Source organism: Xanthobacter tagetidis (genome assembly GCF_003667445.1).
GTDB classification, from domain to species: domain Bacteria; phylum Pseudomonadota; class Alphaproteobacteria; order Rhizobiales; family Xanthobacteraceae; genus Xanthobacter; species Xanthobacter tagetidis.
The window spans coordinates 113,569-337,015 of sequence record NZ_RCTF01000003.1; the positions used below are offsets into that span (position 1 = coordinate 113,569).

Below are 223,447 nucleotides of genomic sequence, written 5' to 3' on the forward strand. Positions count from 1 at the left end.
GCGACAACGGCACCTGCCGCCGCGAGGACCAGCGGCAGGCCGAGGGTCAAAAAGAACACCGTGGCCATGCCGCCGATCATCACGAACTCGCCCTGGGCGAAATTGATCGCGTGGCTGGAACGGAAGATCAGGGCGAAGCCCACACCCACCAGTCCATAGATCGATCCCCTCGTGATGCCGGATAAAAGGAACTGAAGAAAATCGACCATGGATGGCTCCCTCAGGTCCGGCCTACTTTACGAGATGCCACCCGTTGTTTTTGATCTCCGTCAGGCGGAAGGCGGTGTTGAAGTCCAGTCCCATGTGATCGGTCGGCGACATGTTGAAGATGCCGTCGATGCCGATGAAATTCTTGGTGCGTTCGATCTCGTCCCGCACCTTGGCCTTGTCCGTCCCGCCGGCCCGCTGCATCGCGGCAAGCGCGATGTGGAGCGCGTCGTAGGAGAAGCCGCCGAATGCCGCGGGCTTCTCCCCGAACTTCTCCTGATACTCCTTCGTGTATTCGAGCAGGGTCTTCTTCTGCGGGTCGCTGTCGTCGAGCTGTTCGGCGACCAGGAGCGGAGAGACCGTGATGCGCACGTTTTCCGCCGCGCCCCGGGCGCCCTCCACGAACTGCTGCGATCCGACGCCGTGGGTGAAGTAGAGCGGGATCTGCGGTGTGATCTGCCTGTGGTTGCGCACCGTTATGACACCGCCGAGGCCGAAGCCGCAGCCGACAATGGCATCGGGCTTGGCTCCCGCGATGCGCGTGAACTGGGGCGTCATGTCGGTGTCCGCCTGGGCGTAGACCTCGTCGGCGACGATGGCGATACCCATGGTCTTGGCGACCGTCACCGCCTCCTTCTGGCAGGATTTGTCGAAGCCGCCGTCGCCGGAAATGACCGCGGCCTTGCTGAATCCGCGCGCCTTCATGTCAGTGTAGATCTTGCTCACGGCCATGCGGTCGGACCCCGGGGTCTTGAAAACCCATTTGCGTACCGGCTCGACCACGACATTGCCGCCCGACAGGGAGATGAACGGGATCTGCGCCTCCTCGACGATCGGTATGACCGCCATGGATTCGCCCGTCGCGCTGCCGCCGATAATGATGTCGACCTCGTTGTCCTCGATCAGACGGCGCGTGTAGGTCACAGCCTGCCGGGCGTCGCCCGCGCTGTCGTAAATAAAGAGCTCGAGCTTGCGGCCCAGGACGCCGCCGGCCTTGTTGATCTTGTCCACGTAGAGCCGCAGCGTCTTCTCCTGCGGATCGCCGAGGAAGGACGCGCCGCCCGTGGTGGCGGTGAAGGCGCCGATGCGGATCGGGCGCTGCTGGGCGCTGGCGCCGGTCGCGGCAAGGAGCCCGCCGGCGGCAAGGGTTGCCGCAAGCACACTGGTGCCAATGTTCTTCAGAAAGCTGCGCATGTTATGGTCCCCGGTCTGGAGTTTTATTTTTTGATTTCGGTATGTGTAGCCGCCAGGCCACCGCTTAAACGGTGGATACGTCAGCGGATATCTTTCCGTTCCTGATGTCCGTGCGTGCGGCTGCCGGATCGCGCGCCGCCACGGGGCCATTGCCGCCACCGCCCGCGGTCTCGATCGTCACCCGGTCACCGGCATGGAGGGTGGTGACCAGCTTGGAGGGAATGATCTCGACAGCGCCCGTCGTGCGGTGGATGGTGGAGACTGCCATCGCGCCAGGCTCACCTCCATAGGCTCCCATCGCCGCGCAGAAATGGCGCTCGCCGCGGTGGGTGAAGCGGACCTCGCCTTCAAGGATCTCGTATTCCTTCACGAGGCCCAACCCGCCGCGCTGGCGGCCGGCGCCGCCGGAATCCTTCCGCAAGCTCATCTGGTGGATGCGGATGGGTGCCTCCATCTCCATTGCTTCGGCCGACAGGTTCATGCAGTTCGTGACGTCGGTCTCGATCACGTCCACGCCGTCGGAGCGCGGGCCTGCGCCGCTGCCGCCGGCGATCAGCTCGCCGGTGACGAACAGCCGGCCGTCGGCCCTCTTCCCGCCGAACATGACGGCCAGCATCTCGCCGCAGGAATCCGCCGGGATGCGGTCCGGCAGGACCGGCCGCAACGCTCCCAGAATGGTCCCCGCGATCCTCTTGATCGTCGCTGTGCGCGCATTGACCGGGGCCGGCTCCACCGGATTGACGATGGACCCTTCGGGCAGGTGCAAGGAGATCGGCCGGAAGCACCCGGCATTGGTGGGGATGTCCGGATCGGTGACCGCGCGAATGGCGAAGCAGGCCGCCGCGAGCGAGCCCGATGGCACGCAATTGAAGGGGCCGCGCACCTGCTCGGAGGAGCCGGTGAAATCGCAGTGGAAGTCGCCGTCCTTGATGGTGACGGCAACCTCGATGCGAATCTGCTTGTCGAGCTCGATGCCGTCGTTGTCGTTGTAGTCCACGTACCGATAGGTGCCGTCCGGAATCAGCCGGAGGGCCTCGCGGGTGCGCTCCTCGGAACGCTGGAGCAGGATGGCGAACAGCTTCGGCACCAGGTTCTGGCCGAGACGCTCGACCAGCTCGCCAATGCGCCGCGCGCCGACATTGCAGGCCGCGATCTGGGCATTGAGATCGCCCATGACGGTATCGGGAATGCGGACATTCTGCCGGATGAGCGCAACCAGGGTTTCGTTCATCCTGCCGGTGCTGAGCAACTGGAGCGGCGGGATGCGCAGCCCTTCCTGATAGATCTCGATGGCGTTGGTGGGAACCGAACCCGGCGCCATGCCGCCGACGTCCTGGTGATGCGTCATTGCCGCCGCGATCGCCACTGGCCGGCCGTTGGCGAAGATGGGCTTCACGACGGCGATGTCCGGGAGATGCGTGCCGCCAAGATATGGTTCGTTCATGACATAAGCGTCTTCCGGCGACATGGTCGCGAGCGGGAAGACCTTGAGAATGCGCTCGACAACCGGAATCATCGTGCCGAGATGCACTGGAATGGCGCAGGCTTGGGCCAGCGTCTCGCCGTCCACGGTGAACAGGCTCGCCGACGCGTCCAGTCCTTCCTTGACGATCGGTGAGAAGGAACTGCGCAAGAGCGTCTGCTGCATCTCTCCAGCGATGCCATCGAGCTTATGGCGCACGACATCCACGGTGATGGAGTCGAACCCGGATTCCGAAAGGGCAATCGACATCACAATGCCTCCGGATGGCTGTCGAGAACGAGGTTGCCGGCCGCGTCCACCACGCCCGACCACCCCGGCTCGATCAGCGTCGTCGTGTCCGCCTGCTGGATGATTGCGGGCCCGGAGAAGGAGAAGCCCGGCGTGAGCGCCGCCCGGTTCAGCACCTGCGCCTCGACCGGCGTATCGCGACCGGAGACCCAGATCCATCGGGGCGCCTGGCTGACCTCGCCGCCGCTCGGAGGCAGGCGCATGTCGTCCAGCGTGCCGCTGCCGCCCGCGCTGTGGACCGTGCGCAGCCCCACCACCTTGGCCGGAACGCGGGTGGCATGGCCGTAGATGCGCTCGTGCGCCAAGAGGAAGTCCTCGTAGACCCGCTCGACGAGATCGGGACGCTGCGGATCGATGAGGATTTCCAGGCTGTAGGATTGGCCGATGAAGCAGATGTCCGCGTGATAGGAGACGATGACTGCCGACGGCTCGATCCGCTCAGCCTTCATCAGCGCTGCGGCTTTGGCATCGAGTTCGGACAGGGTCGCGCGCATCGCCGCAAGGTCGAGGGACGCGAGCGGCTGCGTGAAGGCTGCCGTGACTTCGTGCTCGACCGGGGCCGCGAGAAGGCCGGCCGCCGCCAGAACGCCCGGCAGGCGGGGCACCACGATGCGGTGGATGCCGAGCTCGCGCGCCAGCGCGGTGGCGTGAAGGCCGCCGGCCCCGCCGAGCGGGATCAGGGCGAACTGGCGCGGATCGATGCCCTGGCGCACCGACACGTGTCGGATGCCCTCGGCCATCTGGGTGTTGAGGACGCGATGAATGCCCAGGGCAGCCGCCTCGACCGAGAGCCCGAGCGGGCGTGCGATGGTGCGCTCCACCGCCTCTCGTGCCTTGGCCGGGTCGAGCTTGAACGTGCCCCCCGCGAAATAGTCAGGGTCGAGATATCCGAGGACAATGGAGGCGTCGCAGACCGTCGCCTCCTCCCCGCCGCGCCCGTAGCACGCCGGTCCCGGTTCCGACCCGGCGGATTGCGGGCCCACCTTGAGGCTTCCGCTGCGATCCACGCGGGCGATGCTGCCGCCGCCGGAGCCGATGGTGTTGACGTCAACCATGGCGACCCGCAGCGCGTGCGGGCCGATCAAGCCCTCGGACCGCACCAGCGGCTTGCCCCCGCTGATGAGCGCGATGTCGGCCGAGGTGCCGCCGATGTCGATGGTGATGAGGTCTGGCGCCCCCGCCGAGGCGCCGACGATGCAGCCGCCCACGACCCCCGCGGCAGGACCCGAGAGGAACAGCCGGACCGCCCGCTGCCGCGCGATGCTGCCGGCCATCAGCCCGCCGCGCGACTGCATCACCTGGAGCGGCGCCCGCGCCCCCCGTTCCGCAAGCCCGGTTTCAAGCCGGTGCAGGTAGCGGTCGACGACCGGCTTCACATAAGCGTCGAAAGCGGTCGCAATCGTCCGCTCGTATTCCCGAAAGGTCGGATCGACCTCGTGGGACAGCGACACGGCAAGGCCCGGGTGCCACTTTTCGATGAGTTCGCGGGCGCGGAGCTCATGGCTGGGGTTGATGAATGCGAACAGGAAGACGACCGCAATCGCCTGCGCGCCGTCGTCAACAAGCTCATCCACCGCGGATCGCAGGCTGACCTCGTCCAGTGGCTCGACGACCTCGCCCGAGGCGGAGATGCGGCCGGCGACATCTTTGCGCATCTGACCGGGGGCAAGAAACACGGGCGTCTGCGGCTCGATGATCGGCTCGTACATATCCCGGCGATATTGGCGCCCGATCTCGAGAATATCTCGAAATCCCTTCGTCGTGACGACCCCGATCTTGGCGCCCTTATGCTCGAGGACGGCATTGGTCGCCACGGTGGTACCGTGAATGAACCGGGAGATGTCCTGCGGAACGAGGGAAATCTCCTCGCCCAGCCGGTGAAGCGACGCCAGCACGGACTGACTCGGATCGCTGCGCGAAGACGGCAGCTTCATCGTGTGGAATACGCCGGTCCCATCCCGACAAACGACGTCGGTGAATGTGCCGCCGGTGTCGACTCCGATCTCCCAGGACCTTGGCATTGCCGCCCCCGTTCGCCTAAGCCTCAGCGGCTGACGCATTGAAATTGACCAGATGCTGAAATGTTCATTATTACCTCAACATGGTCAAGTGTCTTCATTGATGCTATTTTCTGCACCGTCTGCAATTTTGGTGAGCGGGCGCGCCCATCCGGGACGCCACGGGCGACGGGGGGCGCTCGGGCCCGGAAGCGGTTCATAGTGAAAATTCTGTCTGAATTGAAAGAGGTTGGTCAGGTGGAGCAAGATGACGTCGATCAGGAGATGGAGGACAGGTGGCTCGGGTCCCGCCTCCGTCAGGCCCGGCGCAAGCGCGGGATGTCGATCCGCGAACTGGGTGGCAAGGCGGCGCTTTCAACAGGAATGGTCAGTCAGATTGAACGCGGACTGTCTACGCCTTCCCTCCGCTCACTGCGACTGCTCGCCAATGCGCTCGAAGTTCCGGTTTCCTATTTCTTTGCCGATACCCCAGCGTCCAAAAAGGAACGGCGCCATATCGTCAGAAGCCACCAGCGCAAACGCCTGACGGTCCCCTCGACCGGAGTGGTTCAGGAGATCATCAGCCCCGAGGGGCCCGGATCGATAGAAATCTATGAGATCCAGCTCGAACCCGCCGCCACCTCCGATGGTGAAATGTACAGTCACGACGGCGAAAAGGCCGGCCTTGTCCTGTCTGGAACGCTCGGCCTCCGACTGGAGGACGAGGACTATTTGCTCGAGCCCGGAGACAGCTTTCGGTTTCCGAGCACCATGCCGCACCGCATGTCCAATCCGACTTCAGCAAAGGTTCATCTCATCTGGGTGGTGCTGGGCCAGATCCGCTCGATCGACGACGGAAAGTGACGAAGCTTATAATGTTCATTTAAATTGAAATTTGTTGCGGCTCATCACCCAGTATGCAATCGTTGCTCATTCTCCAGCAGCGTGAGCCACGGGGCGTTGTGATAGCGATGACACGATCTCATACCGAGCAGCTTCCGATTCTCATCGCCGGTGGCGGCATCGGCGGAGCCGCCGCCGCCATTGCCCTCGCCCGCACCGGTCGCAAGGTGGAGGTATTCGAGCAGGCGCCGGAGATGCGGGAGATCGGCGCTGGCATACAAATGCCACCCAACGCGTTTCGGGCGTTCGCGGCGCTGGGCGTCCTTGAGCCCATGCAGGAGGTGGCGGCCTATCCGGAGAGCCTGGTCCTCGGGGACATCACCACCGGCAAGTCGATCTATCGGGTGCCGATCGGGGAGGAGTTCGTCCGCCGTTTCGGCTTTCGCTATGCGCTCCTGCACCGCGGCGACATCCTTGAGCGGCTCGTGAGCGCCTGCAAGGGATATGATGAGATCACGCTCAGGCCGGGTTGCCGGGTGAGCGGCTTTCGCGATGTCGGCGACCGGGTCGTGGTCGAACTCGCCGACGGAACCTCCGCGGAGGGCGCAGGGCTGATCGGCGGCGACGGGCTGTGGTCGGTAACGCGCGAAGCGCTCGTGGGCGATCAACCAACCACCGACGGGTACATCCTCTGCCGCGGCATCGTGCCTGTTTCGGAGATATCTGAAGCGCTGTACTCCAATTCGGTGACGATGTGGGGCGGCCCCGGGATCGATTTCTTCCACTATCCCATTCGCAGTGACCAGGTCTTCAACATCGGCGCCAGCTACCGCGACAGCAACATCAAGGCCGGTTCAAACTATCCCGTCGGCGCTCGCGAAGCTTTCAATCACCAGTTCCGGGATGCCTGCGCGCATGTAAAGAACCTGCTTGAGCATGTCAGCATGTCGCGTGCCTGGGTTCTGCACCACCGCCCGCCCATCGCCACCTGGACGAAGGGGCGCGTCACCCTGCTGGGAGACGCTGCGCACCCGACATATATCTATATTTCCCAGGGTGCCTGCATGGCGCTCGAAGACGCGGTCGTCCTCGGCGAGATGGTATCGCAACACGACGATATCCGGGATGCGTTCCGGGCCTACGACAAGGCCCGTTACCTGCGGACCGCGCGTATCCAGCTCACATCACAACAGTTCGGCGACATTTATCACGCTGGCGGCGTCCATCGAGAGTTGCGCAACGCGCTGCTCGCGCGCACAAAGCCACAGGCTCTGTACGATACGCTGGGATGGGTCTTCGGTGGCAGTTTCCAAGAGCCGTCAATGGCGCATCCGGGCATAGATTGACTTTGGCGTTGCCCCCAACTTCTATCCCGCGGTGCGTTCGTTCTGACGGTGGATTTGCCTTCTCGGGCGTGGGGAGCGGCGGAGGCAGACGCAGAGCCGTTCATGATGCGGAGCGTCTGATCCTGCCGCGGGTGGAACGTTGAGGCGAAGGCGTTTGGTGTCTGCCATCCAAGCTTCGCGTCCGGCCGGGGGTGTTGTCGTCGAGCCGCTACCGGGCGAGAGCGGCTCTGGCCTGAGACAGGCTGGAGAACAGCGTCTCAGTCAACAGTTTGAACCGCAGGCGACCGTTGAAGCGCTCGATGAAGCCGTTCCGGCAGGACAGCATCCTCATCATCGGACCGGAAGGCGGCGGGGGCGATCGGGTGGACGCGGTGGCCGCGCGACGGGGCACGCCGGGACGTGTTCGACTACATCGGTATGTTCTACAACCCCGCTCGCAGGCCCGCCCGCAACGGGATGCTGTCACCCATCGCGTTCGAATGGCAGCACCAAGCCAAAGCCGAGGGCGTCGAGAAAGCTCGGGGCGGTTCAAACCGGAAGGAGGCACGCGTCGACAATCGCCGACCCCGGACGAAGATATCGACACTCAAATGCGCTGGCGGCAACCGGTTTGCCGAACAGGTAGCCCTGGGCTTCGCCGCAACCGTGATCCTTGATGAAATCCATCTGCGAGACCGTCTCGACACCCTCTGCGATCACATCAAGGCCGAAGCTCTTCGCCAGATAGATGATCGCGTTTACCACGGCGGCGTTCTCCGGATCCTTATCGATGTTGACGATGAAGGAGCGGTCAATCTTAAGACTCGTCACAGGGTAGCGCTTGAGAACGCTCAGTGAGGCGAAGCCGGTACCGTAGTCGTCCAACGCGAGCCTCACGCCAAGTCCACGAATGTCCTGAAGCAGCCGCCGCGTTGTGACGTCATTGCGCAGCAGGATGGTTTCCACAATCTCAAGCTCAAGAGCATCGGGTGGAAGCGCGTTGTCCGAAAGCGCGGCGCTTACAGTTTTCAGGAGCCGTCCCGTGCGAAACTGCGCAGCGAACAGGTTAACGCCCATCCGGATGTCGAGGCCCCAAGCTCTCCATTGCGCAAGCCGGGCGCTCGCCGTGCGCAGCACCCATTCCCCGACGGAGTTGGCCAGCGTGCTCTCGCTAAGAACATCGAGGAAGTCTGCCGGAGCAAGCAGGCCCCGCTGCGGATGATTCCATCGGATCAGTGCTTCAGCGCCGACAAGCTTGCCGGACTGAGCATTCACCTGAGGTTGATAGAATAGCTCGAATTCATCGCGCTTGAAGGCGCATTCGAGTTCTTGCACGAACGCGCGACGGGCAATGGCTACATCCCCGAGGGCGGGCATGAAAGTCTCGGCTCGTCCTCGACCTGTGGCCTTTGCTCGATGGATCGCGAGATCGGCGAAATTCAGAAATTCCTCGGGAGTGTCACTCTGGGCAGGTGCCATCTCCTCGTCGTGGGCAAGCAGCCTTCGCCAAGCATTCTCGCTCAAGGCCATCTGAAGGACGACATCCACCTCTTCGAGAAAGCTCATCCACATGGGCCTCCTCTCAAACATGACATCTTCCGGATTTCCGGACAGGCGACATAGCGCGCGCGCGGCATGTTCCCTCGGTGACTTGGGCCTGTCCACGATTGTGATCTCCGGCGCCTGAACACCACCTTGCACCCAAGCAGACAGCGATGTGAAGGCGCCCTTGGCATCGGGCGGCACCATTTTTTGCGCCGGCATCCGTCAGGATGGCGGTGTCGGCGCACCTGCTCGGCCAGCAGCTTCTTCTGCCGGCGAGCATCGGACACATCCCTGCGCCCGTGCGTGGCCTTGAACTTGTAAGAGGTCGCCGAGGAGATGGCGGGCCTGCGGCCAGACGTCAGCGGCCTTCGCGCCCGCTTCGTGCTCCTTCAGCATCCCGACGATCTGTTCCACTGTGAACCATGAGGCTCGCATCGTCCGTCTCGATGATCGACGACCGCTACCTAAATGGAGGAAGATACGGGGCTCGGGTCACATGGGACTTCTGTCGCAGTTTTTGCGCATCCCCTCTGCAGGACTTGTGAACGTCCTGGCCTCGGGTGCGCTCTACACCTTCGCAGTGCTCTGCCTCATCGAAGGGGCTAAAGCGCGGGTCAAGGTCGCGGGAGGCGGCACCCGGCTTTTCACCGTCGCCGGCGGAATCATGACCTTCCTTCATTATTATTTCCATGTCGACCGCAACGTCGTCATGCGGATCTATGTGCAGAATTTCGGGTATGGTCTGATGTTCGTTGTCGCCGCGGCGCAGATTGCGCGCGCCTCACAGCGCGAAGGCACCGACAAGCTTGTCCTTTGGCTGCCGAACGCATCGACGCCCCGCTGCGTCATGATCGCTCGCGGAACGGGCTAATCCTGGATCGTGTCGGCGAAGGCCCGCGCAAACCGGATTGCCAGGGCTCGCGCGTCCGCCTTGAGCTGTTCGGTGCTCTTGGGGGCGGCGGCGCTGTTGCGAACGGGAATCTCGAGCGTGACGGTCCCGCCCCCGCTGTCCTGCTCGCGCCAGATCACGCGGGCGAGCACGTACTCCGAGTCGAGCGACTGGAAAACGATGTCGAGGCCCTTGGTCATGGCGATTGGACCGTCCTTCTCATCTGGGGCGCCTGGAGCCGCCGGGCACGGGGAGCGCACACGCCGGTCCAGCGCTCTGCGCAAGACAGAGCCGGTACGCAGCCAATATGTGCAGCCCTAGAAATCGGACGCGGAGAGGCGATAAAAGTTTTGCCGCCGACGCGCATATACGCCGCTTGCGACGCACTCGATCCGGAGCCGGTTCGTGTCGAAGGTCCGCAGAGATGCCGCTTCGTCCTGTCCGCTTTGCGGACTAAACCGGTTCAGGGCATCAGCGTCCAGATGGAACGCAACCTCGAAGGCGGAATCATGCCCCCAGAAGGTCACGGAGCGCCTGACCGGATCAAAGACGCGGCTCGTGTTGGGAAATTGCAGTGGCATCGAAGTTCCCTCTTTGGGGCACGTCCAGTAGAGGGGCCGAGGCCGCGGGAGAAGAGGCGGGCTCTTCTGCGGACTTCTGCTGGTCCTTCAACAGGGCGGCATCGAGTTCGGCCGCATTCACCGACAGGCGTTCGTTTCGACCTTGGGGCGCCGCGAGGGCGGGCGTGTGCAGCATCGTCGCCACGCGCCGGTAGGCAATGAAGGAGAGACCGGGAATCCGCTCCTCATCGACGACGATCCGGTAGGTCCCCGCCGGAAGAACGCCGTCAGCGTCGCTAAGCTGAAAGGGGTGATCGAACGTGATCGTGGTTTCGCGGGTTCGGACATCCATTATGGCCTCCTCAGCCTTTCTTCTTGGGCGGACCCAAGGACACGGACCCAAGGACACACGCGTCCCCTTCAAGAAGGACGCAGGCGTCTTAGGCGCTTCCATCGCGGCGGCAGATCCTGCGGGCTGGACGAAAAACGCCTCGCGACCCTCAAGGGCCACAAGGCGTTGGGCCGCCTTGCAGGGCCTGGGTTGGCGCCTCGCGACCTGAGCCGCCGGTACATCCGCGGTCGGCATTCGGTACGAGGCGCAGCATTCCCGAAAGGCTCAGAATGCCATCCCGAAAGGTCAGCTCAGATCCGTGAGCATGTCCGCGGCCATCTTGCCGCTCTTGCGATCGGCGACGAGTTCGAAGCCCACTTTCTGGCCTTCGCGCAGCTCGCCGAGTCCGGCGCGCTCCACGGCGCTGATATGGACGAAGGCGTCGCTGCCGCCCGCATCGCGGGCGATGAATCCAAAGCCCTTCTGGGCGTTGAACCACTTCACGGTTCCCTCAGTCATGGGAAACCCTCTCAATTTCGATAATTAGCTCACCGGCCCATGGTCGGCCGTCGACATCGCATTTTCAGGCGAGAATTTTTGGATGGGCACAAAATAAAAACCTGCGCAAAACCAAGTGATCAGGCTTTGTATCGACCTGAATAATATGCTCCGATATGCGCACGCTTGCAACATTATTTATATGTCGGTCGCTGTAGCGCAGCAGAAAATCGATTATATGCAAAGTGAATAAAGCCCATTTAGAGCCAACCTGATGGCCCAGGCCAGCGAAGTGCGCTTTTGTTTGCGCACCCCGACCAGACCCTCGGGCGCGGCAGAGCCCCACGGAGCGCCCTTGATCCCTCTCCAGATCCGCCACACCACCACCTATCGCTTCCATCGGCCGGTGACCTTCGGGCCGCATCGACTGATGCTCCGCCCCCGGGAAAGCCGCGATCTGCGGGTGACGTCGAACCAGCTGACGCTGACACCGGCGGCGACGGTGAACTGGGCCCAGGACGTCTTCGGCAACGCGGTCGCCACCGCAACCTTCTCGACTGCCGGCAGTCATCTGGTCATCGAGAGCACGACAGAGCTCCAGCTCGATGCCGTGCCATGGCCGGTGTTCGCCATCGCGGGCACCGCCACCTCGTTTCCGTTCAGCTATTCCGCCGACGAATGGACCGATCTCGGCGCGCTGGGGGTCCCCCAGTTTCCCGATGCCAGCGGCCGGTTGCGGAGCTGGGCGATGGGTTTCGTTCGGGGGAATTCCACCGACACCCTCTCGCTGCTCAAGGATCTGAGCGCCGGCGTGTCCCGGCAGATCTCCTATCAGAGCCGCGACGAGGAGGGGACGCAGTCGCCGACGCACACGCTTGATCGCGGTTGGGGCTCATGCCGCGATTTTGCGGTGCTGTTCGTCGAGACGGTCCGCAGCCTCGGCTTCGGCGCGCGCATCGTGTCGGGCTATCTCTATAACCCGGCCGGAACCTTCCTGGGGTCTCAGGGCATGGGCTCCACCCATGCATGGGCGGAGGTGTTCGTGCCCGGAGCAGGCTGGATTCCGTTCGATCCCACCAATCGCAGCATGGGCGGGTTCAATCTCATCCCGGTGGCCGTGGTGCGCGACATCCGCCAGGCCATTCCGGTGCAGGGCAGCTTCGTCGGCGACAGCAATGCCTTCGGCGGCATGACGGTGGACGTCCACGTCACGTCATGACGCGATACGGCGGCCGCAGCCTGGGAGATGTCAGCAATGTCAGGGTCAGCAGCCCATCGGCGGTGGCGTTCGCAAGGAGCGCGCGCCGAACCGCCGTCGGCAGCATGTTCCACTCCTTGACCACTGGCGAGACCATCGTGCGATGGCCCCTGAACCTCACCGCCTTGCCAGCCGTGGTCCGAGGGCGAGGGCGAGCGGCAGGTTGATCAGCGCCGCGGCTGCGGTGCCGAGCGTCGCGACGACGGGGCCGGCCTGGTCGCCGAGCGCGCCGAACAGCAGCGGCGACAACGCCCCGGAGCCGATCACGCCGGTATAGAAGATGGCGAAGGCACGCTCGGTCCGGTCCGCCGGCGCGAGTTCCGGCACGGTGCCGTAGAGCACCGAGGAGGTGCCGTTCAAGGTGAGCCCGAGCAGCGGCAGGAGCATCAGCAGCGGCAGGAGCGGCAGGACGGTGGCGAGCGCGATCATGAGAGCCGTAAGGCCCTCGGTGCACAGGATGACGCCGATGGAGCCCCAGCGCTGGGCGAGCCAGCCGCAGGCGAGCTTGCCCGCTGCGCCGCCCAGGAAGACGAGCGCGAGCGCCGTCCCGATGAGCGGCTGCGAGGCGCCTTTCATCTGCAGCAGAAACGGCAGGAAGGTGAGGAAGCCCATGCGCACGCCCGTATCGACCACGCCGATGGAGAGCAGCAGCGGAAAGCCGCGACCGCCGCGCCGCCCAGTGCGGTGGACCGCGGCGGAGCGCGGCGGCGCGGCGGCGATGGGCGGCATGAACACAACGAGAAGCGCGGCGACGGCGACGCCGGCAAGCGCCAGGACCCAGAGCGACGGCCGCCACGGCGCGAACGCGAGGCCCAGGGACAGGGCGGCCGGAATGATGGCCTTGCCGAGGTCGCCGGTGAAATTATAGGTCCCGAGCGGCCCGCGCGCCGCCGATCCATAGGCGCGCGCCACCGCGCTGGAGGCGATCGGATGCTGGACGCTGGAGCCGGCGCCGGAGATGAGCAGCGCGGCGTAAAGGCCCATCGCCCCGCCGCTGAAGCCGGCCAGCGCGTAGCCGGCGGAGGCCAGCAGCGTCCCGAGGATCAGCACCGCCCGTCCGCCGACATGGTCGGCGAGCCAGCTCGCCGGCACCTGCAGCGCGGCCATGGCGCCCGCATAGAGACCGCGCAGCATCGCGAGCGCGACATAGTCGAGCCCGAACTCGGCCCGCCACACCGGAAGGAGCACGTAGATGGCGTCGGTGTATCCGTCGTGCAGGGCGTGCGCGAGGCCGGAAAGGGCGAGCGTGCGCTGGCGGGTCTGCGGCGCGCAGGGTTGCGCCGGCGAGGGGGTGGCGGAGTCGATGCTGGATGAATTTGTCACCTCACGACTGTGCACCTGCTAGAATACGAGGCGCAAACCACTAATTCGCGGCATCAACGTCAGATAAACTCACATGAGAGCGCCCTCCACAGATCGTCCTCTGCCGCCGCTCAACGCGGTGCGTGCCTTCGAGGCTGCCGCGCGCCGGTCGAGCTTCAAGGACGCCGCTGCGGAGCTCGGCGTCACGCATGGCGCAGTCAGCCGGCAGATCCGGCTTCTGGAGGAGTGGCTCGGCCCGCCGGCGCTGTTCCGCCGCCTGAGCCACGGCGTTGCCCTTACGGCCGAGGGGCAGGCGCTGTTCGACGCGGTCCAGCCCGCGCTTGAGCGCATCGCCCGGGCGGCGGCGGTGCACGGCAGGGAAACCGGCGGCACCGTGGTGCTCAGGGTCAATGCGCTCGCCACCTTCAGCCTGCACTGGCTGGTGCCGAAGCTTGGTCGGCTGCGGGAGGCGCATCCCGACATCGCCATCGAGCTGACCACCGGCAGCGAGCCGGTCGACGGGCTGGCCGGCGACTACGACGTGATCATTCGCGGCGGACCGGACGCCTTCCACGGCTTCGAGGCGCGCCTGCTGCTCCCGGAGAGGCGGCTCCCCGCCTGCAGCCCCGCGCTGCTGCAAAGCCAGCCGCTGGGCGAGGTGGGTGACCTCGGACGGCACACCCTTCTGCAGGTCGCCAGCATGCCGCGGCTTTGGCGCGACTGGCTGGCGAAAGCCGGGCACGGCTCTCTGGAGCCGGCGGCCACGCTGATGCTGGACCACTTCTACCTGTCGATCCAGGCCGCCGTGGACGGGCTCGGCGTTGCGATGGCACCGTCGACCCTGATCGAGGACCATCTGCGCGCAGGTCGGCTGGTGACGCCCTTTCCGCACATCTGGCTGCCTGCGCGCAGCTATTACGCCTACACGCCCACCGGTTCGCCGCTGCGCGCCGCCAGCGACAGGGTCTGCGCGTGGATCCAAGGCTTCGATGGCGCCTGCGCCTCGCAGGTCGGCGCGTGACGCGCCCCTGACGTGCCTGCCGGGGACAGCTGGCTCCGTCGATCGGGGGAGGGACCATGCGGCGTAGCCTCGGCCGCGCGGGTCCGCAGCCGTGCCGTGCTGTCGACCGGCTCCCTGTGACGCCGGTGGCAGCCCCTGAGCGATCGCGAATGGAAAGCATCGGCGGGGCAGTCTCGCGTCCGGCCGTTCCCATCACGCCCGGTGACGCGCGCCCCGGGCCGGACCGGGCGCTCAGTCCGGCATCGCGGTGTCGTGCGCCGCTTCATAGGCGGCGATGCGGGGTTCCATCAGCAGCAGCTGGCTCAGCGGATCGAGGCCGTGCATGAGCATCTCCCGGCGCCGCTCCGAGATCGCGAACGCAATCATCCCGAGGCCCGGCACCTCGATGCTGCGCCGCTCCAGATCGACGGTGAGGGCGAGGCCGGGCTCGGCTGCAAGGCGCTGCTGGATCGCCTGGGCCGCCTCGGGGCCGACCGCCACCGCGAGAAGACCGTTTTCCGGTGCGCTGGAGGCGAAGATGTCGCCGAGGCTCTCGGCGATCACCGCCCTGAAGCCGTAGTCGAGCAGCGCGTGAACGGCCTGCTCGCGCGCGGAGCCGCAGGCGAAGTTCTTGCCCGCGACCAGAATCCGGGCGCCCGCATAGGCCGGCTGGTTGAGCACGAAGTCGGGCTTCGTCGCGCCATCCGCGGTGAAGCGGTGATCGCGAAATGCCAGATCGGCGAAGCCTCCGCTGCGCGGCCGGCTCATATAGCGTGCCGGAAAGATCTGGTCGGTGTCCATATTGGCGGCGGGCAGGGGAACGGCGCGCGCGGTCAGCCGGTCGATGGGGGTCATCGGCTCGCTCCCTCCATCAGGCGGCGCACATCGGTGATGACGCCGGTGACAGCGGCGGCGGCCGCCAGAGCGGGGCTCGCCAGATGCGTCCTTGCACCCGCGCCCTGGCGCCCGACGAAGTTGCGGTTGGTGGTGGAAATGCAGCGCTCGCCGGGTTCCACCTTGTCGCCGTTCTGGGCGACGCACATGGAGCAGCTCGACTGGCGCCACTCGATCCCGGCATCCTTGAACACCGTGTGCAACCCCTCCGCCTCGGCCGCCGCACGGACGGCAGTGGAGCCTGGCACCACCCATGCGCGGGTCTTGGCCGTGCGCCCCCGCACCACCGCGGCGGCTTCGCGCAGATCCTCCAGCCGGGCATTGGTGCACGAGCCGATGAACACCCGATCGACCTTCAGCCCTTCGAGAGCATCTCCGGGTGCAAGGCCCATATAGCCCAGCGCCGCGCGCCAGGCGGCCGCCTGCTCCGCGCTCGCGGCCGCGGCCGGATCGGGGACGCGGCCGCCCACCGGCACCACCTGATCGGGGCTGGTGCCCCAGCTGATCATCGGACCCAGGGTCGCTGCGTCGAGGCTGATCTCGCGGTCGAAGACGGCGCCGGGGTCGGTGGGCAGGCGGCGCCAGCCGGCCACCGCCCGATCGAAGGCCGCGCTGGCCGGCGCATAGGGCCGGCCTTCCAGATAGGTGTAGATGGTGTCGTCCGGGGCGATGAGGCCGGTTCGCGCGCCGGATTCGACGATCATGTTGCACAAGGTGAGCCGGCCGGAAACGCCGAGCGCGGCGATTGCCGGGCCGGCGAATTCCACCGCATGGCCGGACGCGCCGCCGGCGCCGATCCGGCCGAGGACCGCCAGCGCCAGGTCCTTGGCGCTGGTGCCCGGCGGCAGCCGGCCATCCACGCTGACGCGCATCGTCTTGGGGCGCGCCACCCAGCAGCACTGGGTGGCGAGCACGCCGGCGCACTCGCCCGCGCCCGCGCCGATGGCGAAGGCCCCGAGCCCGCCGTGTGTCGGCGTGTGGGAATCGCTGGCGATGATCGTCGTTCCCGGCAGGCTGATCCCGAGCTCCGGCCCGACCACATGGATGATGCCCTGCCGGCGGTCGCCGAGCTCGAAGATTTCGATGCCGTTCTCGCGTGCATGCCGCGACAGGTCCGTGAGCACCTGGCGCGCGGCGGCATCGCTCACGTCAGAGAGCCGTCCGCCGAGGGTCGGCGCGTAGTGGTCGTGCACGGCGAAGGTGAGATCGGGGCGGCGCACCTGGAGGCCGCGATCCTCCAACAGCGTGAACTTCCGCGGCGAGCCGTCCTGGAGATAGTGCCGGTCGATATAAAGGAGAGCCGACCCGTCGTCGTCGGTTGCGACCGTGTGGGCGTCCCAGATCTTCTCGAACAGGGTGCGGGGCGTCTCACGCATCGGCCGGCCTTTCGCGAGCGGCACTCACCGCACCCCCACACGCAGGCCGAGGAGGCCGGGCAGGGCGGCGAGCAGGTGCGCCGGAAGAGGCGGACGCTGCGCCTGCCTCTCGGCGGCCTCGCACGACAGAATGCCCCAGCGCACCGCGCGCCCCCCGAGGGTGCGGAGCGGCTCCGGCGGAAGCTTCGGCGGCGTGCGTGTGGCGATGATCGAACGGCTCCACGCGTCCTCCACGCCCAGTATGCGCGAGGCCAGCGTCTCGGCAACGATCAGGGTCGGGTTGACGCCGTGACCGGACAGGCCCGCCCCCAGGTGAACCTGGCGTCCGGGAACCGTCCGCACGAAGGGCAGGCGATCGGACGCGACGTCGATGCCGCCGCCCCAGCTCGCCGCGATCGGCGCCTTCAGGTCGGGCAGAAGATAGGCCAGCCCCGCCGCCGCGCGTCCGACGCTGGCCATGTCGCGGGTGTTGGAAGCCGCTCCGGGATCGTTCCAGGCGGCGACCGGACCGGAGCCGCTCCCCATGATGACACGCCCGTCGTCGGTCTTGCGGAAATAGTGCAGGAACATCGCCGCATCCGCGTATCCCGCATCCGAAGGCCAGATGGCGGCGAGCGCCTCCGGGCAGGGCTTTGTGGCGACCACGTAGCTGGAGAACACCGACAGGTGGTCGCGCGCGAGGGGGTGGCGGGCAAGCTCGGTATTGGTCGCCAGAACGACGTGGGCGGCGGCGATGGTCCCGGCGGGTGTCTCGAGGGTGTTGGGCGATCCATCCGACATCGCGGTCATCGGCGTGCGCTCGAACACCTGCACGCCCATCGCCAGCACGGCGGAGCGCAGCGCACGGGCCAGCCGTGCCGGGTGAACGGTCGCGCCCTCGGCATACTGGACCGCTGAGCGGGCGCGCGGGATGCGGCACAAGGCCTGGGACTCCCCTGCGTCCAGGCGGCGCACGCTTTCGGACGCGTCGAGGCGGGAGGCCGTCTCCAGGGCCGCCTCCAGACTCGCTTCCTCCTGCGCGGTGGTGGCCACGACCACTGCGCCCGCTTCGTGCCACCACACATCACGGCCCGCGCAGAAGGCCCGGATGCCGTCCTGCGCCCGCGTGCCGAGCCGCGCCAGTTCCAGCGCGGCGTCGGCCCCATAAGCCGCTGTGACGCGGCCGAGCGCGGTCCAGTAGCCGGCGACCTTGCCGCCGTTCTTGCCGCTCGCGCCGGCGCCGCAGATATCGCGCTCGATGACGGCGATGGACAGCGCCGGCGCCCGCTCCTTGAGCCTGAGCGCGGTCCACAGGCCGGTGAAGCCGCCGCCGACGATCGCCACGTCCACGCTGATATGCCCCTTGAGCGCGGGCGTCGGGCTGCCGGGCGCGCAAGTCAGGGCTTCATCCAGCCACCACGAGCGATCGGACGGAGGCGGAACTTCAGCCATCTCAGCCATTCTGCCACCTCTCGCGGCATGTTCAATTTTGAGGCTTGACCCGAGACCGTTTCTTTTATCGTATGGTGCCTGTCTGTTTGCAATACGGATTTCCGGCAAAATCCGCCATTCGCGGTGCGAAAAACGGAATTCGCCCTCTCTCAAGCTGGCTATCGTTCGGTAAACCAAATGGGTGGCATATGACGGACCTGATTGGGGAGCGACTTTCGCACGCCGGACGCCTGCGCCGGCGCGACATTCTCAAGGGGGCCGCAGGCCTCACCGTGGCGGCGCTTGTCGCGCCGAGCGTCGGCTGGGCGCAGGCGGGCAAGCGTCTTCTGGTCGGCGTCCACCAGGACCTGCCCATTCCCGACGCGCAGATGTCGCGCGCCATGGTCACCCACATGGTGATGAAGCACGTGGTCGAGAACCTCGTCACGTTCGACGAGAATTACGAGGTCATTCCGCAGCTCGCCAAGTCCTGGGACGTGCTCGATGATGGCGCGCGCTATGTCTTCCACCTGCGCGACAACGTCGTCTTCCACAACGGCAAGACCTTGGACGCCGACGATGTGAAGTGGTCCGTCGACCGGTTGAAGGAAGTCTCTCCCAGCAAGGGCAGCTATTCCGGCATCAAGGCGGTCAACGTCATCGATCCGCGCACCGTCGAGATTGTCCTGAAGGATCCCTCGCCGAGCCTGCCGTCGACGCTCGCCGGTCCGTTCGGCGGGTACATCATGCCGAAGGACCTCGACAAGGCCCAGGGCGGCACCATTTCCAAGCCCATCGGAACCGGGCCGTTCTCATGGGTCGAATACCAGCCCGGGCGGCTGCTGCGCGTGAAGAAGTTCGACAATTATTCGGTCGATACCAGCTTCGACGGGCCGACCGGCCTCGGCGGCCGGCGCGAGGCGCAGGTCGACGAGATCGAGTTCCGGGTCGTCCCCGTGTCGTCCGCCCGCGCCACGGCGCTTGAGACCGGCGAACTGGACTTTGCCCTGCTGCTGGACGTCAACGATTTCGAGCGGCTCGCCGCCTCGCGCACCGCGCGGCAGGTCGAGGAGCCGAGCTTCGAGTCGCTGGTGCTCTGGCTCGGCGTGACGGTCGCGCCGACCAGCGACCTGAACTTCCGCAAGGCGGTCGCGGCCAGCATCGACTACAAGACGCTGATGGATGCCTCCGTCGCCGGGCATGGCGCGGTCAACAACGCCTTCCTGCATCCCGAGCTTCGGGCGTGGTTCACCCCGTCGATGGCCGCCCGGCACAAATTCGACCTGAATACCGCCAAGGCCCTTCTTGCGAAGACCGCGTACCGGGGCGAGACGCTCACCATCCACGTCTCCAACTCGACCGAATATTCCCTCAATGCCGCGCTCGTGCTGCAGCAGATGCTGGGGCAGGCCGGGATCAAGATCGAGGTCCACCCGGTGGATTCCGCCGGCGTGATGTCGATCGTCTACGCCCGCAAGCCGACATATAACTTCGGAATGACCTCCATCTCCGGGCGCATGGACCCGGACCAGGTCTATTTCCAGCGGCTCCATTCCTCGTCGGCCGTGAACGCCTACAACAATCCGGAATACGACAAGGTGGTCGAGGCCGCCCGCGCCTCGATGTCTCAGGAGACGCGAAGGAAATTGTATTCGCAGGCGCAGGACATCGTCATGGCCGATATCCCGGCGATCGTTCTGTTCAACGTCTCCTTCCTGAATGCGCGCGCCCCCCGCATGGTCGGCTACAAGCCGAACGCGCTCGGCCTCTCGCGCTTCTGGAACGTGGGCCTCGGCAAATGAGCGCGGGATTCGCGGGCGCGCGGCTGCGCGCTCTCCTGGCCGAAGGCCGCGCGGTGGCGGCGCCCGGCGTCGCCGACGCCCTCGCCGCCCGCCTGGTGGCGCAGGCCGGGTTCGAGGCCGTCTACATGAGCGGCGATTCCACCAGCGCCGTCCGCCTCGGCATGGCCGACGTCGGCCTGCTGACCATGAGCGAGATGGTGGACAATGCGGCCCGTATCGTCGACGCCGCCGGCGGTCTGCCGGTCATCGCCGATGCCGATACCGGCTATGGCGGCCCGGTCAACATGCGGCGCACGGTGCGCGAATACGAGCGCGCCGGGGTGGCGGCCTTGCAGATCGAGGATCAGGTTTCGCCCAAGAGATGCGGCCATCTCGGCGGAAAGGCCGTGGTGCCCGCCGAGGAGATGGCGGGCAAGGTGCGGGCCGCCGTCGATTCGCGGCACGATCCGAATCTGGTGATCATCGCCCGCACCGACGCCATCGCCGTCGAGGGGTTCGAGGCGGCGCTCGACCGGGCGGAGCTCTATCGGCAGGCGGGCGCCGACGTCATCTTCGTGGAGGCGCCGCGCAGCCTGGAAGAGCTGGCCGCCATCGGGCGCCGCTTCGATTGCCCGCTTCAGTACAATGCCTCGGCAAGCGGGCGGACGCCCGCCATCGGCCGCCCGGAGCTTGCCACGATGGGCTATCGCCTCGCGGTTTATCCAGGCCAGACCATATTTGCGGCAATCCCGGCGATCCGGGCCATTCTCGCCCATATCCGCGACAGCGGCGGGGCAGCCGCCGCGCCAGTGGAGATGGCGAGTTTCCGCGACTATAACGAGACGATCGGACTGAGTGAGATCGCCGCTTTCGAGGACGCGCACGGCACGCCCGCGACACGGCGGGTGCAGTTCTGATGCGACCGACCTCGATAAGCGCGCGCCCACTGACAGGATCGGGGGATTGGAATCCGACCCATGAGAACGCAGGAACAACCGGTCAAGGCCTCCGAACGGGACGAGGGGATCGGTGCCCGCATCAAGCTCCTTCGTGCCGAGCGCGGACTATCCTTGAACGAGCTTGCGCGTGCCGCCGAGATATCGCCGGGAACGCTCAGCCAGATCGAGCGGGATCGGGCGAGCCCGTCCATGCGCACGCTGACCAAGGTGCGCCAGGCGCTCGGGCTCGGCATCGGCGCGTTCTTCGGTGCCGAGGAGACCGAGGCGGAAGCAACGCCGGCCTTCGTGCGGCGCTCCAGCGACCGGGCGATCCGCAACCTCGGCTCCAGCCGGATGGTCAAGGAGCTGATCACTCCGAACGGAAACACCAAGCTCTCCATCTTCGCCCTGGCGATTCCCCCTGGCGGGGGAACCGGAGAGGAGACCTACCGCTATCCTGGCGTGAAGGCCGGCGTGGTGCTCGACGGGGAGGTGACGCTGGAGGTCTCGGGCGTCGTCGCGCGGCTGCAGTCCGGCGACGGCTTCTGCTTCGATGCCAACGAGGAACACCGCCTGCGCAACATTTCGGGTGCGCCGGCGCGGGTGTTGTGGGTGACCGCGCCGGCCGGAACCGGCGACCCGATCTGACGCCGCGCGCCCGATGCCGCCTCCGCCTCCGAAGGGACGGCTGAGATGCTGCTGCGCTATGCGATCCGCCGGCTGATCGGGGCCATCCCCACGCTGCTTCTCGCCAGCATGCTGGTGTTCCTGATCTCGCATCTGGCGCCGGGCGATCCGGCCAGCCAGATCCTCGGGAGCTACGCCAGCCCGGCCGAACTGGAGCAGGCGCGCGAGGACATGGGCCTCAACGCCCCGCTTCCGGTCCAGTATGAACGCTGGCTGCTGCGCGCGGCGACCGGCGACCTCGGCAGATCGATCAACTGGAACCTGCCGGTCAGCGAGATGATCGTCGAGCGCCTCCCGCGCACCGCAGGCCTGGCGGTGCTCGCGCTGACGATCTCGATTTTGCTGGGGGTGCCTCTCGGGATCATCGCCGGCGTGCGGCAGAACCGCCTGAGCGATCGGCTCGCCATGCTCGTCAGCCTGCTCGGGCTGTCGGTGCCGGACTTCGTCGTCGGGCTGCTGCTGGTGATCGTGTTCACCGTCCAGCTCGGGCTCCTGCCGTCGCTCGGCTATGTCAGCTTCTCCAGCTCGCCCTATCAGTGGGCGCTGCACATGATCATGCCCGCGTTCGCGCTCGGCTATCTCATGACGGCGGTGACGGCCCGCATGACCCGCGCGTCGATCATCGAGAATCTCGGGCAGGAATTCGTCCTTTCGGCGCGCGCCAAAGGATTGAGCGAGCGCCGGGTGGTGGGCGTCCATGTCCTCAAGGCGGCGATGATCCCGGTGGTCACCGTCATCGGCATCAATCTTGGAGCCGTGTTCCGCGGCGCCGTGGTGATCGAGGCCATATTCGCCATTCCCGGCATCGGCGGATTGATGATGAGCGCCATCTCGGCGCGCGACTATCCGGTCATCCAGGGCTGCCTGCTGGTCTCGGTGACGATCTACATTTTCGTTAATCTCGCCGTCGATCTCGTTTACGCCGTTCTCGATCCGAGGATCCGCTACCGATGACGGCCCGCAGAGCCTCCGTCCTCGCGGCCGCGGGCCGCAACGAACTGGTGGTCGCCGGGGCGGTGATGCTCGGCATCGTCGTTCTGATCGCGCTGCTGGCGCCGGTGCTGCCGTTCGGCGATCCGTTCACGATCAATCCGCTCGCCCGCAACGCGCCGATGTCCTGGCAGCATCCGTTCGGCGCCGACAAGCTCGGCCGCGACCTGTTCGCGCGCTTCGCCTATGGCGCCCGCCTGTCGCTGTCGATCTGCACCCTGGTGGCCCTCGCCTGCCTGATCGTCGGGACCGCCCTGGGGCTGCTGGCGGGCTACTATCGCGGCTGGGTGGACATCATCATCAGCCGCATCGCCGACACGCTGATGGCATTCCCGTCCATCCTGCTCGCGCTCGGCATCGTCGCCGCCTTCGGCGCCTCGATGACCAATGTCATCGTCACGTTGTCGGTGGTGTACATGCCTCGCGTCCTGCGCGTCGCCCGGGCGCCGGCGCTCGCGGAATCCCGGCGCGATTATGTGGAGGCCGCGCGCGCCTGCGGCGCCTCCGATCTGCGCATCCTCGTCCGGCACGTTCTGCCCAACATCCTTGCCCCGGTGATGGTGCAGGCCACCGTCGTCTTCGCTTACGCGATGGTGGCCGAGGCGACGCTCGGCTTCCTCGGCGTCGGCGTGCCGCCGCCGGCGCCGAGCTGGGGCAACCTGCTGTCCGAGGCGCGGGCGACGCTGATGACCGCGCCCAGCCAGACGATCTTCCCGGCCATCGGCCTCGCCTTCGCCGTCCTCGGCGTCAACCTACTCGGCGACGGGCTCCGCGACCTACTCGACCCGCTCATGCGCAGGCAGGGAGATGCGGCATGACAGAGCCCCTGCTGGCGATCGAGAATCTCGCGGTCCACTTCGGCACCGGCCCCGGCAGCGTGCGGGCGGTCGACGGCGTAAGCCTGACGCTGGAGCGCGGCGAGATCCTGGCGGTCGTGGGAGAGTCGGGATCGGGCAAGAGCGTCCTGTCGCGCGCGATCCTGCGTCTCGTTCGGGAGCCGCCGGGGCGCCTCGTGGGCGGCCATATCCGGTTCGAGGGGCGCGACATCGCCGCCATGAGTCCGAGCGAATTGCGGGCGCTGCGGGGCGACCAGATCTCCATGATCTTCCAGGAGCCGATGGCGAGCCTCAATCCCGTCTTCACCATCGGCTTCCAGATTTCCGAGGCCCTGCGCACCCACCGCAGCCTTTCCAGGCGCGCGGCGCGTGCGGAGGCGATCAGGCTCCTCGAACAGGTCGGCATGGCGGATGCCGCGCTGCGCTACGACGCCTATCCGAACCAGATTTCCGGCGGCATGTGCCAGCGGGCGATGATCGCCCAGGCGCTGGCCTGCCGGCCCCGCCTGCTGATCGCCGACGAGCCGACCACGGCACTCGACGTCACCATCCAGGCCCAGATCCTGGCGCTCCTGCGCCGCCTGCGCGACGAGACCCATATGGCGATCATCCTCGTGACGCATAATCTCGGGGTGGTGGCCGAGATGGCCGACCGCGTGGCGGTGATGTACGCGGGTCGGCTGGCCGAAGTCGCCGATGCGCAGACCTTCTTCGCCGGGCCGCTGCATCCCTATTCGCGGGGGCTGATGGCGTCGGTGCCGCGCATCGGCGACCGCGTGGCGACGCTCAGGGCCATCCCGGGCGTCATCCCGCGCGGCGGCGCCGCCGCGGCCGGCTGCACGTTCCGCGACCGCTGTCCGCAGGCGATGGACATCTGCCGGCAGACCCCGCCCGAGTTCATCCAAGGCGGCAGCCGGGTGTCCTGCTGGCTGCATGCCGGCTCCGACATTGCTGCTCCGGCGGCGGAAGGCGCGGCGCCATGACCGGGGCAGCTCCGGCACACACCTCGCGGGAGGCCGACCTGAGCCGGGACGCGGGCGCGACGATGCCACCCGCCACGCCCGCCGGCGGGCCGCTGCTGCGCGTGGACGGCCTGTCCAAGCAGTTCGCCCTGGACGACGCCGTGCTGCCCTGGGCCAAGGGGCGCCGCGTCCAGGCGGTGGACAACGTCTCGTTCGAGATCGCGCCGGGGCAAACCCTGGGCCTCGTCGGTGAATCGGGCTGTGGCAAGTCCACCCTGGGACGCCTGGTGCTGCGGCTGATCGAGCCGGATGCCGGATCCGTCGCCCTCGATGGCATGGCCGTGACGGGGGCCGGGAAGCGCCAGCTCAAGGCGCTGCGGCGGCGGATGCAGATCGTGTTCCAGAATCCCTTTGGTTCACTCAATGCGCGCATGAGCGTCGGCGAGGCGATCGCCGAGCCGCTGCTCGCCTTCGGGGTGGGATCCCGCACGGAGCGCAGCGAAGCGGCGCGGCGCCTGCTCGCTTTGGTGGGGCTCGATCCCGGCCATGCCGGCCGCTACCCGCACGAGTTTTCGGGCGGCCAGCGCCAGCGCATCGCCATTGCCCGCGCCATCGCCCTGGAGCCGGATCTGGTCGTGTGCGACGAGGCGGTCTCGGCCCTCGACGTGTCGGTGCAGGCGCAGATTCTCAATCTGCTGAAGGACCTCAAGGCGCGCCTCGGGATGGCCTATCTGTTCATCTCCCACGATCTGGCCGTGGTGCGCCACGTGTCCGACCGGGTCGCGGTGATGTATCTTGGCTCGATCGTCGAGATCGCTGAGGCAGACCGGCTCTTCGCCGATCCGAAGCATCCCTATACGGTGGCGCTGCTGGCCTCCGTGCCGGCGGAAACCCCGGCAGCCCGCAAGCATGCCGCTCCGCTGGAAGGCCAGGTTCCAAGCCCGATCGACCTGCCGCCCGGCTGCCGCTTCGCCGGGCGCTGTCCGCGCGCGATGCCGCGCTGCCACGAAGAGCGGCCGGCGCTGCGGGCCATCGCGCCGGACCACAAGGTCGCGTGCCATCTCTATGCCTGACGTGAAGGGGATGGCTGCCCGCTGGCGCGACCGCCGCGGGCGCCTCTTCGTTCTGCATCGGCGCAGTGGCCGATGGCAGCGCTGACAACGCGGGTGTTCAGACGAAGGAGATGGCTTCCGCTTCCTCGAAGATGCGGCGCAGGTCCCTCAGCCCGTCCTCAAGATGCGCGAGGCTGGGCGCGGCCCCGAGGCAGATGCGGACCCCCTGGGTGGTCGGATCGTTGGGGCGCAGGCTGCCGGGCGGGGCGAGGGTGATCCCGCGCTGGGCCGCCTGGGCGATCAGCGCCGGCAAGGTGCGGCCCACGGGCAAAGGCAGCCACAGATGGAAGCCCGGCGGCGCCGGGACCACCGGCAGCAGTCCCGCCAGCAGCCGCCGGGCGATCGCGTTGCGCAGGGCCGCCTGCTCCCGCTTGAGCGCCGCCTGGTTGGCGAGCCCGCCGGTGCGGACCAGCCGGGCCACCACTTCGGCCATCAGCGGCACGGCCATCCACCCGCTTGCCCTGAGGCCGTTGATGCAGCGGTCGCGGAAGCTGTCGGGGGCGATCATGGCGCCGATGCGCAGGCCGGGCGCGAGGCACTTGGCGAAGCTCACCACGTAGAAGCTGCGTTCCGGCACCAGCGCGGCGAGCGGCTCGACCGGCGCCGGCATCAGGAAGGCGTAGGCATCGTCCTCGACCACATAGGCGTCGTGCCGGCGGACGATCTCCGCGATCTGCGCGCGCCGCTCCGCCGGCAGCACCGTCCCGGTGGGCGTCTGCAGCGTCGGCATGCAGTACAGCACCCGCGCCCCGGTCTCGGTGAACGCCTTGTCCAGGGCGGCGGGCAGGAGCCCCTCCCGGTCCATGGCGACGCCATGCAGGCGGTAGCCCATCTGCGTGGCGAGCGAGAGCGTGCCCGAATAGGTGAGGGCCTCGGTGAGCACGGTGTCGCCGCGCGATGCCACCATGGACATTGCGATGGAAAGCGCGTGCTGGGCGCCGTGGGTAATGAAGATCTGGTCCGGCTCCGCGCCCATGCCATGGACCCCGAGCCAGTGCGACACCGCTTCCCGATGGTCGCGCCGCCCCTGATGCGGCAGGTAGCTCAGCAGCCGGTCCATGTCGGCCTCGGCGGCGATCTCGGCCACCGTCGCCGCGATCAGGTCGGCCTCGCCGGTGGAGGGCGGGACATTGAGGGCGAGGTTCACCCCCTGGATCTCGGCGCCCTGCTGCGGGCGCCGGCGCTGCACGAAGGTGCCCCGCCCCACCTCGCCGGAGATCAGTCCGCGCTGCTCCGCCTCGGCATAGGCCTTCGAGACCGTGCCGACGCTCAGTCCGAGCCGGCCGGCGAGATCGCGCTGAGGCAGCAGGCGCGCGCCCGGCTTGACGCGTCCCGCCGCGATGTCGGCCTCCAGCAGGTCGACGATTGCGAGGTAGCGCGGGCCCGGACCCAGCGGAAGAGAGGGAAGCCAATCGGACATGGTCATCCTGACAGGAACAGTCTCGGAATAGTACAATCGGCAAATTGATGCAATGCGATTTGGTCGGCGTCCACTTCTTCACGATCGAAGGGCTCCGCCGCGCAGGCTCGCCGGGGGCAGGGCAGGGTGAGGGTCGATGAAAACGCCAGTCCAACCAAGGTGATGCTGCATTGCATCATCATTTATGGGTCAAAACGTCGAAATGAGTTAGCTCAATAATTGACTCCTGTGCATTTGTCTCTGTATCGTTTTCCCCAATTGGCGCGTCAGAAGCCAACACGGGAGGTCGCCATGATCTACGAAATCCGGGTTTACGAGGCCGCCGACGGCAAGGCCGAAGCGATGCGTCGGCGGTTCAAGGACGAGGTGGTGCCGCGCCTGCCGAGCCACGGCATCGAGCTGCTCGGCGTGTTCGTCGCGCCCGAGGAAGACGGGCGCCTGACCTATCTCACCCGCTTCGAGAGCGAGCAGGCCCGCACGGCTGGCTGGGCGTCGTTCGGCGCCGACGCGGGCTGGAAGGCGGTGAAGGCGGCAAGCGAGGTCGGCGGTCCGCTGCTGAAGACGCAGTCCGTTTCGGTCCTGTCGCCGGCCGTCGCCGGCCTCCTGCTGGGCTGACCCCCCCCAGGGCTGCCCCGCTGTCCCGCGACTGTCCGCGAACAAGGACATTTTCGCATGAAACCGGCTGAATTTGCTTATGTTCGACCTGCCTCGGTGGCGGAAGCCTGCGCGGTGCTGGCCTCCAATCCCGACGCGCGGGTCGTCGCCGGCGGGCAGACGCTGGTGCCGATGCTCGCCATGCGCCTCGCGCGCCCATCGATCCTGGTGGATATCCTGCGCCTGCCCGAACTCGCCGGCATCGCCGAAGAGCCCGGCACGCTGGTGATCGGCGCCACCACGCGCCAGGTCGAGGCCGAGCGCTCCAGCCTGGTCGCCAGCCGGCTGCCGCTGCTCGCCGCCGCCTTGCCGTGGGTCGGCCACCCGCCCACGCGCAACCGCGGCACCGTGGGCGGCTCGCTCGCCAATGCCGACCCGTCCGCCGAAATTCCCCTGGTCGCCGTGGCGCTCGAAGCCGAGATCGTCACCGAGGACGAAGGCGGCCGCTTCGCGATGCCGGCCGACGACTTCTTCATCGGTCCCATGCTCACCGCCGCCCCGGAGGCCGGGCTCCTGACGCAGGTGCGCTTCCCGGTCTGGTCCGAGCCCTGCGTCGGCGTCGGCTTCCACGAGGTTAGCGCGCGGCGCTCGGATTTCGCCTTCGTCTCGGCCGCCGCGCAGGTGGCGCTAGATCCGGACGGCCGGTGCACCCGCATCGCGCTCGGCATCGGCGGCGTCGGCGATCGTCCGGTCCGGCTCGACGTCGCCGGTCTCGTCGGCACGCGCGTTGAGGGCGATCGGGTCGCGCAAGCGGTGGAGGCGGCCGCCGCCGTGCTGGAGCCGACCTCCGATCTTCACGCCAGCGCCGCCTATCGCCGCCGCGTCGCAATCCTGCTCGGCGCCCGCGCGATCGGCGACGCCGTGGCGGACGCACAGGAAAAAGGAGCCGGCCGATGAAGGTCGCGTTGCTGGTCAATGGGGCGGTCCGCGAGGTGGACGTCGAGCCGCGCAAGACGCTGCTCGACACGCTGCGCGAGGACCTCAGCCTCACCGGCGCCCATGCGGGCTGCGAGCACGGCGTCTGCGGTGCATGCACGGTGCTGGTGGACGGGGCGCCGGTGCGCTCCTGCCTGATGTTCGCGGTGCAGGCGGACGGCCTCGACATCACCACCATCGAGGGGCTGGCGTCGGCGCCGGGCGAACTGAGCGTGCTGCAGGATTCCTTCTGCGAGACCCACGGCCTCCAGTGCGGCTTCTGCACGCCGGGCATGATCCTGGCGTCGCACGCGCTGCTGGAGGCAAATCCGGCGCCAACCCGCGCCGATATCGCCGAGGCGATCTCCGGCAACATCTGCCGCTGCACCGGCTACGGCCAGATCGTCGAGGCGGTGGAACTTGCCGCCGAGCGCCTGCGCCTTGCGAACGCGCCGCGCGCCGCGGCCGGGGGACGCCCATGAGCGCCGAGGCCGCCCGCTTCCGCTTCGTCTCGGCCAACCGCCGGGTGCGCGAGGACCGCCGCTTCGTGGCCGGCCACGGACGCTATGTCGCCGACATCGCCCTGGAGGGCATGCTGCACGTCGCTATTCTTGGCGCGCAGCATCCGGCCGCCCGCATCCTCTCCATCGACCCGTCGGCGGCCCTTGCCATGCCCGGCGTGCACTATGTGCTGACCGGCGAGGAACTGGCCGGGGCCACCGACCAGCTCATGAACGGCCTCGACACGCCCAACGTGCGCCGCTTCCCGCTCGCGCTCGGGCAGACACGCTATGCCGGCGAATGGGTCGCGGCCGTGGTCGCCGACACCCGCGCGCTGGCGGAGGACGCCTGCGAGAAGGTGAAGGTCAGCTACGAGCGCCTGCCTTATCTCACGCAGGCCGAGGAGGCGCTCGACCCGTCGAGCCCCCCGGTGCACCCGGCGCACGGCTCGAACGTGCTGCTCGACAAGCAGTTCGTGTGGGGCGAGGTGGACCGCCACTTCGCCGAGAGCCCGCGCCAGCTGTCCTTCCGCGTCACCTGGGGCCGCAATTCGACGGTGCCGATCGAGACCTTCGGCGTCGTCGCCTCGTGGGACCCCTGGTCCGAGATGCTGGACGTGTGGGCCTCGATCCAGATGCCCAAATACCCGGACCAGATCGCGCGCGCCCTGCGCATTCCGGCCAACAATGTGCGCGTCCATCACGACGTGGACGTGGGCGGCAGCTACGGGGTGAAGCGCGGCATCAAGCACACGGTGCTGGCCGCCCACTTGGCGCGCCGGCTTGGCCGGCCGGTCCGGCTCCTGGAGGACCGGTTGGAGAACATGCGCGGCGGAGACGCGCACGGTCCGGAACGCATCTTCGACGTGGACGTGGCGTTCGACGACGCCGGCATCGTGCGCTCCATGAAGATGCGGGCGCTGGACAATGCCGGCGCCTATGCGGGGCGCGCGCCGTTCCAGCTCGGCAAGCCCATCGGCGCCATCGTCGGCCCCTACAAGATCGAGAGCGTCGCCTACCGCGCGCAGTCGGTCACCACCAACAAGGCGGTGCAGGAGGCAGTGCGCGGCTTCGGCCAGTCGCCTACCAACTATGCCATTGAGACCGCGCTGGACAAAGTGGGATTGGCCTGCGGCCTCGACCGGATCGAGGTGCGCCGGCGCAACTTCATCCGCAAGGAGGAGTTCCCGTATCTGATCCCGAGCGGCACGCGCTACGACAGCGGCGACTACCACACGGTGGTCGACAAGGTGCTGGCGCATGTGGACTACCCCGCCCTCGTGGCCGAGCGCGACCGGCTGCGCGCCGAGGGGATGCTGGCCGGCATCGGCATTGCCGCGTGCCTGGAGCCGAGCGGCGGCAATTCCGCCTTCGAGCCGCTGCTGAACGAGAAGAACGAGACCACCACCTGGATGGAGTCGGTCCGCATCAATGTGGACGGGACGGGCTGCGTCGCGGTCACCATCCACACCACGTCCTCGGGGCAGGGGCACGAAACGCTCGCCGCGACGGTGGTTGCGGAGGTGCTGGAGATCGACCCGGACCTGATCCGCATCGTCCGGCCGGATTCGCTCGCCTGCCTGCCGTCCAACACGCCGGTGGGCAGCCGCATGGCGATCATGATGGGCGGCGCCTGCTTCCACGCGGCGCAGAAGCTGAAGGCGAAGCTGCTGCGGATCGGCGCCCACCGGCTCGGCCTCGCGCCGGAGGCGGCGCGCTATCAGGGCGGCAGCGTCGGCGCGGTGTCGGGCGGGCAGGCGCTCGACTGGGCCGCTTTGGTCAACATCGCCCACCGCAACTTCCACCTCCTGCCGCCCGACACCGAGCCGGGCCTGGAGAGCACCCATGTGATGCAGGTGCCCACCGGCACCAGCCTGCCGAAGGACGGCCGGGTCCAGATGTATCCGTGCCACTCGTTCGAGTTCCATTTGGTTCTGGTCGCCCTGGACCCGGTGCTCGGCAAGCCGGAGATCCGCCGCTACGTGATCGGCCACGACTGCGGCACGGTGATCAATCCCCACATCGTCAAGGGCATGACGCTCGGCGGCATCGCGCATGGGCTGGGCGCCGCGCTGCTGGAAGAGTTCGTCTACGACGAGGAGGGTCAGATGCTCACCCAGAGCTTCATGGACTACCTGCTGCCGTCCTCGCACGAGATGCCGAAGGTGGAGATCGTCCACCACTGCACGCCCTCGCCCTTCACGGTGTTCGGGCAGAAGGGCTCCGGCGAGAGCGGCTATCTCGGCGCTCCGGCGGCCATCTCCGGCGCCCTGAACGACGCCGTCGCAGAATTCGGCATCTCGTTCGACAAGCTGCCGATCCGCATCTCCGCCATCAGCGACGCCGTCGCCGCCGCCCGTGTCCGTTCCAGCGAAGAGACGACCTCATGATCATCGATTGCCACGCCCATCTCGTGCCGCCGAGCCTGCTCGACGCCATCCGGGCCGATGCCGGAAAATTCCCCTCGGTGCGCCTGATCGAGGATGGCGCGAGCCTCGGCTTCTCGTTTGCCGGCGGCAAGCCCACCCGTCCGGTCTCCAAGCCGCTGAGCGACATCGCCGCGCGGCTGAAGTGGATGGACGAGCAGAAGATCGAGCGGCAGATCGTGGGTGGCTGGCTCGACATGTTCGGCAACGAGCTGCCGGCGGAGGAGGGCGCGGCCTGGGCCCGGCTCGCCAATGCGCACCTCGCTGCGGCCGCCAAGGCCGAGCCGCGCTTCATCCCGCTCGCCAGCGTGCCCCTGCAGGACGGCCGGCTGGCCGCCGAGGTGCTGCGCGAGGCCCATGCCGCCGGCTTCCGCGGCGCCATGATCGGCACCCAGCCCAAGGGCAAGGGCGGCGTGCTCGACGATCCGACGCTGACGCCGTTCTGGGAGGCTGCCGACGAACTCGGCGCGGCCGTGTTCATCCATCCGGTGTTCGAGAGCGGCGACGACCGCGTGCACGATTACGGCATGGCCAATGCGGTGGGGCGCATCACCGACACGCTGATCGCCCTGTCGCGGCTGATCTATGCCGGGCACGTCACGCGCTACGGCAAGGCGAAGATCGTCGCCGGCATCGGCGGCGCGGCCTTGCCCTACATCGTCGGCCGGCTGCGCCGGAACTACGCGCTCGACAAGTCGCTGGGCGATCCCGACGCCGCGCTGGCCGCGCTCTATTACGACACCATCGTCCAGGACCCGCGCACGCTGCGCTACCTCGCCGACATGGTCGGCGCGGAGCGCATCATGATGGGCTCGGACATGCCGTTCCCCATCGGCGACCTCGCCCCGCTCAACATCGTGGCGCAGACCGCCTTCTCCGACGCCGAGCGCGCCTCCATCAATGGCGGGCTGGCCCAGCGCCTGTTCGGTCTGTGAGCAGGAGGCCGGAATGAAGATCGACCTCGAAGGCTCCGAGACCATCGCCGCCGATCCCGAGCGCCTGTGGCTGGCGCTCAACGATCCGGCCGTGCTCACCCGCTGCATCCCCGGCTGCAGGACCATGACCGAGACCGGTCCTGACGCCTACAAGGTGGAGATGCAGCTGCGCGTCGCGGCGGTAGGGGGCTCGTTCGAGGGCGAGATCGCGCTGAGCGACAAGACCCCGCCGCGCACCTGCCACATCAGCGTGTCGGGCTCGGGCTCGCTCGGCCACGGCTCCGGCACGGCGCGGTTCGAGATCACGCCGGCGGAGGGTGGATCGCTGCTGGCGTATCAGGGCGCGGGAGAGGTGGGCGGCCTCGTGGCGGGGGTGGGCCAGCGCATCCTCGGCAGCGTCTCCAAGCATCTCGTCGGCCGCTTCTTCACGGCCTTGCGCAAGGAGTTCGAGGGCAGTGCCGCCCTCGGCGCGGCGGAGTAGACCGATGGACGTGATCACACACCTGCGGCATGTCGAGGTCGAGCCGGGCGTGCGCCTCGCCGTCAGCGCCCCGGACGACGCGGGGTCCGCGGGGGCGCCCACGGTGGTGTTCAGCAATTCGCTCGCCGCCGACATGGGCATGTGGGACGAGGTGGCCGCCCTTGTGTCGCCTCATGCCCGGCTGGTGCGCTACGACACGCGCGGCCACGGCCGCTCCGACGCGCCGGACGGCCCCTACAGCCTGGCCGTGCTGGCGGCCGACCTCGCCGCGGTGATGGATGCGCTGGACATCCGGTGCGCGGTGATCTGCGGCCTGTCGCTCGGCGGGTTCACGGGCATGCGGCTTGCCATCGATGCGCCGGAGCGCGTCGCCGGCCTCGTGCTCGCCAATACGGCGGCGAGTTTCCCCCCCGCCGCCATGTGGCACGACCGGGCGCGGGCGGCGCGGGCCGATGGCCTCGCCCCGCTGGTGGCACCGACGCTCGAACGCTGGTTCACCCCGCAATTCCGGTCGGCAAGGCCCGAGCGGGTCGCGCAGATCGGCGCGACCATCGGCGCGGTCTCCGGCGAAGGCTATGCCAGCTGCTGCGAAGTGCTGGCCGCCGAGGACATCCTCGCGGAGCTGGGCGGCATCGCCTGCCCGACGCGGGTGCTCGTCGGACGCCACGATCCCTCCACTCCGCCGGCGCGGGGGGAGGAGATCGCCGCCGCCATACCGGGGGCGGACCTTGTGGCCCTCGATGGAGCCCATCTGTCCGCAGTGGAGGCCGGCGCCGCGTTCGCAGACGCCGTCCTCGGCCTCCTGCGCCGCGCCACGCCGGATCGGACATCGAACAAGACGTAAGAACCAGAATGAAGGAGGAACGTCCATGAAGACCGTGGTCGCCACCAAAGCCGCCGTCGCTCTCGCCGCCTTCATGGTTGCGGCGATCCCCTCCGCTCACGCCCAGGCGCTTGAGAAGCTCTCGATCGTGGTGTTCGGGCCGCCCTCGCTGGGCGCGTTCCTGCCGCCGGTCATCAAGGCGCAAAAATACGACGAGAAGCACGGGCTCGATTTGACCTTCGCCGAGCGCACGCCGGACGCCTACACCGCCCAGTTCAATTCGGGCGAGTACAAGGTGGGCGGCAGCGCGGCGCTGCTCACCGTCGGGCTCGCCGACCTGCGCGGCGTAAAGGTCACATACCTGTTCAACCTGTTCGACTTCTGGGGCGGGGTGGTCACCTCGCGGCCGGACGTCAAGACGCTGAAGGACCTCGAAGGCAAGGACCTCGCCGCCGCCAAGGGCACCACGAACTTCGTGATGTTCGACTGGCTGGCGCGCCGCCAGGGCGTCGACACCTCCAAGATCTCGGTGGTCAACACCGCCACCCCCGGTCTTGTGGGCTATGCGCTGGCCGACCGGGCGAGCGCCGTGCAGCTCTGGGAGCCGGCCTACACCACGTTGCTGTCGAAGAAGCCGTCGATCCAGACCCTGGATCTCAAGATCATCGACAGCTGGAAGGCGTTCGCCCAGTCCACCAGCATTCCCTATCTCGGAGTGGCGGCTCATGTGGACTGGGTGGCGCAGAACCAGGCGATGGTCCCCAAGCTCTATGCGGCCTACAAGGACGCCGCCGCCTGGGTCCAGGCCAATCCTGACGCTGCCGCCAAGGTGATCGCGCCGCGCGGCACGCCCGAGGACCAGGCGGCGCTGGCCCAGCTGATCCGGTCCAACGACCGCCTCGGGCTGAACGTCGTCTGGGCGTCCGACGTGAAGAAGGAGATCAACGCGGTCTACGAGGCCGGCCGCAGCATCGCCTTCCTGCCGGGCGCGCCCTCGCCCGCGACCATTTTCGAGGGAGGCAAGCGGTGAACTCACGCGCGCCGGCGGCACAGACATCGTCTTTCGCCGTCCTCTCGGTGCTCACCGGCGCGGCCCGCATCGCCGCGCCGTTCGCGGTGCTGATCGCGCTGTGGCAGATCGCGGCGCAGTTCTTCCCGCCCTATCTGTTCCCCTCGCTCGTCGACGTGTTCTGGCGCTGCATCGAGATCTTCACCCACTGGAGTCAGTTCGCGAACGTGCTCGCCACGGTGTGGCGCATCCTCGCCGGGCTTGCGGGGGCGTTCGTGATCGGCGCCCTCCTGGCGGTGCTGATGGCGCGCTCGCTGGCGGTCGACCGGTTCCTGTCGCCGATCCTGGCTTTCTTCCAGGGCATCCCGGCGCTGTCCTGGGTGGTGTTCGCCATCATCTGGTTCCACGGCATCGAGTTTCGCATCTTCTTCATCATGGTGCTGACGACGCTTCCGGCCTTCACCTTCCAGGTGCTCGGCGCGCTGCGGGCCATGTCGAAGGACCTCACCGAGATGGTGATGAGCTTCAGGCCCACGCGCTTCAAGCTGTTCAGCACGATGATCGTGCCGGCGATCCTTCCGGACATCTTCACGGCGTGGAAGGTCAATCTCGGCAACGCCTCCCGCGTGGTGGTGGTGGCCGAGCTGGTGGGCGCCACCGGCGGCGTCGGCTACGAACTGCTGCAGCAGCAGCAGCTGTTCGACATGGCCGGCGCGCTGGCCTGGACGCTGCAGCTGGTGTTCTTCGTCCTGCTGGTCCAGAACGCGATCACCCTCCTGGAAACCATGCTCTTCAGCTATCGGGCCGTTTCGGAGCGCACCCTATGACCGCCGCCGCCGACCATTTCGTCCGAGACGACGCCGCGGCGCCGGTGGAGATCCGTTTCGATCATGTCAGCAAGACCTTCGGCCGCCACGGCACCGGCGATCTGTTCCGTGCTGTGGATGACCTGAACCTCGAGATCCGCTCGGGCGAACTGGTGGCGATCCTCGGCAAGACCGGCTGCGGCAAGTCCACCATGTTCAACATGATCGCCGGCCTCCTGGAGCCGAGCGAGGGGCGGGTGATGGTCTCCGGCCACGATCCGTTCAGCCAGTTCGACTGGTTCCGCGGCAAGATCGCCATCGTGTTCCAGAACGACCGGCTGTTGCCCTGGCGCACGGCGATCCAGAACGTGGCGCTGGGCTTGGAGATGCTGGGCATCTCCAAGGCCGAGCGGTTCGCCACGGCGCAGCACTGGCTGACCAAGCTCGGCCTCGGCGGCCACGAGAACGACTATCCGCACGCGCTCTCGGGCGGCATGCGCCAGCGCGTCTCCATCGCCCGGGCCTTCGCCACCAATGCCAATATCCTGCTCTGCGACGAGCCGTTCTCCGCGCTCGACGAAATGACCGCGAACCGGCTGCGCGAGGAATTTGCCCGCCTCGTGCGCGAGAACGGCAAGACGGCGGTGTTCATCACCCATTCCATCAACGAGGCGCTGCAGATCGGCGACCGCATCGTGGTGCTGCTGCGCCCCGCCAAGATCGCCTACGACGTGAAGCTGGAGCGCGACGCGAGCGCGGCCGCCAATGACGAGGTGCGGGCGCGCATCCGCCAAGTTCTCGCGGTCTGAATCCTCGCTGTGTGAATCCTCGCGGTCTGACTGCCCGCCGGCTCAGTTCGGCGGGCGCTCACGCCGGGCCGGGCGCCCCGGGCAGCGGCTGCGGCCAGTGGCTATCGGTCATGGCCAGGAAGGCGTCGAGCACCGGCGTGCGGCGACCGAAGGCGAGGGCGAGTTCGTACGTCACGGGCGAGCCCTTCCCGGTGAGGGGGCAGAAGACCACACCCTTGCGATCGACGGTGGCGCTCGACTTGGTCACGAGCGCCACCCCCATGCCGCCGGCCACCAGCGAGATGATGGTATCCATCTGCTGGGCCTCCTGCATGATGAGCGGGGCGAAGCCCGCCGCCGAGCACGCATCGCGGATGCTGCGGTGCAGGCCCGGCCCTTCGCGCGGGGGAATGCATACCCACGCCTCCTGCTTCAACTGCGACAGCGCCACCTGGCCCAGCCCGCACAGCCGGTGGCCCTCCGGCAGAGCGGCGATCATCTCGCTCTTCGTCAGCGGCCGGATGGTCAGCCCGTCCTCGGCCTCGATCGGGGGAATGACGAAACCGACGTCGGTTTCGTCCTGGTTCAGGCTGCGCACCTGCTGTGCCGTCATCTGCTCGCGCAATTGCAGCTCGACATCCGGATACGCCTCGCGGAAGCGGCGCAGGAAGGGGGGCAGGATGTCGCGCGCCGCGCTCGGGACGAAGCTCACCCGCAGCGATCCCCTCAGCCCGTTCGCGGCGCGCCGCGCGGCCTGAACGGCGCGCTCCGCCTGCTGCACCGTTCGGCGCGCCTCCTCAAGAAACACCTCTCCGGCCTGGGTGAGGCAGGTGATGCGGTTGGTGCGCTCGATGAGCGGCGCGCCCACTTCCTCCTCGATGCGCTGGATCGCCGTCGTCAAAGGCGGCTGGGCCATGTGCAGGCGCTCCGCCGCACGCCGGAAGCTGCGCTCCTCGGCCACGGCGATGAACTGCCGAAACTGCCTCAGGTCCATGCCGTGATCCACCCCGCATATCACGCCTTCAGAAAACTAATATTAGACATATTACAAAACGGGTTCAATCATCAGTGGCGCGAATGATGCAAGGTTTTGTGAGCGGCGATAGCCCCCGATTAGCACCCGCACTGCAATGCACCATAAGAATTGGCAGGTGGAAACGTCATGAATGAGTACAGCGCAGGGAAGGTTGACGATTATCAGGATGGCGACCGAAAGGTCGTCCTCTGCGGCGAGGCTGAAGTCGGTGTCTTCCGAATTGCGGGCGAATTCTACGCCTGGCACAACCGATGCGCCCATCGCGCCGGTCCCGTCTGTCAGGGGCGCCTCATGAAGCGTGTACTGGAGCCGGTCGACGCGGACGGGCAGGTGCGCGCCCAGGCCTATGACGAGTGCGAAGACCACATCATCTGCCCCTGGCACGGCTACGAATTCAGCATCCGCACCGGACGCCATCCGGGCAACGAGCGCGTGCGGCTGCGCAAGGCCGAGCTCATCGTGCGAGACGGAGAGATCTATGTCCGCGCCTGAAGACGACCGTCGCAACGACGCCTATGCCTGGATCGACGCCACGGCGCCCAAGCTTCTCGCCGCCTCCCGCGAACTGGTCGAGACCGGTGCCGCCGCCCGCATCTCGGACGAGGCGGTGGCGCAGATCCTGACCGCCGCGGTGCGGCTCTACGTGGCGAAGTCCGACGGCGAGGAACGCACCTTCTCGCCCATCTTCGGCGAGCGCGACAGCGAGCTGACCCCGACCGAGCTGCTCTCGGCCGTGTCCGAGATGCTGCGCGCGCTTCATCTCGGACCGGTGGAACTGGCGCTCTGGTATCGCCGCCGCCCCGACGAACACATCTCCTGAGGTGGCCCCGCCCATGAACGTCCAAGGCAAGTTCGGCCCCAACTATGCGGCCACCCAACAGATCGACGTCTACACCGACACCCGCGAGGTGCTGGCCCACGCCAAGCGCAATGCGCGCCTGAGGGGCCTGCAGGACTGGTTCGTGGTGGACATCGACGCCCACCATGTGGAAACCGTCTCCTGGAAGGAAGTGGTCCAGTACATCGAGGACCCGGTGATCCGCGACAACGCCATGCGCTACCAGTCGGAGCGCATCGGCGGGCCGCCCTACGGCCTCAACGGCGACCTCGGCCTGCGCTATCAGTCGGTGGGCGGGCGCATTCCGCACCAGGACGACCAGCGCGAGAAGGTCGCGGAGACCGACGTGCACCGCGACGTGGTGCTCACGCGCCGCGCCATGGATTCGCTCGGCGTCGACAACATGGTGGTGTTCCCGACCCCGATGCTGTTTCTCGGCATGCACCCGCAGCCGGAGATGGAGGTGTGGCTGGGCCGTGCCTACAACCGCTGGATGGCCGACCGCATCCTTTCCGGCGACGACCGCATCAAGACCCTCGTCTACCTGCCCTTCAACACGCCGCAGGAGGCCGAGCGGGCGGTCGAGGAGTTCGGCGACCATAAGAGCGTGATCGGCTTCTGCGTCACCAGCACCCGCACCAAGCCTGTGCACCACAACGATTATATGCGCCTCTACCGGATGATCGAGGAGCGCGGCAAGCCGCTCGCCTTCCATGCCGGCTACCACTGGCAGGACCCCTCGCTCGCCACCGTGAACCGGTTCCTGGGCATGCACTGCCTCGGCTTCGTGTGGTGCAACATGATCCACATGACCAACTGGATCCTCAACGGCATTCCCGAGCGCTTCCCCAAGCTGAACACGCTGTGGGTGGAGAGCGGCCTCGCCTGGGTGCCGTTCCTGATGCAGCGGCTGGATGACCAGTTTCTCATGCGCCAGTCCGAGGCGCCGCAGCTGAAGCGCATGCCGTCCGAATACATGCGCGATACCTGCTTCTACACGACCCAGCCGATGGAAACGACGCATCCGAAGGCGCTGGAGAACACCTTCGACATGATCAATGCGAAGACGCAGTTGCTGTTTTCGTCCGACTGGCCCCATTTCGACTTTGACCTGCCGCAGATGATCTGCGATCTGCCCTTCATCGACGAGCAGGCGAAGAGAAACATCCTGGGCCTCAACGCCGCGCGGCTGTTCAACCTCGATCCCACCCCGCGCAAGAACCTGTTCGTCTAGGCCCGCCCGGAAAGGGCCAAGAGCGGCGCAAACCGCCAGACCCGAAGCCTGCGTCACGCCCGGCAGCCGCCGGCGGGGCGCGGGCCAACACCTGCAACAGAGGAAGGAACCCCATGGAGCGCAGAACGCTGCTCGGCGCCCTCGCCATACTCGCCTGCACGCTGGCGCCGGTCGCCGCGGTGCAGGCGCAGTCATTTCCCGAACGGCCGATCCGCCTGATCGTCCCCTACGCCCCCGGCGGCGCGATGGACGGCACCGCCCGCCTGCTCGCCCAGCAGCTGCAGGAGAGCCTGAAGCAGACGGTGTTGGTGGAGAACAAGCCGGGCGCCTCGGGCATGATCGGCGTCGACTTCATGCGCCGGTCCGAGCCGGACGGCTACACGATCCTGATCGACACCATGGCCATCGGCGTCAATCCCACGCTCAACAATGCCAAGTACGATCCCATCGCCGACTTCACGCCGATCTCCCAGGTGATGGCCATGCCCTACGCGCTGGCCGTCAATCCCAACTCCGGCATCAAGACGCTCGGCGACCTCGTCGCCAAGCTGAAGGCCAATCCGGGCAAGCTCAATTCCGCCACCTCGGGCACCGGAAGCCAGCTGGCCACGGTGGCCTTCCGCAAAGAGAGCGGAACGAAGTTCGAGATCATCCCGTATCCCGGCGGCGGCCCGGGCATCCTGTCGGTGATGGCCGGCGATTGCGAGATGGTCATCATGGACATGGCCAACATCGCGCCCTTCATAACGTCGGGGAAGCTCACCGGCCTCGTTGTCTCCACCCCGGGCCGGTCGGAGGTGACGCCCGACGTTCCCTCCGCGCCGGAGGTGGGCTTGCCCGGCTTCGAGGTCAGCGCCTGGTTCGGCATTTTCGGGCCCAAGGGCATCCCCGCGGACCGCGTCACCTTCCTCAATGCCGAGATCCGCAAGGCGCTGAGGACCGACGCCATGGTGAAGTTCTTCCGGTCGACGGGCTCGATCCCCTCGACCATGGATGCGCCGCAGTTCGCCGCCTTCTACCGCAAGGAGGTGGACCGCTGGCGGGCGGTGATCCTAGAGAACGGGCTCCAGGCCAAGCAGTAGCCGGTCCGGCGTGGGGCAGGAGGGGCGGGAGCCTTTCCGCCCTTTGCCGGGGCCGCGCCGGGGCGCGGCTCATCAAGGAATGCATCATGTATCGGGATGTCCTGCTCCACATCGGCGGCGAATGGCGGGGCGCGCGTGACGGGCGCACGTTCGACATCGTCAACCCGGCGACCGAGGACGCGATAGGCACCTGCGCGTTCGCCGGCACCGCGGACCTCGACGACGCCCTCGCCGCTGCCGCGCAGGGCTTCGCCGCGTGGCGGCGGCAGAGCGCACACGCCCGCGCGGGCGTGCTGATGAAGGCTGCCGAACTGCTGCGGGCGCGCGCCGAGGACGTGGCGCAGCTGATGGTGCTGGAGCAGGGCAAGCCGCTGGCCGAGGCCCGCATCGAGGTCCAGCTCTCGGCCGACGTGATCCAGTGGTTCGCCGGCGAGGCGGCCCGCATCTATGGCCGGGTCGTTCCGGCGCGCGCCGACCACGTGCGCCAGCTCTCCCTGCGGGAGCCGGTGGGCGTGGTCGCCGCCTTCACGCCCTGGAACTTCCCGGTGAGCCAGGCGACGCGCAAGAGCGCGGCGGCGCTGGCGGCGGGGTGCGCGGTCATCCTGAAGGGGCCGGAAGAGGCGCCGGCCTGCTGCGCCGAGCTGGTGCGCGCCTTCGCCGATGCGGGCCTGCCAGCGGGCGCGCTCAACCTGGTCTACGGACACCCGCCCGACATTTCCGGCTACCTCGTTCCGCATCCGCAGGTGCGCAAGATCTCCTTCACGGGCTCGACCGTGGTGGGCAAGCAGCTGGCCGCGCTCGCCGGCGCCCACATGAAGCGCGCCACCATGGAGCTCGGCGGCCACGCCCCCGCGATCGTGTGTGCCGACGCCGACCTCGATACCGCGGTGCGGGTGCTCGCCGCCGGCAAGTTCCGCAATGCCGGCCAGGTGTGCATCGCGCCGACCCGGTTCCTGGTGGAGCAGTCGGTCTATCAGCCGTTCCTGGAGCGCTTCGTCGCCGCCGCGGAGGCGCAGCGGCTCGGCAGCGGGCTCGACCCGGACACCACCATGGGGCCGCTCGCCAATCCGCGCCGGCTCCAGGCCATGGAAGCATTCATGGAGGATGCGCGCGACAAAGGCGGCCGCGTCGTCACTGGCGGCGAACGCCGGGGCAATCGCGGCTGGTTCTATGCGCCGACCGTGGTGAGCGACCTGCCGCCTGACGCGCGCCTGCTCAACGAGGAGCCGTTCGGCCCGGTGGCGCTGATCGCGCCTTTCGAGACTCTCGACGCGGTGATCGCCGAGGCGAACCGCCTGCCGTTCGGCCTGGCGGCCTATGCCTACACCCGCTCGCAACGTTCGGCCTCACGCCTTGGCGGTGAGATCGAGAGCGGCATGGTCTCGATCAACCACCACGGCCTCGGCTTGCCGGAGACGCCGTTCGGCGGCGTGAAGGACAGCGGCTATGGCAGCGAGGGCGGCGCCGAGGGCATCGAGCCCTATCTCAATGTGAAGTTCGTCAGCCAGCTCGACGCCTGACGCGGCGGCCGGGCGACCGGCGCGAAACCGCGAAAGGCGGGCGTCCGCTGGACTGGACAGCCGCCGGAAGATCGCGCTTGGGCGGCGACCGGCAGCCCCATCGCGTGGCGAGCGCGCGCAGAAATGCCGCCGATCACGGCCCTGCAGGGGCTGCATCCACCGTCGCTGGAGCGCCCGGCGGAAACTTTTCGGCAGGCTACGAGAACATATTGCGAACAGAGAACAAAAAAGGTACAAAAGCCACGTTCTCGATTTTCCCTTGCGCCAGCCCCGGAGCGCGGCAATGACTCAGGCGACACTCCGACTCGTCGAAGGTTCCTCCATGGACAAGACCAAGGCGCTGGACGCCGCGCTTTCCCAGATCGAGCGCCATTTCGGCAAGGGCTCGATCATGCGGCTCGGCAAGGGCGGCAAGGCGCTCGAGGTGGAGAGCATTCCCTCCGGCTCGCTCGGCCTCGACATCGCGCTCGGCATCGGCGGCCTTCCCAAGGGGCGCGTGGTCGAGATCTTCGGACCCGAATCGTCCGGCAAGACCACGCTGGCGCTGCACACGGTGGCCGAAGCGCAGAAAAAGGGCGGCACCTGCGCCTTCATCGACGCCGAGCATGCGCTCGATCCGGTCTATGCCCGCAAGCTGGGGGTCAATCTTGATGAACTCCTGATCTCCCAGCCCGACGCCGGCGAGCAGGCGCTGGAGATCGCCGACACGCTGGTGCGTTCCGGCGCGATCGACGTGCTGGTGGTGGATTCGGTGGCGGCGCTCACCCCGCGCGCCGAGCTCGACGGCGAGATGGGCGACAACCAGCCGGGCCTGCAGGCGCGCCTGATGAGCCAGGCGCTGCGCAAGCTCACGGGATCGATCTCCAAGTCCAACACCATGGTCATCTTCATCAACCAGATCCGCATGAAGATCGGTGTGATGTACGGCTCGCCGGAGACCACGACCGGCGGCAATGCGCTCAAATTCTATGCCTCGGTCCGCCTCGACATCCGCCGCATCGGCATGATCAAGGAGCGCGACGAGGTGGTGGGCAACCAGACCCGCGTGAAGGTGGTGAAGAACAAGCTCGCCCCACCCTTCAAGCAGGTGGAGTTCGACATCATGTACGGCGAGGGCGTGTCGAAGATGGGCGAACTGCTCGATCTCGGCGTCAAGGCGGGCGTGGTGGAGAAGTCCGGCGCCTGGTTCTCCTATGACAGCCAGCGGCTGGGACAGGGCCGCGAGAATGCCAAGACGTTCCTCAGGCAGAATGCGGAAGTGGCGGGGCGCATCGAAGCGGCGATCCGCCAGAACGCCGGCCTGATCGCCGAGAAAATCCTGGCCGGCGATCCGGAGGCCGATGCCGATGGCTCGGAGGCCGACGCCTGATGCGCATTCGCTGAGCGGTGCTCGTCTTGCGGCGCGCCGCGGGACGATCGGCGAGCGAACGTCCGTGCGGCAGTGGCGCGAGCGTGCCGGGACCCGCGTCTGACGGGGCGTGTCTGACTTGCCGCTTCTGACGTGTCGCGGCTGCGGGGCGGGCGAATTCGGTCGATCGGGCGGCGCTGGCGCGTTGGGCGCTTGCCGCTGGCGCCGGCACGCCCGCCGCGGGCGTGCCCGGCGGCGCCTCGCACGGCGGCATAAGGCGCGGGGTTTCTGGACAAGCGCAAGCCCCCCCGTTAAACGAACCCGGTTCCGGTCGGTATCCGCGCAGGGTCCGCCGGAGCCGCGAAGCGTCCGTTTCGGTGCGCGCTCGCGCGGAGACCACCACCGCCGGACGCATCCGCGCCGGCCCTGAGGGATGATGGCCGGACCATGAGCGGCGTGAACGAGATCCGGTCGACCTTCCTCGACTACTTCGTCAAGCAGGGGCACGAGGCGGTCGCCTCCTCGCCGCTCGTCCCGCACAACGACCCCACCCTCATGTTCACCAATGCGGGGATGGTGCAGTTCAAGAACGTCTTCACCGGCGTCGAGAAGCGCCCCTATGCGCGCGCCGTGACGTCGCAGAAGTGCGTGCGCGCCGGCGGCAAGCACAACGACCTCGACAATGTGGGCTACACCGCGCGGCACCACACCTTCTTCGAGATGCTCGGCAACTTCTCGTTCGGCGACTATTTCAAGGACCGCGCCATCGAACTGGCCTGGAACCTCGTCACCCGCGAGTTCGAGCTGCCGAAGGACCGCCTGCTGGTGACGGTCTACAGCGAGGACGACGAGGCGCACCGCCTGTGGAAGTCCATCGCCGGCCTGCCGGACGAGAAGATCATCCGCATTCCCACCTCGGACAATTTCTGGTCCATGGGCGACACCGGCCCGTGCGGTCCCTGCTCGGAGATATTCTTCGACCACGGGCCGCACATCCCCGGCGGCCCGCCCGGCTCGCCGGACGCGGACGGCGACCGCTTCATCGAGATCTGGAACCTCGTCTTCATGCAGTACGAGCAGCTCGCCGGCGGTGAGCGGGTTGGCCTGCCGCGCCCGTCCATCGACACCGGCATGGGCCTGGAGCGCATCTCCGCCGTGCTCCAGGGCACCCACGACAATTACGAGACCGACCTCATGCGGGCGATCATCGCCGAGGTCGCCGAACTCACCGACGTCGATGCGAACGGCCCGCAGAAGGCGAGCCACCGGGTGATCGCCGATCATCTTCGCGCCGCGGTCTTCCTGACCGCCGACGGCGTGCTGCCCTCCAACGAGGGGCGCGGCTACGTGCTCCGGCGCATCATGCGGCGCGCCATGCGCCACGCCCAGCTGCTCGGCGCCAAGGAGCCGCTGATGCACCGGCTGGTGCCGATCCTGGTGCGCGAGATGGGCCGCGCCTATCCGGAGATCGTGCGCGCCGAGCCGCTCGCCAGCGAGACCCTGCTGCTGGAGGAGACCCGCTTCCGCCGCACGCTGGAGCGCGGCCTCTCCATCCTTGAGGAGGAGACCGCCCATCTTTCGGCCGGCGGCCGCTTCTCGGGCGAGGTGGCGTTCAAGCTCTACGACACCTTCGGCTTCCCGCTCGATCTGACCCAGGACGCGCTGCGCGCCCGCGACATCTCGGTGGACCTGCCCGCCTTCGACGCCGCCATGGCGCGCCAGAAGGCGGAGGCGCGCGCCAATTGGGCGGGCTCGGGCGAGGCGGCGACCGACACGGTGTGGTTCGCGCTGCGCGACGAGGTGGGAGCCACCGAGTTCCTCGGCTACGACACCGAGAAGGCCGAGGGCGTGGTGCGCGCGATCGTGCGCGACGGCGCGCCGGTCGAGCGGCTTGCCGCCGGCGAGCGCGGCCTCGTCATCCTCAACCAGACGCCGTTCTACGGGGAATCCGGCGGCCAGGTGGGCGATGTCGGCCAGTTCGCCGGAGAGGGCGGCCTTGCTGGCACCGTCAACAGCACGCAGAAGAAGCTCGGCGATCTCTTCATCCACGACGTCAGCGTCACCGCCGGCACGCTCGCGGTGGGCACGCCGGTGGCGCTGGAGGTGGACCATTCGCGCCGCGCCGCAGTGCGCGCCAACCATTCCGCCACCCATCTGCTGCACGAGGCGCTGCGCCGGGTGCTCGGCGACCATGTGGCCCAGAAGGGCTCGCTGGTGGCTCCTGACCGCCTGCGCTTCGACTTCTCCCATCCCAAGCCCCTCACCGACGCCGAGCGCGCCGAGGTGGAGGACATCGCCAACCGCTTCGTGCTGCGCAACGAGCCGGTGGAAACCCGCATCCTAGCGGTGGACGATGCCATCAAGTCCGGTGCCCGCGCTCTGTTCGGCGAGAAGTATGGCGAGGAGGTGCGGGTCGTCTCCATGGGCACGGACGAGGGCAATGGCGCGCCCTATTCGGTGGAGCTGTGCGGCGGCACGCATGTGAAGCGCACCGGCGACATCGGCCTCATCTCGCTGGTGTCCGAAGGGGCCGTCGCCTCCGGCGTGCGCCGCATCGAGGCCATGACCGGCCATGCGGCGCGCCGGCATCTCAACGATGCCAATGCGGCGCTGCAGGGCGCTGCCGCCACCCTCAAGGCGCCGGTCGCCGAGGTGGAGGCGCGGCTTGTGGCGCTGGTCGATGAGCGCCGCAAGCTGGAGCGCGACCTGGCGGACGCCCGCAAGAAGCTCGCCATGGGCGGCGGCGGCGCGAGCGGCGGGGACGACGTGCGCGCGGTGGGCGACGTCAAGCTCATGGCGCGTGCGGTCTCGGGCATCGAGATCAAGGACCTCAAGGCGCTGGTGGACGAGGGCAAGCAGCGCATCGGCTCGGGCGTGGTCGCCATCGTCGGCGTCACCGAGGACGGCAAAGCGGGGATCGTCGTCGGCGTCACTGCGGACCTCGCCGGTCGCTTCGATGCGGTCGCCCTGGTGCGGCGCGGCGCCGAGGTGCTCGGCGGCAAGGGCGGCGGCGGCCGGCCCGACATGGCCCAGGCCGGCGGCCCGGACGGCGCGAAGGCGGCTGACGCGCTCGCCGCCATCGAGGCCGCGCTGGCGGGCTGATCGCACCCGCGGGCCGGGCGGGCGCGGCGCGCCCGGCTGGCAGCGCGTCGAGGCGCCCCCGTCGAGGGGACCTGCCGTCAAGCGGTGAACAGGTGCCCCATCCCGGGCAGCTCATATAGGGCGCCTCATCTAGGGCGCCATGCATGCGGGCGCCATGTATGCGTCGGTGCCGCCACATCGCGTTCGGCGTGCACAGGGCAGGGCACGGACGGCTCCTTCAGCGTCCAGTCGCGGGCACGGCGCGGCTTTTCGCCGGCCACCTTGGAAACGCGCGCAGAAACGCCTTCAGAAACGCACCCTTCGAATCCCCGCCTCAGGAGCGCTGCTTCACATAGCGGCCCGGGGCATCCTCGATGGGCTGGAGGCGGCCGCCGCCCACTGCGCGCGCCTGCACCTCGTCGGGATGGAGCGCCGAGAACCATTGCATCCAGTCCGGCCACCACGAGCCCTTGTGCTCGCGCGCGCCGTCGAGCCAGGCCTCGAAGCTCGGCCCCACCGGGCCATCGGCCCAATACTGGTACTTCATCTTGGCCGGCGGATTGACCACGCCGGCGATGTGGCCCGAGCCGGCGAGCACGTAGCGCACCGGCCCCGACAGCATGTTGGCGCCGATGAACACCGAGTTGGGCGGCGCGATGTGGTCTTCCCGCGTCGCCAGCGAATAGACCGGCACCTGGACCTTGGTCATGTCGATGCGCACGCCGGACAGGTCGGCGAGGCCACGGGCGATGTTGTTGGTGAGGTAGCAGTTGCGCAGGTAATAGGAATGGTTCGCCGCCGGCATGCGCGTGGAATCGGCGTTCCAGTAGAGCAGGTCGAACGGGAATGGCGCCTTGCCCTTCATGTAGTTGTTCACGACATAGGGCCAGATCAGGTCGTTCGAGCGCAGCATGTTGAAGGCGGAAGCCATCTTCGAGCCTTCAAGATAGCCCATCTGCTTCATCTTGCGCTCGAGCACCGCGAGCTGCTCCTCGTCCACGAACACCTTCAGGTCGCCCGCATGGGTGAAGTCGATCTGGGTGGTGAGGAAGGTGGAGCTGGCGATGCGGTCGTCGCCGGTGGCGGCCATGTAGGCCAGCGTCACGGCGAGCAGCGTGCCGCCGACGCAATAGCCCACCGTGTGCACGCGCCGCTCGCCGGAGGCGATGGCCACCTGGTCGAGCGCGGCCATGATGCCGTCGCGCATGTAGTCGTCGAAGCCCTTGGCGGCGAGGCGCGCGTCCGGGTTCACCCAGGAGATGGTGAACACGGTGACGCCCTGGTCCACCAGCCACCGGATCATCGACTTCTCGGGCGTGAGGTCGAGGATGTAGAACTTGTTGATCCAGGGCGGCACGATCAGCACCGGCGTCTTCTTCACCTGCCCGGTGGCGGGCGCGTACTGGATGAGCTGCATCAGCTCGTTCTCGTACACCACCTTGCCCGGCGTCGTGGCGAGGTTGCGGCCCACCTCGAACGCGCTCATGTCGGTCTGGCGGATCTTGAGCGTGCCCTTGCCCGCGATCAGGTCCTCGGTGAGGTGCTGCATGCCCTTCACGAGGTTCTCGCCGGACGAGGACAGCGTCTCGCGGATCACCTCGGGGTTGGTGACGACGAAGTTCGAGGGCGAGATGGCGTTGGCGAGCTGGCGCACCAGGAACTCGGCCTTGTGCTTGGTGTGGGGCTGAAGGCCCTCGGCCTCCTCCACCATATCCTCGGCCCATTTGGAGGTGACGAGATAGGCCTGCTTCAGGGCGTCGAAGATCGGGCTCTCGCTCCAGCCGGCATCCTTGAAACGCGCGTCCCTGGGATCGGGCGCGACCACCGGGGCCACCTCCTCGCCGGCGAGCCGCTTCATGGTGTTGGCCCACACCGAGAGATAGCCGCCCATGAGGCGGGTCTGTGCCTCCACGGTGCGCTGGGGATCGGCCATCCAGTATTCGGCCACATGGCCCATGGTCTTGATGGCGTCGGCAATGTCGTCGGCCATGTCGTCCTTCCGGCCGGCCTCGCGCGGCGCGAGATAGGCGGCCATGGCCTTGCCACCTTCCTCCACCAGCCGGGCAAGGTTGCGCGAGAAGGCCTCGACGTCGAGGCCCGCGGGGCCCTGTCCGGCCGCGTCCTTCGGCTTGTCCTTCTTGTCCGGACCGCTCTTTCCCTGGCCATCGCCCTGGCGATCCCTGGCGGAGGCCGGCGCCTGCGGCGCGGGCGCTGCGGGCGCGGGCCTGGCAGGGGCAGCCTCGGGCGTCGCGAGGGCGGCGAGCGCCGCCTGGACCTCGGCGAGCGGCTGGGTGGCCTGGGGCCGCGGCGCCTCGGGCTGCGCCGCCTCGCGCAGCGGCTCTTCATTGGGAGCGAGCGGCAGCGGCGGCAGGTCCATGGCCGGGCCGGAGAAGGGGGCGAGCACGGCGGCGGCCACCTCCTTCATCATGTCGGCGGGGCTCGCCTGCGGCATCGCCTCAAAGGGTGCCGTCTCGGGCGGCGCCATCTGCGGCGGCGCCATCTGCGGCGGTGCCATGAAGGGATCGCCGGCGAACGGCGGATCGGCGAGCGCCGTGCCGTCCTCGGGCGCGACGCGGGATGAGGGGTCGGCAGCCGGTTGCTGCGGCGCGGCATGATCGGCGGGCGGCGCGGCGGCAGGCCCGGCATCGGCGGGCACGCTGTCCTGCCCGATCCGCATCTCGGCGTGCCCGGAGGTCTCGTCGGCAGCGGACATCCGCTCTCCCCTTGGTGCGGGCGATGCCGGATGGCGCCCGCTTGGTGCGCGATTAAGCGTTATGAATCTTGCTTCCAGCTTCCGCCATATTAGCGGGTGAATGTGCCGTTATCGAGCCTGACGATCAGCGCAATTGACCCTGGGGATGAAGCCGCAGCCGTGACTTTCCTTTGCCGACGCGAGAATTCCCCGCCTTACCCCTTCCCGGGAGCCGGACGGGCCTGCGCCGCCGTTCTGGTGCTTGCCGCTCTCGCCGGCTGCACCTCCGACGGGCCGCTCGCCTCCATCACGCCGCCCAATCCCGACGTGCCGAAGGTGGAGGCCGACAATTTCCCCTCGATCGGCGCCCAGCCCACGGGCCGGCCCCCGCCGCTCTCCGCCGAGGACCGCGCCAAGCTCCAGGCGGACCTGGAGGCGCTCGCCAAGGATCGCGAGGCCAAGCTCAAGCGCTCGATCGGCGCCGACAACTGAGAGGCGGCCGGGGCGCCGGGGGAGCATCTTTCCCTGCGGAAGCCGCAATCATTGCTTTTTCATTCACCGAACAGTGCTAAAAAGCCCGACTGCCGCGCCGGGAGAAGAGGTTGCGCGGCGACGAACGGCCGCGTGGCGGCCTCTGGAGCTCAGAAGATGACCACCGATTTTCACCGCATTCGCCGGCTGCCGCCCTACGTGTTCGAGCAAGTGAACCGTGTGAAGGCCGCCGCCCGCAATGCCGGGGTGGACATCATCGACCTCGGCATGGGCAATCCCGACCTCGAAGCGCCGGCGCATGTGATCGAGAAGCTCAAGGAGACCATCGGCAAGCCGCGCACCGACCGCTACTCCGCCTCCAAGGGCATCCCCGGGCTGCGCCGCGCGCAGGCGGGCTATTACGAGCGCCGCTTCGGCGTGAAGCTCAATCCCGACACCCAGGTCGTCGCGACGCTGGGTTCGAAGGAGGGCTTCGCCAACATGGCGCAGGCCATCACCGCCCCCGGCGACGTGATCCTGACGCCGAATCCGTCCTATCCCATCCACGCCTTCGGCTTCCTGATGGCCGGCGGCGTCATCCGCTCGGTGCCGGTGGAGCCGGGGCCGGAATTCTTCCACGCCATGGAGCGGGCGGTGAAGCATTCCATCCCCAAGCCCATCGCCGTGGTGCTGTGCTATCCCTCGAACCCCACGGCCTGCGTGGCGGACCTCGAATTCTACCGGGACGTGGTGGCGTTCGCGAAGAAGAACGACCTGATCGTTCTCTCCGACCTCGCTTACGCCGAGCTCTATTACGACGACGTGCCGCCGCCCTCCGTGCTGCAGGTGCCCGGCGCCATGGACGTGACGGTGGAGTTCACCTCCATGTCCAAGACCTATTCCATGCCCGGCTGGCGCATGGGCTTCGCGGTGGGCAATGAGCGCCTTATCGCCGCGCTCTCGCGGGTGAAGTCCTATCTCGACTACGGCGCCTATACGCCGATCCAGGTGGCGGCCGCCGCGGCGCTCAACGGCCCGCAGGAGTGCATCGCCGAGATGCGCGAGACCTACAAGAAGCGCCGCGACGCGATGGTGGAGAGCTTCGGCCGCGCCGGATTCACGGTGCCCTCGCCGCGCGCCTCCATGTTCGCCTGGGCGCCGATCCCCGAGCCGTTCCGGGCCATGGGCTCGGTGGAATTCTCGAAGCTGCTGATCGAGAAGGCAGAGGTGGCGGTGGCGCCGGGCGTCGGCTTCGGCGAGCACGGCGACGACTATGTCCGCATCGCCGTGGTGGAGAACGAGCAGCGCATCCGCCAGGCGGCGCGCAACATCCGCCGCTTCTTCGACCAGGCCGGCACCACGCTGCACAACGTGGTGCCGCTCAGCGCCGCGCGCTGAGCCTCAGCCCGCCGCGGCCCGCACGGCCGCGGCCGCCCGACGAAAAGAGAACCGGTTCGACCATGAGCGACTTGAAAGTGGGCCTTGCGGGCCTCGGCACCGTCGGGGCCGCCGTGCTGCGCATGCTGGCGCGGCAGGAGGCGGAGATCGCCGCCCGCACCGGCCGCCGCATCAAGGTGGTGGCGGTGGCGGCGCGCGACCGCGCCAAGGACCGGGGCGTCGACCTCTCGCAGGTGGCGTGGTTCGACGATCCCGTGGCGCTCGCCCGCGAGGGCGAGATCGACGTGTTCGTGGAACTGATGGGCGGCGAGGGCGATCCCGCCAAGGCGGCGGTCGCCGCCGCGCTCGATGCCGGCCGCTCGGTGGTCACCGCCAACAAGGCCCTGCTCGCGCGCTGCGGCGTGGAGCTGGCGCGCCGCGCCGAGGCGACCGGCGCGGCCCTGCTGTTCGAGGCGGCGGTGGCGGGCGGCATCCCGGTGGTCAAGACCCTGCGCGAGGCCATGGAAGGCAACCGCCTGGTGCGCGTCTCGGGCATCCTCAACGGCACCTGCAACTACATCCTCACCCGCATGGCGGACGAGAAGCTCTCCTTCGGCGTCTGCCTGAGCGAGGCGCAGCGGCTCGGCTATGCGGAGGCCGACCCGACCTTCGACATCGACGGCTTCGACACCGCCCACAAGCTCGCTCTGCTCACCTCGCTCGCCTTCGGCACGCGGGTGGATGCGGAGGCGATCTATGTGGAGGGCATCCGCCAGCTCACGCTCGAAGACCTCGATGCGGCGGACGACCTCGGCTACAAGGTCAAGCTGCTCGGCGTCGCGGTGCGTACCGATGCCGGCATCGAGCAGCGGGTGCATCCCACCATGGTGCCCAAGCACTGGCCGCTGGCGCAGGTCGCCGGCGTCACCAACGCGGTGGCGCTCGACGGCGACGCGGTGGACCTCACTCTGGTCGGCCCCGGCGCCGGAGGCGATGCCACCGCCTCCGCCGTGGTGGCGGACCTCGCCGAGATGGCGCGCGGCGCCCGCCCGTTCGCCTTCGGCATGCCGGCCGAGCTGCTGCTGCCGGCCGAGCGCGCGCCCATGCAGCGCCACGAGGGCGGCTATTATATCCGCCTCGCGGTGCTGAACCGGCCGGGCACGGCGGCGATCATCGCCGGGCGCATGGCGGACCAGAACATCTCGCTGGAATCCATCGTCCAGCGCCGGCCGGTGGGCCTGAAGGCGGAGCCGGAAACGGCCAACGTCATCCTCATCACCTATGCCACCACGGAAGAGGCGGTGCGCCGCGCCATCGCCGCCATCGAGGCGGAGGGCGTCGTCGCCTCCCTGCCGCAGGTGATCCGCATCGAGAAGGACTGACGCGGCCAGGGCACGTCGCCCCAAGAAACTGAGCCACAAGACACGGAGCCAAGGGAGAACGTCCATGAGCATGACGCGCATGCCGGCCACGCTCGACCGCCGCCTCGCTTTGGAGATGGCGCAGATCACCGAGCGCGCCGCCGTGGCCGCCGCCCGCCTGCGCGGCCGCGGCGACGAGCAGGCCGCCGACCTCGCCGCCATGGAGCGCGCCTTCCGCGAACTGTCGCGCATGCCCATCTCGGGCACCGTGGTGATCGGCGAGGGCGACGAGGGGGAGGTGGAGCACTTCTACGTCGGCGAGACCATGGGCGCCGGCGGCGAGCAGGTGGACGTGGCGGTGGACGCGCTCGAAGGCTCCACCCTGTGCGCCAAGAACATGGAAGGCTCGATCTCGGTGCTCGCGCTGGCCGAACCCGGCTCGCTGCTGAAGGTGCCGCCGGCCTACATGGAGAAGCTCGCCATCGGGCCGGGCTATCCGGAGGGCATCGTCTCGCTCACCCAGTCGCCGCAGGACAACATCGCCGCGCTCGCCGAGGCGAAGGGCGTGGCGCCCACCGAGATCACCGCTTTGATCCTCGACCGGCCGCGCCACGCGCCCCTGGTGGAGGCGGTGCGCAAGGCCGGCGCCGCCATCAAGCTCATCAGCGACGGCGACGTGGCGGGCGTGATCCACACCACCAACCCGGCCGAGAGCGGCATCGACATCTATCTCGGCCTCGGCGGGGCGGCGGAGGGCGTGCTGGCGGCGGCGGCGCTGCGCTGCATCGGCGGCCAGATGCAGGGCCGCCTCGTGCTCGACACCGAGCGCAAGCGCGAGCAGGCCAAGCGCCTCGGCATCCGCGACGCGTCCAAGATCTACCGGCTGGAGGACATGGTGCGCGGCGACTGCCTGGTGGCCGCCACCGGCGTCACCGACGGCGCGCTGCTCACCGGCGTGCGCTTCTCGCGCGAGGTGATCTTCACTGACACGGTGGTGATGCGCGCGGCCACCGGCACGGTGCGCCGCATCGCCGCCGAGCACCGGGATTTCGCCAAGTTCGCCTGACGATGGGGCGTCCGCGCCGCGGGCCGCGGCGCCACGACCGAGCCTGCCGCACCCTTGCGCCCAATGGCGCGCTCCGATAATGATACATTGTATCTTTTATCGGTCGAAGCCGTCCCTTCGCGGGCGGCGGCGCGCGGATGCGCCGTCGCTCCGGTGCCGCGGCCGGCCCCAAGGGAGCGCCATTCATGCCTCAGGCCCTTCTGCCTGTGACCGTTCTTTCCGGCTTCCTCGGCGCGGGGAAGACCACGCTGCTCAACGCCATCCTCGCCAATCGCGAGGGGCTCAAGGTGGCGGTGATCGTCAACGACATGAGCGAGGTGAACATCGACGCGGAGCTGGTGCGCTCGGGCGGGGCGAACCTGTCCCACACCGAGGAAAAGCTGGTGGAGATGAGCAACGGTTGCATCTGCTGCACCCTGCGCGACGACCTCCTGAATGAGGTGCGGCGCCTCGCGGAGGATGGCCGCTTCGATTATCTGCTGATCGAATCCACCGGCATCGCCGAGCCGCTGCCGGTCGCCGCCACCTTCGACTTCCGCGACGAGGACGGCCGCTCGCTCTCCGACGTCGCCCGGCTCGACACCATGGTGACGGTGGTGGACGCGGCCAATCTGCTGAACGACTTCAGCTCGCGCGATTTCCTGCGCGATCGCGGCGAGACCGCAGGTGAGGAGGATGCGCGCACCCTGGTCGATCTGCTCACCGACCAGATCGAGTTCGCCGACGTGATCGTGCTCAACAAGATCTCGGCGGTCGATCCCCACAAGCGCGCGGTGGTGCGCGGGGTGGTGAAGTCGCTCAATCCCGATGCCCGCCTGATCGAGACCGACTATGCCAGCGTGCCGCTGAAGGAGGTGCTCGGCACCGGGCGCTTTGACTTTGAGCGCGCCAGCACCCATCCGCTGTGGTTCAAGGAGCTGAACGGCTTCAAGGACCATGTGCCGGAGACCGAGGAATACGGCGTCACGAGCTTCGTCTACCGCGCGCGGCGGCCGTTCCACCCCGAGCGGTTCAATGCCTTCCTGGCGCGCACCTGGCCCGGGCTGGTGCGCGCCAAGGGCCTGTTCTGGCTCGCGACGCGGCCCCAGCGGGTCGGCGAGATGAGCCTGGCCGGCGCGATCTGCCAGACCGGCACCATCGGCCGCTGGTGGGCGAGCGTGCCGCAGGAGAACTGGCCGACCCAGCCCGACTGGCGCTCCTGGCTGCGCGCCCACTGGGTGCCGGGCTATGGCGACCGGCGGCAGGAACTGGTGTTCATCGGCATGGGGCTGGACGAGGGCGCCATGCGCGCTGCGCTCGATGCCTGCCTCGTCGGGCCCGCCGATCCGCTGCGCTTCGACGCCGAGAAGCTCAAGCATTTGCCGGACCCGTTCCCCGTGTGGGAGGCGGTGCCGGCCTGAGCCGGCAGGGCAGGGGGCTCAGCGCCCCTTGCGCCGCCCGCGGATGTCCGCGTCGAGCAGGATGCCGCGGGTGACGGCGTCGCGGCCGAACTTCTCCTTCAGGCGGTCCATGGCGCCCTCGGCCGCCTTCATGCGGCTGGCGCTGGTGTCCACGAGATCGGAGGGGTCGGCTGCCTCCGCCGGGCCGAGATCGGAGACGCCGACGCCGACCAGGCGGAAGCGCGTGCCGTCCGCCTCCTTCGCCAGCAAATCGTGCGCGGCGGCATAGATGCGGCCGGCGAGCGCGGTGTGGCTCTCCAGCGTGCGCGCGCGGGTGCGCAGGCGGAAGTCGGCGGTCTTCAGCTTCAGCGTCACGGTGCGGCCGGAGAGCGCGGCCTTCTTGAGCCGTGCGCTCACCTCTTCGGCCAGGCCGTAGAGCGCCTGCTCCAGCGGCCGCAAAGCGGAAATGTCGGCATCGAAGGTGGTCTCGGCGGAGACGCTCTTGGCCTCGCGGCTGGGGTCCACCTTGCGCGTGTCGATGCCGAAGGCCAGCCGCGACAGGCGCAGGCCCTCGGCGCCGTAGCGGCGGGCGAGGTCGGCCGGCGCGGCGCGCTGCAGGTCGGCGATGGTTGAAAAGCCGTCCTTGGCGAGCCTGGCGCCGAATGCCGTCCCCACGCCCCAGATGAAGGTGACCGGGCGCGGCGCGAGGAACGCCGCCGCCTCGTCCGCCCCCAGCACCGAGAAGCCGCGCGGCTTGTCGAGGTCGGAGGCGGTCTTGGCCAGGAACTTGTTGGGCGCGAGCCCCACCGAGACCGTGATGCCCACCTGCCGCTCCACCTCCCGCGCGAACCGGCCGAGGGTGAGCGCCGGGCTCGCCCCGTGCAGCGCCTGCGTGCCGCCGAGGTCGAGGAAGGCCTCGTCGATGGAGAGCGGCTCCACCAGCGGTGTCAGCGCCTGCATCAGCGCGCGCACCTGCCGTCCGGCGATGCGGTACTTCTCCATGTTCGGCTTGAGGATCACCGCCTCCGGACACAGCGCCCTGGCCTTGAACATGGGCATGGCCGAGCGCACGCCGCTGATGCGGGCGATGTAGCAGCAGGTGGAAACCACGCCCCTCTTGCCGCCGCCGATGATGAGCGGAACATGCGCGAGGGAGGGGTCGTCGCGCTTCTCCACGGCGGCGAAGAAGGCGTCGCAATCCACGTGCGCCACCGTCAGGGCGTGGATCTCGGCGTGGCGCACGAGGCGCGGGCTGCCGCAGGCGAGGCAGCGCGGGCCGGCGCCCGCCTCGCTCAGGCAGTCGCGGCAGAAGCCGGGCGCCGCGCTCACGGTTGGCCTCAGGAGCGGCGGACGGTGGCGTCGGGGTCGACGGGCGGCGCCAGGATGTCGTGCGCGCCCACCACGTGGCGCGGGTCGAGCTTCTGCTCCTCGGCGAACGCCAGCAGCAGGGGCTCGTCGGCGATCAGGAAGGCGAGCACGCCAGCGCCGAAATCGCGCCGCGCCGCCGCCTGCCGCAGGTTGGCGGGCGAAAGCCCGGTCTCGCCCAGGAACCGCACCAGGCGCTCGCCGTCGCCGGCGATGAAGGCGAGCGCCGCGGCGGCCACCTCCTCGGCGGCGGCACGCTGGGCGATCAGGCCCTTGGGCTGGGGGTTCGGTCGGTCCTTGAGTGCCATTTGCTCTTCCGCAAGGAATGGGGTCTAGCTGTCACCATTCCACCACGTCCGCGCGGCGCTGCGAAGCGGGCAGGCGAGGGGCCGGCAGAGCCGGGGGCGAGTCGGGGGAACGGGGGCTCCATGGCGAAGACGGTGATGATCGTGGAGGACAACGAGCTGAACATGAAGCTCTTCCACGACCTTCTGGAGGCGCACGGCTACCGCACGGTCGAGACCCGCTCCGGCGTCGAGGCGGTGGAGCTGGCGCGTGCCCATCGTCCGGACCTCATCATCATGGACATCCAGCTCCCGGAGATTTCCGGCCTCGACGTCACGCGCAAGCTGAAGGCCGATCCGGAGCTGCGCGCCATCCCCGTGGTGGCCGTGACCGCCTTCGCCATGAAGGGCGACGAGGAGCGCATCCGCGCCGGCGGCTGCGAGGCCTATCTCTCGAAGCCGATCTCGGTGATGCAGTTCCTTTCCACCGTGCGCCAGTATGCCGGCGGGTAGGCCGCCGCCGCCGTAGGGGACGGGCGAATCGCCCGCTTTTCCTGCGGGCCGTATTGCGCTACTGTTAAGATATCTTGAAGGTCAGGGGCGAAGTGGCGTGCGCAGGAGATGCGGTCCTGCGCTGCGGTGCCGTTCGCCCCGCCGCGTGTCAGGTCCCGCGTCCGCTGCGTCGCGTTTCCGGCGCCGAACGACCGAGACAACCCTGCGGAGTGCTCAGGTCCGCCGCATCTCCTGGGTCCGTGGGGTTTGGCCGGTGGGTGAGCGTGTTCGGGAGGCCTCCCCGTTCGCTCCCCACCGGCCAGCCACCCCTTCTCCTGATTGGTATTTGGGTCGTGAGCCTGGTTCACAACGAGCAAACAAAGCTCACGGCCAACGCCCTGGATCGTGCTTCGACCGCCTGCCTGACCGTAGGGGTGCTCGGTCCAAGCGCAGCGGCGCTTTACGGCCTCGGGAGCGCGGCGGCCGGAGGTTGGATAGGATTTGGTGCTCTGCTTTGGCTCGCAGCAGCGGGTTTGCTACACTCTATGGCGAGAAGAACCCTGAGGAGCCTTCGATGACGGGTCTCTGGATCTTCGCTTATGTGGTGCTGCCCCTGCTGGTCGTGGCGATGGGCTACGCCGCTATGCGCCTGAATGAGCACGAGGTCAGCCGGCCCAAGCCCGGCGAGTGAGTGCGCGGCGCTTCCCGCGCCACGCCGCAGCACAATCAGCAGCGCCGCGCAAACAGAAAAGGGCGCCCGTCGCGTTCCCGTTCCCACCGTCGCCCTCCGGCTTGACCGGAGGGCCCATGCGGCGGCCGGGCGCTATGCTGGGAGGTCCTTGGATGCTCCGGTCAAGCCGGAGCATGACGGCGGCTTCTGGGGTGGTGTGGAAGCATCCACCCCCCAGCCGCTTGGAGGCTGTGCGCCCATCGCGGTCCCCTTCCCACCGTCGCCCTCCGGCTTGACCGGAGGGCCCATGCCGCGGCCGGGCGCTATGCTGGGAGGTCCTTGGATGCTCCGGTCAAGCCGGAGCATGACGGCAGTTACTGGGGTTGGGGTGGGGCTATCCACCGGCCAGCCGCCTCCGCGGCCCTGTGTGCATCACTCTTCGCCCAGCGCTCTCCGCCCACAGCACCGTCGCCCTCCGGCTTGACCTGAGGGTCCATGCCGCGGCTGGGCGCGATGCCCGAAGGGCGCGTGGATGCTCCGGTCAAGCCGGAGCATGACGGCGGTTACTGGGCGTGGCGGCAGGGTTTTCCAAAAGCGAAAGGGCGCCTGCTGGCGCCCTGACTCCGCAAAAAGAAAAGGGCGCCACCTGGCGCCCCGTTCCCGTCGCTCGTCAAGGATCACGCTGCGGCGGCGCGCTCGCGCCGCCGGCCGATCACTTGATCTTGGTCTCGCGGAATTCCACGTGCTTGCGCACCGCCGGGTCGTACTTCTTGAGCACGAGCTTGTCGGTCTTGGTGCGCGAGTTCTTCTTGGTCACGTAGAAGGTGCCCGTGTCCGCGCTGGACAGGAGCTTGATCTTGATGGTTGCAGCCTTGGCCATGTCTTGATCCCTGGGTGCCGCTGTCAGCGCGCGATGTGCCGCGAACGGAAAACAACGTCGCGAACAATGAGTCGCGAACGGAAAAGTTCTACGATCGCGCTGCCGGGCAGGCGGCTCGTGGGCGCGGAAACTCGCTCAGGAAGCCGGCAATGTCAAGGCCCGGCGGGCGTCCGGCGCAAGGCGAGGCGGCTCGCCACCATCATCGCATAGGCGCCGAGCGTGGCGGCGATGACATAGGCGAAGCCGTAGGGGTCGACGATGTCCATGCCGAGGCCCACCGCCGGCGGCCCGGCGATCAGCCCCACCGAATAGAGCATCACGAAGGCCGCGTTCGCCGCCGCGAGATTCGCGCCGTGGAAGCGCGCGCCGAGATGGGCGAGCCCGACCGTGTAGAGCGAGCCGACGACGCCGGTGGCGAGGAACACGGTGGCGAGGAAATACGGCCCGTCCACCTGCATCAGCGGCAGCAGCAGGGCGCCGGCGGTGCCCACCAGGGAACAGCCGAGCAGCAGCAGGCGCCGGTCCACCCGGTCGCTGACGAGGCCGAGCGGAATCTGGAACGCCACATTGCCCAGCACCGCCACGGTGAGCAGCAGCGAGGCCTGGCCCTCGCCGAGGCCCAGTCTCAGGCCATACAGCGGCAGGAAGCTCATCACCGCCGTCTCGATGGCGCCGAACACCAGCGCCGCCAGCAGCGCGGTCGGCGAGCGCCGCAGGAAGGCGAGGACGCCGTGATGGTCGTCGTCGTGGATGCGCGGCGTCATGCCGTTGGCGAGCAGGATCGGGATCGCGCCGGCGAGCAGCACCACCGCACCCGCCACATAGGGCTCCCAGCTCGCGGTGCCGAGCACGCTCAGGATCGCCGGCCCCATGGCCGCGCCGATCGAGAGCGCGGTGGCGTAGATGCCCATGATGAGCCCGCGCCGATGCGGCGGGGCCACCGCATTGATCCAGAACTCGCTGACCGCGAACAGCACGCACAGCGCCGCGCCGAAGGCGAAGCGCAGCGGGAACCAGAGCGCGAACGATCCCACCGCCTTGAAGGCCAGCAGGCTCACGGCGGTAAGGAGGATGGCGAGGGTCAGCAGCAGCCGGACCCCGAGCTTGCGCACCAGGAGCGGCACGAACGGCGCGGTGAAGACCGTGGCGATGCCGGCCACCGCCGTGTTCAGCCCGATCAGCGTGCGCGAGATGCCGCGCGATTCCAGCTCCAGCGCCAAAAGCGGGATGGACAGGCTGATGCCGACCCCCACGACCGCGATCGCGGAGATGGCGGCGGTGATGGAGGCGGTGCGGCTCTTGTCGGTCATGGGGGCTTGCGGCCCGGGGGGTGCGTGCATCGGGGAGGGGACATCAGGACGGGGAACAGGGCAGAGCGGGCAGGGGTTCCGGATCTGACGCTACGGGATGTATTCGCGCTGGAAGCGGCCGCCGTGCCAGAAGAAGAACGGCACCGGCAGGCGCGGCGCGAAGCCCGCCGCGATGCGCTGCTCGATCTCGGTCAGGATCGCCCGCGTGATGGCGGGCAGCTCGATCGCCTCGGTCTCCCGGAAGGAGAGCCAGTGCAGTTCCGTCAGTTCGGCGTCCGGCCCGACGATGCCGGGCGTCTGGCCGCAGACCGCGTCGGCATCGGCACAGAAGAACCGGGTGTCGAAGCGCTTCGGCCGGCGCGGCGGGGTGATGGCGCGCGCCACATAGGTCAGCGCCTCCATGTTCGGGAACACGCCCTCGCTCTCGAAGGCGCTCCAGTCGGAGGCAGGTGCCTTGGGCGCGCCGGCCTCGCGGGTGCCGAGCAGCAGGCCGGTCTCCTCGTAGAGCTCGCGGATGGCGGCGGCGGCAAGGCCGCGCGCCCGCGACAGGGTCGGGCGCTGCACCCGCTCCAGCAGCCGGCGCTCGCTCTCCGCGTCGATGGCGCCGTAGACCGGCATGCGCGCATCCGCCGGCTCCAGGCGGCCGCCGGGGAAGACGTAGAGGTTGGGCAGGAAGCGGTGGCTGGCATGGCGCCGGCCCATGAGCATGCGCGGCACCTTGCCCTTGCGGTCGAGCAGGATGATGGTGGCCGCGTCCTTCGGCCGGCAATTGGGCCAGTCCATGCGCCGCTCGGCGGCGTTGAGCTTCACCAGAAGCTCCGCCTCGGGCTCGCTTGCGGTCTTGGCCTTGCGTGCCCGCGGCTTCGCGACGAGGCCGGTCATGGCTGCGCCGCAGCCGGACGCGGGGCGCTCTCGGGGGCGGGAAGCGGCTCGTATTCGTCGCTCGCCGGGTCGAAGCCGTGCATGCGCAGGGCCCATTGCAGGTTCACCAGCATGCCCTTCAGCGGCGGCAGCAGGGCGAGGCACAGGATGAGCGTCAGCGGCAGCCAGAGCGCCATGTGGACGCCGAGCGGCGGGCGGTAGAGTTCCTCCACCAGCACCATCAGCGGCACCACGATATGGCCCACCACCATGATGGTGGCGTAGGGCGGGGCATCGTCCGCCCGGTGGTGGTGGAGTTCCTCGCCGCACGTCGTGCAGGCGGGCGTGACCTTGAGGTAGCGCGGGAACATCCCGCGCGCTCCGCAGGCCGGGCAGCAGCCCATGGCGCCGCGCAGTAGCGCCTGCGGCACCGAGCGCGGTGCGGGCGGTGCGTCGGGGGCAGGCGGGGTCTTGCCCGCGTCCTCGCCGGCGGACGCAGCGGCGAGGCGGCTCGTGACGGTCATGCTCATGGTCGCGGCCGATCCTTTCATCTGCCCCGTTTGCCGGGTCCCTTGCCGCGGGACTTGGTCCTCGACGTCGCGCGGGAACGGCCCGGGGCGTCATCCGACGCCGAACGTCCGGCCCCGCCTTCGAAGCCCGCGCGCGATGCGCCCTTGGCCGGCAGGGATTTCAGACCCCGCGCGCGGCTCTTCGACCGCCCTACATAGGTCCCTTCGCTGAGAAGCTCAAATCGGAGCGCCCCCGCCACCGGCGCGGCCTCCACCAGCTTGACCTCGACGCGGTCGCCGATGCGGTGCATCTCTCCCGTGCGCTCGCCCACCAAGGCCTGGCGCGCCTCGTCATAGCGGTAATAGTCGGCCCCGAGCGTCGCCGCCGGGATGAAGCCGTCCGCGCCGGTGTCGTCGAGCGCGACGAAAAGTCCCGCCCGCGTCGCCCCGGTGACGCGGCCGGTGAAGGTGGCGCCGATCCGGTCCGCGAGGTGGTGGGCGATGAGCCGGTCCACGGTCTCGCGCTCCGCCGCCATGGCGCGCCGCTCGGTGACCGAGATGGCGGCCGCCACCTCGCCGAGGCTCTCGAGCGTCGCCTCGTCCGGCAGCCCGTCGCGCCCGAGCCCGAGGGCGCGCACCAGGGCGCGGTGCACGATCAGGTCGGCATAGCGCCGGATCGGCGAGGTGAAATGCGCATAGCGGCGCAGGTTCAGGCCGAAATGGCCGTAATTCTCCGAGGCGTATTCCGCCTGCGACTGGCTGCGCAGGATCACCTGGTTCACCAGCGGCGCCACCTCGGTGCCCTCCACCTGGGCGAGGATGCGGTTGAACTGGGCCGGGCGCACCTGCTCGGCCTTCGGCAGCGCGATGTCGATGGTCTTCAGGAAGTCCCTGAGCGCGGAGACCTTCTCCAGAGAGGGCGCGTCGTGGACGCGGTAGATCAAAGGCGTGCGCCGCTCCTCCAGCGTCTCGGCGGCGGCCACGTTGGCGAGGATCATGAACTCCTCGATCAGCCGGTGCGCGTCGAGCCGCTGCGGCACCACCACCTTGTCGACCGTGCCGTCCTCCTTCAGCAGGATCTTGCGTTCCGGCAGGTCGAGGTCGAGCGGCTGGCGGTTGTCGCGCGCCGCCTTCACGCAGGCATAGGCGGCATAAAGCGGGCGCAGCACGCCGGCGACCAGCGGGTCGGTGACATCGTCGGTGCGCCCCTCGACGGCGTGCTGCGCCTGGGCATAAGCGAGCTTGGCCGCCGAGCGCATCATGATGCGGTGGAAGGTGTGGCCACGCTTGCGCCCGTCGCGGCCGATGGTCATGCGCACGGCGAGGGCCGGGCGGTCCTCGCCCACGCGCAGGGAGCACAGATCGTTGGAGATGCGCTCCGGCAGCATGGGCACGACGCGGTCGGGGAAATAGACCGAATTGCCGCGCAGCAGGGCCTCCCGGTCGAGCGGCGCGCCGGGCCGCACATAGGCGGCGACGTCGGCGATGGCCACCGTGACGATGAAGCCGCCCTCGTTCTCCGCATCGTCGTCAGCCACCGCATGGACCGCGTCGTCATGGTCCTTGGCGTCGGGCGGGTCGATGGTGACGAGCGGCAGCTCGCGCCAGTCCTCGCGACCGCGCAGGCTGGCCTTGGGCGCGGCTTCCGCCTCCTTCATCACCGCCTCGGGGAAGGCGTTGGGGATGCCGTGGGCGTGGATGGCGATGAGGCTCACCGCCTTCTCGGTATTGAGCGAGCCGAGCCGCTCCTTCACCCGCGCGGTGGGCAGGCCGAACACGCGGTTGCGCGTCAGCTCCACCGCCACGAGGTCGCCGTCCTGCGCCTCCTGCTCGGCGCCGGGCGGCACCTGGAGCTCGCGGCCGAGCGCCTTCTTGTCGATGGGGACGATGCGGCCTCCGCCGTTCGGTGCCGCGCGGAAGATGCCGAGCTGCTGCTTGCGTGCCTTCTCCAGCACCTTGATGACACGGCCGGTGGCGGGCGTCTCGGCATCGCCCGGGTCGGAGATGCGCAGCAGCACGCGGTCGGACAGGCCCGCGGCGGAACTGCGCGCCGGCCCGCCGGAGCGGGCGCTGCGGAAGTTCTGGCGCTGGGGCTGGACGACGATGCGCGGCGCCTCGCCATGGGCCTCTCCGTCCCATTCCACCGGCACGGCGATGAGTTCGCCGTCGCCATCGCGGGCGACGATGTCGGCCAGCACCACGCCGGGCAGCGCACCCGGCACATGCAGGCGGCGGCGGTCGCGCTCCACCGTGCCCTCGTCGGCGAGGTCGCGCAGCAGCGTCTTCAGTTCCACCTTCTGGTCGGCATTGAGCCCGAAGGCGCGGGCGATCTCGCGCTTGCCCACGTTGCCGCCGTGGGAGGCGATGAAGGCCAGCACCTCCTTCTTCGAGGGCATCGCCCCCGTGGCGCGCGGCGCGACCACGAGCTGCTCGGCACGCACGCGCTCCGCCGCAGCCTCCTTGCGGCCGGCGCGGGTGCGCCCGGCACGGGGCTTGTCGGTGCGGGCGGTCGGCTTCGAGGAGCGGGTGGTGGGGCGCTTGGGCAAGGATCGGTTCCGTTTGGCGAACGCTAGCTTGAACCGGGACCCGGTGCCAGCATTGCCTATATGGGGTCAAACGGCCGAATTTCTCACCCCGCCTGGGCCTACCGCTCCGGCGCGCGGTTCCAGACACACCAGGGGGCGTCGCCGCCGCTCCAGAGCGATTCCAGCTGCTGCTTGTCGCGCAGCGTGTCGCAGGCCTGCCAGAAGCCGGTGTGCTTGAAGGCGGAGAGCTGGCCTGTATCGGCGAGCGTCTGCATCGGCGCCTGCTCCCAGACGCTGGCGTCGCCGTCGATCAGGTCGATGACGGAAGGCTCCAGCACGAAGAAGCCGCCGTTGATCCAGCCGATCTCGTCGCGCGGCTTCTCGGTGAAGGCGGTGATCCTGTCGCCCGCGGGGTCGAACTGCAGCACGCCGAATCGCCCCGGCGGCTGCACGGCGGTCACCGTGGCCTTGAGGCCCGACGCCTTGTGGTGGGCGATGAGCTTGGCGATGTCCACGTCCGCGAGGCCGTCGCCATAGGTCAGGCAGAACGGCTCGTCGCCGATATGCTTGCGCACGCGGCGGATGCGCCCGCCGGTCATGGAATTGAGCCCGGTGTCCACCAGCGTCACCTTCCAGGGCTCGGCCACCGTCTCCAGCACCTTGACGGAGCCGTCGGACAGATCGACGGACAGATCCGAGGAGTGCATGTAGTAGTTGCAGAAATATTCCTTGATGACTTCGGCCTTGTAGCCGAGGCAGATGACGAAGTCGCTCACGCCATGGAAGCTGTAGAGCTTCATGATGTGCCACAGCAGCGGCCGCCCACCGATCTCGATCATCGGCTTGGGCTTCAACTGCGTTTCCTCTGCGAGCCGCGTACCGAAGCCGCCGGCCAGAATAACTGCCTTCATCATGACCCCCGTTCATTTGATGAGCGCGCCTCGTCCTGCATCGCGCGCCCCGGCACCTCGGTGCCCCCTTCGAAGCGCTCCTGGACGATCGTCATCGGTCCCCCGCGCGTGTTGCGGAAGATTCGCCCGATATACTCGCCGAACACGCCGAGCAGCAGCGCATTCACGCCCATGGAGATGAGGATGAAGATGTAGATGCTCGCGAAGCCGGCCGGGAAGGACGGGTTGGTGTAGCGGGCGATGACGTAGACCGGGATCGCCAGCACGCTGACCGCGAGGGCGATGACGCCGACCCAGGTGGCGAGCCGCAGCGGCACCATGGAGGTGCTGAACAGCCCGTCCATGCCGAGCTTGATGACCTCGCGGATGCCGAAATTGCTCTTGCCCGCCTCGCGCTGGGCGCGGTCGTATTCGATCCCTATCTGCGGATAGCCGAGCGTGGCGATGGCGCCGCGCAGATAGGGCGCATAGTCATTGTATTCTTGGAGCGCCTCGACGATCACCCGGTCGATGAGCCGGAAATCGCCCGCATCGAGCGGGATCGGCTCGTCGGACAGGTTGCTGATGAAGGCGTAGCCGGCCTTGCGCAGCCGCTGCATCAGGTGGCTTTCCAGGCGCTTGCGCCGGATGCCGTAGACCACCTTGTAGCCGCGCTCCCACAAGGCGAGGAAGTCGGCGGCCATCTCCGGAGGGTCCTGGAGATCGGCGTCGAGCTGGATCAGGGCATCGCCGCGCGCGTTCAGGTAGTTGGTGAGGATCGACTTCTGGAAGCCGAAATTGCGCGACAGCCGGATGACCCGGATGCGCGGCTCGCTCACCGCCGCCGCCTTCAGCTTTGCCACCGTGTCGTCTTCGGAACTGTTGTCGGTGAAAAGGAACTCGAAGTCGTAGCGGGCCGCGAGCGAGGCAGCGGTGCTCTGAAGCCGGGCGATCAGGCGCTCGATATTGGCGGATTCGTTGTAGACGGGAATACAGAACGTAATCAGCTTGCGCGTGGTCATGGATCCGTCCCGCTGGTCTATGGCTGCATTTTCGCGATCGCGCGCACGAGGCCGGAGCGCAGGTCGTCGCGCGGCGTCCAGCCCGTGGCCGCGCGCAGCTTGGAGATGTCCGCCACCAGGCGATTGCCTTCGCCATCCCTGAGCCCGACGGCGCCGAATTCGAGCAGGTCCGACGCCCCGCCCAGCAGCTCGGCCGCCAGCTCGGCGAAGCCGCGCACGGTGTTGCCCGCGCCGGAGCCGAGATTGTAGACGCCCGAGGGCGCATGCCCGGCCGCAAGCGCCGCGGCGAGGCGCACCACGGCCTCGCCCACGTCCTGCTCGTAGAGCCAGTCGCGCACCTGGAAGCCCGCGGAGAGCTTCGCCCGCCCTCCGGCCCGGTGGGCGTGCACGATGGTCGGCAGCAGCCGGTGGCCGCGCTCGCTTTCGCCATACATGCCGAACAGGCGCACATGGGCGGCGCAAACGCCGGCGCCCGCGCAGGCGGCGAGGGCGCGCCTTCCGCCTTCCGCCTTGGTGCTCGCATATGGCTCGGCGCCGTTCTCGGCCGCGCTCTCGTCGAGCGCCGGCGCCTCGGAGGGAAGATATTCCGAGCCGCTGCCGAGATTGACGAAAGCCCGAGCGCCGAGATGACCTGCGAGCACGGCAAGCCGTTCGGCGAGGCCGACATTCACCGCCTCGAGCCGCTCGGGCTGGCGCGTGCCGGGGTCAACGCCGGCGCCCACGAGGTTGACCACGGCATCCACCCTGATGCCCTGTGTGGCCGCGGCGAGCGCGGCGGCGCTCCATTCCCCGGGCAGTGCGATTGCCTCGGCGCCCCACGGCGCCTCCGGGCGGCGCTGAAGCGCCAGCACCCGCCAGCGTGCATCCGTGAAGGCACGCACCACCGACGGCCCGAGCTGGCCGGATGCGCCCGCGATCAGGACCCGGCCGTCAGGCATGAGCCGTTCCGGCGCTCGGGAGCGGCGCCGCGATGCGGCCGCGATAGGTGTCGATCTGGCGCAGGGTGATGGCGCGCGCGGCCGACGGATCCTCGTAATAGCCGCGGTACCAGCCGGTGGTCTCGGCGAGCGTCTCGGCCAGCGTCCAGGCCGGCTGCCAGGCCAAAGCGGAGCGCGCCTTTGCGCTGTCGAGCATCAGCAGCTTGGCCTCGTGCTGGATCGAGGGCACCACCTCCACCTTCAGCGATGACCAGTGCTGGGCCATGCGCTTCAGCATCTCTTCCACGGTCACGCAATCGGCCCGGTCCGGGCCGAAATTCCAGGCGTCCGAGACGGCGCGGTTGCCGCGGGTGATCTCGGCCAGCAGCGTCAGATAGCCATGGCACAGGCACAGCACGTGCTGCCACGGCCGGACCGCCTTCGGATTGCGGATCACCAGGGCCTCGTTCCGGGCGGCGGCGCGGGCGAAGTCGGGCACCAGCCGGTCTTCCGACCAGTCGCCGCCGCCGATGATGTTGCCGCCCCGCGCGCTGGCGATGAGCATGTCCACCCCCCAGGAGGGCAGGGAGCTGCGATAGCTCTCGATGGCGATCTCGGCGCAGGCCTTGGAGGCGCTGTAGGGGTCATGGCCGCCCAGCCGGTCGCCCTCGTGATAGGCGTAGTCGGTCTCGCGGTTGGCGTAGACCTTGTCGGTGGTGATGCAGACGGCGCCCTTCACCTGCTCCTGCCGGCGGGCGGCATCGAGCACGTGCACCGTGCCCATGAGGTTCGCGGCGTAGGTTTCGATCGGCAGCCGGTAGGAGCGGCGCACCAGCGGCTGGGCCGCGAGGTGCAGGACGAGGTCGGGGCGCACGCGGTCGAACACGGCCTGAACCGCCTCGGCGTCGCGGATATCGGCGAAGGCGCTGGAGGCGCAGGCGGCCTCGACGCCGGCGGCCTCGAAAAGGTTCGGCGTGGTCTCGGGCGGCAGGGACAGTCCGTGTACCTCGGCCCCGATCTGCGCCAGCCACAGGCTCGCCCATCCGCCGGTGAAGCCGGAATGCCCGGTGACGAGAATGCGCGCCCCCCGCAGATCGCCTTCGAATGATCCCATCGGCGCCTCCCCTTGCCAGTGCTGCGTGATAGCACTATGTTGCAATGCAGAAAAGGCATATCCGCCTTTGCACACTATGTTGCAAAGGTCATTTCCTCTGCTTTAGCGACATGCGGTCTTTTATTTGTCATGTGCTGGCCGGTGCGATTCTTTTAAATTGAAGAAATCGGGTCTCGCAACGCTGGCGTGGCGTTGAGGGGCGGGACGCTCCCTCAGGAGTCGCTTGCTTGCATTGCCACTATCGCGGCACGCATGTTTGAGGGAGTACACGGGGTGACGGGGCAGGCAAAGACAGATTCCGTGGCTGCGACATTTGATGACGTCAGCGCGGCCTATGCCAAGGAGATCAACACGGCAATGGCCTTCTCCGGCCTTGACGTGGATCGATTCGCGAAGGCCAAGGCGGATCGGCTGATCGAGCTCGCGCGCACAGAACTCGGCGATCCCGCCAAGCAGACCGTCCTGGATCTCGGCTGTGGAGTCGGGACGTTTCACCGGCACCTCGTCGGCGCGTTCGGCGCGCTGCACGGACTCGATGTCTCGGCATCGAGCATCGAGCTTGCGCGCGCGGCCAATCCCTCCTGCACCTACGCGGTCTATGATGGCTCGGTCGCGCCTTACGAGGCCGGAACGTTCGATCTGATCTTCGCGGCGTGCGTGATCCACCACGTCCCGCCGGAAAACTGGCCTGGGTTTGCCGCAGATATGCGCCGCATGCTGCGCCCGGGCGGCCTTGCGGTCGTGTTCGAGCACAATCCCTACAATCCGCTGACGCGGCATGTGGTGTCCCGTTGCGCGTTCGATGAGGACGCCGTCCTTCTCTCGCCAGGCACGCTGCGGCGTCTCATGGCGGGAGCAGGCTTCACGGAAGTGAGGAGCCGGAGCATCTTCACGCTGCCGCCGCTCGCGCCGTCGCTTGTGCGTCTCGACAAGCTTTTCGGAGCGCTCCCCTTCGGAGCTCAGCACGAACTGACTGCGAAGGCGCCGTGACGAGTCGCCTGGCGGAGGCCTGGCGAGGCTCCTCCCCGTGGTTTCGCCTCGCTCGCTTCCTGCTGGTGGGCGCCGCGGCGAGCCTCACTTATCTGATTGTGGCAGCGACGCTGCACCGCCTCCTCGGGCTGGACAAATTCGTCGCGTCCTTGCTCGCCTATGGGATCGCCATCCCCGTATCCTTCATTGGCCACAAGAAAGTAACCTTCCGCGATGGGGGCGACTGGGCCGGCCAGATGGTGCGGTTTGCGCTGCTTCAGGCGGTCAACATCGCTGCGGTCCTGCTTGCGGTCTATGTCACCGAGCCGCTGGGCGAGATCGGCTACTGGATCGGACTGCTCCTTGGTGTTGCTCTGATGCCGTTGACCAGCTTCCTTGCCATGCATTTCCTGATCTTCATCTCCCACACCCGACCCTCAGGATAGCGCCCGCGCGGGGATAGGACGGCTTGAATTTGCGGCGGGATAGCTTCGCCGAGACCTTGGTCGAAGCGAAATGCGGCCGTCCGTGGCGGCGGTGTTGGGGGGTGTTCGATGGGGCAGGCTCGGCCATTCTCGCTGCGGCCACTGGTGATCGTGGCGCTTTCGGCTTGGGGCGCAGCGCTCGCGTTGATGCTGCTCCCCAAGATCGTGCTCGGCTCCGGCTCTCTGGTCCATAGCTGGGACTATCTGGATTCCTTCCATGCCTGGAACGTGATCCTGGCGCGCACCGGGACCATGTTCGCGTTCTGGAGCAGCCAGGTTCCGAGCCTGTTTGATACCGGTGTGCCGCGCGTCAGCCTTGGGTCCCAGTTCTCGGCGCAAGGCCTTCTCTATCTCCTGCTGCCGCCCTATTGGGTTACGGTCGTCGCGGAGATCATCGCGCGGGCGATCGGCTTCTGCGGGATGTATCGCCTGGTCTCCCGAGAGCTGTTTGCGACGGCGGACGATCGCGTGGCGATCGCGGTGGTGGCGGCCGCGTGCTTCAGCCTCTTCAACTACATGCCGGGAACATTCCTCAGCATTATCGGACTGCCGATGCTCGCTGCCGCGATCATCGCCATCTGCCGGCGAACTGCGTCGCCCTTCGATTTCGCGTACGTCGCGGTATTCCCGTTTGCGAGTTCGCTGGCCCTGGTAGGGCTGTTTTTGATGGCCCTCGTCGCACTGGCTTGCCTCGTCCTGCTGGCGCGGGCGCGCTGGGCAGCGGGTGTCAGGCTCATGATGGTCGGTGCGACCCTTGCGGCGGGCTATGCCATCTCCGACTACGGCATCCTTGCGCTCAAGCTATCCGGTGCGTTTGAGACTCAGCGTTCGCTGCGCGCCGGGCGGGAGCTGTCTCCTGCGGGCGCCGGGCTTGCCCTGCTGAAGTCGTTCTTCACCGGCATCTTCCACGCCAATCCTGCGGTGGCTCCGTGGGCGCTGATGGTGGCGCTGGCGGGTGCGGTGACGGAATGGTTCGCGCGACCGAAGGAAGATGCCGAGCATACCGGGATCGTGGCGCGCCATCCCATCACCGCGTGCCTTGTCGCCATCCTCGTGCTCGGCCTGCTTGCTGTGCTGCCGTATGCGGCCCAGCGCGTGATGCCGATGCCGGGGGCGATGCGGGAACTGGATTTTAAGCGCTGGATCTGGCTCGCCCCGCCGCTCTACTATCTGGCATTCGGGATTGCCGCCGCCCGGCTCGCCGGGCTGATCTCGGGGAAAACGCGCCTCTCCCCGACAGTGGTGGGCGCGGTGCTCGTCGTGCCCCAGATCGCGGTTCTCCTTGTGCTGAGTGATCCCGGCTCCCGCCTGCTCGCCCGGTTGGCCTCCCAGGCGCACCACGGCACGCTAGGGAGCGTCCCACCGGTGGTGGCGGCCGGGCTCGGCAAGCTCTACAGGCAGGACCGCATCGGACTGACCTATGAGGAATATTACTCGCCGCGCGTATTCGATGCCGTGGAGAGGCTGATTGGCCGCCCGCGCGGCGAAACTCGCCTGGCAACCATTGGCAGCGATCCTTTCATAGCCAACTACAACGGCTTCCAGACCACCGACGGGTATTTCCAGCTGATCCCGATCTCCCTCCACGCGCGCGTGCAGAAAGTGATCGAGGGAGAACTGGCCCGGGACAAGGCCCTGGAGCGCTATTTCACCGCCTGGGGCAACCGCGTCTATCTCTATGCGGCGGATCTCTACAGGGGCGGCAAGGGTTGCCAGTCAAGCTGCATCGCCGACCGGGCGCCGGACACCATCACCCTGAGCTACGATCCCAAAGCGCTCGCCGCGCTCCATATCGATGCATTGCTCTCGGTTTCGGCGATTGCGAATGCGGGGCAGCTGGGGCTGACGGAACTGGGGGTGGCGCAAGCCCCCGATAGCGCCTGGCGCTTTCACGTCTACCGTGTCGGAGCACCCACTGCGGGCCAGTGAGGAAGGCGTTTTCCTCGGAGCGCGGTCCAATCGTGTCGTGCACGATCCTGTAAAAGGACCTCCCCCGGCCGCGCGGTGCGGCCGGGGGAGGGCGTCACGCCGTCAGGTCGAACCGGTCGGCGTTCATCACCTTGGTCCAGGCGGCGACGAAGTCCTTGACGAACTTCTCCTTGTTGTCGTCCTGGGCATAGACCTCCGCATAAGCGCGCAGGATCGAGTTGGAGCCGAACACCAGGTCCACCCGGGTCGCGGTCCACTTCACCGCACCGCTCTTGCGGTTCCGCACCTCGTAGACGCCGCCACCGACGCTCTGCCAGGAATTGGCCATGTCGGTCAGGTTCACGAAGAAGTCGGTGGTGAGCGCGCCTTCCCGGTCCGTGAACACGCCGTGCTTCGCGCCGCCGAAATTGGCGCCGAGCACGCGCAGGCCGCCGACCAGAAGCGTCATCTCGTTGGCGGTGAGGCCCATGAGCTGGGTGCGGTCGAGCAGCAGCTCCTCGGCGCTGACGGCGTAGTCCTTCTTCAGCCAGTTGCGGTAGCCGTCGTGGATCGGCTCCAGCGGGGCGAACGAGTCCGCGTCGGTCTGGGCTTCGGTCGCATCGCCCCGGCCCGGCGCGAACGGCACGCTCACGTCGACGCCCGCGGCCTTGGCCGCCTGCTCCACGCCCACATTGCCGGCCAGCACGATCACGTCGGCGAGGCTCGCGCCGGTCCTGGCGGCGATCGGCTCCAGCACGCCGAGCACCTTGGCGAGGCGCTCCGGCTCGTTGCCGACCCAGTCTTTCTGGGGGCTGAGGCGGATGCGCGCGCCGTTGGCGCCGCCGCGCATGTCGGAGCCGCGGAAGGTGCGGGCGCTGTCCCAGGCGGTCGCCACCATCTCGGAGACGGTGAGGCCGCTATTGGCGATCGCCGCCTTCACCGCGACCACGTCGTAGTCGGTGCGGCCGGCGGGCACCGGGTCCTGCCAGATCAGGTCTTCCTTCGGCACGTCCGGGCCGACATAGCGGACCTTGGGGCCCATGTCGCGGTGGGTCAGCTTGAACCAGGCGCGGGCGAAGGTGTCCTGGAAATAGGCCGGGTCCGCCATGAACTTGCGGCAGATGGCGTTGTAGGCGGGGTCCACCTTCATCGCCATGTCGGCGTCGGTCATCATGGGGTTGTGGCGCTTGGAGGGGTCGCTGGCGTCCAGCGGCCGGTCCTCCTCCTTGATGCTCACCGGCTCCCACTGCCAGGCGCCGGCCGGGCTCTTGCGCAGCTCCCAGTCGTGGCCGAACAGCATGTCGAAGAAGCCCATGTCGAACTTCGTCGGATGGGTGGTCCAGGCGCCTTCGAGGCCCGAGGTGACGGCGCGGCTGGCGAGGCCGTGCTGCTCGGGATTGGCCCAGCCGAAGCCCTGCTCGGTGATGTCCGCGCCCTCGGGCGAGGGGCCGAGCCTGGCGGCGTCGCCGTTGCCGTGGGTCTTGCCCACCGTGTGGCCGCCGGCGGTCAGCGCCGCGGTCTCCTCGTCGTTCATCGCCATGCGGGCGAAGGTCTCGCGCACCTGGGCGGCGGTCTTCATCGGGTCCGGCTTGCCGTTGACGCCTTCCGGATTGACGTAGATGAGGCCCATCTGCACGGCGGCAAGCGGGTTCTCCATGGTCTTGGGGTCGTTGACGTCGCCGTAGCGCGCGTCGGACGGGGCGAGCCATTCCTTCTCGGCGCCCCAGTAGGTGTCCTTCTCGGGGTGCCAGATGTCGGGGCGGCCGAAGCCGAAGCCGAAGGTCTTCAGGCCCATGCTCTCATAGGCGATGGTGCCGGCGAGCGCGATCAGGTCGGCCCAGCTCACCTTGTTGCCGTACTTCTTCTTGACCGGCCACAGCAGGCGGCGGGCCTTGTCGAGGCTGGCGTTGTCCGGCCAGGAATTGAGCGGGGCGAAGCGCTGGTTGCCGGTTCCGGCGCCGCCGCGGCCGTCGGCGATGCGGTAGGAGCCGGCGGCGTGCCAGGTCATGCGGATCATCAGGCCGCCATAGTGGCCCCAGTCCGCCGGCCACCATTCCTGGCTGTCGGTCATGAGCGCGACCATGTCGGCCTTGAGGGCGTCGAAGTCGAGCGTCTTCAAGGCCTCGCGATAGTCGAAGTCCTTCCCCATGGGGTCGGTCTTCGTGTCGTGCTGGTGCAGGATGTCCAGGTTGAGCGCGTTCGGCCACCAGTCCAGGTTGGACATGCGGATTTCGGTGTTCGCGCCGTGCATGACCGGGCATTTGCCGGCCGGCTTGGTGTCGATCTCGCCCATGGTGCTCTCCGACGATGTTTCTTGCGATCCTGGGCGCCGGCGAATGTGCGCGGCCGGGAGGGGCTTCCCTCGCGCGGCGGCACGATCCCTGGACTGAGCACCCACTCACGTCACGGCGGAGTTCTAGTCCAGAGTTCTGATAATGAAAATTTGCATTTTCTAATCGGTCTAATATGCTGAACTTATGATTGGCGTCTCGATGAAGCAGCTTCGCTATTTCGACGCGCTGGCGCAGCATGGGCACTTCGGCCGCGCCGCGGAGGCGTGCGCCATCTCGCAGCCCGCGCTCTCGCTCCAGATGAAGGATCTGGAGGACATTCTCGGCGCGCCGCTGGTGGAGCGCGGCATGCGGCGGATCCGCCTCACCAGCCTCGGCGAGGAGTTCGCGCTGCGGGTGCGCGACATCCTGCGGGCGGTGGACGAACTGGACGACCTGGCCCGCTCTTCCCACGCGCCGCTGGCGGGGCGGCTGCGCATCGGCGTCATCCCCACCGTCGCGCCCTATCTCCTGCCGCGCGTCATCAAGCGCCTCACCGAGCGCTTCCCAGGCCTCGATCTGCGCCCGCGCGAGGCGGTGACGCAGCGCCTGGTGGAGGACCTGGTGGAGGGTCGCCTCGACACCGCCATCGTCGCTCTGCCGGTGTCCGAGCCCGCTTTGGCGGAACATCCCCTGTTCGACGAGGAGTTCGTCCTGGTCCGTCCGCTGGAGGACGCCGACGCTCCGGTGCCGAACCCGCAGATGCTGCGCGAGATGCGGCTGCTGCTGCTGGAAGAGGGCCACTGCTTCCGCGCCCAGGCGCTGTCCTTCTGCAAGATGGAATCGCGCGTGCCGCGCGATTTGATGGAGGGCTCATCGCTGACCACCTTGGTGCAGATGGTGGGCGCCGGCATCGGCGTCACCCTCATTCCCGAGATGGCGGTCCAGATCGAGACGCGCTCGGCGGCCGTCTCGGTCGCGCGGCTCGACCCGCGCCCCTCGCGCACCATCGGCATGGTGTGGCGCCGGACCAACCCGCTGGCGGGCCAGTTCGAGCAGATCGGCGAGATCGTGCGCGCGGTCGGCGGCGAGGCGTCGCCGGCCGGCGGGGCCTTCAGCCTTGGCTCATGGCGAGGCATCGAAGCCAAGGTGTGAGAGGGACGGCGGCGCCCGCGGTGGCGGCGCTCACTCAGGCCTGGACCGCGCGGTGCCGCTCCAGGACCGATGCGATCGCGCGCCTGCGAAGCGCGTCCGGGCTTTCGGACGGCTGCCGGCTTGCCACGACCTCGCGCCACAGCACGAGGTCCAGGCGGCTGCGATGCTCCAGCAAAGCGAGGGCTTCCGGCGTAAGCTCGTGATCGAGGTCCACGGGAAAACCGTCGTGCGCGCGCCGCGTCTCGTTGGCGCGCTGCATCACGAACGGCCTGCCGATCCAGCGTCCCACATTGGCCGCGAACTGCGGATTCTCCAGGTGGTCGACGAAGTGAAGACGGCGCAGCGCCTTGAGCGCATCGATCAGCAGCCAGGAATCGGCGCCGGTGGGAATGAAGCCGCCCGCCGGAATGCGCTGATCGGGCCATAGCAGCATGCGCGTCACCAGGTTGTCGGTCTGGCATGCGATCTCGGGCGCCTGCAGGAACTCCAGCAACGGGCGCCGCGCCAGATTGACCAGGCGCGCCCAGTCCGGTCCCCAGGGCGCGAGCGCATCGTCGCTGAATTGCCGCCAATACAGCCAGTGCGAGATCAGGCGGCAGACCGGCTCCCGAACCACGCTGCAGTAGTTGCCGACGGGATAGTTGCGCCGCAGGGTCGAAAGCGCGAAATGCCCGCCGATGAAGTCCGCTCCGGCCGGCAGGGGGACGTCAGGACCATAGACCGTGGCGCTCACCTCGGGACCGAGGGTATCAAAGGCGTCGAAGGCGCCGAACAGGCTGTGGTCGAAGCCGGCGATCACGGCGGCGGACCCCAGGGCTTCGGACAGGCTGTTGTTGAACGACACACCGGCCGATTTCGGGATGTGGAGATACACCATCGGCCCGGAGGCGGTGCAGGGGTGTTCGACAAGCCGGCCTGAGAGACGCCGCGACAGCCGGAAGACAAGCTCGCCAAACATTCCGTTCGTAATCCCCTGCGATTCACCGCTTCTCGCGCGGCATGGCGAACATACGTCCGCGCGCCGGCAAAGCCAGCGCGCATCCGAAAGCTCATCCGGTTGCCGAACGGACTGCAGCGTGACCGCTCGGATAACGTTGCGGCAGATCGGATCTCGATCTAAGCCATTGATAAAAATGTGATAAGTCGGATATCGCGCATTGCGTGCCCGCCCCGATGCGCACTAGAATCGTCCCGGCCGTAGGGCCTTCTGGAGAACACGCACATGAAGTCGCTCGCCCTTGCCGTCGCGCTCGTTGCCCTTGCCGCCACGGGCGTCCTTGCCGACACCTGCACCGCCTCGGCGGACGCCAAGAAGCTCGCCGGCGCGGCGCGCACGAGCTTCCTGACGAAGTGCCAGAAGGACGCCCAGACGACCTGCGAGAGCCAGGCGGCCGACAAGAAGCTCGCCGGCGCCGCCAAGACCAGCTTCACCACCAAGTGCGTGAAGGACGCGGTCGGCGGGTAGCTCCGGCTGGCCACGGTCCGACCCGCCTCGGCTACGGCTTCGCGCCGGCGGGCGCCTCGGCGTCCGGCGCGGGCGGCCGGACGGACACCACCGTCAGGTCCTGGCGGCGGCCGTCGCGGGCGGTCCAGGCGATGGACTGGCCTTCCGAAAGCCCGATTAGCGCCGTGCCGATGGGCGTGAGCACCGAGATGCGCCCGGCCGCGATGTCGGCGTCCTGCGGATAGACCAGCGTGACGGTGCGCTCGGTATCCCCGGCGCTGTAGGTCACCGTGGAGCCCATGCGGACGGCGGAGGCCGGCACGCGGGCCGCGGCGACGAGGCGCGCGCGTTCGAGTTCGCCGAGCAGCTCCTCGGCCACATCGGGGAAGCGGTCGAGGGCGGCGCTGGCCAGCCCGGTGAGGCGGTCATGGTCCTCGCGGCCGAGCACGAGGGCGGGCCGGCGGCCCGATCCGGTCGATCTGGTCATGGTCTTCTCGAATGCTGTGCGCATGGCCGGGCGATGCGCCTGCGGCGCGATGCGCTGGAAAATCACGGATGAGCTGCGCCCCTCAGGCCTGCCGCACGGGGCGGCGGCAGAGCGTGAGCAACCCCGGCACCCGGGGCGCAGAGGCCGAGCGCGGGGTCAGTGTCCTGCGATGGGGCAGGGGCGGCGGTGGCTCTCGGCGTGGGTCATGCGCCCATGCAAGCCGCCGGATGACGCAAAGTCAAGGGCCCCGGCCGGCGCCGGAAGGGAACCGAACGGGCTCGGGGTTCCCCTATTTGCGCAATTGACTGCCAAAATTCGCAATGAAAGGCTGCGGTCAAGCACAAGCAATAGCCCGCGCCACCGCAAGGCGCGGGCGCGGGAGAGTGAGGCGCCCATGACACCGGACGAGGAGATGATCCGCGACACCGCACGCCGGTTCGCGCGCGCGGAGCTGGCGCCGGGCGCCGCGGAGCGGGACCGCACCTCGCGCTTTCCCGCCGCCGAACTGAAGGCGCTCGCCCGGCTGGGCATGCTGGGCGTCACCGTGCCCGAGGAATGGGGCGGGGTGGGCGCGAGCTATCTGGCCTTGACCATGGCGGTCGAGGCCCTCGCCGAAGCGGATGCCTCGGTGGCCGTGGTGATGTCGACCCACAATTCGCTCGCCTGCATGCCGATCCTCGAACACGGCACGCAGGCGCAGAAGGAGCGCTTCCTGGGTCCCCTGGTCGCCGGGGAGATGCTGGGGGCGGTCGCCATCACCGAGCCCCAGGCGGGCTCGAACGCCGCCGACGTGCGCACCCGGGCCGAGCGCCGGGGCTCGGGCTATGTGCTGAACGGCGCCAAGCAGTTCATCACCGCCGGCGCGTATGCCGACCTCGTGGTCCTGCTCGCGAGCACCGATCCTGCCGCCGGCCCCAACGGCCTCACCTGCTTCCTCGTGCCGACCGATACGCCCGGCTTCGGCGTGGGGCGCAAGGAGGAGAAGCTGGGCATCCGCTCGACGGGCACCGCCCAGCTGCTCCTCACCGACATGGAGCTCGGCGAGGAGCACGTGCTCGGGACGCCGGGGAAGGGCTACAGGATCCTGCTCGCGGCGCTCGCGAAGAGCCGGCTCGGCATCGCCGCCCAGGCGGTCGGGATCGCCCAGGCCGCGCTCGATGCGGCGGTGGCCTATGCGAAGGAGCGGCGCTCCTTCGGCCAGGCGATCATCGACCATCAGGCGGTGGGCTTCCGCCTCGCCTCCATGGCCACCGAGGTGGAGGCCGCGCGCCAGCTCACCCATCACGCGGCGTCGCTGTGCGATCGGAGCCGGCCGTTCCACAAGGAATCGTCCATGGCGAAGCTGTTCGCCTCGGAGATGGTGGAGCGGGTGTGCTCACAGGCGCTCCAGACCTTCGGAGGCTATGGCTATCTCGCCGACTTCCCCATCGAGCGGCTCTATCGCGACGCGCGCATCTGCCAGATCTACGAGGGCACCAGCGATGTGCAGCGCATGGTCATCAGCCGGGCGCTGGCGAGCGCCTGAACCGGGCGGCGCGCCGGCGCGTGCCGGCCGCCTCCCGTTCTTCGGGCTCAGTTCAGGGGCAGGGTGACGAACTGCTGCTGGCCCTCGCCGTCGGAGACCAGAAGCAGAGCCGATTTCTTGCCCTGCTTGCGCAGTTCGCCCAGCTGCTTCTCCACGTCGGCGGGGCTGGTGGTCGCTTCCTGGCCCACCTGGACGATCACCTGGCCGGCCTTCAGGCCCTTGTCGTCGGCCGGGGTGCCGCGGTCCACATTGGTGATGACCGCGCCGGTGATCTCGGTCTTGATGCGGAAGCGCTTGCGCAGGTCCTCGGACATGGGCGAGAGGTCCATGCCCAGCAAGCGCTTCGGCTGCACCTTCTGCGCGTCGGTGGGCTTGGGCTGGTCGGTGTCCGGCTTGTCCTCCTCCGGCATGCGGGCGACCTTGAGGCGCAGCGTCTCCTCCTTGCCGTTGCGGATCACCACCACGTCCACCTCGCGGTCGACCATGGTGTCGGCCACGACGCGGGTGAGGTCGCGCACCTCCTTCACGTCCTTGCCGTCGAAGGTGACGATCACGTCGCCGGCCTTGAGGCCGGCGCGCGCCGCCGGGCTGTTCTCGGTGATGACGCCGACCAGTGCGCCGCGCGCCTTGCCGATGCCGAGGCTCTCGGCGAGATCTTCGGTGACCGGCTGGATGCGCACGCCGATCCAGCCGCGCCGGACCTCCTTGAACTGTTCGAGCTGGGCGATGATGGGCTGGGCGGTGTTCGCCGGCACCGAGAAGCCGATGCCGATGGAGCCGCCCGAGGGGGAGATGATGGCGGTGTTGATGCCCACCACCTCGCCTTCCATGTTGAACAGCGGTCCGCCGGAATTGCCGCGGTTGATGGCGGCGTCGGTCTGGATGAAGTTGTCGTAGGGGCCGGAATTGATGTCGCGGTTGCGCGCGGAGACGACGCCCACGGTGAGCGTGCCGCCGAGGCCGAACGGATTGCCGATGGCCATCACCCAGTCGCCCACGCGCAGCACGTCGGAATTGCCGAACTTCACCGCGGTGAGCGGCTTTGCGGGGGTGACCTTGAGCAGCGCGAGATCGGTCTTGGGATCGCGCCCGATCAGCTCAGCCTTCAGCTTGGTGCCATCGTTGAAGTTGGCGTAGATCTCGTCCGCGTCGGCGATCACGTGGTTATTGGTGACGATCAGTCCGTCGGGCGTGATGACGAAGCCCGAGCCCAGCGAGGAGACGCGGCGCGAGCGGTTCTGGTCGTCGTCGCCCTGACGGCGCTTGAAGAACTCATCGAAGAAGTCCTCGAACGGCGAGCCTGGCGGCAACTGCGGCACCGGGACGCCGCGCTGGCTGGAGACGGTCTGGGCGGTGGAAATGTTCACCACCGCGTCCATCACCCTCGACGCGACGTCGGCGACCGAGTCCGGCCCCTTTCCGGGCGCGGCCCGGGCCACATGGGCCGGCGACACTGCGACGAGCGCGGCAAGCGCGAGGAGGACGGCGAGCGGGCGGCGTGCGGAATAGGCGGGCATGGCTCTCCTCGAAGGCGTCGCATGGGAAGCTGCGCCCGAAGCCTTGCTGGGGCAAGGCCAAAGCGTCTCCTCACAGCAAACAGGCGCGTGAGAACACGGCCTTTTCAAGGGTTCGGGAGCTTTGAGGCCAAAGCGCGTCCGCGGGCAGGGGCCGGCGATCACGATCAAACAAGATGGACGCGCACCACATAGACGATGAGAACGCCCAGCGCGCCCACCACGAGGCCGATGAGCCGCATGGGCCCCTCGGGGGCCGCGAGCACCGCCTCCATGGCCCGGCGCCAGGCGCCGGGAAAGGCCGCGATCACGAGTCCCTCGAAGGCGAGCACGAGGCCGAGGGCGGCAAGAAAATCCGTCATGCCGCCCCCGGGATGGCTCGCGTCAGTTGGCCGGCGCGGGGCGGGCCGGCGGCGGAGCCGGCGAGGCAGCGCCCGCCGGATCCCTGAAGTAGCGGAAGAAGGACGAGTCGGGGCTCACCAGCATCCGCGTGTCGCCCGTCTTCATGCTCGCCTCGTAGGCCTGCATGGAGCGGTAGAAGGCGAAGAAGTCCGGATCGCGCCCGAAGGCATCCGCGAAGATGCGGTTGCGTTCCGCATCGCCCTCGCCGCGCAGCTGCTCGCCCTTGGAGGTGGCCTCGGCGACGACGATGGTCGCCTCGCGCTCGGCGCGGGCGCGGGTGCGCTGCGCCGCCTCGTTGCCCTGGGCGCGGATCTCGGCGGCTTCCCGCTGACGCTCCGTCTGCATGCGCTGGAACACCGCCTGGCTGTTCGCCTCGGGCAGATCGGCGCGGCGGATGCGCACATCCACCACGTCGATGCCGAAGTTGCGGGCCTCGCGGTTCACCTGCTCGCCGATCTGGCGCATCAGGTTCTCGCGCTCGTCCCGCACCACGGTGGTGAAGGTGTTCTCGCCCAGCACCCGGCGCAGCGACGAGTTGAGCACCGTCGAGAGGCGCGAATTGGCGCCCTGCACCGTGCCCACCGACTGGTAGAAGCGCAGTGGGTTGACGATGCGGTAGCGCGCGAACGCGTCCACCACGAGGCGCTTCTGATCGGAGGCGATCACTTCCTGCGACGGATTTTCGAGGTCGAGGATACGGTTGTCGAGATACACCACGCTGTCGATCAGCGGCATCTTCCAGTGCAGGCCCGGCCGGGTGATGGGCTCGAGCGGCTCGCCGAGGCGCAGCACCAGCGCCTGCTGGGTCTGGTAGACGATGAAGGCGGACGAATAGACGACGAGGAGGGCGATGACGCCGAGGACGGCGAGCACCCCTCCGATGACGGGGCTTCTCATCGCGTGGCTCCCTGCGGCTGGGTGCCCTGCGCGGGCGGACGTCGGAACGTATCGGCGAGGGGCAGAACGGGTATCACGCCCTGGCCCTGCCCGGAGGTCGCGCCGGGGTCGATCATCACCTTGTCGACGCCGCCCAGCACGCGTTCCATTGTCTCGAGATACATGCGCTCGCGGGTCACGTCCTTCGCCTTCTGATATTCGTCGAACACCTTGAGGAAGCGCGCGGCCTGGCCGCGGGCCTCCACCACGGTGCGCTCGCGATAGGCCTGGGCGGCGTTGTCGATGCGCGAGGCCTCGCCGCGCGCCTCGGGCAGCACCCGATTGGCGTAGGTCTGGGCCTCGTTCTGCGCGCGCTCGGCATCGGCGCGGGCCGCCTGCACGTCGCGGAACGCGTCGATCACCTGGCTCGGCGGATCGACCTTCTGCATCTGAACCTGGGTGATCTGGACGCCGGCCTTGTAGCTGTCGAGGGTCCGCTGCATCAGGTCCTGCACGCCGGTCTCGATGCCCTGGCGGGCGCCGGTGAGGATCGGCTGGATGTTGGTGCGCCCGATCACCTCGCGCATGGCGCTCTCGGCCACCGCCTTGATGGTGCCCTCGGGGTTCTGCACGTTGAACAGATACTGCTCGGCATTGGCGATGCGCCAGAACACCGAGAAGTCCACGTCGACGATGTTCTCGTCGCCGGTGAGCATCAGGCTTTCCTCGGGCACGTCGCGCATCACGGAGGTGCCGCGCCGCGCGTCCTCGCCGAGCCGCATGCCCACGGAGATGGTGTTGATGGTGGTCACCTTGGGGGTGAGCACGGTCTCGACGGGGTAGGGCCAGTGATAATTGAGGCCCGGCTGCGTCGTGTAGACGTACTTGCCGAACCGCAGCACCACGCCCTGTTCGTCGGGCTGCACCCGGTAGAAGCCGGAGAGCAGCCAGCCGCCCATCACCAAAGCGAGGATCAGGATGATTCCCTTGCCGCCCAGCGAGCCAGGCAGCATGGTGCGCAGCCGGTCCTGGCTGCGGCGGATCAGGTCTTCGATGTCCGGCGGCGTCGGTCCTGACGACGACGGCCCCGAGCCCCAGGGGCCGCGCGGCCCGCTACCCCAGGGGCCGCCACTCTGATTCTTCCACGACATCCGTCGTCTCCCGTCGGCGGAGCCGCCGAACGGCGCCCGCGTCACTGCGTATCCTGCCCCCGCCGCCACCGAGCGACAAAGCCAAGGAGCTCCGGGGGCAGCCCCCCAGCGCGTCGGCCAAGCCGTGCGGTTATAGGAAAGCGTGCGCCGCCTTTCAACGCGGCGTCCGCCTCGGCAGATGTATCAGATAAGGGCCCTGTTTCGGTTACGCAACGGAACTGGGAGCCGTGCCGGTGCGATCCGCGGCTCCATGCCCGTGCGCACCACCGGCCACGCCTCGATAATGATCGAGCACGAACAGGCGGATGGCGGACGACAGGTTGCCCTGGGTTCGGGACGAATCAATGGACGCGACAAGATCGGACAAGGTGAGGCGGCGGCTGGTGGCAATTTCCTTGAGTGCCTCCCAGAACGCATCCTCCAGACTGACACTGGTCTTGTGGCCGGCAATCACGATGGATCTCTTAACCACGGGGCTTTTCATTTTCGTCCCTCTCGGTCAGGGCATGTCCGTCAAGGAATTTATGCGTCCGCTCAGAGGCCTCACGTAACGCATCACGTTCCGCCTTGGTCCGTCCGAACCGGATACGGTTCTCCTCGGCGGTTGCTTTTTCCTTCTTCAGGTCGCGCGCTTTGCGCTCCCGGTGAAGATTGACGAGTTTGCCCAAACTGAACCTCGAAACCTGCGGCCCGCCCCTCCCCCGAAAGGTCGGCCGCCAGACTGCGCTACGGATGAAGGCTGGCCTTGGACCAAACCTATCTTCCACGCTCAGCTTATAGCGCAGCTTATTGAAAGATATGGTCAAAATCTTATCGGCGCGCCATCTCCGGCTACCTCTACATAAGAATTTTGGATCAGAACGTTTCAAATTCTCATCTTGCCGCGCGGTTGTAATCGCGTTGCATGATTTCCGAACGCATCTCCTGGATGTCTGCGGCCTTTCCCCGCGCCTGCCCGCGGAAGGCGTTCGTGTGCCGGTCGCGATTGCGCTATGAGGAGCCCCGCGTGCTGACCGCGCGACAATATCTCATTGAAGAAGGGCTATTGCATGACAACCCGCACCGAGACCGACACGTTCGGTCCCATCGAGGTGGCCTCCGATCGCTATTGGGGAGCCCAGGCGCAGCGTTCGCTCGGCAATTTCAAGATCGGCTGGGAGAAGCAGCCGCTGCCGGTGGTGCGGGCTCTGGGCATCGTCAAGCGTGCCGCTGCGGAAGTGAATAGCGACCTCGGCCGGCTCGATCCCAAGATCGCCGACGCCATCGTTGCGGCCGCGCAGGAAGTGATCGACGGCAAGCTCGACGCCCACTTCCCGCTCGCCGTCTGGCAGACCGGTTCGGGCACCCAGTCGAACATGAATGCCAACGAGGTGATCTCGAACCGCGCCATCGAGATGCTCGGCGGGGTGATGGGCTCCAAGAAGCCGGTCCATCCCAACGACCACGTCAACATGAGCCAGTCGTCCAACGACACCTATCCCACCGCCATGCACATCGCCTGCGCGGAGGAGATCAGCCATCGCCTGCTGCCGGCGCTGCGGCATCTGCACGCGGCGCTGGACGCGAAGGCGAAGGCGTGGAGCGGCATCATCAAGATCGGCCGCACCCACACCCAGGACGCCACCCCGCTGACGCTGGGGCAGGAATTCTCCGGCTATGCCCAGCAGGTGGAGAACGGCATCAAGCGCATCGAAATGACGCTGCCCGGCCTGATGGAGCTGGCCCAGGGCGGCACCGCGGTCGGCACCGGGCTGAACGCCCCGGTGGGCTTCGCCGAGCAGGTGGCGGCGAAGATCGCCGAGATCACCGGCCTCGCCTTCACCTCGGCGCCCAACAAGTTCGAGGCGCTCGCCGCCCACGACGCCATGGTGTTCTCGCACGGCGCCATCAACACGCTCGCCGCCTCGCTGTTCAAGATCGCCAACGACATCCGCCTGCTCGGCTCGGGTCCGCGCTCCGGCCTCGGCGAGCTGTCGCTGCCGGAGAACGAGCCGGGCTCGTCCATCATGCCGGGCAAGGTCAATCCGACCCAGTGCGAGGCGCTGACGCAGGTCTGCGTGCAGATCTTCGGCAACAATGCCGCGCTCTCCTTCGCCGGCAGCCAGGGCCATTTCGAGCTGAACGTCTACAATCCGGTGATGGCCTACAACTTCCTCCAGTCGGTACGCCTGATGGCCGACGCGGCGGTGAGCTTCACCGACAATTGCGTGGTCGGCATCGAGCCGCGCGAGGACAACATCAAGGCGGCGCTGGAGCGCTCGCTGATGCTGGTCACCGCGCTCGCCCCCAAGATCGGCTACGACAACGCCGCCAAGATCGCCAAGACCGCCCACAAGAACGGCACCACGCTGCGCGAGGAGGCCGTGGGCGGGGGTTATGTGACCAACGAGGAGTTCGACGCGGTCGTGCGCCCCGAGAACATGATCTCGCCCGGCTGACCAGGGGGAGAGGCGGCACCCGGAGCGCGCGCCGATCAGTCTGCACCGCAAGCTGATCGGCGCGCGCTCTGCCAATAATCCAGAGGGCGGCGCGCTCGCGCGCCGTCCCTCCCGGCAAAGGAGGGCATGCGGTGGCGGACGACGACGGCAAGAACGGGCGCATCGAGATCGCCGCGCTCCATCCGACCCAGCTCACGCTCGGCATGTCCGAGGTCAAGCGGCGCGGCCGGCAGATGGCGGGCCTCTCGAAGGCCGAGCTGAAGGCGCTGCTGAAGGCCCGGCCGGTGCCGCACGTGGTGGGCCCCGGCGGCCGCCTCTACATGGTGGACCACCACCATCTGTGCCGCGCGCTGCTGCGCATCGACCATGACTGGGTCTGTCTGGGCGCAAGGCTCGCCGATTGGTCGTCGCTCGAACTCGGCGCCTTCTGGCGCAAGATGGAGGCGGCGCAATATTGCTGGCCCATCGACATGGAGGGCAACCGCCGGCCGTGCGTGAAGATTCCGGACGCGGTGGAGGCGCTCACCGACAATCCGTGGCGCACGCTCGCCCGCGGCGTGCGCGGCAAGGCCTATTCCAACGAGGATACGCCGTTCCAGGAATTCATGTGGGGCAACTATTTCCGCTCCTTCATGACGACCCGGCTGCTGGAGGCGGACATCGACCTCGCCGAGAGCCTCGCCATCAAGCTGGCGCGCCTCGACGAGGCGCAGGACCTGCCGGGCTATCTCGGCAAGGCCTGATCGGCCTCAGAGCACGCTGGCGAGGTCCAGAAGGAGCGAGCCCGTGAGCAGGACCGCGGCGCAGGCCGCCGTGTGGCGCGCGAAGGCGAGATAGGCTTCCCTGAGCGCGCCGCCCACCACGCGGCGGGCGGCCGGCTCGTGCGGCCGGGCCGACTTTTCCAGATGGAGCCAGACCTCGGTGCGGCGATGGTCGCGCGTCTCGGCGCTGTGGGCGCGTTCCAGCAGCGCCGCGCACAGGATCAGGGTGGCGATGCCCCCGAAGCGGAACGATTGTCCCGGCTCGTAGCTGAGTCCGATCATCATGCAGATGACCGCGAGGAAGGTGAAGCCGCATGCGCGCGCCACCGATTCGTATGCCAGGCGCCGGATTTCGTCCATCTGCCGCTCCATGGGATCGATCCCATCGACAAGCATGAGCCATGCCAGCGCGAGCGAGACTGAAGGTCGCTGTCGCGGGCAGGCGCTAAGGGAGCGGGACGATTTCGGCGTTTCCGCGGCATCGGCGCTCCCGCCGCGGCGGGAGCGCGCGAATCAGAAGCCGACTTCGAAGAAGCGCGTCACGGCGGGGATCGACAGCAAGGCGGTGCCGGCGAGCCAGATCCAGAGCGAGACCTCGGTGGTGGTGCTGGCGCCGGAGAACCGCTCATAGAGCGCGGCCGGCACCCCGGCGAGCATGATCGTGCCGGTGGAGACCAGGAGCGAGGTGGCGAAGAACAGCACCCCCACGCTCTGCGCGAAGAAGGCGGGCAGGAACGGCGCCACCAGGATCGCGGCCGGCAGGACGAACGGCGAGAAGATGCCGTTCACCGCAGCGATGGCGAGGATGGCGAAGATGTAGGGTTGGACCGGCGCGCTCATGATGCGCCTCCGCCGGCCACCGGCAGCGCGCCCGACAAGGCGAAGGCTGCGAGCAGCGCCACGCGCAGGATCAGCAGCCAGATGAAGGTGAACGCGCCGACCACCACGGTCGGGGCGATCTGCGGCGTCACGATCCGCGTCGCGTCGATCAGCGGGTCGGTGAGGCGCACGAAGGCGCGGTAGATGTAGTTGGTGGAATTGGGAGCGAAGATCAGCGACAGCAGCAGCCGCCCGATCAGCGTGTACATGAGCGCCGCGAGCGCGAAGTTGGGCAGGTGATAGGCCCAGCTGGCCGACATCGGGTCAGGTCTCCGTCATGGCGCGGGTTGCGCCCGGCCCGCGCCGGAGGCGCCGGGCGGCAGGAAGAGGGTGCCCCAGCGGCACCGCCGGTGGAAGGGGAATTCGCGCCGCGGGGCGCGGCGCCCGGCGCGGCCGCATCACCCTGCGCCGGCGAGGCGGCGCAGCAGCGGCATCGCGGGGAAGACCCAAGAGAAAGGGCGGGGCCGCGTGGCCCCGCCCTTCCATTGCGTTCAGGATGACCGTCAGGCGGCCTTTTCCTTCATCATCACCCCGCCGCGCGGACGGCGGATCTCTTCCACCATCTCCTGCATTTCCCGCGAGGGGGCCGGGGTCATCAGGCTGACGATGACCATCACCGCGAAGCCCACCGGCATGCCGAAGATCGCCGAGGAGATGTTGTTGATGTTGAACCAGCCCACCTTGGAGGCGAGCACGGCGTTGGCTGTCGCCGGGTCGGCGAGCGCCTTCGCGACGTCGACGATCGGCGCGCCGGTGATCGGGTTCAGCAGCGACGTCATGCCGAAGCTGGTTGCACCGAGTTCCGGATAGTAGCGCGACACGACGAGGTAGAAGAGCGTGATGCCGAAGCCGGCGATCATGCCCGCCACAGCGCCGTAGGCGTTGGCACGCTTCCACCACACGCCCAGCACCAATGCCGGGAAGTTGCCTGCCGCCGCCAGCGAGAAGGCCCAGGACACCATGGCGAGGATGTCCGCGGGTCTGGTCGAGGCGGTGAACGCGGCGAGCACCGCCACGATCAGCAGCAGCACGCGGGCCACCACGAGCCGGCGCTGGGTCGGCGCGTTCGGGTCGATCATCTTGTAGTAGATGTCATGGCTGAGCGCGTTGGCGATGGCCAGCAGCAGGCCGTCGGCGGTGGAGAGCGCAGCGGCGAGGCCGCCGGCCGCCACCAGGCCCGCGATCACGTACGGAAGGCCGGCGATCTCGGGGGTCGAGATCACGATGGTGTCCGTATTGATGGCGAGGTCCTGAAGCCGGAGCAGGCCGCCCTGGTTCGCGATGTTGCCGCAGGCGGTGATGATCGCCTGCACGTCCACCGCGTTGGCGCCGCACACCTTCACGAGTTCCAGCTTGCCGTAGGTGAAGATCCACGCCGGCAGGTTGGCGAGCGGCTGGCCGATGACGTTCTGGTACACCTCCAGCTTCGAGAACGCCGCATAGGCCGGCGCCGTGAAGTAGAGCAGGAAGATGAACAGCAGCGACCACGCCACCGAATTGCGGGCCTCACGCACCGAGGGGGTGGTGAAGTAGCGCATCAGCACGTGGGGGAGGGAGGCGGTGCCGACCATGAGGCACAGGATGAGCGCGAAGAAGTTGAGGGGGCTGTAGCTCGTGAACGGGGCCACATGCTCCTTCATGGTGGCGGGCGCGAGCCCGCTTGCGCGCATGGACTGCTCCAGGTTGCCGATCTCCTGCAGCGCCATGCCGTAGGTGAGCTGCGGGATGGGCAGGCCGAACTTCTGCGCCGAGAGGATCACCACCGGCGTCAGGTAGGCGACGATCAGCACGATGTACTGCGCCACCTGGGTCCAGGTCACCGCGCGCATGCCGCCCAGCATGGAGCACACGAGGATGCCCGCGAGGCCCACATACACCGCCATCTCGAAGCTCATGCCGAGGAAGCGCGAGGCGATGATGCCGGTGCCGTAGATCTGCGCCACCACATAGGTGAAGGAGCAGCACAACAGCACGATGATGGCGAGGAACCGGGCAAGGTTGCCGCCGAACCGGGCCGACATGAAGTCGGGCACGGTATAGGCGCCGAACTTGCGCAGGAAGGGCGCCACCAGGATCGCCACCAGCACGTAGCCGCCGGTCCAGCCCAGCACGAAGGCGAGGCCGTCATAGCCGAGCAGATAGAGCGAGCCGGCCATGCCGATGAACGACGCGGCCGACATCCAGTCGGCGCCCGTCGCCATGCCGTTGTAGATGGCGGGGACGCGCCGGCCGGCGACGTAATATTCCGACACCTGCATGGTGCGGGACATGATGCCGATGAGCGCGTACACCGCGAGGGTGAAGAACACGAACAGGTAGCCGATGATCCGGTTGGGAACACCCATCTGCTCGAGGATGGCCAGCAGGACCACGAAGGCGAGGAAGCCGCCGGTGTAGATCCCGTAGACCTTGCCGAGATTGGATACGAAATCGCCGCCCTTGGTGGCGGAGCTGGATTCTGCAGACATGCCCGCCTCCCTCAATCGTCTTCAGCGACGCCGCACTCGCGGTCGATCTTGTCCTGGGCCTTGGCGAACCAGAACAGCATCACCACGAATGCGATCAGCGAACCCTGGGCCGCCATGTAGAAGCCCAGCGGGAAACCGAAGATCACGATCTTGTTGAGGGACGTGACGAAGAAGTTGATGAAGAAGGAGAAGAAGAACCACAGCCCGAGCATCGTGAACATCAACGTGCGCGTGCGTGGCCAATAGGTATCGTCAGGCGTTTGCATGACTGCCAGCCTCCCTAGGAGCGCGTTTCAACAGGGCCCAGAGACCCGTTCCCTAAGGGAAGCGCATACCCGCAATACGGCTGACAAATGGGGTTGGCGTTCCCTCGTGCCGATCCGTGGCATTTCTGTTCTATCGGATCGTGCGAAAGCCTATCACCCAAGGGAAAGCATCCACATTCGACCTTCGTCGTAGAGGTGGTATTTTTTTCCTGGCCACCCACCGCAAATCCTGCTGCGATGCGCAATGACACCGGGGCTGCCGCTACGTTAGAGTGCGCCATGCTCTCTCAGGCCCTCTCCTTCCTGCGCGGTCCCGCCCCGATCACCGATCGCGCCGGACTCGTCGACTTCATCGAAAGCCGTGCCGCCTTCGTGGTGCAGAAGTCCATCATGGATTATTCGCGCGCCCGCTCCGGCCCGTTCTTCACCTCGCTCCTCAAGGAGGAGCCGTTCCGCCGGGCGGTCGCCTGGTCGCGCTGGACGCTCTATCCCACCGGCCTCGTCATGGTGGGCGAGATGGTGGATTCGCTCGCCCGCTCCGGCGGCGCCGCGCCGGTGGCGAGTGCCGAAGGGGTGGCCCACCTCGCCGCCGCCGCGATGGATGTCCACGCGGCGGACCAGGAGATCGGCACTGAAGCCTGGGCCGCCGCCCGCGCCGAACTCATCGAGACGCTGGAGCGCCTCTCGGGCCGGCCGCCCAAGCCGGTGAAGGACATGCCGCTCGCTTATTGGGAGCACGTGTTCGCCAACATGCCGATCCACGAGAACCGGCGCGAGGGCGATTCGGAGGTGGTGCGCAATCACCTGCGCTCCAATCTGTGCGCCATGTATGCCGAGCTGGAGAAGCGCATCACGCCGCAGCGCCTCGCTTCGCTGGTCACGGCGCCCGCGGCAGCCGACACATAGGCGGGCGCCATGGCCGAGGTGCTGGACGCGACCCCGCTCGTCGGCCTCGACTGGCTCGCGCTCGACACCGAGACCACCGGCCTCGACCCCAGGACGGCGCGGGTGCTGGAGATCGGCGTGCTGCCCGGGCGCGGGGTCCACAGCGATGCGGCGGCCGGCCGCGCCATCCGCGTCGATCCCGGCGTGCCGATCCCGGAAGCCGCGACGCGCGTGCACGGCATCGATGCCGCCGCGCTCAAAGGCGCCGACGATTTCGCGCACGCCTGGGCGCAAGTGGCGCCGCTGCTCGGCGGCCGGGTGCTGATCGGCCACACGCTCGGCTACGACCTCGCCATCCTGGCGCGCGAATGCGCCGCCGCCGGCATCCCCTTCAAGGCGCCGCGCCGGCTCGACGTGCGCCTGCTGGCGCAGCTGGTGCGGCCGGACCTCGCCAATTTCTCGCTCGATGCGCTCGCCGCCTTCCTGGAGGTGGCACCGGGCGCGCGCCATGCGGCGCTGGGCGACGCCGAGACGGCCGCCCGCGTGTTCGGCGCACTGGTGCCGCATCTGCGCGAGGGCGGCATCCGCACTCTGGCCGAGGCGGAGGCCGCCTGCCGCCAGCTCACCGAGGTGCTCGACGCGCACTATCGCGCCGGCTATGCCGACCCCACCGTGCCGCTCGCCGAGGCGCGGGCGGACCGGGCGCTGGCGCGCATCGACGCCAGCCTCTACCGCCACCGGGTGGGCGATCTCATGAGCCCGCCTCTGGTGGTGCCGGCGGCGCTGCCGCTCAGCGAGGCCATGGCCGAGATGGTGCGCCGCCAGGTGGGCTCGCTGTTCGTGCGCCTGAAGGGCGGGGAGGGGCCGCTGGCGCTCGCCGACGCGGGCATCTTCACCGAGCGCGACGCGCTGCGCGCGGTGGCGGCGTCGGGCGGCGACAGCCTCGGCCGGCCGGTGGGCGACTTCGCCTCTCATCCCCTGGAGGCGGTGCCGGAAGATGCCTTCCTGTACCGCGCCGCCGGGCGCATGCAGCGCCTGAAGTCGCGCCATCTGGCGGTGACGGGGCGCGACGGCATCGTCTGCGGCGCGCTCTCGGTGCGCGACCTGCTGCGCTCGCGCGCCTCCGACACCTTCTCGCTCGACGACGGGCTGTTGCACGGGGCGGACGCTGGCGAGCTGGCGCGCGCCTGGGCGCGGCTGCCGGCGGTGGCGCGCGCGCTGACCGCGGACGGTGTCGCGGCACGCGAGGTGGCGGCGGTGATCTCCAGCGAGCTGGCCGCGCTCACCGCCCGCGCCGCGGCCTTGGCGGAGGCGGCGGAAGGGCCGCCGCCCGCGCCTTACGCGGTGCTGGTGCTGGGCTCGGCGGGGCGCGGCGAGAGCCTGCTCGCCATGGACCAGGACAATGCGGTGGTCTGGGCCGGGCCGGCGGAGGGGGCCGACGCCTGGTTCGCCCGCTTCGGCGCGCGCCTTTCGGACCTGCTGCACGAGGTGGGCGTGCCCTATTGCCCCGGCAACGTCATGGCCCGCTCGCCCCAGTGGCGCGGCGACGCCGCCACCTGGCACGCGCGCGTCGCTGCCTGGGTCTCCCGCGCGCGGCCCGACGATCTGCTGAGCGTCGACATCTTCTTCGATCTCGCCCCCGCCAGCGGGACCGCCGCCATCGCCGACCGGCTCGCCGCGGACGCCTATGGCGCAGCGGCGGGGCAGTATGCCTTCCTCAAGCAACTGGCCGATGCCGGCGGGCCGGTGCGCTCGGCGCTCACCCTCATGGGCGGCCTGCGCACCGAGAACGGGCGGGTGGACGTGAAGGCGCACGGCCTGTTCCCCATCGTCTGCACCGCCCGCGTGCTGGCCATCGCCCACGGCATCGACGCGCGCTCCACCAAGGCCCGCCTCGACGGGCTCCGGGCCAAGGGCATCGGCGCGAGCGCCGACCTCGAAGCCATGGCCGAGGCGCACGGCGTGCTGCTCTCCGCCGTGCTCGACCAGCAGCTGGAGGACCTGGCGGTGGGCCTTCCCGCCTCCAACAAGGTCGATCCCCGCCGGCTCGACGCCCACAGACGGGCCGATCTGAAGGAGGCCTTCAAGGTCGCCGCGGGCGCACCCGACGTGCGGCATACGCTGCTGATGGCGTGAGGGGGGCGTCGCAAAACAACAGGTGCAGACCCCGCGGATCTACCTGAACCGGTCTGAGATGCCCCGCAACATACAAATCGTTCATTGAAATGGATCTAAGCATTTATTTCTTCAGAAAAATTCATGAATAAATATAGTTTATAAGAATATTACATACTCTACAAATTTGATGGATAAACTATATTATCACTTCATTTGAATTATAGCACCGCATGAGTTAATATTTACAATTTCTCCATGTGTATTATATAATATTGTGACTTCATAATATTTTTCACCTTCAAGCCATGAAATAATACCGAATGGCCTCTTGACAGAAATTCTACAGCAATCATCTCCAAATTTTTTCTTAAAATCGCTCGAGTCAAGAACTTGAAACTGGCTAAAATACCATCTTTGATACCCTGGCGACATGACCTCTTCGATTGAGCGATCAATCAATTCCTTCTCGGATAATTGATGCGTGCCGCAGCTGCGATCAGAGCACCCCGAAAGGGGGGGTAGTAACAGACACAGCGCTAATGCCAATGGTATCTTTCGTGCCATTTCCATCTAGCTGAAGTCACAACGTTGCGGCTCTATTCAAGTCGAACGAAGTCACCTCTCCCTCCAAAAATCATGCTGAAGAATTGATATCTATATAAATTTGTTTAAGCGGGACTACAATAAAATCTTTTTCCTGCAATTCAAGATAAATAAGATCGTTAAAATTGTACTAAGACTCTATATTTGCGAAAATTAATACTCATTCTTTGAATAATTATGATATATCACCATTATTTCCTCCATAGACAGGATTTGCACTACTATATTATGTGTCCGCACAAATCCACATGTACAATAGATACTTCTTTATCATACTTTAATATTACCAAATAATAATTGCGATAAAATAAAAATTGTATCGTCTTTTTTGGTGTTATCTAACGAGGCGCTGCAACATTTATTTCCAAAAACGCGCAGAAAATCATCTGAACTTCGAACGCCGAAATCGTCAAAATACGGTTTAGTATATGGAATAGATAGCTCATTATCAATTGCGATTCTAGTTGCGCCGGCCGCTGATAACGATGATTTATTGCAATCATCGTCTACGCATCCAGCCAGGCACAAATATAATATGGCGGCTAATGACGAGCATATTTTTTCCAATAGCTTAATCATTATTTTTTCCAAATGCGGATATTTAGCATATTGTGCTGTCAAAGAAGTTATCTCTCCCTCCCAAAATCATGCCGATACCTCAGGATCGGCGAGAGCAGATACTCGATCAGCCGCCGCTCCCCGTCTTGATCTCCGTCGCCACCGCCATGCCCGCTTCGATCGGCCGGAAGCCCTGTTCCGTCTCGATCCCCGTCTCCCGCACCGGCACGCGCGCCACATAGACCGGCTGCTGCCCCTCGCGATCTCCGCCATCCTTGGCTGTTCATCTCTTCAGGCTACCATCCGCTCTGCGCCGCCGTAAGCCGGCCTCGCAAGGCGGGATGATTTGTTTCGGAGAGAGGCACCGCCCCGTCGCCTTCCGCCTCGATCGGTGGGCGTATGGACCGCGCCGGTGCTCCCTGCGGCCGGGAATGGATGCTCCGGTCATGCCGGAGCATGACGGTTCGGAAAAGACGCCGCCCAATGGGACGAGGGCAGTGCAGGGGCCCGCCGCCCCGCCCGCGGCAGGCCCCTTTTGGGGCCGGGTCTGCCCAGGTGCTATTCTCGTTGCCCCTCAGCCGGCGGAAGCCCCCATGCCCGAACTCATCCTCGGCCTTGCCACCGCCCTCGCCATCGGCCTCATGGTGGGCGTCGAGCGGGGGTGGCGCGAGCGGGACGAGCCGGCGGGAAGCCGCACCGCGGGCGTGCGCACCTATGCGCTGTCGGGGCTGCTCGGCGGCGTCGCCGCGGCGCTGGCCCAGGCCACGGGCAGCGCCGCCGTGCTCTGGGGCACCGGTCTCGCCTTCACCGCCGTGTTCTCCGCCTTCAAGTATCGCGAGATGGCGGAGGAGGAGGATTTCAGCGCCACCGGCATCATCGCCGCCATGCTGGTGTTCGCCCTCGGTGCGCTGGCGGTGGCGGGCGAGCCGCAGGCGGCGGGCGCCACCGCCATCGCGGCGACCGCGCTGCTCGCCGCCCGCGAGGTGCTGCACAAGATGGTGGCGAACCTCACCTGGGCCGAGCTGCGCTCCGCCCTCGTGCTGCTCGCCATGAGCGTGATCGTGCTGCCGCTGCTGCCGGACGCGACCATCGACCCATTCGACAGCATCAATCCGCGCCAGATCTGGACCTTCATGGTGCTCACCGCCACGGTCTCCTTCGCCGGCTATGTGGCGGTGAAGGCGGCGGGGGCGCAGAAGGGCATCCTCATCAGCGCGCTCGCCGGGGCGCTGGTGTCCTCCACCGCCGTCACCTTGGCCTTCGCCCGGCGCTCCGCCAATGACGAGCCGGCGGGCCTGCTGGCGGGCGGGGCGGCGCTCGCCGCCATGGTCTCGCTGCTGCGGGTGATGGCGATCTGCGCCATCGTCCAGCCCGGCCTGCTGCTGACGCTTGCGCCGCCGGCCGTTGCGGGGGCCGCTGCGTTCGGCGCCGCCGGCCTGTTGCTGATGCGCCGGCGCGAGGCGGTCACCGGCGATGCCGAGGCGCCGGGCAACCCGTTCGACATCGGCCCGCTGGCCGCCTTCGCCGCCTTGTTCGCCGTGGTCTCGGCGATCAGCGGCTTCCTGCTCAAGGTGGTGGGGCCGGACAGCCTCTATCTGGTGAACGCGGTGGCCGGCATCGTCGACGTGGACGTGCCCGCGCTGAACGCCGCGCGCCTCGCCGGCGGCGGGCTGACCATGGAGAACGCGGCGCTCGCCATCCTGATCGCGCTCGGCGTGAACGCGCTCGGCCGGGTCGGCTTCGCCGCCGCCGCGGGCACGGCCGGCTTCACCGTGCGCCTGTTGGCCGCGACGGCGGCGGCGGTGGCCGCGGCGGGGGCCGTGTTCATCGCCATCAACGCGGCCTGAGGCGCCGGCCCGCTCGACGCGGCGGCCGGCCTCTGTCTTGATGGCGCCGTGACCATCGCGCTGACGAATCGCCCCTTCCTCGATGTCGCCCAGTCGGCCACCGGCCGCGTCTGGCGCGACCGGCTGGATGTGCGCACCTCCCAGCTCGCCCTCGCCATGGCCCAGCGGCTCGGCATCGGCGATCTCGTCGCCCGCGTGCTCGCCGGCCGCGGCGTTGGCCTGGAGGAGGCCGAGGCCCATCTCGACCCCACCATCCGCGCGCTTCTGCCCGACCCCGACACCCTCACCGACATGGGCGCGGCGGTGGAGCGCCTCGCCCGCGCGGTGGCGGCCGGGGAACAGGTGGCGGTGTTCGGCGACTATGACGTGGACGGCGCCTGCGCCACCGCGCTCCTGGTGAGCGTGCTGCGCGCGGCCGGGCTCGATCCTCTGTTCCACATTCCCGACCGCATCTTCGAGGGCTACGGCCCGAATGCCGGCGCCATCGCGCAGCTCGCCGGCCAGGGCGTCACCTTGCTGGTGACGGTGGATTGCGGCACCACCTCCACCGCCGCGCTCGCCGCCGCGCGGGAGCTGGGGCTCGACACGGTGGTGATCGACCACCACCAGGCTGGCGAGGCGCTGCCCGAGGCTGTGGCGATCGTGAACCCGAACCGGGAGGACGACCTCTCCGGCCTCGGCCATCTGTGCGCGGCGGGCCTCGTCTTCGTCACCTGCGTCGGGCTGGTCCGTGCGCTCCGGCAGGCGGGCCATTTCACCACCGCCCGCCCGGCGCCGGACCTGCTTGCCGCGCTCGACCTCGTGGCGCTCGCCACCGTGGCGGACGTGGTTCCGCTCGTCGGCCTAAACCGCGCCTTCGTCACCAAGGGGCTGATCGCCCTGCGGCGGCGCGAGCGCGTCGGCCTCACCGCTTTGATGGACGCCGCCCGGCTCGACGGGCCGCCGCGCCCGTTCCATCTCGGCTTCCTGCTCGGCCCGCGCATCAATGCCGGCGGGCGGATCGGCGACGCGGCGCTGGGCACCCGGCTGCTGCTCACGCAGGACCCCATGGAGGCGAAGGCCATCGCCGCGGAGCTCGACCGCCTCAACGGCGAGCGCCAGGAGGTGGAGCGCGCCATCCTCGGCGCCGCCGAGGCGGAGGCGGACGCCGCGCTCGGCATCGGCGGCGACGGCGCCTGCGTCATCGTCTCCGGCGACGGCTGGCATCCGGGCGTCGTGGGGCTGGTGGCGGCGCGGCTGAAGGAAAAGTTCCAGCGCCCCGCCTTCGCCATCGCCTTCAACGGCGAGACCGGGACCGGCTCGGGCCGCTCGCTCGCCGGGGTCGATCTCGGCCGCGCGGTGCGCGAGGCGGTGGAGCTGGGCCTGCTGGTCAAGGGCGGCGGCCACGCCATGGCGGCCGGCCTCACGGTGGAGCGCGGCAAGCTGGGCGCGTTGCGCGCCCATCTGGAGAACCGGCTTTCCGCCGACGTGGCGCGCGCCCGCGCCGAGGGCGCGCTCACGCTCGACGGCGCGCTCACCGCCGGGGCGGCGAGCCCGGCGCTGGTGGAGACCATCGCCCGCGCCGGCCCGTTCGGCGCCGGCAATCCGGAGCCGGTGTTCGCCTTCCCGGCGCACCGCATCAGCTTCGCCGAGACCTTCGGCGCCGGCCATGTGCGCGCCCGCATCACCGCGGCGGGCGGGGAGAGCCTGAAGGCCACCGCCTTCCGCTGCGCCGAGGAGCCATTGGGCCGGGCGTTGCTCGCCGCGCGCGGGCGGCCGGTTCACGTCGCCGGCAGCCTCGACCTCGACACCTGGCAGGGCGAAACCCGCGTCGCGCTGCGCCTCAAGGACATCGCCGAGCCCGGCGGCCGGCCCTGAGGGCGCCGCCCGGCCGGGGCCGCGCCGTCCGAGACAGGAGCCGACGCGACCGGGCCAAACCTCGCGGGACCAGGCGGGGCGCGATCAGGCCCGGGCCGTGCAAGGCTTCTGCGGTCCGCTCAGGATTTTCCCGACCAGGGCTGGGTGGTCCAGAGGGCACGGAACTTGGCGTCCGCCTTGGCGAGGCGGGCGCGCCATTCGGGGCCCGGCAGGTAGTCCGGCTCGGTGAACTGGCTCTCGATCTTGGCCAGGAACTCCGGATTCTTCACCACCTTGGCGGTGGCCTCGGCGAGCCGCGCCATCACCTCCGGCGGCAAGCCCTTCGGCGCCACGATGCCCCGCTCGGAGCCCATCTCGATGTTCACCCCCTGCTCGCGGAAGGTCGGCACGTCCGGCGCGAAGCGCGAGCGGGTCGCCCCGCCCTGGGCGATCATCCGAAGCTGGGTCTTGAAGGGCGCCACCTCGCCCACATTGAGCCCCGCCACCGTCACCTGCCCGCCGATCACCGCCATCCGCATCGGCCCGGCGCCCGGGAAGGGAATGTGGTTCAGCTTCACGCCGGTCGCCTGCTCGAACAGCACCAGGCACAGGTGATCGTCGGTGCCGACGCCGGTGGAGCCGAAGGTCACGCCGCCCGGGTCCTTGCGGGCTGCCTCGATCAGCTCCTTGACGCTCCGGATCGGGCTGTCCGGCTTCACCGAGAACGCGGAGGGGTCGGAGACGAGGTTGGCGACAAAGTCGAAATCGTCCAGCTTGAACTGGGTGTTGCGCTCGATCGGCAGAGTGATGAGGCCCGGCATGTTGGTGACGCCAAGCGTATAGCCGTCCGGCCTTGCGCGGGCGACGCCGGCGAGCGCGGTCTCGCCCGAGGCGCCCGGCTTGTTGACCACCACCACCGAGCCCCCAAGCTCGGTCGCGAGGAAGCCGGCGAAGGTGCGGGCGGTCACGTCGGTGCCGCCGCCGGGCGAGAAGCCCACCACCAGCTCGATGGGCCGGCTCGGGAACGACTCGGCGCGCAGCACCGCGGGGGCGGCGACGAGGCCGGCCGCGACCCCGGCCGTGGTGCCGAGGAAGCGCCTGCGGGAAATCAGCGTGGTCATTCGGGTCTCCTCCATCTCGTCTTCTGTTTCGTCGTCGTCCGGTTCACTCGGCCGCGAGCGCCTTCGACCCCTCGCGCCAGGCGATGAGGCGGCGAATGCCCTCGCGCATGGTCACTTCGGGCTTCCAGCCGATGACGCGCTCGGCCTCCTCATGGGCGATGCGGAATGCGCCCCCCGTGGTCAGGCGCACCTTGCCGGGCTCCGGCGCCACGTGCTCCGGCGCGATCGGGATGCCGGCCACCTCGGCCACCAGGTTCACCAGCTCCAGCGTCGTCACCGGCGCCGGGCCGGAGAGGTTCACCGCCACGTCCGAAGCCGGCGCGGCGAGCGCGAGCGCGTTGGCGCGGGCGACGTCGCCCACATAGACGAAGTGCTTGGTCTCCGAGCCGTCGCCCAGCACGCGCGGGGCAAGGCCCTGCTTCAGCCGGTCATGGGTCTCGATGATGTAGAGCGCGTTGGCGGCGCGGTAGTGCTGGCGCTCGCCGTAGACGGTCGAGTAGCGCAGGATCACGTAGTCGAGCCCGTAGCGGCGGAAGGCGTCGCGGCACAGTTGCTCGCCGATGATCTTCGAAGCGCCGTAGAGCACGGCGGCGGGCGGCGCGCCGGCAGAATGGAACGGGGTCGTCTCCACCAGTTCGCCGGCCACCCCCGGCCCGTAGCCGTAGACCGCGTTCGAGGAGGCGAACACGAGCTTCTTCACGCCGTTGGCGCAGCAGGCGGCGATGACGTTGCGCACGCCGTCGATGTTCACCTCCAGGCCCACCTCCGGGTCGCGGTCCATGGAGATGGTCATCATGGCGGCGAGGTGGATCACGCCGTCCACGTTGCGGATCGCCCGCAGAAGCTGCGGCAGGCGGGTGATGTCCGCGGTCTCGATGCGCACCCGCGGATTGCCTTCCAGGTGAGCGATGGTCTCGCGGGCGCCGAAGGAGAAGTTGTCGAGGATAACCACCTCGGCGGCGCCCTGGGCGAGCAGCAGATCGGCGGTGGTGGAGCCGACGAGGCTCGCGCCGCCGACGATGAGGAAGCGGCCGCCGGGAATGGCGAGGGACGCAGTGCGTTGGGTCGAGGTCATGGGCGTTCCGTCAGCGTGCGATGGACATGGGTTGGTCGCTCAGGCCAAGGAAGATGCTCTTCACCTGGCCGTAGAGCCTGAGGCCGTCGATGCCCTTCTCCCGGCCGATGCCGCTGGCCTTGAAGCCGCCGAACGGCGAGGAGATGTGGGACTGCTTGTAGGTGTTGATCCACACCGAGCCGGCTTCGAGCGTCCGGCCGATGCGCCAGGCGCGGCGGAAGCTCTCGCTCCAGATGCCGCAGGCAAGCCCGAAGGCGGTGCCGTCGGCCTTCGCGATCAGGTCCGCCTCGTCGGCGAAGGGGAGCGCCACGAGGACAGGCCCGAAAATCTCCTCCTGGCACAGCAGGGCGTCGGGGCCGAGGCCCTCGATCACGGTCGGCAGGTAATAGGCGCCGGCGTCATAGTCGGCCCCGGTCGGGATGGCGCCGCCGGCCAGCACCGTTCCGCCCTGGGCGAGGCCGCGCGCCACGTGGGCCGCCACCTTGTCGCGGTGGTGGAAGGAGCAGAGCGGGCCCACCTCCACCTGCGGATCGGCGGGGTGGCGCACCCGGACCGCGCGGGCGCGCGCCGCCACCGCGTCCACCACCTGCCGGTAGACGCTCTCCTCGGCGAACAGGCGCGAGCCGGCGACGCAGCTCTGGCCGGCCGAGCCGAAGATGCCCGCCGCCACCGCCGCCACCGCAAGGTCGAGGTCGGCATCGGCGAACACGATGTGGGGCGACTTGCCGCCCAGCTCCAAAGCCACGGTGGCGAGTCGCTCGCCCGCCACCTTGCCGATGGCGCGGCCGGTCTGGGTGCCGCCGGTGAAGGAAATCATGCGCACGCCGGGATGCGCCACGAGCGCGGCGCCGACCGTCTCGCCCCGCCCCTGCACCACCTGCAGCTGGCCTTCGGGCAGGCCCGCCTCCAGGCAGATGCGCGCGAGCTCCGGCGCCAGCAGAGGCGTGTCCTCGGACGGCTTCAGGATCACCGCGTTGCCGGCGGCCAGCGCCGGGGCGACCTTGCTCGCCTCGTTCATGATGGGCGAGTTCCAGGGCGTGATGCACGCCACCACCCCGAACGGCTCCACCACCGTCATCGCCACATAGGCACCGCGGGCCGGGTGGACCTCGGTCTCCATCGTCTCCACGACGCCGGCATAATAGCGGAAGCTGCCGGCGGCCGAGTCCACCATGGCCCGGCATTCGGCAAGCGGCTTGCCGCTATCGCGCATCTGCAGCGTGGCGAGGCGATCGGCCTCGGCGGCGATGCGGCGGGCGATCTCCTGCATCACCTGCGCCTTGCGCTGCGGCAGCATGGCGCGCCAGGGCGAGGTGCGGAACGCCTCCCAGGCACGCGCCACCACGGCGTCGATGGCCGAGAGCGGGGTCGCCTCGACCGTGCCGACGATGCTGCCGTCGGCCGGGTCGATGCTGATGATCTCGGCATCCGCGGGCGTCATCGCCCGTGCACCCAATGGCATGCGGCCTCTCCTCCTGTTGTTCGCCGGCACGCTAGTCGGGTTGGCTTGGCCGCGGCCAGGGGGTAGATGCCGATGATCGGATCGATAGAATTATCGATAACGATAGGCGGGCCGGGGACGCACCCGGCCGCAGACCAGGGAAGCGACGTCACGCCATGAGCCGAGCCACCAGCGGTGCCCGCCGCCTGCCGGACGAGGACATGCCTCCCGCCGAGGCCCGCTTCACGCTGCCCGGCGACGACCGGCCTTTGGCGGGGCCGGTGGCGGCGGTGATCGCAGCGCTGGAGGCGGACATCATCGCCGGCCGCATCCTGCCGCGGAACCGGCTGATCGAAGACCACCTGATGGAGGACTACGGCGCCAAGCGGCACGTGGTGCGCGCCGCGCTGGAAGAGCTGGAGCGGCTCGGCGTGGTGGTGAAGCCGCGCTATCGCGGCGCCGAACTCAGGCGCTTCGACCGGGGCGAGATTGCCCGCCTCTACGACATGCGCGAGGTGCTGCACCGGGCCGCGGTCGAGCGCATCGCCGTGCCGAGCGCGGAGGCGCTGAAGCCGGTGCTGCATTGGCTCACGACCCATGCCGAGGCCGCGGGCGGGCAGGACCTCGTCGCCATCCACCGCACCAACATGATGTTCCACGACGCGTTCTTCGCCCTGTGCGACAACCCGTTCCTGGTGACGAGCATCCGCCAGCACGACTGGCTGAGCTTCCCGATCCGCGCCTATGGGGTGGCCGATGCCAGCGCCCTCGCGCAGGCATGCGCCGAGCACCGCACGCTGGTGGACCTGCTGATGGCCGGCCGGATGGATGAGCTTCAGGCCCTCACAATCTCGCACATGAGCCGGGCACGCAGCCTCTACGAGCAGAAGTTCCTGGCCGGGCGCTGAGCCCCCTACCAGCTCCCGGAGGCCCCGCCGCCGCCGGAGGAGCCGCCGCCCCCCGACCAGCCGCCGCCGCTCCCCGACGACCAGCCGCTGGAGCCGCTGTTCCAGTCCCAGGTGGTGATGGGGCCGCCCGCCGCGGCGCCGCGGCCCCGGCGCGCCGCCGGTCCGCGCGGGCCACCGCCACGGAAGGCGCGCCAGAAGATGTAGCCCCAGAACAGCAACATCACGGCGAGCAGGATCAGGTTCTCGATGTCCTCCTCGCTCCAGTCGCTCTGGGCTTCGCGCCGGGCGCGGTCGCGCGCCTCCTCCGGGTCGAGGTTGAGGATTTCCAGCACCGCGTCGGCGCCCTTGACGATGCCGCCCGCCATGTCGCCCGACTTGAAGGACGGGATGATGGCGTTGCGGATGATGGCGGAGGACACGGCATCGGTCAGGATGCCTTCCAGCCCGTAGCCCACCTCGATGCGCACCTTGCGCTCATTGGGGGCGACCAGCAGCAGCACGCCGTTGTTCTTCTTCTCCTGGCCGAGCCGCCAGTCGCGGAACAGGCGGTTGGCATAGTCCTCGATGGAGGTGTCCTGGAGCGAGGGAACGGTCGCCACCACGAACTGGTCGGTGGCCTTCTCCTCCTGCGCCGCCAGCTTGGCGTCGAGCGCGGCGCGGGTGGCGGGATCGAGCACGTGGGCGTCGTCCACCACCCGGCCGGTGAGCGGCGGGAAGGTCAGCTCCGCCTGTGCCGGGAGCGCGGCGAAGACCGCGCAAACGGCCACGAACAGGGCCGCGGCCAGCCGCAGGCCGGCCGCCCGCATGCGGAACCCGGCTGCGGGGAAAGGCGACTGACGGCGCGCCATGCTCACGGCCTCACGCCTCCTCAACGGGTAGCCGCGCCGCTACTTGCCGAAATTCACCTTCGGCACCTGCATCTGCTGCTCGGAGATGGTGAAGGTCTCCATCGGCTTGTTGCCGCGATAGAGGATCGAGGCCCAGATCACGCCGGGGAAGGTGCGCAGCTCGGTATTATAGACGCGCACCGCATCGATATAGTCGCGCCGCGCCACCGCGATGCGGTTCTCGGTGCCCTCGATCTGCGACTGGAGGGCGAGGAAGTTCTGGTTCGACTTCAGGTCCGGATACGCCTCGGAGATGGCGATCAGCCGCCCGAGCGCGCCGGACAGACCCGCCTGCGCATCCTGGAACTGCTTGAACTGCTCGGGATTGGTGATGGTGGAGGCGTCCACCCGGATCGACGTCGCCTTGGCGCGCGCCTCGACCACGGAGGTCAGCACGTCCTTCTCCTGGGAGGCGTAGCCCTTCACGGTCTCCACCAGGTTGGGGATCAGGTCCGAGCGGCGCTGATACTGGTTCAGCACCTCGCTCCAGGCGGCCTTGGCCTTTTCCTCGCTGGTGGGGATGACGTTGACGCCGCATCCCGAGAGCACCATCGCGGCCAGCACGGCGAACACCGGCGCCTTGAGGCGACCGAGCGACTGGACGAGCGCAGACATGCCTTCTTCTCCCGAATCCGCGGCTCCGCAGCGCCGCTGGCGCGCCTTATAGCATGCCGTCCGCGGCATTTCTCGGACCGGCGCGGCCCGGCGGCGGCGCCCGTGCGCCCGCGGCCGCGGCCGCCGCACGACGGGCGCGATGCCGTCTGCTCAGGTAAAGATTCAGCTTTCGGCGAGAAGAGCAGCGCTGCGCGGATGGGGCAGGGGGCGGCAGGTGATCGGCCGGGAGTCCCGCGCTCCAGGTTTGCGCCGTCACGCCGCCGTGCGGGTGATCCGGTCCGTCAGGTTCAGCCGGGCGCGGGCGATCTCGGCCATCAGGGCGCGCACGTCGTCGGAGCCGGACAGCGCGTCCACCATCTCGATCTGGTTGCGCGCCACCAGCAGCAGCAGGTCGTCGCGCACCGCCCCGTCGGGGCCGAGCGGCAGGCGCGGGACGATCTGGACGTGGTCGAGATGGGGCCGGTCGGGCAGCGCCGCGTCGAGATGGCCGCGCACCGCCTCCACGGAGAGCTCGGCGCCCGCGCGCGGCGCGACGAAAGCGTAGAGCCCCACCTTGCCGCCCAACGTCTGGAAGTCGGCCATGTGCACCGCCTCCACCTGCGGATGGGCGGCGAGCGCCGCGGCGATGCGCGGGCCCACCTGCGTCACCCGCGGCCCGCGGCCTTCGGTGTCGGAATAGGACATCAGCCGGCGCGTCACGAAGCGGTAGACCTTCTTGCCGGTGGCCATCCACACGCGGGTGATGACGCTCTTCTTGGCCAGCATCGCCTTCTCGCGCGGCGTGAGGTCGCCGGGGCAGTAGGTGCGCTTGTGCTTCAGAAGGTGGCGCAGGTCCTCATAGGCCAGCACGCGGCCGAGCTTCCAGCGCCGGCTGATCGGCAGCGCGAGCTGGAAGTCCATGAGCCAGGCCTCGCCGTCCGCGCCGCGCAGCCAGTTCTGCTGCTTGGCGAGGTCGTTGTGCACGTAGCCGGCGCGGTGCAGCTGGCGCAGCGCCGCGCGGGCGGAATGGAAGAAGTGCCGGTCGCCGTGCGGGCGGGCGATGTGGAGCGGCACGCCCTCGATCCAGCCGCGCACCAGGAAGCGGTCGCCCACCGCCAGAAGCGGGGTGGTGACGCCGGTGCGCGTGACCTTCTCCAGCGCCCGGCGCTCGAACGCGGCGAGCCGGGCGGCGAGCAGCGCGAACCAAAGCGAGACGGTATCCCAGCGCCGGCGCACGGCTTCGAGCGCGCGCCCGTCGCGGGTCACATAGGTGCCGCGCTCGACGGTGGAGAACACGTCGCGCTTCAGCACCGTATCGACGCGGAAGGCGCCGGGATCGGCCTCATATTCGATTGCAACGTCTGGATTTTCGCGGCGCGGCATCGGGCTTTTCTAGGCGGCCTTCCCGGCCGTGTCGAGCCAGAGGGCGAAATCGGCGAGCGCGCGGGCGGCCTGCGCCCGCTTCTTGGCGAGCGTCTTCTCGGATCCGCGCAGGCGCTTGCCGTCGGCGGATTTCGGCGCCTCCGTGAGCGGCGGGAACAGGCCGAAATTCACGTTCATGGGCTGGAAGGCGCGCGGCCCCTCGCCCTCGGGCGCGTCGAGATGCCCACCCGTGATGTGGGCGAGCAGGGCGCCGTGGGCGGTGGTGACGGGCGGCAGATCGGGCGCAAGGCCGCGCCGCTCGGCGGCGGCGAAGCGCCCGGCCATGAGCCCCACGGCGGCGCTCTCCACATAGCCCTCACAGCCGGTGATCTGGCCGGCGAACCTGAGGCGCGGCAGCGCCTTGAGGCGCAGGCTCGCATCCAGCAGGCGGGGCGAGTTGAGATAGGTGTTGCGGTGGAGCCCGCCGAGCCGGGCGAATTCCGCACCCTCCAGCCCCGGAATGGAGCGGAAGATGCGCGCCTGCTCGCCGTGGCGCAGCTTGGTCTGGAAGCCGACCATGTTATAGAGCGTGCCGAGCGTGTTGTCCTGCCGCAGCTGCACCACCGCATAGGGCTTCACGCCGGGGGTGTGGGGATTGGTGAGCCCCACCGGCTTCATGGGGCCGAAGCGCAAAGTCTCGCGGCCGCGCTCGGCCATCACCTCGATGGGCAGGCAGCCGTCGAAATAGGGCGTCTTGGCCTCGAAGTCGCGCATGGGCGCCTTCTCGCCGGCGATCAGCGCATCCACGAAGGCGTTGTACTGCGCCTCGTCCAGCGGGCAGTTGATATAGTCCGCCCCGGTGCCGCCCGGGCCTTGCTTGTCGTAGCGCGACTGGAACCAGGCCTTGCCGAGGTCGATGCTCTCGAAATGGACGATGGGGGCGATGGCGTCGAAGAAGGCGAGCGCCGCCTCGCCGGTCACGCCGCGCACCGCCTCCGCGAGAGCCGGCGAGGTGAGGGGGCCGGTCGCGACGATCACGCTTTCCCAGTCCTCGGGGGGCAGTCCGGCGATCTCCGCGCGGTGGATGTCGATGAGCGGATGGGCTTCGAGCGCGGCGCCGACCGCCTGCGAGAAGCCGAGCCGGTCCACCGCCAGCGCGCCGCCGGCGGGCACCTGGTTGGCATCGGCGCAGGTGAGGATGAGCGAGCCGGCCTGCCGCATCTCGGCATGGAGCACGCCGACCGCATTGGTCTGCGCGTCGTCGGAGCGAAAGGAATTGGAGCACACCAGCTCGGCGAGGCCGTCGGTGAGATGAGCCTCGGTGGTGCGGTGCGGGCGCATCTCGTGCAGCACCACCGGGACGCCGGCCTGCGCCAGCTGCCACGCCGCCTCGCTGCCCGCGAGGCCGCCGCCGATCACGTGGACCGGCCTGTGAGCGGCATGCGCCATGGGCTCAGGCTGCCGGGTTTCGCTCAAGGCTCAAGCCTCCCGCCGGACGCCCGACGGGGCGTCTCGAAGGGGGCGTTCTGTGCCACAAGGGCGAGGATCGCAGCAAGGAAAAAGGAGGCGGCCCGGCACCTTCACGCCAGGCGCCTGCCGCCGCCCGCCCGCGCGTTTCCCATCGCGCGGGCCGATCCCGATCAAAGACCGGCGCCTCAGGCGCCGAGGGACGCTGCCCGGCGCGCAACCGAGCGGATCTCGCCGCGACTGACATTGATGTCGGCCAGAGTGCGATCGTCGAGCTTGGACAATTCCACGACGGTATTGCGATAAACCTGCCAGCGGCGCAGCTGCTGCGCCAGAAAACCCCAGAGAACCATAGCTGCCTCCAATGGTGCGGCTGCTCACTGGGGAGCAACCCGCCTGTTGGAGGGGAACATAAACACCTGACGGAAAGGGAGAAGTCGAAATGCTGCATCGCAGTACTGCGCCAGCCGCAGATGTGGTATCGGGATGTTCGCGGCCGCACGCAGGTGTTGTAAACGGGGTACTATGTTAGCAATTATCTCACGAACTTTGGGTCATTCTTCAAGCTGAGCTGGAGGTGCCAAGGTATTGATGCTAGCCAGTCGACTTGGCATTGGCAATCTGCGGGGTGAGCCATGGCAATGGTCGGCAAGGCCGAAACGTCGGTGTTTCCTGCCGAGGTCGAACGGAGTTTGGTTTCTCATTTTTTTGATAGAAATGATGGTATTTTCGTAGAGGTTGGCGCCTTCGACCCGGTGTTTCAGAGCCAGACCTATCACTTGGAAATAAGCGGCTGGCAGGGTGTCCTAATCGAGCCCGAGCCCAGCCAGGCAGACCATTTGCGCAAGTCGCGCCGCGGGATGGTCTTCGAGGTGGCGTGCGTGGCGCCGGATGCAGCGGGCCGCGTCGTGCGGCTGTGGTCCCGGCGCGGGCTCAGCACGCTGCGCTTCCGCGAGAAGCAGGCCGAAGGCGGGACCGTGGTCGATGTCGCCTCCGCGACGCTCGATCAGGTGCTCGGCGAAGCCGGGTTCGACCATGTGGATTTCGTGAGCATCGACGTCGAGGGTTCGGAACCGGATGTGCTGCGCGGCTTCGATTTTGCGCGCTGGCGTCCGCAGCTGATTCTGATCGATGACCGCGAGCGCTTCGGGGAAACCAGCCGGCTCATGGCGCGCAACCGCTACAAGCTGGTGCGCCGCACCGGCCACAATGGCTGGTTCGTGCCCAAAGACAGCGGATTTCCGGTCGGGCTGACCGGCCGCCTGCAGCTGATGTGGACCTACGGTCCGGGTCGCCTGCTGCGGCGGACACGGTCGCGCCTCAGCGAGCGCTCCGCCACCCCCTGAGGCATCGGACTTGCCTTGTGGGGCCGGCCTTGGGGTCGCAGCGCCCTGGCCTGTTCCCGGCGGCGCCTATTCGGCGGCGCGCCGGCGGCTGGAGCGCCGCGGAGGCGCCTTGGCCCCATCGCTCGCGGCCGGGACCGGGAGCGCGGACGCTGCCGGCTGGGCCGTTGCAGGCTCTCCCGCGTTCCGTTCGGACGTTTTCCGCTCGGACGTTTTCTGCTCGGACGTGGGCCGGCGCGCCAGCACCTCGGCGAGGAACCGCCCGGTGTGGGAGCGCTTCTCCTTCGCCACCGCCTCGGGCGGGCCCGCCGCGACGATCTCGCCGCCGCCGTCGCCGCCCTCCGGGCCGAGGTCGATCACCCAGTCGGCGGTCTTGATGACCTCCAGATTGTGCTCGATCACCACCACGGTGTTGCCCTGGTCCACCAGTTCGTGGAGCACCTCCAGGAGCTTCTTCACGTCGTGGAAGTGCAGGCCCGTGGTGGGCTCGTCGAGGATATAGAGCGTGCGGCCGGTGGCGCGCTTGGACAGCTCCTTGGAGAGCTTCACGCGCTGCGCCTCGCCGCCCGAGAGCGTGGTCGCCTGCTGGCCCACCTTGATATAATCGAGCCCAACCCGGTGCAGAGTCTCCAGCTTCTCGCGCACGGAGGGCACCGCCTTGAAGAAGGCCGCCCCTTCCTCCACCGTCATGTCGAGCACGTCGGCGATGGACTTGTCCTTGAACGTCACCTCCAGCGTCTCGCGGTTGTAGCGCCGGCCCTTGCAGACGTCGCAGGTGACGTAGACGTCGGGCAAAAAGTGCATCTCGATCTTGATGACGCCGTCGCCCTGGCAGGCCTCGCAGCGCCCGCCCTTCACGTTGAACGAGAAGCGCCCGGCGCCATAGCCGCGCGCCTTGGCCTCCGGCAGGCCGGCGAACCACTCGCGGATCGGCGTGAAGGCGCCGGTATAGGTCGCCGGGTTCGAGCGCGGGGTGCGGCCGATGGGCGACTGGTCGATGTCGATCACCTTGTCGAGGTGCTCCAGCCCCTCGATCCTGTCGAACGGGGCCGGGGCCTCGCTGGCGCCGTTGAGGCGCCGCGCCACCGCCTTGTAGAGCGTGTCGATCAGCAGCGTGGACTTGCCGCCGCCCGAGACGCCGGTGATGCAGGTGAACAGCCCGAGCGGAATTTCCGCCGTCACGTCCTTCAGGTTGTTGCCGCGCGCGCCGGTGAGCTTGAGCATGCGCTTGGCATTGGGCTTGCGCCGCGCCGGCACGCCCACCGAGAGCGCGCCGGTGAGGTATTGCCCGGTGAGCGACTCGGGATTGGCGAGGATTTCCGCCGGGGTGCCCTGGGCCACCACGCGGCCGCCATGGATGCCGGCGCCCGGCCCCACATCCACCACATGGTCGGCGGCGAGGATGGCGTCCTCGTCGTGCTCCACCACGATCACGGTGTTGCCGAGATCGCGCAGGTGCTTGAGCGTGACCAGCAGGCGCTCGTTGTCGCGCTGGTGCAGGCCGATGGACGGCTCGTCCAGCACATAGAGCACGCCGGTGAGGCCGGAGCCGATCTGCGAGGCGAGGCGGATGCGCTGGCTCTCGCCGCCCGAGAGCGTGCCGGAGGCCCGCGCCAGCGTGAGATATTCGAGCCCCACATCCAGCAGGAAGGTGAGCCGCTCGCGGATTTCCTTCAGGATGCGCCCGGCGATCTCGTTCTGCTTGTGGGAGAGCTGCGGCGGCAGGTCCTCGAACCAGCGGGCGGCGGCCTTCACCGACAGCTCGCCGATCTCGCCGATATGCCGGCCCGCCACCTTCACCGCCAGCGCCTCGGGCTTGAGGCGATAGCCATTGCAGGCGGCGCAGGGCACGGTGGAGAAGTATTTCGAGATTTCCTCGCGCGCCCAGTCGCTTTCCGTCTCCTTCCAGCGCCGGTCGAGGTTCACCACCACGCCCTCGAAGGTCTTCTGCGTCTCGTAGGAGCGCAGGCCGTCGTCATAGGCGAAGGTGACCTTCTCGCCCTTGGAGCCGTAGAGGATGACGTCCTTCGCCTTCTCCGGCAGGTCCTCCCACGGCACGGTGAGCTTGAAGCCGTAGTGCTTCGCCAGCGCGTCCAGCGTCTGCCCGTAATAAGGCGAAGTGGATTTCGCCCAGGGGGCGATGGCGCCGTGCTTCAGCGAGCGCGCCTTGTCCGGCACCACCAGCTCGGGATCGATGGTCTGCTCCACGCCGAGCCCGTCGCAGGCCGGGCAGGCGCCGAACGGATTGTTGAACGAGAACAGGCGCGGCTCGATCTCCGGAATGGTGAAGCCGGAGACGGGGCAGGCGAACTTCTCCGAGAACATGATGCGGCGCGGGGCGCCGTGCTCGTCCTTCTCGTCGGCATATTCGGCGACCGCGATGCCGTCGGCGAGGCCCAGCGCGGTCTCGAAGCTGTCGGCGAGGCGCTGGGCAAGGTCGGCGCGCACGACGATGCGGTCCACCACCACGTCGATGTCGTGCTTGAACTTCTTGTCGAGGGCAGGGGCGTCGGCAATCTCGTGGAACGCGCCGTTGACCTTCACCCGCTGGAAGCCCTTCTTCATCCAGTCGGCCATTTCCTTGCGGTACTCGCCCTTGCGGCCGCGCACCACGGGCGCGAGCAGGTAGAGCCGCGTGCCCTCGGGCAGCGCGAGCACGCGGTCCACCATCTGCGAGACGGTCTGGCTCTCGATCGGCAGGCCGGTGGCGGGGGAATAGGGGATGCCGGTGCGCGCCCACAGAAGGCGCATGTAGTCGTAGATCTCGGTGACGGTGCCGACCGTGGAGCGCGGGTTCTTCGAGGTGGTCTTCTGCTCGATGGAGATGGCGGGGGACAGGCCGTCGATCTGGTCCACGTCCGGCTTCTGCATCATCTCCAGGAACTGGCGCGCATAGGCGGAGAGGCTCTCCACATAGCGGCGCTGGCCCTCGGCATAGATGGTGTCGAACGCGAGCGAGCTCTTGCCCGAGCCGGACAGGCCCGTGAACACCACGAGGGCGTCGCGCGGAATGTCGAGATCGACATTCTTCAGATTGTGCTCGCGCGCGCCGCGAATGGAGAGGGTGCGGGTATCGCGGCGGGAGGCTGCCGGGGCGGGCAGGTCCCGCGCGGGAGAGGTCTTGCTCTTCATGAACGTCCGGGGCGGCCCACGGGCCGGAACAGGGGGCGGGTCAGGACCGGCGCGCCGGCGCCCGCGAGCGGGGAGCGGCAAGGACACCGGGAACGGAGACGGATACGGCACGGGCGCCGCGATGGATGGCGCGCGCCGGCCAGGGGAGCGGCGGCGCCGCCGCCGACGTGCGCAGCGCTGCGCGGCGGCGCGCGGCCCGGCGGGCTGTTCCGGATGCTTCCAGCAGGCGCATGGTCATGGCTCGAATGTAATGGCCTGTGTGCGATGCGGTAGGGAACATGACAGGAACATGTGAATCGGGCTCGGCGAATTCTGGATTGGGCGACGACTGAGAATCAGGGGTTGCGCAACCGGCCGCCCAACTATAGAACATAATAAGAACATCAGTGCCACCTCTATCTGCCCGCGCCGGGCGCCGTCGGTCCCCGGATGGGCCACGCGGCGGTGGACAGCGGCGCATTTGGGCTCGCCTGCGGCGTCAGGCGGGGGCAGGGTGCGCGCGAGGACATTCGACAGAGGGAGGGCCCGCCCATGGCCGGCAGCGTCAACAAGGTGATCCTGATCGGCAATCTGGGGCGCGACCCGGAGGTGCGCGCATTCCAGAGCGGCGGGCGGGTCTGCAACCTGCGCATCGCCACCTCGGAAAGCTGGCGCGACAAGGCTTCCGGCGAGCGCAAGGACCGCACCGAGTGGCACCAGGTCTCGATCTACAACGAGAACCTCATCGGTGTGGCCGAGCGGTTCCTGAAGAAGGGCTCGAAGGTCTATATCGAGGGCCAGCTCGAGACCCGCAAGTATGAGAAGGACGGGCGCGACGTCTATACCACCGAGGTGGTGCTGCGGCCCTATCGCGGCGAGCTGACGCTGCTGGATTCCCGCGGCAGCGAGGCCGGTGGCGGCGGTGGCGACGACTACGGCGGCGGCTCGGATTTCGGCTCCTCCAGCCCCATGGGCGGTGGTGGCGGTGGTGGTGGCGGCTATGGCGGCGGCGGCCGGCGCTCGGGTCCGTCCGGCGGTGGCTCGGGTGGCGGCGGTGGCGGCGGGCGCCCCGTGAGCAGCGACATGGACGACGAGATACCGTTCTGATCGCAGCGTCGGGCAGGTCCCCCGCGGTCTTTCAGTGCGGTTCCGGTGCCTGCGACGGGGCGCCACGTTCCCTCTCCCGCTTGCCCCTCTCCCGCTTGCGGGAGGGAGGGGGAGGCGGAAGGGGCGTCCGAAGGACGTCGCACCACGCTTCACCGCCGAGCCCTGCCCTCAGCGTCCCCAGGTGGCACACAGGCCCGATCCGGGCGCTCCAGGCGGAGGTGCCGCCTGCGCCGCGCCCCGGTGGCGGTGGCGGGATGTGGTAATGGGCGACGGTGCCGCGTCCGTCTTGCGCCGGTGCGCCGGGCCGGTTTTTCGGCCGGTTTGACGCAAAAGGGTCAAGATTGCTGACCAGGTCCGGAGCGGTTGCGAATAAGTCATTGAAATATAATGTGGAATTGGGGCGGTATCCGCGCGCTTTCGCTGGCGTCGGAAAGGTGAATCGGCTAGAAGTTCGGCACCTTGTGACTTGAAGGCGAGTGTTTCCTTTTGGCCGACCCCGAGACGCCGAACAGCGGCGGCGAGCTGCCCTCCGATATCAAGCCCGTTTCCATCACGGACGAGCTGTCGCGGTCCTATCTCGATTACGCCATGAGCGTGATCGTGGCCCGCGCGCTGCCGGATGTGCGCGACGGCCTGAAGCCGGTGCACCGGCGCATCCTGTTCTCGATGCACGAGAACGGGTACGAGTGGAACAAGCAGTACCGCAAGTCGGCCCGCGTGGTCGGCGACGTGATCGGTAAGTACCATCCCCACGGCGACCAGTCGGTCTATGACGCCTTGGTGCGCATGGCGCAGACCTTCGCCATGCGGGTGCCGCTGGTGGACGGGCAGGGCAATTTCGGCTCGGTGGACGGCGACGCCCCGGCGGCCATGCGCTACACCGAGGTGCGCCTCGAAAAGGTAACCGGCTCCCTGCTGGACGACCTCGACAAGGACACTGTCGACTTCCAGGAAAACTACGACAACACCGAGCGGGAACCCGCCGTGCTGCCGGCCAAGTTCCCGAACCTCTTGGTGAACGGCGCGGGCGGCATCGCGGTGGGCATGGCCACCAACATTCCGCCGCACAATCTCGGCGAGGTCATCGACGTCACCATTGCGCTGCTCGACGATCCGGCTTTGGAGCCCGAGGCGCTGCTCGATATTTTGCCGGGACCGGATTTTCCCACCGGCGCGCTGATCCTCGGCCGCACCGGCATCCGCCAGGCCTATCTGACCGGCCGCGGCTCCGTGCTCATGCGCGCGCGCGCCACCATCGAGAGCCTGCGCAAGGACCGCGAGGCGATCATCGTCACCGAGATCCCCTACCAGGTGAACAAGGCCACCATGGTGGAGAAGATCGCCGAGCTGGTGCGCGAGAAGCGCCTGGAAGGCATCTCCGAGATCCGCGACGAGAGCGACCGCGACGGCATGCGCGTGGTGTTCGAGATCAAGCGCGACGCCCAGGCGGACGTGGTTCTGAACAACCTCTTCCGCCAGACCGTGCTGCAGACCTCGTTCGGCGTGAACATGGTGGCACTGTCCGGCGGCAAGCCAGGCGTGCTGGCCCTGCACGACATCCTCACCGCCTTCATCGCCTTCCGCGAGGAGGTGATAAGCCGGCGAACCAAATTCCTGCTCAAGAAGGCCCGAGACCGCGCCCACGTGCTCGTCGGGCTCGCCATTGCGGTCGCCAATATCGACGAGGTGATCCGGCTGATCCGCACCGCGCCTGATCCCGCGACCGCCCGCGAGTCGCTGATGGGTCGTGATTGGCCGGCTAAGGACATGGCGCCCCTGATCGCCCTGATCGCCGATCCGCGCCACGCGCTGCGTGCCGACGGCACCTATCGCCTGTCCGAAGTGCAGGCGCGCGCGATCCTCGATCTGCGCCTCCAGCGCCTGACCGCGCTCGGCCGCGACGAGATCGCCGAGGAACTGGACAAGCTCGCCGCCGAGATCGCCGACTATCTGGAGATCCTCGCCAGCCGCCCGCGCATGCGCGGCATCATCCGCGACGAGCTGCTGGCCATCAAAGCCGAGTTCGGCACGCCGCGGCGCACCGAGATCGTCGAGGGCTTCGGCGACCTGGAGGACGAGGACCTGATCCAGCGCGAGGAGATGGTGGTCACCGTCTCCCACGCCGGCTACGTCAAGCGCGTGCCGCTCTCCACCTACCGGGCGCAGCGGCGCGGCGGCAAGGGCCGCTCGGCCATGCAGACGCGGGAGGAGGATTTCGTCACCCGCCTGTTCGTCGCCTCCACCCACGCGCCGGTGCTGTTCTTCTCGTCCAAGGGACAGGTCTACAAGATGAAGGTGTGGCGCCTCCCGCTGGCGGCGCCCCAGGCGCGCGGCAAGGCGTTCATCAACATCCTGCCGCTGGACGCCGACGAGCGCATCACCTCCGTGGTGCTGTTGCCCGAGGAGAAGGACGCGGACGAGCGCCTGCAGATCATGTTCGCCACCACCGGCGGCACGGTGCGGCGCAACGCGCTGACCGACTTCCAGCAGGTGAACCGCAACGGCAAGATCGCCATGAAGCTCGCCGAGGGCGAGGCGATCGCCGACGTGGCGCTGTGCACCGAGGACGACGACGTGCTGCTCACCACGGCCGCCGGCGCCTGCATCCGCTTCCCCGCCACCGAGGTGCGCCTGTTCAAGGGCCGCGACAGCGTCGGGGTGCGCGGCATCCGCCTGGAGGAGGGCGACCGCATCATCTCCATGGCCATCATCCGCCATGTGGACTCGCCCGCTGACGAGCGGCTCGCTTACATCAAGCGCCGCCGCGCCATCGCCGGCGAGACCGCCGAGGTGGTGGAGGCGGAGGCCGAGGAGGGGGCGAGCGGCAACGGCCAGCTCAGCCAGGAGCGCTACGCGCAGATGAGCGCGCTGGAGCAGTTCATCCTCACCGTGTCCGAGAACGGCTACGGCAAGCGCACCTCGTCCTACGAATACCGGGTCACCGGCCGCGGCGGAAAGGGCATCGTCGCCATGGCGGTGAACGAGCGCAACGGCCGCCTCATCGCCTCCTTCCCGGTGGAGGACCAGGACCAGATCATGCTCGTCACAGACGGCGGCCAGCTCATCCGCTGCCCGGTGGAGGGCATCCGCATCGTCGGCCGCGGCAGCCAGGGCGTCATCGTGTTCGACACCGCCGAGGGCGAGCGCGTGGTCTCGGTGGAGCACATCAGCGACGACGGCACCGAAGCCGGCGGCGAGGAGGCCGGCGAGGCCGGCACGGAGGGCGGGGGCGAGGCATGATCCCGGCCGAGAGCCTCGCCATCTTCGTCCTCGCGTCGCTGGCGCTCGCCGCGACGCCGGGGCCGAACGTGGCTCTCATCGTCGGCACCTCGCTCAAGCATGGCCGGCGCGCCGGCATCCTCACCGCCATGGGCGTCAATGTGGGCGTCATCGTCCAGCTGGCTCTGGTGTCGGCGGGCTTGGCCTATGTGGTGGAGGCGTTCTCGCGCCATTTCGATCTGGTGCGCTATGCCGGCGCGGCCTATCTCGTGTTCCTCGCCATCCAGCAATGGCGCCATGCGGGCGAGGGGGCCGACATGCCGGCGCCTTCGGCGCGGGCGGCCTTCGGGCGCGGCCTCGCGGTCGCCTTCGCCAATCCGAAGACGCTGCTGTTCCACGCCGCCTTCCTGCCCCAGTTCGTGACCGACGTTCAGGATCCGGTGCCGCAGATCGCGCTGCTGGCGGCCATCTTCGCCGCCATCGCGCTCGCCTCCGATACCTTGTGGGCGGTGGTGGCAGACCATGCCCGCACCGCCTTGAAGGGCCGCTTCACGCGGCTCGCCGACCGCGTCTCCGCCGGCATCCTCCTCGGCGGCGCCGCGATTCTGCTGGCCGCCGGCCGGCGCTGAGGCCCGGGGTCCGGCGCCGGGTGCGGACCCGCGCCGCGCATGGCCGGAAGCGGAGCTCTGCGCCCTGCCGGCTGGGCGGCGGAGCGGGGGGATGATATCCACCGGACTGTGGCGGCGCGTCGCAGCCGGCACCCTGCCTGCCCCCTTCGTGAAAGTCCGGCCCGCGTGACCCTGCCGATCGGAAATCTCGCCCCGCCTCCCGCGCCGGCGCCGGAGCGCCATCACTCGACGCTGGGCTGGTTCGGCCGCGGTTTCGTCGAAGGATTGCGCTCGGTGGCGACCATGATGCTGCTGGGCAGCTTCATCGGCTTCGGGGCGCTGCTGGAAGGGGTCGGCTTCCCGCTGGTGGCGGGGATGGTGTCCACCATGCTGATCTGGGCGCTGCCGGCGCAGGTCATCCTGATCGGCGGCGTGGTCTCGGGCACGGCGCTCCCGGCCGTGGCGCTGGCGGTGACGCTGTCCTCCATCCGCCTCCTGCCCATGGTGGTCTCGATCGCGCCCTATATGCGCGGGCCGCGGCGCAACCTCCTCGCCGAGGCGGCCTGCGCCCATTTCGTCGCCATGACCATGTGGGTGGAGGGCCTGCGGCTGCTGCCCAGGATCCCCGGCGAGGGCCGCGTGCCCTACACGCTCGGCCTCGGCAGCGGCTATGTGGCCATATCGGGCGCGGGCACGCTCGTGGGCTATGCGCTCGCCGGCAGCGTTCCGGGGCCGCTCGCCGCCGGCCTGCTTCTGCTCACTCCGCTCTCCTTCACCGTGCTGATGGTGCGCAACGCGCGCGGCGCGACCGACTGGCTGGCGCTCGGCGCCGGACTGGCGCTGACCCCGCTGACCATGGGTCTTGCGGGCGGGCTCGATCTGATGATCGCCGGGGTCGGCGGCGGCACGCTCGCTTATCTCGTCGGCCGCCGGCTGGAGAAGCGGCGGTGAGCGGCTTTCTCGCGCTCCTGCCCGATGTCGCGGCCCTCGCGGGCGCGCCGGCGACCCTTGCCGCGGCAACGGCGGATGCCGTGGCCCCCGCGGCCCACGGGCCGAAGCTGCAGATGGACGCCTGGACGGCGGTGCTGATCGTCGTCCTGGTCGGCTTCCTGCCCACCGAGGTGTGGCGCATGCTGGCGCTGATCGCCGGCCGCCAGGTGGAAGAGGGCAGCGAGGTGTTCCACTGGGTGAAGGCGGTGGCGACGGCGCTGCTCGCCGCCGTGGTGGCGCGCCTCGTGTTCGCGCCCACCGGCCTGATCGTGGCGGTGCCGCTCGCCGTGCGGCTCGCCGCTCTCGCCGGCGGTGTGCTCGGCTTCTATGCGGTGCGCCGCTCGGTGTTCGCCGGCGTGGTGGTCGGCGAACTCATCCTGATCGCCGCGGCGACCTATTACCTGCCCTGATCTGTTTGCCCTGATCGCGCCGGCCGGCCTTCTCAGGTGCCCACCTTGCCGCCGCCGATGCGCGTGATGGCGACCACCGCGGGGCGCGGCGGCATGCCGTCCGCGAAGTCGGGCCAACGGGTGGAGGGGTCGTCGAAGGTGGAGACGCGCCCGTCCTCGCTCTCGCCCGGATGCTGCACGGCGACGAAGAAGGTGGTGTCGTCGGGCGTGAAATAGGGCCCGCACATCTCGGCGCCGATCGGCACCGAGAAGAAGCGCTTGGCGGTGCCGCGCCCCGGCCCCTCGGTCTCCACGCCCCACACGCCGTCGGTGCGGCCGGTGGCGGCGCGGGAATTGCCGTCGGTGGCGACCCACAGGCGCCCGGCGTGGTCCACCGCGCAATTGTCGGGGTTGGCGAACCAGCCGTGCGCGGAGGTCGCGGGCGAAAAGGTGGCGCCCACCTCGGCGATGCGCGGGTCGCCGCAGCGCACCAGCACCTCCCAGGCGAAGGCGCGGCCGGCATGGTCGCCGTCCTTCGGCGTGATCTCGACGATGTGGCCGAACACGTTCTTCGCCCGCGGATTGGCGCCGTCCACCTCGGCCTCGGTGCGGGTGTCGTTGGCGGTGAGCATCACATAGACCTTGCCGGTGACCGGGTTCACCTCCACGTCCTCGGGCCGGTCCATCTTGGTGGCGCCGAGCAGCGACGAAGCGAGGCGCGCATGCACCACCACGTCCGCCTGGCTGGCGAAGCCCTTCTCGGCGGTGAGCGGGCCTTCGCCCTGGACCAGCGGACGCCATTCGCCGGTGCCGTCGGCGTTGAACACCGCGACGGCGAGCGTCCCGGCATCAAGGATGTCGCGGTTCGCGGCCGGGTTGGCCTGGTCCACCCTGGCGTCGGTGACGAAGCGGTAGACGTGCTCCATCTTCTGGTCGTCGCCCTGGTAGATCACATAGCGCCCGTCGGCGTTGACGATGCCCGCCGCGCCCTCGTGCTTGAAGCGGCCCATGGCGGTGCGCTTCTTGGGGGTGGAGGCGGGATCGAACGGGTCGATCTCCACCACCCAGCCGAAGCGGTTGGCCTCGTTGGGCTCCTTCTGCATGTCGAAGCGCTCGTGGTGGCGCCCCCAGGCGAAGGCGTTGCCCGGCAGGCCGAAGCGCTTCAGCGCCTCCGGGTCGGCAAGGCCCTCGCGCGTGCCGGAGAAGTAGTAGTTGAAATTTTCCTCGCAGGTCAGCCAGGTGCCCCAGGGGGTGATGCCCCCGGCGCAATTGTTGAGCATGCCCTTCACGTTGCGCCCGTCCGGGTCGGCGCCGGTGCGCAGCCGCGCGTCGCCGGCGGCGGGGCCGGTCAGCGCCATGGGGGTCTCGGCGGTGATGCGGCGGGCGTATGCCGAGCCCGGCACCACGTGCCAGCCGTCCGGGGAGCGGCGGATCTCGATCACCGTCCCGCCATGGGCCGCCATCTCGATGTCCACCAGTTCCCGCGCCATCAGCGCGAAGCCGTTCTTCGGCGTCTGCGGGACCATGCCGGGGAACATGAGTTCCTCGTTGGTGTACTCGTGGTTCACCACCAGCAGGCCGCGGGGCGCGCCGTCCGCCGCGGCGGGCAGCGGGATGAAGCCGATGAAGTCGTTGTTGTAGCCGAACTGCTGCGCCTGCGCGGCGGCGGTCTGCGCCTTCGGGTCGAAGGCGGGCGCGCCGGGCAGCACCGGGTCGCCCCAAGCGATCAGCACCTTGGCGAGGTGGCCCTCGGCCACATGGATGGTCTCGTCGGGCGCGGCGGTCAGCTCGGGGAAGGGGAAGCGCGCCAGCTCGTCCGCCGCCTCGGCGCGCCCGGCGGCGGCGAGCGCCAGCGGCGAGACGGTGGCCGAGATGGCCGCGACGCCGAGCAGGCCCTTCAGCAGATCGCGCCGGCCGAAGCGGGCCGCCACCACGTCGCCGAAGGTCGGCGCGCCGGCGGGGCTCGCCGCGACGTCGTCGCCGGCCTCGCGGGCGCGGGCGGTGGGCAGGAAGAAGGCCGGCTTGCTGTGGTCCATGGCTGGCGTCCGCCGTCTCGGGGGGAGATCGGCGGCAAGCCTAGGCTTGGCCCGTGACACGCGGTTGAAGGTGCACGGCGCAGGCAGAGGCGCAAACAAAAGGGGCGCCCGGATGGGCGCCCCAGTTGGGAGAGATCCATGAAGACCGTGGGCGGCCCGGCGGACCGGGCCGCCCGAAGGCGCATCAGACCGAGTAGTACATCTCGAACTCGACCGGGTGCGGCGTCATCTCGAAGCGCATCACCTCGGCCATCTTCAGCTCGATGTAGGACTCGATGAAGTCCTTCTGGAACACGTCGCCCTTCAGCAGGTACTCGTGGTCGGCGGCAAGCGAGTCGAGCGCCTCGCGCAGCGAGCCGCACACGGTCGGGATCTGCTTCAGCTCCGCCGGGGGCAGGTCGTACAGGTCCTTGTCCATGGCCGAGCCGGGGTCGATCCGGTTCAGGATGCCGTCCATGCCCGCCATGAACAGCGCCGCGAAGGCGAGGTAGGGGTTCGCGCCCGGATCGGGGAAGCGGACCTCGACGCGCTTGGCCTTCGGGTTGTTGGTGTAGGGGATGCGGCAGGAAGCCGAGCGGTTGCGCGCCGAATAGGCGAGCAGCACGGGGGCCTCATAGCCCGGGACCAGGCGCTTGTAGGAGTTGGTCAGCGGGTTGGTGAAGGCGTTCAGCGACTTCGCATGCTTGATGATGCCGCCGATGTACCACAGGCAGTACTCGGAGAGGTCGGCATACTTGTCGCCGGCGAAGAGGGGCTTGCCCTCCTTCCAGATCGACTGGTGCACGTGCATGCCCGAGCCGTTGTCGCCGAACACCGGCTTCGGCATGAAGGTCGCCGTCTTGCCGTAGATGTTGGCCACCTGGTGGATGCAGTACTTGTAGACCTGCAGGTGGTCGGCCATGGTCACGAGCGAGCCGAACTTGAGGCCGAGCTCGTGCTGGGCGGACGCCACCTCGTGGTGGTGCTTCTCGACGTTGGCGCCCATCTTCGCCATGGAGGCGAGCATCTCGGAGCGCATGTCCTGCGCCGAGTCGATCGGCGGGACGGGGAAGTAGCCGCCCTTGGTCTTCACGCGGTGGCCGAGGTTGCCGCCCTCATACTCGGTGTCGAAGTTGGTCGGCAGCTCGATGGAATCGAGCTTGAAGCCGGTGTTGTACGGGTCGGCCTTGAAGCGCACGTCGTCGAAGATGAAGAACTCGGCCTCGGGGCCGAAATAGACCGCGTCGCCGATGCCGGTCGACTTGGCATAGGCCTCGGCCTTCTTGGCGATGGAGCGCGGGTCGCGGCCGTAGGGCTGGCCGGTGGTCGGCTCCAGCACGTCGCACACGATGGACATCGTGGTCTCGGAGAAGAACGGGTCGATGCAGGCGCTCTCCGGGTCCGGCATGAGCAGCATGTCGGACTCGTTGATGGCCTTCCAGCCGGCGATGGAGGAGCCGTCGAAGGCGGTGCCTTCGGAGAGGAATTCCTCGTCCACCATGCCGATATCGAAGGTCACGTGCTGCCACTTGCCGCGCGGGTCGGTAAAGCGCAGGTCGACGTATTTCACGTCCTCGGACTTGATGGCGTCGAGGACGTCCTTGACCGTCTTGAGCTTCATGAGAGGGTCTACCTTTCTTCGATCAGCAGTGAAATTGGGCGAGGAAGGGAAAAATCAGATGGCGTCGAGGCCGGACTCGCCGGTGCGGATGCGGATCGCCTCCTCGATCGAGGAGACGAAGATCTTGCCGTCGCCGATGCGCCCGGTCTGGGCGGCGCGGCGGATGGCGTCCACGGCCTTGTCCACCATTTCGTCGGAGAGGACGATCTCGATCTTCACCTTGGGCAGGAAGTCCACGACGTACTCGGCACCGCGGTAAAGCTCGGTGTGGCCCTTCTGGCGCCCAAACCCTTTCGCCTCGGTTACGGTGATGCCCTGCAGTCCGACGTCCTGAAGGGCCTCCTTCACCTCGTCCAGCTTGAAGGGCTTGATGATTGCCTCGATCTTCTTCATGCGCTCCGTCTCCCTGGCCCGGCCCCTCCGCCGCATGGCCGAGCCGGCGCACTTGAAGCAGGATGCGTGCCACGCTCAGGCTCCATGGCCCGCGCGGCCCGTCTCCCGCCGTGGAGCGCAATTATGCACATGCGGTAATCAGGTTGAGTAAATTTTAGGCGAAATTTTCCCGGCGGCGGGCAGCCGCCTGGATATGAACTAGGCAGGCGGGAGCTGGATGTGGGCTGTGAGCTGCTAGAACCCTCCGAAATGGCGCGCGCGGACGCTTTCGCCGTGCAAATGGGCACGCCTTCCCTGACGCTCATGGAGCGCGCGGGCACCGCTGTCGCGGACGTTGTGGCGCGCAGTCCCCTCGCCACCCGCGTGCTGGTGCTGTGCGGGCCGGGCAACAATGGCGGCGACGGCTTCGTCGCCGCGCGCATCCTCGCCCAGCGCGGCTTCCGGGTGCGCCTCGCGCTGCTGGGCGATCGCGACCGCCTGTCGGGCGACGCCGCCGCGGTGGCGCGCCAGTGGAAGTGGGCGGTGGACGAGCCGGCGGCGGTGGACCTCGCCGCCTGCGACCTCATCGTCGACGCGCTGTTCGGCGCGGGGCTCGCCCGCGACCTCGATGGCGCCGCCAGGGCGCTGGTGGAGCGCATGGCGGCGGCGGGGCGGCCCATCGTCGCCGTGGACCTGCCCTCGGGCCTCGACGGCGTCACCGGCCAGGTGCGCGGCGCGGCCGCGCCGGCGCGCGAGACCGTCACCTTCTTCCGCCGCAAGCCGGGCCACCTGCTGGAGCCGGGCCGCGCGCTGTGCGGCAAGGTGCGGGTGGCCGACATCGGCATCCCGGAGGATGCCATCGCCGCGGTGCGGCCCACCGCCTTCGTCAACGGACCCGCCGCCTGGCAGCATGCCTTCCCGCGCCCTGCGGCCGAAGGCCACAAGTATGACCGCGGCCATGCGGTTGTCGTGAGCGGGGAGGCCTGGACCTCGGGCGCCGCCCGGCTCTGCGCGCGCGGCGCGCTGCGGGCCGGCGCGGGGCTCGTGACGCTCGCCTGCCCGGCGAGCGTGCTGCCGCTCCAGGCCGCCTCCTACGCCGCCATCATGACCCGCGAGGCGCCGGACGCGCGCGCCCTTGCGCATCTGCTGGAGGACGCGCGGCTCCATACCGTGGCGCTCGGCCCGGGTCTCGGGGCCGGGGAGGAGACGCGGCGCCGGGTCGCGGCGGCGGCGCCCGGGCGCCGGCTGGTGCTCGACGCGGACGCTCTCACCTCCTTCGCCGGAGAGGCGGATGCGCTGGCGGCGCTGCTGGCGGGGGCGGAGTGCGCCGTCATCACGCCGCATGCGGGCGAGTTCGCGCGCCTGTTCGCCGGCGCCGAGGCGGTGCTCGGGGCGCCGTCCAAGCTCGCGGCGGCGCGCGCGGCGGCGCGCCTCGTCGGCGCGGTGGTGGTGCTCAAGGGGCCGGACACGGTGGTGGCCGCCCCGGACGGGCGCGCCATGATCGCCGAGAACGCCCCGCCGTTCCTCGCCACGGCGGGGGCGGGCGACGTGCTCGCGGGCTTTGCCGCCGGCCTCCTGGCCCAGGGCATGCCGGCCTTCGAGGCGGCGGGCGCGGCGGTGTGGCTGCACGGCGAGGCGGCGCGCGAGGCCGGCCCCGGCCTCATCGCCGACGACCTGCCCGAGGCGCTGCGCGCGGTCTATGGCCGCCTGTTCGCCCAGCTTGCGGGATGACGCGCGCGGCGGTGGCGGGCAGGCCGGATCAGGGCCGCGAAGCCCTCACCCCAACTCTCTACCCGCCGGGCGCGCGCGAACGGGGCGGCGGCGCGTTCTTCGCGGCGACCTGCGAAAGCCGGGCGCTTTCCCTCTCCCCGGCGGGGAGAGGGCAGGGTGAGGGGGGAAGGCCGCGGGCGGCGGCGATCCCGCGTCCTCAGGCGGGCGTGACCTCGAAGGCGCGGCTCGTCACCACCGCGCCGTCGCCCACCCGCTGGACGATGATCGGCCAGCGGCCGGGGGCGTCCGCGAGGAAGGCGACCCGCACCGTGCTCTTCGGCCCCACCGGCACGGTGTCGTGCCACCAGGGCTTCCAGCCGTCGTCCATGCCGTCGAGCAGGCGCACCGCCGTGCCCTGGATGTGCACCGAGACCGGCGCCTCCATGGTGTTGGCGAGGGTGAGCACCACGGTGCGCCCCGCCTTCACGCTGCCCACCAGCGGCGGGCCGACGGCGCTCTCGCCGATCGGCACGTCGAAGCGCGCCGCGTTCTGGAGCGGGATCTCCTTCGGCAGCGCGTTGGGCGGCAAGGGCGGGGGCGGACCGTCCGGGGCGGTGCCGGCGGGGCCGACCGGCGCGATCACCGCGAGGCGGATCGGCTCCTGCGCGGTCTCCAGCTCGACGATGGAGACGTCCGCATCGTCGAGCGTCGCCGCCACGTCCACCCGCCCGCCGGGCGGAAGCTGGAGCCGGCCCTCCTTCAGTTCGAACGGCTCGGCCGGCTGGCCGTCCACCGCGATCACATAGGCCGCCGGGCCGCGCACCCGCACGCGCAGCATCAGCGTCGTGGCATTGATGAAGCGCAGCCGCGCCCGGCCGTCCGCCGGTCCCTGGAAGGTGGGCGAGATGGCGCCGTTGACCGGAAAGATCGGCATGCCGGTCTCGGGCGGGAACGACTGGATGAACAGCACATGGTCGGCGGCGTAGAGCGCCGGGCCGGGCTCCTCCACCACCAGCGCGCCCGCGAGCGCGCGCCGCGCGAGCGTCGGATTGGCGGCGTGGTACCAATAGGTGCCGGCGTCCGGGGCGGTGACCGACACGGTGCCGCTCTTGCCGCCCGCCACCGGCGCCGCGGCGAGGGCGGCGCCTGCCGAGGGGCCGCGCAAGCCGTGCCAGACGAGGGCGACGTCCTCCTTCAGGCCGTTGGCGAGATCGACATTGAGCGTGCCGCCCTTCTTCAGGCGCAGCACCGGCCCCGGCAGGCCCTGGTTGAACAGCGCGAGCCGGCCGGGACCCGCGAGCTCGGGGCGCGCCGCCTCGGCGGCCGACAGCGCGACGGAGACCGGTGCCGGCACCGGCGGCGCTCCCGCAGCGGCGGCCGATGCGCCCGGCGCCTGGGCGGCCGGGGTCTGGGCGGCCGCGAGGCCGCCGGTCGCGGGAAGGAGGAGCGTGGCGGCCGCGCCCTTGAGGAGACTGCGTCGGGTGGGGCAAAGGTTGCTCACGCTGGGCTCTCCGCGGCTCGTTTCGCGGACCATCTTACGGCGCCGGAAAAAGGGCAAGCGCCATTCGCTGGCCCGGCCACGCCGCCCGCGCCCACAAAGCGCCCCCATCTCCACCCGCCGCTTCGCATCAGTCCCGTCGCCGCCCGGTCCGCCTCCACCGCTCCCACCGCACGACGCCCCGTCCGCCCGCACCGCCCCAACCACCCCCACCGCCCGAACCGCCGTCATGCTCCGACTTGATCGGAGCATCCACGCCCCGTCGGCTGGTCCTTGGGCCCTCCGGTCAAGCCGGAGGGCGACGGCGGGGAGAGGGGAGAGGCTGGGGAAAGGTGACAGCGGCAGGCGGCGATGGTTCTGCGCGGCGCATCGACCCCCACCGCCGTCATGCTCCGACTTGATCGGAGCATCCATGCCGATGTCCCCGCCTGCCTCCCGGCCGCCGGATGGGCCCTCCAGACAAGCCGGAGGGCGACGGCGGTGCAGGGCGGTAAGGGCGCCGCGGGCTGTGCGGGGACGGCATTTTCTTGCTGCGCGCGGGCGCGAGCGTGATATAAGCCGCCACTCTGATCGGCGCTCCGGCGACCGGTCTGCGCCGTTGTGCGCGCCCGGCGCCGGCCCGTCCGGCCGAAGGGCGTGCGCGGGGCGAAGCCGGGGACGGGCGAGGCCCGCGGGTCCGGGCGCGGAAATTCCACACCCGGAAATTCCTGGCGCGGATCAGTGGAATCGACCGGCCGGATGTTCCTTGCCGCGCGCCGGTTCCGGCGGGCCGGCGCGGGACTCCCAGCTTCGGCAGGCGTGCTTCGGCGAGCCTGGCTTCGGCAGGTCCGGCTTTGGCAAGTCCGGCTTCGGCAGGTCCAGCTTCGGCTGACTGGCGGGCTTGGGCTGGCGGTATCGCCTGGCGGGCGTGGCGGAACTGGTAGACGCGCGGGATTTAGGTTCCCGTGACGATGAGTCGTGGGGGTTCGAGCCCCTCCGCCCGCACCATCTCGCCGGCGCATCGGTGGCGGACCTCGCCTTGGCGCGCAGCGTGCGCGCGCGGGCCGGTTTGCGGATCCCCCGCCGGGGGACAGGAATTTGAACGCGGACTGCGCCGGGCGCGGCCCCGCACAGGTTGGGACAGGACCGCGCCGGACGCGGCCAGGACAGGTGAAGGCAAGACGATGCAGGTGACCGAGACCCAAGCCGAAGGCCTCAAGCGCGCGTTCCGCGTGGTGGTTCCCGCCACCGAGCTGGACGCCAAGGCGGCGGCGCGCCTCTCCGACCTCAAGGACAAGGTCAAGCTCAACGGCTTCCGCCCGGGCAAGGTGCCGGTGGCGCACCTGAAGCGGGTCTACGGCAGGTCCGTGATGGCCGAGGTGATCGAGCAGACCGTCACCGAGGCGAACGGCAAGATCGTCGAGGACAACGGCTTCCGTCTCGCGCTGCAGCCCAAGGTGGCGCTGCCCGAGGACCAGGACGAGGTGAAGGGCGTCATCGAGGGCGAGAAGGACCTCACCTACACCGTCGAGCTGGAGCTGCTGCCCAAGATCGAGCTGGGCAACTTCAAGGAGCTGAAGGTCGAGAAGCCGGTGGTCGAGGTGAGCGACGCCGAGGTGGACGAGACCATCGCCCGCATCGCCGACGCCAACCGCCCCTACAGCGCCAAGGCCGGCGCCGCCGCCAAGGGCGACCGCGTCAGCGTCGACTTCGTCGGCACCATGGACGGCGAGAAGTTCGAGGGCGGCTCGGGCGAGGACGTCCAGGTGGTGATCGGCTCCAACAGCTTCATCCCCGGCTTCGAGGAGCAGCTCGAAGGCATCAATGTGGGCGAGACCCGCACCGTCACCGTCTCCTTCCCCGAGGCCTATGCCGCCCGTGCGCTCGCCGGCAAGCCGGCCTCGTTCGAGGTGACCGCCAAGGGCATCGAGGCGCCGGGCGAGCTGGTGCTCGACGACGAGTTCGCCAAGACGCTCGGCCAGGAGAGCCTCGCCAAGCTCAAGGAGCTGGTGCGCCAGCGCATCGAGAGCGAGCATGCCGGCGTCGCCCGCCAGAAGATCAAGCGCACCCTGTTGGACGCGCTCGACGCCGCGCACCAGTTCGACGTGCCCGCGGGCCTGGTCGAGCAGGAGTTCACCGGCGTGTGGGAGCAGGTGAAGCAGGACCTCGCCGCGCAGAACCGCACCTTCGCCGACGAGGACACCACCGAGGACGAGGCGCAGGCGGAATACCGCAAGATCGCCGAGCGCCGGGTCCGCCTCGGCCTGGTCCTTGCGGAAATCGGCGAGCGCAACAATATCCAGGTCTCCGACGACGAAGTGACTCGCGCCGTTGTCGAGCGCGCGCGTCAGTTCCCCGGCCAGGAGCAGCAGGTGTGGGACTATTATCGCCGCAATCCCCAGGCGATGGCGTCCGTGCGTGCGCCCCTGTTCGAGGAGAAGGTGGTCGACTTCCTGCTGGAGCTCGCCGACGTGACCGAGAAGAAGGTCACCAAGGAAGAGCTCTACAAGGAAGACGAGGACGAGAAGGCGGCCTGATTCCCCTCGGGCCGGCTTCGCTGAACTTGCGAACGCGCGCGGCGGATCTGTCCCTCCGCCCGCGCCCCGAGGATTAGAAATGCGCGATCCCGTCGATACTTATATGAATTACCTCATCCCTATGGTGGTCGAGCAGACCAACCGGGGCGAGCGCTCGTACGACATTTTCTCGCGCCTCCTGAAGGAGCGCATCCTGTTTCTGACCGGCCCGGTCGAGGACGGCATGGCCACGCTCGCGGTGGCCCAGCTCCTGTTCCTGGAGGCGGACAATCCGAAGAAGGAAATCTCGATGTACATCAACTCCCCCGGGGGAGTGGTGACGTCGGGCCTCGCGATCTACGACACCATGCAGTTCATCAAGCCGGCGGTGTCGACGCTGTGCATCGGCCAGGCCGCCTCCATGGGCTCGCTGCTGCTCACGGCGGGCGAGAAGGGCATGCGCTTCGCGCTCCCCAACGCGCGAATCATGGTGCACCAGCCCTCGGGCGGCTTCCAGGGCCAGGTGACGGACATCATGCTCCACGCCCAGGAGATTCTCAGCCTGAAGAAGCGGCTGAATGAAATCTATGTGAAGCACACCGGCCAGCCGTTCGAGGCGATCGAGAACGCGCTTGAGCGTGACAACTTCATGACCTCCGAGGCCGCCAAGGAGTTCGGGCTGATCGATTCGGTGATCGACAAGCGCCCGACCGACGAGGCCGCCAAGGCCGCCTGAGTGCGGCCAGGCTGAAGCTCGTCGCACCACAGACCGGCAGGTTCACGAACGGCCGCGCCCCAACGGGCGCGGCGGCACGCCGCATGCGGGCGGAATTCGCGCTTGCGTGCAGTGCAAGATCGCGCTTGCATGGTCCATAGCCGGCATCGACACGTCGCGTCGTCGGCCTCCCCCGCTCAGCGTCGAGGGGCTGCGCCGCGACGGTGCCCAAGGTTCGGGCCGATGCCGGGAACGATGCGGACCGGGTGCGCGGCGGCACTCCTTGTTATCCGGAAGCACGACCTTCCGGGGGAAACCCTGCCGTCTGCCTTGATCGTGTCGCCAGAGGGTGGTTGGCTCAGGCTGACCGCAATGAAGGAATGCGGGATTGGCGAGCTTCTTGCTTGGTCCAATCCCCAATCGGGTCCGTAGGAAGGGGACGCGCACGCGCCGCCGAAACCGCCGGACCGCAGGAGACGTGAGATGAGCAAGACCGGCGGCAGCGACAGCAAGAACACGCTTTATTGCTCGTTCTGCGGCAAGAGCCAGCATGAGGTCAGGAAGCTCATCGCCGGACCGACCGTGTTCATCTGCGACGAGTGCGTCGAGCTGTGCATGGACATCATCCGGGAAGAGTCCAAGTCCTCTCTGGTGAAGTCGCGGGATGGCATCCCCACCCCGAAGGAGATCCGCAAGGTCCTCGATGACTATGTCATCGGCCAGGACCACGCGAAGAAGGTCCTCTCCGTGGCGGTGCACAACCACTACAAGCGCCTCAACCACGCCACCAAGCACGGCGACGTGGAACTCGCGAAGTCCAACATCCTGCTGATCGGCCCCACGGGCTCCGGCAAGACGCTGCTCGCGCAGACGCTGGCGCGCATCCTCGACGTGCCCTTCACCATGGCCGACGCCACCACGCTGACCGAAGCCGGCTACGTGGGCGAGGACGTGGAGAACATCATCCTCAAGCTGCTCCAGGCGGCCGACTACAATGTCGAGCGGGCGCAGCGCGGCATCGTCTACATCGACGAAATCGACAAGATCAGTCGCAAGTCCGACAATCCGTCCATCACCCGCGACGTGTCGGGCGAGGGCGTGCAGCAGGCGCTGCTGAAGATCATGGAAGGCACGGTGGCCTCGGTCCCGCCCCAGGGCGGCCGCAAGCATCCGCAGCAGGAATTCCTGCAGGTGGACACCACAAACATCCTGTTCATCTGCGGCGGCGCCTTTGCCGGGCTCGACAAGATCATCTCGTCGCGCTCGAAGGGGTCCACCTCCATCGGCTTCCAGGCCAAGGTCGCCCCGCCCGAGGATCGCCGTCCCGGAGAGGTGTTCCGCGAGGTGGAGCCCGAGGACCTGCTGAAGTACGGCCTCATCCCGGAGTTCATCGGCCGCCTGCCCGTGCTGGCGACGCTGGGCGACCTCGACGAGGAGGCGCTGAAGAAGATCCTCTCCGAGCCGAAGAACGCGCTGGTCAAGCAGTACCAGCGGCTGTTCGAGATGGAGAATGTGGACCTCACCATCCACGAGGAGGCGCTCGGCGCCATCGCCCGCAAGGCGATCGAGCGCAAGACCGGCGCCCGCGGCCTCAGGTCGATCATGGAGGGCATCCTGCTCGACACCATGTTCGACTTGCCCGGCCTCGAAGGCGTCGAGGAGGTGGTGATCTCCAAGGAAGTCGTCGAGCAGAACGCGCGCCCGCTCTACATCTATGCGGACCGCGTGGGCGATGCAGGCGCCAGTGCGTGACGCCCTCGGGCCCACCGTGCATCCCCGCATGACGTGCGCGGGGCAGGCGGGCGCTTGGGACGAGACGGCGGGCGCGACGGGCGACCGGCTGAGGGCCGGCCGTCGCCGCGCCGCCACCCCCGCGCCCGCGCGGCGCGGGGCTGGGCGCCGGGCGGGATGCGCCCCCGTCCCGCCCTTGAAATGGGTCGGTAGCCTCTCCATCTTCGTTTCGAAAGTTCCGGTCTCGGGGCTCGAAGATCGTGTCTCCAGCGGCCCGGAGCACGCGCCGCTCGGCCTGCAGCGCAGGCAGAGCGGACCACGCGTTCTCCCTCAAAACCGCGTCAGCATTGAAAATCGACACCCGTCTCCGGCCGCGTGCACGCGCGGCAGCGTTTTCGCGTGTGCAGCTTCTGAAAGGATTGCCCAATGACGAGCCCGAAGCCGCGTCCCCCGCTCGTTGCCGGAGTGTCTCAGACCTTCCCGGTGCTTCCGCTGCGGGACATCGTCGTCTTCCCGCACATGATCGTTCCCCTGTTCGTGGGCCGCGAGAAGTCGATCCGTGCCCTGGAAGAGGTGATGCGCGGCGACACCTACATCCTGCTCGCCACCCAGGAGAATGCCTCGGATGACGATCCGGCGGCCGACGCCATCTACCGCGTCGGCACACTGGCGACCGTCCTCCAGCTTCTCAAGCTGCCCGACGGCACCGTGAAGGTGCTGGTGGAGGGCGTCAGCCGCGCCCAGGTGGTGAAGTACACCGAGCGCGCCGACCTCTACGAGGCCGAGGCCATCACGCTGTCCGACGAGGAGGGCGACGCGGTGGAGGCCGAGGCGCTCGCGCGCTCGGTGGTCAACGAGTTCGAGAACTATGTGAAGCTCAACAAGAAGGTGTCGCCCGAGGTGGTGGGTGTCGTCGGCCAGATCGACGACCACTCCAAGCTCGCCGACACCATCGCCTCCCATCTCGCGGTGAAGATCCCCGAGAAGCAGCTGGTGCTGGAGACCGTGAAGGTCGCCGACCGGCTGGAGAAGGTGCTCGGCCTGATGGAGAGCGAGATCTCCGTCCTGCAGGTGGAGAAGCGCATCCGCACCCGCGTCAAGCGGCAGATGGAGAAGACCCAGCGCGAGTACTACCTCAACGAGCAGATGAAGGCGATCCAGAAGGAGCTGGGCGACGAGGAGGGCCGCGACGACCTGCAGGAGCTGGAGGACCGCATCAAGCGGACCAAGCTCACCAAGGAGGCGCGCGAGAAGGCCACCCACGAGCTGAAGAAGCTGCGCCAGATGTCGCCCATGTCGGCCGAGGCCACCGTGGTGCGCAACTATCTGGACTGGCTGCTGTCGATCCCGTGGGGCGTGAAGAGCAAGGTCAAGAAGGACCTCTCCTTCGCCCAGGAGATCCTCGACACGGATCACTACGGCCTCGACAAGGTCAAGGAGCGCATCGTCGAGTATCTCGCCGTGCAGAGCCGCGCCAACAAGCTCACCGGGCCGATCCTGTGCCTCGTCGGGCCTCCGGGCGTCGGCAAGACCTCGCTCGGCAAGTCCATCGCCAAGGCGACGGGCCGCGAGTTCGTGCGCGTGGCGCTGGGCGGCGTGCGCGACGAGGCGGAGATCCGCGGCCACCGGCGGACCTATATCGGCTCCATGCCGGGCAAGGTCATCCAGTCCATGCGCAAGGCCAAGAAGTCGAACCCGCTCTTCCTTTTGGACGAGATCGACAAGATGGGCGCCGACTTCCGCGGCGACCCGTCCTCGGCCCTGCTCGAAGTGCTGGACCCGGAGCAGAACCACACCTTCAACGACCACTATCTTGAGGTCGACTACGACCTCTCGAACGTGATGTTCGTGACCACGGCGAACACGCTGAACATCCCGCCGGCCCTTCTGGACCGCATGGAGGTGATCCGCATCGCCGGCTACACCGAGGACGAGAAGGCGGAGATCGCGCGCAAGCACCTGATCCCCAACGCCATCGCCAAGCACGGCCTCGGTCCGAAGGAGTGGACCATCGACGACGAGGCGCTCATGACCCTCATCCGCCGCTACACGCGGGAGGCGGGCGTGCGCAACCTGGAGCGCGAGATCTCCACCCTCGCCCGCAAGGCGGTGAAGGAGCTCGTGGTCTCCAAGAAGAAGACCGTGAAGGTGACGGCGAAGAACCTCGAGGACTTCCTCGGCGTGCCCCGCTATCGCTACGGCGAGGCGGAGATGGAGGACCAGGTGGGCGTCGTCACCGGCCTCGCCTGGACCGAGGTGGGCGGCGAACTGCTCACCATCGAGGGCCTGATGATGCCCGGCAAGGGCAAGATGACGGTCACCGGCAACCTGCGCGACGTGATGAAGGAGAGCATCTCCGCGGCGGCGTCCTACGTGCGCTCGCGGGCGGTGGACTTCGGCATCGAGCCGCCTCTGTTCGAGCGGCGCGACATCCACGTCCACGTTCCCGAGGGGGCGACCCCGAAGGACGGGCCTTCGGCGGGCGTCGCCATGGCCACCGCCATCGTCTCGGTGATGACCGGCATCCCGGTGCGCCGCGACGTGGCGATGACGGGCGAGATCACGCTGCGCGGCCGGGTGCTGCCCATCGGCGGCCTCAAGGAGAAGCTGCTCGCGGCCCTCAGGGGCGGCATCAAGCGGGTGCTGATCCCCGAGGAGAACGCCAAGGACCTGGCGGACATCCCGGCCAACGTGAAGAACGCGCTGGAGGTGATTCCGGTCTCGCGCATGGACGAGGTGCTCGGCTACGCGCTGGTGCGCCGTCCGGAGCCCATCACCTGGGAGGAGCGGCCGGTCAACGCGCCCGAACCTCCGGTGGCGGAAGAGGAGACCCCCGGCGTGGTCGCTCACTGAGCGATTTCAAAGGGTTAAGTGATGTGACGGGGCGGCGCGCACCACGCGCCGCCCCGTTTCTTTTCGCACCCGCACATGCGGAAATCGTGCACTGGTGCGGGTTTGTCGTCGATGACGCTTGCAAAAGCCGCATTTTCCGTGAAGCTTCGCGCCGATCGCCTAGGGCTCGAACCCGCGCGATTCGAGTGTATTCAACGGAAGGGAATGGTCAGATGACCACCAAGAACGAACTGATCGCCGCGGTGGCTGAAGAGGCCAAGCTGACGAAGACGGCCGCGGCTGCGGCGGTGGACGCCACCTTCGACATCATCGCCAAGGCGCTCAAGCAGGGCGAGGAAGTCAAGCTGATCGGCTTCGGCAGCTTCTCGGTGGTGAAGCGTGCCGCCCGTGAAGGCCGCAACCCGCGCACCGGCAAGCCGGTGAAGATCAAGGCGTCGAAGGCGCCGAAGTTCACCCCCGGCAAGGGTCTCAAGGAAGCCGTCAACGGCTGAGGCTCCGCGCGGTCAGATCCCCTGATCTGACGCACGTTGCACGCGTTGCGCGCCGCCCCTACGGGCCTGGCGCGCAACGCGGCAACAGCAAGTATCCCGCTTCCCGCATCCCCCTGCACATCTCCCGCTGGCATCTTCTGATCGGCGCACCGCTCATCGGCATTTGCCGGGCGCGTCCCAGTCATCCACGCGGGAGCCGCCGAGCCCGACATCTCAGGATGGTTTGCAGCCGCCGGGCGTGGATGCCCGGCACAAGGCCGGGCATGACGGCGCGGGGCGCGTGCGGCCGATCTCGGCGCATGGCATGGCTGGCCGCGCCTTGCGGTGCGATGCCGCCGTCCTCGGCGCCCTCAGAGCGCATCGCTGCGCCGCTCATCCTCCCGCCGCCGACAGCCCTTCGGCCGCCGCCAGCAGCTTCTCCAGCAGGTCGCCCTCCAGCGCCGCGCGCGAGGTGCGCCCGAGATTGGTGCTGAGATTGAGCGCGGCGACCACGGTGCCGTCCGCGTCGCGGATCGGCGCGGCGATGCCGCACGCGCCCGGCTCCAGCTCCTCGCTCACAAGCGCCCAGCCCTGCGCCTTCACGCGGGCGATCTCCGCCATCAGGTCGGCGATGCCGGTGAGGGTCTGCCCGGTATAGGCCGGCCGCTCCGTGCCTTCGAGCAGCGCCCGGAGCGCATCCGGCGCCGGCTGGGTCAGCAGCACCCGCCCCATGGAGGTGCAGAAGGCCGGCAGGCGGCTGCCCACCGAGAGCCGGTTGCGCAGGATGCGCGCCACGTCCGCCCGCGCCACGAACGTCACCTCGGCGCCGTCGAGCACGGAGACCGCCACCGTCTCGTTGGTGGCCGCCGAGAGCGCCTCCACCACCGGGCGGGCGCGCTCGGCGATGTCGAGCGACGAGAGATAGGAATAGCCGAGCCGCAGCACCCGCGAGGTGAGGGAGAACCGCCCGTCCGCGCTCTGCCGGGCAAGGCCGAGGGCGACCAGCGTCAGCAGCATGCGCCGCGCGCCGGCGCGCGGCAGCCCGGTGCGCTGGGCCGCCTGGGCCATGGTGAGCCCGCCGTCCGCGCCCTCGAACGCCGACATCACCGCCAGCCCCTTGGCGAAGGCCTCCACGAAGCCGTCGCCGCCCTTCGGCCAGGCGGCGATGTCGGCGGCGGTCCAGAGCTGCTTCACAGCCGCCTCCATTCCCTCTAAGATGTTCGTACATCGATCATATGTTCGTACAACGAACAAATCAAGGGAGAGTGCTCATGTTTCTCAAGCGACTTGTGCCGGTTCTGGCCCTGGCGGCGCTGCTGCCGGCGGCCGCCCTGGCGGACGGCTTCCCCACCCGGCCCATCAAGCTCGTGGTGCCCGCCGCCACCGGCGGGCCGACCTTCATCACCGCCAAGATGGTGGCGGACAAGATGACGGAGAGCCTGAAGCAGCCGGTGATCGTCGAGCCGGTGCCGGGCGCCGGCGGCAATACCGGGGCGCTCCAGGTGGCCCGCGCCGAGCCGGACGGCTACACGCTGCTGGTGGCCACCATCGGCACCCACGCCATCAACCAGACGCTCTACAAGAAGATGCCGTTCGACCCGATCGCCGACTTCGAGCCGGTGTCGCAGCTGGTGCAGTACCCGCTGGTTCTGGTGGCGAACGCGGACTTCCCGCCGAGCACGGTCCCCGAGCTGATCGCCTATGCCAAGGCCAATCCCGGCAAGGTGCTGCGCGCCTCCGGCGGCAGCGGCACCTCCATGCACCTCACCGGCGAGCTGTTCCGCTCGCAGGCCCAGGTGGACATGCCGCACGTGCCCTACAAAGGCAGCGCCCCCGCGCTCACCGACCTCGCCGGCGGCCACGTGCAGATCATGTTCGATTCGCTGATGACCGCCATGCCGCTGGTGAAGGCCGGCAGGCTGAAGGCGCTCGGCGTCACCGGCGCCACCCGCTCGCCCATCGCCCCCGACGTGCCCACCATCGCCGAGCAGGGGCTCAAGGGCTACCAGGCGTTCGGCTGGATCGGCATCGTTGCGCCCAAGGGCACGCCGCGCCCCGTGGTGGACACGCTCGCCAAGGCGGTCGCCGAGGCGCTCAAGGACCCGAAGATCCACGAGACGCTGATCGCCCAGGGCGCCGAGCCGGTGGGCTCCACGCCCGACGCCTTCCGCACCTTCATCGCCGACCAGACCAAGCTCTGGGCGGTAGCGGTGAAGGATTCCGGCGCGCAGGTGGAGTGAGCCCCATGACCTTCCATTCCGTTCCCCTGTCGATCCCCAAGGCGGAATTCGCCGCCCGCGTCGCCGCGCTCGCCGCCCGCGTGAAGGCGGAAGGGGCGGGCGCCTATGTGGGCACCCGCCTCGGCGCGCTGCATTATCTCGGCGGCGTGTTCATGCCCTGGCGCGGCGCCGTGGTGGTGACCCGCGAGGGCCATTGCGAGATGGTCTACTGGGCCATGGACGCCGAGCGCGCACGCGCCGAGGGCTGCGCGCAGACCGTGACCGAATTCACCGGCTCGGCGCTGGTGGAGGGAGTAGCCGCGATCCTCGCGCGCCACGGCCTCGCGCATTTGCCGGTGGGCGTCGACCTGGAGCATCCCGGCGCCGCGCAGGTGGCGCCCGGCATGCTCACGGCCGGCGAATATCTCGCGCTCGGCCGCGCCCTGCCCGAGGCGAAGCTGGTGAACGGCGTCGACTGGATCGACGACCTCATGCTCATCAAGTCGCCGGCCGAGATCGCGCTCCTGCGGCAGGCGGCCGTGGTCGCTGCCGCCGGCTTCGAGGCCGGCGCCGCGGCGGTGGCCGAGGGGGTGAGCGAGAATCACGTCGCTGGCGTGGTGGAGGCGGCGATCCGCGATGCCGGCTCTTCCTGGGCCTGGGCCATCACCGGCGGCACCGAGGTGGGCGCGGGCGACCGCTCGGCCTATGCCCGCGGCGTCACCCAGCAGGCCACCGACGCGGTGATAAGGCGCGACCAGTTCGTGGTGATCGACCTGCACTCCATGGTGGGGGTCTATCTCTCCGATCTGTCGCTGCCGGTGTTTCTCGGCACGCCGACGGCCGAGCAGGCCGCCATCGCCGCCTGCTGGGAGGAGGTGGCCGCCACCATGCTCGCGGCGCTCCGGCCGGGCCGGGCGGTGAAGGACTGCGCCCTTGAGGGCCATGCGGTGTTCGCCCGCCACGGCTTCGGCGCGCTCGGCCTGCCGCTGTTCGGCCACGGCCTCGGCACCTGCGCCCGCACCCGCCCGTTCGTGAACCCGTCGAGCACCGACACGGTTCAGGAGGGCATGGTGATCGCGCTCGGCACCCACCTCTACGTGCCCGGCGTCGGCGGCCTGCGGCTGGAATATCCGACCCTCGTGACCGCATCCGGCGGGGAGGGCCTCAGCGGCCTGCCGCCGAAGGTGCGCTATCTGCCGTGAGGCGGAGGCCGAGGCGGGCGAGGGCCCGCCTCGGTGGGGGCTTCTGCGACGTGGCGGTCCTTTGCCGAACGGTTGGGCGCTGCTCCCGCTGCGCGGCGGCGGCGCTCCGGCTGACGGCCCGGCGCGCTCCCTCTCCCGCTTGCGGGGGAGGGCCGGAGAGGGGGAAAGCTGCGGGCCGGGCCGCGCGCTGTCGCCATGCTGCCCGGCCGCCCGGATGCCGATCGCGGGTGCGCTCGGAGCCCGCTCTTGTCCGCCCCGCCGCGCGGTGGTTTAAGGGCGGGCAGGGGCGGTTAGCTCAGTTGGTAGAGCATCTCGTTTACACCGAGAGGGTCGGCGGTTCGAGCCCGTCACCGCCCACCAGTCCCTCCCGCCCCATGACCCCCGATCGCCCGAATCGGTGCGCGCCGGACGCCGTGTTTCGGCAACGGGACTTGCCGAGCGGGAATTGTCGAGAACAGGCGGGATTTTCGCGGGACCGGGGGGATTTTCTTGTCTCGTCCCGCCTTGGCGCGCGCCCCGCGCGGCGGCCCAGCGGACGGTGCGCAAAAACCGCCGGGAAATGCACAGGGCTTGCTTGACTTGGGGCGGGGGGTGCCTTACCACGCCGCTCTCCCCGGCGCACCGCCTCAGCGGACGCCGGCTCGGGGGTGTAGCTCAGTTGGTTAGAGCGCCGGCCTGTCACGCCGGAGGTCGCGGGTTCGAGCCCCGTCACTCCCGCCAGATTTCCCAATAGCTTATCAAAGAAGCGCCCGCCGTTCGCAGCCGGAGCGGAGCCGCAATTGCGGCGCTGCGGAACGGCCATTACTGCGCTGCAGCCGCGAATTCGTTTTGTTGCGGCCGCATTCGGTGCTTAAGGGAAAGCACCGCCGCATCTTCCGCCTGCAGAGTCTTCCGCCATCATGGGCCTCTCCTCCGTTTGCTCAGCTGTGCCACGGGCCGCCGCCCGCGCCGCCCTCGCCCTCGGCATCGTCGCGATGCCGCTCTCCGCCCAGGCGTCGGACCAGCGCAAAAGCCTCTGTCCGTTCGAGATTTCCGCCGGCAGCCCGCCGTTTACGCTGCCCCGCGACGTGGCGTCCCTCGGCGCCGGCGGGCCGCTGCGCATCATGGCCATCGGCTCCTCCAGCACCGCCGGCTTCGGCGCGTCGCAGAGTGCGCTGACCTATCCCAACCAGCTCGCCGCCCGCCTCTCCGCCGCGCTCGGCCCCCGCACCGTCACCGTCACCAATGCCGGCATTTCCGGCGAGACCGGGCCGACCACCCTGCGCCGGCTGGAAGCCGCCATGGCCGCGCCCGAGCCGCCGCACATCGTGATCTGGCAGGTGGGCACCAACGACGTGCTGTTCGGCGGCAATCCGGCGGGCCTGGAAGCGCTGGTTCTCCGGGGCCTCGACGCGGTGACCGCGGCCGGCGCGGTGCCCATCGTGATCGACCAGCAGTATTTCCGCGCCATCCTGAACCTCAACCACTATGAGACATTCGTGGCGGCGGTGGAGCGCGCGACGGCGGCCCGCGGGGCGGCGCTGGTCAACCGCTACGCCGTCATGAAGCATTGGGCCGAGGCGCAGCCCAGGGTGTTCGACGGCCTGATGGCGCTGGACCGCTTCCATATGGGCGACCAGGGCTATGCCTGCCTTGCCGATCTCGTCGCCGCAGGCATCCTCGCGAAGCCGCCGGCGGCGATCGCGTCCGCCAAGCCGCCGATGAGCGTATCTGCGAACCCGCCGGCGGTGCCGGCCTCGGTCGCCGCCTCGCCACCCGCGCGCTGACAGGGTTGGGAGCAGCCGGGCACCAGGCGGGCATCGGTCGCGGACGGTAAAAAGGTGCAGCTTGACTGTTGCAAAAATGCCGGACACGCCACAAAGCGGCACCAAATCGTAACCCTAACGACAACCAACGATCCCCTTGCCGGGCCTCAGATGTTAAGAAGGGGTTAAGGCAAGGGGCGGGCCTTGCCGGCGACAACAGCCGGATTCTGATCTCATGCATTCGACGCTCAACGTCGCGTGGACCGGAAGGTCGGGCGACGCGCGCACCAGCCGGGCCCGTTCGCTGCTTCAGGCGGCCACCCGGGCCTCGGCGCTCCTCGGCCTGTCCTGCCTCCTGCTCCTGGGCGCGGGGGCGCCCGCATCGGCGCAGCAGACGGCGGCGGCCGACGCCGACCCCGAGTTCAACACGCTGTTCCACGAGTCCCTGAAGCGCCCCGCGGACGTCGCCTTGGCCTATCGCCTGGCGGCCCGGGCCACCCAGCTCGGCGACTACGAGGCGGCCATCGGCGTCTACGAGCGCATCCTGTTCTACAATCCCAAGGTGGTGCGGGTGCGGCTGGAACTCGGCCGGCTCTACTACCGGCTCGGCGCCTATGAGAGCGCGCGTGCCTATCTTCAGCCGATCGACGGCGACGGCATGCTGAGCCCCGCCGAGCAGGCCAACGTCACCGCCTATCTGGAGGAGGTCGAGCGCCGGCTCTCCACCAACCAGTGGAGCGTCTACGCCCAGGCGGGCGTGCGCTACCAGTCGAACGCCAATTACGGCCCGTCGAGCCGCATCGTCATCGGCGACGACGTGGCGGCGCTGCTGCCGCCGAGCTACGCCTCCAAGGCGGACGGCAACGTCTTCGGCCTCGCCACGGTGCGGCACGTCTACGACTTCGGCAACCAGCGCGGCGACGTCTGGGAAACCAATCTCAACCTCTATTATTCCCAGCAGTTCGACATCCAGCGGCTCAATCTCGGCTTCGTCGAGGCCAATACCGGCCCGCGCTTCGCGCTCGCGCCGGATGCGCTGCCCGGCTCCTCGGTGCGACCCTACGTGCTCGCCGGCGGCATCTCGCTGGGCGGGGCGAGCTATCTCGGCTCCTACGGCGCCGGCGTGTCGGTCTATCTGCCGTTCAGCCCCTATTTCTCCATCGAGCCGTTCGTCGAGGCGCGCCAGCGCGACTACCAGAACAGCGTCGACTACCCCACCGCCGGCTTCCAGAGCGGCGGCATGTGGACGGTGGGCGCCGGCCTGTTCGGCCGCATCACCGAGGGCGTGGGCTGGCGCGCGCGCATCGCCTATAACGACGCCGATGCCAGCGTGTCCTGGTATGCCTACGAGAACTTCAACGCCGATCTGGCGCTGCCGGTGGAATTCCAGGGCCTGTGGGGCGTCAAGCGGTGGGTGGTGATCCCCTCGGTCGGCTATTCCTACTACGGCTATGACGCGGCGAACCCCTTCGTCTCGCGCTTCATTCCCCGCACCGACGACCAGTACCGCGTGGGCCTCGCCCTCGACGTTCCCATCCATGAGCAGTTCGGCCTTCTGACCCAGGTGCAGTACACCTGGGCGAGCTCGTCCCTGCCCAATTACTCGTTCGACAATCTGAGCGTGTCGATCGGGCCGAACGTCCGGTTCTGAGGAGGACGCGCCATGCCCATCAGCACTCCCGCCCGGCTCCTCGCCTCCGTCGCCTCGCTCGCGCTGGTCGCCGCATCCGGCGCCCCCGCGCTGGCGCAGAACCCGCAGGTCGGCACCGCCGCGGCGGTCAATCCGCGCGCGACCGGGCAAGGCGGCGCCCGCGTGCTGGAACTCGGCTCCAGCATCATCCACCGCGAGCGCATCCAGACCTCCGACACCGGCAGCGTCCAGGTGATGTTCGTGGACAAGACCACGCTCAACATCGGCCCCGGCTCGAACCTGGTGATCGACGAATTCGTCTACGATCCCAACAAGAAGGCCGGCTCGATGGCGCTTTCCCTCACCAAGGGGGCGGTGCGCTTCGTGGGTGGGGCGGCGAGCCATACCGGCGGCGCCGAGGTGAAGACCCCGGTCGCCACCATCGGCATCCGCGGCGGCGTCGCCGGCATCACCCATCTGGGCGGGGAGACCCGCGCCATCCTCCAGTTCGGCACGCTGACGGTGCAGGGGCCCTCGGGCGAGCCCATCGTCGTGCGCCGGCCGGGCTTCATGGTCGTCATCGGCCCGAACGGCGTCTCCGGCCCGGTGCGCGTGACCCAGGCCGAGATCGACGCGCTGATCGCCAAGACGCTGAGCCAGGGACGGCAGACCGGCGGGCGTCCCGGCACCACGCCCGACCTCGCGGGGCTCGCCCCCAATGCCGGCGGCCCGTGCTCCATGCCGGCCCAGGGCCAGACCACCATGGACCTCGCCGCGGTCTCCTGCCGCTACTTCAACACCCAGTTGCAGAACCAGGTGGACACGGTGGCCGAGCAGGCCTCGCAGCAGGGGCAGACCAACGTCCTCGTCCCGGTCTACGTGCCGCCTCCGCCTTACGGTCCCGGCGGCTATGGGCCGGGCGGATATGGCCCAGGCGGCTACGGTCCCGGCGGCTATGGCGGCGGGGGCAACCCCAATCCGGGGCCGATCTTCCCCGGCTTTCCGAACCTGCCCAACTGGCCGAACCTGCCCAACTTTCCGAACTTTCCCGGCTTTCCGGGCACTGGCGGCGGCGGCAATCTGGCCGGCGGTCCACCGACCACCCCGCCGATCAACTCGCCGCCGCCGCCCGTTACCCCGCCGCCCCCGCCGCCGACCTGCATTCCGCCTTACTGCTGAGGCGCATCACGCGGCCAGCAGCGCCAGGCAGCGCTCGACGAGATGTTCGAGCGGCGGGCGTTCCTCCAGCATGGCCCGGTGCATCCGGCCGGCGGCGAGCGCCAGTTCGGCGGCATCCGCGTCCTCCGCGAAGGCGAGGATGTCGGTGGGGTCGGGCATGTATCCGGGATCGAACAGCAGCCGGCTGCGCGCCACGCCCGCGGCGGAGATGGCCTCGCCGTTGAGATAGTGCTCCACATGCTGGCACAGGGTGTATTGCGGCACCCCCGCCGCCAGCGCGTCCGCGGCGACCCCCGCATTGCCCTGGTGCAGCACCAGGCGTGCGCGCTCCAGCACGACGCTCATGCGCTGCGCCTCGCCATGCACCCTCACTCCGGCCGCGCGCAAAGCGGCGACCGCCGCCGGGGAGGCCGAGGGGGTGTAGATATCCAGCATCGGCCCGAGAACCTGCAGCGCCGCCATCACGCCCGGCCGGCAGATCACGTCCATATGGAGGTAGGCGAAGATGCGATCCGCACCCGGCCGCCGCTCGCGCATGGGCTCTGTCATCAGCGGCCCGTCGGCGGGGCGCGGGCGCACGTCGGCATAGGGATCGAGCAGCTGGAAGGTGGTGACGAAGGCGTCGTCGGCCTGGAACAGGGCGCCGATGCGGTCGATGGCGTCGAGCCCTTCGGCGGCGAGCGCCCGGTTGACGGCGTCGAGCATGTCCGCGTCCCGCGCCATGGGCGGCGTGAAGGCGTGGAGCAGCGGGAAGGCCTCAAGGTGCTGCGGCGGCAGGCAGAAGCCGACGCCGGACTGCATCGTCCGGGCCCGGCCGCGCGCCGCGAGCGTCGCCATCGGGGCATAGTCGAGGATGACGAGGTCCGGCCGGGTCTGGTCGATGATCGCGCGCCAGCCGGCGAGCGCCCGGCGCATGGCCTGCTCGTCCAGCAATCCGGCCTGGGCGAGCGAATCCGTGAGCGTCGCAGACGCGGGGATGGGCCGGAAGTCTGCGGGAGTCGTCTCCGGCGCCACCAGGACGGGAATGCCCGCCTTGTCCAGCGGCGTCGCGAAGAACGGCCGGCTGCACGCCGCCGTCACCTGGTGCCCGGCGGCGGCGAGCCGGCTGCCGATGCGGGCGAGCTTCATGGAATGGCCGTAGCCTACGCCCAGTTCCCAGGCGAGCAGCACCCGTCTCGAACCCAAACCGGCCTCCCTCGGCGCTGGCGCGCGCAGCCTGACGGCAAGGGATGAATGCCTGCTTGCGGGCAAAAGGTCGAGCCTGCGCGCGGGAAACGCCTTTCCTGCCAATTCCGGTTGCCTGCCGGGGGGCTGGTCGGATATCCCGGTGCGCACAGGCGCCGCCGGACAGCGGGCGCCGGGTCGGCCCATCGGCCGGTGCGCTCGGGATGGGCAAGGAGCACAGTGATGAACAGGTTCTCGCGCAGGGGTCTCGGTCTTCCGTCTCTGGCCGGCGCCGCGCTCGCGCTGCTCGCGCTTGCCGCCCCGGCCTCCGCCCAGTCGGCCGCGCCCGCCGCCCCCGCGACGGCCGCTGCGCCGGCGACCGAGACGCGCACCGTGCACGACGACTGGACCGTGCGCTGCAAGAAGGGCGGCGCGGCCAAGCCCGAGTGCGAGGCGGTGCAGACGCTCCAGACCACCGACCTCAAGGGCGTGCTCGCCCATATCGCCGTCCGGGCGGAGAAGGACGGGCCGGTGCGCCTCATCGTCCTCGTCCCGCCGGGCGTGTGGCTGCCCGCCAACGTGGTCTTCAAGGTGCCGAACGTGGCCGACATCACGCTCACCTACAAGCGCTGCGGCCAGCACTGCATCGCCTCGGTCGAACTGACCAAGGAGCAGCTCGACGCGCTCAAGGGCAGCGCCGGCAAGGGCGAGTTCACGTTCGAGAACGGCTCGCGCAGCCCCATCATCCTCCCCGTCTCCTTCAAGGGGCTCGGCAAGGCGATGGAAGAGGCCATGAAGGGCTGAGCCGCCCGTCCTTCGGGCCGGGGAGGCCGGCGGCGGGGCCCTCAGCCCCGCGCGCGCAGTTCCCGCCGCAGGATCTTGCCCGTCGCGGTCATGGGCAGGGTGTCCGTGAACGCCACGTGGCGCGGGTATTCGTGGGCCGAGAGCCTGGTCTTCACGAAATCCTGGATATCGCGGGCGAGGTCGTCGGTGGCGGCGGCGCCGTCCTTCAGCACCACCCACGCCTTCACCGCCTCGGTGCGCAGCGGGTCGGGCACGCCCACCACCGCCACCAGCGCCACCGCGGGGTGCTTGAGGATGCAGTCCTCGATCTCGCCCGGCCCGATACGGTAGCCGGCGGAGGTGATGACGTCGTCGGCCCGGCCCACATACCAGAGGTAGCCATCCTCGTCGCGCCGGCCCATGTCGCCGGTGAGCAGGAAGTCGCCGGCATACTTGGCCGCCGTGGCTTCCGGGTTCTGCCAATATTCCAGCATCATCACCGGATCGCCCTTGCGCACGCCCACCTGGCCCTCGGCGCCGTCGGGCAGCTCGCGGCCGTCCTCGTCGACGATGCGCACGTCGTGGCCGGGGATGGGCCGCCCCATGGCGCCGGGGCGGATGGGGAAGAAGTCCGAGTTCGAGCCCACCACCAAATTGCACTCGGTCTGGCCGTAGATCTCGCGCGCCTCGACGCCGAGCCGCTCCTTCACGAACGCGCCCAGCTCCGCCCCGAGGCTCTCGCCGCCGGTGAGCAGCGAGCGCAGGGCAAGGCCCGCGTGCCGCACGTCGGCCTGCCGCAGCAGCTTGAGCGCGGTGGGCGGCAGGAACACGTTCCGCACCCTGTGGCGCGCCATCAGGTCCATGGCGGCTTCGGGATCGAACTTCTTCGCCCGGTGGGCGAGCACCGGCACGCCCAGATAGAGGCTCGGGAACAGCACGTCGAACAGGCCGCCGATCCAGGCCCAGTCGGCCGGCGTCCAGTGCAGGTCGCCGGGCCGGGGCATGCCCTCGTGGATGAAGGTGATGCAGGGCAGGTGGCCGAGCAGCACCCGGTGGCCGTGCAGGGCGCCCTTGGGGTTCCCGGTGGTGCCGGAGGTGAAGATGATGATGCCGGGATCGTCCGGCCCGGTGTCGGCCGGCGTGAAGGCGTCGCTCGCCCGCGCCAGGGCCGCGTCGAACGGGAGCGTGCCGGGCGCGGCTGCGCCGCCGGTGAGGTAGACGGTGGCGAGGTCCGGCAGGCGGTCGCGCACCCGCTCCAGCTTGGCGAGGCCGGACAGATCGGTCACCAGCGCCTTCGCGCCGGAGGCGGCGAGACGGAACTCCAGCGCCTCGTCGCCGAATAGGGTGAACAGCGGCACCGAGACGAGCCCCGCCTTGAAGGCAGCGAGGTGGGCGATGGCCGTCTCCGGCGCCTGGGGCAGGAACACCGCCACCCGGTCGCCGCGCTTGAGACCCTGGGCGAGGAGGGCGTTGGCGAAGCGGTTGGTGAGGCTCTTAACCTCGTCGAAGGAGTATGCGCGTACGGTGCCGCTCTCCTCCTCGAACACCAGAGCGGGCTTGCCTGAGCCGTCCGCATGGGCATCGACGCAGGCGACGCCCATGTTGAAGCGGGCGGGGATCTGCCAGCGGAAGGCTCGGACGAGCGCGTCATAGCGCGGCGCGGCGACGGACATTTATGTCCTCCCAGGACCGGAGTGGCAGTCTCCATGAAACATGAAGATCTGCTCTTATCATTTTGATCCAGAATGAAAAATTAACCATACTTAACGTGACGCGCGAACGACTTTCGGCCGAGAACCAGCGCAGGGCAGGGCGCAGAAACGATCGAACGTTTTTTTCCTCACGCGGTCAAGGGGCGCGCGCCGCCGGGACCGGGATGGCGTGCTCAGGCAACGAGCCCGACAGCGCCTGCCGCAGCCGCACGGATGGCCTCGATCTTCGCCCGGTAGTGCGCCGGCCCGTCCTTGAACACCGCGGAGCCGGCCACCAGCACGTCCGCGCCGGCCCTGGCGCACAGCGCGCCGGTCTCCGGGTTCACGCCGCCGTCCACCTCCAGGCGGATGTCGCGGCCGCGGATCAGGTCGCGGATGCGGGCGATCTTCTCCAGCATCTCGGGGATGAAGGCCTGGCCGCCGAAGCCGGGATTGACGCTCATGACGCAGATGAGGTCCGCCTTCTCCAGCGCATAGTCCAGCACCCGCTCGGAGGTGGAGGGGTTGATGGCGATGCCGGCCTTCTTGCCGAGCCCCTTGATGACCTGCAGGCAGCGGTCGAGGTGCGGCGTCGCCTCGGGGTGCACCGAGATGATATCGGCCCCCGCCTTGGCGAAGGCCTCGAGGTAGGGCTCCACCGGCGAGATCATCAGATGCACGTCGAACACCTTGTCGGTGTGCGGCCTGAGCGCCTTGATGATGTCCGGCCCGAAGGTGAGGTTGGGCACGAAGTGCCCGTCCATCACGTCGAGATGGATATAGTCCGCCCCCGCCGCCGCCACCGCGCGCACCTCCTCGCCGAGCTTCGAGAAGTCGGACGCGAGCATGGAGGGGGCGATCAGCGTGGTCATGTCGGCGAACTCCGGTTTGCGGGCGTCTTCTGCGGGCATTGGGGCGCTGCCGTGGCGGCCCCGATCACGTCAGTAATAGGAGGCGATCGTCTCCACCTCGGCCTTCGAGCCGAACACCAGCGGGATGCGCTGGTGGATGTGGTGCGGGGCGATGTCGAGGATGCGGGTGCGGCCGTCTGTGGCGCCGCCCTTGGCCTGCTCGGTGAGGAAGGCCACCGGGTTGGCCTCGTAGATCAGGCGCAGGCGCCCCTCCGCATAGCCCTTGCGCTTGTCGCCGGGATAGAGATAGACGCCGCCGCGGGTGAAGATGCGGAAGGCGTCGGCCACCATGGAGCCCACCCAGCGCATGTTGAAGTCCTTGCCGCGCGGGCCCTCCTTGCCGGCGAGGCAGTCCTCGATATAGCCCTTCATGGGCGCGTCCCAGTGGCGGACGTTGGACTGGTTGACGCCGTATTCCTTGGTCTCGGCCGGGATTTCCACGTTCTCGCGCGCCAGCAGGAAAGCGCCGCTCGCCCGGTCCTGCACGAACACGTGGGTGCCCGCGCCGAACGTCGCCACCAGGATGGTGGCCGGCCCATAGGCGAGGAAGCCCGCAGCCACCTGGTGCCGGCCGGGGCGCATCACCGCATCCTTCGGGCTCGCATGGGCCGCCGCGTCATAGGGCAGGATGGAATAGATGGTGCCCACCGACACGTTGGTGTCGATGTTCGACGAGCCGTCGAGCGGGTCCACCGCCACCACCAGGCGGCCGGCGGGGTTCACCGGGATCAGCTCCTCGCTCTCCTCCGAGGCGAGGAAGGCGACGGGGGTCGGCATCAAAGCGGCGATGATGCGCTCCTCCGCCACCACGTCCAGCTCCTTCTGGGCGTCGCCGCCGGCATTGGGGTCGACGCCGCGGATCTTGGCGAGGCTCTCTTCCAGCGGTCCGCGCGCCACCAGATCGGCGATGCCGACGCCGGCGGCGGAAATGGCCCGTACTGCGGCTGCGACGGCGCCCCTGTCGGCATCGCCGCCGGCCCACCGGTCGAGATAGGCCTCAAGGGTTACGCTTTCGCCAGCCGCCATCTTGCTCACCGAAATCTCCTGCGCATCGTGCCCACGGAGGCTTGGCCGTCGCCTTCAGGCCGCCCCGCCACCCGGCGCCCTTATGGCGCAGAGCGCCGCGCCGGGCAAAGCAAATGGCGCGGGCGCTCAGCGCCGGCGGGTGATCTCCACACCGACGTCGGCGAAGATGCCGCTCACCGGGGCATTCGGCTTGTGCACCGTGACGCTGACTTCTTCCAGCAGCTGGAAATGGTCCAGCAGCCGGGTGGCGATGCGCTCCGCCAGGGTCTCGATGAGGTGGACCGGGTCGTCCTCCGCCACGGCGCGGACCTGCTCGTAGATCTTCTGGTAGGAGATGGTCAGCGCCTCGTCGTCGGCCCAGGCGGCGGGGCGGGTGTCGAGCCGGCAGTCGCAGTCCACCACGAAGCGCTGGCCAAGCTCGCGCTCCGCCTCGTAGACGCCGTGGCGGGCATAGAACGGCATGCCCTTCACGAACAGGCGGTCGAGATCGTGGCGCGGAACGGTCCGGCCTTCGGCTGCCATGGCCTCGGCCTCGGCCGCCGCTTCGGGTTCATCTGCTCTCATCAATGCCTCACGCGGCTGGCCCTTGTCGCGGGCGCCGCCCTGGGGCCGGCGCCCGACCGCGCGCCCGGAGCCGGCGCGCGCGCCCCGGCGCGCCGGCCGCGGCGCCTGAGGGCGCCCCATGGGAGCCGCTCAGGGGAGCAAGATCAAGATGACCGGGGCAAATTCTCCCCTTTCTCCCGATCCGGCGCCCGCGCGGCTGCCCGGCTCAGCGCAGGTCCAGCTCCACCGGCCGCGGGCGGGGCAGGTGGGGCATGGCCGGCGGGCGGCCGTCGCGGATCAGTTCCGGCAGAAAGGCCGCCGGACTGATGCCCAGCGCCGCATGAAGCCCCGCATAGGCGACGGTCACGCGTGGGTTGACCTCAACCACCAGCGGGCCGGACGGCGAGAGGATGACGTCGATGCCGATGATGCCCGACAGGCCGGGGACCGCCGCCACCACCTTCTGGGCGAGCACCGCGAGCGTGCCGTCGGTGTCGTCGATGGCGCCCACCGTCACGCCGGTGAGCGAGAGCACGCCCACGAGGTGGCTCAAGTGGAGCTGGTTGGCGGCGAGCAGCGTCACCCCGTCCGGACGTACCAGGACGGTGAGGCTCACAGGCGTGCCGTGGACGAACGGCTGCACCACAAGGCGGCCGGTGCGCGGCAGCGCCTCGCGGCTCGGCCAGGCGCGCATGTTCTCCGAGCCGGCGCCGTCGTCCGGCTTGGTGATGAGGTCGCCCTTGAGGTCCGCCGGCACCGCGTCCAGCGTGTAGGTGGGCACGTGGGGAATGAAGTTCTGCGCCAGCACCTGCGCCGTGCGCAGCTTGCTGGAAACCAGGTCGATCGCCGCCGGCGAGGAGGCGATCAGCCGCTCGGCGCTCTCGTTCATCAGGCGGACCATGCGGGCGAGGACGCCGCCGGTCTCCGGCCCCACCGGCCACACCACGTCGGCCTCGTGGGCAAGGCCGGACCAGCAGATCCAGGCATCGTCGCCCTTGCCGACCGGCACGCTGTCCTCGCTGGGCTTCGGCAGGCGGTCGTCATAGGCCAGGATGGTGCTGATGCCGGGCAGGGTCTCGAGGTCGCGGATCAAGGCGTCGCGCACCTGCAGCGCGGCGGGCAGCAGCGTCTCCGGCAGGGGCTTGTCGCGCAGCCCGCCCGATGTCACGTACTCGCAGATGAAGACGCGCATCTCGTCCCTCTCCCGGCAGACGATCTTCCGGAATCGCCCACATGCAGCTTATTCCCGTCCTTGACCTCAAGGGAGGTCAAGTTGTGCGTGCCGTCCAGGGCGAGCGGCAAGCCTATCGGCCCTGGAATTCCGACCTCGCCCGTTCCGCCGATCCCCTCCATGTGGTTGCGCGGATGCTGGAGATCGCGCCGTTCCGCACCCTCTACGTTGCAGACCTCGACGCCATCACGGGCAGCGGGCAACACGATACCGAGATTCGCGCGTTGCGTGCTCGATTTCCAGCGCTCACGCTCTGGGTTGATTCGGGCGAGACCGGGCCGGCTGCGCTCGCGGCCCGATTGAGCGCCGGCCTGGGCGTGCCGGTGGTGGGCACGGAGAGCCTCTCCGGCCTCGATGCTGCGCGCGCGGCGCTCGCCGCGCCCGGGGTTATCCTTTCCCTCGACCGCGATGCGCGGGGTCTGCGCGGCCCTAAGGCGCTGCACGCCATGCCGGAGCTTTGGCCCGAAGAGGTGATCGTCATGACGCTGGCGCGCGTCGGCTCCGGTGAGGGGCCGGACATGGAAGCGCTGGACGCGGCCACGGCGCTGCGGCGCTCCGGCAGATTCTACGCCGCCGGAGGCGTGCGGGACGCGGCCGACCTCGACGCTTTGGCGCGGCGGGGGATCGCCGGCGCGCTGGTGGCGAGCGCGCTCCATGACGGGCGGATCGGCCCGGAGGCGGCGCGCCGCTACGCCTGAGCCTGAGCCTGGGCCGCCTCCGCCGCGAGGAGCTGTGCGGCGAAGCAGCTCGCCACCGTGAGGTCGGCGCTGGTGCCGGGATTGCGCCCGCCGGCTTTCAGCCGGGCATCGAACGCCAGGAGGCGGCCGTGCCGCGCCTGCTGCGACAGGCCCTCAATCTCATGCCGCACCACCTCGGCCTCCGCGCGCACCGCCTCGGCCGCGTCAGGGCCGAACTTGCGGGCGATGTGGCTGTCCGGATGGCCGGCGAGGAAGGCAAGGAAGACGTCTTCCAGCCGGGCCGGCGCGAGCGGGGCGCCGTGGAGCGGCGGGACGCCGATCGCGAACACCTCCGCGAACCCGCCGGCGTATTGCCGGGCGATCATGTCGCGGTGGGCGGCCAGCGCCATGGCGGCGCCGAGGGGGATTTGCGCCGGCGCGCGCGCATCGGCCGCCGGTTCGTCCCCCAGTCCCCCCGGATTGGCGCGGGCGATGGCGCCGAAGGCGTCGTGCGCATCCTGGACGTCGAGCGCCGCCAGCACGAGCGCAAGCCGCTCGCGGAGCGGCGCGGGCCGGGGCGCGAGCGCGGCCTGGGCCAGCGGCGCGCAGAGCAGGACGATGCCGAGATTGGTGTTGAGCCCGGCCGCCGCGAGCGCCGCATCCACCGCGCCGGCGATGCGCTGGCCGGCCGAGAGGCCGGCCGCGCCGATCCAAGGGGCCGAAGCGGCGGCGGCCGCCTCGAAATGCGCCGTCTCCATGCCGTGGCCGGCGGCGAACCGGTGCACGTTGCCGGGCTTCAGCGCGTCGAGTTCGGCGTGGCAGGCGTCCGCAAAGGCGCGGGCGATCTCCGGCGGCGTCAGCGTCATGGCCGGCGCCGCGGCCGGCGCCGCAGCCGGCGTCCTGCGCGCGCGGCCGCCGGGATCGTCACGGCGCAGGCGCGACTTCGCCGAGGCCGAGCTGGGCCCGCACGTCGCGGCTGCGGGCGGCGAGGCGGGCCTCGGCAATCTCCAAAGTCGGCCCCTGGGTGCGCACGGTGCAGACCGGGGCGCCGCGGGCGATGGCCGCGCCGGCGGCCGGCCGGTCGGCCACTTCCTCGGGCCACGAACCGGGCGGGACGATGATGTCCCGGTCGGCATAGATCACGCCCGCCGCATGGGCCTCGGACGGCTGCGGCAGGCCGGGCGGGATGCGCCCGCCGCAGGCGGCGAGGTGCAGGCCCAGCAGAGGCGGCAGCGGGTCCACGTCGAAGATGTCGAGCGTGGCGCCGAGGCGCGGATTGACCTCCACCAGGAACCAGCCGTCCGGGCCGATCATGAAGTCGATCGAGATCAGGCCGACGAGGCCGCAGGCCTTCGCGATCCGCTGGGCCGCCTCGCGCATGGCCGCGCCCTGGGGCTCGGGCAGGGCGATCGGGCCGACGGCGCCGCCATAGCGGAACGGATGGTCCGGATCACCGGCACGCCACTGGCGCGAGGCGCCCACCACCACGCTTTCGGTGCCGTTGGCCAGCAGCAGCAGGGAGACCGGGCTGCCTCTCACCTCACGCTGAAGATAGTGCTCGGGCCAGGGCGGCGAGAGGTCGCCCTCTGCCCGGCGGCGGATGTGCCCGCCGCCTGCGCCGCCGATCTTCTTCTCGATCAGGGGGCCGGAAAGGCCCTCCGGCGCGCCGAGCGCCACCTCCGGGAACGGGATGGCGAGATGCCCGCACAGGGCTGCGAGCGCCTGCGGGTCCTTGATGATGCGCACCGTCTGCGGCGCGTTGCCGAGGATCGGGTTGCGCTCGGCGATGCGCATCATCAGGTCCGGCTCGTCCTCCAGCCCGCCGCCGAGCACCACCGGCAGGCCGGCCGGGGCAAGGGAGGCGAGGGCCTGGATGAGATCGTCGCCGTCGAAGGCGAAGCCGTGCTTCTTGTGCACCTTTACGCAGCGCGCCGCATGGGCGCAGGTGTCGAGATCGGCGAACAGGTCGAAGGTGAGGGCGGCGAGGCCCGCGCGGGCGGCGGAGGCCACGAGCGGGCGCGCCGACAGCGCGATGATGGCGAGATCCATCGGCGTCAGATCGCGCTGGGCGTCGGGATGCGCGCCTTCGGGGCGCGGGGGGGCTGGCCTACGGCTCGAGCCATGCGGGGCTTCCTCCTGATTACGGAACGGCTGCGCCGATGGGGCCGAACGCGGCGCCCTGGTTCCGGCCGCGCACGCAATGGAATGACAGGTTTGTGAACGATGCGAAGCGATGGCGCAAGGCCTCGGCCAGCCTTTCCGCCTGCGTCGCCTCGCCCACCACCGCGAAGCCGGTGGGACCCCAGGAACTCTGGCCGACGCCGGCAATGCCCGCGTCGCGGAGGACGGCGGCGGCTTCGGCCACGTCGGGGCTGAGAAAACGCCGCCCCTCCTGGGCGCTGGCATAGTGGTCGCCGAGCCGTTCCTGCCATTCGCCGATGGCGGCGCCGAACGTATCCGCGTCCTGCTCGGCGAGCGCGGGAAGCGCCTTCATGAGGACGAGATGGCTGAGATGGGCGGCGAGCGGCTGGGGGAAGGGCGGCAGCGCCGCCATGGCGCGGGTCTCCTGCGCGGCGTCGAGGCCGCGCCGGGAGCGGTCCAGGATCAGGATGATCCGCCAGTCCTCGGGAAAGGGGAGGCGGGCGAGCAGAGGCGGCGGCATCTGCCGGGTGCCGCGCCCGCCGTCGAGCACCACGCCGCCGCCCGCGAACGCCTCGGTGCCGATGGCCGAGCGCCGGCCGCGGCCCAGGAGGTCGGCAAGCGCCCGCGCCGTCAGGTCGCGTCCGCAAAGGCGCGCCACCGCGCCGCCCACCGCGAGGTCCATCTGCGTGCCCGAGCCGAAGCCCGCATGGGCGGGAAGCGCCTCCGTGACGGCGATGGCGAAGCGGTCGGCGATGCCGAGCGCTGCGCGCATCGCGTCCCGCGCCGCGCCGGCCCGCTCGGATTGCGGTCCTGAAAGGGTGTCGCGGTCGGCACGGGCGATCTCGACCACGGTCGCCGGCGCCGCGAGCGTGATGCCGAGGCTGCCGAAGCGCCGGCCGAAGAGGCCGCCGAGATCGACGAAGCCCAGATGCAGCCGCCCGGGCGCCCGGACCTGAAGCCCCGGCGCCGGCGCGCCGCCGCTCACGAGCCGAGCGCGGCGCGCAGCAGGGCCGCGTGCTCGGCCAGCACCTCGGGCTTCTCCATCTCCACATGGGGCGGCTTCATGGGCACGCCGAGATGGCGTGGAATGACGTGCATGTGCAGATGATAGACGATCTGGCCGCTGGCCTCCTCGCTGAACTGCTGGAGCACGATGCCGTCGGCCTTGAACGCGGTCATGGCCGCCTTGGCCACCTTCTGCGCCACCTTGGCCACGTGGGCGAGGTCCTCCGGCGCGACGTCCAGCAGGTTGCGCGACGGCGCCTTGGGGATCACCAGCGCATGGCCGGGGCAGCGCGGCATGATGTCGAGGAAGGCGAGCGCCTTGTCGTCCTCATAGACCTTGTGGGCCGGCAGCTCGCCGCGCAGGATCTTGGCGAAGACGTTGCTGGGGTCGTAGGCCGGCGTGGCGCTCATCTCGGCTTTCCTCCTGAGGGTTCCTTCAGGACATCGCAAGGCCGGCGAGGAGGGTCAAGGGGCGCGCTCAGCCGAACCGCCCGGTGAGATAGCGCCTGGTGCGGTCCTCCTGCGGCTTGGTGAAGAGGTCGTTGGTGGCGGCGAACTCCACCATCTCGCCGAGATACATGAAGCCCGTGCGATCGGACACGCGGGCCGCCTGCTGGAGATTGTGGGTGACGATGACCAGCGTGTAGTGCTGCTTCAGCTCCGCCATGGTCTCCTCGATCCTCGCGGTGGTGATGGGATCGAGCGCCGAGCACGGCTCGTCCAGAAGGATCACCTGGGGCTGCACGGCGATCGTGCGGGCGATGCACAGGCGCTGCTGTTGGCCGCCCGACAGGCCGAGGCCGCTCTGCGGGAGGATGTCCTTCACCTCCTCCCACAGCGCCGCCTGGCGCAGCGCGTGCTCGACCCGCTCGTCCAGCTCCGCCTTCGTGGGCTCCCGTTCCGAATTGATGCGGATGCCCAGCGCCACGTTGTCGTAGATGGACATGGGGAAGGGCGTGGGCTTCTGGAACACCATGCCCACCCGCGCCCGCAGCACCACCGGATCGAGGGCGAGGATGTCCTGCCCGTCCAGCAGCACCTCGCCCTCCATCCGCTGGTCGGGATAGAGCGCGTACATGCGGTTGAAGATGCGCAGCAGCGTGGACTTGCCGCAGCCGGACGGGCCGATGAAGGCGGTGATGGCGTTGGCGCGGATCGCGACGGTCACATCGCGCAGGGCCTGCTGCCGGCCATAGTAGAAATCGACGTGCCGGGCCGCGATCTTGACCGGCGCCGGCTCGGCCTTGCGCGTGAGGCTGCCGGGCGCCGCAAGGCCGCCGGGAAGGGGCGAGGCGCCGGCTTCGGTCGGGATATGCATCGACATGGTTCGCCGTCCTTCCGCATCGCCCGCAAGGCTAGAGGGGGACGGCGCCGCATTCTTTGCGCGAAGTCACCGCCGGCGCGGGTTTCGGTGCGCCGGCTAAGGTGGCGAAGGGCCGGGGCCTCAGTTCTGCCCCTGCGTCTGGCTCTGAGACTTCGCCTGCGGCTTGGGCGGATTGCGGCCGTCGAAGGCGACCACCTGCTCGCGTGTGTCGCCGCCGATCCCGCGCAGGGAGGCGACGCCCACCGCATCGAGGCCGACCGCGAGGCGCACATAGTCCTCGGTGGGGCAGAGATTGCGGCCGCAGTCGAAGGCGACCCAGCCGATGGACGGCACATGCGCCTCGGCCCAGTGGCGCGCCGCGGCCTCGCCGTCCACCGCCAGATAGCCGGAGATATGGCGCGCCGGCACGCCGCTGATGCGGGCCGCGGCGGTGAACAGGTGGGCGATGCCGCCCGAGCAGGCGGCGCCCTTCTCGAGCGCGTCCTCGGCGGTCAGCGGATCGCCCATGGCGGGGCCGTCGGCGTCCGCCACGTCGCCGTGCACGCGCTCCATCAGCGCGTGGAGGAAGGCGAGCGGGTCGTCGGGCTGCGCGCGAACCTCGCGCGCGAACGCCTGCACCCGCTCGGACGGGTGGGTGAGGTCGGTCTGGCGCAGATAGAGCGAGGGCGGGAAGCGCTCCACCGTGCCGCGGACGATGCCGGTGGTGTCCTGCGTCTCCATCTCGCCTTCGGCGGCGATGGTGAAGGACGTGACCGGGCCGTCGACGGTGAAGGCGTGGCAGAGATTGCCGAACGCGTCCTCCTGGGGATGGAAGCGCGTGTCGCTGTCGATGTCGAGCGTCCAGCGCTGCACATACTGGCCCTCGTGCCCGCGCGGCGTGAGCCGGACGATGGCGGAGGCGTTGCGGGCCGCGGGCTCGAATGTCTGGGTGATCTCGTGGCGGATGCGCACGCGCATGGAAATCCTCGCCGTCTGGGGCCTTCCTGTGGCCGCTCTCGCGTCAGGTCAGGTACTGCTCGGTGATCTCCGCGCCGAGCTTGTTGTTGTCGGAGATGAACTCCGAGATGAACTCGTGCAGCCCCGCCTGGAAGATGTCCTCGATGGAGCGGTTGGAGAGCCGCGCCAGCATGGAGCGGGCGAGCCGCTGGGACGGGCCCTGCCGGCCATAAGCGGAGGCGATGTCGTCGAGGTTGCGCGCCAGGCTGTCATAGCAGGCGGCGAGCGAGCGCGGCATCTGCCGGTTCAGGATCAGGAGGTCCGCCACCAGCCACGGCTTCACGCTGTCGCGATAGACCCAGTGGAAGGCGGTGAGCGCCGACACCGAGCGCAGGATCGAGGCCCACTGGAAATAGTCGAGCGGGCCGCCGATGTGCTCCTTCTCCGGCAGCAGCACGTGATACTTCACGTCGAGGATGCGCGCGGTGTTGTCCGCGCGCTCCAGCTGCGCGCCGGAGCGGGCGAACCAGTAGCCGTCATTGCGCAGCATGGTGCGGAAGGTGGCGCCGTCGAAGCGCAGCGACGTTTCCTTCACGAACGCGAGGAAGCGCGCCAGCTCGTCGCGGGTGAGCGCGCGGTTGGGGAAGTTGCGCAGCTCGATCCAGGCCGAGTTGATGACGTCCCACATCTCCGAGGTCAGCGCGGTGCGCACCGAGCGGGCATTGGTGCGCGCCACCTCGAAGCAGTTGCGGATGGAGGTGGGGTTTTCCGGCTCGAAGGCGAGGAAGGAGACCACATGCTCCTCGGTGGCGGTCTCCAGCGGCCCGTAGCGCTCGATGAACTGCTCCGCGCAGCCGGCGGTGAGCACCGCCGAGCCCCATTCGTTGGTCGACCCACCATAGGTCACCGGCGTGTAGGCGAGGCGCTGCGACACGTCGAGGATGCGCGCCAGGCAGTCGGCGCGTTCCACGTATCGCGTGAGCCAGTAGAGGTTGTCGGCGGTGCGGGAGAGCATTGCTGGCCTATCGGAAAGGGAGGAGGGGCGGGGGCGGCGCGGGGAGCGCCACGCGTCAGGCGTCCAGGACCCAGGTATCCTTCGTTCCGCCTCCCTGGCTGGAATTGACCACGAGCGAGCCCTCCTTCATGGCGACGCGGGTGAGGCCGCCCGGCACGATGCGCACCTTGTCGGAGCCGGAGAGGATGAAGGGCCTCAGGTCCACATGGCGCGGCGCGATGCCCTTCTCCACCAGGGTGGGGCAGGTGGAGAGCGCGAGCGTCGGCTGGGCGATGAAGTTCGCCGGGTCCGCCTTCAGCTTGTCGCGGAACTTCTCGATCTGCGCCCTGTCGGCGGCGGGGCCCACCAGCATGCCGTAGCCGCCGGAACCGTGAACCTCCTTGACCACCAGCTCGGGCAAATGGTCGAGCACGTATTTCAGGTGGTCCGGCTCGCGGCAGCGCCAGGTGGGCACGTTGGGCAGCAGCGGCTCCTCCGAGAGGTAGAAGCGGATGATGTCCGGCATGTAGGAATAGACCGCCTTGTCGTCGGCGACACCGGTGCCCACCGCATTGGTGAGGGTCACGTTGCCGGCCTGATAGGCGCTCATGAGGCCGGGAACGCCGAGCACGCTGTCGCGCCGGAAGGCGAGGGGATCGAGGAAGTCGTCGTCGAGGCGGCGGTAGATCACGTCCACCCGCTTCGGCCCCTCGGTGGTGCGCATGTAGACCGTCTCGTCCTTCACGAACAGGTCGCGCCCCTCCACGAGGTCCACGCCCAGCTTGTCGGCGAGGAAGGAGTGCTCGTAATAGGCCGAATTGTAGATGCCGGGGGTGAGGATGGCGACGTTCGGCTCATGCCCGCCATGGGGCGAGAGCGAGCGCAGGGTGGCCAGAAGGTCGTCGGCATAGTTCTCGACCGGCGCCACCTTGTGCATGGAGAACAGCTCGGGGAACAGGCGCAGCATGATCTCCCGGTTCTCCAGCATGTAGGAGACCCCGGAGGGGGTGCGCGCATTGTCTTCCAGGACGTAGAAATTGTCGGGCCCGGTGCGCACGATGTCGATGCCGGCGATGTGCACGTAGAGGTCGTGCGGCACCCGCTGGCCGTTCATCTCGGGGCGGAAGGCCGGGTTCTGGTAGACCAGTTCCTCCGGCACCACGCCCGCCTTCAGGATATCGCGCTTGGAATAGACGTCGCGGATATAGAGGTTGAGCGCCTTGACCCGCTGCTCCAGGCCCTTGGAGAGGCGCGCCCATTCCTCCTTGGTGAGGATGCGGGGGACGATGTCGAACGGGATCAGGCGCTCCTGGGCGTTCTGCTCGCCATAGACCGCGAAGGTGATGCCGATGCGGCGGAAGATGAACTCCGCCTCCTTGCGCCGGTGGTCCAGCACGTCCTGCGGCACGGAGGCCAGCCACTGCTTGAGCGTCTCGTAGGCCGGCCGGATCGCGCCGTCGGTGCTGGACATCTCGTCGAACGCGTGCGGCATGGGGGCTGACACTCCGGAGACTGGATCGGAAACGATCACTACAAACATCGTGCCAAAGAAGTGCTAAACGGGGAAGGAGGTTGCGCCGCGAAGATCAAGTTGCCTGCGTGGCGCAAAAATGGGCAGGCGGGCTGCGTCTGCCGGCGGAGAGGGCAGGAGGCCACGTCATGGGAGAGGCAGACGGCGCGCAATCGGTCACCGCGGCGCTGGTCGTGATCGGCGACGAGGTTCTTTCCGGGCGGACCAAGGACAAGAACATCGGCCACATCGCCGAGCGGCTCACCGGAGTGGGAATCGACCTGCGCGAGGTGCGCGTGGTGGCGGACGTGGAGGACGACATCGTCGCCGCCATCAACGCGCTCCGGCGGCGCTTCACCTATGTCTTCACCACCGGCGGCATCGGCCCGACCCACGACGACATCACCGCGGACGCGGTGGCGAAGGCGTTCGGCGTGCCGATCGACGTCGACCCGCGGGCGCGGGCGCTGCTGCTGGAATACATCCCCGAAAAGGACCTCAACGAGGCCCGCCTGCGCATGGCGCGCATCCCCGCGGGCGCCTCGCTGGTGGTGAACGAGGTCTCGAAGGCGCCGGGCTTCCGGATCGAGAACGTGATCGTCATGGCGGGCGTGCCGCGCATCATGCAGGCGATGCTGGAGGCGGTGCTGCCGGAGCTGGAGAAGGGCGTGCCGATGCTGTCGGAGACCCTGCTGGCGGATGCCAAGGAGGGCGACATCGCCGCCCCGCTCAAGGAGATCGCGGCGCGCTTCCCCGACGTCGCCATCGGCTCCTATCCGTTCCGCGACGAGAAGGGCGAGCCCAATGCCCACCTCGTGGTGCGTTCGCGCGATCCCCAGGTGCTCGCCGCCGCGCGGGACGCGGTGGCGCAGATGCTGGCGCAAAGGGATTGGGCGGGATGACCGTCAAGGGCTGGCGGCGTGGCGGCTGAGCGGCGGCAGGGCCACCCCCCAGCGCCCAACCCCCGGGGCCGATTCTACCGCGGACCCCGCGCCCGGCAGTGGTGGAGCGAACCTTTGGCCAGGCTCAGTACGCCTGCTTGCGCATGACCTCGATGAAGGTCTTCAGGATGATGGTGATATCGAGCCAGATGGACCAGTTGTTGATGTACCAGAGGTCCATCTCGATCCGGCGTTCCATCAGCTCCAGCTTGGCGGTCTCGCCGCGCAGGCCCATCACCTGCGCCCAGCCGGTGATGCCGGGCTTCACATGGTGGCGGAAGGCATAGCCGGAGATCAGCTTGGAATAGGCGTCGTCGTGGGCGATGGCGTGCGGGCGCGGCCCGACGATGGACATGTGGCCGAGCAGCACGTTCACCACCTGCGGCAGCTCGTCGAGGCTGGTGGCGCGCAGCACGCGACCGATGCGGGTGACGCGCTTGTCGTTCTTCTGCGCCTGGGCGATCTGCGCCCCATCCTCCATGACGGTCATGGAGCGGAACTTGAAGATGGTGAACTCGCGCCCGCCGAAGCCGTTGCGGCGCTGGCGGAAGATCACCGGCCCCTTCGAATCGAACTTGATGAGCAGGGCGATGGTGGCGAACAGCGGCAGCAGCACGGTGAGCGCCAGCGTCGATACGGCGATGTCCAGCGCACGCTTCTGGGTCAATTCCAGGCGGGAGAGCGGGGCGCGCTGCACCTCGATCGCCACGGAGTTGCCGAATTCCACCCGAGGCGCATTCAGCAGCGGGCTGATCGAGGCGTCCGGCAGCAGCTTGACCGGGATGGGCAGCGCGCGCAGCCGCGCACGCACCTCGTCGAGACGCGCCCGGTCGTTCCAGGGGAGGGCGAGGACAATCTCCTCGACCTTCTGCTGGCGGGCAAACTGCAGGGCGCTCTTGAGCGTATCGGGCGCAGAGCCTTGGCCGCGCGGCGCATCGTCCGCGGGAAAGACGAAGCGGCGGCGCTCCGACAGGCCGAGGCCGAAGATCATGTCGTCCGCCGTCAGCTTGGCGAGCTCCTTCTCGTCGCCGATGATGATGGCGGAGCGGCCGGTGACCGCGCCGGCGGCGATGCTCCGCCGCAGCCACAGGGCGTAAATCCAGCGCAGCGAGGGGATGACGACGAATCCGATTGCGGCGAACGTTCCCGTGGCGAGGCGCGACGTTTCGTTGCCGACCTTGAGGCAGAAGATCATGGTGCCGACGAACAGGACCGCGAAGGTCCAGTTCACCACCGCCGCGCTCACCTCGTCGCTGACCCGCGTGACCTGCCAGGGCTTGTAGAGCCCGCGCGCCTGGGTCGTGAGCACGAAGGCCACGCTCGCGGCGATGCCGATCCCGAGGCCGCGCGCGAGATCGAACGCCTCGTCGATGATTTCCGAGAAAAGAAACGAGACGAGCAGATTGATGCCGACGATCGCGACAACGTCCGCCGCAGCGAACATCAGTGCCGTCGTGCCGTAGCCGATGCGCGAAGCCGTCTGGCGCCCTGCCAAATCGCCCGCGGCGACGCTCGCGCGCCCCTCATTTGCCGACAATGACATCCTGCCTCCAGGCGGTCCGTCAGATGGGGTGGGCCCCCGCCACGCCCCCGGCTTCGTCAGGATCTCGATGACGCAAGAGTTACCACGAGGCCCTGACGTTCGCAAGCGAGTATTGGTGGATATCAAACATACCACCCATTGTAATATATCCTTCAAAGAGTGCGAAATTGTAAAACAAATTTTGGTTATAATGGGCATTATATTATGAAAAAATGCACCCGCCCCTGCGAAATCGAAGTCAAATGAAAAGTTCGCAGAGCAGAAAAAAGGTTATTTCATCAAGATTGCGAGATTTATATGTGAGAACTTCGGCGGCTGCCCAAGGGTTGGTCGATGTGAAAGCAATTGTGCATTGCAAAAACGCCGATTTGATGAACGTTTGAGCGCTGTGCCGAGCGTGAGAGCGGTATCTGGCGGCGGATGCGCCGGTGCCGCACCGGGGGTCGGCTCTCACGATCGGGTGAGATTCGCGTCCCCGGTCACGAGGGTGTGGTACGGGGGAGCCGATTGCGAGGGAAAGCGTATGACGTTCGGATTCGGCCAGGGTCTCAAGCGCGTCGAAGATGAGGCCCTCATTACCGGACATGGCCGCTATGTCGCCGACCTCGCCGCCCGAGCCGGGGCGCTGTCGGCCGTCGTCCTGCGGGCGCCGTACGCCAATGCCCGGTTCACACTTGGGAATTTGGACGCGGTGCGGGCGCGGCCCGGCGTCCACCTTGTCCTCACCGGTGCCGACACGGCGGACCTGGGCGCGATCCCGGTGGTCGGGACCATCCGGGTGGAGGACGAGCCCCGCATGTGGACATCGTTCCGGCCGGTCCTGTGCGCGCAGCAGGTGCGTCACGTGGGCGATCCGTTCGGCTTCATCGTCGCCGAGACGCTCGACGCCGCGCGCGATGCGGCCGAAGCCATCGAGGTTCGGTGGGAGCCGGAGCCGGCGGTCTCGGACCTTGCCGCCGCTCTTGCGGACGGCGCTCCGCGGGTCTGGAACGAGCGGGCCGGAAATATCGCCTTCACCGCCGCCACAGGCGATTCGGCCGCCGTCGCGGCGGCTTTCGCTGCTGCGGCGCGTATCGTCAGGATCGATCTGGTCAACAACCGCCTCGTCACCAATTACATGGAGACGAGGGGCGTCCTTGCGGAAGTGGAAGACGGCGGCAGGGTGCGCCTCACTCTGGGCAGCCAGGGCTCCCATGGACTGCGCGATGCCGTCTGCAAGATGCTCGGCTGGGCACGAGACGAACTGCGGGTGGTGACGCCCGACGTCGGCGGCGGCTTCGGCACCAAGGCGTTCCCCTTCAGCGAATACCCCTTGGCGGCTCTGGCTGCCCGCCGGCTGGGCCGGCCGGTCGCCTGGATCGGGGAGCGCACCGAGCATTTTCTCGCCGACAGCCAGGGGCGGGACAACCTCACCACGGCCGAGCTGGCGCTCGACGCGGACGGGCGTTTCCTGGCCCTGAAGGTCGATACCCTCGCCAATATGGGGGCCTATCTCGGATACTATGCCCCCTTCATCCCCTGGGTGGGGGCGACCATGCTGCCGGGAGTCTACGACATTCCCGCCATGCACGCCCGGATCCGCGGCGTCCTTACTCATACCGCGCCGGTGGACGCCTATCGCGGCGCGGGCCGGCCCGAGGCGGCTTACGTCATCGAGCGGCTCGTGGACGCGGCGGCCCGCGAAACCGGCATCGGCCCGGTGGAATTGCGCCGGCGCAATTTCATCTCGCCCAGCCAGATGCCGTACCTCACCGCGACCGGACGCACCTATGACAGCGGCGACTTCGACCGGCACATGACCCGGGCGCTCGCCCTCTCCGGCTGGGAGACGTTCCCCGAGCGCGCCCAGGCTGCGGCCGGAAACGGCCTCGCCCGCGGCATCGGCCTCGCCACCTATATCGAGGCGTGCGGCGGCGGCTCGCCGGAGCCCGCTTATCTGACGCTGGACGCCGACGGCGGCGTGACCGTGAAGATCGGTACCCAGAGCAATGGCCAGGGGCACCAGACCGCCTATGCGCAACTGGTCGCCGCCGAGCTTCAGCTGCCGCTTGATCGCGTGCGGGTGCTGCAGGGCGACACGGACGATACGCCCACCGGCAACGGCACGGGAGGCTCGCGCTCTATCCCGGTCGGCGGAGCGGCCGTGGATGGCGCGGCGCGCGCCCTCGCCGCCAAGCTGCGCACCCTCGCGGCCGGCGCGCTCGAAGCCGACGCGGCGGACATCGCGTTCCGCGACGGGCGGGCCGTGATCGTCGGCACCGACCGGGGGCTGGATCTCTCAGCCATCGCCGCCCTGCCGGAGGCGACACCGGACGCGCTGGCGGCGACCCATGCCTTCAAGCCGACCGAAGCGACCTACCCGAACGGGTCTCATGTGTGCGAGGTGGAGATCGATCCGGAGACCGGCGCGACCCGCATCGTCGCCTATACGGTGGTGGACGATTTCGGCGCGACGCTCAATCCCATGATGCTCGAAGGCCAGATCCACGGCGGCGTCGTCCAAGGCATCGGCCAGGCGCTGGTCGAGCACACGGTCTATGACCGGGATGGCCAATTGCTCACGGCGAGCTTCATGGACTATGCGCTGCCGCGCGCTGCCGACATCCCGCCCATCGTGTTCGAGACGGCGAACGTGCCCTGTGCCACGAATCCCCTCGGGGTCAAGGGGGCGGGGGAGGCCGGCACCATCGGCGCCTGCCCCGCGGTGATGAATGCCATGGTGGACGCGCTCGCGCACGCCGGACATCCGCCCCGCCTCGACATGCCGGCTTTGCCGGAGCGCGTGTCCGCGGCGTTCACAAAGCGGGATTGATTCGCCAGAGCAGAGACTTGTGCCCGGCCTCGGGTGGCAAAACGCCGCGTCCGGCCTCGCGCAAGCGTGAGCGTTGCCCCGTTGGGCGGGCCTGGAATTTCTGCAATGTGGGATTCCCTTACGTTACATTCGGAGTTTGAGATGCGATTTGCTCCCGCTGCCGTTCTCGTTCTCGCCGGCTTTGCCGCGACAGGCCCGGCGCTCGCGCAGAGCGGGCCGATCGGCGAGCGCAAGCAGGCCATGAAGGCCATGCAGGATCAGGCGGAGATCGGCGCCGCCATGGTGAAAGGCCAGGCGCCCTTCGACGCGGCCAAGGCGGCCATCATCTTTCAGGCCTTCGGCGACAAGATCAAAGGGTACGGCTCGTACTTCCCGCCCGGCTCGGATACCGGCGACACCAAGGCCCAGCCCGCCATCTGGAGCGACCGCGCAGGCTTCGACGCGGCGATTGCGAAATTCGGGCAGCTGGTGGCCGACAACGCGGCCAAGGCCGGCACGGCGGACGGATTCCGGTCGGCCTTCGTCGCAGTCACCGACGGCTGCCGCTCGTGTCACCAGAGCTTCAAGTCGCGCTGAAACAGCCGGTTTCGGAACGCGCAAATCGCGAACGGCCGGGGCTGTTGACGCCCCGGCCGGTGCCGCTCAGTCGAGCGAAGCGATGGACCAGACGATCGCCGCGCAGCCGGTGAGGACCGCCGCGGCCAGCACCGGCGACGCCATGCGGGGGGCTGGTATCGACTGAGGCAGGCGCATCCAGCCGAAGATCATGGGGCGCACGAGATTCTGGCGCGCGAACACCGCGTACGCGAGGACGGCCGCGACATGCAGGCTGATCGCGACGAGAATCAAGTTGAACACGAAGCCATGCCATGAGGTGAGCGCCTCGCTCGTGGCGCCGTCGACAAAGCCGGCCAGCGGGCCTTCGACGATCAGGCCATCGGACGAGAACAGGCCGGTGACGGCCTGGACCAGCAGCAGCCCGATCATGGCGAGCACCATCAAGCCGCCGGCGGGATTGTGTCCGGGCTTCGACGCCTCCCGGCGCGAGACGATGGACCCGAGGTAGCGCACCGCATCGCCGGGCCCCCGCACGAAGTGGGCGAAGCGGGAGGCATCGCTGCCGATGATCCCCCATACAATGCGGAACAGGAGGAGGGTGAGGACCGCATAGCCCGAAAGGAAGTGCCAATCGATTCTGCCGGTCCGCGCGCTCGCGTACGAAAACGCGATGAGCGCGACGAGGCTCCAGTGGAACAGGCGGGTCGGCGCGTCCCAGACATAGACCTTGCGGCTGGCGCGTGGGTCGTGACGCGTCGTGTCGTCCATGTCCGGGACCTCTTCCATGCGTTGCCGGCGTTGATGCGGCGCAAAAATCGGAAACCTTCCGACCATCGGGACTGTTCACTGCAAATGGTTCCGAACTGTGGACGGGCCGACGGGTCCGGCACGTGAAGGAGGGCGGCACTTGGTCGCTCGCTCCGGCTCGCAAATGCGTGACGCAGGGGTACGGCCGCGCTCATGCTGCGCCGCAGCAGGCGCATCGCGCCCGGCGATCGGCCGTCACCTTACGGAGGTAGGGGGTTGGAGGCACGCAATGGTTGGTACCAAGCGACCTCCCGAAATCGCTTGAAAATACTCAATTTTGTCGGCCGGGAGGGCAGTTCGCGATTGCGTAGAAGCATCCGTCATGTTAGCTTCCCTTCAGCCCAAATAGGGGAGCGACTTATGACCAGCAACGCCCGCCGCTTGTTTTGCGCTGCCGCATTTGCTTCGGCGTTGATGGCAGCTCCGTCCGCTGAGGCCGGTTTGCTGCAGCGCATTCAGTTCCTGCAGTCAAGCTCGATGCCGATGATTGGCAATTACCAGTCGTCGGTCTTTCAGAATCGCGCGTTTATCGGCCCGGGCAAGCGGACGCTGCTCGCTTATCGGTCCTATGCTTACGATCGCTATATCAGCTTCGTACTGCGTCGTCCGGTCAGCGCCTTTTGCCGGTTCTTCTGCTGACGCGCGGCGATCTTCGGAAATTTGGTGCCCTCGGTCGCTTTTGCCTAAGCAATGCGCGTCCGGGGGCACTTTCGTTTGAGCTGTGCGGTTGCCGCTGAATCGGTGGTGCCTATCGGGTTCGACTCATTTTCCTTGTCTGCGTTGAGGTTCTATGTTGCTGCGGATGTCCATGGGCTGTCTGTACGTCTGAGGTGCGACGTGAGTCGAGCGGCGAGTCCGGGGAGGTAGGAACCGTTATGTTGCGTGTCAATTCAGGTTCCAGAGTGGCGGCCGATTCCGATTTCAATGGCCTGCAGATCGTCTCAAACTTGCTGGCTGTGGTTCGCCGGCGGAAGTGGCTCATTGCCGCTATCGCCGCGTCGATCGCCGGCCTGTCGGCCTTTTATGCCCTGTCCGCGACCCCCCTGTTCATCGCTGAAGGCCAGCTTTTGATCGACACGCAACAGTCACGCAGCCTCGATCTGGGTGACGGTGGTGGAGTTTCCATTTCGGCCGACGCGGGCATGATCGACAGCCAGGTCGAGATTTTGAAGTCCGAGCGGATCATCAAGGCTGTTATCAAGGAATTGAAGCTCGTCGAGGCCATGAAGGACCGTTTGGCGGCCCAGGCTGCGAATGACAAAGTGCCCGGCTTTCTTAAGGCAATTTTCCCCTTCTGGTTTCAGCAGGCCCAGCTGAGCGATTTCGAGCTGGAGCGGCGGGTTATCGATGGATTGAAGGCGAACATCAAGGTTCAGCGTGTAGGGGCGTCGTTCGCCATCCTGCTGAGCCACAAGTCGCCGGACGGGCAGCGCTCGGCTGATATCGTCAACCAGCAGGCCGAATCCTACATCGTCGATCAGCTGGAATCGAAATATCAGGCCACACGCCGGGCCAGCGTCTGGCTTCAGGATCGGATCGCTGAGTTGCGTGAACAGGCGCTCGCAGCCGATCGGGCGGTGCAGGATTTCAAGGCCCGGAATGACATCGTCGATACCGGACGCGGCTTGGTCTCGGATCAGCAGCTCTCGGAGGTGAATACTCAACTGATCCAGGCGCGCGCGCAGGTGGCCGAATCCCGGGCGCGGTTTGAGCGCGTGCAGTCGATCATCAAGCAGGGTTCGGCACTGGGCGCGAGCGACGAAGCCGTTTCAGACGTGCTGAGCAATGAGATCATCACCCGACTGCGCGGCCAGTACCTCGACGCAGTCAAGCGCGCCGCCGAGTGGACGAAGCGATATGGCGAAGACCATGTGGCCGTAGTCAACCTGCGCTCCGAGATTTCGGGACTTCAACGCGCGATTTTCACCGAGTTGAACCGGATCGCCGAGAGCTACAAGAGTGACTTCCAGATTGCGAAGGCGAGGGAGGACAGTCTCAGTCAGAGCCTCAAGCAGCTTGTTGCCGAAAACAAGCTGAGCGCCAATAAGCAGGTAGAGCTGCGCGAGCTTGAAAGCACAGCGCAATCCTACCGTACGCTGTACGACAACTTCCTCGAACGATTCATGCAGACCACCCAGCGCCTGTCGTTCCCCATGACGGAAGCACGGATGATCACGTCGGCGTCCCGACCCCTGACACCCGCGGAGCCCAAGGTGGGGCTCATCGTCGCCGGCGGCACGGTATTTGGTCTTGCCCTCGGCCTTCTCGCAGCGTTCTGGCGGGAATCGATGAATCGCACCATTCGCTCCCCGGCCGAAGTGGAGCAGCATCTCGGCTTGGATTGCCTCGGCGTCCTGCCGAAGCTCGCGGTATCCGCCACAGCGTCTTCAGCGCCGTCGGCGGCGTCTGGAAATCGGACAAGCGCCTTCGAGAGCGCCACGGGGATATTGCGACAGGTTCTGACGGACCCGTTCTCACGGTATACGGAGACCCTGCGCGCGGTGAAGGTGAGTGCCGACATCTCCATCCTCGGCCGAGCCAAGGTCATCGGCATCACATCGACTTTGCCGAAGGAGGGAAAATCCACCATCGCGGCCAATTTTGCGCAGCTGATCGCGCACAGCGGCGCGCGCGCCTTGCTGGTGGACATGGATCTTCGCAATCCTTCGCTGACCCGGCGGATAACGCCGAACGTCAAGTCGGGTCTGCTCGAGTTGATCGTCGGCAGAGCCACCATGGACGAGGTCAGCCACTTGGATCCGATTACCGGGCTGCGGTTCGTGCCCTCGCTGGTTGCCGGGCATATCGTCCACACCAATGAAATTCTCGCGTCGGCGGAAATGGCGGCGACGATCGAGAAATTCAAGGAGGATGCGGACTACGTGATCCTCGACCTGCCCCCCGTAGCGCCTGTGGTCGATGTGCAGGCCTGCGCGCATCTCGTCGACTGTTTCGTTTATGTCCTCGAATGGGGCCGGACCAATCGCGACCTGGTCGGCAATATTCTCGACAATAATCCGAAGATGTCTGAGAAGGTGCTTGGCTGCCTGCTGAACAAGGCCGATCTTGCCGCCCTGCGCAGCCTCGAAAACTACGGCGGCAAGTATTATTACTACCAGTATCATTCCCGTTATGGCGCCGACACCTGACGCTCGCCCGAGCCGGCCGCCGCGACCGCAGCTTGGCCTGAGCGGCCTTGGCGCACGTTTGGTCGCTTTGGCGCTGGTGGTCGTCTTCGCTGCGTGGGGATGGCGGGTTGCTCCCATCACGATCAATGAGGATCGTCTGGTCGCCAATCTGGTGGCCAAGGGCCTTCTCGACGGGGGGACCTATTCCGCGGGGGATCTGGTTAAAGTCGACGAGGCGCTGCGTGCGAGCCGAGACGAAGCGTTGTGCATACCGCTGGACCTGAGGAGCGAGATCGTCATTCGCTTGGCTTTGGTTGAGGCGCAGATCGGGCTCGGCGATGGCGCTGCCGCTGAGCGCTATCTGGGCGCGGCGGAGGCGTCGGTCGCCCGTGCCCTGGCGTGCGATCCCAATATGTCGATGGCCTGGATTGCCTTGGCCTGGACGGAATTTGCGCGGACGGACTTCACGCCGCGCGCGGCGGACTTCATTCGCATGTCCATGAAGACCGGACCCTACGAAGGCTTCAGCGTCGGCCGCCGCGTCCAACTGCTCCTCGATGCGCTGCCCAAGCTTACGGATCAGGATATGCGCGACCTGCTCGCCGACCAGATCCGCGTGCTGATGAACAACGAGCTCTACACCCTACTCGCCTTCAACTACGTGCGGTCCGAAGATCCAGAACGGCGGTTCCTGGCGGATGTCTTCGCGACCGGCTCCGAAGTGCAGCAGACGAAGATCGCGGCGGCGGTCTGGCGTTCGGGGGAGGATATCGAACTCCCCCTTGCCCCGGCTCGCGGCTCGCGTCCCTGGAACTGAGGGGAACGCGGTTTCCCGGACCTCATCGGAAGGGCGTTCATGCTTGAAGAGACCTCGGATTCGGACAGCGCCTCCCGCTCTGGCGCCGACGGGCCGCGGCACGGGATTGCCGATCGTGCAGGGTTCGTCCTGCTGCTTGGCACGCTCGCCCTCTGTCCCCTTCCGGATGGTTCGGTGGAACTGGTTTGGACACTGGTGTGGGGTGCGCTCACCTGCCTCTGCGTGCTGCTGCTGTCCTATCGCTCTGTTAGCGGCGCACCGGCTCTCGTGATCGCGGCCTGCGGGTCGCTCGCAGGCGGATTCATCGCCGTTGCTCTGCTCCAATCGCAGGCTTCTGGATTTCTTCCGCAATCCATCTGGCCCCAGGCCAGCGGATTGCTCGGGATCGATCTGCCCGCGCTTTCCACCGCCGTGCGCGATGCGCCCCTGTTGGCCACCGGAGGCCCGCTGCTGGCGTCGCTGCTGTTCATCGCCGGCGTTGTGGTCTCCGACGATGCGCGCCGGGTCGAACTGATCTTCCGGGTGCTGATCGTTGTTGCCTGCCTGTCCGGACTGCTGGGTCTCGTCGCATTGATCTTTGATATAGATGCGCTTCGGCCGACGGACGTGCCGGGGGCGCTGACGACCTTCTTTCTGAACAAGAACACGACCTCGACCTACCTCGGCTCCGCGTTTCTCCTGTGCCTCGTGCTCATCCTTCACCATTTGAGCGCGGTGCTACGCAAGTCGGGCGGGACGTTGCCTTCCATCGAGGCCGTGATCCCGTCCGGCACGCAGCGGCGCGTGTTCATCGGTCTTGTTGCGTCCGCGCTGGTGCTCGGGCTGCTCATCCCGCTCGCGAAATCCCGCTCCAGCCTCGCGATCACTGTGGTTCTCGCAGCCATCGGTTGCCTTGTGGTGCTCTGGCGCCAGGCCCGCGCCTGGAAGTTCATGGTGCCGCTGGCGCTTGCGATCTTCGCTGTGGGCTATGTGTTCGTCGGCCAAGGGCTGCGTGCGCGCGTCGCGCAGCGCGGGTTGGACGACGAAAATCGCTCTGAGGTCTACCGCTCGGTGATCGAGGGCATTGCCCAGCATCCGATCCTCGGCACCGGACTCGGGACGTTTCCCAGCGTGTTTCCCGCTCTGCGCAGCGATGACATCGATATCGGCGGGGTATGGAACATGGCCCACAGCACGCCGCTTGAACTGGCATTGACGGGCGGCCTTCCGTTGATGGCGGGAGTGGCCGCCTTCTTCTGCCTGTGCTTCGTCCTGCTTGTGCGCGGCGTCATCCGGCGGCCGCATGACCCCTACATCCTTGGGGCCTTGCTCGTGGGGGTGCTGGGGGTCCTGCACTCGACCGTCGACTTCACGCTCCAGATCACCGGCTATCTTATGATCTATGCGGCCGTCACCGGCATTGGCGTCGGCAGGGCCCTCCGGCAGCCAAGTTCAGGCCTTTTCGATAAGGTCCGCCGCCGCCGGTCGGCCGAGGCCGGAGACAGCGAAGGTTCGCCGTTCCGGTCGGGCGGCTGAAGCGCCATCCTGGTCCGGTCGAGGGCCGGAAGGATGTCCGGGCTCGCGCGACGGCTGCGGGAGGATCTCCGGCGGACGGGGGCGCTTCCGGTCCATCACGCTTGCGTTCGGTGCCCGCCAACTGTAGCAATGGCGCGCCTCCATGTGGCCATCGGAGCATAGCGCAGCCTGGTAGCGCATCTGCTTTGGGAGCGTCGTTGCGGATCGCCCTTAGCTGATTGATGGTTCAGCGCTTTTTGCTCTTCCGGATCGGCCTTTCCGGGGATTTTCCGGGACTTTCCGTCGCGGTTTTGTTTTCGACCGCCTCCATGGCGCGCCGCAGATCTTCGTCGTGGGCGTGGGCGTACTTGGTGGTCGTGGCGACGTCCTCGTGCCGCAGCAGCTTCTGCACCAGCTTCAGGTTTCCGCTCGATCGCAAGAGCCGCGTAGCCGCGGTGTGGCGCGTGTCGTGGAAGCGGAAATCGGCCAGGCTCGCAGTCGCCTTCGCGCGCCGCCACTGCGTCTTGAGCCCCTCATAGGTCACCGGCAGGCGATCGCCCTTTCGGATGTCGCCATCCGCGCGGTCCGCCACATAGGTAAAGACGGCCTCGGCGTCGTTGCCCTGCAGCGGCCAGAGCAGCTCGCGCAGGCCGGAGGTGAGCGGGATGGTGTCCACCTTGGCGCCCTTGCCGCGGATGGTGATGGTGCGCCCGCCCCAATCGATGTCGTCCCACGTCAGGCCCACGCATTCCGCCAGCCGGCAGCCGGACATGAGCGCGAACCGCACGACGGGGTGATAGTCGGGCCGCAGCGCCGCGAACAGGCGCGTCTCTTCGTCGGCGCGCAGCTCGCGCACGCGCTCCTTCGGCTCGGGCAGGAGGAAGTCGCGCCAGGGGATGTCCTGCACCTCCTGCTCCCAGTGCTTGCGAGCGCGGCCGAGCACGCGGCGCAGCGGCTCGGTGACGGTGCGGTTGATGGTGGCGTTGCTGACGCCGTCGGCCCGCCGGCGGGCCACGGCCTCGGACACCTGGCGCCGGCCGATCTCATGGAGGAGGGTGGTCTTTCCGAGTTGCAGCGCGATCCACTCGAGCGCGGCGAGAAAGGTGGCATTGTAGCCGCCGCGGTAATGCTGGCCGACCTCGGTCCAGAACTTGGCCGTCGCCTGCGAGATCGTCAGCGGCTCGCCGGCTGCCCGGCGCGTCGCCGCCTTCGCGAGCTGCCTGCGCTCTTCCTCGAATCGCTCTGCTTCGCGGCGCGATGTGCAGCCCGTAGAACCGAAATGTCGAGCACCTCGCACCTGGAAGTCATATTGGTAGTAGGGGCTCCGCTTGTCTTTGTAGACGGACACGTTTCCCGCTCCCTGCGCGCGGCGATGAAGGCCTGAAGGTCCGCCGGGTCGAACATGCGGCGCTTGCGCTTCTCGCCGCGCCCGAGGGAGATGAAGGGAATTTCGCCATGCCGCACGTGCTCGCGCAAGGTGGTGGTGCAGATGCCCATCTCCCGCGCGGCCTCGTCCATGGTGAGCAGCTTGGCCATCCTCACCTCCCGCACCAGTCGGCCGGCGGCGCCGGGTGGGCCGGGTCGTAGAGATAGGGCTGCGCCAGGCCCTCGGCGATCAGCAGTTCGCCCACGTCGCGGCCGGCGGCGGTGAGGCGGCCGCAGCGGCGGCCGTGATTGCAGCGCGGCGTGCCCGCGGTGCCCGGGCGGCAGCGGCAGTCCACCTCGGCGAGGTCGAGCCCGCCGGCGGCCACCAGGCGCCGCAGGCGCTGCGTCGCCTGGGCGGCGAGCGCGCGCTCGGCTGGGCAACGGGCGCGCGGGCCGGCCTCCGGCGTGTCGAAGCCAACGAGGCGGTAGCGCTCGGGCCCTACGGCGATGGTGTCGCCGTCGATCACATGGATGGCGCCGGGCGCGATCGGCTCGGCGCGTGCGCCGAGCACGCGGAAGAACACCATGAACAGCACCGCCACGAACAAGGCGAAGGCAACCATTGTGAGGGCCATGGTGGTGGTGGCCTGCTTGCGATGCGGCGTCATGCGGCAGCCTCCGCGCTGCCAATCGTGGAGGCGGGTGCGCTTCTTCTGTCCCTCGCGGGTGCACAATCTCCGTCCCGCCTCCACGCCGACCTGAGGTCGGAAATCAGGGCCTTCGTCATTACCCGCAAGGCGTCGTGGTGCGAGTGGCCCTTGGTCCAGTCCGGCCGCGTCTCAGCGGTGCGGGCGCGGCGCGTGTCATAGATGGCGCGGTAGGGGCCCTTGGCCACGCTCTGCGCGCGGAACAGCGGCTCGCCGATCACGGCGAACATCTCCGCCCGGCGGCGCGGCGCATAGCCCGCCCGCGTCCAGTCCTCGGCCGAAAGGCCGCCTTCCCGCCGCCAGGTGGAGAAGGCCTTGCCCTCGAAGGTCATGAGCCCGAGGCGCTTGTGCAGCGGATCCTCATGGGCATAGGCGCCGATGTCGCCGGCCTCGCCGATGATGACCGCGAGGCCGAGATCGCCCAGGCCCTTCACCGCCTTGGCGAAGGGGTGGATGGGCAGGCGGCGCACGGCGCGCGCCATTTCCATCTCGACCTCGTGGCGCGCGCGGCCATAGAGGCCGACCGCATGGGCGATGAGCTGAAGGTCCGCCTCCACGGCCGCCATCACGGCGGCGTCCTCCGGCTTCGGCGGCTTGCCGGCGAGCGCGGCCGCCAGCAGCCCGGCGGCGCGCTTGTTCACCTTCTCCTTCTGCGGGTCGTCGTAGCGCCAGCCGAGCGCGCGGCGCACCAGGGCGCCAGCGGCATTGGTGTTCTTGTTGGCGAGGGAAATGTGGAACTTGCGCCGCGCCTGCAATTCCATGAGCGTGGCGATGAGATCAGCCGGCATTGGCGCGCCTTTCTGCCTCGATGATGGCCGTGCGCAGCGTCTCCTCGCGGATCGCCTCGCGGATTGTGGTGGAATCGGGCGCCTGCACATGGGCGATGATCGCCGAGAGCACGTGGTGCTCAATGCCGGTGCGCCGCGCCAGCCGGCGGGCCATGCCGAAGGTCATGGCGCCGATGGGCGTGCCCTCCACCGTGAAGGTGTCGAACAGGCTCTTGGCGATGGCGCCCTGCACCGCGGCGATGCCGGCGGCGCCGCGGCGCGCATGGCCGGGGAGGGGTCGATCCGGCGCGGGTGGTGCGCAACTGTCCTCGTGCGAGGCATGGCTCAACTGTCCCGGCCGGATCGATGGGGTCGGAGCGCGCGCGGGAAAAGCCATTTTGTCCGCCTGCTCGGCGGCGCTGGTTTGCTGTCCCACGCGGCTCCGATCGGGGGGAGGTGAAGAGGGTACGCGGCTTTCGTCCTCGAACGAGGCAGGGTGCGCATGTCCTTCCTCACCTCCAACGGGTCGCCTGAGAGCGGGGGTCCAGCTCATGTCCTCATGCGAGGTGCGCGATGCTTGTCCCGTCTCAGGCGATGGCGGCGCGCCGGGGCCGGCCATGTCGGCCGCCACCTGGCGCAGATAGGCTTCGAGGCGCGCCTCGGCTTCGGCGCCGAACAGAGCGCGCAGCAGGCCGGCATCCTCGCGCACCACGGCGGCGGCGCCGCGCGCGGCGGCCGCCAGGTTGCCCCGGTTGCGCCGGAGCATGCGCACCGCGAGATCGTGCAGCCGCGCGGCGTCGGTGTCGTAGCCGGCACGCAGCAGAGCCGCGGCCATGGCGCCGTTGCCCGGGCCGCCGGGCGCGGGCTCAGAACGGGATTTCATCGTCCATGTCCTGGCTGGCGGCCTGGCTGGCGGGGCGGCAGTTTCGCGAGTGGTCGTCGCGCGATCATAGTCCTCGGGCGGGCCATCCGGCCGGCGGCCGTCCTGCTTCTCGATCATGGTTCACACCCGCATCGGCATGAGCACGAAGAGCGACGCGTTGTCGCCCTCGGCGGTGATGAGGCAGGGGGAGCCGGCATCCTTCATGGCGAGGCGCGCGGCCTTGCCGGGCAGGGCGCCGAGGATGTCGGCCACGTAGCCGGCGTTGAAGCCGATCTCCAGCGGCGGGGCGGACCACTGCGCCTCCACTTCGTCGCGCGCCTCGCCCGTGTCGGGATTGGTGACGGAGAGGGTGAGGAGGCCCTCGGCGAATGCGAACTTCACCGCCCGCCCGCGCTCGCTGGAGACGGTGGAGACGCGCGCAACGGACGCGTCCAGTGCCGCCACGTCCAGGAGGGCGCGGTGCTCGCCATCCTTGGGGATGACGCGGTCATAGTCCGGGAAGGTGCCGTCGATCAGCTTGGTGGCCAGCGTGGTGACGCCCGCGGTCAGCGAGAGCCGCGTCGGGCTCACGCGGAGCGTCACCGCCTCATCGCCCAAAGGCTTGATGAGTCGTGCGATCTCGGCGACGGCCTTGCGCGGCACGATCACGCCCGGCATGGGATGGGCGCCCTCGGGCGCGAGGATGTTGTGCAGCGCCAGGCGGTGGCCGTCCGTCGCCACGGCGCGCAGCAGCGGGCCATCTTCGCAGACGGCGCCATGCAGATAGATGCCGTTCAAGTAATAGCGCGTCTCCTCGGTGGAGATGGCGAAAGAAACGCGCTCGATCATGGTGGCGAGGCTCGAGGCCGCGAGCGGGAATTCGGCCGCCTCGCCGGCCACGGCGGACAGCTCGGGGAAATCGTCCACGTCCAGCGTGTTGAGCGTGGCGCGGCTGCGGCCGGCCTTCAGCGTGGCGCGGCCCTTTTCGGTGGTGATCTCCAGCTTTGCGCCGGCTGGCAGCTTCTTGAGGAATTCCACGGCGGTGAGCGGCATCGCGGCGCCGCCGGCCTGGGCCACCTCGGCCGGGCAGGTGGTGGTCACCTCCATGTCCAGATCGGTGCCGGTGAGCACCAGGCGGCCCTTCTCCGCCACCACCTTCATGGTGCCGAGGATCGGGATGGTGTTGCGCCGCTCGATCACGCGGGCGGCCCGCTCGACGGCGGAGAGGAGCGCGTCGCGTTCGGCAGTGATTTTCATGATGTCTGGTCCCCGAACAAATCGGCGGTGATGGCCTCGGCCTCGCGGTCGATGCGGCGGGCGGCGGCCTTGCGCCTGGCGGCGCGGATTTCCTCGCGCAGGAGGTCGCAGGTGGCACGCACCAGCCGGGCGGCGAGGGCTGCGCGCGGGGCATGCCGGCGCGCGGCTTTGGCATAGTCCGCCGCCACGTCGCGGCGGCGGCGCTCGAGGTGCTCGGCGCGGGCGCCGGGAGCGGCGGCGGAGGCCATAGTTTCCGGCTCCTTCCTGGCGGGCGCGTCAGGCCGCGTTCATCTCCGGCGTGCCCTCGAAGCAGGGCAGGCCGGTCTGCTCGGCGACGATGTCGAGGTCAGCGCGCACGCGCTCGGTCACGTGCACGTCGGGCCGGTAGATCTGGTAGAACCAGATGATCTTGCTGTTGGCGGTGCGATAACGCAGGCGCACCGGCACGCGCACCTTCTCGCCCATGAAGAATGGGGAGATGGAGAGGATGAAGATGCCGGGCACGGTGAGCGGCTTGCCGTCCGCCGTCTGGTGCTCCTCCTGCCACTGGATCTGCCCGGCGCCGGACTGGAGCGTGTGCGCATTCTTCACCGCGCTGGCGACGTGCACATGCAGCCCGCGGGAGAGCTGCACCACGTCCGCCGGTGTCGCCACGGTGGTGGCGAATTCCCGCTCCAGCTCGCTCTTCTCGGTGTCGTAGGGGCTGGAGAGCTCCATCACGTGGTCTTCGAGGAAGGCCGCGAAGTCCAGTTGCGACATCGCCTCGCCGTCCATCTTCACCCAGGCCTTCCACTCCTCGGAGAGCGGGAAATCGTAATGGATGCGGTGCTTGCCGTTGTCCGCCGCGCCGCCCTCGGCCGCCTCGTGATAGTCGATCACCGCCGTGAAGCCGGGCTTCTGCCAGGTGGTGTCCGCGAACACCGCTGAATGCGCGGTCTTGTGGCGCAGCGCCAGGTCGATGAAGCTTTGCAGCGTGAGCGCCTTGGCGGTGCCGGTCTTGAGCTTCGGCCGGATGCGGTACTGTTCGATGTGGCTCTTGAGGCCGACGATCTGTCCGTTCTTCGGGTCCCAGCCGAGATCGACGCGTGGCGGCAGGCCGTTATCGTTCAGCGCAGCGAGGTCGATGGTGATCGTCGTCGGCTCGGCCGCCTTGGCGCCGAGGTCGGCGATGAACTTGGCGTCGAAGCCGGGCGCGACGGGGGGCATGCCGATGCTCTCGGCCAGCAGTTCGATGTGGGGGGCGGGTTTCGTGGGTGCCATGGGAAAGGGCCTTTCGGGCTGGGGAGGGGCTCAGGCGTCGCCAGCGGCCGCGAGCGGGCGCGGGCCGGCGAACATGTTCATCTGCTGGGGGTGCTCGGTGCTGAGGGAGCCGTCGTCGAGCACCCAATAGAAGCTCGAGCCGCGCGCGGGCTTCGGCACCTTGGCCTCGATGGCACCGGTGATGGTGGCCTGAGAGCCTTCCACCTCAATGTCGAGGGTGAGCACCACCTTGCCCTTGGCCTTCGCCTTGGGGCGACCGCCGGTGAGCTCCTTGAGCTGGGCGAGCGCGCCGGTGATCTGGACCGACATTTCCTGCGCGAGATCGCCGCCCTCCAGGGCGCCGATGATGGTCTGTGCGTCGCGAATGCGCTGCATCGAAGGTCTCCGTTTCGTTTGCGCCGTTCGCGAAGGCGCCCGTGCCGGGCCCCTGCTCGGGCGCGGATGAGGCTCACGCCGCCCGCTTGGCGGCGAGGTGGGGGAAGTAGGTGTGGAGGCGCGCGCGCCATTCGTCGGCGGCCTTGGGCCAGGGCCACACCTGGATGCGGCCCTTGAGCTTCGCGGGCGCCCAATCCTCCACCGCGGGGTCCCACGGCTTCGGCGCGGGCGCGAGCAAATGGCGGCGCTCGGCGGCCAGCATGGCGAGGTCCCATTCGGCCACGCGCCGGGCGATCTCCGGCGCCAACGGCCAGGGGTGGCCGGCGGCGGCGTGGATGGCGCGGTCGAGGTCGGCCTTGAGGCCGGCGAGCGCGATGCGGAAGATCCCCGCGCCGGCGCCGGCGATCATCGTGGGCGGCGTTCCGGCAAGCCGCAGGTGATCCTCGATCACCTTGCCGACGCGAAGGTCGAGCGCCTGCGCCAGCGGCGTCATGATGTCCTTGCAGGCATATTCGTGCGCGTCGTGCAGGATGAACGCCTGCGCGGTCTCGATGCTGCCGGTCTGCGCCACGATGGCGTCGGCGCCGAGCACCATGTGCTGCGCCACGCTGTAGGGGCCGCCGCGCACGTGCCCGCCGAAGCGCGGCTCGCGGGCGAGCGCCTCGGCCACGTCGGTGTCGAGGTCGATCATGGCCGCAGTCGGCGCCATGAGATCGAGCGCCCGGCCAGTGCCGGTCTGGATCCAGGGGGCGGGCGTGCGGGCGCTCATGCCGCCTCTCCGTCGTCGGGCTGGATGGGCTGGAAATCAGGCCCGGCGCCGCCGAGGCGGGCGCGGGCGATCTCCAGGCTGCGGTCGATGGTGCGCTGGACGCGGGGCGTGCAGCGCGGGTCGGGCCGCGTGTTGGCGAGCCACATGCCGATCTGCTCGGCGGCCTCGCGCTGGCCGTCGCGCGCCGCCTGCAGCAGCGCCTGGCTTGCGGCCCACACCAGCTTGGCGATGGCGCCGGGGCCGGTGCCGGAGGGCGAATAGGTGATGAGCGCCATGGGTCACACCTCCATCATCTCGCGCGTGGCCTGGAAGAGAGCGGCGGCGCCGGCGAGCCAGAGCAGGCCGACCCCGGCGCCGATGTGCACGGCGCCAAGGGCGCACTGCTGTGCGACGGCTGCCGTTGGATCTGTTGGGTAGGGGGAAGGTGCGGAGCCGCAGCCGAGGTCTCTTGGCGGCTGCGGCTCCGCTTGTCCCGGCGCCGGGGGGCAGTGGCGCCGGAAGGGATTGCTCAGGCGCAGGCCGAGCGTGCGGACCATCACGCCACCTCGGCGGGCAGCGGGCCGGCGATGCCGCGGGCCTCGTCGGCATATTCGATGATCTGCGCGGCGGTGAATCCGGCGCGGGCCAGGTCGTGCACGTCGCAGGAGCCCGCCAGGGCCACGCGCTCGCGCATCACCTGCGCCATGCGCTGCGCCACGTCGTGCGCGGCGTCGTCATTGGCGGGGGCGCGGGCCACCAGCACGAAGCGCGCGGCGATGAAGGCCCCTTCGAAATCGTAGAGGTGCACATAGGGCCCTTCGCCGAGGGCGGCCGCGAGCACGTCCTCGGCCGGCTGCGTGGCCCGCACCTGGTAGATCTGGCCCTTGATGAGCCGGCCCGTGGGCTGCACGCAGCGCACCACGTCGCGCGGGGCAAAGGGGCTGTGAACCTGCGCCATCACGCGGCCTTTCCGGTGCGCTCGGCCGCGGCGGCGGCGGCCAGCGTGTCGGCCAGCGCCGCCTGCGCCTTGGCGAGGCGCTCGGTGGCGATGGGCATGGTGGCGAGGATGGTGGCGGCGGTGTCGGCCATCTCCGTCTGGAGGTGGGCGAGGAAGCGGTTGGCCTCTTCGCCGCCCTCGTCGGCGGCCTTCACCGCGTCGGGCTGGCGCGCGAAGGTGAACCCCTCGAACTTGCGGACGGCGCCGGCGAGCCGGTCCAGCACCTCGCCGAGGCCGGCGAGGTTGAGAGCCGCATCCGCCGCTTCGGGCGGGGAAAGCTGGTCGGGAAGGTGCATTGGTGTCCCCATCGGGTGCGATGGGTTATGCATACATTTAATGTATGTTCCCGGCAATAGGGCAAATACAGAAAATGTATTCTTGCGCGCTCACGTTGCAGCTTGAGGCGGGCTTTGCCTAGAGTTTCCCGTCTGGTTGCGGGAGGCGGGAATGGGGCTGGAGGGGGGAGCGGTGGGCGACATCCTGAGGTTTCAGGTGCAGGGCTCGGCGCGGGTGCCTTATGTCGTCATGTTCGAGGGTTCCGGCGGTGGTTTGCGCGCCTTCTGCACCTGCCCGGCCGGCGGGCGGGGCGGGCGTTTCTGCAAGCACGCGGCAGGGCTACTGATGGGCGATGTGACGGCGCTCGTCGGGCGGCGACCTAAGCGCGGTCGAGGCCCTCAAGGCGCGGGCGCTCGGCTCGCCGCTGGTGGCGCAGGCCGTCATGCACCGGGGCAAGCCCTCCCCACCCACAATGGCGGCTGTGGCAAGCCTTGCGGATGTGCGCGCCGGCTGCGCAGATCTGATCACGCGCCTCGGCCTCGAGGCCGTGCTGGAAGGTGATCCCGCAGAAGCGCAATGGCTCGGCCTGCATCGGCGCGGCAAGAGCGGGCGGCTGCTGAAGGAGCCTGTGGCGGCGCTCGCCTATGAGCGCGTGGCGTTCGAACTGGTCGAGCTGCCCGACGGCACTTGGGCGGAAGAGGAGCGGGGCCTGCGTGAGCGCCCGTGGATCGTCCGGCTGAAGTCCGGCACCACGACCTATCGATCGCTGGAGCGGGCGGCGGGCGTCTTCCGCGCCGGGCTGGAGGCGATGGGCTAGGGAATGAAGGCGAGGCCTGGGGCCTTCGCGAAAGTGACGTTGCCGTTCTGGTCGATGGGGCTGCCGCACAGCATCTGCGACACCCGCTTGCTGGCGAAGAAGCCCGGCTCCTTGCCGCCGCCGAGATCATACCAGAGGTGATGTCCCGCGATCACGCCCGTGCGCTCGTCGTAGGCCGGGATGAGGCGCGGCTTGTCGGGCACCACGAGTTCCAGTTCGATGGATGTTTTCCAGCCCTTGGCCAGCCGATGCGGCGCATATTCCTTCTGCACCCGCGCCTTAACGGCTGTCAGGTCCGCCCACATGGCCCCGCCGAGCGGCCGGCAGGCTTCGCGGAAGGCGGCGATGGCGCGCAGGACGTCGTCACGGGACATCAGGTTTGATTCGGCGATCTGCGGCTCGACGGCCTGCGGCGCCGGCTCGGCGCGTATCACCTCGGCCGTGGTGACCGCATCGCGCGGGCTTTCGCGCGCGACCCGGGCGATGATGAGGAAGGCCACCAAGCAGCCGAAGATGATCGCGGCGGTTCTGCGGTTGCAACCGCGGCGCAACGGCGCTCCGCATTTGAGGCAGGCTTTCGCGCGCGGGCTGATCTCGGCGCCGCAATCGGTGCACTTGACCAGCCGCATGCAGCGCCTCCTAGAGATCCGTAATCACCCGCACCACGCGGCCGAGCACGCGCACGCTCTCGGGCTCGGGCGGGAAGATGGGCTCGTGCTCCGGATTGGTAGAGTAGGGGTCGAGCCGGAGCCGGGGCCGCAGCATGGCGCGCTTGAACGTGGTCTCGCCCCGGCTCTCGAACACGTAGAATTTCCGGTGCTGCAGCTCGATCTCATTGCGGTTGGCGATGATGATCGCCGCGTCGGGCGCCACGCGGTCCATGCTGTCGCCGCGCACAGAAAGGGCGAAATAGTCGCCGCTGGGCAGGTCGCCGATGGTGAGGTGGCGCTCGGCGTCCACGGCATGGGTGGGCGTCATCTGCGCGAAACCGGACGCGGCCACCCATGAGACCAGCGGCACGGTCTTCACCGGGCCGTCGCCATAGAAGAATTCCGGCTCCGGCATGCCGGCAAGAGCGGCGAGCTGCGGCAGGATCGCGCGCGCCGGCAGGCTGCCCTTCTCCCAGCGCGCGACGGTCGGCTGCTCCACATGGAACCGCTCGCCGAACACCGCCTGCGATTCCCCCAGTGCGTCGCGCAGCGCCTTGATGCGGCGGCCGAGGTCCGGGTTCTTCAAGGGCTTGTTCATGCGCCGCAATGTGCGCGAAGCGGCGCCGCGGGCGAAAACAGTTTCCGTATAATTGGCTTGCGGGGGGGTTGATCGAACATACATTTAATGTATTGTCCGGGGCATGATGACCCCGGCCTCCCATATCCGGCGAAACGTGTTTGGCTGCGCGACGCAGCAGGCGTTCGCCGACCTGCTCGGCGTGACCCAGGCCACCGTCTCCCGCTGGGAGGTGGATGGCTTCATTTCCCGGCGAGGCCAGAAGGCCATGCGTGCCGCGGCCTCCTCGCGCGGCATCGCCTGGGATGACCGCTGGCTGTTCATCGTTCCGGCCGCCAATGACGACGCCCCCGTGGCGCGGGAGGAGGCGGCATGAATCTGAAGATCTTCATCACTCAGGGGGTCGCAATCGCTTTGGTTGCGGGCAGCGTCCTTGTGACGTGCACGACCTCAACTTTCTGGCGAGCATCCATCGATGAGAAGGTGAGTCGCATAGAGAGCGTAATCTCGTCTTGTGACTCCAAATATAGACTGGCGCTCTCCCAATGATGATCCATTCTGAATTTGGCGCCTTGAAAAGTCTGCTCCATGCCAGCGGGCGCTATTTCCATGCGCATTCTGCATTTTGCGACGAGCGTCTTCCTGTCGGCCTCACACGTCGGGGGATGCCAAGCATTTCTTCCCGGAATGTCATCCCACGATTGGTGAACTCCTGCCCCTCGTGGACTGAGAATTTCGAGGGATTTCGCTTGCCAGCGATAGGGGCTGAGATTTTTGGCCTCGAAAGCGAGAATCCAGAGGCCGTTGGATCGGGTGATCCTGACATTTACAACGAACATTTCGCTCGCGTGCCTCTCCTGCTGCCGGAGCACCCGCCAGGAAATCCATGCGCTCGCAGCCGCGGCGAGTGCCGCTATGGCTGCAACGATGAATGTGGGGTCAGCGAGCGCAATCATTTCAGTTTCTCCAGAGGCGCGGCATGAGCATGTGGGATGTTTTCGATCGCGATTTCTGGCGCACCGCCGTGGATCCTCCGGTCAAGCCGGAGCATGACGCGGGGGGCGGCGTCGCGCGCAACGTGTTCTCTCCGGGCGCGTATGCGGACCTGCTCGACCGGCCGCCGTCTCGCGAGGCGGCGCTCAAGGCGCTGACCGCGCACCTCGGCGGCCTCGATCGCAAGTGCTTCACATTGCGCGAGGGGAGCCTGGTCGTCGAGGTGCCTCTTTCCGTTGCGCTCGATCATGTGGATCCCCGCCTCATCGACGATATGGCCTACCGCATGCACTGCTACGCGGCGCTCGCCGTGCGCGCGCTAGCCACGCTGCCCGCGGCCACCGTTCGGGCCTGGCTCGACGGTCTGGGCCATGATGCGCCCGGTGAGCTCGTGGAACTCCTGCCGGATGGGGGCATCCGGCGCGTGGACGCTGGCTTCCTGTGCGATGACGTGAACGCACAGCCAGTTGAGGAAGGCAGGTCCGCCGGGGCTCTTGGTGGCGATGCGGCGCGCCATCTTGCCGATGACAATGAGCAGGCAGTTGCGGAACGCGGCCTGCTCCGGCGTCAACCCTCGTCGCTCATTCATCCCGACCTCCCGTCCATCTTGCATCCCGACCCGATCGTGCCGCGGAGGGAACGCCCGCCGCCGTGACCTGACGCGCAGACCCTCGCACCACAACCTCGTTTTCGGAACGAAAAAGCACGGGAGCTTTTTTCGTGGACGCTACCCCTTTGCCCGATGGGCTGATTCCCCTCATCAAGAGCACCGCTCGCGCCGCCGTGGCCGCTGCCGTTGTGCCCGGCTCCACCGGGCCGCAGCGGGTGGAGCAGCTCACCGGCTACTCGCCCGGCCAGATCAGCCGCTGGGGAGGCGATGCCCACAAGGACATGATGCCGCTGGAGGTGGTGTTCCTCCTGGAATTCATCGCCCAGAAGCCGGTGTTCGCCCGCGCGCTCGCCGCGCTCACCGGCCATCGGCTGGTGCCGATCGAGGAGGGTGACGGCGGCGGCTGCCTCACCCGCGACATGCTCGACATTACTGCGGCCGCAGGCGCGGTCTCGCAGGCCTACGGCACGGCGCTTGCCGATGGCACGGTGACGCCGCGCGAGCGCGAGGAGATCCGCCGCGCCAAGCGTCGCCTGCAAGATTCGCTGGCCCGAGCGGCGCTGAACCTCGCCGGCCTGACGGACGGGGAGGGCTGAACCATGGGCAAGGTTTCCGCCCCCATGCACCGCCAGCTCGGCCGGCGAGAGCCGAGCCGGCGCACGATCGAGGTGCGCGCGGCGCGGCCCGGCGCCGTCGAGGGCGCAGACCGGCACCATGCCCGCGCCGCCGCCAAGGGCAGCGCCGCTTTGCTCGCGGCCCTGGTGCGCGCCCACGGCGCCCCGCCGCCGGACACGAGCGGCGCGGCGGGGGAGGCAGGCTGATGCGCTCCCCCCGCTACATTTGCCCGCAATGCGGCAGCGTGCGCGTGGACGCCACGCCGAAGCAGGTGCGCTGCCTCAATTGCGGCCATGCCGCCCCGCGCAAGGGCTTTCCCACGTCGCTCGACCCGGCGCCCGCGCCCGAGGCGTGGGACGGCCGCCGCCGAAGCCTCGGCGGGCAGGTGCTGAAGATCAGGGGCGCGGAATGACCCGCGACCTCGCCTTTGCCGATTGGGTCGCCGAGGCCCGCGCCATCTCCGTGGTGCAGGAGGTGGGGCGGCGCGGCATCCGGCTGCGCAAGGCGGGCGGCGAGATGGTGGGGCCGTGCCCGGTCTGCGGCGGCAGCGACCGGTTCGGGCTCAACACGCGCAAGAACCTTTGGAATTGCCGGCACTGCGGCGTCGGCGGCGACGTGATCGGCCTGGTGATGCACCTCGACGGCGCGGATTTCCTCGCAGCCTGCGAGACGCTGACCGGCCAGCCGCCGCCGAAGGGGGAGGGGCACCGCCTCCCGCCGGAGGAACTCGCCGCCCGCGCGGCGCAGCGCACGGCGGAGCAGGAGAGAAGCGAGAAAACCGCCTCCTTCTTCCGCGAGAAGGAGCGCCGGGCGCTCTATGCCATGTGGCGCCAGGCCATGCCGCAGCACTCCATGGTCGCGGCCTATCTCGACCGGCGCAACGGGCTCGCGCCGGCGCCCGGCACGGCTCTGCGCTTCCTGCCCGCCGCGCCCTATTTCCACGGCAGAGAGGAGGATGGGCGCGGCGAGACGCGCCCGCGCATCATCCATCGCGGGCCGGCCATGCTCGCCGCCATCACCGGCGCGGACGGGCATTTCCGTGGCCTGCACCTGACCTGGATCGACCTGAGCCAGGCGGACGGCAAGGCGGTGCTGGCCGATCCCGAGACCGGCGAGCTGCTGCCGGCGCGCAAGGCGCGCGGTTCCAAGCAAGGCGGGCGGATCGTGCTCGTGCGGGCCGGCCTCTGCGCCGCCGGCCAACCCGCAGAGGCCGGCCCGGCGCGGATGGTGGCCGGCGAGGGCATCGAGACCGTGCTCTCGGTGTGGACGGCGCTGCGGCGTCTCGGCGCCGACGAGCCCGGCGACGTGTTTGCCGCTGGCGTCGACCTCGGCAATCTCGGCGGCAAGGCAATCGAGACCATCTTCCACCCGACCCTGCGCCGCCCGGACAAAGCAGGCCGCCTTCAGCCGGTGCGCGTGCCCGGCCCGACGCCCGATTTCGAGAGCCTCGCCATGCCGGTGGAGGACAGCGTGCGCGAGCTGCTGCTGCTCGGCGACGGGGATTCAGAGCCGTTCCTGACGCAGATGGCGATGCGGCGCGCCGAGGCCCGCCACGCCGCCCCCGGCCGCCTGGTGCGCACCATCTGGGCGCCGGCGGGCAAGGACTTCAACGACATGCTCGCGCCGCCTGCGCGCGCGAGCCATCCAATGGGAGTGGCGGCATGACCCGCTTTTATCCTCGGCGCGACGGCAAGGGCCCGTGGAGCGCGCGGGAAGACGAGATCATCCGCGCCGATTTCGAGAAGGGCACGTCGCGGGGCGAGACCGCGGCCCGCCTGCGCGCGCTGGGGTTCGACCGCACGCCCATAAGCGTGCGCACCCGCGCCCGCGCCCTTGGGCTGATGGCCGAGGCGCCGGCGGATTGGGGCGCCTTTGACGACATCATCCGCGCCGGCCGCGCCGAGCGCCTGAGCTATGGCGTCATCCTGCAACGGGTGCTGGAGGCCGGGCGCGCGGGCACGACGCGCAATGCGGTGATCGCGCGGGCCCATCGCCTCGGCCTGTGCGAGGTGGTGGGTGTGCGGCGACCGCCCGTGCCGTCGTTGACGCGCCCCCCTCGGCAGCCGCGTCGCCCGCCGGCGCGCTTGGATGCTCCTGTCAAGCCGGAGCATGACGACGGTTCGGGCCTCGCGCGCACCGCTGCCGCTTCCCCGCCGTCGCCCTCCGGCTTGACCGGAGGGCCCATTCGGCGGCGGGGCGCGAGGCTGGGAGGTGGCGTGGATGCTCCGGTCAAGCCGGAGCATGACGGGGCGGGGAAGGCAGCGCCCTCCGGCCCGGCCGGCGGCGTGCTCTTCACCGCCGTTGGCCGCGAGGCCTGCCGCTGGCCGGTGGCGGGGGAGGGGCTGGCGCTCCGGGTCTGCGGAGCGCCGGCGGCACCCGGCCGCTCCTATTGCCCCGCCTGCTGCCGGCTCGCCTACGAGCCGCAGGCGCTGCGCCCCGTGCGCCCGCCGCACGAGGTGGCGCGCCGCGCCCGGCGCCCGGACGAGGCGCGGGCCGAGCGCACCGGAGACATGCTGGACGAGATCGGGGAGGCCGCGTGATGTCAGGCGGCTTCCTCGCGCGGGGTGATGGCGGCGATCTCGGCCGCGAGGCGGCCCTGCGCTTCCCGCACATCATAGAGCGCCTGGAGGTTCATCCAGAACTCGGCGCTGGTGCCGAAATAGCGCGCGAGGCGCAAGGCGGTGTCCGCCGTCATGGCCGTGTCCTCGCGGGCGAGGCGCTCGATGCGCGTGCGCGGCACGCCGAGCGCACTCGCCAGCGCGTAGGGCGTGAGGTCGAGGGGGAGCAGGAACTCCTCCCGCAGGATCTCCCCGGGATGGACGGGGGGGAGGGGGGGGTGCGCCATAGGGGGGCCTCCTCAGGAGTGATAGTCGACGATTTCCACGTGGCGCGCACCGTCGTCCCACACGAAGCACACGCGCCACTGGTCGTTGATGCGGATGGAGTGCTGGCCGGCGCGGTCGCCCTTGAGGGCCTCCAGCATGTTGCCGGGCGGCACGCGCAGATCGGTCAGCACGTGGGCGGCGTGAACCATGGCGAGCTTGCGCTGGGCGGCGCGGACGAGATCGGCCGGGAAACGCTTGCCGGGATTGACCCCGTTGAAGATCGCCTCGGCCGTCTTGCCCTTGAAGCTCTTGATCATCGCCCGCCCCGTTTCGTTGAAAAGAACGTATCGCGTCGTGATACGTCCGTCAACAATTTCGTATCATGTCATGATACGTTATTTGGCCGCCGCGGCCGCAAGGAGCACCGCCATGCGCAATATCCATGAGCGCCTCGGCGCCATCCTTTCCGCCCAGCCGCTCACCCATGCGGAGATGGACCGCATCAAGACGATGGCGCAGATCGCGCCGCTGGCGGGCGGGCGCATCTTCGGGGCGCTGCGGGCCGGTCGGCCGGTGCGGCTCGATTGCTGGCTCGCCACCTGCGCGGTGCGGGGCCTCGATGCCGTCACGCTGCGCCCGCTCTCCGCGCCGCTGCCGGGGCGGCTCCCGCTCGCGGCGCGCGGGCCTTTCCTGTGGTGGTTCTTCGCGGCGGCGCTGGCGCTCTATCGCGGGGCTGCCGGACACAGCATGCGGGATGCCGCGAAGGCGGCGGGTGTCTCGCTCGCCACCTGGTGCCGGGCCGAGCATGGGGAGCCGGTGGACGTGACGAGCACCCTGCGCATCTGCGCTCTCATGGGCCGCCACCCCACCGACTTCACCGCGCCGGAGGCGGGCACGCGCGTGGGCCCGGCGGGTTCCACGGGAAACATCGGGTGTAACACGCTGAATTCAAACGAGGCGCAGGCCGAGGCGCGGGCGGCATGAGCGCGCCCGAACTGTTCCTTTCCGGGCGCGTGGCGCTCTATTGCGGCGACAGCCGCGAGGTGCTGCGCACGTTGCCGGACGCAAGCATCCACGCCGTCGTGACCGACCCGCCCTATGCGCTCGAGGCCTGCGTCAGCGCGCTGATGGCCGACGCCGCGCCCAGGTGCCGCGCGGCCAGGGAATTGAGGGAGGCGGCAGAGTGAGGGCACAAACAGAAAGCCCCGCCAGGCGGGGGCCGGCGGGGCTTCCCGGCGCATTTAGCACCGACCTCAGGAGACTAAGCCCAGGCCGGGCGATGCTTACCCCTGTCGAGACGAGGCTAAAGGCGATAACGCCCCTGAGAGCGCGCGGTTCCGCGGCATCTTTGCGCCGACGGTGGCGCCCCACGGCGCCGTCATGGATTCAAAAAGAAAGCCCCGCCAGGCGGGGGCCGGCGGGGCTTTCCGGAGCGTGGACCGGATCAGCGACGATCGGGATTGTCCCGATTTCGATCCGGATTGCGCTCATCCGTGTTGCCGTACTGGCCCTGGCCGGGCTGGCCCGGCTGTCCGCCCTGCTGCTGGCGGCCGCCGCCCTGCTGGGACTGCTGGCGCTCGCGCTCCTGCTGGCGCTGCTTGTCCTGGTCCATCTCGCCGCCCTGCTGGCGGTTGTGCTTGTCGTCGCGCTGGTTCGGGTCGTTGGGGGTGCCCATGGTGTGTTTCCTCCGAGCGATTTGCTTTGCCCGGAGAAAACGCGAGATCCGCGCCGTCGTTTCAACTTAGCCGGAAAGAATGCGCCCTTTTCGCCTGCCGGCGTTCGTGGGGCAGGAAGAGAAGTCCAGGATCGGGTTTGCCTCCCGCACCGCCGCGAAACCCTCCATGATGGCCTTGTGGTGTGTGAGGGCCGCCCCATCGTCCAGGGCGGTGCCGCCCCCGTGGAGGCGAATGGTCCAATTGAAGCGCGGGTCGGTGTCGTCCGGAACGACTTCGATCGTGGCAGGCGGCATGTCGCCGGTCAGGTGGCGCAAAGCGGATTCGATGGCAGCGTGGGCGCCGTCTGGGGTGATGGCCGTGACCTTATGCGAGAGCGGTGCTGTAGGATTGCTACTATAGAGGGTGGCGGCGGTAGCACAAGGGGGCGCGGATGACGGAACCTGCCGAGAAGGCCCCGGCCGCCGCCCCGCCCGACCTCACGCCCGAGGAGCGCATCGCCGCGCTCGTGCGCGGGGAGGGGGCTGCGGCGCCGCCGCCGGCGCTGCCGCCCCCCGCCGCGAACGATGACCTGCCGGAGGATGTGGAGGATCCGGGCGAGGAGGCACTGCCCATTCCCGGCCCGCCGGTGAATGAGGAGGCGCTCAAGCGCTGCGCCGGCGAGGCGCAGAACGACACCGGCAACGCGCACCGGCTGATCGCCCATTTCGGCGGCGACCTGGTGGTGGCGCGCGAGCAGGGCTGGATGGTGTGGACCGGCACCCATTGGGACCTCGACACAGGGCGCCAGGCGGTGGCCCTGCGCGCGCAATGGACGGCGCCGCGCATCGCCCTCGAGACGCGGGAGATGAAGCCGGGCTTCTCGGAGAATGACGAGGACTTCGAGAAGCGTCGCGCGGGCCGGCGCAAGTTCGCCGTCTCCAGCGGCAACAAGAGCCGGGCGGAGGCCATGGTGGCGCTGGCCGAGCCCCATCTGACCCGGCCGGTGGAGGATTTCGACGCCGACCCGCTGATGGTGGCGGTGGAGAATGGCGTGCTCATCTTCGCCCGCGAGATCGATCCCGACTGCCCCGACCCGGACGTGACGCGTTGGCGCGGTACCGTGACCTTCCGCCCGCACCGGCGCGAAGACCTCATCACCAAGGTGATGCCGGTGCGCTACGACCCCGCCGCTCACTGCCCCCGCTGGGATGACTTCCTGGGCCTGACGCAGCCGAAGGAGCCGGTGCGGCGCTTCCTGCAGGTGTTCCACGGGCTGGGGCTGACCGGCCGCACGGTGCAGGCGCTCGCCTTCCACCATGGCGGCGGGGCGAACGGCAAATCCACCTTCCTCTCGGCCATCCGCGACCTGATGGGCTCCTATGCTCGCGAACTGCCGGCCGAGAGCATCACCGGGCAGGGCCAGCGGCGCGGCGACCAGGCGACGCCCGACCTCGCGCTGCTGCCCGGCGCGCGGCTGGTGCAGGTTTCCGAGCTGCCGCGCGGCGAGCCGCTGAAGGAGGCGCTCGTCAAGCAACTGATCGGCGGCGACGTGATCCAGGCGCGGCACCTGAACAAGGGATTCTTCCGCTTCATCCCCGTGTTCAAGGCGGTGATGAGCGGCAACGACCTGCCGCAGATCTCGGGCGTCGACCACGGCATCTGGCGGCGCATCCGCCTCGTGCCGTGGGAGGTGACCATTCCGGAGGGCCGCCGCCGCGAGATGGCGGACGTGCTGGCGGATTTCGCGGCCGAGCGATCGGGCATCCTCAACTGGCTGATCGCCGGCACGCTCGCTTATCTCGCCGAGGGGCTGATCGCGCCGGACGAGGTGACGGCGGCGACGCAGGCCTATCGCGAGGAGATGGACCCCATCGGCGGCTTCGTGGCCGATTGCGTGGAGCGCACCGAGCCGGGCCAGAACGCCAGCGTGACGGCGCGCGAGATGTATGAGGCCTATGTGTCTTGGTCGCTCGCCAACGCCAAGCGACCGTGGAAGGAGACCGCCTTCGGCCGCGCCATGCCGCACAAGGGCTTCACCAAGACCAGCGAGCGCGTGCGGCGCTATCTCGACTGCCGGCTGCATGACGTGCCCGCCCGCCCGGACGCCCCGCCCCGCAGCCCCCCGCTGCCCTATGGAGACGACTGAGCCAACCCTCGCGTGGCGCGGCTGCGAGGGTTGCGAGGGTTTTGCGAGGGTTTGCCGAAACCCTCGCGGAGGAGATTACGGTGCCATGTCAACGGCTTGACGGGCGGGGTGCGAGGGTTGCGAGGGTTTTCCGCACGTGTGTGCATGAAACGGCGGGGGCATGGGGGAAAAGACGTCTCATGTATTCCTATAAACCCTCGCAACCCTCGCAACCCTCGCAGAGGAAGGCACAAGAGATTGAAAAGGTGAAGGAAACCGGATTGCGAGGGTTTGGGAGCCGCGGCGCCGAACCCTCGCAACCCTCGCAAAGCGGGAGCGGGCGATGAAGAGCATGGATATCGAGGCCCTGGTGCGCTGGGCCTATCGGGATGAACTGCCGCGGCTGCCGCTCCAGGGGCCGCCGGCTGCCGCGTTCCGCTCGGGCTGGGAGGCGATCTCGCGCAGCGGCGAGCTGCTGGCCGTGGTGCAGGAGCCGGACATCGTCAACGCGTTCGGCATGTTCCCCGAGCAGGTGGCGCGGCTGTGGCGCGAGCCGCATCCGGATGCGCTGGCGGTCTACGATGCGGTGGAGGGCCTCGCGGCGCTCGTGCTCGATCTGCCGGAAGGGTGGAACCCGCTGGCGGACCTGGGCGACCTCGGCGCCGACGGCCAGGCGTCCATCGCCCGCGGCCTTGATCTGCTGGTGACGGTGGAGATGCGCGACGGGCGCGGCCAGGTGGTGCCGTCCTATGGTGGGTTGGAGGCGGGCGAGACGGTGACGGCGCGGCCGGTGATGCGCCGCTCGCCTGCGCGCCTCGTCATCCGCCACGCGCTGCTCGGCGGCTGCCCGGCCTGGGAGGCCGACGTGCCGGAGCGCAAGGTGGTGATGCGGCCCATGGGGCGCAGCCCGGCATGGTTCCGCAAGATCGTGCATATCTCGGACGGGGCGTTCGCGCCGACGCGCTATGAGATCGAGGTGGATGGCTTCGACTACAAGCGCCGCATGCCGCACCCGGACGCCTACCAGAAGACGGTGCTGGAGCCTGATCCGGTGGACGTGGTGGTGGCGCGCGCCGAATACGAGCTGTGGCACGCAGCCTTGGCGCTGCTGGTCGATGCGCTCGCCCCGCGCCTGCGCGACCACGCGCTGCTGCCCTCCAGCCGCGCGGTGCGGCCATGGGAGGGCGAGGCGCAGCGGGGGCGAATCTTGCCGTCTCTGCTCGTGCCGGCCGAGGGCGGCCGCACGAGTCGCGCGAAGCGGAAAAGCAAGGGGCGAGATGCCGCTTGACTTTCGACGCAAATTTGGTGCATCACTTGCCACAGACGAAAAGTACCCCGGAGCGGAGACGCGGCCGGGGTTTTTCTTTGGAGGTCGCCGTGGCCGCATTCGTCGTCAGCTATGACGGCTCGGGCACGCAGCGCTTCCTGGTCGGCGCGCGCAGGCTTGTGAGCCCTGCCGTTCAGCGGGCCATGATCGAGACGCTCGGCCAGGCCGGCGACAAGACCCGCACTGCGGTGCGGCGCGCGCTGTGGCGCCAGACGGCGGCGAAGAAGTACGGCACCATCGTCGCGGCGACGCGCTCCTACATCCTGCCAGCCGTGCTCGAATATCGCATCGAGGCCAAGGGAAAGGGCCTGCCGATCGAGGAGTTCAAGGGGCTGAGGGTCACCCGCAGGGGTGTCGCTGCGGCGCCGTGGAATTCCGCGCGCACGTTCAAGCGCTCGTTCGCGAACGGTGGGTATCGCGCGCGCCTCGGCTCGGCCCGCTTCCCCGTGCGCCGGCTGTTCGGGCCGAGCATGCCGAAGGAACTCATCAAGGACCAGTCGGCCGAGACGTTCGAGCGCACGGGCGCGGCCGAGGTCGCCGCCATCCTGCCCCGCCGCGTCGGGCGCCTGATGCCCTGAGGGCGGGGTGGTCTCTGGTATACCACGGGTCCTTCCCCCCGGGGCCAGCCCCCCACGCGGCCGCCGCAGCCCGGAAAAACGCTAGCCGGACCTTCTGAAACCTGGGTCAACGGTGACAACGGTGGCGACAACGGACAACAACGGTGCCGCCGCCGACGGCCTTTGGGTCGCCGTCTCGGAACTCGCCCGGCAGAAGTCCATCGACAAGGCGGCCATGTCCCGCCGCATCGCCCGCTTCGAGGCCGAGGGCCTGCTCTCGACCCGCCCCGGCCCGCGCGGCGCGAAGCTGATCAACGTCGCCGCCTATGAGCGCGTCGCCGGCGAGCATCTCGACGCCACGAAGGAGCTGGCCGCCCACACCGCCGCCGCCAATCGCGGCGAGGCGGCAAGCTCCGACCCGGTGCTCTCGCGCGAACAGGCCCGCCGCGTCGCCTACCAGGCCGACATCGCCCGCCTCGATCTCGGCGAGCGCACCCGCCGCCTCGTGCCGGTGGACCGCGTGGAGGAAGAGGCCGCCCGCCTCGTCGAGCCCATCGTCAAGGCGCTCGACCGGCTGCCCTCGCACGCCGAGGCGATCGTCTCCGCCCACAATGAGAGCGGCCAGCAGGGCGTGCGCACCTATCTCAAGGGCCTCGTCGCCACCCTGCGCAACGACGCGGCCCGGGCGCTGGCGGAACTCGCTGCCGCGCTCTCCGCCGAGCCGCGCCGCCCCATCGAGGACTTCGACCCGAACCCGAACCCGGACCCCGACCCGGACCTCGCGCCAACCGACGAACCGTCATGAGCTTCGCCTTCGCCAGCACCCTCGGTGAGGTGGTGGCGCGGGCCTGGGGCAGGGCGCTGCGCCTCGCGCCGCCCATCGCGCCGTCGCAGTGGGCGGCCGAGCACCTCATCGTCCCGGACGGCCCACGCAAGCTGGAGGCCTGGGACCCTGAGCTGACGCCCTATATCCGCGAGCCGCTCGACATGTGCGCGCTCACCTCGCCGGTCAACGAGATCGACGTCATGAAGTCGGCCCAGACCGGCTTCACCACGCTGCTCCTCGCCGCCGTCGGCCACACCATCGACCGCGAGCCGTCCGACACGCTGCTGGTCCAGCCCACCGACGGCGCGCTTACCGATTTCAACGGCCTCAAGCTCGGCCCCATGATCGAGGCCACCGAGGCGCTCGCCGCCAAGGTGAAGCCGCAGACGTCCCGCTCGGGCGCCGGCTCCACCACCTACGCCAAGAAGTTCGGCGCCTACACGCTGACGCTGGCCATCGCCACGTCCACCTCGGACCTGCGCTCGAAGACCAAGCAGAAGGTGTTCCTCGACGAGGTCGACGAATACCCGAACGACGTGAACGGGCAGGGCGACCCGGTGGACATGGCGACCGCCCGCCAGGAATCGTTTTTGGAATCGGGCGAGTGGAAGCGGGTCAAGATTTCGACCCCGACCATCAAGAATGGCTCGCGCATCGAGGCGTCCCACGCCCGCGGCGACCAGCGCAAATGGCACGTGCCGTGCCCTGGCTGCGGCACCGAGTTCGTGTTCGAGCACGGCCCGCGCTTCCGCTTCAACCGCGCCTATCCCTATGAGGCGCACTATCTCGCGCCCTGCTGCGACCGCATCATCGGCGCCCACGAGAAGAACGCGCTGGTGCGCAAGGGCCGCTGGATCGCCACCGAGCCCGGCCCGGGCCGGCATCCGTCCTATCATTTCGGCGGCATGTCCTCGCCCTTCGTGCCGTGGGACGTGATCGCCAAGCGCTTCGTCGAGGCCGGCGACGATTCGGCGAAGCTGAAGACCTTCTTCAACCTCACCCTCGGTCTGCCCTACGAGGAGGAGCTGTCCGAGGTCACGGCGCAGGAATTGGTCGCCGCCACGGAGGACTATCCCCGCGGCATCGTTCCCATCCGCGCCGGCCGCACGGTGCTGGCGGTGGACTTCAACTCTACCTGGGCGGAATGGGCGCTCTACGCCTTCGGCCCCTCCGTCGCGGGCGACGGCGTCGACCAGTGGCTGGTGGAGCACGGCACCTGCCCCGGCCGGCCCGGCGATGCCGAGCTCGGCCTGGCGCTCGAGGCGCTGTTCGAGCGCGAGTGGCCCTATGCCGGCGGCGGCGCCTACCGGGCCGATCGCGTCGGCCTCGATACCGGCTTCGGCACCTACGAGATCTACAAGCTCGCCCGCGGCAAGCCGGACGTGCGCGCCCTCGACGGCCGCCCGCCCAAGGCCGGCGACGTGCGCAAGGCGCTGCCGCTCGGCACGCCCACCAAGGCCGCGGCCAAAGACGCCTACGGGCGCATCAAGTTCCGGGTGGATCTCTATCCGGTCGGCTCGCACGACCTCAAGCTCTGGCTCGCCGGCGCGCTCTCGGCCTTCGCCCAGCGCCAGCCGCGCGGCTCGGCCATCCATTTGCCGCGCGAGATCGTCGATCTCGGCATGGCCGACCAGCTGCTCGGCGAGGTGCTGGTGGCCCGCGAACGGCGCGACGGCCGCACCGAGGATGTGTGGGTGCCCCGCCGCGGCATCCGCAACGAGGGCCTCGACCTCGCGGTCTATGCGCGCGCGCTGGCGCTCGGCGTGCCGCGCGGCGGCCTCGGGCTGGAAAACGTCACCCGCGCCCAATGGGGCGCGCTCCTCATGGAGCGACATCAGCTTGCGCAGGCGCAAGCTGATTTGTTCACCGCGCCGGAGACGCCGCCGCCGTCCAACCCGTCGTCTCCGGCGCGGGGCGGGCTGACGCCCGCATCGGTTCCGACACCCGCACCTGCACCCGCCAGTCCGGCCCGGCCGGCGCGGGCGAAGACTTCCGCCCTCGGCGCCGCGTTGCGCCGCGCCATGAGCCAAACGAGGTAGCACCCCATGACCCCCTCCGAGATCGCCGCAGAGATCGCGCGCCTCGAGGGCATCCTCGTGGAGGCGGAGAGCGGCGCCCGCGCCCGCAAGATCCGCATGGGCGAGCGCGAGATCGAGAACAGTGAGGTGGACAAGATCGCCCTGCGCCGCCGCATTGCCGAGCTGAAGGGGCAGCTTTCCGGCGGCCCCCGCCGCGCCCGCCGCCGCCTGGTGTTCTTCTGATGGGCCTGCGCAGCGCCCTGGCTGAATTCTTCCGCCCCGGGCGCGCCGCCGCCGGCCAACCCGGCGCGCCCGGGGCGGGTGAGCGTGCCATTCCGCGCGCCGATGCCGGCTATCAGGGCGCCTCGCGCACCCATCAGGATCTCGCGTCCTGGCTGCCGCGCGCCTTCTCGGCGCAGTCAGCGCTCTCGCCCGACCGCAACCTGCTCACCTCGCGCATCCACGATCTGGCGCGCAACGATGGCTGGGCTTCCGCCGGGCTCGACCGGCTGGTGGACAACGTCATCGGCGGCGGCTGGGGCCTCAATGCGCTGCTCAACCGGCGCCGCCTCAAGCTGGACGATGCCGCCGCCACCGACATCGCCGCGCAGATCGAGGCCGAGTTCGAGGATTGGGCCACCGATCCCGATTGCTGGTGCGACGCGGAGATGCGCAACGGCTTCGGCGGCCTGCTGGCGCTCGCCTACCGGCACCGCGCCATGGATGGCGAGGCGCTCGCCGTCATCTCCTTCGACGAGCGCGGCGGCCCCTGGGCGACCGCGATCCAGGTGGTGGACCCCGACCGGTTGTCCCAGCCGCAGGCGGCGCCCGAGACCGACCGCTTCCGCCAGGGCATTGAGCTCGGCCCCAGCACCGAGCCGCTCGCCTATCACATCCGCCGGGCCCATCCGGGCGAGGCCTTCACCTGGCGCGATGCCGAGCATTTGCGCGTGCCGCGCTTCATGGGCGGCCGCCGCCTCGTGGTGCACGCCTTCGAGCCCACCCGCGCCGGCCAGATTCGCGGCGTGCCGGCGCTCGCCAGCGTGGTCAAGAAGCTGCGCATGCTCGGCCGCTACGACGAGGCGGAACTGCAGGCGGCGGTCATCAATGCCGTGCTCGCGGCCTTCGTCACCACGCCCTACGATCCCGACGCTATGGCCGAGGCCATGGCGGGCGGCTCGAAGACCGAGGACATCCTCGACGCCATGAGCGCGGCGCGCGAGAAGCATTGGGCCGAGGCGCCGCCCATGACGCTGCCGGGCGCCGCCATCAACTTCCTGGCGCCGGGCGAGGAGATCAAGCTCTCCAACCCGCACCATCCGAACTCGGTGTTCGAGAGCTTCACCCGCGCCTCGCTGCGCAACATCGCCTCCGCGCTCGGCATCACCTACGAGCAGCTCTCGGCGGATTGGGGCCAGGTCAATTATTCCTCGGCTCGCGCCGCGCTGCTGGAGGTGTGGCGCGGCTTCACCGCCCGCGCCGGCCACTTCGCCCACCAGTTCGTCCAGCCCATCTATGTGCGCTGGTTCGAGGAGGCGGTGGCGCGCCGTCGCATCGTCCTGCCGCGCACCTCGCCGTCCTTCGAGGAGGCCCGCGCCGCCTGGACCCGCGCCCGCTGGCGCATGCCGGGCCGCGGCTGGGTGGACCCGCTGAAGGAGGCGCAGGCGGCGGACCTGCGCGTGCGCCTCGGCATCTCCACTTTGGAGCGCGAGGCCGCCGAGCAGGGCCTCGATTGGGAGGAGAACCTCGAGCAGCGCGCGCGGGAATTGAAGCGCGTGCGCGAGCTGGAGGCGTCCTACGGCCTGCCCGAAGGCGCGCTGCTCAACCCCGCGGCGGTGCCCGCCTCCGCCGGCGGGCCGGACGAACAGAACGAGGATGTGCGCAATGGCCTCTGACCTCATCGTCGACGGCGAGCTGATGCTCTACGGCCCGGTCGGCGGCTCTTGGTGGGACGACGGTGGCTTCACCGCCACCGAAGTGCTCCAGGCCCTCGCCGAGATGGAGGGCGACATCACCGTCCGCCTCAATTCCGGCGGCGGCATCGCCTGGGACGGCATCGCCATCTACAACGCGCTGCACGCCCGCACCTCGAAGGTGACGGTGGTGATCGACGGCATCGCGGCCTCCGCCGCCTCCGTCATCGCCATGGGCGGCGACGACATCGTCATGCGCACCGGCGCGCTGATGATGATCCACGACGCCTCCACCATCACCTGGGGCACGGCGGAGGAGCACGAGAAGTCGGCGGCCCTGCTCGGCAAGCTCGATGGCCAGCTCGCCGCCGTCTATGCCGCCCGCACCGGCCTCGATCTGTCCGAAATCAGCGGCCTCATGGACGCGGAGACCTGGATGGACGGCACTGAGGCCGTCGAGAAGGGCTTCGCCACGGCCGCCGGCGCGGAGAAGGCGGCCAAGGCGAGCGCCTTCGACTATCGCCTCTATGCCCATGCGCCCAAGCCCCTCGTGGCTTCCGCCCGCAAGCTGAAGGCCCCGCGCCCGGTGGGCGAATGGGGCGTCCCGCTCAACGCCGCCATGGCGCGGCGCAAGACCCCGGCGCAGCCCGCCGCCATTTCGGAGCCTCCCATGCCCAACGAGACCCAGACCGGGACGGCCCCCGCCGCGCCCGCCAACGACAATGCCCCCGCCAAGACCGAGCGGGAGCGCATCTCGGCCATCCTCGACCATGCGGAGGCGGCGGGCCGCGAGGACCTCGCCAAGCACCTCGCCTTCAAGACCGACATGAGCGCCGAGGCGGCGACCGCCATGCTCGCCAAGGCGCCCAAGGCCGCGCCCGCCGCGGACGGCCTCGGCGCCCTGCGCGAGAGCGCCCCCAAGGTCGTCATCGGCGGCGACGCGAAGGGCGAGACCAAAAGCGAGGACGGCAAGCCGCGCTCGCTGGACAGCGCCGTCGACCGCTTCAACGCCGCATTCAAGCGGCGCTGATCCCATTCACCCCATCGGCGGGCCGCGGGCCCGGAACAAGGGACTGAACCATGGCTCACCTGATCGAGGGCCGGCATGCCGGCGAGGGCCTCCTCTACGAGGCCGAGAACTACTATTCCCGCGAGGCCGGCGTGCTTGCGATGAGCGAGGAGGTGGATGTGGCCGGCGTGCTCGGCCGCATCTCCGGCGGCGGTGCCGTCACTGTCACCAAGACCGACGTGGCAGGCGCCAACAAGGGCGTCCTCACCCTCGCCAATCCCGCGCACGGCGCCGGCGTGAAGGCCGGCACCTACCGCGTGGTGTTCGTCGAGCCCGCGGCCGACGCGGGCACCTTCGTGGTGGAGGATCCCGACGGCATCGTGGTCGGCCGCGGCACCGTGGGCGTCGCCTTCGACGGCGCGGTGAAGTTCACCCTCGCCGACGGCGCCACGGACTTCCTGCCGGGCGAGCAGGCACAGATCCATGTGGCCATCGCCCCGCCCGCCAATTTCGGCCAGTGGCGCGCCTGGGACCCCGACGCCACCGACGGATCGCAGGTGGCCCGCGCCGTCGCCTACGACAAGGCCTCGGCGCCCGCGGACGGCACCGCGGCGATCCTGCTGCTCGTGCGCCACTGCACCTGGCGGGCGGGGGACCTCACCTTTAAGGCCGGCATCACGCCGGAGGAGAAGGCGCTCGCCATCGTCCAGCTGATCGACGCCGGCATCACCACGCGCTGATCGCGCTCTCCCCTCAACCATCGCGGCCGCCTTCGGGCGGCCTTTTCTTTCGGAGACCCTTCCATGGCCAGCATGGACATCTTCAACGACGACGCCTTCTCGCTGGTGTCCATGATCGGCGCCATCGAGAAGGTGGATTACGCCCCCAATTATCTCGGCGAACTCGGCATCTTCACCAAGACCGGCGTGCGCACCGAGACCGTTTTCATCGAGGAGCGTTCCAACGCGCCGGCGCTGATCCACACCTCCGAACCGGGTACCGCGCCGGAGGCCGCCGCGCCGCGCGAGCGCCGTGGGGTGCGCTCCTACACGACCGCGCGCTTCGGCAAGGGCCGGCGCATCAACGCCAGCGAGGTGCAGGGCATCCGCGCCTTCGGCACCGAGACCGAGCTCGCCCAGGTGGAGGCCGAGGTCGTCCAGCGCCAGTCGTCCCTCAAGGCCGATGCCGACTTCACCTATGAGCACTACCGGCTCGGTGTCATCTGCCAGGCCAAGATGCTCGATGCCGACGGTTCGGTGCTCTACAATTGGTCGACCGAGTTCGGCCAGGCCATTCCCGAGGCGATCAACTTCGACCTCACCGCCGCCGCCCCCGAGACCGGCATCATCCGCAAGAAGTGCAACGACCTGCGCCGCACCATGGTGAAGAACCTCAAGGGCGTGGGCGGCACCGGCGCCGGCATCACCATCCACGCCATCGTGGGCGACGACTTCTGGGACGAGTTCGTCAACCACTCCGAGGTCATCCGCACCTACGAGAACCAGCAGGCGGCCAACCAGCTGCGCGAGGGCCATGGCGGCGCCTGGGAGACGTTCCGCTATGGCAACGTCACCTGGCACAATTACCGCGGCTCCGACGACGGCGAGGTGGGCGTGGCTGCCGACGAGGCGAGCTTCTTCCCCATCGGCGCCGGCATCTTCCAGCAGACCAACTCGCCGCTGGAGACGTTCGACCTGGTGAACACGGTCGGCAAGGAGTTCTACTCCATGATCGTGCGCGACAAGGACCGGAACATGTGGGCGGACGTGGAGGCCTATGCCCGGCCGCTGTTCGTCTGCACCATGCCGTCCGCGCTGCGCAAGGGCACGGTGGAGGGCTGATGCCCTCGCCCTTCGCGGCCGCGCTCGCCGCGGCCGATTCCGCGTTCGACGGCACGTTCGGCGAGCGCGTGCGCATCACGCCCATGGCGGGCAGCCCCAACGGCCGCCCGTCCCAAGACCCCGCCCGCGCGGCGTGGGAGGGCATCGCGCCCGTCGGCGAGGCGCCGGAGACGGTGCGGCCGCTCGATGCCCGCGGCACTGCCCGCGAGGACCGCGTCGGCACCATTGCCGCCGCCGTCGCCCGGCAGGTGTCGCTCACCCGCGCCGTCATCGGCGCGCTGGAGGTGCGCCGCGGCGACCGCGTCAGCCTGCTCGATCGGCCGGGCGTGCCCGTCTTCGCCATCGCGCGGGTGGACCGGGACGACCCGACCCGCCTCATCCTGATCCTGGAGAGCGAACTGCCGTGAGCGTCCGGTCGTGAGCCTTGCCCGCATGGCGCTCCGCATCTGCGCCGTCATCGCCCTGCGCGATGCCACCATGGCGCAGGAGCGCGTGCGCGACAGCGCGCTCTCCCAGCTCGACGCCCTCGTGGAGGAGGACCGCGCGCCGGTCATCACCGTGTCGACGGAGTCCACCGAGCGCAAGCGCGGCGCGCAGATGCAGCAGACCAGCCTGGTGCTGGAGCTGGCGCTCACCGCCAAGCCGCGCCCGGACGAGGAGACCGACGAGATCGTCATCGGCTTCGCCGAGACCGACGCCGACCTCGATCTGATGCTCGACCTGTTCGAGCGCGAGACGCTCGACGCCCTCGCGCGTCCCGACAGCGCGGCGGCGGACCTGTTCCGCACCCTGTGCGGCGGCGATGCGGTCAATTCGCCCGGCTCGGACTATTCCTCAATCCGCGGCGTCGGCGCGGCGGGCCAGCGGCTCGCGGCGCGCCAGATCCTTCTGACCGCCGACACGCTGCTCGATCCCGTCCGCGGCGAGCCGTGCGACTGGCTGGAGCGCTTCCTCGATCTGATCGAGGGCGATCCTGAGTATGGGGCGATCCATCCGCTCCTTTCCGCCTTCCTCGCCGGCAGCGGCCCCGGCGCCGCCTTCCGCGAGCAGGCGCGGCTCTTCCTCGATGCGGCCGGCGCCAAGGCGCTCGGCCTCTCGCCGCTCGCCGCCAATGAGGCCGGCGCGCCGGTCACGCTGACCCGCATCGCGGTGGGCGGCGTGGTGGCGCCCGACGACGGGCGGGAGTGAGCCATGGAGGACATCGTCCGCGCTCTGGCGCAGGAGATCGCTTTGTTGCGCGGCGAGGTGGCCGTGCTGCGGCACCGCCAGGCCAACATGTTCCGGCCCGGCACGGTTTCGGAGGTCAAAGCGGGGGAATACCGCGCCCGGGTGAAGCTCTCCGACGCCTCGGGCGAGGACTTCCTCTCGCCCTGGCGGCCCTGGTCGGCCATCGCCGGCGCCAGCGCGCAGGACTGGACTGTGCCGGAGGCGGGCCAGCAGGTGCTGCTGTTCTCGCCCACGGGCGTGCTCGGCCAGTCGCTGATCCTGCCTTTCGGCTTCTCGGACGATCTGCCGCCGCCCTCCGCCTCGGCGGACGAGCGCGTGTTCCGCTTCGGCGCCACGCGCATCACCTTCTCCGGCGATGGCCTCGCTTATGACGCCGGCGCGCACACCCTCAAGGGCATCGTGCGCACCGACGGCGAGACCCGCCTCGGCAAGCCCGACGCCGCCAAGCGCGTGCTGCTGGAAGACTTCACGCCCGCCCAGAACGTCTACGGTTTCTAGTTTTCACCCGCGGCGCAGCCGCCCCCGACGCGCCCGCGCGGGTTGGCCGGCGGCGCGCGGGCGCGTCGGGAGACGAAAATGGCCGGCATCGACGCGCGCACGGGCAAGCTGCTGTCCGGCTGGGCGCATGTGCTCCAGAGCGTGGAGAAGATCCTGCTCACCGGCTTCGGCGAGCGCATGGGCCGGCGCTGGTTCGGCTCCTTCGTGCCGGCGCTGCTCGGCGAACTGGCGGTCGAGCGGAGCGTCCTGCGCTTCTTCACCGCCATCTGGACGGCGCTGGACCTGTGGGAGCCCCGGCTGCGCATCGCCCGCATCCGCTTCGCCGGCACCGCCGACGAGGTGCGCGAAGGCACCGGCCGCTTCGAGATCGACGCCGTCTATCTGCCGCGCGGCCATCTGGGCGACACCACGCCCGCCGGCCGGCGCACCATCGCGGGCGAGGCGGCCGCCGGCACCATCACCGTCACGGGGTCCTGATGCGCTTCATCGCCGCCGACCTCTCCCGCCTGCCGCCGCCGGACGCCATCGAGGCGCTCGACTACGAGCAGGTGCTGGCCGCCATGAAGGCCGATGTGCGCGCGCGCTGGGACGCGCTGCGCGTCCTGCGGCCGGAACTGCCGGAGCTCGACATCCTCGAGCTTGAGACCGACCCCATCGTCATCATCCTGGAGGTGGCGGCCGATCGCGAGACCAAGCTGCGCGGGCTCGTCAACGACAAGGCCCGCGCCGTCATGCTGGCGCTCGCCACCGGCGCCGACCTCGACCATCTGGGCGCCGCCGTGCTCACGCAGCGCCTGGAACTCACTCCCGCTACTTCGTCCGCGCCCGCCGTCATGGAGGCGGACGAGCCCTATCGCCGCCGCATCCATCTCGCCCTCGACGCCTGGTCCACGGCCGGGGCGCAGGGCGCCTATGAATACTGGGCGCTCTCCTCCGACCCCTCGGTCAAGGATGCCGCGGCGCTGAACGTGGCGCCGGGCCGGGTGGACGTGGTGCTGCTCGGCCGCACCGGCGACGGCACCGCCAGCGACGCGGCGATCGTCGCGGTCTATGAGGCGCTCTCGCCGAAGACCCGCCGCCCGCTCACCGACGACGTGCGCGTGCGTTCCGCCACCATCGTGCCGCAGGCAATGCGGGTGCGCCTCGACATCCCGCGCGGGCCGGACCCGGACGTCGTGGAAATGCGGGCGCGCGCGAACCTCGCCGCGCTCGCGTCGACCATCCACGCCATCGGCCGCGTGCTGCGCACCGACGCGATCATCGTTGCCGCCCGAGTGGGCGACGTGGAGAAGGTCACGGTGCTGGAGCCCGCCGCCGATCTCGACCCCGGCGCGTTCGGCGCGGTGCATGTGAGCGCCATCGAGATCGAGGTGGTGCAGCCGGGGCAGGCGATCCCGGCATGAGCGTGCCCCACCTCCTGCCGCCGCGCTCCACCACCAGCCTCGAGGCGACGCTCTCGCAGGCGGCCGCGCGCCTCTCCGACGTGCCGGTGCCCATCGACGCCGTGAAGCGCCCGGCCGATGCACCGGCGGACTTCGTGCCCTTCCTCGCCTGGGAGCGCGGGCTCAAGCTCTGGGTGCGCGACTGGCCCGAGCACAAAAAGCGCGCCGCCGCCCGCCTCGCGCCGGAAATCTGCGCCAGCCTCGGCACGCTGCGCGCAATGGAACTGACGCTCTCGTTGGTGGATGCGCAGATCCAGTCTTTTGTGATCCCGCCGGTGGGCGCCTTCGCGGCGCCCGATCGCACGCCGGAAGAGCGCGCCGCCTTCGTGGCGCTGTTTCCGGAGCTGCGCATCTATCTGCGCTCCGAGCCCGGCACCGCCGATGCCGACCTCTATGCCGACGACGGCTTTGCCGATGACGGCATCGCCACGGTCTCGACCGCCCATGAACGCTATGGCCGGCGCGGCGAGATCCATGACGGCGGCACGGTGACACCCGTGAGCCTCTTGCCGGTCACCTGGGCCGGCGCCGACGCCATCAATGCCGACTTGGTCGGCGTTGTGATCCCCGGCGAGGACGACGGCGGCGCCTTTGCCGGCGACGCGGCGGCGGACGCCGCCTTCGCCAGCGCCGCGAGCATCACCTCGCGGCTGCTCACCATTGCCGCCGACCGCACCTTCGTCCCGCTCTCGCCGCAGCCGGTGGTGATCGCCGACGGCGTGCCGCTCGACCTCATCTCGGTGGTGCCGGAGCGCGTCTCCACCGGCGGCATCGCGGGCCTCGACGTGATCCATGCGGACGACGCCTTCGCGGATCTCGGCTTCGCCGACCACAAGGACGCCGCGCTCCGCCTGTTCGACCGCTATCACCTGTTCGATCCCACCCGTACCCGCGCGGTGGCGGGCCAGGACGACGGCGCCTTCGCCGACTTCACGGTGGTGGACCTGCCGCCTTTCTATGCCGAATTGCGCATCCGCGCGCCGGGCGAGGACACCCCGCTCTCGGCCTATGCCGGCGGCGCCTTCGCCGACGACATGGCCGCGCTGCCCATCCTCGGCACCATGGACCGCATCGCCGAGGCCATCACGGTGGCGAAATCCCATCGCGACGACCTGCGCTTCACCACCCGCACCCTGCGCGAGGTCGAGTTCCAGGACGCGCCGGCCTTCGGTGCCGGTCTGACCCTCGGCACGCTCGTGCCCATCTACGACTGAGGCCATCCCATGCTCGACGCCGTCAAGATCGCCTCCCGCCAGAAGGTCACGGCGGAGGACTTCAACAATCTGGGCCTCTATCCGCGCGCCAGCTTCGACGCGCTGACCGAGCACGCCATCGGCTCGGCGGCGAAATATAGCGGCGGCGGCGTCTCCATCCTCTCCACCACCAAGGTGCTGGTGGACACGCCCGTCTTCCTCATCCGCGATGGCCGCTGGTATGTGAACCGCACCGACGACGGCGTGGAGATGGACCTGCTCGGCTCGCTGCCGGCCTCGGGCTTCAAGCGCGTGGTGGCGCTCTCGCTCACCGGCTCGGAGGTCTCCGACCAGGTGGCCGAGCGCGACTTCCTCACCAATCCGGTGACCCGCGCCACCGAGGCCCAGCCCACGGCCACCCGCTCCAACCGCTATGCGCAGGTGAACGCCATCGCCGGCGCTGCGGCGGTGGACCCGGCGCCGCCCGCCGTTCCGGCCGAGCACACCATCATCGCCCATGTGGTGCTGACCCCTACCGGCATCGAGAGCGTGAGCCAGGTGAGGGCCAACCGCCTGCCGCAGCTCATCGAGGTCAACGGCCGCCTGGTGCTGCTGGAGGAGTGGCAGGCGCGCACCGCGCCGGTGATCGACGGCCTCAAGTCCGACGTCGCCAAGCTCATGGCCGAGGGCCGCGGCAAGGCCGACCGCGGCGTCATCTCCTATCTGCTGGAGCAGACCGCGCGCCTCAACGAGGCCGAGGGCATCGCCCCCGACGCGGCCTTCTCGGTCACCGACTTCTTCCTCACCGAGGACGACAGCGACACCGCGCACCTCTCCTATCAGGCCAAGGTGGAGGAGGGCCTGCGCTTCTCCGACGAGAACGCCGCCACCTTCTCGCCGGTGCTCGCCAACCCCGCCGACACGCGCTTCGTGATCCATCCCGGCGGCCTGCTGCTGCCGGCCTATGCCGAGGTGCCGGTGATCTCCAACATCGGCAAGGACAGCGAGGTGGCGCTCTCCAATGCCGGTTCGCAGACCACCGAATACACGCAGCGCACGGTGGCGCGCACCCGCATCCGCTGGGGCCAGTCCCTCCTCGTCTCCATCAATTCCATCTGGTGGCGCACCGGCCGCTACGATCCCGCCACCCACATCTTCCGTCGCGCAGGCGAGACCTGGGAGGTGTCCGCCCCCGACGAATTCATGCTGCGGCTCGGCTTCCTGCGCGTGGAGCGCTTCTGGAAGGACGATTACGAGGAGGTCTATTGGGACGCGGTCACCACCGACGCCTCCTATGTGGGCACGGTGAACGCGCAGACCTTCCTCACCCCGCGCGCGGGCTGGATGACCAAGGTGCGGCTCGGCTTCTCGCGCCTCGACAGCGCCGGCGACGTGCGCATCATCCTTTCCCGCTGCACCGCCAATGCGGCGCCGGACCCCAAGAACACGCTCGCCACCGTTCTGGTGCCGCGCGCGAGCCTCAAGCTCTATCCCGAGATCACCGACATCGCGCTGCCGCCCACCTATGTGGAGGCGGGCGAGCGCGTGGCGGTGCACGTGGTCACCGGCGGCAATCACTGGCTCGCCATGACCGAGGGCAACAAGTACGGCCAGGGCTCGTTCTTCGCCTCCACCGACGGCGCCTGGTTCCAGGGCGACATCACGCGCGATGCCTGCATGCAGGTGCTGATGGCGTCCTTCACCGCGCCGCGCCTCGAAATCGCGCTCGATCCCTGGAACCTCTCCGGCGGCATCGAGGCCGTGGACATGAACCTCGACATGGTGGCGCGCGACCCCGCCGGCATCATCTTCGAGGTGCGCCATTCGGGCACCTGGTACCAGATCGGCGAGGTGGGCGCCGGCAACCATCCGCTCTACGGCCTGCCGGCGCAGGTGCAGGCGCGCATGGTGCTGGTGGGCACCACGGACGTGATGCCCGGCATCTGGCTCGGCCCCTCCAAGGTCACGCTCACCCGCCCGCGCACCACCGGAACGCACATCTCGAAGGCGCGCGCGACGCCCGTCGACGTGGACGAGGTGCATGTGGTGGCGCTGCTGGAGCATTTCGACGACGCGGTGCACGATTGCGGCGCGCAGCTGCTCACCGGCGTCGGCTATGCCACGCCGGTCTCGCCCACGGCGACCGTGGATAAGGTGCTGCCGGGCGGAACCACGCGCCGCACCTTCACCTTCTCCGGCCTGACGCCGGACGACACCTACAAGCGCAAGATCACGCTCTCCACGGCGTCGGCGCTCTCCGTCTTCCACGTGGCCGAGGCCACCGACATCGCCTTCCCGAGCTGAGGAGCAGCGCTCATGGCCCCCCGTAGCCCCAAGGCGGCGCCCGCGCGCGCGGCCGCGCCCGCCGACATCGATCCCGCGGCGCTCTATGACGTGACGCTCTCGCGCGCAGTGCCCGTCGGCCGCACCCTTGTGCGGCCCGGCGCGGCGGTGCGCCTGCGCGGCGACGTGATCCAGCGCATCGCCACCGACGCGCCCGGCGCGGTCACGGCCTTCGAGCGGATCGCCGGCTGACATGTCCGGCGCCATCGACCGGTTCCTGGCGGCGCGCATGCGCGCGCTCTCGCCGGAGAAATGGGACGCCTTCGTGCGCCATCTCGGCGGCGAGCTGGCGGACATGCAGAGCCGCATCGGCGCGCTCGACCGCGTCGCCGACCAGGCGCTGCAGCGCTCGCTCACCTTGATCGACGAGGCCATCGGCCCGGCCATCGTCGATGCCCATGCCAAGCAGGCCGAGCTCGCCGGTCTCAAGGCGCAGGCCGAATTGATCGCCGCGCAGATCGCCGGGATCCTCGCTACCCTCGCCACCGAGGGCATCTCCGCCGACGTGGTGAGCGAGACCGACACCCGCCTGTTCCTCACCCCGGCCGAGCGGGCGGCGTGGAACGCCAAGCCCGACGCGGCGTCCGTCGGCACCATGATCGGCGCTGCCATCGATGATCTGGTGGGCGGTGCGCCCGGCGCGCTCGACACCATCGCGGAACTCGCCGCGGCTTTGGGCAACAATGCCGGCGCCGTGGCGACGCTGACGGCGTCCATCGCCGGCAAGCTGTCCAAGGCCGCCAATCTCTCCGACCTGACCGACGTGGCGGCGGCGCGCACCACGCTCGCGGCGGCGTCCACGGCGGCGCTCGACGCGCTCACGGCGATCGTGGCGCAGAAGGCGCCGCTCTCCGGCGGCAGCCCGCAGTTCGAGACGCTGCGGTTCCAGAAATCATTCGCTCTCGGCGCCGCGGCCGATCTCAACGCCTTGGCGAACAGCGGCTGGTATGACGTCGCGAACCCCGTCAACGGCCCCGGCGCCGGCTGGTTCTGGGTGCATTGCCAGGCCCACAGCGCCAATCCCGGGGACTGGCGCACGCAGCGGGCCATCAGCTTCAACGATGGCCGCGAATATGTGCGGTCCTTGCTAAACGGCACCTGGGGTGCGTGGGTGGAGGTCAACCCCTCCGGCCCGACCGTTGTGAAGCTGCATGACGACGTGGTCACCAGCAATGTGAGCTATGTCGAGCAGGCGGTTGATTTCGCGACCTATTGCTATGCGGTGACGGTGCTGGAAGGGGTCTCGCGCTTCGGCGCCACGACGGCCGCCATCAATGTCACGCTGCGGTCTCCCTCCACCTCCCGCGATGCCCTCACGGATGCCGGCGCCTATTCGGCTTCCGACATCGTGTCCGGCACGGTTCAGTGGACCAAGCGAGGCCTCCACAGCGTCAACGCGCTCGCGCAGCGCAGCTTCGCGGACGTGGACCGCATCCGCATCGCCTTCGCCGGCTCCAGCTTCGTCGATGCCGGCCGGATCACCACCTATGGGGTGAAGTTCTGATGCAGGCCCTCATCAATGGCGTCCTGACGGACCTCTCCGAGGCCGAGCAGGCCGCATGGGAGGCCGAGCGCGCCGCCGCGCTCGTGCCCGCGCAGGTGTCCCGCACGCAGGCTTTGCTCGCGCTTCTCGAAGGCGGCGAGACGCCCATCACCGAGGCGCAGATCCTCGCCGCCATCGATGCCATGGCCGACCCGCTGGCGCGCGAGCGCGCCCGCATCCTCAGCGCGAACCCCGTGTGGCGCCGCGACGACCCCTTCGTGGCCGAGATCGGCGCCGCCTTCGGCCTCGCGCCGGGCGACATCGACGATCTGTTCCGGCTGGCCGTGACGCTCTGAGCCCGATTGAGCCCGAGCAGGCGGCGCAGCGCGCCGCCGTAGCGAATGGCTCCCGCAAGAATCCCGGCGCCGCGGGCGCCTGCATCTTCCCTGGAGGCTGACATGACCGAACCGACCTTCGGCGTCACGTTCGAGCAGCGCAACGACGAATACCGCTCCGTCGCCGGCGGCGACTTCTCCACCATCGCCCTCGTCGGCCCCGCGCCGTCCGCCGACCCGGCGGTGTTCCCGCTCAACGAACCGGTGCCGGTCTATTCCAACGACGCCACCAAGCTGGCCAAGCTGGGCACCGAGCGCTGGCTGCGCGACGCGGTGGAGGGCATCAACGACCAGCTGGGCGAGTTCCAGCGCGCCGCCAAGGTCTGCATCGTGCGCACGCCGCATTCGACCGAAGAGGACGCGCAGGAGCGGCTGGAGGCCGAGCTGCTCGCCATCGCCGGCGACAGCACCGCCATGACCGGACTGCATGCGCTCAAGGGCGCCGCGTCCCATATCGGCTACACGCCGCGCATGGTGTGCGTGCCGGGTTATACCCACCAGCTGCTCGGCGAGGACGAGGCCAATGTGGTGGTGGCCGAGCTGCCGAGCGTGCTCGACCACCTGTTCGCGGTCTCCGTGGTGGAAGGGCCGAAGGGCTCGGTGGAGGACGCCATCGCCTGGCGCGAGACCTTCTCCTCGAAGCGCCTCGTGCCTGTGGTGGGTGGCGTGAAGGTGCGCGGCGGCGCGGGCGTGACGCTGGAGCGCCCGCTGGCGCCGCGCGTGCTCGGCCTCGGCGTGCGCGTCGACCACGAGCACGACGGCATGCCGTTCCACTCGTTCGCCAACCGCCCGCTCTCGGGCATCGTGGCGCCGGGCTGGGACCATTCCTTCTCCCTGGTGGACGGCGCCAATGAGGGCCAGGACCTGCTCGCCGCCGGCATCGGCATCGTCGAGCGCGGCGAGATGGGGGTAGACGACGCCATTGCCGACGCCGGCTTCGTCTTCATCGGCACCGACCATGCGGACACCACGCTCACCTGGCCGTTCTACCACCAGAGCCGCGGCAATGACTGGATCTGGCTCTCCGAGCTCAAGACCATCCGCAACTATCTCGGCCGCAGCAACGTGACGCTCCAGGCGGTGCAGGCCTGCGTCAACCAGCTCAACAAGCGCCTGCGCATGCTCGAGGCGGACAGCCACCTCTACAAGGGCTCGCGCATCCGCTTCGACCCCGACCAGAACGGCGTCGACGAGATCCGCGAGGGCCGCATCACCCTCGACCCGGTCTACGAAATCCCCTCCGTCTGGCGCCGCGCGCACCTGCGCACCACGCCCAACCGCGCCGCCGTGGAGGTGTTCGTGAAAGACCTCGCCGAGGCGCTCACGCGCCTCGGCGTTTGATTTTACGCGCCGGAGACGGCGCCGCCCGCCAACCCGCCGTCTCCGGCGCGGGGCGGGCTGGCGCCCGCGGCGTCGAGTGACCGGGACAAAGGAGAAAACCTATGGCGCGCAATACCATCTATCATTGGGAGGGCGTGAACCTCTATTGCGGGGATCACGAGCCGGACAAGTCGAAGCACCTGGTCATCAAGAACTTCAAGCTGGAAGCCTTCCGCGAGACGATGGTGGATCACCGCGCCGGCGGCGCCATGGTGGCCACCGAGTTCGCCGTGGGCATCGAGAAGTTCGGCGCCACCTTCGCCTTCTTCGGCACCGATCCGGACATGGTGGGCCTGTTCGGCCTCGGCTCCATCGACCGGCACATCTACACCGGCTACAACGCCTTCCGCGACCTGCAGTCCGGCAAGATCATCCAGCGCAAGCTGATCATCGAGGCGCGCCTCGGCTCCATCGAGGAAGACCAGTTCGAGAAGGGCTCGGCCATGGGCGCGAACTATGCGCTCAATGAGATCATGCACTTCGAGGAATGGTGGGAGGGCCGCACCGAGCCGCTGAAGGAGTGGGATTTCTTCACCGGCGGCTGGAAGGTGGGCGGCGTCGACCAGGCCGCGGCCTTCAACCGTGCGCTGGCGCTGCCCAATGGCTGACGCCATGAACGGAGGCGCCGAGAACGCGCCCATCTCTTCGGCTGACATGGAGGCCGAGGATGCGGCCTTCGTGCGCGATCTGTGGGGTATCGGGCAGGTCGACCCGGCCGATCTCCACCCGTTCCCCATGGACCGTGGCCGCTCGCTGGAGGCGGCCCGTTCCGCCGGCTTCGCCAGCACGGCGCCGGTGGAAGGGGAGGGGGAGGTGCCCGCCGCGCCGGAGGATACCGGCGAAGACCCGACGCCGGTGCCGTCCGCGCCGGAGATCGCCTATCTCGTGCCGCCCAAGCGCGAGGTGACCCTCGACCATCCGTTCCGCTATGGCGACCGGGAGGTGCGCGCCATCGCGATTCCGGAACCCCATCTCGGGCTCAAGCTGGACCTTGTCGCGGGCCTTCTGCCTTCGGCCTTCGACCTCGCCTGGGCGCTCACAAGCGAGCCCGCCGATCTCCTGCGCGCCTTGCGCGGCAAGGACGGCGAGCGGGTGTTGAAGGCGGCGGTGGATGCCCTGCCGCCCGAACTGCGCAAGGCGTATCGCTGATGGGTTCGCTCACTTCCGTCCTCACGCTGCGCCTGGTCGATCAGGTCACCGGGCCGGCGGCCAAGGCCGCGAAATCCATCAAGGGGCTCGATGCCGACGCGCGCCGCGCCTCCGGTGTCAAGGGCGGCCTTCTGGCCGCCGGCGGGCGGGCAGGGGGCCTCGCGGCGCTCGGCGGGCGCACGCTGCTGACCGGGGCGGCGGTGGCTGGCGGCGCCAAGATCGTCAAGGATGCGGTGACGGACTTCGCCGCCCTCGACCGCCGCATGAGCTATGTGGGCCTCACCGCCGACGCCACGGCCGAACAGACCCGCCGCGCCACGCTGGAGTTGCGCCGCATGGCGCAGATGCCCGGATCGCCAGGGCTCGACAAGACGGTGGAGGGCCTGGAATCCCTCGTGGCCTCGGGCCGCGCGCTGCCCGAGGCCATGAGCTTCCTGCCGGCGGTGACCCGCACCGCGGTGGCGGCCAACGCCTCCGTCGAAGACATCGCCACCTCGGCCGATGCGCTCGCCTCGCACTTCAAGATCAGCGGCGAGCAAATGCAGGGCGCCTTCGACACGCTGGTGGCGGGCGGCAAGCTGGGCAAGTTCGAGCTGAAGGACATGGCAAGATACTTGCCGTCGCTCGGCCCGGCGGCGGCGGCCGTGGGCTTCAAGGGTGCCGAGGGTCTCAAGCGTTTCGTCGCCGTGCTCCAGACCATCCGCGCCGGCACCGGCACGGCTGAAGAGGCGGCGACGGCTGCCGGAAACGTTTTCCAAAAAATGGAAAGCGAGGAAACGGTCAAGAAATTCTCAAAATTCGGTATCGATTTGCGAAAAGAAATGGCCAGGGCGCGCAAGGAAGGAAAAGACCTTTTTGAAACCTTCATTCAACTTTCTGGGCGGGCCTTGAAGGGCGACATTTCCAAGTTGCCCCAGCTGTTCACTGATGTGCAAGTTGCCAATGGCATGCGCGCGCTTATGACCATGCCGGATCTGATGCGCCAGTTCAATGCCGCGTTGAAGAATGTCGACGGCTCGACCATGAAGGACTTTGCACGCGTCGCAGGCGACGCGCAGGACAAGCTCGATCGTCTGTCCGCCGTGTTCAACGATCTGCAATTGCAACTCGGCGATGCCGCCGCGCCTGCAGCCACCGGCTTCATGCATCGCCTGCAATTGGAGATCCGGCAGGTGCAGGCACACCTTGAGGACCTCGCCGCCTGGTTCCAGCACAACACCGGCATGACGCCCGCCGAGGCGGCCCTCAAGCTCGGCAATTTCGGCGGCGAGACCGACGCGGATATGAAGGCACGGCTCGACCGCGAGGACGAGGAGCGCCGTAATCCGCTGCTCAGGGACGAGCGCGCCGCCCGCGGGCGCTACGAGAAGCTCGGCGGCTCGGTGGCCGCGCTCTCCGCCCGGGCCGGCAAGATCGACCCGCGCCGCGCCACCACCGGCGAGATGGCGGTGCTGGGCAATCTGCGCGTCGCGCAGGAGGAGCTCGACGCCGCGGTCAACGCCTATCTGGAGGCCGGCCGCCGGGCGCGCCAGGCCGAGTTCGCTGCGCCGGGCCCGGCCACGGCCGAGGACATGGTGGGCGTCGGCTCCATCGGCCCCCTGAAGGGCGCCCTCAACATGCAGACCGAGGCTGCGAACGCCGGAGCCACGGCCATGGCGGCCTTCACCTCCGCCATGGAACAGCAGATGGCGCAGACGCTGGCGCTCGCCGACCGCTTCGTGGCGCAGCTTCAGGCGAAGCTCTCCTTCACCGCCTCGCCCACCATCGCCCCCAACGTCGTCGCGCCCGCGGGCGGCGGGGCGCCGGCCGGCGGCGCGCCGGGCAAGCAGAGCCGGGCGCTCACGGGTTCGGATGCGCGCCGCATCGTCCGCTTCGAGGGCGACCGAATGTACAAGTCAACGGGCCTCGCCTGATGCTCTACCAGTTCGGCAGCCTGCAATTCACCGTCTGGCCGTTCAACGTGCACGGCATCGACCGCGACGCCTCCTACGACTTCGCGGCGCATCCCGTTGTGGGCGCGCGCCAGCCGCTGGAGGCGGTGGGGCCTGGCGAGGACCGCATCGTGCTGGAGGGCCGGCTCTTCCCGCACAAGCTCGGCGGCCTCTCGGCTTTGGAGGCCTTGCGCCGCATGGCCGAGGCACAGCAGCCGCAGCCCCTCATGCGCGGCGACGGCACGCCCTTCGGCTGGCGCGTGGTGACCAATCTCGGCGAGCGCGGCTCCCATCTCGATGGGCGCGGCATCGGCCGGCTGATCGAGTTCGAGGCCACCTTCGCGCTCACGCCGCGCCCGGCGGCGTCCGCCTGGTACGGCAGCCTCGTCAGCCTGTTCGGGTGAGGGGAGGGGCCATGGACTACGACATCGTCGAGGTCAAGGCCGATGGCACGGCGCTCGACCTCCTCATCTGGCGCCGCCACAAGCGGCCCATGCCGGGGCTGATGGAGGCGGCGCTGGACGCCAATCCCGGCCTTGCCGCCCACGGCCCGCTGCTGCCGGTGGGCACGATGGTGCGCCTGCCGAGGCCGCAGCCCTCGGCCGCCGCGCCCACCGTGGTGCGGCTATGGGACTGACCGCCCTTCGCGCAGGCGGGTTGGCCGGCGGCGCCTGCGCGAAGGGCGACGCACGATGACCCCGCTCTACCGCGTGCGCGTGGGCGGCATCGACGTGTCCTCGCGCGTCGCGCCCTTTCTCCTCTCGCTGGAGGTGAACCTCTCTGACGACCCGTCCGCGGACACCGCGCGCCTGGTGCTGGAAGACAGCATGGGCCGCCTGCAGATGCCGCCCGAGCGGGCGCCGGTGGAGATCGACCTCGGCACCAGCGAGACCGGCGCCGCGCACGTCTTCTCCGGCTTCGTCGACGTGCCGCGCGGCGAGGGCTCGCGCGGCGGCGGGCGCGAACTGCATGTGGAGGCCAAGAGCGCCGATCCGCAGGGCGACGCCAAGAAGCCGGCCGAGCGCCACTTCGACGATGTGAGCGTGGAGGACGCCCTCAAGAAGGCGGCGCAGGCGGCGGGCCTCTCGGTGCGGGTGCACCCGCATCTCGTCTCCATCCGGCGCGACTATCTCGCGCTCGACGGCCTCTCCTTCGAGGGCTTCGGCGCCATGCTCGCGGAGGATCTCGGCGCCACCTTCAAGATCATGGGCCGCCAGGCGCTGCTGATCCCGCGCAATGGCGGGCTCTCCGCCTCCGGCCGTCCGCTTGTGCCCATCACGGCGGCGGCGGGCGTGAACCTGGAGCGCTGGTCGCTCACGCCGGTGCGCGGCAAGCCGCGCTGGCGGCGCGTGCGGGTGCGCACGTGGGACCCGAAGAAGGCGAAATACACGTACAAGGACAAGGACGTGGAGGAGATGGAATCCTCCGACGTGCTCTCGCTCCGCCCCGCCGACGACGAGGACGCGGCCGACAAAAGGGCCGAAGGCGGCGCCGCCGAGAGCGCGCGCGACAAGGGGGAAGGCTCGGTCACCATTCTCGGCAACGTCGCAGCCCAGCCCGGCGCGCCGGTGACGGTCTCCGGCACGCGGCCCGGCCTCGACGGCACCTATCAGGCCGCCTCCATCCGCCACAGCCTGTCGCGCGGCGAGGGCTTCACCACCACCATCGATCTCAAGCGCCCCGCGCCCGGGGCGGACACCCGCAAGGCCTCTTGAGCCAACCTCTTTCCGGAGATGAGCCTCATGCGTGACTTCCTCTCGCGCACCGCCGCCATGCCCACCCGCGCCGGCCTCGCGCCGCTGCCGTCGGATCACGTCTGCGCGTTGCTGCTGGTCCCGGGCGTGTCCGAGCGCGTCGTGGTGCCGGCGGTCGCGCGGTTCGTGAACATCGTCGGCACCGCGGACATCTATGTGCGCTTCGGCGGCGCGGACGTGGTGGCGGCCGTGCCCGGCGACGTGGCGGACGGCACGGCCCCGACGCTCAATCCGGCGACGCGTCAGCTTCCCGACACGGTCACCCACATCGCCGCCATCAGCGAGGTGGCGGCGCGCGTGACGCTGGAGTTCTGGGGCTGATGCGCGGCGCGCTCGCGCTCGCGCACCCCTTCTCCGCGCGGCGACGGGGGGCGGCGCCCTGGTGGCTGGCGGATGGCCATCGGCTCGACGGCATCGCCCCGGTGCTCGCGGCCGACTTCGCGCGCGGTCGCTTCGCTCTGGCCGGCGCGTCGGTGCCGCTCTCATCGGTCCTCGCCGTCTCATCCGGCGCCAAACGGGTGGTCGATGCCAGCGGCGCGCTGGTGACCGTCCCGGCCAACACCCCGGCATTTGCCCGGCGCAGCGGGCGCCCGCGCCTCCTGATCGAGGGGCCGGCGACCAATCTCGCGCTCGACTCCGCCGCAATCCATAGCTGGCTGGCGACCGGGACACAGAGCCCGACACGCACGGGCAATGCCGTTCTCGCGCCGGATGGCACCATGACGGGGACGCAGCTCGATTACCCTGCCGCGACGGGCACCAGCTTCGGTTCCGTCTACCGGCTCATCACCTCGCCGGCAGCGAGCCCCGCCTACGCCTTTTCGGTCTGGTTGCGCGGGGCGCTCGGCGGCGAGACGGTCTATCTCACGTGGACGAAATCGTCATCGGTGCACCAGACGATCGCCTGCACGCTGACAAGCCAGTGGCAACGCTTTGTGCTGGTGTCGACGCTCGATACCAGCGGCGCCAACTACATCAACATCGGCCGCGATGGGCGGGCGGGCAATGCCGACACGCCCGCGCAGACGATCTATGCCTGGGGTGCCCAAATCGAGGCGGGCGAGATCGCGACCTCCTACGTCCCGACGACCGCAGCGGCGGCCTCGCGGATCGCCGACGTGGTGCAGCTCACCGCAGGCGCGGCGGCGGCCCTACAAGGCGTTGCGGCGTCCTATGCTTGGCGGGTCCGAGTGCCCGTGACGGCCGCGTCGCTGCCCATGCTTGGCCTTGGGTCGGGCTACGCCTTGCTGAGGGCCGGGCCGTCGCCCGGCACCTCCTTGCGGCTCGACGGATCAAGCGTCGCGACCATTTCTCTCGGCGCGGCGCTGCCTGGCGAGATCGGCGCGGTTGGCGCCTGGGACGGGTCCGGTCGCGCGGGTGCCGTCAACGGCGGCGCAGCGCTCAGTGACAGCAACACCATGGACCGCTCGCGCGCTTCGATCTGGCTCGGTGGTTATCAGGGCCTGCCGGCGGGCTGCGCGCTGGAGATCGACGAACTCGTGGCGTGGGCAACGCGTGGCTCCGGCGCAGCGCTCACCGGGCAGGCGAGGGGGTGGGCATGAGCGAGACGATCTTCAGCACGACGATCTTCCTGCGCTTCCCCGACCGGGAGACGGCCCGCGCGGCCTTCGCGCTGTATGGCTCCGGCACCGTCGAAGGGCCGGACGGCGCGCCCGTCTGGCCGTCCTGCGGCACCTATGAGGGTTACCGCTACGACATCGCCGTCGTGGGCGCGGACGGGACGATCTTCCGCCCCACCGGCGCGACCATCGAGGCCGATCCGGACCTCGGCCCCATGCCGGTGCTGGAGCCGGTCGCGGGCTTTCACGTCAACGTGCTGTGGCAAGGGCCGGCCGAACTGATCCCGGACTTCGGTGCGGCGCAGATCTATCCCGTCACGCCGGAATGCGTGTTCGCCGCCGCCTGAGCGGCATTCATCCCTGACAACCTGATGAGGTTACCCATGGTTGCGAGCAATTTCGCGCCGTCGCTGGCGGCTGTCCTGGTGCATGAGGGCGGGTACTTCAATCATCCCCGCGACCCGGGCGGCCCCACCATGAAGGGCGTCATCAAGCGGGTCTATGACGACTACCGCCGCTCCAAGGGCCTGCCCACGCGCGACGTGCGGCAGCTTGAGGAGAGCGAGCTTCAGGAGATCTACCGCCGGCGTTATTGGGACCTGATCCAGGGCGACAAGCTGCCCGCCGGCATCGACTACGTGGTGTTCGACGGCGCCGTGAATTCCGGCCCGGCCCAGGCCACCAAGTGGCTGCAGCGGGCGCTCGGCATCGCCGCGGACGGCGTGCTCGGCCCGGCGACGATCGCCGCGCTGGAGCGTGCGGAGGACCACGACGCAGTCATCGCCGATATCCAGGCCCGCCGGCTCGCCATGCTGAAGAACCTCAAGACCTGGGACGTGTTCGGCAAGGGATGGGGTCGCCGCGTCGCCGAGGCGAAGCAGCTCGGCCAGGCCATCGCCTCCGGCTCGGTGCATCTGCCGATGCCCACGGCCACGGCCTGCGGCAAGGCCTATGCCTCGTCCGCCAAGTCGCCTCCGCCCAAAGCCATCGGCGATGCGCTGGCCTCCGGCGGCACGGTCTCCACCGGCATCGGGGTCGCCACGGACGCGCTGGTGCCGGTGGCCGACAAGAGCGCGATGGCCGCGACCATCCTCACCATCCTGATGGTGGCGGGCGCTCTGGTGGCCGTGCTGGGCTACGTCTATCGCGAATGGGCCAAGGCCAAGGCGGCCGAGATCATGGACGCCCTCGACCTCAAGGCGCCCGACCTTGGAAGCACGGCCGAGCCGGCCGAGGCGGTGCCGGCATGAGCGCGCTTGTTGCTCTCCTCTCCGCCAAGTGGGTGGCGGCGCTCGGCCTCGGCTGGGCGCTGCCGGCCGCGGCAGCGGCCGTGAGCCTCGTTGCCACGCTGCTGTGCGGCGGGGACTGGTGGCTCGCGCTGATCGTCTCGGCCGGCGCCGCCGGCTTCGTGGCGCTCTGGTCCGCGTTCGGCCTCAAGCCGGCCTTGGCCTGGCTCGCCGGCGCCGCGGCCCTCGCCATCCATCATCTCGGCGTGCGCAAGGGCGCCGCCCAACAGGCCACAAGGGAGCGGGCCAATGCAGACCGTGCCGTCCAGCAGGCGGAGCGCGCGCGCGCTGACGCTGATCGCCGCAATTCTGACCCTGAGCGCCTGCGCGACGACGACGGGTTCCGGCGGGACTGACGTTTTCTGCCGCGCGGCGAAGCCGGTGCGGTGGTCCGTCAGGGACAGCGACGACACCATACGTCAGGCCAAGGCCCACAACGCCGTTGGGCGCAAGCTGTGCGGGTGGCGCTGATGGCCGATCTTCCGCCCGATCCCACCGTGCTCGGCGTCAAGCTGGCGCACCTTCTCGCCGGCGCCGCTGGCGGCCTGGCGCGCTCGCTCACCCGCCCCGGCGGCTCGCCTCTGCGCCATCTCTCGACGGCTGTGGTCGGCACCATCGTCGCCGGCTACTGCACGCCGGCGGGCGCCGCCTTTGCCGCGCGCTACCTCGCCTCGCCGGAGATCTCGCCGGCCTCGTTTGAGGGCATGGTGGGGTTCGTGCTCGGCCTCATAGGCATGAGCCTGTGCGACGCGCTGATGCGCTGGGCGCGTATCTGGCGCGACGGCCCGCCGCCGACCCTGCCGCCACTCTTCAAATGAGCGGCGGCCCGACGCCCCATCCCGATGTCGGCCCCTACATCGTCCGCACGCCCGGCCGGGTGGAACTGGTGGTGCCGCTCGCCGATGGCGACGGGCGCCAGGTGCTGCGGGTGCCGCTCCGCCAGCGCACGGGCCTGATGATGGTGGCCGACCTGGCGGCGGCGGCGCGAGACGATTGGTGGGCACCGCGCCGACCGCCGGAGCATGATGCACCGGAGCCATTCATCGGCTTCGCGGGGGAGTGAGCCGGGCGCCTCGTGGGGGGCAGACACCCGGCTCCCCGCCCACCTGATCAGGTTTGGGTGGGCGCGCAATAAAATGCCGGAAGATGGCCTCCCCTGCTACCCCTCGTTGAAGTTCAATAGGGGATTGGCGTTTCGCACCGCCTCGAAGCACTCCATGATCTGCTGGTGGTGTTTGAGCGCGGCGCCATCAGCCAGCATCGCGCCGCCTCCGCGCACTTGGATGATCCAATTAAACCCAGGATCACCGTCGTCACGCACGACGGTGATGGTGCCTGGTGGGAGGGTGCCTATGAGGGGACGTAGTGCATCCTGGATAGCCGCGCGGGCGCTGTCGGGGGTCATCATGGGGTGACCTTAGGCGGAGGCAAAGCTATGGATGCATTGTGGCGTAGTCTAAGCTTACGATGCAACCATATCACCCCACCCGGCCCGGTCGCTGGCTCGGCTAGGCTGCGTCGGGCACGCGAAACCACTCACACCCACCGCGATGTGTAGCCTTCGCGCGATAGAGTGCCGTGTCCGCGCATTTGAGTAGATCGCGCAAGTTCGATCCGTCTTGGGGAAAGATGCTGATGCCGATGCTCGCCTGCAACCCAATGCGGCATTCCAAAGCCGACCAGGGCAAGCTAAATTCGGAGAGGATGCGCCAGCAGGCCCGCTGAGCCTGTTGCGGCTCTCTTAGCCCAGGCAGAAAGACAACAAACTCGTCACCGCCGATCCGACAGACGAAGTCGGTGGTGTTCACACTGTTTCTCATTCGTGAAGCCACCTCCAAGAGCGCGGCATCGCCCACGTCGTGGCCGAAGCGATCATTGATCGACTTGAACCCGTCGAGATCAAGGAGCAAAAGAGCCGCGCTTTCTCCGGCGGACCTTTTCGTTGCAACCCAGTCGGCCCAATATTGCTGGAGTGCCCGCCGGTTCGGCAAGCCGGTTACCGTGTCCTCGAAGGCGATGCGACGCAAGGCATCCTCCATCAGGCGTCGCTGAGAAATATCATCGAAAATAGCTACTGCAACGCCAATCGCCGGCAGCAGGATGCCCCTGTGCTGGACGGTTTTCACCGTCCTGTCTGCACAAAGAACTTCTATATCAAATGCATCGATCTCCAATATATCAGTAGAATGATTGGCCCATAGCCTGTTCCATCGCTCCCGCGCTTTAAGGCGGTCGATTTCGCGCGGGTAGGATCGTTCTATCCAATCATCCGCAGTTGCGAATTCGCCATCATTATACCCGAATAAATTCTTAAAAGTCCGATTGACAAACTGAATGTCCCCGCCGGGTAGCTTCGCCCATGACACCGCGACGGGCAGTGCGTCCAGGAGGATGTGGAGATGCTCGTAGGATAGAGCGTCGGCAGCTGCCGCTCGCTTGAGCAACTCTTCCATACCGCGCACTCCCTCAACGCGTCGCTCGCTATATTCTTAATATATACAAAATCTTCGGTCCATGAAAGCTGGGCCGCGGTGATATTATTGGACGCGAATGACTGCTCAGTCGCCAGGGTACCGCAGCGCTAGCGTAGGCCAAGCGATGTCGCAATAGGGCCAGAGGCTTTATTCCAGTTTCGGTCTGAATGATGGCCGGGCACCTCGCGACGGCCTGCCGCACTGCCCACTGGCATGCCGGGGACATCTCGCGCTCACAGCATGACAGCCGCGTTTGCCGGGCGCCTGCTTCTGCGCCCAAAAAAGGAGGACGCCAGGTGCTTCGCGTCCTCATCCGCCGAAGCACTGACATCTTGGCGGATGCAAGTCATTGTGGTGCAGCTTGGCCGCAGTACGTGCGAGGCGACGCTTGCGGGCCAGACAATGGGCGGCGGGCGAGCTCGGTCTCGAACATGGCCGCGGGCATTGGCTTGCCAAACAGATATCCCTGGCCCTCCGGGCAGAGCCTGGAGCTGAGGTAGTCGCGCTGCAGATCCGTCTCGATCCCCTCGGCGGTGAGAGAGATGCCGAGCTCACGTCCAATCTGGATAATCGCACCCGTCACGGCGGCCTCGCGCGGCGACTGGAGCATCCGGCTGACGAAGCTCCGGTCGATCTTGATGCGGGTCAGAGGGTACTGGGTCAGCATGCTGAGCGACGCATAGCCGGTGCCGAAGTCGTCGAAGGCGATGCCGACACCGAGTTCCCTGAGCCTGTGCAGAGTATCCAGAACGGAGTCGTCGCTTGACAGTACGATGTTCTCGGTGAGCTCCAGTTCCAGCGCCTCGGACGGTAGCCCATAGCGGCCGAGGGCATGGGCCACGTCGCGGACGAGGTCCCCATAATGGAACTGCGCCCCGAAGATGTTCACCGCGATCCGGAAATCCTCGACCCCGCTGCGCATCCAGCGCGCGGCCTGGGCGCAAGCTTCATCGAGGACCCATGTTCCAACGGCGCCAACGAGGCGGCCCTTCTCAAGCTGCGGCAGGAAGGCGGCGGGGGTCAGCAGCCCGCGGGTGGGGTGCATCCAGCGGATCAGCGCCTCGGCGCCGGTCAGCGTGCCGTCCGCCAGCCGCACCTGTGGCTGGTAGAAGAGGACGAACTCTCCGCTCGTGGCAGCCCGGTGCAGGTCGAGGCAATAGACATGCCGCTCAGTTGCCGCCGAGCGCAGGTCCGGCGCATAGACCGCGCGTCCTCCGGCGCCCCCCGCTTTCGCCTGGTACAGCGCCAGGTCGGCATTGCTGATGAGCGTGACCGGCTCTTGCGCGTGCGCGGGTGCCAGCGCGACGCCGCAGCTCGCGGTGATACGGACCTCCTGGCTCGCGAGCTCGACGGCGGTTCCGATGGTGTCCTGGAGGCGCGCAGCCAGCGCCAGGGCCGTGGCCACCTGCTCAATCGGGGCGAGGACCGCAAACTCGTCCCCTCCAAGCCGGGCGACAGCCAGGGCGTCCACGCCCGCGCCGTCTCGCAGCCGATGGGCGGTCAGTTGGAGAATCTCGTCGCCCAGGTCCGGTCCGAGGATGCTGTTGATGTCCTTGAAGCCGTCCAGGTCCAGGAGGATGACCGCCGCCGCCGTGCCGTGCAGCAGCGCCTGCTCGACCTGGCGGTAGAACTGCGCGCGGTCGTCGAGGCCGGTCAAGGCATCGATGCCCGCCGGCGGGCGCAGGTCTACGGCGATGGGCTCCGAGCCGTTCTCCAGCGGCGCTTCCCTGGCGCAGACATCGATGCGCCGCAGCTCCAGCCGGTCTTCTGCCATGCGGGCCAGCTCGACGAGCCGCGCCTCGTCCTCGGCCGTGAAGGGCCGGGACGCCTTGGTATCGATGACACACAGCACGCCGAGCGCGTGCCCGTCCAGCGATCGCAGCGGAATGCCGGCATAGAACCGGATGCCGCCATCGCCCGTGACGAGGGGATTGTCGTGGAAGCGCTCGTCGGTGCGGGCATCGTGTACGACCATGATGCCCTGCTGCAGGATCGCGTGGGCGCAGAACGACACGTCGCGGCTCATGTCCACCTCGCCGATTCCCGTGCTGGCGGCGAAGAAGACGTGGTCGTTGCCGATCATGTTTACCGCGGCGATTGGCATGTCGAACATCCGCGTGGCGATACGGACGACGGGATCGAGGTCGGGCAGGGAGCGCTCGTCCGCAAAGCCGTAATTTCGCAATGCAGCAAGGCGTTCCGGTTCGTCCGCAGGAAAAAGAGGACATCTCATGGGATAAGCTCCCAGTGCAGGCCACAGTATCCGCGTCGGAAAACGACGCGGCACCTCTTAATTCCGAGGATAGATCTCCGCCGGTGCGATTGACAACCCAGCGGAACGGGCGAGTCATTCATAGCTCGGCGGACGGGGCGCGCGCTGTGATCTCAGATTTCCCTCATTCGGGGATGATCCGACAATGTTCTGGGAGACCTCGCGAGGGCCTCTGATCTCGCGGCGGCGCTGTGGACGATTGACGAGAGCTGAAGCCGCAATCTGCTCACCACCTTCTTGCCCGACATCGCCACCGCCATCGGCCTCGCGCTCAAGCGCCGGTTTCCCTGACCTTCTACTCGAGAGATGTACCCCCTCCCATCTGGTGCGACAGGCGGCGCTGATTTGCCCCTCACTCTGGCTCTTCCTCAGCGTGGGTTTGCCAAATGAGTAGCGCACACGACGTCACACCCGCACGTCAATCCGTTCATCATACAGGCGCTTGGACTGGTGGATCTGGTGGTGTCGCGTGAGGGATGGCTGTGCGCGCCATGTGCTGTGCGTTGTCCGACCAAAGCCGCGACTAATTTCAATTTGCCTAGTTGACTGCGCGCACATTGAAAGGCTCGAGACAGAGGCATAGGCTTCATGTGGCTTCGGGATTGCCGTCATTCTGATTTCCGACGCTCGCGTAACCAGCCGCGTGGAGGGTTACGGGACGAAGAGGAAGCCCCGCTGTTGCTCGATACGCGTCAGAATCAGACAGGATATCCATAAGTAAATTTAGCATAATCGCGCGATCGCGTGTGCGTAACGCTGCTTCAAAACTCATAAACATTAGAAGCGCCCGGTCGTCCGTGATATCAGTGTTCATTAGCGACTCATCGATGCAGACATAATCATGACAGATATAATATATATTATTTCTGCACGATATTGATATCAGTCAAATTGTACTTAATGTCTGGAATTTTATCTATTTTATACTGAAACAACAGGCGAACCAAAATCGAACGGACGCCAGGATCCGTTTCAGTCTGCAGTCGCTTTTCGAAAATCTTGATATTTGCGCGACGTACAAAGTCGTCATATTTGCCTGGCATCGCACACTCCTTTCAGGAGGGCTTTTCTGGCGAGGCGAGATTTTAACCCTTCTCTTCGAACGAGTCCAATTTAATCGGGAAGTGGCTTACATTCTCCGCTCGCGCTCATCTCAGGGCGGCAAGCCGCAAGGAACCGTATGGCCCGCTAATGTCTTAGGGTAGATCGGCTGTCAGTGCCAAAGCCGTCTGGTCGCTCGGATATCAAGATCATGGATTACTGGCTTGTTCTCGGCGGTAGCACGGCTTTTACGGCTGTCTGCTTCGCGCTCTCGATCTGGCTCGCAACTAGACCGTGGCAATAGGAGCCGGGCGCCTCGTGGGAAAGGTCGCCCGGCTCCCCGCCTACCCGGTCACGCGTGGGTAGACAGGACAAGATACCACAACCCAAGGCGTTGCGCCCCTTTCTTCGGAGGAGGGGCCTTTTCTCTCCAGGGCGAAGGCTATCCGCTCACCGTGTCCGACATCGCCGCCGCCCATCGGCCTCGCGCTTAAGCGCTTGTTTCCCTGAAGGATGAGCCGGGTCGTCCGCAGGTGGGACAACCCGGCTCCCGCCTACCCGGTCAGGGCTTGGATAGGCGCACTGCGCCTAGCACGACTGTCTCACGCGAGCACGAATATCGTCGCGCAAACAGCCGTTATCGCCTCCGGCAGCATCCTGACCACGAAGCGTGAAATTGAAAAATGTTTCATTGATGAAACGCGCAAATCCTCCTACCGTCAAGTTTACGCGGGGAAGGGTTGGATAAATGAACGAAGAGCAGGCGGCCGAATACATCGCTTCTTTAGCTCGTGGGTTACAAATTATCGCTCAATCGGCAAAATTTGAAACAACGTGCTATCTCTTGAGCATGATTATGCTCGATCTGGCGCCGGTAGTCGCAGGTCAGCCCTCGCCGGACGAACAGGCGCCCGAACCGGCCGCTACGGATGGCAGCCATTCTGTGATGCAGGTTATGGGCTCGCTCACTTGATCGAACCCGCCCCGCGTCGCTGGACGACGGGGCAACGGACGCTGCAACGTCCGAGTGCTGCGGGAATTCCTGGAAGAAGCCCCGCCCAGCCCGACCACGTCCGTGAAGGCTGCCCGCCGTGCGCACCGGTGCGCGGACGGAGCCTAGCAAGTTCACGGAATGTTCTCAATGCAGCAGCCGCTTTTTCGCAGTGTGCGCACCGTCTCGCCCGCTGCCCCCTACATCGGCGGCAAGAGGCAGCTAGCGGCCCGCCTGGTGGCTGTGATCGAGGCCGTGCCGCACGAGACCTATGCCGAGCCGTTCGTCGGCATGGGCGGCGTGTTCCTTCGCCGCACGAAGGTGCCGCGCTGCGAGGTCATCAACGACATCTCGGGCGACGTGGCGACGTTCTATCGCATTCTGCAGCGGCACTATGAACCGTTCATGGACCTGCTGAAATGGCGCATCACCAGCCGCGACGAGTTCGAGCGCCTGCTGGCGCAACGGCCTGAAAGCCTCACCGACCTGGAGCGCGCAGCGCGCTTCCTCTATCTCCAGCGTGCCGCCTACGGCGGCAAGGTGGCCGGCCGCACCTTCGGCGTCTCACCGGGCACGCCCGGCCGGTTCGACGTGACGCGTCTCGCGCTGGTGCTCGACGAGCTGCACGGGCGGCTCTCGGGCGTCATCATCGAGCGCCTGGCCTATGCGGACTTCATCGCCCGCTACGACGCGCCGGGCACGCTCTTCTATCTCGACCCGCCCTATGCCGGCAGCGAAGCGGACTACGGCGCGGGCGTTTTCTGCGCCGGGGACTTCCCGCGCCTCGCCGCGCAACTCGCCGCGCTCAAGGGCCGCTTCATCCTCTCGCTCAACGACACGCCTTTGGTGCGCGCCGCCTTCGCGGCCTTCCCCATGAGCGAGGCCACGGTGACGTACTCGATCAGCCAAGCGGCTCCGGCACCCGCGCACGAACTGATCATCCGCTCACCTGGCCTGCCGGACAGCGTTGGGCAGAGCGACCTGTTCGCTGAAGCCCCAATGTGAGGACTGCCTATTGAACCAGATCGTCATCGGATTCGCCGGCCGCGCGGGCGCGGGGAAGACCACGGCGGCGCTGCACCTGGTGGAGCATCACGACTTCGAGCGGGTGCGCTTCGCCGGGCCGCTGAAAGCGATGATGCGCGCGCTCGGCTGTACGGAGGAGGAGGTGGACGGGGCGCTGAAGGAGACGCCCTGCGCCCTGCTCGGCGGCCGCACCCCGCGCCAGGCAATGCAGTGGCTCGGCACCGAATGGGGCCGCGACATGATCGCGCCCGACCTGTGGACCCGCGCCTGGGAGCACGCAGTCGCCGGCAAGCCGCGCGTGGTGGCTGACGACGTGCGCTTTCCCAACGAGGTGGCGGCGATCCGGCGGCTGGGCGGGCGGGTGATCCGGATCGTGGCCGCAGGCGATGAGCCGTGCCCGGGGCTCGACCATATCTCCGAGCGCGGCGGGATCGCGTGCGATGCCGAACTCATCAACACGATGGACGAGCAACTCCTCGGAGATCTTACTCGATTGATGGAAGCCAATGCGAATGCTTGAAACTGTCCCAAGGCGGCCCTAAAGATACGCCGTTGCAAACGCCCGCTCTGTGCCCCCAAGCCGGTCGTAGAAGGTCGCCGTCGCTCTGGCCCGAGAGCGGACTTAGCTCCGTGGCGGCGTCACGTCGCCTAGGCGCCAATGGCGGTCCCGAGCATCGAGTCGACCAAGTCGAATTGGTACATCAAATCGCCTGTTCGGGCGGATGGTAAAAAAGCTAGCTCGCAACGCGGGCAAAATTAGACATCTCTCAATGTCTTATTGTCCCGCGTGTACTTCGGGCCTACCGTATATGAGCTCCCTTCCAACTCGGGCGCGAGCATTGACGTTGTAAATATGATTTGGTGGGGCATCTTTATCTTCTCAGCTTCCTTGATGATGATCCGCTGAAAATTGTGGCTACGGTCCTGTTCCATTCCTTTGTCTTCGACGTTGTCCATTAGGAGCAGCCTTGGGTGCCAGAATTCCTTGTCATAGCACGCAGCGAGAAAAAGCGAGAGGATAGCCGTGTTCTTCAGAACGACGTTGCTGCTTTCGGCGAAATTCATCTTTCCATCGACCAACATAGCGTCGTCGCCGAAGTCGACGGACAGAATCTGCGCAGTCTCGAAGCTGTCTTCACGCTTAAGGTCATCCTTCAGTATCCGTCGGCCGATGACCGAGACCGAATTTAGTGCCTTCATCCGCCTCGAACTCGCAGACGCTGAAAGCCGTCCAAGCCTTACCTTCAACGCTTCTATCGCGTCA

Annotated in this window: 217 protein-coding genes, 3 tRNA genes and 4 pseudogenes (2 of these 224 running past the window's edge); 126 read left to right on the forward strand and 98 right to left on the reverse strand. The window is 68.7% G+C overall.

Annotation, left to right across the window (positions count from 1 at the left end; genetic code table 11):
* The 4 genes from D9R14_RS04925 to D9R14_RS04940 all read right to left on the reverse strand — a co-directional run.
* Positions 1–209: the 5' end (the start) of a branched-chain amino acid ABC transporter permease gene (locus D9R14_RS04925; protein WP_121622203.1), read on the reverse strand. Its footprint begins 664 nt before the window's first position; only the first 209 of its 873 coding nucleotides appear in the window; its start codon is at positions 207–209; its stop codon lies off the left edge, out of view.
* A 22-nt stretch (positions 210–231) separates the two neighbouring features.
* Positions 232–1,401 carry an ABC transporter substrate-binding protein gene (locus tag D9R14_RS04930; RefSeq protein ID WP_121622204.1) on the reverse strand — a complete coding sequence of 390 codons (1,170 nt, stop codon included), beginning with the start codon at positions 1,399–1,401 and terminating at the stop codon, positions 232–234.
* Between the two features lie 64 nt (positions 1,402–1,465).
* Positions 1,466–3,133, reverse strand: coding sequence for a hydantoinase B/oxoprolinase family protein (locus tag D9R14_RS04935; protein ID WP_170168500.1), 1,668 nt, complete (start codon positions 3,131–3,133; stop codon positions 1,466–1,468).
* Positions 3,133–5,232 carry a hydantoinase/oxoprolinase family protein gene (locus tag D9R14_RS04940; RefSeq protein ID WP_121622206.1) on the reverse strand — a complete coding sequence of 700 codons (2,100 nt, stop codon included), beginning with the start codon at positions 5,230–5,232 and terminating at the stop codon, positions 3,133–3,135. The genes D9R14_RS04935 and D9R14_RS04940 overlap by 1 nt, the downstream gene beginning before the upstream one ends.
* Positions 5,233–5,391: 159 nt before the next feature.
* Between D9R14_RS04940 and D9R14_RS04945 the strand changes: the two genes are divergently transcribed.
* Together D9R14_RS04945 and D9R14_RS04950 are read left to right on the forward strand one after the other, a co-directional pair.
* Entirely contained in the window at positions 5,392–6,033 is a 642-nt protein-coding gene (locus D9R14_RS04945; protein WP_170168502.1) for a helix-turn-helix domain-containing protein, read from the forward strand.
* A 107-nt stretch (positions 6,034–6,140) separates the two neighbouring features.
* Positions 6,141–7,358: an FAD-dependent monooxygenase gene (locus D9R14_RS04950; protein WP_170168503.1), complete on the forward strand. Its 1,218-nt coding sequence runs from the start codon at positions 6,141–6,143 to the stop codon at positions 7,356–7,358.
* Between the two features lie 21 nt (positions 7,359–7,379).
* On the opposite strand, the pseudogene D9R14_RS04955 reads toward D9R14_RS04950, so the two are convergent.
* A pseudogene (locus D9R14_RS04955) lies at positions 7,380–7,671 on the reverse strand (integrase core domain-containing protein); the annotation flags it as partial.
* A gap of 65 nt (positions 7,672–7,736) precedes the next feature.
* Here D9R14_RS04955 and D9R14_RS23625 point away from each other — a divergent pair.
* Positions 7,737–7,868, forward strand: a pseudogene (locus tag D9R14_RS23625) (IS3 family transposase); the annotation flags it as partial.
* Positions 7,869–7,886: 18 nt separating this feature from the next.
* Here the strand turns inward: D9R14_RS23625 and D9R14_RS04965 are convergent.
* Positions 7,887–9,086, reverse strand: coding sequence for a putative bifunctional diguanylate cyclase/phosphodiesterase (locus D9R14_RS04965; protein WP_170168504.1), 1,200 nt, complete (start codon positions 9,084–9,086; stop codon positions 7,887–7,889).
* A gap of 292 nt (positions 9,087–9,378) precedes the next feature.
* On the opposite strand from D9R14_RS04965, the gene D9R14_RS04970 reads away from it, so the two are divergent.
* Positions 9,379–9,753 (forward strand): hypothetical protein, encoded by a 375-nt coding sequence (locus D9R14_RS04970; protein WP_121622210.1) that lies wholly within the window; start codon positions 9,379–9,381, stop codon positions 9,751–9,753.
* On the opposite strand, the gene D9R14_RS04975 is transcribed toward D9R14_RS04970, so the two are convergent.
* From D9R14_RS04975 to D9R14_RS04990, 4 genes are all read right to left on the reverse strand, one after another.
* Positions 9,750–9,971 (reverse strand): hypothetical protein, encoded by a 222-nt coding sequence (locus D9R14_RS04975; RefSeq protein ID WP_121622211.1) that lies wholly within the window; start codon positions 9,969–9,971, stop codon positions 9,750–9,752. The genes D9R14_RS04970 and D9R14_RS04975 overlap by 4 nt on opposite strands.
* Positions 9,972–10,088: 117 nt before the next feature.
* On the reverse strand, positions 10,089–10,352 hold the full coding sequence (locus tag D9R14_RS04980; protein WP_121622212.1) for a DUF1488 family protein: 264 nt from the start codon (positions 10,350–10,352) through the stop codon (positions 10,089–10,091).
* Positions 10,315–10,683 (reverse strand): hypothetical protein, encoded by a 369-nt coding sequence (locus tag D9R14_RS04985; protein WP_342634773.1) that lies wholly within the window; start codon positions 10,681–10,683, stop codon positions 10,315–10,317. Before D9R14_RS04985 ends, D9R14_RS04980 begins: the two co-directional genes overlap by 38 nt.
* A 285-nt stretch (positions 10,684–10,968) precedes the next feature.
* Positions 10,969–11,181: a cold-shock protein gene (locus tag D9R14_RS04990; RefSeq protein WP_121622213.1), complete on the reverse strand. Its 213-nt coding sequence runs from the start codon at positions 11,179–11,181 to the stop codon at positions 10,969–10,971.
* A gap of 334 nt (positions 11,182–11,515) precedes the next feature.
* Here D9R14_RS04990 and D9R14_RS04995 point away from each other — a divergent pair, with 334 nt between their 5' ends.
* The gene (locus D9R14_RS04995; protein ID WP_121622214.1) at positions 11,516–12,379 is read left to right on the forward strand and encodes a transglutaminase family protein; all 864 of its coding nucleotides are present in this window, start codon (positions 11,516–11,518) and stop codon (positions 12,377–12,379) included.
* Positions 12,380–12,535: 156 nt separating this feature from the next.
* On the opposite strand, the gene D9R14_RS05000 is transcribed toward D9R14_RS04995, so the two are convergent.
* Complete coding sequence (locus D9R14_RS05000) at positions 12,536–13,723, reverse strand: MFS transporter (protein WP_121622416.1); 1,188 nt, start codon at positions 13,721–13,723, stop codon at positions 12,536–12,538.
* Positions 13,724–13,814: 91 nt separating this feature from the next.
* Here D9R14_RS05000 and D9R14_RS05005 point away from each other — a divergent pair, with 91 nt between their 5' ends.
* Positions 13,815–14,741, forward strand: a complete 927-nt coding sequence (locus tag D9R14_RS05005; RefSeq protein ID WP_121622215.1) for a LysR substrate-binding domain-containing protein — start codon at positions 13,815–13,817, stop codon at positions 14,739–14,741.
* Between the two features lie 231 nt (positions 14,742–14,972).
* Here D9R14_RS05005 and leuD read toward each other — a convergent pair whose 3' ends face one another.
* From leuD to D9R14_RS05020, 3 genes are read right to left on the reverse strand one after another with little or no spacing between them, the layout of a single operon-like run.
* The gene (gene leuD, locus D9R14_RS05010) at positions 14,973–15,575 is read right to left on the reverse strand and encodes a 3-isopropylmalate dehydratase small subunit (RefSeq protein ID WP_121622216.1); all 603 of its coding nucleotides are present in this window, start codon (positions 15,573–15,575) and stop codon (positions 14,973–14,975) included.
* Positions 15,572–16,990 carry a 3-isopropylmalate dehydratase large subunit gene (gene leuC / locus D9R14_RS05015; RefSeq protein ID WP_121622217.1) on the reverse strand — a complete coding sequence of 473 codons (1,419 nt, stop codon included), beginning with the start codon at positions 16,988–16,990 and terminating at the stop codon, positions 15,572–15,574. Before leuC ends, leuD begins: the two co-directional genes overlap by 4 nt.
* Positions 16,991–17,014: 24 nt before the next feature.
* The gene (locus D9R14_RS05020) at positions 17,015–18,430 is read right to left on the reverse strand and encodes an NAD(P)/FAD-dependent oxidoreductase (protein ID WP_121622218.1); all 1,416 of its coding nucleotides are present in this window, start codon (positions 18,428–18,430) and stop codon (positions 17,015–17,017) included.
* A gap of 179 nt (positions 18,431–18,609) precedes the next feature.
* Here D9R14_RS05020 and D9R14_RS05025 point away from each other — a divergent pair, with 179 nt between their 5' ends.
* The 7 genes from D9R14_RS05025 (at position 18,610) to D9R14_RS05055 (ending at position 25,667) form a co-directional block, all read left to right on the forward strand.
* Positions 18,610–20,202 (forward strand): ABC transporter substrate-binding protein, encoded by a 1,593-nt coding sequence (locus D9R14_RS05025; protein ID WP_170168505.1) that lies wholly within the window; start codon positions 18,610–18,612, stop codon positions 20,200–20,202.
* Entirely contained in the window at positions 20,199–21,098 is a 900-nt protein-coding gene (locus D9R14_RS05030; protein WP_121622220.1) for an isocitrate lyase/PEP mutase family protein, read from the forward strand. Before D9R14_RS05025 ends, D9R14_RS05030 begins: the two co-directional genes overlap by 4 nt.
* A gap of 60 nt (positions 21,099–21,158) precedes the next feature.
* Positions 21,159–21,767 carry a cupin domain-containing protein gene (locus D9R14_RS05035; RefSeq protein ID WP_121622221.1) on the forward strand — a complete coding sequence of 203 codons (609 nt, stop codon included), beginning with the start codon at positions 21,159–21,161 and terminating at the stop codon, positions 21,765–21,767.
* A gap of 45 nt (positions 21,768–21,812) precedes the next feature.
* Positions 21,813–22,760: an ABC transporter permease gene (locus D9R14_RS05040; RefSeq protein WP_121622222.1), complete on the forward strand. Its 948-nt coding sequence runs from the start codon at positions 21,813–21,815 to the stop codon at positions 22,758–22,760.
* Positions 22,757–23,614 carry an ABC transporter permease gene (locus tag D9R14_RS05045; RefSeq protein ID WP_121622223.1) on the forward strand — a complete coding sequence of 286 codons (858 nt, stop codon included), beginning with the start codon at positions 22,757–22,759 and terminating at the stop codon, positions 23,612–23,614. Before D9R14_RS05040 ends, D9R14_RS05045 begins: the two co-directional genes overlap by 4 nt.
* Positions 23,611–24,615 (forward strand): ABC transporter ATP-binding protein, encoded by a 1,005-nt coding sequence (locus D9R14_RS05050; RefSeq protein ID WP_121622224.1) that lies wholly within the window; start codon positions 23,611–23,613, stop codon positions 24,613–24,615. Before D9R14_RS05045 ends, D9R14_RS05050 begins: the two co-directional genes overlap by 4 nt.
* Positions 24,616–24,677: 62 nt before the next feature.
* Positions 24,678–25,667, forward strand: coding sequence for an ABC transporter ATP-binding protein (locus tag D9R14_RS05055; RefSeq protein ID WP_210210817.1), 990 nt, complete (start codon positions 24,678–24,680; stop codon positions 25,665–25,667).
* A 97-nt stretch (positions 25,668–25,764) separates the two neighbouring features.
* Here D9R14_RS05055 and D9R14_RS05060 read toward each other — a convergent pair whose 3' ends face one another.
* Complete coding sequence (locus tag D9R14_RS05060; RefSeq protein ID WP_170168506.1) at positions 25,765–27,126, reverse strand: aminotransferase-like domain-containing protein; 1,362 nt, start codon at positions 27,124–27,126, stop codon at positions 25,765–25,767.
* Positions 27,127–27,417: 291 nt separating this feature from the next.
* Between D9R14_RS05060 and D9R14_RS05065 the strand changes: the two genes are divergently transcribed.
* The 10 genes from D9R14_RS05065 to D9R14_RS05110 are packed head-to-tail and all read left to right on the forward strand — an operon-like array spanning position 27,418 to position 36,484.
* The gene (locus D9R14_RS05065) at positions 27,418–27,741 is read left to right on the forward strand and encodes an NIPSNAP family protein (RefSeq protein ID WP_121622227.1); all 324 of its coding nucleotides are present in this window, start codon (positions 27,418–27,420) and stop codon (positions 27,739–27,741) included.
* Positions 27,742–27,798: 57 nt separating this feature from the next.
* Positions 27,799–28,677, forward strand: a complete 879-nt coding sequence (locus D9R14_RS05070; protein WP_121622228.1) for an FAD binding domain-containing protein — start codon at positions 27,799–27,801, stop codon at positions 28,675–28,677.
* Positions 28,674–29,177 (forward strand): (2Fe-2S)-binding protein, encoded by a 504-nt coding sequence (locus D9R14_RS05075; RefSeq protein ID WP_121622229.1) that lies wholly within the window; start codon positions 28,674–28,676, stop codon positions 29,175–29,177. The genes D9R14_RS05070 and D9R14_RS05075 overlap by 4 nt, the downstream gene beginning before the upstream one ends.
* Positions 29,174–31,585, forward strand: a complete 2,412-nt coding sequence (locus D9R14_RS05080; RefSeq protein ID WP_121622230.1) for a xanthine dehydrogenase family protein molybdopterin-binding subunit — start codon at positions 29,174–29,176, stop codon at positions 31,583–31,585. The genes D9R14_RS05075 and D9R14_RS05080 overlap by 4 nt, the downstream gene beginning before the upstream one ends.
* Complete coding sequence (locus tag D9R14_RS05085; protein WP_121622231.1) at positions 31,582–32,556, forward strand: amidohydrolase family protein; 975 nt, start codon at positions 31,582–31,584, stop codon at positions 32,554–32,556. The genes D9R14_RS05080 and D9R14_RS05085 overlap by 4 nt, the downstream gene beginning before the upstream one ends.
* A 13-nt stretch (positions 32,557–32,569) precedes the next feature.
* Complete coding sequence (locus D9R14_RS05090; RefSeq protein WP_170168507.1) at positions 32,570–33,037, forward strand: SRPBCC family protein; 468 nt, start codon at positions 32,570–32,572, stop codon at positions 33,035–33,037.
* Positions 33,038–33,041: 4 nt separating this feature from the next.
* Positions 33,042–33,881 (forward strand): 3-oxoadipate enol-lactonase, encoded by an 840-nt coding sequence (pcaD, locus tag D9R14_RS05095; protein WP_121622233.1) that lies wholly within the window; start codon positions 33,042–33,044, stop codon positions 33,879–33,881.
* A gap of 25 nt (positions 33,882–33,906) precedes the next feature.
* Positions 33,907–34,890, forward strand: a complete 984-nt coding sequence (locus tag D9R14_RS05100; RefSeq protein WP_170168508.1) for an ABC transporter substrate-binding protein — start codon at positions 33,907–33,909, stop codon at positions 34,888–34,890.
* Positions 34,887–35,696 carry an ABC transporter permease gene (locus D9R14_RS05105; RefSeq protein ID WP_121622235.1) on the forward strand — a complete coding sequence of 270 codons (810 nt, stop codon included), beginning with the start codon at positions 34,887–34,889 and terminating at the stop codon, positions 35,694–35,696. The genes D9R14_RS05100 and D9R14_RS05105 overlap by 4 nt, the downstream gene beginning before the upstream one ends.
* Positions 35,693–36,484, forward strand: coding sequence for an ABC transporter ATP-binding protein (locus D9R14_RS05110; RefSeq protein ID WP_121622236.1), 792 nt, complete (start codon positions 35,693–35,695; stop codon positions 36,482–36,484). The genes D9R14_RS05105 and D9R14_RS05110 overlap by 4 nt, the downstream gene beginning before the upstream one ends.
* Before the next feature lie 58 nt (positions 36,485–36,542).
* Here D9R14_RS05110 and D9R14_RS05115 read toward each other — a convergent pair whose 3' ends face one another.
* Entirely contained in the window at positions 36,543–37,457 is a 915-nt protein-coding gene (locus D9R14_RS05115) for a LysR family transcriptional regulator (RefSeq protein WP_121622237.1), read from the reverse strand.
* 168 nt (positions 37,458–37,625) lie between these two features.
* Here D9R14_RS05115 and D9R14_RS05120 point away from each other — a divergent pair, with 168 nt between their 5' ends.
* From D9R14_RS05120 to alaS, 7 genes are all read left to right on the forward strand, one after another.
* Entirely contained in the window at positions 37,626–37,991 is a 366-nt protein-coding gene (locus D9R14_RS05120; RefSeq protein WP_121622238.1) for a Rieske (2Fe-2S) protein, read from the forward strand.
* Positions 37,978–38,319, forward strand: a complete 342-nt coding sequence (locus D9R14_RS05125; RefSeq protein WP_121622239.1) for a hypothetical protein — start codon at positions 37,978–37,980, stop codon at positions 38,317–38,319. The genes D9R14_RS05120 and D9R14_RS05125 overlap by 14 nt, the downstream gene beginning before the upstream one ends.
* Positions 38,320–38,332: 13 nt before the next feature.
* A complete protein-coding gene (locus tag D9R14_RS05130; protein WP_121622240.1) occupies positions 38,333–39,571 on the forward strand; it encodes an amidohydrolase family protein in 1,239 nt (412 codons plus the stop codon).
* A 113-nt stretch (positions 39,572–39,684) separates the two neighbouring features.
* Positions 39,685–40,653, forward strand: a complete 969-nt coding sequence (locus tag D9R14_RS05135) for a Bug family tripartite tricarboxylate transporter substrate binding protein (protein ID WP_121622241.1) — start codon at positions 39,685–39,687, stop codon at positions 40,651–40,653.
* A gap of 86 nt (positions 40,654–40,739) precedes the next feature.
* A complete protein-coding gene (locus D9R14_RS05140; RefSeq protein ID WP_121622242.1) occupies positions 40,740–42,173 on the forward strand; it encodes an NAD-dependent succinate-semialdehyde dehydrogenase in 1,434 nt (477 codons plus the stop codon).
* A gap of 283 nt (positions 42,174–42,456) precedes the next feature.
* A complete protein-coding gene (recA, locus tag D9R14_RS05145; RefSeq protein WP_121622243.1) occupies positions 42,457–43,542 on the forward strand; it encodes a recombinase RecA in 1,086 nt (361 codons plus the stop codon).
* A gap of 426 nt (positions 43,543–43,968) precedes the next feature.
* The gene (gene alaS / locus D9R14_RS05150; RefSeq protein ID WP_121622244.1) at positions 43,969–46,623 is read left to right on the forward strand and encodes an alanine--tRNA ligase; all 2,655 of its coding nucleotides are present in this window, start codon (positions 43,969–43,971) and stop codon (positions 46,621–46,623) included.
* Positions 46,624–46,936: 313 nt separating this feature from the next.
* Here the strand turns inward: alaS and phaC are convergent, their stop codons facing one another.
* The gene (phaC, locus tag D9R14_RS05155; RefSeq protein ID WP_394010511.1) at positions 46,937–49,315 is read right to left on the reverse strand and encodes a class I poly(R)-hydroxyalkanoic acid synthase; all 2,379 of its coding nucleotides are present in this window, start codon (positions 49,313–49,315) and stop codon (positions 46,937–46,939) included.
* 237 nt (positions 49,316–49,552) lie between these two features.
* On the opposite strand from phaC, the gene D9R14_RS05160 reads away from it, so the two are divergent.
* From D9R14_RS05160 to zigA, 5 genes are all read left to right on the forward strand, one after another.
* Complete coding sequence (locus D9R14_RS05160) at positions 49,553–49,786, forward strand: hypothetical protein (RefSeq protein ID WP_121622245.1); 234 nt, start codon at positions 49,553–49,555, stop codon at positions 49,784–49,786.
* Positions 49,787–49,942: 156 nt separating this feature from the next.
* Entirely contained in the window at positions 49,943–51,163 is a 1,221-nt protein-coding gene (locus tag D9R14_RS05165) for an LL-diaminopimelate aminotransferase (protein WP_121622246.1), read from the forward strand.
* 62 nt (positions 51,164–51,225) lie between these two features.
* The gene (locus D9R14_RS05170) at positions 51,226–52,524 is read left to right on the forward strand and encodes a homoserine dehydrogenase (RefSeq protein WP_121622247.1); all 1,299 of its coding nucleotides are present in this window, start codon (positions 51,226–51,228) and stop codon (positions 52,522–52,524) included.
* Positions 52,525–52,588: 64 nt separating this feature from the next.
* Positions 52,589–53,569 carry a class II fructose-bisphosphatase gene (glpX, locus tag D9R14_RS05175; protein ID WP_121622248.1) on the forward strand — a complete coding sequence of 327 codons (981 nt, stop codon included), beginning with the start codon at positions 52,589–52,591 and terminating at the stop codon, positions 53,567–53,569.
* A 185-nt stretch (positions 53,570–53,754) separates the two neighbouring features.
* Entirely contained in the window at positions 53,755–54,969 is a 1,215-nt protein-coding gene (gene zigA, locus D9R14_RS05180) for a zinc metallochaperone GTPase ZigA (RefSeq protein WP_121622249.1), read from the forward strand.
* A gap of 18 nt (positions 54,970–54,987) precedes the next feature.
* Here the strand turns inward: zigA and D9R14_RS05185 are convergent, their stop codons facing one another.
* The gene (locus tag D9R14_RS05185; RefSeq protein WP_210313903.1) at positions 54,988–56,289 is read right to left on the reverse strand and encodes a DNA polymerase IV; all 1,302 of its coding nucleotides are present in this window, start codon (positions 56,287–56,289) and stop codon (positions 54,988–54,990) included.
* Positions 56,286–56,621: a DUF3572 domain-containing protein gene (locus D9R14_RS05190; RefSeq protein ID WP_121622251.1), complete on the reverse strand. Its 336-nt coding sequence runs from the start codon at positions 56,619–56,621 to the stop codon at positions 56,286–56,288. Before D9R14_RS05190 ends, D9R14_RS05185 begins: the two co-directional genes overlap by 4 nt.
* A gap of 120 nt (positions 56,622–56,741) precedes the next feature.
* On the opposite strand from D9R14_RS05190, the gene D9R14_RS05195 reads away from it, so the two are divergent.
* Positions 56,742–57,110 carry a response regulator gene (locus tag D9R14_RS05195; RefSeq protein WP_121622252.1) on the forward strand — a complete coding sequence of 123 codons (369 nt, stop codon included), beginning with the start codon at positions 56,742–56,744 and terminating at the stop codon, positions 57,108–57,110.
* Positions 57,111–58,471: 1,361 nt separating this feature from the next.
* On the opposite strand, the gene rpmG is transcribed toward D9R14_RS05195, so the two are convergent.
* The 9 genes from rpmG to rfbG form a co-directional block, all read right to left on the reverse strand.
* Positions 58,472–58,639 carry a 50S ribosomal protein L33 gene (rpmG, locus tag D9R14_RS05205; protein WP_121622253.1) on the reverse strand — a complete coding sequence of 56 codons (168 nt, stop codon included), beginning with the start codon at positions 58,637–58,639 and terminating at the stop codon, positions 58,472–58,474.
* Between the two features lie 152 nt (positions 58,640–58,791).
* Positions 58,792–59,979 carry an MFS transporter gene (locus D9R14_RS05210; protein WP_394010510.1) on the reverse strand — a complete coding sequence of 396 codons (1,188 nt, stop codon included), beginning with the start codon at positions 59,977–59,979 and terminating at the stop codon, positions 58,792–58,794.
* Positions 59,980–60,039: 60 nt separating this feature from the next.
* Positions 60,040–60,831 (reverse strand): NUDIX hydrolase, encoded by a 792-nt coding sequence (locus D9R14_RS05215; RefSeq protein WP_121622255.1) that lies wholly within the window; start codon positions 60,829–60,831, stop codon positions 60,040–60,042.
* A complete protein-coding gene (locus D9R14_RS05220) occupies positions 60,828–61,340 on the reverse strand; it encodes a DUF983 domain-containing protein (protein ID WP_342634774.1) in 513 nt (170 codons plus the stop codon). Before D9R14_RS05220 ends, D9R14_RS05215 begins: the two co-directional genes overlap by 4 nt.
* A gap of 17 nt (positions 61,341–61,357) precedes the next feature.
* Complete coding sequence (rnr, locus tag D9R14_RS05225; RefSeq protein WP_121622421.1) at positions 61,358–63,715, reverse strand: ribonuclease R; 2,358 nt, start codon at positions 63,713–63,715, stop codon at positions 61,358–61,360.
* Between the two features lie 248 nt (positions 63,716–63,963).
* Positions 63,964–64,755 carry a glucose-1-phosphate cytidylyltransferase gene (gene rfbF, locus D9R14_RS05230; protein WP_121622420.1) on the reverse strand — a complete coding sequence of 264 codons (792 nt, stop codon included), beginning with the start codon at positions 64,753–64,755 and terminating at the stop codon, positions 63,964–63,966.
* On the reverse strand, positions 64,755–65,756 hold the full coding sequence (locus tag D9R14_RS05235) for a glycosyltransferase family 2 protein (protein ID WP_121622256.1): 1,002 nt from the start codon (positions 65,754–65,756) through the stop codon (positions 64,755–64,757). Before D9R14_RS05235 ends, rfbF begins: the two co-directional genes overlap by 1 nt.
* A 17-nt stretch (positions 65,757–65,773) precedes the next feature.
* Positions 65,774–66,694: an NAD-dependent epimerase/dehydratase family protein gene (locus tag D9R14_RS05240; RefSeq protein WP_121622257.1), complete on the reverse strand. Its 921-nt coding sequence runs from the start codon at positions 66,692–66,694 to the stop codon at positions 65,774–65,776.
* Positions 66,687–67,787, reverse strand: a complete 1,101-nt coding sequence (gene rfbG / locus D9R14_RS05245) for a CDP-glucose 4,6-dehydratase (protein ID WP_121622258.1) — start codon at positions 67,785–67,787, stop codon at positions 66,687–66,689. The genes D9R14_RS05240 and rfbG overlap by 8 nt, the downstream gene beginning before the upstream one ends.
* A 252-nt stretch (positions 67,788–68,039) precedes the next feature.
* On the opposite strand from rfbG, the gene D9R14_RS05250 reads away from it, so the two are divergent.
* The 3 genes from D9R14_RS05250 (at position 68,040) to D9R14_RS05260 (ending at position 71,170) form a co-directional block, all read left to right on the forward strand.
* On the forward strand, positions 68,040–68,777 hold the full coding sequence (locus tag D9R14_RS05250) for a class I SAM-dependent methyltransferase (RefSeq protein ID WP_121622259.1): 738 nt from the start codon (positions 68,040–68,042) through the stop codon (positions 68,775–68,777).
* Positions 68,774–69,202, forward strand: coding sequence for a GtrA family protein (locus D9R14_RS05255; protein WP_121622260.1), 429 nt, complete (start codon positions 68,774–68,776; stop codon positions 69,200–69,202). Before D9R14_RS05250 ends, D9R14_RS05255 begins: the two co-directional genes overlap by 4 nt.
* 108 nt (positions 69,203–69,310) lie before the next feature.
* On the forward strand, positions 69,311–71,170 hold the full coding sequence (locus tag D9R14_RS05260) for a DUF6044 family protein (protein WP_147452950.1): 1,860 nt from the start codon (positions 69,311–69,313) through the stop codon (positions 71,168–71,170).
* A 94-nt stretch (positions 71,171–71,264) separates the two neighbouring features.
* Here D9R14_RS05260 and katG read toward each other — a convergent pair whose 3' ends face one another.
* Positions 71,265–73,442, reverse strand: a complete 2,178-nt coding sequence (katG, locus tag D9R14_RS05265; protein ID WP_121622262.1) for a catalase/peroxidase HPI — start codon at positions 73,440–73,442, stop codon at positions 71,265–71,267.
* A gap of 184 nt (positions 73,443–73,626) precedes the next feature.
* Here katG and D9R14_RS05270 point away from each other — a divergent pair, with 184 nt between their 5' ends.
* Positions 73,627–74,574, forward strand: coding sequence for a hydrogen peroxide-inducible genes activator (locus tag D9R14_RS05270; RefSeq protein ID WP_121622263.1), 948 nt, complete (start codon positions 73,627–73,629; stop codon positions 74,572–74,574).
* 34 nt (positions 74,575–74,608) lie between these two features.
* On the opposite strand, the gene D9R14_RS05275 is transcribed toward D9R14_RS05270, so the two are convergent.
* Positions 74,609–75,532, reverse strand: coding sequence for a hypothetical protein (locus D9R14_RS05275; protein ID WP_121622264.1), 924 nt, complete (start codon positions 75,530–75,532; stop codon positions 74,609–74,611).
* Between the two features lie 264 nt (positions 75,533–75,796).
* Here D9R14_RS05275 and D9R14_RS05280 point away from each other — a divergent pair, with 264 nt between their 5' ends.
* The gene (locus D9R14_RS05280; protein ID WP_121622265.1) at positions 75,797–76,039 is read left to right on the forward strand and encodes a hypothetical protein; all 243 of its coding nucleotides are present in this window, start codon (positions 75,797–75,799) and stop codon (positions 76,037–76,039) included.
* A 31-nt stretch (positions 76,040–76,070) separates the two neighbouring features.
* Here D9R14_RS05280 and rnk read toward each other — a convergent pair whose 3' ends face one another.
* The gene (rnk, locus tag D9R14_RS05285) at positions 76,071–76,505 is read right to left on the reverse strand and encodes a nucleoside diphosphate kinase regulator (RefSeq protein ID WP_121622422.1); all 435 of its coding nucleotides are present in this window, start codon (positions 76,503–76,505) and stop codon (positions 76,071–76,073) included.
* Between the two features lie 394 nt (positions 76,506–76,899).
* Here rnk and D9R14_RS05290 point away from each other — a divergent pair, with 394 nt between their 5' ends.
* Positions 76,900–78,030 (forward strand): acyl-CoA dehydrogenase family protein, encoded by a 1,131-nt coding sequence (locus tag D9R14_RS05290; protein ID WP_121622266.1) that lies wholly within the window; start codon positions 76,900–76,902, stop codon positions 78,028–78,030.
* A gap of 47 nt (positions 78,031–78,077) precedes the next feature.
* Here the strand turns inward: D9R14_RS05290 and D9R14_RS05295 are convergent, their stop codons facing one another.
* The 6 genes from D9R14_RS05295 to D9R14_RS05320 all read right to left on the reverse strand — a co-directional run bounded on the left by D9R14_RS05295 (position 78,078) and on the right by D9R14_RS05320 (position 82,641).
* Positions 78,078–79,547 carry a DegQ family serine endoprotease gene (locus D9R14_RS05295; RefSeq protein WP_121622267.1) on the reverse strand — a complete coding sequence of 490 codons (1,470 nt, stop codon included), beginning with the start codon at positions 79,545–79,547 and terminating at the stop codon, positions 78,078–78,080.
* Between the two features lie 164 nt (positions 79,548–79,711).
* The gene (locus D9R14_RS05300) at positions 79,712–79,906 is read right to left on the reverse strand and encodes a DUF2065 domain-containing protein (RefSeq protein ID WP_121622268.1); all 195 of its coding nucleotides are present in this window, start codon (positions 79,904–79,906) and stop codon (positions 79,712–79,714) included.
* A gap of 22 nt (positions 79,907–79,928) precedes the next feature.
* Positions 79,929–80,843: a protease modulator HflC gene (gene hflC / locus D9R14_RS05305; RefSeq protein WP_121622269.1), complete on the reverse strand. Its 915-nt coding sequence runs from the start codon at positions 80,841–80,843 to the stop codon at positions 79,929–79,931.
* Positions 80,840–81,973 (reverse strand): FtsH protease activity modulator HflK, encoded by a 1,134-nt coding sequence (gene hflK / locus D9R14_RS05310; protein ID WP_121622270.1) that lies wholly within the window; start codon positions 81,971–81,973, stop codon positions 80,840–80,842. Before hflK ends, hflC begins: the two co-directional genes overlap by 4 nt.
* Before the next feature lie 205 nt (positions 81,974–82,178).
* On the reverse strand, positions 82,179–82,457 hold the full coding sequence (locus D9R14_RS05315; protein WP_121622271.1) for a ribbon-helix-helix domain-containing protein: 279 nt from the start codon (positions 82,455–82,457) through the stop codon (positions 82,179–82,181).
* Positions 82,438–82,641, reverse strand: coding sequence for a DUF4169 family protein (locus D9R14_RS05320; RefSeq protein ID WP_121622272.1), 204 nt, complete (start codon positions 82,639–82,641; stop codon positions 82,438–82,440). The genes D9R14_RS05315 and D9R14_RS05320 overlap by 20 nt, the downstream gene beginning before the upstream one ends.
* 381 nt (positions 82,642–83,022) lie before the next feature.
* Between D9R14_RS05320 and fumC the strand changes: the two genes are divergently transcribed.
* Both fumC and D9R14_RS05330 read left to right on the forward strand, forming a co-directional pair.
* Positions 83,023–84,411 carry a class II fumarate hydratase gene (fumC, locus tag D9R14_RS05325; protein WP_121622423.1) on the forward strand — a complete coding sequence of 463 codons (1,389 nt, stop codon included), beginning with the start codon at positions 83,023–83,025 and terminating at the stop codon, positions 84,409–84,411.
* A 131-nt stretch (positions 84,412–84,542) separates the two neighbouring features.
* Positions 84,543–85,154: a ParB-like protein gene (locus tag D9R14_RS05330; protein WP_121622273.1), complete on the forward strand. Its 612-nt coding sequence runs from the start codon at positions 84,543–84,545 to the stop codon at positions 85,152–85,154.
* 6 nt (positions 85,155–85,160) lie between these two features.
* Here D9R14_RS05330 and D9R14_RS05335 read toward each other — a convergent pair whose 3' ends face one another.
* The 5 genes from D9R14_RS05335 to D9R14_RS05355 form a co-directional block, all read right to left on the reverse strand.
* Complete coding sequence (locus D9R14_RS05335; protein ID WP_170168509.1) at positions 85,161–85,568, reverse strand: hypothetical protein; 408 nt, start codon at positions 85,566–85,568, stop codon at positions 85,161–85,163.
* Positions 85,569–85,685: 117 nt separating this feature from the next.
* Complete coding sequence (locus D9R14_RS05340; protein ID WP_121622275.1) at positions 85,686–86,012, reverse strand: hypothetical protein; 327 nt, start codon at positions 86,010–86,012, stop codon at positions 85,686–85,688.
* Positions 86,009–86,311, reverse strand: coding sequence for a YggT family protein (locus D9R14_RS05345; protein WP_121622276.1), 303 nt, complete (start codon positions 86,309–86,311; stop codon positions 86,009–86,011). The genes D9R14_RS05340 and D9R14_RS05345 overlap by 4 nt, the downstream gene beginning before the upstream one ends.
* Before the next feature lie 243 nt (positions 86,312–86,554).
* Positions 86,555–88,519: a sodium:solute symporter family protein gene (locus D9R14_RS05350; RefSeq protein ID WP_121622277.1), complete on the reverse strand. Its 1,965-nt coding sequence runs from the start codon at positions 88,517–88,519 to the stop codon at positions 86,555–86,557.
* A gap of 11 nt (positions 88,520–88,530) precedes the next feature.
* The gene (locus D9R14_RS05355) at positions 88,531–88,785 is read right to left on the reverse strand and encodes a DUF4212 domain-containing protein (RefSeq protein WP_121622278.1); all 255 of its coding nucleotides are present in this window, start codon (positions 88,783–88,785) and stop codon (positions 88,531–88,533) included.
* A gap of 279 nt (positions 88,786–89,064) precedes the next feature.
* Here D9R14_RS05355 and D9R14_RS05360 point away from each other — a divergent pair, with 279 nt between their 5' ends.
* A complete protein-coding gene (locus D9R14_RS05360) occupies positions 89,065–89,691 on the forward strand; it encodes a hypothetical protein (protein ID WP_121622279.1) in 627 nt (208 codons plus the stop codon).
* A gap of 9 nt (positions 89,692–89,700) precedes the next feature.
* Positions 89,701–91,806, forward strand: coding sequence for a DUF294 nucleotidyltransferase-like domain-containing protein (locus D9R14_RS05365; protein WP_121622280.1), 2,106 nt, complete (start codon positions 89,701–89,703; stop codon positions 91,804–91,806).
* An 855-nt stretch (positions 91,807–92,661) separates the two neighbouring features.
* Here D9R14_RS05365 and D9R14_RS22820 read toward each other — a convergent pair.
* The gene (locus D9R14_RS22820) at positions 92,662–92,970 is read right to left on the reverse strand and encodes a hypothetical protein (protein WP_147452952.1); all 309 of its coding nucleotides are present in this window, start codon (positions 92,968–92,970) and stop codon (positions 92,662–92,664) included.
* Positions 92,971–93,542: 572 nt separating this feature from the next.
* Between D9R14_RS22820 and D9R14_RS05370 the strand changes: the two genes are divergently transcribed.
* Both D9R14_RS05370 and recJ read left to right on the forward strand, forming a co-directional pair.
* Positions 93,543–94,796 carry an MgtC/SapB family protein gene (locus D9R14_RS05370; protein ID WP_121622281.1) on the forward strand — a complete coding sequence of 418 codons (1,254 nt, stop codon included), beginning with the start codon at positions 93,543–93,545 and terminating at the stop codon, positions 94,794–94,796.
* A gap of 48 nt (positions 94,797–94,844) precedes the next feature.
* The gene (gene recJ / locus D9R14_RS05375) at positions 94,845–96,653 is read left to right on the forward strand and encodes a single-stranded-DNA-specific exonuclease RecJ (RefSeq protein ID WP_121622282.1); all 1,809 of its coding nucleotides are present in this window, start codon (positions 94,845–94,847) and stop codon (positions 96,651–96,653) included.
* A gap of 119 nt (positions 96,654–96,772) precedes the next feature.
* Here the strand turns inward: recJ and D9R14_RS05380 are convergent, their stop codons facing one another.
* Genes D9R14_RS05380 through D9R14_RS05390 form a run of 3 tightly spaced genes read right to left on the reverse strand, consistent with a single transcriptional unit; the run spans position 96,773 to position 100,290 of the window.
* Complete coding sequence (locus tag D9R14_RS05380) at positions 96,773–97,753, reverse strand: tripartite tricarboxylate transporter substrate binding protein (protein ID WP_121622283.1); 981 nt, start codon at positions 97,751–97,753, stop codon at positions 96,773–96,775.
* A gap of 43 nt (positions 97,754–97,796) precedes the next feature.
* Complete coding sequence (locus D9R14_RS05385; RefSeq protein ID WP_121622284.1) at positions 97,797–98,828, reverse strand: NAD-dependent epimerase/dehydratase family protein; 1,032 nt, start codon at positions 98,826–98,828, stop codon at positions 97,797–97,799.
* Positions 98,829–98,838: 10 nt separating this feature from the next.
* Positions 98,839–100,290, reverse strand: a complete 1,452-nt coding sequence (locus tag D9R14_RS05390; RefSeq protein WP_121622285.1) for an aldehyde dehydrogenase family protein — start codon at positions 100,288–100,290, stop codon at positions 98,839–98,841.
* Positions 100,291–100,445: 155 nt separating this feature from the next.
* On the opposite strand from D9R14_RS05390, the gene D9R14_RS05395 reads away from it, so the two are divergent.
* Positions 100,446–101,177, forward strand: coding sequence for a GntR family transcriptional regulator (locus D9R14_RS05395; RefSeq protein ID WP_121622286.1), 732 nt, complete (start codon positions 100,446–100,448; stop codon positions 101,175–101,177).
* Positions 101,178–101,182: 5 nt separating this feature from the next.
* Here D9R14_RS05395 and D9R14_RS05400 read toward each other — a convergent pair whose 3' ends face one another.
* From D9R14_RS05400 to D9R14_RS05420, 5 genes are all read right to left on the reverse strand, one after another.
* A complete protein-coding gene (locus D9R14_RS05400; RefSeq protein ID WP_245420586.1) occupies positions 101,183–102,025 on the reverse strand; it encodes a TPM domain-containing protein in 843 nt (280 codons plus the stop codon).
* 39 nt (positions 102,026–102,064) lie between these two features.
* Positions 102,065–102,679: a LemA family protein gene (locus tag D9R14_RS05405; RefSeq protein ID WP_121622287.1), complete on the reverse strand. Its 615-nt coding sequence runs from the start codon at positions 102,677–102,679 to the stop codon at positions 102,065–102,067.
* 252 nt (positions 102,680–102,931) lie between these two features.
* Complete coding sequence (locus D9R14_RS05410) at positions 102,932–104,041, reverse strand: serine/threonine protein kinase (protein ID WP_121622288.1); 1,110 nt, start codon at positions 104,039–104,041, stop codon at positions 102,932–102,934.
* A 9-nt stretch (positions 104,042–104,050) separates the two neighbouring features.
* Positions 104,051–105,469: a methylenetetrahydrofolate--tRNA-(uracil(54)-C(5))-methyltransferase (FADH(2)-oxidizing) TrmFO gene (gene trmFO / locus D9R14_RS05415; protein ID WP_121622289.1), complete on the reverse strand. Its 1,419-nt coding sequence runs from the start codon at positions 105,467–105,469 to the stop codon at positions 104,051–104,053.
* A 206-nt stretch (positions 105,470–105,675) separates the two neighbouring features.
* Positions 105,676–105,840 carry a DUF1127 domain-containing protein gene (locus D9R14_RS05420; RefSeq protein ID WP_121622290.1) on the reverse strand — a complete coding sequence of 55 codons (165 nt, stop codon included), beginning with the start codon at positions 105,838–105,840 and terminating at the stop codon, positions 105,676–105,678.
* Between the two features lie 288 nt (positions 105,841–106,128).
* Between D9R14_RS05420 and D9R14_RS05425 the strand changes: the two genes are divergently transcribed.
* On the forward strand, positions 106,129–106,833 hold the full coding sequence (locus D9R14_RS05425) for an FkbM family methyltransferase (RefSeq protein ID WP_170168510.1): 705 nt from the start codon (positions 106,129–106,131) through the stop codon (positions 106,831–106,833).
* A 66-nt stretch (positions 106,834–106,899) separates the two neighbouring features.
* Here D9R14_RS05425 and uvrA read toward each other — a convergent pair whose 3' ends face one another.
* On the reverse strand, positions 106,900–109,962 hold the full coding sequence (gene uvrA / locus D9R14_RS05430; protein WP_121622292.1) for an excinuclease ABC subunit UvrA: 3,063 nt from the start codon (positions 109,960–109,962) through the stop codon (positions 106,900–106,902).
* 531 nt (positions 109,963–110,493) lie between these two features.
* Here uvrA and ssb point away from each other — a divergent pair.
* From ssb to D9R14_RS05455, 5 genes are all read left to right on the forward strand, one after another.
* A complete protein-coding gene (gene ssb / locus D9R14_RS05435; protein ID WP_121622293.1) occupies positions 110,494–111,048 on the forward strand; it encodes a single-stranded DNA-binding protein in 555 nt (184 codons plus the stop codon).
* Positions 111,049–111,534: 486 nt separating this feature from the next.
* A complete protein-coding gene (gene gyrA, locus D9R14_RS05440) occupies positions 111,535–114,288 on the forward strand; it encodes a DNA gyrase subunit A (RefSeq protein WP_121622294.1) in 2,754 nt (917 codons plus the stop codon).
* Entirely contained in the window at positions 114,285–114,896 is a 612-nt protein-coding gene (locus tag D9R14_RS05445; RefSeq protein WP_121622295.1) for a LysE family translocator, read from the forward strand. The genes gyrA and D9R14_RS05445 overlap by 4 nt, the downstream gene beginning before the upstream one ends.
* Positions 114,897–115,061: 165 nt before the next feature.
* On the forward strand, positions 115,062–115,826 hold the full coding sequence (locus D9R14_RS05450; RefSeq protein ID WP_245420564.1) for an AzlC family ABC transporter permease: 765 nt from the start codon (positions 115,062–115,064) through the stop codon (positions 115,824–115,826).
* Entirely contained in the window at positions 115,823–116,275 is a 453-nt protein-coding gene (locus tag D9R14_RS05455; RefSeq protein ID WP_245420566.1) for an AzlD domain-containing protein, read from the forward strand. Before D9R14_RS05450 ends, D9R14_RS05455 begins: the two co-directional genes overlap by 4 nt.
* A 32-nt stretch (positions 116,276–116,307) precedes the next feature.
* Here D9R14_RS05455 and D9R14_RS05460 read toward each other — a convergent pair whose 3' ends face one another.
* From D9R14_RS05460 to D9R14_RS05470, 3 genes are all read right to left on the reverse strand, one after another.
* Positions 116,308–118,290, reverse strand: coding sequence for a PhoX family protein (locus D9R14_RS05460; RefSeq protein ID WP_121622296.1), 1,983 nt, complete (start codon positions 118,288–118,290; stop codon positions 116,308–116,310).
* A 184-nt stretch (positions 118,291–118,474) separates the two neighbouring features.
* Positions 118,475–119,890, reverse strand: coding sequence for a type I glutamate--ammonia ligase (gene glnA / locus D9R14_RS05465; protein WP_121622297.1), 1,416 nt, complete (start codon positions 119,888–119,890; stop codon positions 118,475–118,477).
* Positions 119,891–119,944: 54 nt separating this feature from the next.
* Positions 119,945–120,283: a P-II family nitrogen regulator gene (locus D9R14_RS05470; protein WP_121622298.1), complete on the reverse strand. Its 339-nt coding sequence runs from the start codon at positions 120,281–120,283 to the stop codon at positions 119,945–119,947.
* Positions 120,284–120,532: 249 nt separating this feature from the next.
* Between D9R14_RS05470 and D9R14_RS05475 the strand changes: the two genes are divergently transcribed.
* A complete protein-coding gene (locus D9R14_RS05475; protein WP_121622299.1) occupies positions 120,533–121,993 on the forward strand; it encodes an NAD(P)H-hydrate dehydratase in 1,461 nt (486 codons plus the stop codon).
* 196 nt (positions 121,994–122,189) lie between these two features.
* Here D9R14_RS05475 and D9R14_RS05480 read toward each other — a convergent pair whose 3' ends face one another.
* The gene (locus D9R14_RS05480) at positions 122,190–123,473 is read right to left on the reverse strand and encodes a multicopper oxidase family protein (protein ID WP_170168511.1); all 1,284 of its coding nucleotides are present in this window, start codon (positions 123,471–123,473) and stop codon (positions 122,190–122,192) included.
* Between the two features lie 898 nt (positions 123,474–124,371).
* Here D9R14_RS05480 and D9R14_RS05485 point away from each other — a divergent pair.
* The 6 genes from D9R14_RS05485 (at position 124,372) to D9R14_RS05510 (ending at position 131,755) form a co-directional block, all read left to right on the forward strand.
* A tRNA-Leu gene (locus D9R14_RS05485) sits at positions 124,372–124,457 on the forward strand.
* Positions 124,458–124,633: 176 nt separating this feature from the next.
* Positions 124,634–125,986, forward strand: coding sequence for a trigger factor (gene tig, locus D9R14_RS05490; protein ID WP_121622301.1), 1,353 nt, complete (start codon positions 124,634–124,636; stop codon positions 125,984–125,986).
* Positions 125,987–126,065: 79 nt separating this feature from the next.
* Positions 126,066–126,701, forward strand: a complete 636-nt coding sequence (gene clpP / locus D9R14_RS05495) for an ATP-dependent Clp endopeptidase proteolytic subunit ClpP (protein WP_024278719.1) — start codon at positions 126,066–126,068, stop codon at positions 126,699–126,701.
* Between the two features lie 462 nt (positions 126,702–127,163).
* Complete coding sequence (clpX, locus tag D9R14_RS05500; protein ID WP_121622302.1) at positions 127,164–128,432, forward strand: ATP-dependent Clp protease ATP-binding subunit ClpX; 1,269 nt, start codon at positions 127,164–127,166, stop codon at positions 128,430–128,432.
* A gap of 405 nt (positions 128,433–128,837) precedes the next feature.
* Complete coding sequence (gene lon, locus D9R14_RS05505) at positions 128,838–131,264, forward strand: endopeptidase La (protein WP_121622303.1); 2,427 nt, start codon at positions 128,838–128,840, stop codon at positions 131,262–131,264.
* Between the two features lie 212 nt (positions 131,265–131,476).
* Positions 131,477–131,755, forward strand: coding sequence for an HU family DNA-binding protein (locus tag D9R14_RS05510; protein ID WP_121622304.1), 279 nt, complete (start codon positions 131,477–131,479; stop codon positions 131,753–131,755).
* A gap of 372 nt (positions 131,756–132,127) precedes the next feature.
* On the opposite strand, the gene D9R14_RS05515 is transcribed toward D9R14_RS05510, so the two are convergent.
* Complete coding sequence (locus D9R14_RS05515; RefSeq protein ID WP_245420570.1) at positions 132,128–132,928, reverse strand: IclR family transcriptional regulator domain-containing protein; 801 nt, start codon at positions 132,926–132,928, stop codon at positions 132,128–132,130.
* A gap of 77 nt (positions 132,929–133,005) precedes the next feature.
* Here D9R14_RS05515 and D9R14_RS05520 point away from each other — a divergent pair, with 77 nt between their 5' ends.
* The 7 genes from D9R14_RS05520 to D9R14_RS05550 all read left to right on the forward strand — a co-directional run bounded on the left by D9R14_RS05520 (position 133,006) and on the right by D9R14_RS05550 (position 139,709).
* The gene (locus D9R14_RS05520; protein WP_121622306.1) at positions 133,006–133,974 is read left to right on the forward strand and encodes a Bug family tripartite tricarboxylate transporter substrate binding protein; all 969 of its coding nucleotides are present in this window, start codon (positions 133,006–133,008) and stop codon (positions 133,972–133,974) included.
* A 5-nt stretch (positions 133,975–133,979) separates the two neighbouring features.
* A complete protein-coding gene (locus D9R14_RS05525; protein WP_121622307.1) occupies positions 133,980–135,155 on the forward strand; it encodes a M24 family metallopeptidase in 1,176 nt (391 codons plus the stop codon).
* A gap of 284 nt (positions 135,156–135,439) precedes the next feature.
* Positions 135,440–135,515 (forward strand) — tRNA-Val (locus tag D9R14_RS05530).
* A 283-nt stretch (positions 135,516–135,798) separates the two neighbouring features.
* Positions 135,799–135,875, forward strand: a tRNA-Asp gene (locus tag D9R14_RS05535).
* A 179-nt stretch (positions 135,876–136,054) separates the two neighbouring features.
* The gene (locus D9R14_RS05540; protein WP_121622308.1) at positions 136,055–136,921 is read left to right on the forward strand and encodes an SGNH/GDSL hydrolase family protein; all 867 of its coding nucleotides are present in this window, start codon (positions 136,055–136,057) and stop codon (positions 136,919–136,921) included.
* A gap of 214 nt (positions 136,922–137,135) precedes the next feature.
* Positions 137,136–138,551 carry a tetratricopeptide repeat protein gene (locus D9R14_RS05545; protein WP_121622309.1) on the forward strand — a complete coding sequence of 472 codons (1,416 nt, stop codon included), beginning with the start codon at positions 137,136–137,138 and terminating at the stop codon, positions 138,549–138,551.
* A 12-nt stretch (positions 138,552–138,563) separates the two neighbouring features.
* Complete coding sequence (locus tag D9R14_RS05550; RefSeq protein ID WP_121622310.1) at positions 138,564–139,709, forward strand: FecR family protein; 1,146 nt, start codon at positions 138,564–138,566, stop codon at positions 139,707–139,709.
* Between the two features lie 6 nt (positions 139,710–139,715).
* Here D9R14_RS05550 and D9R14_RS05555 read toward each other — a convergent pair whose 3' ends face one another.
* A complete protein-coding gene (locus D9R14_RS05555; protein WP_147452953.1) occupies positions 139,716–140,894 on the reverse strand; it encodes a glycosyltransferase family protein in 1,179 nt (392 codons plus the stop codon).
* Between the two features lie 222 nt (positions 140,895–141,116).
* Between D9R14_RS05555 and D9R14_RS05560 the strand changes: the two genes are divergently transcribed.
* Positions 141,117–141,677 (forward strand): invasion associated locus B family protein, encoded by a 561-nt coding sequence (locus D9R14_RS05560; protein WP_170168512.1) that lies wholly within the window; start codon positions 141,117–141,119, stop codon positions 141,675–141,677.
* 41 nt (positions 141,678–141,718) lie between these two features.
* Here the strand turns inward: D9R14_RS05560 and D9R14_RS05565 are convergent, their stop codons facing one another.
* The 5 genes from D9R14_RS05565 to D9R14_RS05585 form a co-directional block, all read right to left on the reverse strand.
* A complete protein-coding gene (locus D9R14_RS05565) occupies positions 141,719–143,329 on the reverse strand; it encodes an acyl-CoA synthetase (protein WP_121622313.1) in 1,611 nt (536 codons plus the stop codon).
* A gap of 212 nt (positions 143,330–143,541) precedes the next feature.
* Entirely contained in the window at positions 143,542–144,258 is a 717-nt protein-coding gene (gene rpe, locus D9R14_RS05570; RefSeq protein WP_245420572.1) for a ribulose-phosphate 3-epimerase, read from the reverse strand.
* A gap of 30 nt (positions 144,259–144,288) precedes the next feature.
* Positions 144,289–145,284, reverse strand: a complete 996-nt coding sequence (locus D9R14_RS05575) for a class 1 fructose-bisphosphatase (protein ID WP_121622428.1) — start codon at positions 145,282–145,284, stop codon at positions 144,289–144,291.
* Positions 145,285–145,410: 126 nt separating this feature from the next.
* On the reverse strand, positions 145,411–145,848 hold the full coding sequence (folB, locus tag D9R14_RS05580) for a dihydroneopterin aldolase (protein WP_121622429.1): 438 nt from the start codon (positions 145,846–145,848) through the stop codon (positions 145,411–145,413).
* Positions 145,849–146,053: 205 nt separating this feature from the next.
* Positions 146,054–147,019 (reverse strand): ATP-grasp domain-containing protein, encoded by a 966-nt coding sequence (locus D9R14_RS05585; protein ID WP_121622314.1) that lies wholly within the window; start codon positions 147,017–147,019, stop codon positions 146,054–146,056.
* Between the two features lie 41 nt (positions 147,020–147,060).
* Between D9R14_RS05585 and D9R14_RS05590 the strand changes: the two genes are divergently transcribed.
* Positions 147,061–147,756 carry a HisA/HisF-related TIM barrel protein gene (locus D9R14_RS05590; RefSeq protein WP_121622315.1) on the forward strand — a complete coding sequence of 232 codons (696 nt, stop codon included), beginning with the start codon at positions 147,061–147,063 and terminating at the stop codon, positions 147,754–147,756.
* Here the strand turns inward: D9R14_RS05590 and D9R14_RS05595 are convergent.
* From D9R14_RS05595 to D9R14_RS05630, 8 genes are all read right to left on the reverse strand, one after another.
* Positions 147,747–148,601: a triphosphoribosyl-dephospho-CoA synthase gene (locus D9R14_RS05595; RefSeq protein WP_121622316.1), complete on the reverse strand. Its 855-nt coding sequence runs from the start codon at positions 148,599–148,601 to the stop codon at positions 147,747–147,749. The genes D9R14_RS05590 and D9R14_RS05595 overlap by 10 nt on opposite strands.
* Positions 148,602–148,659: 58 nt before the next feature.
* Positions 148,660–149,784 (reverse strand): ATP-grasp domain-containing protein, encoded by a 1,125-nt coding sequence (locus tag D9R14_RS05600; RefSeq protein WP_121622317.1) that lies wholly within the window; start codon positions 149,782–149,784, stop codon positions 148,660–148,662.
* Between the two features lie 91 nt (positions 149,785–149,875).
* On the reverse strand, positions 149,876–150,862 hold the full coding sequence (locus tag D9R14_RS05605) for a beta-ribofuranosylaminobenzene 5'-phosphate synthase family protein (protein ID WP_121622318.1): 987 nt from the start codon (positions 150,860–150,862) through the stop codon (positions 149,876–149,878).
* Positions 150,859–151,293: an HIT family protein gene (locus D9R14_RS05610; RefSeq protein WP_121622319.1), complete on the reverse strand. Its 435-nt coding sequence runs from the start codon at positions 151,291–151,293 to the stop codon at positions 150,859–150,861. The genes D9R14_RS05605 and D9R14_RS05610 overlap by 4 nt, the downstream gene beginning before the upstream one ends.
* A 67-nt stretch (positions 151,294–151,360) precedes the next feature.
* Positions 151,361–152,206: a phosphate ABC transporter ATP-binding protein PstB gene (gene pstB, locus D9R14_RS05615; protein ID WP_170168513.1), complete on the reverse strand. Its 846-nt coding sequence runs from the start codon at positions 152,204–152,206 to the stop codon at positions 151,361–151,363.
* A 120-nt stretch (positions 152,207–152,326) separates the two neighbouring features.
* Positions 152,327–153,163, reverse strand: a complete 837-nt coding sequence (locus D9R14_RS05620; RefSeq protein ID WP_121622320.1) for a transglutaminase family protein — start codon at positions 153,161–153,163, stop codon at positions 152,327–152,329.
* Positions 153,164–153,206: 43 nt separating this feature from the next.
* Complete coding sequence (locus D9R14_RS05625) at positions 153,207–154,157, reverse strand: alpha-E domain-containing protein (protein ID WP_121622321.1); 951 nt, start codon at positions 154,155–154,157, stop codon at positions 153,207–153,209.
* A gap of 55 nt (positions 154,158–154,212) precedes the next feature.
* Entirely contained in the window at positions 154,213–155,628 is a 1,416-nt protein-coding gene (locus D9R14_RS05630) for a circularly permuted type 2 ATP-grasp protein (RefSeq protein WP_121622322.1), read from the reverse strand.
* A gap of 167 nt (positions 155,629–155,795) precedes the next feature.
* Here D9R14_RS05630 and D9R14_RS05635 point away from each other — a divergent pair, with 167 nt between their 5' ends.
* Positions 155,796–156,548: a competence/damage-inducible protein A gene (locus D9R14_RS05635; RefSeq protein ID WP_121622323.1), complete on the forward strand. Its 753-nt coding sequence runs from the start codon at positions 155,796–155,798 to the stop codon at positions 156,546–156,548.
* A 124-nt stretch (positions 156,549–156,672) separates the two neighbouring features.
* On the opposite strand, the gene D9R14_RS05640 is transcribed toward D9R14_RS05635, so the two are convergent.
* Positions 156,673–158,130 carry an undecaprenyl-phosphate glucose phosphotransferase gene (locus D9R14_RS05640; protein WP_170168514.1) on the reverse strand — a complete coding sequence of 486 codons (1,458 nt, stop codon included), beginning with the start codon at positions 158,128–158,130 and terminating at the stop codon, positions 156,673–156,675.
* 523 nt (positions 158,131–158,653) lie between these two features.
* Between D9R14_RS05640 and D9R14_RS05645 the strand changes: the two genes are divergently transcribed.
* On the forward strand, positions 158,654–160,942 hold the full coding sequence (locus D9R14_RS05645; RefSeq protein ID WP_121622325.1) for a xanthine dehydrogenase family protein molybdopterin-binding subunit: 2,289 nt from the start codon (positions 158,654–158,656) through the stop codon (positions 160,940–160,942).
* A 105-nt stretch (positions 160,943–161,047) separates the two neighbouring features.
* Entirely contained in the window at positions 161,048–161,518 is a 471-nt protein-coding gene (locus tag D9R14_RS05650; RefSeq protein WP_121622326.1) for a c-type cytochrome, read from the forward strand.
* A gap of 66 nt (positions 161,519–161,584) precedes the next feature.
* On the opposite strand, the gene D9R14_RS05655 is transcribed toward D9R14_RS05650, so the two are convergent.
* On the reverse strand, positions 161,585–162,268 hold the full coding sequence (locus D9R14_RS05655; protein ID WP_121622327.1) for a cytochrome b/b6 domain-containing protein: 684 nt from the start codon (positions 162,266–162,268) through the stop codon (positions 161,585–161,587).
* Between the two features lie 399 nt (positions 162,269–162,667).
* On the opposite strand from D9R14_RS05655, the gene D9R14_RS05660 reads away from it, so the two are divergent.
* The 4 genes from D9R14_RS05660 to D9R14_RS05675 all read left to right on the forward strand — a co-directional run bounded on the left by D9R14_RS05660 (position 162,668) and on the right by D9R14_RS05675 (position 167,767).
* A complete protein-coding gene (locus tag D9R14_RS05660) occupies positions 162,668–162,946 on the forward strand; it encodes a hypothetical protein (RefSeq protein ID WP_121622328.1) in 279 nt (92 codons plus the stop codon).
* Positions 162,947–163,182: 236 nt separating this feature from the next.
* Complete coding sequence (locus D9R14_RS05665) at positions 163,183–165,456, forward strand: Wzz/FepE/Etk N-terminal domain-containing protein (protein WP_121622329.1); 2,274 nt, start codon at positions 163,183–163,185, stop codon at positions 165,454–165,456.
* 67 nt (positions 165,457–165,523) lie between these two features.
* Positions 165,524–166,252, forward strand: coding sequence for a hypothetical protein (locus tag D9R14_RS05670; protein WP_147452954.1), 729 nt, complete (start codon positions 165,524–165,526; stop codon positions 166,250–166,252).
* 39 nt (positions 166,253–166,291) lie between these two features.
* Positions 166,292–167,767: an O-antigen ligase family protein gene (locus D9R14_RS05675; RefSeq protein WP_121622331.1), complete on the forward strand. Its 1,476-nt coding sequence runs from the start codon at positions 166,292–166,294 to the stop codon at positions 167,765–167,767.
* 226 nt (positions 167,768–167,993) lie between these two features.
* Here D9R14_RS05675 and D9R14_RS05680 read toward each other — a convergent pair whose 3' ends face one another.
* From D9R14_RS05680 to D9R14_RS05740, 14 genes and pseudogenes are all read right to left on the reverse strand, one after another.
* Positions 167,994–169,094 carry a tyrosine-type recombinase/integrase gene (locus tag D9R14_RS05680; protein WP_121622332.1) on the reverse strand — a complete coding sequence of 367 codons (1,101 nt, stop codon included), beginning with the start codon at positions 169,092–169,094 and terminating at the stop codon, positions 167,994–167,996.
* Between the two features lie 23 nt (positions 169,095–169,117).
* Positions 169,118–169,282 (reverse strand): annotated as a pseudogene (locus D9R14_RS23570) (helix-turn-helix domain-containing protein); the annotation flags it as partial.
* A 2-nt stretch (positions 169,283–169,284) separates the two neighbouring features.
* Positions 169,285–169,779, reverse strand: a complete 495-nt coding sequence (locus D9R14_RS05690) for a thermonuclease family protein (protein ID WP_245420574.1) — start codon at positions 169,777–169,779, stop codon at positions 169,285–169,287.
* On the reverse strand, positions 169,776–170,606 hold the full coding sequence (locus D9R14_RS05695) for a hypothetical protein (RefSeq protein ID WP_121622334.1): 831 nt from the start codon (positions 170,604–170,606) through the stop codon (positions 169,776–169,778). The genes D9R14_RS05690 and D9R14_RS05695 overlap by 4 nt, the downstream gene beginning before the upstream one ends.
* The gene (locus D9R14_RS05700) at positions 170,596–171,585 is read right to left on the reverse strand and encodes a hypothetical protein (protein WP_147452955.1); all 990 of its coding nucleotides are present in this window, start codon (positions 171,583–171,585) and stop codon (positions 170,596–170,598) included. The genes D9R14_RS05695 and D9R14_RS05700 overlap by 11 nt, the downstream gene beginning before the upstream one ends.
* Before the next feature lie 3 nt (positions 171,586–171,588).
* Entirely contained in the window at positions 171,589–172,704 is a 1,116-nt protein-coding gene (dnaN, locus tag D9R14_RS05705) for a DNA polymerase III subunit beta (RefSeq protein WP_121622336.1), read from the reverse strand.
* Positions 172,701–172,952 carry a hypothetical protein gene (locus D9R14_RS05710; protein ID WP_121622337.1) on the reverse strand — a complete coding sequence of 84 codons (252 nt, stop codon included), beginning with the start codon at positions 172,950–172,952 and terminating at the stop codon, positions 172,701–172,703. The genes dnaN and D9R14_RS05710 overlap by 4 nt, the downstream gene beginning before the upstream one ends.
* A gap of 28 nt (positions 172,953–172,980) precedes the next feature.
* Positions 172,981–173,964 (reverse strand): DUF2303 family protein, encoded by a 984-nt coding sequence (locus tag D9R14_RS05715; protein WP_245420576.1) that lies wholly within the window; start codon positions 173,962–173,964, stop codon positions 172,981–172,983.
* Between the two features lie 30 nt (positions 173,965–173,994).
* Positions 173,995–174,339 (reverse strand): YfdP family phage-associated protein, encoded by a 345-nt coding sequence (locus tag D9R14_RS05720; RefSeq protein ID WP_121622338.1) that lies wholly within the window; start codon positions 174,337–174,339, stop codon positions 173,995–173,997.
* Between the two features lie 73 nt (positions 174,340–174,412).
* Entirely contained in the window at positions 174,413–175,108 is a 696-nt protein-coding gene (locus D9R14_RS05725) for a hypothetical protein (RefSeq protein ID WP_121622339.1), read from the reverse strand.
* The gene (locus D9R14_RS05730; RefSeq protein WP_121622340.1) at positions 175,105–175,383 is read right to left on the reverse strand and encodes a hypothetical protein; all 279 of its coding nucleotides are present in this window, start codon (positions 175,381–175,383) and stop codon (positions 175,105–175,107) included. The genes D9R14_RS05725 and D9R14_RS05730 overlap by 4 nt, the downstream gene beginning before the upstream one ends.
* A gap of 3 nt (positions 175,384–175,386) precedes the next feature.
* Positions 175,387–175,644: a hypothetical protein gene (locus D9R14_RS22825; RefSeq protein ID WP_147452956.1), complete on the reverse strand. Its 258-nt coding sequence runs from the start codon at positions 175,642–175,644 to the stop codon at positions 175,387–175,389.
* On the reverse strand, positions 175,644–176,045 hold the full coding sequence (locus D9R14_RS05735; protein WP_121622341.1) for a hypothetical protein: 402 nt from the start codon (positions 176,043–176,045) through the stop codon (positions 175,644–175,646). Before D9R14_RS05735 ends, D9R14_RS22825 begins: the two co-directional genes overlap by 1 nt.
* Complete coding sequence (locus D9R14_RS05740) at positions 176,045–176,380, reverse strand: hypothetical protein (protein WP_121622342.1); 336 nt, start codon at positions 176,378–176,380, stop codon at positions 176,045–176,047. The genes D9R14_RS05735 and D9R14_RS05740 overlap by 1 nt, the downstream gene beginning before the upstream one ends.
* A 229-nt stretch (positions 176,381–176,609) precedes the next feature.
* Here D9R14_RS05740 and D9R14_RS23385 point away from each other — a divergent pair.
* Positions 176,610–176,693: pseudogene (locus D9R14_RS23385) on the forward strand (SWIM zinc finger family protein); the annotation flags it as partial.
* 94 nt (positions 176,694–176,787) lie between these two features.
* Complete coding sequence (locus D9R14_RS05750; protein ID WP_245420592.1) at positions 176,788–177,177, forward strand: hypothetical protein; 390 nt, start codon at positions 176,788–176,790, stop codon at positions 177,175–177,177.
* Here D9R14_RS05750 and D9R14_RS05755 read toward each other — a convergent pair.
* Both D9R14_RS05755 and D9R14_RS05760 read right to left on the reverse strand, forming a co-directional pair.
* A complete protein-coding gene (locus D9R14_RS05755; protein WP_121622345.1) occupies positions 177,174–177,806 on the reverse strand; it encodes a zinc ribbon domain-containing protein in 633 nt (210 codons plus the stop codon). The genes D9R14_RS05750 and D9R14_RS05755 overlap by 4 nt on opposite strands.
* Positions 177,807–177,816: 10 nt before the next feature.
* Positions 177,817–178,425 carry a S24 family peptidase gene (locus D9R14_RS05760; RefSeq protein ID WP_170168515.1) on the reverse strand — a complete coding sequence of 203 codons (609 nt, stop codon included), beginning with the start codon at positions 178,423–178,425 and terminating at the stop codon, positions 177,817–177,819.
* 106 nt (positions 178,426–178,531) lie between these two features.
* Between D9R14_RS05760 and D9R14_RS05765 the strand changes: the two genes are divergently transcribed.
* The gene (locus D9R14_RS05765; RefSeq protein ID WP_147452958.1) at positions 178,532–178,780 is read left to right on the forward strand and encodes a helix-turn-helix domain-containing protein; all 249 of its coding nucleotides are present in this window, start codon (positions 178,532–178,534) and stop codon (positions 178,778–178,780) included.
* A gap of 19 nt (positions 178,781–178,799) precedes the next feature.
* Here D9R14_RS05765 and D9R14_RS22830 read toward each other — a convergent pair whose 3' ends face one another.
* Complete coding sequence (locus D9R14_RS22830; protein WP_147452959.1) at positions 178,800–179,360, reverse strand: hypothetical protein; 561 nt, start codon at positions 179,358–179,360, stop codon at positions 178,800–178,802.
* 23 nt (positions 179,361–179,383) lie between these two features.
* Between D9R14_RS22830 and D9R14_RS05770 the strand changes: the two genes are divergently transcribed.
* The 6 genes from D9R14_RS05770 (at position 179,384) to D9R14_RS05795 (ending at position 183,162) form a co-directional block, all read left to right on the forward strand.
* Positions 179,384–180,052, forward strand: a complete 669-nt coding sequence (locus D9R14_RS05770; RefSeq protein WP_121622348.1) for a hypothetical protein — start codon at positions 179,384–179,386, stop codon at positions 180,050–180,052.
* A 65-nt stretch (positions 180,053–180,117) separates the two neighbouring features.
* A complete protein-coding gene (locus D9R14_RS05775; protein ID WP_147452960.1) occupies positions 180,118–180,603 on the forward strand; it encodes a phage regulatory CII family protein in 486 nt (161 codons plus the stop codon).
* A 3-nt stretch (positions 180,604–180,606) separates the two neighbouring features.
* Entirely contained in the window at positions 180,607–180,828 is a 222-nt protein-coding gene (locus D9R14_RS05780; protein WP_121622350.1) for a hypothetical protein, read from the forward strand.
* Entirely contained in the window at positions 180,828–181,034 is a 207-nt protein-coding gene (locus D9R14_RS05785; protein ID WP_121622351.1) for a hypothetical protein, read from the forward strand. Before D9R14_RS05780 ends, D9R14_RS05785 begins: the two co-directional genes overlap by 1 nt.
* Positions 181,031–182,287 (forward strand): DUF7146 domain-containing protein, encoded by a 1,257-nt coding sequence (locus D9R14_RS05790; RefSeq protein WP_121622352.1) that lies wholly within the window; start codon positions 181,031–181,033, stop codon positions 182,285–182,287. Before D9R14_RS05785 ends, D9R14_RS05790 begins: the two co-directional genes overlap by 4 nt.
* The gene (locus D9R14_RS05795) at positions 182,284–183,162 is read left to right on the forward strand and encodes a GcrA family cell cycle regulator (RefSeq protein ID WP_121622353.1); all 879 of its coding nucleotides are present in this window, start codon (positions 182,284–182,286) and stop codon (positions 183,160–183,162) included. The genes D9R14_RS05790 and D9R14_RS05795 overlap by 4 nt, the downstream gene beginning before the upstream one ends.
* A 2-nt stretch (positions 183,163–183,164) precedes the next feature.
* On the opposite strand, the gene D9R14_RS05800 is transcribed toward D9R14_RS05795, so the two are convergent.
* On the reverse strand, positions 183,165–183,467 hold the full coding sequence (locus tag D9R14_RS05800; RefSeq protein WP_121622354.1) for a HigA family addiction module antitoxin: 303 nt from the start codon (positions 183,465–183,467) through the stop codon (positions 183,165–183,167).
* 12 nt (positions 183,468–183,479) lie between these two features.
* On the reverse strand, positions 183,480–183,764 hold the full coding sequence (locus D9R14_RS05805) for a type II toxin-antitoxin system RelE/ParE family toxin (protein WP_121622355.1): 285 nt from the start codon (positions 183,762–183,764) through the stop codon (positions 183,480–183,482).
* A 112-nt stretch (positions 183,765–183,876) separates the two neighbouring features.
* Between D9R14_RS05805 and D9R14_RS05810 the strand changes: the two genes are divergently transcribed.
* On the forward strand, positions 183,877–184,431 hold the full coding sequence (locus D9R14_RS05810) for a helix-turn-helix domain-containing protein (protein WP_170168516.1): 555 nt from the start codon (positions 183,877–183,879) through the stop codon (positions 184,429–184,431).
* Entirely contained in the window at positions 184,428–184,634 is a 207-nt protein-coding gene (locus D9R14_RS05815) for a site-specific DNA-methyltransferase (RefSeq protein WP_121622356.1), read from the forward strand. The genes D9R14_RS05810 and D9R14_RS05815 overlap by 4 nt, the downstream gene beginning before the upstream one ends.
* Positions 184,635–184,891: 257 nt before the next feature.
* Here D9R14_RS05815 and D9R14_RS23040 read toward each other — a convergent pair whose 3' ends face one another.
* Both D9R14_RS23040 and D9R14_RS23045 read right to left on the reverse strand, forming a co-directional pair.
* The gene (locus tag D9R14_RS23040) at positions 184,892–185,122 is read right to left on the reverse strand and encodes a hypothetical protein (protein ID WP_170168488.1); all 231 of its coding nucleotides are present in this window, start codon (positions 185,120–185,122) and stop codon (positions 184,892–184,894) included.
* Between the two features lie 66 nt (positions 185,123–185,188).
* On the reverse strand, positions 185,189–185,437 hold the full coding sequence (locus tag D9R14_RS23045; RefSeq protein WP_170168489.1) for a hypothetical protein: 249 nt from the start codon (positions 185,435–185,437) through the stop codon (positions 185,189–185,191).
* 116 nt (positions 185,438–185,553) lie between these two features.
* Between D9R14_RS23045 and D9R14_RS05825 the strand changes: the two genes are divergently transcribed.
* From D9R14_RS05825 to D9R14_RS05990, 34 genes are all read left to right on the forward strand, one after another.
* The gene (locus D9R14_RS05825) at positions 185,554–187,248 is read left to right on the forward strand and encodes a DNA primase family protein (RefSeq protein ID WP_121622358.1); all 1,695 of its coding nucleotides are present in this window, start codon (positions 185,554–185,556) and stop codon (positions 187,246–187,248) included.
* A 322-nt stretch (positions 187,249–187,570) separates the two neighbouring features.
* Positions 187,571–188,515 (forward strand): hypothetical protein, encoded by a 945-nt coding sequence (locus tag D9R14_RS05830; protein WP_121622359.1) that lies wholly within the window; start codon positions 187,571–187,573, stop codon positions 188,513–188,515.
* An 89-nt stretch (positions 188,516–188,604) separates the two neighbouring features.
* Positions 188,605–189,132: a hypothetical protein gene (locus D9R14_RS05835; RefSeq protein WP_245420578.1), complete on the forward strand. Its 528-nt coding sequence runs from the start codon at positions 188,605–188,607 to the stop codon at positions 189,130–189,132.
* A gap of 121 nt (positions 189,133–189,253) precedes the next feature.
* Positions 189,254–189,916, forward strand: coding sequence for a DUF1441 family protein (locus D9R14_RS05840; RefSeq protein WP_147452962.1), 663 nt, complete (start codon positions 189,254–189,256; stop codon positions 189,914–189,916).
* Positions 189,913–191,976: a terminase gpA endonuclease subunit gene (locus D9R14_RS05845; protein ID WP_121622361.1), complete on the forward strand. Its 2,064-nt coding sequence runs from the start codon at positions 189,913–189,915 to the stop codon at positions 191,974–191,976. The genes D9R14_RS05840 and D9R14_RS05845 overlap by 4 nt, the downstream gene beginning before the upstream one ends.
* Before the next feature lie 6 nt (positions 191,977–191,982).
* On the forward strand, positions 191,983–192,198 hold the full coding sequence (locus D9R14_RS05850) for a hypothetical protein (RefSeq protein ID WP_121622362.1): 216 nt from the start codon (positions 191,983–191,985) through the stop codon (positions 192,196–192,198).
* Positions 192,198–193,850 (forward strand): phage portal protein, encoded by a 1,653-nt coding sequence (locus D9R14_RS05855; RefSeq protein ID WP_121622363.1) that lies wholly within the window; start codon positions 192,198–192,200, stop codon positions 193,848–193,850. Before D9R14_RS05850 ends, D9R14_RS05855 begins: the two co-directional genes overlap by 1 nt.
* Positions 193,840–194,898: a head maturation protease, ClpP-related gene (locus D9R14_RS05860; protein ID WP_170168517.1), complete on the forward strand. Its 1,059-nt coding sequence runs from the start codon at positions 193,840–193,842 to the stop codon at positions 194,896–194,898. Before D9R14_RS05855 ends, D9R14_RS05860 begins: the two co-directional genes overlap by 11 nt.
* Before the next feature lie 50 nt (positions 194,899–194,948).
* Complete coding sequence (locus tag D9R14_RS05865) at positions 194,949–195,617, forward strand: head decoration protein (protein ID WP_121622365.1); 669 nt, start codon at positions 194,949–194,951, stop codon at positions 195,615–195,617.
* A 63-nt stretch (positions 195,618–195,680) separates the two neighbouring features.
* Complete coding sequence (locus tag D9R14_RS05870) at positions 195,681–196,718, forward strand: major capsid protein (protein ID WP_121622366.1); 1,038 nt, start codon at positions 195,681–195,683, stop codon at positions 196,716–196,718.
* Positions 196,718–197,125, forward strand: a complete 408-nt coding sequence (locus tag D9R14_RS05875; protein ID WP_121622367.1) for a hypothetical protein — start codon at positions 196,718–196,720, stop codon at positions 197,123–197,125. The genes D9R14_RS05870 and D9R14_RS05875 overlap by 1 nt, the downstream gene beginning before the upstream one ends.
* Positions 197,126–197,150: 25 nt before the next feature.
* The gene (locus D9R14_RS05880) at positions 197,151–197,906 is read left to right on the forward strand and encodes a hypothetical protein (protein ID WP_121622368.1); all 756 of its coding nucleotides are present in this window, start codon (positions 197,151–197,153) and stop codon (positions 197,904–197,906) included.
* Between the two features lie 3 nt (positions 197,907–197,909).
* On the forward strand, positions 197,910–198,443 hold the full coding sequence (locus tag D9R14_RS05885) for a phage baseplate assembly protein V (RefSeq protein ID WP_121622369.1): 534 nt from the start codon (positions 197,910–197,912) through the stop codon (positions 198,441–198,443).
* Positions 198,444–198,521: 78 nt separating this feature from the next.
* Positions 198,522–198,920, forward strand: coding sequence for a GPW/gp25 family protein (locus D9R14_RS05890; RefSeq protein WP_121622370.1), 399 nt, complete (start codon positions 198,522–198,524; stop codon positions 198,918–198,920).
* Entirely contained in the window at positions 198,920–199,846 is a 927-nt protein-coding gene (locus D9R14_RS05895) for a baseplate assembly protein (RefSeq protein ID WP_121622371.1), read from the forward strand. The genes D9R14_RS05890 and D9R14_RS05895 overlap by 1 nt, the downstream gene beginning before the upstream one ends.
* Positions 199,843–201,099 carry a phage tail protein I gene (locus D9R14_RS05900; RefSeq protein ID WP_121622372.1) on the forward strand — a complete coding sequence of 419 codons (1,257 nt, stop codon included), beginning with the start codon at positions 199,843–199,845 and terminating at the stop codon, positions 201,097–201,099. The genes D9R14_RS05895 and D9R14_RS05900 overlap by 4 nt, the downstream gene beginning before the upstream one ends.
* Before the next feature lie 9 nt (positions 201,100–201,108).
* Positions 201,109–203,382: a hypothetical protein gene (locus D9R14_RS05905; RefSeq protein ID WP_121622373.1), complete on the forward strand. Its 2,274-nt coding sequence runs from the start codon at positions 201,109–201,111 to the stop codon at positions 203,380–203,382.
* A 12-nt stretch (positions 203,383–203,394) separates the two neighbouring features.
* Positions 203,395–203,613, forward strand: coding sequence for a hypothetical protein (locus D9R14_RS05910; protein ID WP_121622374.1), 219 nt, complete (start codon positions 203,395–203,397; stop codon positions 203,611–203,613).
* Between the two features lies 1 nt (position 203,614).
* Positions 203,615–204,925, forward strand: coding sequence for a pyocin knob domain-containing protein (locus D9R14_RS05915; RefSeq protein ID WP_121622375.1), 1,311 nt, complete (start codon positions 203,615–203,617; stop codon positions 204,923–204,925).
* Complete coding sequence (locus D9R14_RS05920; protein ID WP_121622376.1) at positions 204,925–205,260, forward strand: hypothetical protein; 336 nt, start codon at positions 204,925–204,927, stop codon at positions 205,258–205,260. The genes D9R14_RS05915 and D9R14_RS05920 overlap by 1 nt, the downstream gene beginning before the upstream one ends.
* 102 nt (positions 205,261–205,362) lie before the next feature.
* Positions 205,363–206,640 (forward strand): phage tail sheath protein, encoded by a 1,278-nt coding sequence (locus tag D9R14_RS05925; protein WP_121622377.1) that lies wholly within the window; start codon positions 205,363–205,365, stop codon positions 206,638–206,640.
* Positions 206,641–206,741: 101 nt separating this feature from the next.
* A complete protein-coding gene (locus tag D9R14_RS05930) occupies positions 206,742–207,287 on the forward strand; it encodes a phage major tail tube protein (RefSeq protein WP_121622378.1) in 546 nt (181 codons plus the stop codon).
* Positions 207,280–207,828 carry a hypothetical protein gene (locus D9R14_RS05935; RefSeq protein ID WP_147452963.1) on the forward strand — a complete coding sequence of 183 codons (549 nt, stop codon included), beginning with the start codon at positions 207,280–207,282 and terminating at the stop codon, positions 207,826–207,828. The genes D9R14_RS05930 and D9R14_RS05935 overlap by 8 nt, the downstream gene beginning before the upstream one ends.
* Positions 207,828–209,741, forward strand: a complete 1,914-nt coding sequence (locus D9R14_RS05940) for a phage tail tape measure protein (RefSeq protein ID WP_121622380.1) — start codon at positions 207,828–207,830, stop codon at positions 209,739–209,741. Before D9R14_RS05935 ends, D9R14_RS05940 begins: the two co-directional genes overlap by 1 nt.
* Entirely contained in the window at positions 209,741–210,163 is a 423-nt protein-coding gene (locus D9R14_RS05945; RefSeq protein ID WP_121622381.1) for a phage tail protein, read from the forward strand. Before D9R14_RS05940 ends, D9R14_RS05945 begins: the two co-directional genes overlap by 1 nt.
* An 11-nt stretch (positions 210,164–210,174) precedes the next feature.
* A complete protein-coding gene (locus tag D9R14_RS05950; protein ID WP_121622382.1) occupies positions 210,175–210,396 on the forward strand; it encodes a tail protein X in 222 nt (73 codons plus the stop codon).
* 55 nt (positions 210,397–210,451) lie between these two features.
* Positions 210,452–211,474 carry a phage late control D family protein gene (locus D9R14_RS05955; RefSeq protein ID WP_121622383.1) on the forward strand — a complete coding sequence of 341 codons (1,023 nt, stop codon included), beginning with the start codon at positions 210,452–210,454 and terminating at the stop codon, positions 211,472–211,474.
* 27 nt (positions 211,475–211,501) lie between these two features.
* Positions 211,502–211,834, forward strand: a complete 333-nt coding sequence (locus D9R14_RS05960; RefSeq protein WP_121622384.1) for a hypothetical protein — start codon at positions 211,502–211,504, stop codon at positions 211,832–211,834.
* Positions 211,834–213,075: a phage head spike fiber domain-containing protein gene (locus tag D9R14_RS23050; RefSeq protein ID WP_170168518.1), complete on the forward strand. Its 1,242-nt coding sequence runs from the start codon at positions 211,834–211,836 to the stop codon at positions 213,073–213,075. Before D9R14_RS05960 ends, D9R14_RS23050 begins: the two co-directional genes overlap by 1 nt.
* The gene (locus tag D9R14_RS05970) at positions 213,072–213,440 is read left to right on the forward strand and encodes a hypothetical protein (protein WP_121622385.1); all 369 of its coding nucleotides are present in this window, start codon (positions 213,072–213,074) and stop codon (positions 213,438–213,440) included. The genes D9R14_RS23050 and D9R14_RS05970 overlap by 4 nt, the downstream gene beginning before the upstream one ends.
* 36 nt (positions 213,441–213,476) lie before the next feature.
* Positions 213,477–214,343 carry a glycoside hydrolase family 108 protein gene (locus tag D9R14_RS05975; protein WP_121622386.1) on the forward strand — a complete coding sequence of 289 codons (867 nt, stop codon included), beginning with the start codon at positions 213,477–213,479 and terminating at the stop codon, positions 214,341–214,343.
* Positions 214,340–214,735 (forward strand): hypothetical protein, encoded by a 396-nt coding sequence (locus D9R14_RS05980; protein ID WP_121622387.1) that lies wholly within the window; start codon positions 214,340–214,342, stop codon positions 214,733–214,735. The genes D9R14_RS05975 and D9R14_RS05980 overlap by 4 nt, the downstream gene beginning before the upstream one ends.
* A gap of 114 nt (positions 214,736–214,849) precedes the next feature.
* Positions 214,850–215,197, forward strand: coding sequence for a hypothetical protein (locus D9R14_RS05985; protein WP_147452964.1), 348 nt, complete (start codon positions 214,850–214,852; stop codon positions 215,195–215,197).
* Complete coding sequence (locus D9R14_RS05990; protein ID WP_121622389.1) at positions 215,194–215,442, forward strand: hypothetical protein; 249 nt, start codon at positions 215,194–215,196, stop codon at positions 215,440–215,442. The genes D9R14_RS05985 and D9R14_RS05990 overlap by 4 nt, the downstream gene beginning before the upstream one ends.
* A 96-nt stretch (positions 215,443–215,538) precedes the next feature.
* On the opposite strand, the gene D9R14_RS22835 is transcribed toward D9R14_RS05990, so the two are convergent.
* From D9R14_RS22835 to D9R14_RS06000, 3 genes are all read right to left on the reverse strand, one after another.
* On the reverse strand, positions 215,539–215,787 hold the full coding sequence (locus tag D9R14_RS22835) for a hypothetical protein (RefSeq protein WP_147452965.1): 249 nt from the start codon (positions 215,785–215,787) through the stop codon (positions 215,539–215,541).
* 100 nt (positions 215,788–215,887) lie between these two features.
* The gene (locus D9R14_RS05995; protein ID WP_121622390.1) at positions 215,888–216,832 is read right to left on the reverse strand and encodes a sensor domain-containing diguanylate cyclase; all 945 of its coding nucleotides are present in this window, start codon (positions 216,830–216,832) and stop codon (positions 215,888–215,890) included.
* A gap of 367 nt (positions 216,833–217,199) precedes the next feature.
* Positions 217,200–219,086 (reverse strand): putative bifunctional diguanylate cyclase/phosphodiesterase, encoded by a 1,887-nt coding sequence (locus D9R14_RS06000; protein WP_121622391.1) that lies wholly within the window; start codon positions 219,084–219,086, stop codon positions 217,200–217,202.
* A gap of 1,828 nt (positions 219,087–220,914) precedes the next feature.
* On the opposite strand from D9R14_RS06000, the gene D9R14_RS22840 reads away from it, so the two are divergent.
* The 3 genes from D9R14_RS22840 (at position 220,915) to D9R14_RS06010 (ending at position 222,703) form a co-directional block, all read left to right on the forward strand.
* Entirely contained in the window at positions 220,915–221,139 is a 225-nt protein-coding gene (locus D9R14_RS22840; RefSeq protein WP_147452966.1) for a hypothetical protein, read from the forward strand.
* A 168-nt stretch (positions 221,140–221,307) separates the two neighbouring features.
* A complete protein-coding gene (locus D9R14_RS06005; RefSeq protein WP_210210814.1) occupies positions 221,308–222,162 on the forward strand; it encodes a DNA adenine methylase in 855 nt (284 codons plus the stop codon).
* Positions 222,163–222,172: 10 nt separating this feature from the next.
* Positions 222,173–222,703: a nucleoside/nucleotide kinase family protein gene (locus tag D9R14_RS06010; RefSeq protein ID WP_121622393.1), complete on the forward strand. Its 531-nt coding sequence runs from the start codon at positions 222,173–222,175 to the stop codon at positions 222,701–222,703.
* Positions 222,704–222,939: 236 nt separating this feature from the next.
* Here D9R14_RS06010 and D9R14_RS06015 read toward each other — a convergent pair whose 3' ends face one another.
* Positions 222,940–223,447: the final stretch of an AAA family ATPase gene (locus D9R14_RS06015; protein ID WP_121622394.1), read on the reverse strand. The gene runs 1,394 nt beyond the window's last position; only the last 508 of its 1,902 coding nucleotides appear in the window; its start codon lies beyond the right edge, outside the window — the gene reads right to left on this strand; the stop codon is at positions 222,940–222,942.

Coding starts and splice junctions, on each gene's coding strand:
- D9R14_RS04930 (WP_121622204.1), bottom strand. CDS start 1,401: ATGCGCAGCTTTCTGAAGAACATTGGCACCAGTGTGCTTGCGGCAACC.
- D9R14_RS04935 (WP_170168500.1), bottom strand. CDS start 3,133: ATGTCGATTGCCCTTTCGGAATCCGGGTTCGACTCCATCACCGTGGAT.
- D9R14_RS04940 (WP_121622206.1), bottom strand. CDS start 5,232: ATGCGTCAGCCGCTGAGGCTTAGGCGAACGGGGGCGGCAATGCCAAGG.
- D9R14_RS04950 (WP_170168503.1), top strand. CDS start 6,141: ATGACACGATCTCATACCGAGCAGCTTCCGATTCTCATCGCCGGTGGC.
- D9R14_RS04965 (WP_170168504.1), bottom strand. CDS start 9,086: ATGGTGCCGCCCGATGCCAAGGGCGCCTTCACATCGCTGTCTGCTTGG.
- D9R14_RS04970 (WP_121622210.1), top strand. CDS start 9,379: ATGGGACTTCTGTCGCAGTTTTTGCGCATCCCCTCTGCAGGACTTGTG.
- D9R14_RS04975 (WP_121622211.1), bottom strand. CDS start 9,971: ATGACCAAGGGCCTCGACATCGTTTTCCAGTCGCTCGACTCGGAGTAC.
- D9R14_RS04980 (WP_121622212.1), bottom strand. CDS start 10,352: ATGCCACTGCAATTTCCCAACACGAGCCGCGTCTTTGATCCGGTCAGG.
- D9R14_RS04985 (WP_342634773.1), bottom strand. CDS start 10,683: ATGGATGTCCGAACCCGCGAAACCACGATCACGTTCGATCACCCCTTT.
- D9R14_RS04990 (WP_121622213.1), bottom strand. CDS start 11,181: ATGACTGAGGGAACCGTGAAGTGGTTCAACGCCCAGAAGGGCTTTGGA.
- D9R14_RS05005 (WP_121622215.1), top strand. CDS start 13,815: ATGAGAGCGCCCTCCACAGATCGTCCTCTGCCGCCGCTCAACGCGGTG.
- leuD (WP_121622216.1), bottom strand. CDS start 15,575: ATGACCCCCATCGACCGGCTGACCGCGCGCGCCGTTCCCCTGCCCGCC.
- leuC (WP_121622217.1), bottom strand. CDS start 16,990: ATGCGTGAGACGCCCCGCACCCTGTTCGAGAAGATCTGGGACGCCCAC.
- D9R14_RS05020 (WP_121622218.1), bottom strand. CDS start 18,430: ATGGCTGAGATGGCTGAAGTTCCGCCTCCGTCCGATCGCTCGTGGTGG.
- D9R14_RS05025 (WP_170168505.1), top strand. CDS start 18,610: ATGACGGACCTGATTGGGGAGCGACTTTCGCACGCCGGACGCCTGCGC.
- D9R14_RS05030 (WP_121622220.1), top strand. CDS start 20,199: ATGAGCGCGGGATTCGCGGGCGCGCGGCTGCGCGCTCTCCTGGCCGAA.
- D9R14_RS05035 (WP_121622221.1), top strand. CDS start 21,159: ATGAGAACGCAGGAACAACCGGTCAAGGCCTCCGAACGGGACGAGGGG.
- D9R14_RS05040 (WP_121622222.1), top strand. CDS start 21,813: ATGCTGCTGCGCTATGCGATCCGCCGGCTGATCGGGGCCATCCCCACG.
- D9R14_RS05045 (WP_121622223.1), top strand. CDS start 22,757: ATGACGGCCCGCAGAGCCTCCGTCCTCGCGGCCGCGGGCCGCAACGAA.
- D9R14_RS05050 (WP_121622224.1), top strand. CDS start 23,611: ATGACAGAGCCCCTGCTGGCGATCGAGAATCTCGCGGTCCACTTCGGC.
- D9R14_RS05055 (WP_210210817.1), top strand. CDS start 24,678: ATGCCACCCGCCACGCCCGCCGGCGGGCCGCTGCTGCGCGTGGACGGC.
- D9R14_RS05060 (WP_170168506.1), bottom strand. CDS start 27,126: ATGTCCGATTGGCTTCCCTCTCTTCCGCTGGGTCCGGGCCCGCGCTAC.
- D9R14_RS05065 (WP_121622227.1), top strand. CDS start 27,418: ATGATCTACGAAATCCGGGTTTACGAGGCCGCCGACGGCAAGGCCGAA.
- D9R14_RS05070 (WP_121622228.1), top strand. CDS start 27,799: ATGAAACCGGCTGAATTTGCTTATGTTCGACCTGCCTCGGTGGCGGAA.
- D9R14_RS05075 (WP_121622229.1), top strand. CDS start 28,674: ATGAAGGTCGCGTTGCTGGTCAATGGGGCGGTCCGCGAGGTGGACGTC.
- D9R14_RS05080 (WP_121622230.1), top strand. CDS start 29,174: ATGAGCGCCGAGGCCGCCCGCTTCCGCTTCGTCTCGGCCAACCGCCGG.
- D9R14_RS05085 (WP_121622231.1), top strand. CDS start 31,582: ATGATCATCGATTGCCACGCCCATCTCGTGCCGCCGAGCCTGCTCGAC.
- D9R14_RS05090 (WP_170168507.1), top strand. CDS start 32,570: ATGAAGATCGACCTCGAAGGCTCCGAGACCATCGCCGCCGATCCCGAG.
- pcaD (WP_121622233.1), top strand. CDS start 33,042: ATGGACGTGATCACACACCTGCGGCATGTCGAGGTCGAGCCGGGCGTG.
- D9R14_RS05100 (WP_170168508.1), top strand. CDS start 33,907: ATGAAGACCGTGGTCGCCACCAAAGCCGCCGTCGCTCTCGCCGCCTTC.
- D9R14_RS05110 (WP_121622236.1), top strand. CDS start 35,693: ATGACCGCCGCCGCCGACCATTTCGTCCGAGACGACGCCGCGGCGCCG.
- D9R14_RS05115 (WP_121622237.1), bottom strand. CDS start 37,457: ATGGACCTGAGGCAGTTTCGGCAGTTCATCGCCGTGGCCGAGGAGCGC.
- D9R14_RS05120 (WP_121622238.1), top strand. CDS start 37,626: ATGAATGAGTACAGCGCAGGGAAGGTTGACGATTATCAGGATGGCGAC.
- D9R14_RS05125 (WP_121622239.1), top strand. CDS start 37,978: ATGTCCGCGCCTGAAGACGACCGTCGCAACGACGCCTATGCCTGGATC.
- D9R14_RS05130 (WP_121622240.1), top strand. CDS start 38,333: ATGAACGTCCAAGGCAAGTTCGGCCCCAACTATGCGGCCACCCAACAG.
- D9R14_RS05135 (WP_121622241.1), top strand. CDS start 39,685: ATGGAGCGCAGAACGCTGCTCGGCGCCCTCGCCATACTCGCCTGCACG.
- D9R14_RS05140 (WP_121622242.1), top strand. CDS start 40,740: ATGTATCGGGATGTCCTGCTCCACATCGGCGGCGAATGGCGGGGCGCG.
- recA (WP_121622243.1), top strand. CDS start 42,457: ATGACTCAGGCGACACTCCGACTCGTCGAAGGTTCCTCCATGGACAAG.
- alaS (WP_121622244.1), top strand. CDS start 43,969: ATGAGCGGCGTGAACGAGATCCGGTCGACCTTCCTCGACTACTTCGTC.
- phaC (WP_394010511.1), bottom strand. CDS start 49,315: ATGTCCGCTGCCGACGAGACCTCCGGGCACGCCGAGATGCGGATCGGG.
- D9R14_RS05165 (WP_121622246.1), top strand. CDS start 49,943: ATGACCACCGATTTTCACCGCATTCGCCGGCTGCCGCCCTACGTGTTC.
- D9R14_RS05170 (WP_121622247.1), top strand. CDS start 51,226: ATGAGCGACTTGAAAGTGGGCCTTGCGGGCCTCGGCACCGTCGGGGCC.
- glpX (WP_121622248.1), top strand. CDS start 52,589: ATGAGCATGACGCGCATGCCGGCCACGCTCGACCGCCGCCTCGCTTTG.
- zigA (WP_121622249.1), top strand. CDS start 53,755: ATGCCTCAGGCCCTTCTGCCTGTGACCGTTCTTTCCGGCTTCCTCGGC.
- D9R14_RS05190 (WP_121622251.1), bottom strand. CDS start 56,621: ATGGCACTCAAGGACCGACCGAACCCCCAGCCCAAGGGCCTGATCGCC.
- D9R14_RS05195 (WP_121622252.1), top strand. CDS start 56,742: ATGGCGAAGACGGTGATGATCGTGGAGGACAACGAGCTGAACATGAAG.
- rpmG (WP_121622253.1), bottom strand. CDS start 58,639: ATGGCCAAGGCTGCAACCATCAAGATCAAGCTCCTGTCCAGCGCGGAC.
- D9R14_RS05210 (WP_394010510.1), bottom strand. CDS start 59,979: ATGCACGCACCCCCCGGGCCGCAAGCCCCCATGACCGACAAGAGCCGC.
- D9R14_RS05215 (WP_121622255.1), bottom strand. CDS start 60,831: ATGACCGGCCTCGTCGCGAAGCCGCGGGCACGCAAGGCCAAGACCGCA.
- D9R14_RS05220 (WP_342634774.1), bottom strand. CDS start 61,340: ATGAGCATGACCGTCACGAGCCGCCTCGCCGCTGCGTCCGCCGGCGAG.
- rnr (WP_121622421.1), bottom strand. CDS start 63,715: ATGCCCTCGAAGAAGGAGGTGCTGGCCTTCATCGCCTCCCACGGCGGC.
- rfbF (WP_121622420.1), bottom strand. CDS start 64,755: ATGAAGGCAGTTATTCTGGCCGGCGGCTTCGGTACGCGGCTCGCAGAG.
- D9R14_RS05235 (WP_121622256.1), bottom strand. CDS start 65,756: ATGACCACGCGCAAGCTGATTACGTTCTGTATTCCCGTCTACAACGAA.
- D9R14_RS05240 (WP_121622257.1), bottom strand. CDS start 66,694: ATGCCTGACGGCCGGGTCCTGATCGCGGGCGCATCCGGCCAGCTCGGG.
- rfbG (WP_121622258.1), bottom strand. CDS start 67,787: ATGGGATCATTCGAAGGCGATCTGCGGGGGGCGCGCATTCTCGTCACC.
- D9R14_RS05250 (WP_121622259.1), top strand. CDS start 68,040: ATGTTTGAGGGAGTACACGGGGTGACGGGGCAGGCAAAGACAGATTCC.
- D9R14_RS05260 (WP_147452950.1), top strand. CDS start 69,311: ATGGGGCAGGCTCGGCCATTCTCGCTGCGGCCACTGGTGATCGTGGCG.
- katG (WP_121622262.1), bottom strand. CDS start 73,442: ATGGGCGAGATCGACACCAAGCCGGCCGGCAAATGCCCGGTCATGCAC.
- D9R14_RS05270 (WP_121622263.1), top strand. CDS start 73,627: ATGATTGGCGTCTCGATGAAGCAGCTTCGCTATTTCGACGCGCTGGCG.
- D9R14_RS05275 (WP_121622264.1), bottom strand. CDS start 75,532: ATGTTTGGCGAGCTTGTCTTCCGGCTGTCGCGGCGTCTCTCAGGCCGG.
- D9R14_RS05280 (WP_121622265.1), top strand. CDS start 75,797: ATGAAGTCGCTCGCCCTTGCCGTCGCGCTCGTTGCCCTTGCCGCCACG.
- rnk (WP_121622422.1), bottom strand. CDS start 76,505: ATGACCAGATCGACCGGATCGGGCCGCCGGCCCGCCCTCGTGCTCGGC.
- D9R14_RS05290 (WP_121622266.1), top strand. CDS start 76,900: ATGACACCGGACGAGGAGATGATCCGCGACACCGCACGCCGGTTCGCG.
- D9R14_RS05295 (WP_121622267.1), bottom strand. CDS start 79,547: ATGCCCGCCTATTCCGCACGCCGCCCGCTCGCCGTCCTCCTCGCGCTT.
- D9R14_RS05300 (WP_121622268.1), bottom strand. CDS start 79,906: ATGACGGATTTTCTTGCCGCCCTCGGCCTCGTGCTCGCCTTCGAGGGA.
- hflC (WP_121622269.1), bottom strand. CDS start 80,843: ATGAGAAGCCCCGTCATCGGAGGGGTGCTCGCCGTCCTCGGCGTCATC.
- hflK (WP_121622270.1), bottom strand. CDS start 81,973: ATGTCGTGGAAGAATCAGAGTGGCGGCCCCTGGGGTAGCGGGCCGCGC.
- D9R14_RS05315 (WP_121622271.1), bottom strand. CDS start 82,457: ATGAAAAGCCCCGTGGTTAAGAGATCCATCGTGATTGCCGGCCACAAG.
- fumC (WP_121622423.1), top strand. CDS start 83,023: ATGACAACCCGCACCGAGACCGACACGTTCGGTCCCATCGAGGTGGCC.
- D9R14_RS05335 (WP_170168509.1), bottom strand. CDS start 85,568: ATGCTTGTCGATGGGATCGATCCCATGGAGCGGCAGATGGACGAAATC.
- D9R14_RS05340 (WP_121622275.1), bottom strand. CDS start 86,012: ATGAGCGCGCCGGTCCAACCCTACATCTTCGCCATCCTCGCCATCGCT.
- D9R14_RS05345 (WP_121622276.1), bottom strand. CDS start 86,311: ATGTCGGCCAGCTGGGCCTATCACCTGCCCAACTTCGCGCTCGCGGCG.
- D9R14_RS05350 (WP_121622277.1), bottom strand. CDS start 88,519: ATGTCTGCAGAATCCAGCTCCGCCACCAAGGGCGGCGATTTCGTATCC.
- D9R14_RS05355 (WP_121622278.1), bottom strand. CDS start 88,785: ATGCAAACGCCTGACGATACCTATTGGCCACGCACGCGCACGTTGATG.
- D9R14_RS05360 (WP_121622279.1), top strand. CDS start 89,065: ATGCTCTCTCAGGCCCTCTCCTTCCTGCGCGGTCCCGCCCCGATCACC.
- D9R14_RS05365 (WP_121622280.1), top strand. CDS start 89,701: ATGGCCGAGGTGCTGGACGCGACCCCGCTCGTCGGCCTCGACTGGCTC.
- D9R14_RS22820 (WP_147452952.1), bottom strand. CDS start 92,970: ATGATTAAGCTATTGGAAAAAATATGCTCGTCATTAGCCGCCATATTA.
- D9R14_RS05370 (WP_121622281.1), top strand. CDS start 93,543: ATGCCCGAACTCATCCTCGGCCTTGCCACCGCCCTCGCCATCGGCCTC.
- D9R14_RS05380 (WP_121622283.1), bottom strand. CDS start 97,753: ATGACCACGCTGATTTCCCGCAGGCGCTTCCTCGGCACCACGGCCGGG.
- D9R14_RS05385 (WP_121622284.1), bottom strand. CDS start 98,828: ATGACCTCGACCCAACGCACTGCGTCCCTCGCCATTCCCGGCGGCCGC.
- D9R14_RS05390 (WP_121622285.1), bottom strand. CDS start 100,290: ATGCCATTGGGTGCACGGGCGATGACGCCCGCGGATGCCGAGATCATC.
- D9R14_RS05395 (WP_121622286.1), top strand. CDS start 100,446: ATGAGCCGAGCCACCAGCGGTGCCCGCCGCCTGCCGGACGAGGACATG.
- D9R14_RS05400 (WP_245420586.1), bottom strand. CDS start 102,025: ATGGCGCGCCGTCAGTCGCCTTTCCCCGCAGCCGGGTTCCGCATGCGG.
- D9R14_RS05405 (WP_121622287.1), bottom strand. CDS start 102,679: ATGTCTGCGCTCGTCCAGTCGCTCGGTCGCCTCAAGGCGCCGGTGTTC.
- D9R14_RS05410 (WP_121622288.1), bottom strand. CDS start 104,041: ATGCCGCGCCGCGAAAATCCAGACGTTGCAATCGAATATGAGGCCGAT.
- trmFO (WP_121622289.1), bottom strand. CDS start 105,469: ATGGCGCATGCCGCTCACAGGCCGGTCCACGTGATCGGCGGCGGCCTC.
- D9R14_RS05420 (WP_121622290.1), bottom strand. CDS start 105,840: ATGGTTCTCTGGGGTTTTCTGGCGCAGCAGCTGCGCCGCTGGCAGGTT.
- D9R14_RS05425 (WP_170168510.1), top strand. CDS start 106,129: ATGGTCGGCAAGGCCGAAACGTCGGTGTTTCCTGCCGAGGTCGAACGG.
- uvrA (WP_121622292.1), bottom strand. CDS start 109,962: ATGAAGAGCAAGACCTCTCCCGCGCGGGACCTGCCCGCCCCGGCAGCC.
- ssb (WP_121622293.1), top strand. CDS start 110,494: ATGGCCGGCAGCGTCAACAAGGTGATCCTGATCGGCAATCTGGGGCGC.
- D9R14_RS05445 (WP_121622295.1), top strand. CDS start 114,285: ATGATCCCGGCCGAGAGCCTCGCCATCTTCGTCCTCGCGTCGCTGGCG.
- D9R14_RS05460 (WP_121622296.1), bottom strand. CDS start 118,290: ATGGACCACAGCAAGCCGGCCTTCTTCCTGCCCACCGCCCGCGCCCGC.
- glnA (WP_121622297.1), bottom strand. CDS start 119,890: ATGAAGCTCAAGACGGTCAAGGACGTCCTCGACGCCATCAAGTCCGAG.
- D9R14_RS05470 (WP_121622298.1), bottom strand. CDS start 120,283: ATGAAGAAGATCGAGGCAATCATCAAGCCCTTCAAGCTGGACGAGGTG.
- D9R14_RS05475 (WP_121622299.1), top strand. CDS start 120,533: ATGGCGCGCGCGGACGCTTTCGCCGTGCAAATGGGCACGCCTTCCCTG.
- tig (WP_121622301.1), top strand. CDS start 124,634: ATGCAGGTGACCGAGACCCAAGCCGAAGGCCTCAAGCGCGCGTTCCGC.
- clpP (WP_024278719.1), top strand. CDS start 126,066: ATGCGCGATCCCGTCGATACTTATATGAATTACCTCATCCCTATGGTG.
- clpX (WP_121622302.1), top strand. CDS start 127,164: ATGAGCAAGACCGGCGGCAGCGACAGCAAGAACACGCTTTATTGCTCG.
- lon (WP_121622303.1), top strand. CDS start 128,838: ATGACGAGCCCGAAGCCGCGTCCCCCGCTCGTTGCCGGAGTGTCTCAG.
- D9R14_RS05510 (WP_121622304.1), top strand. CDS start 131,477: ATGACCACCAAGAACGAACTGATCGCCGCGGTGGCTGAAGAGGCCAAG.
- D9R14_RS05520 (WP_121622306.1), top strand. CDS start 133,006: ATGTTTCTCAAGCGACTTGTGCCGGTTCTGGCCCTGGCGGCGCTGCTG.
- D9R14_RS05525 (WP_121622307.1), top strand. CDS start 133,980: ATGACCTTCCATTCCGTTCCCCTGTCGATCCCCAAGGCGGAATTCGCC.
- D9R14_RS05540 (WP_121622308.1), top strand. CDS start 136,055: ATGGGCCTCTCCTCCGTTTGCTCAGCTGTGCCACGGGCCGCCGCCCGC.
- D9R14_RS05545 (WP_121622309.1), top strand. CDS start 137,136: ATGCATTCGACGCTCAACGTCGCGTGGACCGGAAGGTCGGGCGACGCG.
- D9R14_RS05550 (WP_121622310.1), top strand. CDS start 138,564: ATGCCCATCAGCACTCCCGCCCGGCTCCTCGCCTCCGTCGCCTCGCTC.
- D9R14_RS05560 (WP_170168512.1), top strand. CDS start 141,117: ATGAACAGGTTCTCGCGCAGGGGTCTCGGTCTTCCGTCTCTGGCCGGC.
- D9R14_RS05565 (WP_121622313.1), bottom strand. CDS start 143,329: ATGTCCGTCGCCGCGCCGCGCTATGACGCGCTCGTCCGAGCCTTCCGC.
- rpe (WP_245420572.1), bottom strand. CDS start 144,258: ATGCCCGCAGAAGACGCCCGCAAACCGGAGTTCGCCGACATGACCACG.
- D9R14_RS05575 (WP_121622428.1), bottom strand. CDS start 145,284: ATGGCGGCTGGCGAAAGCGTAACCCTTGAGGCCTATCTCGACCGGTGG.
- folB (WP_121622429.1), bottom strand. CDS start 145,848: ATGAGAGCAGATGAACCCGAAGCGGCGGCCGAGGCCGAGGCCATGGCA.
- D9R14_RS05585 (WP_121622314.1), bottom strand. CDS start 147,019: ATGCGCGTCTTCATCTGCGAGTACGTGACATCGGGCGGGCTGCGCGAC.
- D9R14_RS05590 (WP_121622315.1), top strand. CDS start 147,061: ATGCAGCTTATTCCCGTCCTTGACCTCAAGGGAGGTCAAGTTGTGCGT.
- D9R14_RS05595 (WP_121622316.1), bottom strand. CDS start 148,601: ATGACGCTGACGCCGCCGGAGATCGCCCGCGCCTTTGCGGACGCCTGC.
- D9R14_RS05600 (WP_121622317.1), bottom strand. CDS start 149,784: ATGGATCTCGCCATCATCGCGCTGTCGGCGCGCCCGCTCGTGGCCTCC.
- D9R14_RS05610 (WP_121622319.1), bottom strand. CDS start 151,293: ATGAGCGCCACGCCGGCCTACGACCCCAGCAACGTCTTCGCCAAGATC.
- pstB (WP_170168513.1), bottom strand. CDS start 152,206: ATGTCGATGCATATCCCGACCGAAGCCGGCGCCTCGCCCCTTCCCGGC.
- D9R14_RS05620 (WP_121622320.1), bottom strand. CDS start 153,163: ATGCGCGTGCGCATCCGCCACGAGATCACCCAGACATTCGAGCCCGCG.
- D9R14_RS05625 (WP_121622321.1), bottom strand. CDS start 154,157: ATGCTCTCCCGCACCGCCGACAACCTCTACTGGCTCACGCGATACGTG.
- D9R14_RS05630 (WP_121622322.1), bottom strand. CDS start 155,628: ATGCCGCACGCGTTCGACGAGATGTCCAGCACCGACGGCGCGATCCGG.
- D9R14_RS05635 (WP_121622323.1), top strand. CDS start 155,796: ATGGGAGAGGCAGACGGCGCGCAATCGGTCACCGCGGCGCTGGTCGTG.
- D9R14_RS05640 (WP_170168514.1), bottom strand. CDS start 158,130: ATGTCATTGTCGGCAAATGAGGGGCGCGCGAGCGTCGCCGCGGGCGAT.
- D9R14_RS05645 (WP_121622325.1), top strand. CDS start 158,654: ATGACGTTCGGATTCGGCCAGGGTCTCAAGCGCGTCGAAGATGAGGCC.
- D9R14_RS05650 (WP_121622326.1), top strand. CDS start 161,048: ATGTGGGATTCCCTTACGTTACATTCGGAGTTTGAGATGCGATTTGCT.
- D9R14_RS05655 (WP_121622327.1), bottom strand. CDS start 162,268: ATGGACGACACGACGCGTCACGACCCACGCGCCAGCCGCAAGGTCTAT.
- D9R14_RS05660 (WP_121622328.1), top strand. CDS start 162,668: ATGACCAGCAACGCCCGCCGCTTGTTTTGCGCTGCCGCATTTGCTTCG.
- D9R14_RS05665 (WP_121622329.1), top strand. CDS start 163,183: ATGTTGCGTGTCAATTCAGGTTCCAGAGTGGCGGCCGATTCCGATTTC.
- D9R14_RS05675 (WP_121622331.1), top strand. CDS start 166,292: ATGCTTGAAGAGACCTCGGATTCGGACAGCGCCTCCCGCTCTGGCGCC.
- D9R14_RS05690 (WP_245420574.1), bottom strand. CDS start 169,779: ATGACGCCGCATCGCAAGCAGGCCACCACCACCATGGCCCTCACAATG.
- D9R14_RS05695 (WP_121622334.1), bottom strand. CDS start 170,606: ATGCCGGCTGATCTCATCGCCACGCTCATGGAATTGCAGGCGCGGCGC.
- D9R14_RS05700 (WP_147452955.1), bottom strand. CDS start 171,585: ATGATCGAGAAGCAGGACGGCCGCCGGCCGGATGGCCCGCCCGAGGAC.
- dnaN (WP_121622336.1), bottom strand. CDS start 172,704: ATGAAAATCACTGCCGAACGCGACGCGCTCCTCTCCGCCGTCGAGCGG.
- D9R14_RS05710 (WP_121622337.1), bottom strand. CDS start 172,952: ATGGCCTCCGCCGCCGCTCCCGGCGCCCGCGCCGAGCACCTCGAGCGC.
- D9R14_RS05715 (WP_245420576.1), bottom strand. CDS start 173,964: ATGGCACCCACGAAACCCGCCCCCCACATCGAACTGCTGGCCGAGAGC.
- D9R14_RS05720 (WP_121622338.1), bottom strand. CDS start 174,339: ATGCAGCGCATTCGCGACGCACAGACCATCATCGGCGCCCTGGAGGGC.
- D9R14_RS05725 (WP_121622339.1), bottom strand. CDS start 175,108: ATGAGCGCCCGCACGCCCGCCCCCTGGATCCAGACCGGCACTGGCCGG.
- D9R14_RS05730 (WP_121622340.1), bottom strand. CDS start 175,383: ATGGCGCTCATCACCTATTCGCCCTCCGGCACCGGCCCCGGCGCCATC.
- D9R14_RS22825 (WP_147452956.1), bottom strand. CDS start 175,644: ATGGTCCGCACGCTCGGCCTGCGCCTGAGCAATCCCTTCCGGCGCCAC.
- D9R14_RS05735 (WP_121622341.1), bottom strand. CDS start 176,045: ATGGCGCAGGTTCACAGCCCCTTTGCCCCGCGCGACGTGGTGCGCTGC.
- D9R14_RS05740 (WP_121622342.1), bottom strand. CDS start 176,380: ATGCACCTTCCCGACCAGCTTTCCCCGCCCGAAGCGGCGGATGCGGCT.
- D9R14_RS05755 (WP_121622345.1), bottom strand. CDS start 177,806: ATGCGGCTGGTCAAGTGCACCGATTGCGGCGCCGAGATCAGCCCGCGC.
- D9R14_RS05760 (WP_170168515.1), bottom strand. CDS start 178,425: ATGAACAAGCCCTTGAAGAACCCGGACCTCGGCCGCCGCATCAAGGCG.
- D9R14_RS05765 (WP_147452958.1), top strand. CDS start 178,532: ATGACCCCGGCCTCCCATATCCGGCGAAACGTGTTTGGCTGCGCGACG.
- D9R14_RS22830 (WP_147452959.1), bottom strand. CDS start 179,360: ATGATTGCGCTCGCTGACCCCACATTCATCGTTGCAGCCATAGCGGCA.
- D9R14_RS05770 (WP_121622348.1), top strand. CDS start 179,384: ATGAGCATGTGGGATGTTTTCGATCGCGATTTCTGGCGCACCGCCGTG.
- D9R14_RS05780 (WP_121622350.1), top strand. CDS start 180,607: ATGGGCAAGGTTTCCGCCCCCATGCACCGCCAGCTCGGCCGGCGAGAG.
- D9R14_RS05785 (WP_121622351.1), top strand. CDS start 180,828: ATGCGCTCCCCCCGCTACATTTGCCCGCAATGCGGCAGCGTGCGCGTG.
- D9R14_RS05790 (WP_121622352.1), top strand. CDS start 181,031: ATGACCCGCGACCTCGCCTTTGCCGATTGGGTCGCCGAGGCCCGCGCC.
- D9R14_RS05795 (WP_121622353.1), top strand. CDS start 182,284: ATGACCCGCTTTTATCCTCGGCGCGACGGCAAGGGCCCGTGGAGCGCG.
- D9R14_RS05800 (WP_121622354.1), bottom strand. CDS start 183,467: ATGGCGCACCCCCCCCTCCCCCCCGTCCATCCCGGGGAGATCCTGCGG.
- D9R14_RS05805 (WP_121622355.1), bottom strand. CDS start 183,764: ATGATCAAGAGCTTCAAGGGCAAGACGGCCGAGGCGATCTTCAACGGG.
- D9R14_RS05810 (WP_170168516.1), top strand. CDS start 183,877: ATGCGCAATATCCATGAGCGCCTCGGCGCCATCCTTTCCGCCCAGCCG.
- D9R14_RS05815 (WP_121622356.1), top strand. CDS start 184,428: ATGAGCGCGCCCGAACTGTTCCTTTCCGGGCGCGTGGCGCTCTATTGC.
- D9R14_RS23040 (WP_170168488.1), bottom strand. CDS start 185,122: ATGGGCACCCCCAACGACCCGAACCAGCGCGACGACAAGCACAACCGC.
- D9R14_RS05825 (WP_121622358.1), top strand. CDS start 185,554: ATGACGGAACCTGCCGAGAAGGCCCCGGCCGCCGCCCCGCCCGACCTC.
- D9R14_RS05830 (WP_121622359.1), top strand. CDS start 187,571: ATGAAGAGCATGGATATCGAGGCCCTGGTGCGCTGGGCCTATCGGGAT.
- D9R14_RS05845 (WP_121622361.1), top strand. CDS start 189,913: ATGAGCTTCGCCTTCGCCAGCACCCTCGGTGAGGTGGTGGCGCGGGCC.
- D9R14_RS05850 (WP_121622362.1), top strand. CDS start 191,983: ATGACCCCCTCCGAGATCGCCGCAGAGATCGCGCGCCTCGAGGGCATC.
- D9R14_RS05855 (WP_121622363.1), top strand. CDS start 192,198: ATGGGCCTGCGCAGCGCCCTGGCTGAATTCTTCCGCCCCGGGCGCGCC.
- D9R14_RS05860 (WP_170168517.1), top strand. CDS start 193,840: ATGGCCTCTGACCTCATCGTCGACGGCGAGCTGATGCTCTACGGCCCG.
- D9R14_RS05865 (WP_121622365.1), top strand. CDS start 194,949: ATGGCTCACCTGATCGAGGGCCGGCATGCCGGCGAGGGCCTCCTCTAC.
- D9R14_RS05870 (WP_121622366.1), top strand. CDS start 195,681: ATGGCCAGCATGGACATCTTCAACGACGACGCCTTCTCGCTGGTGTCC.
- D9R14_RS05875 (WP_121622367.1), top strand. CDS start 196,718: ATGCCCTCGCCCTTCGCGGCCGCGCTCGCCGCGGCCGATTCCGCGTTC.
- D9R14_RS05880 (WP_121622368.1), top strand. CDS start 197,151: ATGGCGCTCCGCATCTGCGCCGTCATCGCCCTGCGCGATGCCACCATG.
- D9R14_RS05885 (WP_121622369.1), top strand. CDS start 197,910: ATGGAGGACATCGTCCGCGCTCTGGCGCAGGAGATCGCTTTGTTGCGC.
- D9R14_RS05890 (WP_121622370.1), top strand. CDS start 198,522: ATGGCCGGCATCGACGCGCGCACGGGCAAGCTGCTGTCCGGCTGGGCG.
- D9R14_RS05895 (WP_121622371.1), top strand. CDS start 198,920: ATGCGCTTCATCGCCGCCGACCTCTCCCGCCTGCCGCCGCCGGACGCC.
- D9R14_RS05900 (WP_121622372.1), top strand. CDS start 199,843: ATGAGCGTGCCCCACCTCCTGCCGCCGCGCTCCACCACCAGCCTCGAG.
- D9R14_RS05905 (WP_121622373.1), top strand. CDS start 201,109: ATGCTCGACGCCGTCAAGATCGCCTCCCGCCAGAAGGTCACGGCGGAG.
- D9R14_RS05910 (WP_121622374.1), top strand. CDS start 203,395: ATGGCCCCCCGTAGCCCCAAGGCGGCGCCCGCGCGCGCGGCCGCGCCC.
- D9R14_RS05915 (WP_121622375.1), top strand. CDS start 203,615: ATGTCCGGCGCCATCGACCGGTTCCTGGCGGCGCGCATGCGCGCGCTC.
- D9R14_RS05920 (WP_121622376.1), top strand. CDS start 204,925: ATGCAGGCCCTCATCAATGGCGTCCTGACGGACCTCTCCGAGGCCGAG.
- D9R14_RS05925 (WP_121622377.1), top strand. CDS start 205,363: ATGACCGAACCGACCTTCGGCGTCACGTTCGAGCAGCGCAACGACGAA.
- D9R14_RS05930 (WP_121622378.1), top strand. CDS start 206,742: ATGGCGCGCAATACCATCTATCATTGGGAGGGCGTGAACCTCTATTGC.
- D9R14_RS05935 (WP_147452963.1), top strand. CDS start 207,280: ATGGCTGACGCCATGAACGGAGGCGCCGAGAACGCGCCCATCTCTTCG.
- D9R14_RS05940 (WP_121622380.1), top strand. CDS start 207,828: ATGGGTTCGCTCACTTCCGTCCTCACGCTGCGCCTGGTCGATCAGGTC.
- D9R14_RS05945 (WP_121622381.1), top strand. CDS start 209,741: ATGCTCTACCAGTTCGGCAGCCTGCAATTCACCGTCTGGCCGTTCAAC.
- D9R14_RS05950 (WP_121622382.1), top strand. CDS start 210,175: ATGGACTACGACATCGTCGAGGTCAAGGCCGATGGCACGGCGCTCGAC.
- D9R14_RS05955 (WP_121622383.1), top strand. CDS start 210,452: ATGACCCCGCTCTACCGCGTGCGCGTGGGCGGCATCGACGTGTCCTCG.
- D9R14_RS05960 (WP_121622384.1), top strand. CDS start 211,502: ATGCGTGACTTCCTCTCGCGCACCGCCGCCATGCCCACCCGCGCCGGC.
- D9R14_RS23050 (WP_170168518.1), top strand. CDS start 211,834: ATGCGCGGCGCGCTCGCGCTCGCGCACCCCTTCTCCGCGCGGCGACGG.
- D9R14_RS05970 (WP_121622385.1), top strand. CDS start 213,072: ATGAGCGAGACGATCTTCAGCACGACGATCTTCCTGCGCTTCCCCGAC.
- D9R14_RS05975 (WP_121622386.1), top strand. CDS start 213,477: ATGGTTGCGAGCAATTTCGCGCCGTCGCTGGCGGCTGTCCTGGTGCAT.
- D9R14_RS05980 (WP_121622387.1), top strand. CDS start 214,340: ATGAGCGCGCTTGTTGCTCTCCTCTCCGCCAAGTGGGTGGCGGCGCTC.
- D9R14_RS05985 (WP_147452964.1), top strand. CDS start 214,850: ATGGCCGATCTTCCGCCCGATCCCACCGTGCTCGGCGTCAAGCTGGCG.
- D9R14_RS05990 (WP_121622389.1), top strand. CDS start 215,194: ATGAGCGGCGGCCCGACGCCCCATCCCGATGTCGGCCCCTACATCGTC.
- D9R14_RS22835 (WP_147452965.1), bottom strand. CDS start 215,787: ATGATGACCCCCGACAGCGCCCGCGCGGCTATCCAGGATGCACTACGT.
- D9R14_RS05995 (WP_121622390.1), bottom strand. CDS start 216,832: ATGGAAGAGTTGCTCAAGCGAGCGGCAGCTGCCGACGCTCTATCCTAC.
- D9R14_RS06000 (WP_121622391.1), bottom strand. CDS start 219,086: ATGAGATGTCCTCTTTTTCCTGCGGACGAACCGGAACGCCTTGCTGCA.
- D9R14_RS22840 (WP_147452966.1), top strand. CDS start 220,915: ATGAACGAAGAGCAGGCGGCCGAATACATCGCTTCTTTAGCTCGTGGG.
- D9R14_RS06005 (WP_210210814.1), top strand. CDS start 221,308: ATGCAGCAGCCGCTTTTTCGCAGTGTGCGCACCGTCTCGCCCGCTGCC.